Source organism: Gammaproteobacteria bacterium (assembly GCA_030949385.1).
Classification (GTDB): Bacteria; Pseudomonadota; Gammaproteobacteria; order JAUZRS01; family JAUZRS01; genus JAUZRS01.
Genome location: JAUZSP010000001.1, coordinates 57,672 through 288,357, shown reverse-complemented (window position 1 = coordinate 288,357; position 230,686 = coordinate 57,672). Strand labels below are relative to the sequence as shown.

Annotated in this window: 192 protein-coding genes, 12 tRNA genes, 1 other RNA gene and 12 pseudogenes (2 of these 217 only partly in view); 82 read left to right on the top strand and 135 right to left on the bottom strand. The window is 49.7% G+C overall.

The window, feature by feature from the left end; translation table 11 throughout:
- On the bottom strand, positions 1 to 341 hold the 5' end (the start) of the coding sequence (locus tag Q9O24_01310) for an efflux RND transporter permease subunit (protein MDQ7073809.1). Its footprint begins 2,104 nt before the window's first position; only the first 341 of its 2,445 coding nucleotides appear in the window; it begins with the start codon at positions 339 to 341; its stop codon lies off the left edge, out of view.
- The gene (locus Q9O24_01305) at positions 338 to 973 is read right to left on the bottom strand and encodes a TetR/AcrR family transcriptional regulator (protein MDQ7073808.1); all 636 of its coding nucleotides are present in this window, start codon (positions 971 to 973) and stop codon (positions 338 to 340) included. The genes Q9O24_01310 and Q9O24_01305 overlap by 4 nt, the downstream gene beginning before the upstream one ends.
- A 103-nt stretch (positions 974 to 1,076) precedes the next feature.
- Here Q9O24_01305 and Q9O24_01300 point away from each other — a divergent pair, with 103 nt between their 5' ends.
- From Q9O24_01300 to htpG, 3 genes and pseudogenes are all read left to right on the top strand, one after another.
- The gene (locus Q9O24_01300) at positions 1,077 to 1,541 is read left to right on the top strand and encodes a hypothetical protein (GenBank protein MDQ7073807.1); all 465 of its coding nucleotides are present in this window, start codon (positions 1,077 to 1,079) and stop codon (positions 1,539 to 1,541) included.
- Positions 1,542 to 1,628: 87 nt separating this feature from the next.
- Positions 1,629 to 2,676 (top strand): annotated as a pseudogene (gene mtnA / locus Q9O24_01295) (S-methyl-5-thioribose-1-phosphate isomerase).
- A 92-nt stretch (positions 2,677 to 2,768) separates the two neighbouring features.
- On the top strand, positions 2,769 to 4,676 hold the full coding sequence (htpG, locus tag Q9O24_01290; protein ID MDQ7073806.1) for a molecular chaperone HtpG: 1,908 nt from the start codon (positions 2,769 to 2,771) through the stop codon (positions 4,674 to 4,676).
- Positions 4,677 to 4,734: 58 nt separating this feature from the next.
- Here htpG and Q9O24_01285 read toward each other — a convergent pair whose 3' ends face one another.
- From Q9O24_01285 to Q9O24_01270, 4 genes are all read right to left on the bottom strand, one after another.
- Positions 4,735 to 7,470, bottom strand: a complete 2,736-nt coding sequence (locus Q9O24_01285; protein MDQ7073805.1) for an EAL domain-containing protein — start codon at positions 7,468 to 7,470, stop codon at positions 4,735 to 4,737.
- Between the two features lie 13 nt (positions 7,471 to 7,483).
- Entirely contained in the window at positions 7,484 to 8,464 is a 981-nt protein-coding gene (locus Q9O24_01280; GenBank protein ID MDQ7073804.1) for a substrate-binding domain-containing protein, read from the bottom strand.
- Between the two features lie 104 nt (positions 8,465 to 8,568).
- Positions 8,569 to 11,319: an EAL domain-containing protein gene (locus Q9O24_01275; GenBank protein ID MDQ7073803.1), complete on the bottom strand. Its 2,751-nt coding sequence runs from the start codon at positions 11,317 to 11,319 to the stop codon at positions 8,569 to 8,571.
- A 64-nt stretch (positions 11,320 to 11,383) separates the two neighbouring features.
- Positions 11,384 to 11,554, bottom strand: a complete 171-nt coding sequence (locus Q9O24_01270) for a hypothetical protein (GenBank protein MDQ7073802.1) — start codon at positions 11,552 to 11,554, stop codon at positions 11,384 to 11,386.
- Positions 11,555 to 11,564: 10 nt separating this feature from the next.
- Between Q9O24_01270 and Q9O24_01265 the strand changes: the two genes are divergently transcribed.
- Positions 11,565 to 12,248: an MBL fold metallo-hydrolase gene (locus Q9O24_01265; protein ID MDQ7073801.1), complete on the top strand. Its 684-nt coding sequence runs from the start codon at positions 11,565 to 11,567 to the stop codon at positions 12,246 to 12,248.
- Positions 12,196 to 12,714: a hypothetical protein gene (locus tag Q9O24_01260; protein ID MDQ7073800.1), complete on the top strand. Its 519-nt coding sequence runs from the start codon at positions 12,196 to 12,198 to the stop codon at positions 12,712 to 12,714. The genes Q9O24_01265 and Q9O24_01260 overlap by 53 nt, the downstream gene beginning before the upstream one ends.
- Here Q9O24_01260 and Q9O24_01255 read toward each other — a convergent pair.
- The gene (locus Q9O24_01255; GenBank protein ID MDQ7073799.1) at positions 12,708 to 12,995 is read right to left on the bottom strand and encodes a YcgL domain-containing protein; all 288 of its coding nucleotides are present in this window, start codon (positions 12,993 to 12,995) and stop codon (positions 12,708 to 12,710) included. The two genes, Q9O24_01260 and Q9O24_01255, sit on opposite strands and share 7 nt — an antisense overlap.
- Before the next feature lie 124 nt (positions 12,996 to 13,119).
- On the opposite strand from Q9O24_01255, the gene arsS reads away from it, so the two are divergent.
- The 6 genes from arsS (at position 13,120) to modC (ending at position 20,269) form a co-directional block, all read left to right on the top strand.
- Positions 13,120 to 14,085: an arsenosugar biosynthesis radical SAM protein ArsS gene (gene arsS, locus Q9O24_01250; protein ID MDQ7073798.1), complete on the top strand. Its 966-nt coding sequence runs from the start codon at positions 13,120 to 13,122 to the stop codon at positions 14,083 to 14,085.
- A gap of 9 nt (positions 14,086 to 14,094) precedes the next feature.
- Positions 14,095 to 14,772: a TIGR04283 family arsenosugar biosynthesis glycosyltransferase gene (locus Q9O24_01245; GenBank protein MDQ7073797.1), complete on the top strand. Its 678-nt coding sequence runs from the start codon at positions 14,095 to 14,097 to the stop codon at positions 14,770 to 14,772.
- A gap of 30 nt (positions 14,773 to 14,802) precedes the next feature.
- Positions 14,803 to 15,429 carry a TIGR04282 family arsenosugar biosynthesis glycosyltransferase gene (locus tag Q9O24_01240; GenBank protein MDQ7073796.1) on the top strand — a complete coding sequence of 209 codons (627 nt, stop codon included), beginning with the start codon at positions 14,803 to 14,805 and terminating at the stop codon, positions 15,427 to 15,429.
- Between the two features lie 89 nt (positions 15,430 to 15,518).
- Complete coding sequence (gene gltX, locus Q9O24_01235) at positions 15,519 to 16,934, top strand: glutamate--tRNA ligase (GenBank protein ID MDQ7073795.1); 1,416 nt, start codon at positions 15,519 to 15,521, stop codon at positions 16,932 to 16,934.
- Between the two features lie 168 nt (positions 16,935 to 17,102).
- A complete protein-coding gene (locus tag Q9O24_01230) occupies positions 17,103 to 18,884 on the top strand; it encodes a response regulator (GenBank protein MDQ7073794.1) in 1,782 nt (593 codons plus the stop codon).
- Positions 18,885 to 19,177: 293 nt separating this feature from the next.
- Positions 19,178 to 20,269, top strand: coding sequence for a molybdenum ABC transporter ATP-binding protein (gene modC / locus Q9O24_01225; protein MDQ7073793.1), 1,092 nt, complete (start codon positions 19,178 to 19,180; stop codon positions 20,267 to 20,269).
- Positions 20,270 to 20,336: 67 nt separating this feature from the next.
- On the opposite strand, the gene Q9O24_01220 is transcribed toward modC, so the two are convergent.
- Positions 20,337 to 20,413: transfer RNA gene (locus Q9O24_01220), tRNA-Asp, on the bottom strand.
- Positions 20,414 to 20,593: 180 nt separating this feature from the next.
- Here Q9O24_01220 and Q9O24_01215 point away from each other — a divergent pair.
- The 8 genes and pseudogenes from Q9O24_01215 (at position 20,594) to clpA (ending at position 28,223) form a co-directional block, all read left to right on the top strand.
- Positions 20,594 to 21,334, top strand: coding sequence for a YebC/PmpR family DNA-binding transcriptional regulator (locus Q9O24_01215; GenBank protein MDQ7073792.1), 741 nt, complete (start codon positions 20,594 to 20,596; stop codon positions 21,332 to 21,334).
- Complete coding sequence (ruvC, locus tag Q9O24_01210; protein ID MDQ7073791.1) at positions 21,335 to 21,871, top strand: crossover junction endodeoxyribonuclease RuvC; 537 nt, start codon at positions 21,335 to 21,337, stop codon at positions 21,869 to 21,871.
- Positions 21,868 to 22,473, top strand: a complete 606-nt coding sequence (ruvA, locus tag Q9O24_01205; GenBank protein MDQ7073790.1) for a Holliday junction branch migration protein RuvA — start codon at positions 21,868 to 21,870, stop codon at positions 22,471 to 22,473. The genes ruvC and ruvA overlap by 4 nt, the downstream gene beginning before the upstream one ends.
- A 9-nt stretch (positions 22,474 to 22,482) precedes the next feature.
- Positions 22,483 to 23,494, top strand: a pseudogene (ruvB, locus tag Q9O24_01200) (Holliday junction branch migration DNA helicase RuvB).
- Positions 23,495 to 23,514: 20 nt separating this feature from the next.
- Positions 23,515 to 24,063 (top strand): excalibur calcium-binding domain-containing protein, encoded by a 549-nt coding sequence (locus Q9O24_01195; GenBank protein MDQ7073789.1) that lies wholly within the window; start codon positions 23,515 to 23,517, stop codon positions 24,061 to 24,063.
- Positions 24,064 to 24,152: 89 nt separating this feature from the next.
- Entirely contained in the window at positions 24,153 to 25,409 is a 1,257-nt protein-coding gene (gene icd / locus Q9O24_01190) for an NADP-dependent isocitrate dehydrogenase (GenBank protein ID MDQ7073788.1), read from the top strand.
- 195 nt (positions 25,410 to 25,604) lie between these two features.
- Positions 25,605 to 25,922: an ATP-dependent Clp protease adapter ClpS gene (gene clpS, locus Q9O24_01185; protein MDQ7073787.1), complete on the top strand. Its 318-nt coding sequence runs from the start codon at positions 25,605 to 25,607 to the stop codon at positions 25,920 to 25,922.
- Positions 25,923 to 25,946: 24 nt separating this feature from the next.
- The gene (clpA, locus tag Q9O24_01180; protein ID MDQ7073786.1) at positions 25,947 to 28,223 is read left to right on the top strand and encodes an ATP-dependent Clp protease ATP-binding subunit ClpA; all 2,277 of its coding nucleotides are present in this window, start codon (positions 25,947 to 25,949) and stop codon (positions 28,221 to 28,223) included.
- 39 nt (positions 28,224 to 28,262) lie between these two features.
- On the opposite strand, the gene infA is transcribed toward clpA, so the two are convergent.
- Positions 28,263 to 28,481 (bottom strand): translation initiation factor IF-1, encoded by a 219-nt coding sequence (infA, locus tag Q9O24_01175; protein MDQ7073785.1) that lies wholly within the window; start codon positions 28,479 to 28,481, stop codon positions 28,263 to 28,265.
- 147 nt (positions 28,482 to 28,628) lie between these two features.
- Here infA and Q9O24_01170 point away from each other — a divergent pair, with 147 nt between their 5' ends.
- The gene (locus tag Q9O24_01170) at positions 28,629 to 29,078 is read left to right on the top strand and encodes a DUF1249 domain-containing protein (GenBank protein ID MDQ7073784.1); all 450 of its coding nucleotides are present in this window, start codon (positions 28,629 to 28,631) and stop codon (positions 29,076 to 29,078) included.
- A gap of 2 nt (positions 29,079 to 29,080) precedes the next feature.
- Here the strand turns inward: Q9O24_01170 and Q9O24_01165 are convergent, their stop codons facing one another.
- From Q9O24_01165 to Q9O24_01155, 3 genes are read right to left on the bottom strand one after another with little or no spacing between them, the layout of a single operon-like run.
- Positions 29,081 to 31,030: a DUF3488 and transglutaminase-like domain-containing protein gene (locus tag Q9O24_01165; GenBank protein ID MDQ7073783.1), complete on the bottom strand. Its 1,950-nt coding sequence runs from the start codon at positions 31,028 to 31,030 to the stop codon at positions 29,081 to 29,083.
- Positions 31,023 to 32,030: a DUF58 domain-containing protein gene (locus Q9O24_01160; protein MDQ7073782.1), complete on the bottom strand. Its 1,008-nt coding sequence runs from the start codon at positions 32,028 to 32,030 to the stop codon at positions 31,023 to 31,025. The genes Q9O24_01165 and Q9O24_01160 overlap by 8 nt, the downstream gene beginning before the upstream one ends.
- Positions 31,990 to 32,907: an AAA family ATPase gene (locus Q9O24_01155; protein ID MDQ7073781.1), complete on the bottom strand. Its 918-nt coding sequence runs from the start codon at positions 32,905 to 32,907 to the stop codon at positions 31,990 to 31,992. The genes Q9O24_01160 and Q9O24_01155 overlap by 41 nt, the downstream gene beginning before the upstream one ends.
- A gap of 136 nt (positions 32,908 to 33,043) precedes the next feature.
- Between Q9O24_01155 and Q9O24_01150 the strand changes: the two genes are divergently transcribed.
- Positions 33,044 to 38,011, top strand: a complete 4,968-nt coding sequence (locus Q9O24_01150) for a tetratricopeptide repeat protein (protein ID MDQ7073780.1) — start codon at positions 33,044 to 33,046, stop codon at positions 38,009 to 38,011.
- A gap of 101 nt (positions 38,012 to 38,112) precedes the next feature.
- On the top strand, positions 38,113 to 38,661 hold the full coding sequence (locus Q9O24_01145) for a hypothetical protein (GenBank protein ID MDQ7073779.1): 549 nt from the start codon (positions 38,113 to 38,115) through the stop codon (positions 38,659 to 38,661).
- Positions 38,662 to 38,705: 44 nt separating this feature from the next.
- On the opposite strand, the gene traF is transcribed toward Q9O24_01145, so the two are convergent.
- Together traF and Q9O24_01135 are read right to left on the bottom strand one after the other, a co-directional pair.
- On the bottom strand, positions 38,706 to 39,995 hold the full coding sequence (traF, locus tag Q9O24_01140; protein MDQ7073778.1) for a conjugal transfer protein TraF: 1,290 nt from the start codon (positions 39,993 to 39,995) through the stop codon (positions 38,706 to 38,708).
- Between the two features lie 326 nt (positions 39,996 to 40,321).
- Complete coding sequence (locus Q9O24_01135; GenBank protein ID MDQ7073777.1) at positions 40,322 to 41,890, bottom strand: peptidoglycan-binding domain-containing protein; 1,569 nt, start codon at positions 41,888 to 41,890, stop codon at positions 40,322 to 40,324.
- A 341-nt stretch (positions 41,891 to 42,231) separates the two neighbouring features.
- On the opposite strand from Q9O24_01135, the gene Q9O24_01130 reads away from it, so the two are divergent.
- From Q9O24_01130 to Q9O24_01070, 13 genes and pseudogenes are all read left to right on the top strand, one after another.
- Positions 42,232 to 42,867 carry a phosphoribosylanthranilate isomerase gene (locus Q9O24_01130; protein MDQ7073776.1) on the top strand — a complete coding sequence of 212 codons (636 nt, stop codon included), beginning with the start codon at positions 42,232 to 42,234 and terminating at the stop codon, positions 42,865 to 42,867.
- Between the two features lie 16 nt (positions 42,868 to 42,883).
- The gene (gene trpB / locus Q9O24_01125; protein MDQ7073775.1) at positions 42,884 to 44,077 is read left to right on the top strand and encodes a tryptophan synthase subunit beta; all 1,194 of its coding nucleotides are present in this window, start codon (positions 42,884 to 42,886) and stop codon (positions 44,075 to 44,077) included.
- Positions 44,074 to 44,880, top strand: coding sequence for a tryptophan synthase subunit alpha (gene trpA / locus Q9O24_01120; protein MDQ7073774.1), 807 nt, complete (start codon positions 44,074 to 44,076; stop codon positions 44,878 to 44,880). Before trpB ends, trpA begins: the two co-directional genes overlap by 4 nt.
- 63 nt (positions 44,881 to 44,943) lie before the next feature.
- The gene (accD, locus tag Q9O24_01115) at positions 44,944 to 45,804 is read left to right on the top strand and encodes an acetyl-CoA carboxylase, carboxyltransferase subunit beta (protein ID MDQ7073773.1); all 861 of its coding nucleotides are present in this window, start codon (positions 44,944 to 44,946) and stop codon (positions 45,802 to 45,804) included.
- 85 nt (positions 45,805 to 45,889) lie between these two features.
- Positions 45,890 to 47,155, top strand: coding sequence for a bifunctional tetrahydrofolate synthase/dihydrofolate synthase (gene folC / locus Q9O24_01110; protein ID MDQ7073772.1), 1,266 nt, complete (start codon positions 45,890 to 45,892; stop codon positions 47,153 to 47,155).
- 25 nt (positions 47,156 to 47,180) lie between these two features.
- The gene (locus Q9O24_01105) at positions 47,181 to 47,732 is read left to right on the top strand and encodes an SPOR domain-containing protein (GenBank protein ID MDQ7073771.1); all 552 of its coding nucleotides are present in this window, start codon (positions 47,181 to 47,183) and stop codon (positions 47,730 to 47,732) included.
- 74 nt (positions 47,733 to 47,806) lie between these two features.
- Positions 47,807 to 48,298 (top strand): CvpA family protein, encoded by a 492-nt coding sequence (locus Q9O24_01100; protein MDQ7073770.1) that lies wholly within the window; start codon positions 47,807 to 47,809, stop codon positions 48,296 to 48,298.
- 75 nt (positions 48,299 to 48,373) lie between these two features.
- Positions 48,374 to 49,889 (top strand): annotated as a pseudogene (purF, locus tag Q9O24_01095) (amidophosphoribosyltransferase).
- A gap of 2 nt (positions 49,890 to 49,891) precedes the next feature.
- The gene (locus Q9O24_01090) at positions 49,892 to 50,422 is read left to right on the top strand and encodes a L,D-transpeptidase (protein ID MDQ7073769.1); all 531 of its coding nucleotides are present in this window, start codon (positions 49,892 to 49,894) and stop codon (positions 50,420 to 50,422) included.
- 12 nt (positions 50,423 to 50,434) lie between these two features.
- Positions 50,435 to 50,659 (top strand): DUF3622 domain-containing protein, encoded by a 225-nt coding sequence (locus Q9O24_01085; GenBank protein ID MDQ7073768.1) that lies wholly within the window; start codon positions 50,435 to 50,437, stop codon positions 50,657 to 50,659.
- On the top strand, positions 50,652 to 51,485 hold the full coding sequence (locus tag Q9O24_01080; protein MDQ7073767.1) for a phosphate/phosphite/phosphonate ABC transporter substrate-binding protein: 834 nt from the start codon (positions 50,652 to 50,654) through the stop codon (positions 51,483 to 51,485). Before Q9O24_01085 ends, Q9O24_01080 begins: the two co-directional genes overlap by 8 nt.
- Complete coding sequence (locus Q9O24_01075) at positions 51,469 to 53,307, top strand: ATP-binding protein (GenBank protein ID MDQ7073766.1); 1,839 nt, start codon at positions 51,469 to 51,471, stop codon at positions 53,305 to 53,307. The genes Q9O24_01080 and Q9O24_01075 overlap by 17 nt, the downstream gene beginning before the upstream one ends.
- A 150-nt stretch (positions 53,308 to 53,457) precedes the next feature.
- The gene (locus Q9O24_01070) at positions 53,458 to 54,648 is read left to right on the top strand and encodes an O-succinylhomoserine sulfhydrylase (protein MDQ7073765.1); all 1,191 of its coding nucleotides are present in this window, start codon (positions 53,458 to 53,460) and stop codon (positions 54,646 to 54,648) included.
- Between the two features lies 1 nt (position 54,649).
- On the opposite strand, the gene Q9O24_01065 is transcribed toward Q9O24_01070, so the two are convergent.
- The 8 genes from Q9O24_01065 to Q9O24_01030 form a co-directional block, all read right to left on the bottom strand.
- On the bottom strand, positions 54,650 to 55,624 hold the full coding sequence (locus tag Q9O24_01065; protein ID MDQ7073764.1) for a hypothetical protein: 975 nt from the start codon (positions 55,622 to 55,624) through the stop codon (positions 54,650 to 54,652).
- Positions 55,605 to 57,461 carry a polysaccharide deacetylase family protein gene (locus Q9O24_01060; protein ID MDQ7073763.1) on the bottom strand — a complete coding sequence of 619 codons (1,857 nt, stop codon included), beginning with the start codon at positions 57,459 to 57,461 and terminating at the stop codon, positions 55,605 to 55,607. The genes Q9O24_01065 and Q9O24_01060 overlap by 20 nt, the downstream gene beginning before the upstream one ends.
- A 225-nt stretch (positions 57,462 to 57,686) precedes the next feature.
- Positions 57,687 to 58,991, bottom strand: a complete 1,305-nt coding sequence (locus Q9O24_01055; protein MDQ7073762.1) for a glycosyltransferase — start codon at positions 58,989 to 58,991, stop codon at positions 57,687 to 57,689.
- Positions 58,991 to 62,401, bottom strand: a complete 3,411-nt coding sequence (locus tag Q9O24_01050) for a hypothetical protein (protein MDQ7073761.1) — start codon at positions 62,399 to 62,401, stop codon at positions 58,991 to 58,993. Before Q9O24_01050 ends, Q9O24_01055 begins: the two co-directional genes overlap by 1 nt.
- On the bottom strand, positions 62,401 to 63,873 hold the full coding sequence (locus Q9O24_01045) for a hypothetical protein (protein ID MDQ7073760.1): 1,473 nt from the start codon (positions 63,871 to 63,873) through the stop codon (positions 62,401 to 62,403). The genes Q9O24_01050 and Q9O24_01045 overlap by 1 nt, the downstream gene beginning before the upstream one ends.
- A gap of 652 nt (positions 63,874 to 64,525) precedes the next feature.
- Positions 64,526 to 65,332 (bottom strand): peptidylprolyl isomerase, encoded by an 807-nt coding sequence (locus tag Q9O24_01040; GenBank protein ID MDQ7073759.1) that lies wholly within the window; start codon positions 65,330 to 65,332, stop codon positions 64,526 to 64,528.
- A gap of 38 nt (positions 65,333 to 65,370) precedes the next feature.
- Positions 65,371 to 65,673, bottom strand: a complete 303-nt coding sequence (locus Q9O24_01035; GenBank protein ID MDQ7073758.1) for a YciI family protein — start codon at positions 65,671 to 65,673, stop codon at positions 65,371 to 65,373.
- Entirely contained in the window at positions 65,674 to 66,381 is a 708-nt protein-coding gene (locus Q9O24_01030) for a septation protein A (GenBank protein ID MDQ7073757.1), read from the bottom strand. It lies immediately after the preceding gene.
- 164 nt (positions 66,382 to 66,545) lie between these two features.
- On the opposite strand from Q9O24_01030, the gene Q9O24_01025 reads away from it, so the two are divergent.
- Positions 66,546 to 67,169 (top strand): L-threonylcarbamoyladenylate synthase, encoded by a 624-nt coding sequence (locus Q9O24_01025; protein ID MDQ7073756.1) that lies wholly within the window; start codon positions 66,546 to 66,548, stop codon positions 67,167 to 67,169.
- Positions 67,170 to 67,171: 2 nt separating this feature from the next.
- Here the strand turns inward: Q9O24_01025 and lpxB are convergent, their stop codons facing one another.
- Positions 67,172 to 68,314 (bottom strand): lipid-A-disaccharide synthase, encoded by a 1,143-nt coding sequence (lpxB, locus tag Q9O24_01020; protein MDQ7073755.1) that lies wholly within the window; start codon positions 68,312 to 68,314, stop codon positions 67,172 to 67,174.
- Positions 68,311 to 69,396, bottom strand: a complete 1,086-nt coding sequence (locus Q9O24_01015; GenBank protein ID MDQ7073754.1) for a DegT/DnrJ/EryC1/StrS family aminotransferase — start codon at positions 69,394 to 69,396, stop codon at positions 68,311 to 68,313. Before Q9O24_01015 ends, lpxB begins: the two co-directional genes overlap by 4 nt.
- Positions 69,397 to 69,550: 154 nt before the next feature.
- On the opposite strand from Q9O24_01015, the gene Q9O24_01010 reads away from it, so the two are divergent.
- Positions 69,551 to 70,567 (top strand): hypothetical protein, encoded by a 1,017-nt coding sequence (locus Q9O24_01010; protein ID MDQ7073753.1) that lies wholly within the window; start codon positions 69,551 to 69,553, stop codon positions 70,565 to 70,567.
- A gap of 76 nt (positions 70,568 to 70,643) precedes the next feature.
- Here Q9O24_01010 and Q9O24_01005 read toward each other — a convergent pair whose 3' ends face one another.
- From Q9O24_01005 to Q9O24_00970, 8 genes are all read right to left on the bottom strand, one after another.
- Positions 70,644 to 71,621, bottom strand: coding sequence for a hypothetical protein (locus Q9O24_01005; GenBank protein ID MDQ7073752.1), 978 nt, complete (start codon positions 71,619 to 71,621; stop codon positions 70,644 to 70,646).
- 199 nt (positions 71,622 to 71,820) lie between these two features.
- Positions 71,821 to 72,606 (bottom strand): outer membrane lipoprotein-sorting protein, encoded by a 786-nt coding sequence (locus Q9O24_01000; GenBank protein MDQ7073751.1) that lies wholly within the window; start codon positions 72,604 to 72,606, stop codon positions 71,821 to 71,823.
- Positions 72,603 to 74,960, bottom strand: coding sequence for an efflux RND transporter permease subunit (locus Q9O24_00995; GenBank protein ID MDQ7073750.1), 2,358 nt, complete (start codon positions 74,958 to 74,960; stop codon positions 72,603 to 72,605). Before Q9O24_00995 ends, Q9O24_01000 begins: the two co-directional genes overlap by 4 nt.
- 171 nt (positions 74,961 to 75,131) lie before the next feature.
- Entirely contained in the window at positions 75,132 to 75,410 is a 279-nt protein-coding gene (locus Q9O24_00990) for a DUF1640 domain-containing protein (protein MDQ7073749.1), read from the bottom strand.
- A gap of 7 nt (positions 75,411 to 75,417) precedes the next feature.
- Positions 75,418 to 75,579, bottom strand: a complete 162-nt coding sequence (locus tag Q9O24_00985) for a hypothetical protein (protein ID MDQ7073748.1) — start codon at positions 75,577 to 75,579, stop codon at positions 75,418 to 75,420.
- A complete protein-coding gene (locus Q9O24_00980) occupies positions 75,576 to 76,316 on the bottom strand; it encodes a choice-of-anchor H family protein (GenBank protein MDQ7073747.1) in 741 nt (246 codons plus the stop codon). Before Q9O24_00980 ends, Q9O24_00985 begins: the two co-directional genes overlap by 4 nt.
- A 12-nt stretch (positions 76,317 to 76,328) precedes the next feature.
- A complete protein-coding gene (locus Q9O24_00975) occupies positions 76,329 to 76,604 on the bottom strand; it encodes a hypothetical protein (GenBank protein ID MDQ7073746.1) in 276 nt (91 codons plus the stop codon).
- A 104-nt stretch (positions 76,605 to 76,708) separates the two neighbouring features.
- Complete coding sequence (locus Q9O24_00970) at positions 76,709 to 78,811, bottom strand: thioredoxin domain-containing protein (protein MDQ7073745.1); 2,103 nt, start codon at positions 78,809 to 78,811, stop codon at positions 76,709 to 76,711.
- A gap of 183 nt (positions 78,812 to 78,994) precedes the next feature.
- Between Q9O24_00970 and Q9O24_00965 the strand changes: the two genes are divergently transcribed.
- Positions 78,995 to 81,169: a LysM peptidoglycan-binding domain-containing protein gene (locus tag Q9O24_00965; GenBank protein MDQ7073744.1), complete on the top strand. Its 2,175-nt coding sequence runs from the start codon at positions 78,995 to 78,997 to the stop codon at positions 81,167 to 81,169.
- Positions 81,170 to 81,190: 21 nt separating this feature from the next.
- Here Q9O24_00965 and Q9O24_00960 read toward each other — a convergent pair whose 3' ends face one another.
- Genes Q9O24_00960 through Q9O24_00950 form a run of 3 tightly spaced genes read right to left on the bottom strand, consistent with a single transcriptional unit; the run spans position 81,191 to position 82,752 of the window.
- Complete coding sequence (locus tag Q9O24_00960; protein MDQ7073743.1) at positions 81,191 to 82,195, bottom strand: cysteine synthase A; 1,005 nt, start codon at positions 82,193 to 82,195, stop codon at positions 81,191 to 81,193.
- 48 nt (positions 82,196 to 82,243) lie between these two features.
- Positions 82,244 to 82,504 carry a Txe/YoeB family addiction module toxin gene (locus Q9O24_00955; GenBank protein ID MDQ7073742.1) on the bottom strand — a complete coding sequence of 87 codons (261 nt, stop codon included), beginning with the start codon at positions 82,502 to 82,504 and terminating at the stop codon, positions 82,244 to 82,246.
- Positions 82,501 to 82,752 carry a type II toxin-antitoxin system prevent-host-death family antitoxin gene (locus Q9O24_00950; GenBank protein MDQ7073741.1) on the bottom strand — a complete coding sequence of 84 codons (252 nt, stop codon included), beginning with the start codon at positions 82,750 to 82,752 and terminating at the stop codon, positions 82,501 to 82,503. Before Q9O24_00950 ends, Q9O24_00955 begins: the two co-directional genes overlap by 4 nt.
- A gap of 154 nt (positions 82,753 to 82,906) precedes the next feature.
- On the opposite strand from Q9O24_00950, the gene Q9O24_00945 reads away from it, so the two are divergent.
- Together Q9O24_00945 and Q9O24_00940 are read left to right on the top strand one after the other, a co-directional pair.
- Positions 82,907 to 83,161 carry an AbrB/MazE/SpoVT family DNA-binding domain-containing protein gene (locus Q9O24_00945; protein MDQ7073740.1) on the top strand — a complete coding sequence of 85 codons (255 nt, stop codon included), beginning with the start codon at positions 82,907 to 82,909 and terminating at the stop codon, positions 83,159 to 83,161.
- Entirely contained in the window at positions 83,158 to 83,478 is a 321-nt protein-coding gene (locus Q9O24_00940; protein MDQ7073739.1) for a type II toxin-antitoxin system PemK/MazF family toxin, read from the top strand. Before Q9O24_00945 ends, Q9O24_00940 begins: the two co-directional genes overlap by 4 nt.
- Here the strand turns inward: Q9O24_00940 and Q9O24_00935 are convergent.
- The 3 genes from Q9O24_00935 to Q9O24_00925 are packed head-to-tail and all read right to left on the bottom strand — an operon-like array spanning position 83,475 to position 84,423.
- On the bottom strand, positions 83,475 to 83,972 hold the full coding sequence (locus Q9O24_00935) for a class I SAM-dependent methyltransferase (protein ID MDQ7073738.1): 498 nt from the start codon (positions 83,970 to 83,972) through the stop codon (positions 83,475 to 83,477). The genes Q9O24_00940 and Q9O24_00935 overlap by 4 nt on opposite strands.
- Entirely contained in the window at positions 83,948 to 84,094 is a 147-nt protein-coding gene (locus Q9O24_00930; GenBank protein ID MDQ7073737.1) for a hypothetical protein, read from the bottom strand. Before Q9O24_00930 ends, Q9O24_00935 begins: the two co-directional genes overlap by 25 nt.
- Positions 84,091 to 84,423 carry a hypothetical protein gene (locus Q9O24_00925; protein ID MDQ7073736.1) on the bottom strand — a complete coding sequence of 111 codons (333 nt, stop codon included), beginning with the start codon at positions 84,421 to 84,423 and terminating at the stop codon, positions 84,091 to 84,093. Before Q9O24_00925 ends, Q9O24_00930 begins: the two co-directional genes overlap by 4 nt.
- Before the next feature lie 140 nt (positions 84,424 to 84,563).
- Between Q9O24_00925 and Q9O24_00920 the strand changes: the two genes are divergently transcribed.
- Positions 84,564 to 84,887: a helix-turn-helix domain-containing protein gene (locus tag Q9O24_00920; GenBank protein MDQ7073735.1), complete on the top strand. Its 324-nt coding sequence runs from the start codon at positions 84,564 to 84,566 to the stop codon at positions 84,885 to 84,887.
- Between the two features lie 10 nt (positions 84,888 to 84,897).
- On the opposite strand, the gene Q9O24_00915 is transcribed toward Q9O24_00920, so the two are convergent.
- Entirely contained in the window at positions 84,898 to 85,839 is a 942-nt protein-coding gene (locus tag Q9O24_00915) for a DMT family transporter (protein MDQ7073734.1), read from the bottom strand.
- Positions 85,840 to 85,896: 57 nt separating this feature from the next.
- Here Q9O24_00915 and Q9O24_00910 point away from each other — a divergent pair, with 57 nt between their 5' ends.
- A complete protein-coding gene (locus Q9O24_00910; protein ID MDQ7073733.1) occupies positions 85,897 to 89,337 on the top strand; it encodes a PilC/PilY family type IV pilus protein in 3,441 nt (1,146 codons plus the stop codon).
- Between the two features lie 7 nt (positions 89,338 to 89,344).
- Here Q9O24_00910 and Q9O24_00905 read toward each other — a convergent pair whose 3' ends face one another.
- The 4 genes from Q9O24_00905 to Q9O24_00890 are packed head-to-tail and all read right to left on the bottom strand — an operon-like array spanning position 89,345 to position 92,147.
- Positions 89,345 to 90,688, bottom strand: coding sequence for an ATP-binding protein (locus tag Q9O24_00905; GenBank protein MDQ7073732.1), 1,344 nt, complete (start codon positions 90,686 to 90,688; stop codon positions 89,345 to 89,347).
- Positions 90,678 to 91,361 (bottom strand): response regulator transcription factor, encoded by a 684-nt coding sequence (locus Q9O24_00900; protein ID MDQ7073731.1) that lies wholly within the window; start codon positions 91,359 to 91,361, stop codon positions 90,678 to 90,680. Before Q9O24_00900 ends, Q9O24_00905 begins: the two co-directional genes overlap by 11 nt.
- Before the next feature lie 3 nt (positions 91,362 to 91,364).
- Positions 91,365 to 91,607 carry a hypothetical protein gene (locus tag Q9O24_00895; protein MDQ7073730.1) on the bottom strand — a complete coding sequence of 81 codons (243 nt, stop codon included), beginning with the start codon at positions 91,605 to 91,607 and terminating at the stop codon, positions 91,365 to 91,367.
- 3 nt (positions 91,608 to 91,610) lie between these two features.
- On the bottom strand, positions 91,611 to 92,147 hold the full coding sequence (locus Q9O24_00890) for a hypothetical protein (protein ID MDQ7073729.1): 537 nt from the start codon (positions 92,145 to 92,147) through the stop codon (positions 91,611 to 91,613).
- 299 nt (positions 92,148 to 92,446) lie between these two features.
- Between Q9O24_00890 and Q9O24_00885 the strand changes: the two genes are divergently transcribed.
- The gene (locus Q9O24_00885; GenBank protein MDQ7073728.1) at positions 92,447 to 92,665 is read left to right on the top strand and encodes an AbrB/MazE/SpoVT family DNA-binding domain-containing protein; all 219 of its coding nucleotides are present in this window, start codon (positions 92,447 to 92,449) and stop codon (positions 92,663 to 92,665) included.
- Positions 92,662 to 93,060 carry a type II toxin-antitoxin system VapC family toxin gene (locus Q9O24_00880; GenBank protein ID MDQ7073727.1) on the top strand — a complete coding sequence of 133 codons (399 nt, stop codon included), beginning with the start codon at positions 92,662 to 92,664 and terminating at the stop codon, positions 93,058 to 93,060. Before Q9O24_00885 ends, Q9O24_00880 begins: the two co-directional genes overlap by 4 nt.
- On the opposite strand, the gene Q9O24_00875 is transcribed toward Q9O24_00880, so the two are convergent.
- From Q9O24_00875 to Q9O24_00800, 16 genes are all read right to left on the bottom strand, one after another.
- A complete protein-coding gene (locus Q9O24_00875) occupies positions 93,041 to 96,394 on the bottom strand; it encodes a RecQ family ATP-dependent DNA helicase (protein ID MDQ7073726.1) in 3,354 nt (1,117 codons plus the stop codon). The genes Q9O24_00880 and Q9O24_00875 overlap by 20 nt on opposite strands.
- 73 nt (positions 96,395 to 96,467) lie before the next feature.
- The gene (locus tag Q9O24_00870) at positions 96,468 to 96,899 is read right to left on the bottom strand and encodes a toprim domain-containing protein (protein ID MDQ7073725.1); all 432 of its coding nucleotides are present in this window, start codon (positions 96,897 to 96,899) and stop codon (positions 96,468 to 96,470) included.
- On the bottom strand, positions 96,900 to 97,460 hold the full coding sequence (locus Q9O24_00865; GenBank protein MDQ7073724.1) for a DUF4276 family protein: 561 nt from the start codon (positions 97,458 to 97,460) through the stop codon (positions 96,900 to 96,902).
- Positions 97,460 to 98,647: an AAA family ATPase gene (locus Q9O24_00860; GenBank protein MDQ7073723.1), complete on the bottom strand. Its 1,188-nt coding sequence runs from the start codon at positions 98,645 to 98,647 to the stop codon at positions 97,460 to 97,462. Before Q9O24_00860 ends, Q9O24_00865 begins: the two co-directional genes overlap by 1 nt.
- Before the next feature lie 75 nt (positions 98,648 to 98,722).
- Positions 98,723 to 100,846 (bottom strand): beta-propeller domain-containing protein, encoded by a 2,124-nt coding sequence (locus Q9O24_00855; GenBank protein ID MDQ7073722.1) that lies wholly within the window; start codon positions 100,844 to 100,846, stop codon positions 98,723 to 98,725.
- A 172-nt stretch (positions 100,847 to 101,018) separates the two neighbouring features.
- Positions 101,019 to 101,094 (bottom strand) — tRNA-Gly (locus tag Q9O24_00850).
- A gap of 19 nt (positions 101,095 to 101,113) precedes the next feature.
- A tRNA-Leu gene (locus Q9O24_00845) sits at positions 101,114 to 101,200 on the bottom strand.
- 27 nt (positions 101,201 to 101,227) lie between these two features.
- Positions 101,228 to 101,301, bottom strand: a tRNA-Cys gene (locus tag Q9O24_00840).
- Between the two features lie 49 nt (positions 101,302 to 101,350).
- Positions 101,351 to 101,426 (bottom strand) — tRNA-Gly (locus Q9O24_00835).
- A gap of 46 nt (positions 101,427 to 101,472) precedes the next feature.
- Positions 101,473 to 102,036: a CDP-diacylglycerol--glycerol-3-phosphate 3-phosphatidyltransferase gene (gene pgsA, locus Q9O24_00830; GenBank protein ID MDQ7073721.1), complete on the bottom strand. Its 564-nt coding sequence runs from the start codon at positions 102,034 to 102,036 to the stop codon at positions 101,473 to 101,475.
- Between the two features lie 23 nt (positions 102,037 to 102,059).
- On the bottom strand, positions 102,060 to 103,877 hold the full coding sequence (gene uvrC, locus Q9O24_00825; protein MDQ7073720.1) for an excinuclease ABC subunit UvrC: 1,818 nt from the start codon (positions 103,875 to 103,877) through the stop codon (positions 102,060 to 102,062).
- A 29-nt stretch (positions 103,878 to 103,906) separates the two neighbouring features.
- On the bottom strand, positions 103,907 to 104,554 hold the full coding sequence (locus tag Q9O24_00820; protein MDQ7073719.1) for a response regulator: 648 nt from the start codon (positions 104,552 to 104,554) through the stop codon (positions 103,907 to 103,909).
- Between the two features lie 112 nt (positions 104,555 to 104,666).
- Positions 104,667 to 105,632, bottom strand: a complete 966-nt coding sequence (locus Q9O24_00815; GenBank protein MDQ7073718.1) for a beta-ketoacyl-ACP synthase III — start codon at positions 105,630 to 105,632, stop codon at positions 104,667 to 104,669.
- Positions 105,629 to 106,657 (bottom strand): phosphate acyltransferase PlsX, encoded by a 1,029-nt coding sequence (gene plsX, locus Q9O24_00810; protein MDQ7073717.1) that lies wholly within the window; start codon positions 106,655 to 106,657, stop codon positions 105,629 to 105,631. The genes Q9O24_00815 and plsX overlap by 4 nt, the downstream gene beginning before the upstream one ends.
- Positions 106,658 to 106,756: 99 nt before the next feature.
- A complete protein-coding gene (rpmF, locus tag Q9O24_00805; GenBank protein ID MDQ7073716.1) occupies positions 106,757 to 106,948 on the bottom strand; it encodes a 50S ribosomal protein L32 in 192 nt (63 codons plus the stop codon).
- Positions 106,949 to 107,000: 52 nt separating this feature from the next.
- Positions 107,001 to 107,468 (bottom strand): YceD family protein, encoded by a 468-nt coding sequence (locus tag Q9O24_00800; GenBank protein MDQ7073715.1) that lies wholly within the window; start codon positions 107,466 to 107,468, stop codon positions 107,001 to 107,003.
- 257 nt (positions 107,469 to 107,725) lie between these two features.
- Here Q9O24_00800 and Q9O24_00795 point away from each other — a divergent pair, with 257 nt between their 5' ends.
- From Q9O24_00795 to Q9O24_00765, 7 genes and pseudogenes are all read left to right on the top strand, one after another.
- A complete protein-coding gene (locus Q9O24_00795; GenBank protein ID MDQ7073714.1) occupies positions 107,726 to 109,168 on the top strand; it encodes an acetyl-CoA carboxylase biotin carboxylase subunit in 1,443 nt (480 codons plus the stop codon).
- Positions 109,169 to 109,172: 4 nt separating this feature from the next.
- Complete coding sequence (oadA, locus tag Q9O24_00790; protein ID MDQ7073713.1) at positions 109,173 to 110,993, top strand: sodium-extruding oxaloacetate decarboxylase subunit alpha; 1,821 nt, start codon at positions 109,173 to 109,175, stop codon at positions 110,991 to 110,993.
- A gap of 64 nt (positions 110,994 to 111,057) precedes the next feature.
- Positions 111,058 to 111,306 carry a CopG family transcriptional regulator gene (locus Q9O24_00785; GenBank protein MDQ7073712.1) on the top strand — a complete coding sequence of 83 codons (249 nt, stop codon included), beginning with the start codon at positions 111,058 to 111,060 and terminating at the stop codon, positions 111,304 to 111,306.
- A pseudogene (locus tag Q9O24_00780) lies at positions 111,303 to 111,660 on the top strand (pilus assembly protein). The gene Q9O24_00785 and the pseudogene Q9O24_00780 overlap by 4 nt, the downstream one beginning before the upstream one ends.
- 26 nt (positions 111,661 to 111,686) lie before the next feature.
- The gene (locus Q9O24_00775; GenBank protein MDQ7073711.1) at positions 111,687 to 112,262 is read left to right on the top strand and encodes a Maf family nucleotide pyrophosphatase; all 576 of its coding nucleotides are present in this window, start codon (positions 111,687 to 111,689) and stop codon (positions 112,260 to 112,262) included.
- Between the two features lie 49 nt (positions 112,263 to 112,311).
- The gene (locus tag Q9O24_00770; protein ID MDQ7073710.1) at positions 112,312 to 112,599 is read left to right on the top strand and encodes a nucleotidyltransferase domain-containing protein; all 288 of its coding nucleotides are present in this window, start codon (positions 112,312 to 112,314) and stop codon (positions 112,597 to 112,599) included.
- Positions 112,596 to 113,033, top strand: a complete 438-nt coding sequence (locus Q9O24_00765; GenBank protein MDQ7073709.1) for a hypothetical protein — start codon at positions 112,596 to 112,598, stop codon at positions 113,031 to 113,033. The genes Q9O24_00770 and Q9O24_00765 overlap by 4 nt, the downstream gene beginning before the upstream one ends.
- A 7-nt stretch (positions 113,034 to 113,040) precedes the next feature.
- On the opposite strand, the gene Q9O24_00760 is transcribed toward Q9O24_00765, so the two are convergent.
- Both Q9O24_00760 and Q9O24_00755 read right to left on the bottom strand, forming a co-directional pair.
- On the bottom strand, positions 113,041 to 113,673 hold the full coding sequence (locus Q9O24_00760; protein MDQ7073708.1) for a retropepsin-like aspartic protease: 633 nt from the start codon (positions 113,671 to 113,673) through the stop codon (positions 113,041 to 113,043).
- Positions 113,674 to 113,677: 4 nt separating this feature from the next.
- Positions 113,678 to 114,643 (bottom strand): DNA-binding protein, encoded by a 966-nt coding sequence (locus Q9O24_00755; protein ID MDQ7073707.1) that lies wholly within the window; start codon positions 114,641 to 114,643, stop codon positions 113,678 to 113,680.
- A gap of 147 nt (positions 114,644 to 114,790) precedes the next feature.
- Here Q9O24_00755 and Q9O24_00750 point away from each other — a divergent pair, with 147 nt between their 5' ends.
- Positions 114,791 to 115,978: a tyrosine-type recombinase/integrase gene (locus tag Q9O24_00750; GenBank protein MDQ7073706.1), complete on the top strand. Its 1,188-nt coding sequence runs from the start codon at positions 114,791 to 114,793 to the stop codon at positions 115,976 to 115,978.
- Positions 115,979 to 116,282: 304 nt separating this feature from the next.
- Here the strand turns inward: Q9O24_00750 and Q9O24_00745 are convergent, their stop codons facing one another.
- From Q9O24_00745 to Q9O24_00715, 7 genes and pseudogenes are all read right to left on the bottom strand, one after another.
- Entirely contained in the window at positions 116,283 to 116,513 is a 231-nt protein-coding gene (locus Q9O24_00745) for a hypothetical protein (GenBank protein ID MDQ7073705.1), read from the bottom strand.
- A 109-nt stretch (positions 116,514 to 116,622) separates the two neighbouring features.
- Complete coding sequence (locus Q9O24_00740) at positions 116,623 to 117,111, bottom strand: phosphatidylglycerophosphatase A (GenBank protein ID MDQ7073704.1); 489 nt, start codon at positions 117,109 to 117,111, stop codon at positions 116,623 to 116,625.
- Positions 117,104 to 118,064: pseudogene (gene thiL, locus Q9O24_00735) on the bottom strand (thiamine-phosphate kinase). Before thiL ends, Q9O24_00740 begins: the two are co-directional and overlap by 8 nt.
- Before the next feature lie 14 nt (positions 118,065 to 118,078).
- Positions 118,079 to 118,519, bottom strand: coding sequence for a transcription antitermination factor NusB (gene nusB, locus Q9O24_00730; GenBank protein ID MDQ7073703.1), 441 nt, complete (start codon positions 118,517 to 118,519; stop codon positions 118,079 to 118,081).
- A 6-nt stretch (positions 118,520 to 118,525) separates the two neighbouring features.
- A complete protein-coding gene (gene ribE / locus Q9O24_00725; GenBank protein MDQ7073702.1) occupies positions 118,526 to 118,996 on the bottom strand; it encodes a 6,7-dimethyl-8-ribityllumazine synthase in 471 nt (156 codons plus the stop codon).
- 21 nt (positions 118,997 to 119,017) lie between these two features.
- Entirely contained in the window at positions 119,018 to 120,124 is a 1,107-nt protein-coding gene (ribBA, locus tag Q9O24_00720) for a bifunctional 3,4-dihydroxy-2-butanone-4-phosphate synthase/GTP cyclohydrolase II (GenBank protein MDQ7073701.1), read from the bottom strand.
- Between the two features lie 83 nt (positions 120,125 to 120,207).
- Positions 120,208 to 120,864, bottom strand: a complete 657-nt coding sequence (locus Q9O24_00715) for a riboflavin synthase (protein MDQ7073700.1) — start codon at positions 120,862 to 120,864, stop codon at positions 120,208 to 120,210.
- A gap of 299 nt (positions 120,865 to 121,163) precedes the next feature.
- Here Q9O24_00715 and Q9O24_00710 point away from each other — a divergent pair, with 299 nt between their 5' ends.
- Positions 121,164 to 123,677 carry a tetratricopeptide repeat protein gene (locus tag Q9O24_00710; GenBank protein ID MDQ7073699.1) on the top strand — a complete coding sequence of 838 codons (2,514 nt, stop codon included), beginning with the start codon at positions 121,164 to 121,166 and terminating at the stop codon, positions 123,675 to 123,677.
- On the opposite strand, the gene Q9O24_00705 is transcribed toward Q9O24_00710, so the two are convergent.
- From Q9O24_00705 to glyA, 5 genes are all read right to left on the bottom strand, one after another.
- On the bottom strand, positions 123,666 to 125,378 hold the full coding sequence (locus Q9O24_00705) for a bifunctional protein-serine/threonine kinase/phosphatase (GenBank protein ID MDQ7073698.1): 1,713 nt from the start codon (positions 125,376 to 125,378) through the stop codon (positions 123,666 to 123,668). The two genes, Q9O24_00710 and Q9O24_00705, sit on opposite strands and share 12 nt — an antisense overlap.
- Before the next feature lie 11 nt (positions 125,379 to 125,389).
- A complete protein-coding gene (locus tag Q9O24_00700; GenBank protein ID MDQ7073697.1) occupies positions 125,390 to 126,901 on the bottom strand; it encodes a NarK family nitrate/nitrite MFS transporter in 1,512 nt (503 codons plus the stop codon).
- Between the two features lie 286 nt (positions 126,902 to 127,187).
- Positions 127,188 to 128,300 carry a bifunctional diaminohydroxyphosphoribosylaminopyrimidine deaminase/5-amino-6-(5-phosphoribosylamino)uracil reductase RibD gene (gene ribD / locus Q9O24_00695; GenBank protein ID MDQ7073696.1) on the bottom strand — a complete coding sequence of 371 codons (1,113 nt, stop codon included), beginning with the start codon at positions 128,298 to 128,300 and terminating at the stop codon, positions 127,188 to 127,190.
- Positions 128,297 to 128,758 carry a transcriptional regulator NrdR gene (gene nrdR, locus Q9O24_00690; protein ID MDQ7073695.1) on the bottom strand — a complete coding sequence of 154 codons (462 nt, stop codon included), beginning with the start codon at positions 128,756 to 128,758 and terminating at the stop codon, positions 128,297 to 128,299. The genes ribD and nrdR overlap by 4 nt, the downstream gene beginning before the upstream one ends.
- Before the next feature lie 45 nt (positions 128,759 to 128,803).
- Positions 128,804 to 130,060 (bottom strand): serine hydroxymethyltransferase, encoded by a 1,257-nt coding sequence (gene glyA, locus Q9O24_00685; protein ID MDQ7073694.1) that lies wholly within the window; start codon positions 130,058 to 130,060, stop codon positions 128,804 to 128,806.
- 291 nt (positions 130,061 to 130,351) lie between these two features.
- On the opposite strand from glyA, the gene Q9O24_00680 reads away from it, so the two are divergent.
- Positions 130,352 to 131,290 carry a YiiX/YebB-like N1pC/P60 family cysteine hydrolase gene (locus Q9O24_00680; GenBank protein ID MDQ7073693.1) on the top strand — a complete coding sequence of 313 codons (939 nt, stop codon included), beginning with the start codon at positions 130,352 to 130,354 and terminating at the stop codon, positions 131,288 to 131,290.
- Here Q9O24_00680 and Q9O24_00675 read toward each other — a convergent pair.
- The 13 genes from Q9O24_00675 to grpE all read right to left on the bottom strand — a co-directional run bounded on the left by Q9O24_00675 (position 131,285) and on the right by grpE (position 143,445).
- Entirely contained in the window at positions 131,285 to 131,632 is a 348-nt protein-coding gene (locus tag Q9O24_00675) for a PilZ domain-containing protein (GenBank protein MDQ7073692.1), read from the bottom strand. The two genes, Q9O24_00680 and Q9O24_00675, sit on opposite strands and share 6 nt — an antisense overlap.
- 19 nt (positions 131,633 to 131,651) lie before the next feature.
- Positions 131,652 to 132,644, bottom strand: a complete 993-nt coding sequence (gene holB, locus Q9O24_00670) for a DNA polymerase III subunit delta' (protein MDQ7073691.1) — start codon at positions 132,642 to 132,644, stop codon at positions 131,652 to 131,654.
- The gene (tmk, locus tag Q9O24_00665; protein ID MDQ7073690.1) at positions 132,641 to 133,273 is read right to left on the bottom strand and encodes a dTMP kinase; all 633 of its coding nucleotides are present in this window, start codon (positions 133,271 to 133,273) and stop codon (positions 132,641 to 132,643) included. Before tmk ends, holB begins: the two co-directional genes overlap by 4 nt.
- 5 nt (positions 133,274 to 133,278) lie before the next feature.
- Entirely contained in the window at positions 133,279 to 134,316 is a 1,038-nt protein-coding gene (mltG, locus tag Q9O24_00660; GenBank protein ID MDQ7073689.1) for an endolytic transglycosylase MltG, read from the bottom strand.
- 9 nt (positions 134,317 to 134,325) lie between these two features.
- The gene (gene pabC / locus Q9O24_00655) at positions 134,326 to 135,132 is read right to left on the bottom strand and encodes an aminodeoxychorismate lyase (GenBank protein ID MDQ7073688.1); all 807 of its coding nucleotides are present in this window, start codon (positions 135,130 to 135,132) and stop codon (positions 134,326 to 134,328) included.
- A gap of 10 nt (positions 135,133 to 135,142) precedes the next feature.
- Complete coding sequence (gene fabF, locus Q9O24_00650; GenBank protein ID MDQ7073687.1) at positions 135,143 to 136,381, bottom strand: beta-ketoacyl-ACP synthase II; 1,239 nt, start codon at positions 136,379 to 136,381, stop codon at positions 135,143 to 135,145.
- A 117-nt stretch (positions 136,382 to 136,498) separates the two neighbouring features.
- Positions 136,499 to 136,735: an acyl carrier protein gene (gene acpP / locus Q9O24_00645; protein ID MDQ7073686.1), complete on the bottom strand. Its 237-nt coding sequence runs from the start codon at positions 136,733 to 136,735 to the stop codon at positions 136,499 to 136,501.
- A 133-nt stretch (positions 136,736 to 136,868) separates the two neighbouring features.
- Entirely contained in the window at positions 136,869 to 137,609 is a 741-nt protein-coding gene (gene fabG / locus Q9O24_00640) for a 3-oxoacyl-ACP reductase FabG (protein MDQ7073685.1), read from the bottom strand.
- A gap of 2 nt (positions 137,610 to 137,611) precedes the next feature.
- On the bottom strand, positions 137,612 to 138,553 hold the full coding sequence (gene fabD / locus Q9O24_00635) for an ACP S-malonyltransferase (protein ID MDQ7073684.1): 942 nt from the start codon (positions 138,551 to 138,553) through the stop codon (positions 137,612 to 137,614).
- A 24-nt stretch (positions 138,554 to 138,577) separates the two neighbouring features.
- Complete coding sequence (dapB, locus tag Q9O24_00630) at positions 138,578 to 139,378, bottom strand: 4-hydroxy-tetrahydrodipicolinate reductase (GenBank protein MDQ7073683.1); 801 nt, start codon at positions 139,376 to 139,378, stop codon at positions 138,578 to 138,580.
- A 148-nt stretch (positions 139,379 to 139,526) separates the two neighbouring features.
- Positions 139,527 to 140,672 (bottom strand): molecular chaperone DnaJ, encoded by a 1,146-nt coding sequence (dnaJ, locus tag Q9O24_00625; protein ID MDQ7073682.1) that lies wholly within the window; start codon positions 140,670 to 140,672, stop codon positions 139,527 to 139,529.
- Positions 140,673 to 140,781: 109 nt separating this feature from the next.
- Complete coding sequence (gene dnaK / locus Q9O24_00620) at positions 140,782 to 142,707, bottom strand: molecular chaperone DnaK (GenBank protein ID MDQ7073681.1); 1,926 nt, start codon at positions 142,705 to 142,707, stop codon at positions 140,782 to 140,784.
- 102 nt (positions 142,708 to 142,809) lie between these two features.
- Positions 142,810 to 143,445: a nucleotide exchange factor GrpE gene (gene grpE / locus Q9O24_00615; GenBank protein MDQ7073680.1), complete on the bottom strand. Its 636-nt coding sequence runs from the start codon at positions 143,443 to 143,445 to the stop codon at positions 142,810 to 142,812.
- 150 nt (positions 143,446 to 143,595) lie between these two features.
- Here grpE and ispG point away from each other — a divergent pair, with 150 nt between their 5' ends.
- A complete protein-coding gene (gene ispG / locus Q9O24_00610) occupies positions 143,596 to 144,828 on the top strand; it encodes a flavodoxin-dependent (E)-4-hydroxy-3-methylbut-2-enyl-diphosphate synthase (GenBank protein MDQ7073679.1) in 1,233 nt (410 codons plus the stop codon).
- Between the two features lie 9 nt (positions 144,829 to 144,837).
- Here the strand turns inward: ispG and Q9O24_00605 are convergent, their stop codons facing one another.
- Complete coding sequence (locus Q9O24_00605; protein MDQ7073678.1) at positions 144,838 to 146,463, bottom strand: ATP-binding protein; 1,626 nt, start codon at positions 146,461 to 146,463, stop codon at positions 144,838 to 144,840.
- 75 nt (positions 146,464 to 146,538) lie between these two features.
- Positions 146,539 to 147,510: a tRNA 5-methoxyuridine(34)/uridine 5-oxyacetic acid(34) synthase CmoB gene (gene cmoB, locus Q9O24_00600; GenBank protein ID MDQ7073677.1), complete on the bottom strand. Its 972-nt coding sequence runs from the start codon at positions 147,508 to 147,510 to the stop codon at positions 146,539 to 146,541.
- 228 nt (positions 147,511 to 147,738) lie between these two features.
- Between cmoB and Q9O24_00595 the strand changes: the two genes are divergently transcribed.
- From Q9O24_00595 to Q9O24_00565, 7 genes and pseudogenes are all read left to right on the top strand, one after another.
- Positions 147,739 to 148,203, top strand: a complete 465-nt coding sequence (locus Q9O24_00595) for a rhodanese-like domain-containing protein (protein MDQ7073676.1) — start codon at positions 147,739 to 147,741, stop codon at positions 148,201 to 148,203.
- Positions 148,204 to 148,481: 278 nt separating this feature from the next.
- Positions 148,482 to 153,120, top strand: a pseudogene (gene gltB, locus Q9O24_00590) (glutamate synthase large subunit).
- Between the two features lies 1 nt (position 153,121).
- Positions 153,122 to 154,573: a glutamate synthase subunit beta gene (locus tag Q9O24_00585; protein ID MDQ7073675.1), complete on the top strand. Its 1,452-nt coding sequence runs from the start codon at positions 153,122 to 153,124 to the stop codon at positions 154,571 to 154,573.
- Positions 154,574 to 154,646: 73 nt separating this feature from the next.
- The gene (locus Q9O24_00580; GenBank protein MDQ7073674.1) at positions 154,647 to 154,790 is read left to right on the top strand and encodes a hypothetical protein; all 144 of its coding nucleotides are present in this window, start codon (positions 154,647 to 154,649) and stop codon (positions 154,788 to 154,790) included.
- The gene (locus Q9O24_00575) at positions 154,759 to 154,935 is read left to right on the top strand and encodes a PIN domain-containing protein (GenBank protein ID MDQ7073673.1); all 177 of its coding nucleotides are present in this window, start codon (positions 154,759 to 154,761) and stop codon (positions 154,933 to 154,935) included. The genes Q9O24_00580 and Q9O24_00575 overlap by 32 nt, the downstream gene beginning before the upstream one ends.
- Positions 154,936 to 155,261: 326 nt before the next feature.
- On the top strand, positions 155,262 to 155,657 hold the full coding sequence (locus Q9O24_00570) for a nucleotidyltransferase domain-containing protein (GenBank protein ID MDQ7073672.1): 396 nt from the start codon (positions 155,262 to 155,264) through the stop codon (positions 155,655 to 155,657).
- On the top strand, positions 155,647 to 156,060 hold the full coding sequence (locus tag Q9O24_00565) for a DUF86 domain-containing protein (GenBank protein ID MDQ7073671.1): 414 nt from the start codon (positions 155,647 to 155,649) through the stop codon (positions 156,058 to 156,060). Before Q9O24_00570 ends, Q9O24_00565 begins: the two co-directional genes overlap by 11 nt.
- Here the strand turns inward: Q9O24_00565 and Q9O24_00560 are convergent.
- From Q9O24_00560 to smc, 4 genes are all read right to left on the bottom strand, one after another.
- Positions 156,057 to 157,004: a hypothetical protein gene (locus Q9O24_00560; protein ID MDQ7073670.1), complete on the bottom strand. Its 948-nt coding sequence runs from the start codon at positions 157,002 to 157,004 to the stop codon at positions 156,057 to 156,059. The two genes, Q9O24_00565 and Q9O24_00560, sit on opposite strands and share 4 nt — an antisense overlap.
- A gap of 161 nt (positions 157,005 to 157,165) precedes the next feature.
- Entirely contained in the window at positions 157,166 to 159,217 is a 2,052-nt protein-coding gene (gene ligA, locus Q9O24_00555) for an NAD-dependent DNA ligase LigA (GenBank protein ID MDQ7073669.1), read from the bottom strand.
- 6 nt (positions 159,218 to 159,223) lie between these two features.
- On the bottom strand, positions 159,224 to 159,997 hold the full coding sequence (locus Q9O24_00550) for a cell division protein ZipA C-terminal FtsZ-binding domain-containing protein (protein ID MDQ7073668.1): 774 nt from the start codon (positions 159,995 to 159,997) through the stop codon (positions 159,224 to 159,226).
- Positions 159,998 to 160,008: 11 nt separating this feature from the next.
- Positions 160,009 to 163,512: a chromosome segregation protein SMC gene (gene smc, locus Q9O24_00545; protein ID MDQ7073667.1), complete on the bottom strand. Its 3,504-nt coding sequence runs from the start codon at positions 163,510 to 163,512 to the stop codon at positions 160,009 to 160,011.
- 200 nt (positions 163,513 to 163,712) lie between these two features.
- Here smc and queF point away from each other — a divergent pair.
- From queF to Q9O24_00525, 4 genes and pseudogenes are all read left to right on the top strand, one after another.
- Positions 163,713 to 164,103 (top strand): annotated as a pseudogene (queF, locus tag Q9O24_00540) (preQ(1) synthase).
- 96 nt (positions 164,104 to 164,199) lie between these two features.
- Positions 164,200 to 164,664, top strand: a pseudogene (gene smpB / locus Q9O24_00535) (SsrA-binding protein SmpB).
- A complete protein-coding gene (gene hisC / locus Q9O24_00530; protein ID MDQ7073666.1) occupies positions 164,661 to 165,716 on the top strand; it encodes a histidinol-phosphate transaminase in 1,056 nt (351 codons plus the stop codon). The pseudogene smpB and the gene hisC overlap by 4 nt, the downstream one beginning before the upstream one ends.
- Positions 165,698 to 169,317 (top strand): annotated as a pseudogene (locus Q9O24_00525) (hydantoinase B/oxoprolinase family protein). The gene hisC and the pseudogene Q9O24_00525 overlap by 19 nt, the downstream one beginning before the upstream one ends.
- A gap of 75 nt (positions 169,318 to 169,392) precedes the next feature.
- On the opposite strand, the gene Q9O24_00520 reads toward Q9O24_00525, so the two are convergent.
- From Q9O24_00520 to purL, 3 genes are read right to left on the bottom strand one after another with little or no spacing between them, the layout of a single operon-like run.
- Positions 169,393 to 169,887: a DUF302 domain-containing protein gene (locus Q9O24_00520; GenBank protein MDQ7073665.1), complete on the bottom strand. Its 495-nt coding sequence runs from the start codon at positions 169,885 to 169,887 to the stop codon at positions 169,393 to 169,395.
- 29 nt (positions 169,888 to 169,916) lie between these two features.
- The gene (gene nfo, locus Q9O24_00515; GenBank protein ID MDQ7073664.1) at positions 169,917 to 170,768 is read right to left on the bottom strand and encodes a deoxyribonuclease IV; all 852 of its coding nucleotides are present in this window, start codon (positions 170,766 to 170,768) and stop codon (positions 169,917 to 169,919) included.
- A complete protein-coding gene (purL, locus tag Q9O24_00510) occupies positions 170,769 to 174,662 on the bottom strand; it encodes a phosphoribosylformylglycinamidine synthase (protein ID MDQ7073663.1) in 3,894 nt (1,297 codons plus the stop codon).
- Between the two features lie 455 nt (positions 174,663 to 175,117).
- On the opposite strand from purL, the gene Q9O24_00505 reads away from it, so the two are divergent.
- From Q9O24_00505 to Q9O24_00485, 5 genes are all read left to right on the top strand, one after another.
- Positions 175,118 to 175,193: transfer RNA gene (locus Q9O24_00505), tRNA-Asn, on the top strand.
- A gap of 136 nt (positions 175,194 to 175,329) precedes the next feature.
- Complete coding sequence (gene aat, locus Q9O24_00500; GenBank protein ID MDQ7073662.1) at positions 175,330 to 175,989, top strand: leucyl/phenylalanyl-tRNA--protein transferase; 660 nt, start codon at positions 175,330 to 175,332, stop codon at positions 175,987 to 175,989.
- Between the two features lie 155 nt (positions 175,990 to 176,144).
- On the top strand, positions 176,145 to 177,101 hold the full coding sequence (locus Q9O24_00495) for a GGDEF domain-containing protein (GenBank protein ID MDQ7073661.1): 957 nt from the start codon (positions 176,145 to 176,147) through the stop codon (positions 177,099 to 177,101).
- A gap of 35 nt (positions 177,102 to 177,136) precedes the next feature.
- Positions 177,137 to 177,469: a transfer-messenger RNA gene (gene ssrA / locus Q9O24_00490) on the top strand.
- Positions 177,470 to 177,859: 390 nt separating this feature from the next.
- Positions 177,860 to 178,207, top strand: coding sequence for a hypothetical protein (locus Q9O24_00485; protein MDQ7073660.1), 348 nt, complete (start codon positions 177,860 to 177,862; stop codon positions 178,205 to 178,207).
- A 21-nt stretch (positions 178,208 to 178,228) separates the two neighbouring features.
- Here Q9O24_00485 and Q9O24_00480 read toward each other — a convergent pair whose 3' ends face one another.
- Positions 178,229 to 178,891 (bottom strand): transposase, encoded by a 663-nt coding sequence (locus Q9O24_00480; protein MDQ7073659.1) that lies wholly within the window; start codon positions 178,889 to 178,891, stop codon positions 178,229 to 178,231.
- A complete protein-coding gene (locus Q9O24_00475; GenBank protein MDQ7073658.1) occupies positions 178,888 to 179,430 on the bottom strand; it encodes a hypothetical protein in 543 nt (180 codons plus the stop codon). Before Q9O24_00475 ends, Q9O24_00480 begins: the two co-directional genes overlap by 4 nt.
- Before the next feature lie 26 nt (positions 179,431 to 179,456).
- Between Q9O24_00475 and Q9O24_00470 the strand changes: the two are divergent.
- Positions 179,457 to 180,579, top strand: a pseudogene (locus Q9O24_00470) (IS630 family transposase).
- Between the two features lie 424 nt (positions 180,580 to 181,003).
- On the opposite strand, the gene cyaY reads toward Q9O24_00470, so the two are convergent.
- From cyaY to Q9O24_00445, 5 genes are all read right to left on the bottom strand, one after another.
- Positions 181,004 to 181,318, bottom strand: coding sequence for an iron donor protein CyaY (cyaY, locus tag Q9O24_00465; GenBank protein ID MDQ7073657.1), 315 nt, complete (start codon positions 181,316 to 181,318; stop codon positions 181,004 to 181,006).
- A 355-nt stretch (positions 181,319 to 181,673) separates the two neighbouring features.
- Positions 181,674 to 183,209 (bottom strand): Eco57I restriction-modification methylase domain-containing protein, encoded by a 1,536-nt coding sequence (locus Q9O24_00460; protein ID MDQ7073656.1) that lies wholly within the window; start codon positions 183,207 to 183,209, stop codon positions 181,674 to 181,676.
- A 2-nt stretch (positions 183,210 to 183,211) separates the two neighbouring features.
- On the bottom strand, positions 183,212 to 184,174 hold the full coding sequence (locus tag Q9O24_00455) for a XamI family restriction endonuclease (protein ID MDQ7073655.1): 963 nt from the start codon (positions 184,172 to 184,174) through the stop codon (positions 183,212 to 183,214).
- A gap of 332 nt (positions 184,175 to 184,506) precedes the next feature.
- Positions 184,507 to 184,839, bottom strand: a complete 333-nt coding sequence (locus Q9O24_00450) for a hypothetical protein (GenBank protein MDQ7073654.1) — start codon at positions 184,837 to 184,839, stop codon at positions 184,507 to 184,509.
- A gap of 71 nt (positions 184,840 to 184,910) precedes the next feature.
- Entirely contained in the window at positions 184,911 to 185,159 is a 249-nt protein-coding gene (locus Q9O24_00445; protein MDQ7073653.1) for a hypothetical protein, read from the bottom strand.
- Between the two features lie 619 nt (positions 185,160 to 185,778).
- On the opposite strand from Q9O24_00445, the gene hflD reads away from it, so the two are divergent.
- From hflD to Q9O24_00430, 3 genes are all read left to right on the top strand, one after another.
- Entirely contained in the window at positions 185,779 to 186,408 is a 630-nt protein-coding gene (gene hflD, locus Q9O24_00440; protein ID MDQ7073652.1) for a high frequency lysogenization protein HflD, read from the top strand.
- 7 nt (positions 186,409 to 186,415) lie between these two features.
- Entirely contained in the window at positions 186,416 to 187,276 is an 861-nt protein-coding gene (locus Q9O24_00435; GenBank protein ID MDQ7073651.1) for a sterol desaturase family protein, read from the top strand.
- A 235-nt stretch (positions 187,277 to 187,511) separates the two neighbouring features.
- Positions 187,512 to 189,335: a hypothetical protein gene (locus Q9O24_00430; protein ID MDQ7073650.1), complete on the top strand. Its 1,824-nt coding sequence runs from the start codon at positions 187,512 to 187,514 to the stop codon at positions 189,333 to 189,335.
- A 37-nt stretch (positions 189,336 to 189,372) separates the two neighbouring features.
- Here Q9O24_00430 and Q9O24_00425 read toward each other — a convergent pair whose 3' ends face one another.
- Genes Q9O24_00425 through Q9O24_00410 form a run of 4 tightly spaced genes read right to left on the bottom strand, consistent with a single transcriptional unit; the run spans position 189,373 to position 194,228 of the window.
- On the bottom strand, positions 189,373 to 190,290 hold the full coding sequence (locus Q9O24_00425) for a glutathione S-transferase family protein (protein MDQ7073649.1): 918 nt from the start codon (positions 190,288 to 190,290) through the stop codon (positions 189,373 to 189,375).
- A gap of 35 nt (positions 190,291 to 190,325) precedes the next feature.
- Entirely contained in the window at positions 190,326 to 191,366 is a 1,041-nt protein-coding gene (locus Q9O24_00420) for an ABC transporter permease (protein ID MDQ7073648.1), read from the bottom strand.
- Complete coding sequence (gene yejB, locus Q9O24_00415; protein ID MDQ7073647.1) at positions 191,363 to 192,412, bottom strand: microcin C ABC transporter permease YejB; 1,050 nt, start codon at positions 192,410 to 192,412, stop codon at positions 191,363 to 191,365. Before yejB ends, Q9O24_00420 begins: the two co-directional genes overlap by 4 nt.
- A 1-nt stretch (position 192,413) precedes the next feature.
- Positions 192,414 to 194,228 (bottom strand): extracellular solute-binding protein, encoded by a 1,815-nt coding sequence (locus Q9O24_00410; GenBank protein ID MDQ7073646.1) that lies wholly within the window; start codon positions 194,226 to 194,228, stop codon positions 192,414 to 192,416.
- Between the two features lie 97 nt (positions 194,229 to 194,325).
- Here Q9O24_00410 and Q9O24_00405 point away from each other — a divergent pair, with 97 nt between their 5' ends.
- Complete coding sequence (locus Q9O24_00405) at positions 194,326 to 195,114, top strand: enoyl-ACP reductase (GenBank protein MDQ7073645.1); 789 nt, start codon at positions 194,326 to 194,328, stop codon at positions 195,112 to 195,114.
- A gap of 101 nt (positions 195,115 to 195,215) precedes the next feature.
- On the opposite strand, the gene Q9O24_00400 is transcribed toward Q9O24_00405, so the two are convergent.
- The 12 genes from Q9O24_00400 to Q9O24_00345 all read right to left on the bottom strand — a co-directional run bounded on the left by Q9O24_00400 (position 195,216) and on the right by Q9O24_00345 (position 204,404).
- A complete protein-coding gene (locus Q9O24_00400) occupies positions 195,216 to 197,138 on the bottom strand; it encodes a SurA N-terminal domain-containing protein (protein ID MDQ7073644.1) in 1,923 nt (640 codons plus the stop codon).
- A gap of 96 nt (positions 197,139 to 197,234) precedes the next feature.
- Positions 197,235 to 197,311, bottom strand: a tRNA-Asp gene (locus Q9O24_00395).
- Positions 197,312 to 197,316: 5 nt separating this feature from the next.
- A tRNA-Val gene (locus Q9O24_00390) sits at positions 197,317 to 197,392 on the bottom strand.
- Between the two features lie 15 nt (positions 197,393 to 197,407).
- Entirely contained in the window at positions 197,408 to 197,680 is a 273-nt protein-coding gene (locus tag Q9O24_00385) for an HU family DNA-binding protein (GenBank protein ID MDQ7073643.1), read from the bottom strand.
- A gap of 153 nt (positions 197,681 to 197,833) precedes the next feature.
- Positions 197,834 to 200,272, bottom strand: coding sequence for an endopeptidase La (lon, locus tag Q9O24_00380; GenBank protein MDQ7073642.1), 2,439 nt, complete (start codon positions 200,270 to 200,272; stop codon positions 197,834 to 197,836).
- Positions 200,273 to 200,447: 175 nt separating this feature from the next.
- Positions 200,448 to 201,743, bottom strand: a complete 1,296-nt coding sequence (gene clpX / locus Q9O24_00375; GenBank protein ID MDQ7073641.1) for an ATP-dependent Clp protease ATP-binding subunit ClpX — start codon at positions 201,741 to 201,743, stop codon at positions 200,448 to 200,450.
- Positions 201,744 to 201,930: 187 nt separating this feature from the next.
- The gene (clpP, locus tag Q9O24_00370) at positions 201,931 to 202,557 is read right to left on the bottom strand and encodes an ATP-dependent Clp endopeptidase proteolytic subunit ClpP (protein ID MDQ7073640.1); all 627 of its coding nucleotides are present in this window, start codon (positions 202,555 to 202,557) and stop codon (positions 201,931 to 201,933) included.
- A gap of 2 nt (positions 202,558 to 202,559) precedes the next feature.
- Entirely contained in the window at positions 202,560 to 203,891 is a 1,332-nt protein-coding gene (gene tig, locus Q9O24_00365) for a trigger factor (GenBank protein ID MDQ7073639.1), read from the bottom strand.
- A 48-nt stretch (positions 203,892 to 203,939) separates the two neighbouring features.
- Positions 203,940 to 204,024 (bottom strand) — tRNA-Leu (locus tag Q9O24_00360).
- A gap of 97 nt (positions 204,025 to 204,121) precedes the next feature.
- Positions 204,122 to 204,197: transfer RNA gene (locus tag Q9O24_00355), tRNA-His, on the bottom strand.
- A gap of 17 nt (positions 204,198 to 204,214) precedes the next feature.
- Positions 204,215 to 204,291 (bottom strand) — tRNA-Arg (locus Q9O24_00350).
- Positions 204,292 to 204,327: 36 nt separating this feature from the next.
- A tRNA-Pro gene (locus tag Q9O24_00345) sits at positions 204,328 to 204,404 on the bottom strand.
- A gap of 210 nt (positions 204,405 to 204,614) precedes the next feature.
- On the opposite strand from Q9O24_00345, the gene Q9O24_00340 reads away from it, so the two are divergent.
- The 5 genes from Q9O24_00340 to Q9O24_00320 are packed head-to-tail and all read left to right on the top strand — an operon-like array spanning position 204,615 to position 210,105.
- A complete protein-coding gene (locus tag Q9O24_00340; protein ID MDQ7073638.1) occupies positions 204,615 to 205,703 on the top strand; it encodes a potassium channel family protein in 1,089 nt (362 codons plus the stop codon).
- Positions 205,700 to 206,695 (top strand): hypothetical protein, encoded by a 996-nt coding sequence (locus Q9O24_00335; GenBank protein MDQ7073637.1) that lies wholly within the window; start codon positions 205,700 to 205,702, stop codon positions 206,693 to 206,695. The genes Q9O24_00340 and Q9O24_00335 overlap by 4 nt, the downstream gene beginning before the upstream one ends.
- A gap of 22 nt (positions 206,696 to 206,717) precedes the next feature.
- Entirely contained in the window at positions 206,718 to 207,608 is an 891-nt protein-coding gene (locus Q9O24_00330; GenBank protein ID MDQ7073636.1) for a DUF350 domain-containing protein, read from the top strand.
- 18 nt (positions 207,609 to 207,626) lie between these two features.
- Complete coding sequence (locus Q9O24_00325) at positions 207,627 to 209,060, top strand: glutamate--cysteine ligase (protein MDQ7073635.1); 1,434 nt, start codon at positions 207,627 to 207,629, stop codon at positions 209,058 to 209,060.
- 25 nt (positions 209,061 to 209,085) lie between these two features.
- Positions 209,086 to 210,105 (top strand): M14 family metallopeptidase, encoded by a 1,020-nt coding sequence (locus Q9O24_00320; protein MDQ7073634.1) that lies wholly within the window; start codon positions 209,086 to 209,088, stop codon positions 210,103 to 210,105.
- Between the two features lie 166 nt (positions 210,106 to 210,271).
- Here Q9O24_00320 and Q9O24_00315 read toward each other — a convergent pair whose 3' ends face one another.
- A complete protein-coding gene (locus Q9O24_00315) occupies positions 210,272 to 210,679 on the bottom strand; it encodes a hypothetical protein (protein ID MDQ7073633.1) in 408 nt (135 codons plus the stop codon).
- A gap of 35 nt (positions 210,680 to 210,714) precedes the next feature.
- Positions 210,715 to 211,101: a hypothetical protein gene (locus Q9O24_00310; GenBank protein MDQ7073632.1), complete on the bottom strand. Its 387-nt coding sequence runs from the start codon at positions 211,099 to 211,101 to the stop codon at positions 210,715 to 210,717.
- Between the two features lie 100 nt (positions 211,102 to 211,201).
- On the opposite strand from Q9O24_00310, the gene Q9O24_00305 reads away from it, so the two are divergent.
- A complete protein-coding gene (locus Q9O24_00305; protein ID MDQ7073631.1) occupies positions 211,202 to 211,765 on the top strand; it encodes an NUDIX hydrolase in 564 nt (187 codons plus the stop codon).
- A gap of 17 nt (positions 211,766 to 211,782) precedes the next feature.
- Here Q9O24_00305 and Q9O24_00300 read toward each other — a convergent pair whose 3' ends face one another.
- The 15 genes and pseudogenes from Q9O24_00300 to brxC form a co-directional block, all read right to left on the bottom strand.
- Entirely contained in the window at positions 211,783 to 212,850 is a 1,068-nt protein-coding gene (locus Q9O24_00300; protein MDQ7073630.1) for a hypothetical protein, read from the bottom strand.
- On the bottom strand, positions 212,838 to 213,344 hold the full coding sequence (locus Q9O24_00295) for a WbuC family cupin fold metalloprotein (protein ID MDQ7073629.1): 507 nt from the start codon (positions 213,342 to 213,344) through the stop codon (positions 212,838 to 212,840). The genes Q9O24_00300 and Q9O24_00295 overlap by 13 nt, the downstream gene beginning before the upstream one ends.
- Positions 213,345 to 213,362: 18 nt before the next feature.
- Positions 213,363 to 214,025: an energy-coupling factor ABC transporter permease gene (locus tag Q9O24_00290; GenBank protein ID MDQ7073628.1), complete on the bottom strand. Its 663-nt coding sequence runs from the start codon at positions 214,023 to 214,025 to the stop codon at positions 213,363 to 213,365.
- Positions 214,025 to 215,360, bottom strand: a pseudogene (locus Q9O24_00285) (replication-associated recombination protein A). Before Q9O24_00285 ends, Q9O24_00290 begins: the two are co-directional and overlap by 1 nt.
- 51 nt (positions 215,361 to 215,411) lie before the next feature.
- Positions 215,412 to 216,002 (bottom strand): annotated as a pseudogene (gene lolA / locus Q9O24_00280) (outer membrane lipoprotein chaperone LolA).
- 42 nt (positions 216,003 to 216,044) lie between these two features.
- Positions 216,045 to 218,072, bottom strand: coding sequence for a BREX system Lon protease-like protein BrxL (brxL, locus tag Q9O24_00275; protein ID MDQ7073627.1), 2,028 nt, complete (start codon positions 218,070 to 218,072; stop codon positions 216,045 to 216,047).
- A 12-nt stretch (positions 218,073 to 218,084) separates the two neighbouring features.
- The gene (gene pglZ / locus Q9O24_00270) at positions 218,085 to 220,583 is read right to left on the bottom strand and encodes a BREX-1 system phosphatase PglZ type A (GenBank protein MDQ7073626.1); all 2,499 of its coding nucleotides are present in this window, start codon (positions 220,581 to 220,583) and stop codon (positions 218,085 to 218,087) included.
- A complete protein-coding gene (locus Q9O24_00265) occupies positions 220,580 to 221,209 on the bottom strand; it encodes a retron system putative HNH endonuclease (GenBank protein ID MDQ7073625.1) in 630 nt (209 codons plus the stop codon). The genes pglZ and Q9O24_00265 overlap by 4 nt, the downstream gene beginning before the upstream one ends.
- Positions 221,206 to 222,477, bottom strand: coding sequence for an AAA family ATPase (locus Q9O24_00260; protein MDQ7073624.1), 1,272 nt, complete (start codon positions 222,475 to 222,477; stop codon positions 221,206 to 221,208). Before Q9O24_00260 ends, Q9O24_00265 begins: the two co-directional genes overlap by 4 nt.
- Positions 222,478 to 222,483: 6 nt before the next feature.
- The gene (locus tag Q9O24_00255; GenBank protein ID MDQ7073623.1) at positions 222,484 to 223,260 is read right to left on the bottom strand and encodes a class I SAM-dependent DNA methyltransferase; all 777 of its coding nucleotides are present in this window, start codon (positions 223,258 to 223,260) and stop codon (positions 222,484 to 222,486) included.
- Positions 223,238 to 223,726 (bottom strand): hypothetical protein, encoded by a 489-nt coding sequence (locus Q9O24_00250; protein ID MDQ7073622.1) that lies wholly within the window; start codon positions 223,724 to 223,726, stop codon positions 223,238 to 223,240. The genes Q9O24_00255 and Q9O24_00250 overlap by 23 nt, the downstream gene beginning before the upstream one ends.
- 46 nt (positions 223,727 to 223,772) lie before the next feature.
- Complete coding sequence (locus Q9O24_00245; protein MDQ7073621.1) at positions 223,773 to 224,216, bottom strand: hypothetical protein; 444 nt, start codon at positions 224,214 to 224,216, stop codon at positions 223,773 to 223,775.
- 391 nt (positions 224,217 to 224,607) lie between these two features.
- A complete protein-coding gene (gene pglX / locus Q9O24_00240; protein MDQ7073620.1) occupies positions 224,608 to 226,302 on the bottom strand; it encodes a BREX-1 system adenine-specific DNA-methyltransferase PglX in 1,695 nt (564 codons plus the stop codon).
- Positions 226,303 to 226,384: 82 nt separating this feature from the next.
- Positions 226,385 to 227,773: an ATP-binding protein gene (locus Q9O24_00235; protein MDQ7073619.1), complete on the bottom strand. Its 1,389-nt coding sequence runs from the start codon at positions 227,771 to 227,773 to the stop codon at positions 226,385 to 226,387.
- Positions 227,774 to 227,817: 44 nt separating this feature from the next.
- Positions 227,818 to 230,686 carry the 3' portion of a BREX system P-loop protein BrxC gene (brxC, locus tag Q9O24_00230; GenBank protein ID MDQ7073618.1) on the bottom strand. 638 nt of this gene lie beyond the right edge of the window, so only the last 2,869 of its 3,507 coding nucleotides appear in the window; its start codon lies beyond the right edge, outside the window; the stop codon is at positions 227,818 to 227,820.

Here is a 230,686-nt window from a genome sequence, read left to right as displayed (position 1 = left end):
ATGTCGTCAAGATGAGGCACGCCCTCTTTTAGTTCGTCGTGCAGCCGTTTGAGCTTTTTCAAAAAAGGCTGCTGGAACAGATCTCCCTTGCTTTGGATGGCGATAAAGATCATTTCATCGCGGCCAAATTGATCCCGAAAGGTGTTGTAGTCGAGCAATACGGGGTCTTCGGCGTGTAAAAAACCTTCAGTGGAGGTGTCCATCGTCAGGCGGGGCAGCTGTGAAAGCAGGCTGGCGGTCAAGGCCAATAGGATAAAAAGGGTTTTCCAGCGGTGCAGGGCGATGAGATGGCCAAGGCTTTCAAAGCCGTGTTCGATTTGTTGTCGAAACGTGTTGTTCATGAAGTTTCTCCGCGTGCTGAGGGCTGACTCAGTGAGGTTAAAATATGTCCGTAGATCTCTTCAGCGGCCTGCTGTTGAGTGATGAAGTATTCGGGGTGATGCTCATCTGGATGCTGCTCGGCGCTGCGTTGGCGCAGGGGTTGGTTGCTGGCGTAGATGCTTAAACCTCCGATGACCATCATGTGGATAATAAAGGGGTTGGTGGGTCGAAAATCACCGCTTTCAACGCCTTGTTGCAGCAGCAGACGCAGGCTATCAACGATTCGTCCCATATGGCTGAGTGCCAAATCAGGAATGGTTTTACCGCCAGCGGCCAATTCGCGTAACATAATGGGGGCAAATTGTTGACAGGTGTCGGCCAATGTCATGACGTACTGTTTGAGTTTTTCTTCTGGCGAGTTGTTGTTTGCAGCGCCATTTTCGATGGCGTCTGCGGCATCACGCAGGATAAAATCAAGCACCGCTGCGTAGAGTGCGGCTTTATCGCCGATGCGATAATAGAGGGTGGCTTTATTGACTCCAGCGGCTTCGGCAATTTGATCTACCCGTGCGCCCTCAAAGCCTTTTTCTTTAAAGGCTTCGGTGGCCGCAAGAAGAATGGCGTGTTGGCGTTGATCTTTTTTTTGTGGCATTTAACTAACCAGTTGGTTAAGATGAGCGCCAAGTATCCAAAATCGTCTGGGCTTTGTCAAGTTACGGATGATTCATTTAAAATAGAAAAGAGAGGGTTTAGCCATGTGTAAACTGTGTTGGAGTTTGGTTTTGTTGTTGGCGCTGCTGAGCGGTGGTCTGATTTATAAATTTATCTTATCGGGCAGTGTGTTGGAGGCCAGCGATGGCCGTGCTGCGATTCAGCTGACTCAAGCTGAAAAAGATCTGGTGCTGTCTGAGATGCGGACGTTTTTGAGCAGTGTGCAGAAGATCATCACGGCGGTCAGTCAAGATGATATGGCGGCAGCGGCCAAAGCGGCGCGTACAGTGGGTATGGGGGCACAACAAGGGGCTCCTGGTGGCTTGATGGGTAAGTTGCCCTTGAGCTTTAAAAAGTTGGGTTTTGATACCCACAGAAAGTTTGATCAACTGGCTCTGGATGCAGAGCAGTTGGGTGACGGTTCGCACACCTTGAAACAGTTGGCTGAATTGACTCAAAACTGTGTTGCGTGTCATGAGATGTACCGTTTGGATTTGGAGCAGCAATAGCACGTTTTATAAAACATTGTGTGATTGATGCAAAGGGTGTGTTCTTTGGAGCACGCTCTTTTTTTTTGCTTTGAATTGGAGTTTCGCATGAAGCGCACTGTGGATAACACATCGCCTGCCATTGTTTGGCAGCAAGAAGAACTGAAACTGCTCGATCAACGTCAGTTGCCTCAACTGGTGGTTTATCTTCAGCTGGATGATGTGGCTGCCGTCGCTGATGCGATTCGGCAGATGGTGGTGCGCGGTGCGCCTGCCATTGGAATCACCGCCGCTTACGGAGTGGTGATTGCGGCTCGTCAGCGTTATGCAGAAAACCCGCACAATTGGCAAACTGAGATTCAGCGAGATTTACAGCTTTTGGCTAACTCTCGCCCGACAGCGGTTAATCTTTTTTGGGCGTTGCAGCGGATGAAATCGGTGTTGTTGAACTTGGAGGGCGACCCCTTTGCCGCGTTGCAGGCAGAAGCCATCCTGATTCATCAAGAAGACATTGCCGCTAATCAAAAAATGGCGAGTTTGGGTGCGGATCTGTTGGGTGCTGATTCGTCGGTGTTGACTCACTGCAATGCCGGTGCGTTGGCAACCGGTGGGGTGGGAACGGCATTGGGAGTGATTCGAGCCGGATTTGCCAGTGGCAAAATAGATCAGGTGTTTGCCGATGAAACGCGCCCGTGGTTGCAAGGTTCCCGTTTGACCGCTTGGGAATTGCTGCAAGAACAGATTCCGGTGACGCTGCTCTGTGAGGGTGCGGCGGCGCGTTTGATGCAGCAGGGCAAAATTGGCTGGGTGATTGTGGGTTCGGATCGCATCGCGGCCAACGGCGATGTGGCGAATAAGATCGGTACGCTTGAGTTTGGCGGTGTTGGCGCGGCATTTTGGGGTGAAGATGATGGTGGTGGCACCGAGCAGCACGGTGGATATGCAGCTTGCCTCAGGTGACTTGATCCCCATTGAGCAGCGCGGTGCTGATGAGTTGTTGGAGCTGGAGGGAAAGCGCATTGCGGCTGAGGGCGCACAGGCTTGGACACCGGCCTTTGATGTAACCCCAGCGGAATTGGTGGATTACATCGTTACGGAACGGGGGGTAGTGGCGCGACCCAGCTTGGTAAAGATGCGAGGTTTGATGACGCGGTAAGAGCAAATTTTAAGTTGCCTCTTGAAACGGTCGCAAAAAGCCCCATTAAAGGTAGGACGATATTTTGACCACTTTAGGAGCTTTGCCAAAAAATGAGTACCGCAACCCCTGCCAAAGAGACCCATAAGTTTCAGACCGAGGTGAACCAACTGTTGAAGTTGATGATTCACTCGCTTTACTCCAATCAAGAGATTTTTCTGCGTGAGCTGATCTCTAACGCCTCCGATGCCTGTGACAAGCTGCGTTTTGAAGCGCTGACGGACGGGGCGTTGATGGAAAGCGATTCGGAACTGAAGATTCGCATTGCTTTTGACAAAGAGGCCAATACGGTCACTTTAAGCGACAACGGCATCGGCATGAGCCGCGACGAAGTGATCGCCAACATCGGCACCATTGCCAACTCAGGTACGCAGAAATTTTTGGAATCCCTCAGTGGTGATCAAGCCAAAGACGCCAATATGATCGGCCAATTTGGGGTTGGTTTCTACTCCGCTTTTGTGGTGGCGGATCGGGTCACCTTGACCACTCGCCGTGCAGGCACAACAGAGGCGGTCTGCTGGGACTCCACCGGCAATGGTGAATACACCTTAGAGGCTGTGGAGCGCGACAGTCGTGGCACCGAAGTGGTGCTGCATCTACGCGAAGAGAGCAGTGAATTTGCTGACGGTTGGCGTTTGCGTTCGATCATTAAAAAGTACTCCGATCACATTACGTTCCCAGTGGTGATGCTTTCTGAGCCTGCGCTCGCTGCGGAAGGTGAAGAAGCAGAAGAGCCAAAAGACGAAACCATCAATGACGCTTCTGCTCTTTGGACGCGGAGTAAAAATGAGATCAGTGATGACGAGTACAAGGCGTTTTACAAACACGTCAGTCACGATTTTGAAGAGCCGTTGTTGTGGAGTCACAGCCGCGTTGAAGGCAAGTTGGAGTACACCTCTCTGCTTTACATTCCTTCCAAAGCGCCGTTTGATCTGTGGGAGCGGGACACCACCAACGGCATCAAGTTGTTTGTGCAGCGCGTTTTCATTATGGACGATGCGGATAAATTGATGCCGCGTTATTTGCGTTTTGTGCGCGGGCTGGTGGATTCCAGTGATCTGCCGCTGAACGTCTCGCGTGAGATTTTACAGAGCAACAAAGTGATCGACAGCATCCGCACCGGTTCGGTGAAAAAGGTGTTGGGAATGTTGAAAAAAACCGCCAAAAAAGAGCCTGAGTTGTACCAGAGTTTCTGGGATCAATTTGGTCAGGTGATCAAAGAAGGCCCGGGGGAAGATTTTGCCAACCGTGAAGAGATTGCTTCTCTGTTGCGTTTCTCCTCAACCAAAGACGATGCAGAAAAACAGAGCGTCAGTCTGGATGCCTACATTGAGCGGATGAAAGAGGGTCAAGAGAAGGTCTACTACATCACTGCCGACAGTTTTGCCGCTGCGAAAAACAGCCCTCATCTGGAGCTGCTGCGCAAAAAAGAGATCGAAGTGCTGTTGATGTCCGACCGTGTGGATGAGTGGATGATGTCCTTCATTCAAGAGTACGCGGGTAAAAAATTGGTCTCGGTGGCCAAGGGCGCTCTGGATCTGGATGAGATTGAAACCCCAGCGGATAAGGAGGTTCAAGAAGCGACGGAAGAGCGCGCCAAGGATTTGTTGGAACGCATTACAACGGCGCTGGGCGATCAAGTGGAAGAGGTTAAGGTCTCCCACCGTTTGACCACCTCGCCCTCTTGTTTGGTGCTGAAAGAGCAGGACATGGCGCTGCACATGCAGCAGTTGATGAAGCAGGCGGGACACGATCTGCCCGACAGCAAACCGACGCTGGAGATCAACCCAACTCATCCGGTGTTGGAACGGATGAACTCTGAAAGTGATGAGGCGCAGTTTGGTGAGTGGGCTTCTCTGTTGCTGGATCAGGCGGTGTTGGCGGAAGGCGGCAGCTTGAAAGACCCTGCTGGTTTTGTGCAGCGTTTGAACGGCATGTTGATGACCTTGAGCAAATCCTAGACGGATCTGTAGGGGCGAAACATCTTTCGCCCTGATTTAGGATTGATTTAGGATTGATTCAAAGGGGCGAAAACTCTTTCGCCCCTACTTTTTGTGTCTGTTGTTTTATCCATTTTTCTACTTGGTTGGCGGACATCGGTCTGGCAATGTAATAGCCTTGCACTCGATCACAACCGGCTTTTTTGAGTTTGTCTAATACCCAGGGGTCTTCTACCCCTTCTGCCACCACTTTCAAGCCAAATTTGTGCGCCAGATAGATGCTTGAATGCACGGTCAAAGCGTCGTTGTCACTGCTTTGCATCCCTAAAATAAAGGATTTGTCGATTTTTAGTTCGTTCACTGGGAGCTGTTGTAGATAAGAGAGGGAGGAGTAGCCGGTGCCAAAGTCGTCGATGGAGAGTTGCACCCCCAGTTCATCGAGGTCATCTAAAATTTGCCGAGCGCGGGGGGAGCTGTCCATGAGGATGTTTTCTGTCAACTCCAAAATCAACTGTTTTCCTGCCAGCTCTTGAATGGCCAATTGGGTGCGAATGAAGGCGGCTAGATTTTCATTTTGCAGGCTGTGAGAAGTTAGATTGACCGCTACTTTTAGCTCTAGGCCACTTTTTTTCCATTGGCCACACTGCTCAATGGCGCTGCCCAGCACCCATGAGGTGAGGGGGATGATCAGCGCGTTTTGCTCTGCTAGGGGGAGAAAATCGCTCGGTTCCATCAAACCCAAGCGGGGATGTGGCCAGCGAATAAGGGCTTCCATCACCGTGTGTTGGCCGCTGCTGAGGTTTTGTTGTGGTTGGAACAACAGCTCTAAACTTTGCGACTCAATCGCCTCGCGCAGCTCGTTAATGAGCTGGTGGCGTTCGTTGTCATCGGGATTTTGTTTGGGGTCGTAGAGTTTGTAACCGAGTTGATTGTGTTTGGCTTCGTACATCGCCACATCGGCGCATTGCAGCAGTTTATCCAGTTGATCGCCGTTGTGGGGGGCGCTGGTGATGCCCATGCTGATGCCGATGGTGAGGCTGTGATCTTCCAATTGCATTGGTTTTTGCAGTTTTTGTTGCAGGTGTTTGGCGACCTCTTCGGCTTGTCTGCCATGGGTGTCGGGCAGCAGCAGGGCAAATTCATCACCACCCAGACGCGCCAAGGTGTCGATGGAACGAAGGTGCTGGTGCAGACGTTGAGAGACCTGTTGCAGCAGCAGGTCGCCGATGTGGTGGCCTAGGGTGTCGTTGACCTCTTTGAATTTATTCAGATCCATTTGGATTAGGCTGAAGGGGGTTTTGTTGCGTTGGTAGGCGCGCAGCGCTTGTTGGCAACGATCCATAAACAGGCTGCGGTTGGGCAGGCCGGTTAGGGCATCGTGTTGCGCTTGATGAGAGTTTTTGACTAACTCGCTGATCTCTTGTACCAGCAGCACCAAAGCGCCGTCAGGCAGCGGCAGGTAGCGGATTTTAAAGATGCGCTGTTGCGAATGGCGATCCATGCATTCCAATTGATGGTGGGTGTGAGGGTGGTCAAGAAATTGATCGAGGCCACCACATTCTTGAACAAATTCGTGCATTCGTTGGGTGAGAATTTGGCCTTCCTCCGGTTGTTCACACAAAATAAGCCCGATATCCAACGCTTCGGTAGCCGCTTGCAAGACATGAAACTGTTTGGCTTTTTTTTCTACTTCATAACGGTTTTGATCGTGAATGCGGCTCTGAATGACTTGTTGCATTAGGTGTTCAAAGTTCTCCTCTAATCGAACCATCTCATCCTTTTTGTTGCTAGCAGGCGCGTCCATGTAGAGGTGGTGCTGACAAAACAGCAGGGTGTTTTTATTCAACAGACGTAGGCGAAATGAGTAGTAGAGCACCATCAAGAGAAAAACGGTGATAAAGGTGGAGGCGGCAATAAGGCGTTGCTGCCGCTCCAGTTTGGTGACATTGTGATTTAGCTCTACCAAGCGGGTTTTTGCCAATAAGGTGGAAAAACGCAGTTTGAGTTCCGAGTTGCCGTAGTCAAAGAAACTTTTACCGCTGATCAGATGGGTTTTCTCCAGCGAGTGCAGGGAGGTGTGAGCAGGAATGGTTTCAGGCGCGCTGCTGGTGAAGATTCGTTGTTCGCCAGCCTGTTCGCTGAACAGAGCAGTGATGACCTCACGGCTTCTTAAATCCCGTTGTGAATGTTGTAAAAACTGGCTGTCTAGCGGCGTGAGCAGCATGATTCTGCCCAATAGATGACCTTTTGAATCATGGGTGTTTTTCAGGTTTAGCAGATAGGGTTGCTCTTCCAGAACCGTAAAATAACCGCCTTCGGCTTGTTGTAAAAGGTTGGGTTCGGGGTTGATTAAGGGGGGCGGTAACGGCTTTTTTCTGAGCTTGTAGAGTTCGCGCAGTTGATTTTTGTCAAACAGTAAGATGTGGCTGGGGTGAACTAGGCCGCGCCAACTGGATATTTTGGGTAGCCAAGCCGGAGGGCGGCGGTGGGTTTGAATTTTTTCGTCGCTGGGCGATGAGGCGAGAGATTTAAGGTGCTGTTTGAGATTTAGATTGAGCGCAAAAAGGTCGGTGAGTTGTTGATGACGTTTGAGGTAGTGGTCAAATTGGTTGCGAGCGGTTTGCAGTTCTTTATCCAGCTGTTGTTCCAGACTGTGTTCTAAAATGATTTGTAGACGGGGTGCTTGTTGCCACTCCAGTAGTTGCCAAGTAAACAAACCCAGCGCGGCGGTCAGCAGGGTTGCTTTGATCCAGATAGGAAGAGAGACTCGCCATCTGGGGTGTTGCTTGGAAGATATGTTTTGTTTGTTGTCCATCCCTGGCCTTCTGTTAATGTCTGCTGTGGGGTGGCGGTGGAGCGGAAATCAGCTCATCGCCGTTAAATTGCCAGCCCGCTTGGCGTAATTTACTCGGGGTTAACAGATTTTTTTCAATCGTTTGTGATTCCAGCTGCTGGATCAGGTAGGCAACCAATTTATCGGCCAAGGGGTTGTGGGCTGTACCTTGCCAAGTGGTAATGCTGTAGGTTCGATAGAGTGGGTAACGACCTGATGCCAAGGCTTGCAGATCATGGGGACTGCTGTTGTTGACGTTGAGTATTTTGACTTTCTCTGAACCTTGGTAACGCTGAACCATGTCGAGGGTTTCGTAGCCTATGGCACCGGGCGTTTGATGGGTGTGGGTAATGACATCGGGAATGGCACCCATATCCATCGCCATCGGGCTAAAGAAGTTTTCATCTTCCAATAGCAGTTTCCAATGCCCTGGGCGTTTTTTGCAGTGCAGGCGGGTGATGGCTTGGACGTTGCGGGCATCGGTGATCTTAGGCAGTTCATTCCAGCTTTCTATTTCACCGCTGAAGAGTTTTTGTGCCTGTTCAAAGCTGACGTTGTCAGTGGGGTTGTCGGGGTGGGTGATCATGGCCAAAGCGGCAATGCCAAGGGTATGAAAACGCAATCCAGGTAGGCGGTCTCCAGCGCCAGGTGGACAACAGAAGCCGCCAATGTCGGCCTGTTTTCGGGAGAGCAAACCCGCAGAAATGCCACAGGTGCCGTCGCTGACGGAAATGTTGAGCTGATGTTGTTGGGCAAATTGTTGGATGAGTTTTTTTAGAGCGGGGTACTGCTGTTGGTCGAGGCTGACCAGCAGATCCACATCGCTGGGTACGTCCTTTTTATACTGAATGCCTTGCTTGATCCACTGGGCTGATTTGTTGTTATTGATCGGGCTGTGGTCAAAATGGTGTTGCGCGGGTGCGCTGTTGGCAAGGCCGGTGAGCAGCAGCAGGGTGAAGCAGGCGTGTTTTAGCATGATGGTTTCCGATAAAGGGATCTGTTTTAGCGACCTGTGTTGCAAACACTTGATTAACAGTTGTACATCAAATTTTTTATTAAGGCCAGTAAATCACCGGATTATTAGGCACAAGAGCGAGAGTGGAAGGGGCTGTTTTGTTGTTTGATCCAGGCGGGAATTTGGGTGGCGGGCATTGGTTTGGCGATAAAATAACCTTGTAGGCGGTTGCAGCCCGCTTCGTGCAACATCTGCCAAACCTGTTGGTTTTCAATGCCTTCAGCGACCACTTCTAGGCCCAAGTTGTGTGCCAGATCAATGGTGGAGCGGACGATCACTTCATCGCCGCTGTTTTGGTGCATATTGGTGACAAAGGATTGGTCGATTTTCAGTTCATTGACGGGCAACTGTTGCAGATAGGCCAAAGAGGAGTAGCCGGTGCCATAATCATCAATGGCCAATTGCACTCCTAAATTGTCCAGTTTGGTGAGAAGGCTGCGGGCTTTGTTGGGGTTGTCCATTAGGCTGCTTTCGGTCAGCTCCAAAGTTAATTGCCGACCTTCAACGTGGTGGTTGTTGAGCAATTGGGTAATGTAGGGCAGCAGTTCGTCGTCTTGAAAACTGTGGGCGGAGAGATTGACGGAGACGGTCATAGGCAGGTTTTGTTGGTTCCACTGCTCACACTGTTGAATGGCTTTTTTCAGTACCATTTTTCCTAAGGGGATCATCAGCGAATTTTGTTCGGCCAGAGTTAAAAAACGCGCCGGTGACAGCAGGCCGTGGCGAGGGTGTTGCCAGCGCAGCAGGGCTTCAACGACGGAGGTTTTTCCGCTTTGGCAATCGTGTTGCGGTTGAAAATAGAGTTCCAACTGTTCGGCTTCAATGGCTTCGCTTAATTCATTGATCAATTGCAGCCGTTCTTCGCTGTTGGGGTCTTTGCTGGGGTCGTAAATGCAATACCCCATTTGCGAGCGTTTGGCGGCGTACATGGCCACATCGGCACGTTGCATTAGGATATGGGTTTTTTTACCGTGATCGGGGCAGGTGACGATGCCGATGCTGGTGCTGATGGAGAGGCTGTGCTGATTGAGGATAAAGGACTTTTTGAGCTGTTGTTGCAGCAGTTCGGCCACTTGCTTGGCCTGTTGTGCGTCGGTGTTGGGCAGCAACAAGGCGAATTCATCGCCGCCGAGGCGCGCCAGAGTGTCGTTGCTGCGCAGACGGCTGCTGAGTCGTTGGCTGACCTGTTGCAGCAGTTGGTCGCCGATGTGATGCCCCAGTGTGTCATTGACCGCTTTGAAACGATCCAGATCCATCATCATCAATGAAAACGGGTGTTGAGGCTGTTTGTGGCAGTCGTTCATTGTTTGCTGACAGCGCTGCATAAACAGGCTGCGATTGGGCAGGCCGGTGAGGCTGTCGTGTTGGGCTTGGTGTTCGAGCATCGCCATGCTTTCCACCAGTTCGGTCTCTTCTTGTACCAATAAAACGCGCTCTTGCTCGTTGGCCAGCGACAACCAGCGCAGCTTAAAAATACGCTGTTGCAGGTGTTGATCAAGGCATTCTATTTGTTGGTGTTGCTCGGCCTGTTGCAGAAAAAAGGCGATGCCACCGCAGTCTTCGGCAAAGCGTTTCATCTGTTGGGTGATGGCGTAGCCTTCACCCTCTACATCGCCGGTGAGAATGACACCGACACCGAGGGATTCGGTGGCCGTTTGCAGGATTTCAAATTGTTTTATTTTTTTCTCAATGGAATGACGTTTTTGCAGTTTTTGTTGGTTTTTGAGCACCTGTTGGATTAACTGTTCCAACCCTTTTTCCAGTTGCATCATCTCATCTCGATGTGGCTTGTCCGTTGGTTTCAGGCCGAGATGTTGTTGAGAAAAGTTGAGCGCTCGCTGATTTAAGCGTTTGAGACGAGTGGCGTAGTAGAGCATTAGGCCGATAAACGCGCCGATAAAACAGAGAGAAGCGATCAACAACTGTTTTTGTGTCAGTTGGATAAGGTTGGTGTTGAGGGCGTTGATCTGGTCTTTGCTCAAAAGGGTGGAAAAACGCAGTTTTAGATCAGAGGAGCCGTAATCGAAAAAGGTTTTTCCCGTGATCATAAATTGCGTTTGTGCTTCATTGAGCTGAGTATTTAAGGGCAGTTGAACGGGGTCACTGCTGGCAAAAACCGTCTGCTGTTGAAAGCCGCTGAGCAGCGCGATAATCGCTTTTCGGCCGTGAAAATCGTGTTGCGAGTGACGTAAAAACGAGCTGTCTAGGGGGGCTAGAAGCAGTAAATAGGCAACGGTGTGTTGCTTGTTTTTAATTGCCGACAAGGTTAGCAGATAGGGTTTGTCACTCAAGGTGGTGAGGTAATTTTGGTCTTTTGCTAATTGCAATAATTCTGCGTTGGGTTGTTGCAGTTCGCTGGGCAGGGCTTGTTTGCGCAGCTGATAAATTTCGCGCAACCGGTGTTGTGCGTCGAGCAGCACAATGTGGCTGGGGTGGATCAGGCCGTGCCAGCTGGAGCTGTGTTGCAACCAAGGGGGTGGGCGAGGGCTGCTGGAGACTGAGCCACTGGGCAACAACTTGCTGCTGTACTGGATCAGCGTTTGTTGTCTGGCCAGCAGTTGCACGATTTTGGGGTACTGTTTTAGGTAGCGGTCAAATTGACTGCGAGAGGTGCTGTTTTCGATTTGCAGTTGCTGTTTGAGTTCGTTATGCAGAATCTGTTGCAGTGCGGGTTCTTGCAGCAGCGCCAGCAGTTGCCAGACCAAGGCACCGAGCATCAGACCAAACAACGCCATTTTTGCCGACAAGGGGAGGGACGTCGGATGGCGTTTAGGGTGCTGAAGAGGCTCTGTTTTTGAGTGACGTGAATTTGACATTGTAGGTGTGTCGATAGTTTGATCGGCTTAAAAAAAGAATTTCAAGCAGGATTTGTACCGATTTTTAGTTGCGTTGTTGCTGGTTTTGATCTTTTGTGCCAATAAACAGGAACTTTTTCGGAGAATCGTCTGCAAGGCGACAGTATGCCGCAAAAGTCCGTTGCAGCGTAGCAGCAATCGTCGTACAAATACCTTGTTCACCTTTTATCTGTAAATTACTACCTTCGTTGGGCAAGGGGCATCCATTGATATTGCGTTCTGTGCTTGTGCTGAGTTTTGTGCTGAGTGCGTGTGAGCAAACGGTACAAGAAGCTCCGCTTGCTGTTGGCTTGGAGAATGGTTCGGTTGCTACTGCTGTGAGTGTTCCCGCTGGAGTTGAGGTTGCTGCCTTGCCCAATGCGCTGCCGAAATTAAACGCACTGCATTACGTTTTACCCGAATCGGCGGTGGACAGTGCTGATTTGCCCAATGTGGTGTTGCAGCCTGCGTCGGGGGTTGATCCACTGCCCTATTATGAAATCGGCCGTGATACCTATTTGCTGTTTGGTAATGTGGGCAGCCTCAACAGTAAAAATCGCGGGTTTAACAGCAACGCCGGTTTTGTCGTGACTTCCGAAGGGGTGGTGCTGATCGACGCCTTGGGTACGCCGATGCTGGGGCGGCGTTTGATTGCCACGGTGGCAGCGGTGACGGATCTGCCCATTACTCATCTTATTTTGACCTCATTGGAGCCGAGCCACAGTTTGGGCAGTTCGGCCATTGCGCAGTTGCCTGGGGTCACGGTGATTGCGGCAGCTTCAGCGTTGCCAGCGCTGAGTTACAGCGATGTTCTGTTGGCTGAGCGGCGTCAATTGTTGCCAGAGGACATGCAGGGGGGTGCAGTCGGTTGCGCTTTCCCGAGGCATTGTCACACCTCGGTACGGTTATGAGACTGTGCAGGTGGGTGAACACAGTTTTGAAATCTATGCGTTGGATGAGGTTTATGCGGGCGGTGGTTTGCTGCTGCATCAAGTGGATGACGACATTCTTTGGTTGTCCGATGTGGCTTCGAACGAAGTGGTGCCGGATCTGTTGCGGGGCAACCTTGATCTGCGTCGTCAAACATTGGATTGGCTGCAAGAGCAGTTTGCCGAGGTGGAGTTGATGGTGCCTGGCCACGGCAGCGCGCAAAGTTCACCCTTTGTAATGTTAGAGCAAAATTTACGTTACCTCGACAGTCTTCAAAACGCGGTGATGCGTGCTTATTCTGTGGGCTTGAATTTGGCTGAAACTCTGGCTCAGGTGAGCTTGCCTGCGTGGCGTGAGTGGCACCTTTACGATCAATATCATCAGGCCAATGTGACGGCGTTTTATCAAAACTTGGAGCAGAGTCGGGATCAGACAACGACTCAGTAGTGTGAGCGGTGCGTATTAAGTCGGTCATTGGGGGTTTTTTGCAGCGAAGCAATGGTTGCAGGCATCTGTAGATGAAAGCCTCTGTTTTTTAAGTTAGCGAGCAGTTCTTTGGGGTCGGTACGGCCAAGTTTGCGTTCAGAAGTGAGTTCAAATTCCAGTACGTATTCCAGAGTTCCCATAGAGTTGAGAAGGGCCTCGGGTAGGCTTGAAAAGCCCTCTTTCTCGTTTAGATAGAGGTACATATCTGTTTTTTTGAGCGATTTATAGACAAAACATTGCATTGTAATTACCTTCATTTTTTAGCGTGACACATTATAGAGCGAAATTTTCACCCTTGGCGGAGCTTTTCTATTATTCTTCGGTCTCAACGAACGGTATCCCCATTAATAATAAAAGGCAGGCGATATGCACGCGACCTTACCGCATCTGATTGAAAGCCAATTTCCCCCTTTAAAACGCGCCCAATTGCAGACCTTGCAGGTTAATTTGGGTTATCTCTGCAATCAATCTTGTCTGCACTGCCACGTCAATGCTGGCCCCAATCGTACCGAGTTGATGGATCGAACCACGATGGATATGGTTTTGGCTTATCTGCGTGATGAGCAGATTCAGACTTTGGATCTGACCGGCGGTGCGCCGGAGCTGAATCCTGATTTTTGTTATTTGGTGACGGAGGCGCGTAAATTGGGGGTGACGGTGATTGATCGCTGCAATTTGACCGTGTTAGAGCAGCCTAGGCAAGAGGGTTTGGCGCAGTTTTTGGCGGATCAGCAGGTGCAGGTGGTGGCCTCTCTGCCCTGTTATTTAGAAGAAAACGTCGATGCCCAGCGTGGTAAAGGCGTTTTTGCCGAAAGTGTGCGTGGCTTAAAGCAGCTCAATGAGTTGGGCTATGGGATCGACGGTTCTGGGTTGTCACTGGACTTGGTTTATAATCCTCAGGGAGCGACGTTGCCGCCACCACAGGCGGCTTTGGAAGCGGATTATAAAATGTTTTTGTGGCAGAAATACGGCATCCGTTTTAATCAATTGCTAACCTTGACCAATTTACCGATTCAGCGTTTTGGTAGCCTGTTGATCTCCAAGGGAAAATTCAAACAGTATATGGATCTGCTAAAAGCGTCTTATCAGGTGAATAATTTGGCCTCGGTGATGTGTCGATCGTTATTGAGTGTGGATTGGCAGGGTTTTGTTTATGACTGTGATTTTAACCAGATGTTGGATCTGTCCATTGGAGACGCGCAGAAAAAAAAATGGCATCTGAGTGACTTGCAGGGCGAAAACCTTTATGGTCGAGAGATTCAAGTAGCAGATCACTGTTACGGTTGCACCGCTGGGCAAGGATCGAGTTGCGGCGGTGCCTTGAGTGAGTGAGGAGGCGAGATGTTCAAAATTTCGGTGGTGATTCCAGCTCTAAACGAAGCTGAGGTGATTGTGGAGACCTTGCAGCGTTTGCAACCGCTGCGTGCCTTGGGGCATGAGGTGATTGTGGTGGACGCTCAGAGTCAGGATGAGACGGTGGCGCTGGCGCAGCCGTTGGCGGATCGGGTTTTGTCGGGTTATCAGGGCCGTGCGCGGCAGATGAACGCTGGTGCAGCGGTGGCTGAGGGGGCGATTTTGTGGTTTTTACACGCCGATACTTTGGTGCCAAAACAGTGTGATCGGCTGTTACAGCACGCGTTGCAAGATCGGCTCTGGGGGCGATTTAATGTGCGCTTGTCGGGCAAAGCGTGGCCGTTGCGTTTGGTGGAGCGGATGATGAATCTGCGTTCTTGTCTGTCGGGCATCTGCACCGGTGATCAAGGTGTGTTCGTCTTGCATTCGGCTTTCGATAAGGTGGGCGGTTTTGCTGATCTGCCGCTGATGGAAGACATCGCTTTGAGTCGTTCGTTAAAGCGTCTTTCTTGGCCTAAGTGTGTGTCGGCGACCTTGACCACCTCCAGTCGTCGTTGGGAGAAAAACGGCATCTGGCGCACCGTATTTTTGATGTGGTCACTGCGCCTACGCTACTTTTTTGGGGCTGCACCGAGTCGTTTGGCACACCGTTACAGCGTCTTGTAGGTGGTTTCTTTTCCCAACGCAAAAATTTTGTTGTTCGCGAAATCACCCCAGCCTGGGGTGGTGAAAACCCGTCTGATTCTCTCCCTTGGGGTGCGCGGTGCAGCGCAGCTGCATGTGCGTCTGCTGTGGCGAAGCTTGCAGACTGTGCAGCAGGCAAATTTGGCATCGCTTCAGGTGTGGCAAGCGGGTGAACGCGCCGATGCGTTTTGGCAAACCTGCCAACGTGAGTTTAAATTTAATCGCTGTTTTCAGCGTGGGCGTGATCTGGGTGAGCGTATGGGCGATGCCTTGCGTCGTACGCTGTTGCGTTCGCCTTATGTGTTGTTGCTGGGCAGTGATTGTCCTTCGATCACTGCTGATGATTTGCATCGTGTCATGTCTGAGCTGGCTGCGGGACGGGATGCGGTGATCATTCCGGCTGAGGACGGCGGTTACGCTTTGATCGGCCTGTCTCGTTATCATCACTCTTTGTTTGTGAACATTGACTGGGGCAGTGAGCACGTTTACGCCCAGACTGTGCAGCGTCTGCGCCGTTTGCGTTGGGATTGGCTGGCCTTGCCGAGCCGTTGGGATGTGGATGAGGCGGAAGATGTTGCTCGTCTGTTGGATGAGGGGTATGTGTTGCCCGAACCAAAAGCGGCCTTAGAGCTGATTTGAATTTCCCCCAAGGGGCGTGGCCTTTGTTAGAATGCCCTCCTTTTTTCGGTGGGGCTTCTCCCGCCGGTTGATCTTAAGATAGGCCTTATATGAACGTCAGAACCCGTTTTGCTCCCAGCCCCACCGGATATTTGCACATTGGCGGCGCTCGCACCGCGCTTTTTTCTTGGTTGTACGCCAAAAAAATGGGGGGCGAATTTGTTTTGCGCATCGAAGATACGGATCGGGAACGCTCCACCGAAGCGTCGGTGCAGGCGATTTTAGATGGCATGGGTTGGCTGGATCTGGCGCACGACGAAGGGCCTTTTTATCAGACCCAGCGGTTTGATCGTTACAAAGAGGTGATTGATACCTTGGTTGCCGATGGCCACGCTTACCCCTGTTACTGCTCCAAAGAGCGCCTTAATGAGGTGCGAGCAGCCCAAATGGCGAATAAAGAAAAGCCCCGTTACGACGGCTGCTGTCGTGCCGGTGTGGCTCAGCCGCCTGCGGATGTCTCGCCCGTGATCCGTTTTAAAAACCCGCAAGAGGGCAGTGTGGTGATCGACGATCTGATCAAAGGTCGGGTGGTGGTGAACAACTGCGAGTTGGATGATCTGATCATTGCCCGCTCTGATGGTACACCAACCTACAATTTAACCGTGGTGGTGGATGATTTTGATATGCAGATCAGCCATGTGATTCGCGGTGACGATCATCTGAACAACACCCCGCGTCAGATCAATATTCTCAAAGCAATGGGCGCGTCGTTGCCGCACTACGCTCATGTGCCGATGATTTTGGGTGAAGATGGCAAGCGCCTCTCCAAACGCCACGGTGCGGTGAGTGTGATGCAGTATTTTGAGGAGGGGTTTCTGCCCGAAGCGCTGCTGAATTATTTGATGCGCTTGGGTTGGTCGCACGGCGATCAGGAGATTTTCTCTCGTGCTGAAATGACCGAGCTGTTTGATCTGAAAGACGTCAACGTCGCGGCTTCGACCTTTAATCCTGACAAACTGTTGTGGCTCAATCAGCACTACATCAAAACCTCCGATCCAGAGTATCTGGGCGGGGTGCTAAAAACCTATCTGGCTAAGCTGGATTGTGATTGCTCGCAAGGACCGGAGTTGGCCAAGGTGGTGGAAGCGCAGCGTGAACGCGCTAAAACAATGGTGGAAATGGCGGATAACAGTCTGTTTTTCTACGTTGATTTCAGCGAATTTGAAGAAAAAGCGGCGAAAAAGAACTTTAAGGCCGCCGCTCAAGCGCCTTTGCAGCGTTTGAAACAGGTTTTAAGCGAGTTGTCTGAGTGGCAGGCGGAGCCGCTGCATGAGGCGGTGATGGCGGTGGCGGAGCAGTTGGAATTAAAACTGGGTAAGGTGGCGCAACCACTGCGGGTGGCGGTGGCCGGTAAGGGCATTTCACCGCCGATTGATATTACTCTGGAGTTGCTGGGGCGTGAGCGTACGTTGGCGCGCATTGAGATGGCGTTGGCCTACATTGAACGGCGCATTCAAGCGGCTTAGAGGGTTCAACTGTGGTGGAGGCTGGTTGGGAAAATAGTCGGTTTGTATTGCTAGACTGTCGGCACTGTTTGGCTGCTTGGCTTGTTTGAGCGATTTTTATTTGCAGTTTGTGGAAGTAATCCTTACTCTTTACTTCTATTGGCTGCGATTTAGGTTGGGGGCGTATTGATGAAATCACGGATTATGATTGTGGAGCCGTCGCTCACCATGCTCTATTTGTTAGAGAATGATTTCCGTGTTTCCGATTATAAAGCCGACTGTTTGAGCAGCTTTGAAGAGGCGCAGAGCCAGTTTGAGGCGCTGCCGATTGATTCCGAAAAAATCCCTCAGGCCATTATTATTGACTGGCCGCTCTATCCTACCGACGCTTCCGATGAATTGTTGACCGCTTTTGAGTCGCCCGAACACCGCGATCTACCGGTGATTGTTTTGAGCCAAGAGGTGCGTTCCGATGCCCGTGCTTGGGTGGCGCAACGTCCCAATACCACCTTTGTTTTGTGGGAAAATCACGCCCAGTTGATTCGTCTGCTGGATGGGCTGCTGGATGGCCAGAGCGATGTGAAACGGGATCGTTTCAGTACGAAATTTGCTAACGACGACATTCGTATTTTGGTGGTGGATGATTCTCCCAGTGTGCGGGTGTCACTGCGTAAGCTGTTGACCTTGCAAGGGTATCGAGTTGAGGTCTGTGCTACGGGCGATGATGCTTTGAGTCGAGCACAGAGCGGTACCTTTGATATTGCGGTGATCGATTTTTACTTGGTGGATGAGACCGGTGATGATGTCTGTCGAAAAATTATGACCGACGACCGCAGCCAGCGCACCATCTGCACCATTTTGACTGGCACTTATTCCGATAGCATCATCAAAAAATGCCTGCGTGCGGGTGCGGTGGAGTGCATGTTCAAAGATGAATCCAGCGAGCTGTTGTTGGCGCGTCTCGATGCCCTCAGTCGGGTGGTGAGGGCGCAGAAAAATTTGCGTGAAGACCGGCAGCGTTTGGATGAAATCTTGAGTGCGGTTCACGATGGGGTTTATGGCGTAAATCAGCGCGGTGAGTTGACCTTCGTCAATCGCACCGCTAAGAAAATGCTCGGTTACGCTGAGGATGAAAGTTTATTGGGGCGGTTGGCTCATGAGCTGTTTCATCATTCGGACAGCTTACAACGTTTTGTTCATATTGAACGCTGCCATATTCAGTACGCTTATGAACATGGCGTGGATGTGGAAGACATGGACGGAATCTTTTTTGATGTCAACGGTGCCATTTTGGAAGTGAATTACAGCATTCGCCCCTTGCGTTTGAGTGGCAGCGAAATGGGTTCCATTGTGGTTTTTTCCAAACGAGAAGAGCGTCGGGGTCTGGAAGATCAGGTCTGGCAGCGCTTGGCTTACGATGAGTTGACGGGCTTGATGAACCGGCGTTATTTTGAGTCTTGTTTGCAAAATGAAATTCATCGTACTCGCCGTGCCGGTTTCTCGGACAACTTATTGGTTTTGAGTTTGGAGTTTGATGCTCTGCATGGCGAAACGATTGATGCGGTGAGTGGACGGGAACTTATGAATACCGCCGCTCAAACCCTATCGAACCGTTTTCGCAGCAGTGATTATTTGAGTTATTTTGGCAAGGGGCTGTTTGCGTTGGTGCTCTCGAATAACTCCGAGGAGAGTGCCAGCTTGGTGGTGGGGCAGTTGATTGATGACATTTGTGTTCGCATTGCCAAAGGTGGTCATTATGAAGCCCATTGCAGTGGCGGTTTGGTGGCGATCAATGATGGTTTTAATAACAGCGCTGAGATGATCAATATGGCCTTGTTGGCCACTCAGATGGCAAAGCGTAAGGGGCATAATTACCTTTATATTTGCGCTACTCAGCAGTTTGTTCATTGTGATTCGGTTACCGATAAGGTGGCTCTGCCATTGCATAAAAATTGGCGGCATGCTCATTAGGAGGTCTAAAGGCTCTTAAAGCGCGCTGTTTTCCTAGATAGGCACTCTTTTCTCTGATTTGCACTGGAATGGTGCTGTTTCTGCTGTGGATCGGGTATGATGAGTGTCATCTGTTTATGGATAAAAGGTCAGGTTAGATCAGGGGTTTTTATCCGCTTGGGCATCACTGAGTGATGCGAATTAAGCCATTGTTGTCGGATTGACTTTAGTGTCTGATGTTGTGCTCTTAATCGACCGTTCATTGTTTAGAAACGCCTTCTGCGTTGCTTTTTACTGCGCTTGTGATCAGTTCCATGTCCGACGATATTCTCGCGCGTTTTGATTTAGAACGAGGCAGTTTTCGCCTCTCCGTTGATGCTCAGCTGCCTGGCTGTGGCATTACCGCTCTGTTTGGCCGTTCTGGTGCTGGAAAAACCACTTTATTGCGTTGCATGGCCGGTTTGGAATTGGCCAATAACGGCCTCTTTAGCCTTAAGGGCACCTGTTGGCAAAACGACGAACAGGGGGTGTTTATCCCGCCGCATCGTCGTCAACTGGGTTACATCTACCGTCAAGGACGTTTGCATCCACACATGCCGGTGCGGGAGAACTTGGAGTACGGTTACCGTTCGGTGGCATTGGGCAATAACGAAGAGCAAAAACGTCAAACCCTTAAGAGTGTGGTGGAGGTATTGGGCATCGGTGCCATTTTGCGCCGCTACCCGCATCAGCTCACCGTAGAAGAGAAACGTCGAGTGGTGATCGGTCGGGCGTTGATGATTCAACCGCACATTTTGTTGATGGACGAACCGATGACCGGTTTGGATCTGGAGAGCAAGGCGCTGTTGATGCCTTATTTGGAGGCGCTGCACACCAATCTAAAAATTCCGGTGCTTTATGTGGGGCACGATGTGGAGGAATTGGTGCATGTAGCGGATCGTCTCTTGACCATGGATGAGGGGCGAGTGACCGAAATTGGTGATGTGTCGGATATGTTGGCGCGTCTGGATCTGGCGGTCTCGGAGCGAGAGGGCGCGGGGGTGCTGTTGGAGGTAGGGGTGGTCTCACACGACGAAACCTTTCTTCTTAGCAAAGTGGTTTTTTCTGGTGGGGAGCTGTTTATTCCTCAGGTTAACAGCGCCATAGGCCAGTCTCTGCGGCTGCGTATCCAAGCCCGTGACGTCAGCATCAGCCTCATCTATCCAGGTAAAACGTCGGTTCTCAATGTGCTCAAGGCACACATCATCGCGCTTTTGGATCAACCCAATGGCATGGTTTTACTGCGGATGGATTTGGCCGGAACGGCGCTGTTTGCTCAGGTCAGTCGGAAAGCCAAAGTGCATTTGCGGCTGAAAGTTGGAATGCGGGTGTTTGCCCAGATAAAAAACATTGCTTTGTATGGTTAAGCAGAGAAAAAACCAAAACAGGATTATGATATTTCTGATGCTTTATCGCAGAACGCGACAATAAAAATGGCGGAGCGGACGGGACTCGAACCCGCGACCCCCGGCGTGACAGGCCGGTATTCTAACCAACTGAACTACCGCTCCAGCAGTAAGATGATCAAACAAACAAGAATGTAAGTTGATCGTTGGAGCGCGGCATTTTAGCGACTTCCAGCCACAGGTCAAGCACTTATTTTCATTTCCTCCAAACATACCCGCCAGTGAGCGGTAATGCTAAAATCGCCCCCACTTTTTACAGCACTTCGAAAACAGACGAGGTTAATCATGGCCGGACACAGTAAGTGGGCAAATATCCAGCACCGTAAAGGCGCGCAAGACGCTAAGCGTGGCAAAATTTTCACTAAATTCATTCGTGAAATCACCGTTGCTTCGCGCATGGGCGGTTCCGATATGAGTTCCAATCCGCGTTTGCGTTTGGCGGTGGACAAAGCCCTCGGCTCGAACATGTCCAAAGACACCATTGATCGTGCGGTCAAGCGCGGTGCCGGTGAGTTGGAAGATGTGGTTTACGATGAGATTCGTTATGAAGGTTATGGCCCGAACGGGGTGGCGATTATGGTGGACTGCATGACGGACAACCGCAATCGCAGCGTGGCTGAGGTGCGTCACGCCTTCAATAAATACGGTGGCAATATGGGTACGGAAGGTTCGGTGGCGTACATTTTCACCAAACTGGGTATTCTCAGCTACGCGCCCGGTCAAGATGAGGACGCCATCATGGAAGCGGCTCTGGAAGCCGGTGCCGACGATGTGGAGAGCCACGATGACGGCTCCATTGATGTGCTTACCAGCGCCGATGAGTTTGTCAACGTCAAAGAGGCGATGATCGCTGCCGGTTTTGAGCCGGACAACAGCGATGTGACCATGAAAGCGGCTACGGAAGTGGATCTTGATCTGGAGCAAGGGATTAAGATGCTGCGCATGTTGGATGTGTTGGAAGATCTGGACGATGTGCAGAACGTCTACAGCAACGCCAATATTCCCGATGAGGCGATGCAGGCTTAAATGCCCTTTGAACCTCGCAAGCCCGTTCGCATTCTCGGCATTGATCCAGGTTCGGTGAAAACCGGCTACGGTTTTTTAGAGAGCGATGGGGTTAAGAGCCAGCATCTGGCTCACGGTCACCTTGCCTTGGGCAGCGGTGAATTGCCGCCGCGTTTGGGCAAGATTTTCCAATTGCTCACTGAATTAATTCAACAGTGGCAGCCGGACGAAATGGCGGTGGAACAGGTGTTTGTCAGCAACAACGCCATGTCGGCACTCAAATTGGGGCAAGCCCGTGGTGCGGCCATTTGTGCCGGGGTGTCTGCTGGCTTGCCGGTGTTTGAGTACACCCCCAAAATGGTCAAGCTGGCGGTGGTGGGCAGCGGGGCTGCCGACAAGGCGCAGATGCAGCACATGGTGGGTCTGTTGCTGAACCTTGAGCCACCTCTACAAGAGGATGCGGCGGATGCGTTGGGGGTGGCGATTTGTCACGCTCACAGTCGCAACCGTCCGCTGCACGTTCCAACCCGCAAACGCCGCAGTAGGAGATGGAGATGATCGCTCGTTTAAGAGGCACCTTGCTGGAGAAAAATCCACCACAACTGCTGTTGGAGGTGGGCGGTGTGGGGTACGCCGTGGAAGCGCCCATGTCCACGTTCTACGAGTTGCCGGTTGTGGGCAGCGAGGTGATTTTGCACATTCACATGCTGGTGCGGGAAGACGCGCAGTTGTTGTACGGTTTTGCTACCGAAGGCGAGCGCCGTCTGTTTCGTGCTTTGATCAAGACCAGCGGTGTGGGGGCGAAATTGGGTTTAGCGATTTTGTCCGGCAGCAGCAGTGAGGAGTTTGCGCGCTGCATTCGCCAAGGGGATGTGAAAAGTTTGGTGCGCCTGCCGGGCATCGGCAAAAAGACCGCTGAGCGGTTGATTGTGGAGATGCGCGACCGGCTGGATAAAGAGCTAAAAGACGTGACCTTGCTGCAAGAGGGAGGCGCGGTGCTCAATCGCCCCGCAGAGAGCGCGGCTGAGCAGGCGGTCAGTGCGTTGTTGGGTTTGGGCTACAAAGCCACGGAGGCGGAGAAGATGGTGAAAAAATTGGCTTCGAAGGGTTTGACCACCGAAGAGATCATTCGCCAAGCCTTGAAAGCGTCGTTGGGTTAAGGAATTGAGATGAACGAAGAACGCATCATCAGCGGTCAGGCGCAGGAGTCTGAGGAGCAAGATCGCGCCATTCGCCCGAAACGTTTGGTGGATTACATTGGCCAACCGGCGGTGCATGAGCAGTTGGGGATTTTTATCGAAGCGGCGCGTGGGCGCAGTGAGGCCTTGGATCATGTGTTGATCTTTGGCCCGCCGGGTCTGGGTAAAACGACTTTGGCGAACATCATTGCCAATGAGATGGAGGTCAATATTCGTCACACCTCGGGGCCGGTGTTGGAGCGGCCGGGGGATGTGGCGGCACTGTTGACCAATTTGGAAGAGCACGACGTGCTCTTTATTGATGAGATTCATCGCCTCTCTCCCACCGTGGAGGAGGTGCTTTATCCGGCGCTGGAGGATTATCAGCTCGATATTATGATTGGTGAAGGGCCTGCGGCGCGTTCGATTAAGCTCGATCTGCCGCCGTTTACGCTGGTGGGGGCGACCACGCGAGCGGGTTTGCTCACCTCGCCGTTGCGGGATCGCTTTGGCATCGTGCAGCGGTTGGAGTTTTACAGTGTGGCGGAGTTGAGTTCCATTGTGCGGCGTTCGGCGGAGATTCTCGGTGTGCCAATGGATGAAGAGGGGGCGCTGGAAGTGGCACGTCGTGCCAGAGGTACTCCGCGCATTGCTAATCGTCTGCTGCGCCGAGTGCGGGATTACGCGCAGGTGAGGGGCCGATGGGGCGGTGAATAAAGCGGTCGCTGATCAGGCGTTGAATATGTTGAGCGTCGATTCACACGGTCTCGATGGCATGGATCACAAGCTGCTCTACGCCATGATGGAGAAGTTTGATGGTGGACCGGTGGGGCTGGATAACATTGCCGCCGCCATCGGCGAGGAGAGCGGCACCATCGAAGATGTGATTGAACCTTATTTGATTCAGCAGGGGTTTTTGATGCGAACCCCAAGAGGGCGGATGGTTACGGCCAATACGTATCAGCATTTTGGCATTACACCGCCTAAAGCCGATCAATCTTAATTTTTACCGAGAAAGTTGTTATGAATAGAGTCATGCCGTTGTGCTTTTTTATCCCCGTCGCCTTTGTTTTGAGTGCGTGCAGTGAACCCAATGAGGCGGTCTGTCTTAACTGCGGTGATCCCATTTGGAGCGCCAGCAGCCAGAAGGTGGTGATGCGTCAAAACAGGGGTAATGCGTTGGCTCCCAGTGCGGTGTTTGATTACGACCGTGCCATGCTCAGCACCGAAGCGGCGGCGCACTTGGCAAAAATGCAGGAGACCACGTTTAACTTGAGCTGCATCACCGATGGAACCACTTACACCGCCACGATCACCGACAGCGCGGGGTTACAGAGTGTTTACCAGAGCGATAACAGCGCCTGTGGCAGCGTGAGTGGTAAGCATTTTGTGAGCACGGCGATGATGAAAAATTTGTATGAATTTTTCATCTACGGTTGTCAGGGGAAAACCACCTGCTCAGAGATGACCTCTTGTGCCGAGGCCACCTTCTATCTGAATAACTGCCCGAATACCACCATCGACGGCAATAACGACGGCGTGCCTTGTGAGCGCCAGTGGTGCGGGGTGTAGGTTTGTTTTGGGATGAAAAGAATGGCCGATGGCGCAGCGCCGCCAAGCTCCGTATAATCGCGCCCTAACGATCACTACGAGGCAGTTTCATGGCATACGATAAGATTCAAGTTCCTTCCGTTGGGGAGACCATTACAGTAAACGCAGACAACAGCTTGACGGTTCCTAACTGTCCGGTGATTCCCTTCATTGAAGGCGACGGCATCGGCGTTGACATCACTCCGGTGATGAAAAAGGTGCTCGATACGGCAGTGGAGAAAGCCTACGGCGGCGAACGTTCCTTGGCTTGGATGGAGATTTTTGCCGGTGAAAAGGCCAATAACCTCTACGGCGGCGATGTCTGGTTGCCTGAAGAGACCTTGGCAGCGGTCAAAGAATTTGTTGTCTCTATTAAAGGCCCGCTGACCACCCCCATCGGTGGCGGAATGCGTTCTCTGAACGTGGCTCTGCGCCAGATGCTGGATCTCTACGTTTGCCTGCGTCCGGTGCGTTATTACACCGGAACCCCCAGCCCGTTGAAAAACCCCGAGTTGACCAATATGGTGATTTTCCGTGAAAACTCGGAAGACATCTACGCGGGCATCGAGTGGGAGGCGGGTTCTGATGATGTCAAAAAAGTCATCGACTTCTTGGTCAATGAGATGGGTGTGAGCAAAATTCGCTTCCCTGAAACCTCAGGCATCGGCGTTAAACCGGTCTCTAAACAAGGTACTCAACGTCTGGTGCGCAAAGCCATCCAGTACGCCATTGACAATGATCGTGACTCTGTGACCTTGGTTCACAAGGGCAACATCATGAAGTTCACTGAAGGCGGTTTCAAAGCGTGGGGTTACGAGTTGGCTCAATCTGAGTTCGGCGCTGTTGAAATTGATGGTGGCCCGTGGTGTAGCTTTAAAAACCCCAACAGCGGCAAAGAGATTGTGGTTAAGGATGTGATCGCCGATGCCTTCTTGCAGCAGATTTTGCTGCGTCCGGCGGAATACGATGTGATCGCCACCTTGAATCTGAACGGCGATTACGTCTCCGATGCCTTGGCCGCGCAAGTGGGCGGTATTGGCATTGCGCCAGGGGCGAATCTGTCCGACACCATCGCCATGTTTGAAGCGACCCACGGCACCGCGCCTAAGTACGCTGCCCAAAACAAGGTTAATCCTGGCTCCTTGATTCTCTCTGGTGAGATGATGTTGCGTCATCTGGGTTGGGACGAAGCCGCTGATTTGGTGATCAAAGGCATGGAAGGTGCGATTGCGTCTAAGCAGGTTACCTATGATTTTGAGCGTTTGATGGACGGGGCGAGCTTGATGTCCTGCTCTGCGTTTGGCGATGTGATGATCGACAACATGTAGTTTGTTTATGTTGGGGCAAGTAACTTGCATCGCAGGTTCTTGCCTTTTTAACAATCCCTCCTTTTATTTCACACCATTGTCCGTTCGGCTGTTTTATACTTTTGTCTAAGAAATTATTGTTAATAATCTTGGTCTTAGAGTAGGGTGGTTTGATCCATTCACTGAATTGGACTCGTTGGGGCTAGAACAGTAACCATGAGTAATCAAGAAGAAAACGATGATTTTGGCGCTGTCGTTGAACAGGAAAAGCCAAAGTTAAAAAAACCACCGCTTTTTCAGGTGGTTTTAGTAAACGATGACTACACTCCAATGGAGTTTGTTGTCGAAGTACTGGAGTCATTTTTCTCCATGGGGCGAGAGCAAGCAACACAAGTGATGTTGCATGTGCATACTCGTGGTAAAGGTGTTTGTGGGGTCTTTAGTAAGGATGTTGCAGAGACCAAGGTCGCGCAGGTCAACCGTTGTGCACAGGACAGACAACACCCGTTGTTGTGCGAAATGGAAGAGGCGTAAGCTCATAAATTCGAAGGGGATGTCATGTTAAGCAAAGATTTAGAACAGACGTTAAACAAAGCCTTTAAAGAAGCCCGTGAAAAACGTTATGAATTTATGACGGTGGAGCACTTACTGTTGTCGCTGTTGGATAACGCCTCGGCCTCCGGTGTGTTGCTGGCCTGTGGTGCGGTGATAGAAAATTTACGCCGCGAGTTGGTGGTGTTTATTGATGAAAACACCCCGCTGCTGGATGCCAATGACAGTCGAGAGACCCAACCGACCTTGGGCTTTCAGCGTGTTTTGCAACGGGCGGTGTTTCATGTGCAATCCTCTGGCAACAAAGAGGTGTTGGGCGCGAACGCTCTGGTGGCGATTTTTGGTGAGCAAGAGTCTCATGCCGTTTACGTTTTGGGTGAACAGAACGTCAGTCGCTTGGATGTGGTGAACTACATCTCCCACGGCATCTCGAAAATTTCTGAAGATGAAAGTGGGGAAGAGGATGAAGCGATGCCCAACAGTTCAGAGGGCAGTGAAAAACCACGAGAAACCTCTCCCTTGGAAAAATTTGCCACGCTGCTGAATAAAAAAGCGGAACAGGGCAAAATTGATCCCCTCATCGGTCGTGAAGAGGAGTTGGAGCGCGCCACTCAGGTACTCTGTCGGCGACGTAAAAACAACCCGCTGCTGGTGGGTGAAGCAGGGGTGGGTAAAACCGCCATTGCGGAAGGTTTGGCGAAAAAAATCGTTGATGGTGAAGTGCCTGATGTGCTTTCCGATGCGAAAATTTATTCGCTGGATCTGGGCTCTTTGGTCGCCGGTACCAAGTATCGTGGTGATTTTGAAAAACGTCTCAAAGGCATTTTGACTCAACTTAAACGTGAACCGGATGCGATTCTTTTTATTGATGAAATTCACACCATCATCGGTGCCGGTTCGGCTTCCGGTGGGGTGATGGATGCGTCTAATCTGATCAAACCGATGTTGGCCAGCGGTGAATTGAAGTGCATCGGTTCGACGACCTATCAAGAATATCGCGGGATTTTTGAGAAAGACCACGCATTGGCGCGTCGCTTTCAGAAAATTGATGTGCCTGAACCCACAGAAGAAGAGACCATCAAAATTTTACACGGTCTTAAAAGCCGTTTTGAAGAGTTTCACGATATTGAATACAGTAATCCTGCATTGGTGTCGGCGGTGGAGCTGTCGAGTAAATACATTAATGATCGTCGTTTGCCCGACAAAGCCATTGACGTGATTGATGAAGCAGGCGCGTATCAGCGTTTGCAGACCTTGGAGTCGCGCAAAAAACGCATTGATGTGGAGGAGATCGAAGCTATTATTGCCAAGATTGCTCGTATTCCAGCCAAAACCGTCTCTTCATCGGATTTGAAAGTTTTGGAAAATCTGGAGCGGGATCTGAAAATGCTGGTGTTTGGCCAAGACGAAGCGATTTCGGCGTTGGCTTCTTCGATTAAGATGTCCCGTTCCGGTTTGGGTAACGAAGACAAACCGGTGGCCAACTTCCTCTTTGCAGGTCCCACGGGCGTGGGCAAAACCGAAGTCACCCGTCAGCTTTCAAAAGTGCTGGGCATTGAGTTGATTCGTTTTGATATGTCCGAATACATGGAAGCTCATACGGTTTCACGTTTGATTGGCGCGCCTCCTGGTTACGTTGGTTACGATCAAGGGGGGTTGTTGACCGAAGCGGTGATTAAACATCCTCACGCGGTGTTGTTATTGGATGAAGTGGAAAAAGCCCACCCCGATGTCTTCAACCTGCTGTTGCAGGTGATGGATCACGGTACCTTGACCGACAACAACGGTCGTGAGTCGGATTTCCGCAACATCATTTTGGTTATGACCACCAACGCCGGTGCTCAGGCGATCAGCCGTTCGACAATGGGGTTTATGCAGCAGGATCACTCCAGTGATGGTTTGGAGATCATCAAACGCAGTTTTTCACCGGAGTTCCGCAATCGTTTGGATTCGATCATTCAGTTCAGAAGTTTGGATCGTCGCACCATCAGCCATGTGGTGGACAAGTTTATTATTGAGCTGGAGGCACAATTGGAGCAGAAACAGGTTCTGTTGTCGATTGATGAAGAGGCGCGTGATTGGTTGGCCGAGAACGGTTTTGATGCCAAAATGGGTGCCAGACCGATGGCGCGGGTAATTCAAGAGCACATTAAAAAACCACTGGCCAACGAATTGCTGTTTGGTGGTTTGACTGAGGGTGGTCGAGTTAAGATCAGCTTAGCGGGAGATAAGTTGGCGATTGAAGTGCTTAAAGAAGCCGTAATCGACAACGCTGATTCATAGAAGGGGGAGTTCTAAGGCCCTAATGTTTAGGGCCGCAGATTAACGGCTACGGTAAGTGATGCGACCTTTGCTGAGATCATAGGGGGTCAGTTGAACCGTTACTTTGTCGCCGGTAAGAATACGAATGTAATGTTTGCGCATTTTGCCAGAGATGTGTGCGATAACCACATGCCCATTCTCCAGTTCCACTCGAAACAGGGTGTTGGGTAAGGTATCAATCACGGTACCTTCCATCTCGATATGATCTTCTTTTGCCATTAGGCACTCCAAAAAAGCAGTTAAAATATAAGGGTTTTGCCGCAGGCGACCATTATCAATAAAATGGCGGCGATAACAAGAGCTTAATCGGATCTTTGCTGGTCTGAGGGGCATGTAGGGAATATAAATTCCAATATGGGAGGTGTGGTGATCGCAGAGAGTCATTTGGAGTTTGAACGCCAACAGGGTGTGGCGCGTCATTCTTTTAACAGTTTGATGGATCTGTATGAAAAAAATTACATGCAGATGCGGCGTTTGGTGCCGGACTTGAAGCACTTGGACGGCGGATTGGTTTCCAAAGTGGAGGGCTGTCTTGATCTGCATCTGGAGGTGTTGGAGCAGCATAAATACACCACCATTTTGCGTCTCAGCTACTATTTTTTGGATGCGTCGGGTGATTTTTCACGTCGTGAACCGGACATGCAGATTCGCATCTACCACGATGCGCGCATTGCGGAAGTGACCAGCGCCTGCTTGCATCGTGGCTTGCAGGCGCGGGGGCCGTCTCGATCTCGACAGGGCAACTGGACGCTGAACCGTTTTTTGTACAAATGGCTGGGGTTTTGTCTGCATCGTGGCCACTGTTTTTCTGGCTGATTTTAGCGTTTTAAACGTAATTTTTTTACCTGTTGATAGAACCGTTTTGCATCTTTGCCGCTGCGCTCTTTTTGGTAGCGTAACCGAATAAAAATCCTTAACAGTTGCTCCAGTTCATCTTGTTGTTTGGGAAACGCCTGACAGAGACGCTGTTGAAAGTGTTGAGGGCCTTCGTTGAGGGGTGAGATGACACCTGCTTTGGCGGCTTTTTTACGCAACAGGGCGTAGGCTTTGAGGCTTAGTGGCTGTTTTTGTCTGCGCTGTTGGCGTAAAAACCAGAGGCTCAGCAGCGCCAACAGAGTGCTGATGCCGAGGCTCAAAGCAAGTACCGCATCGGAGCTGTTTTTAAGGCCTAACTTAGCCAGAAAGTGCTGCTGCTGATTTAGATCGTAACCGACTACCCAACGATTCCAATGATGATTCATCGAATCCCAAAAAAAGTTTAGCTGCTTAAACAGGCCACTCTGTCGCCCGCCCAGTGAGAGTCTCTCCTCTGCTGAAAGCGCCGCATCAATGCCCTCTTCGACTCGTTCCGGTGCCACAGCGGCGGTAGGATCGACGCGCTGCCAGCCTTTTCCCTCCAGCCAGACCTCCGCCCAAGCGTGGGCATCCCACTGGCGCACGATCAGATAATTGCCCAGTTGGTTCATGCTGCCGCCCATGTAGCCGGTGACCACCCGCGCAGGAATGCCAATGGAACGCATCAGCACCACAAAACTGCTGGCGTAGTGTTCACAAAACCCACGGCGGCTGTTGAAGAGAAAATCATCAATCTCATGCTCACCGCGTAGGGGCGGTGGGCGCAGAGTGTAATAAAAATTTTGCTGGTTAAAATAGTTCAATGCGCTTTTTACCAAGATGTTGGGATCCAAGCTGATCTTTTGCCACGAGCGTGCCAGTGCGGCGGTTTTTGGGTTGAGCTGTTGCGGCAGTTGCAGTGCCAAGGTTTTTTGCCAAGCGGGCAGTTGCAGATCCAGTCGATAACTGAGGTAGCTGCGCAGGGTGTATTGATGCGCTTGCTGGATGCTTTTTTGGCTTAGCAGTTGGGCGTTGCCATTGAGCCGTGTGCCTGCCGGTGCGTGTGGGGTGATGTCGAGAGCCAGTAGCCATTTTTTATAATGAGGTTCCAACGCCAGTTGATAGTCGATGGGATCGGCGAGCTGCTCCAGTTGAGTTTTTGTCCAAGGCCTGTTGTTTCCCGCGCGCCACGTGTGGCCATCAAAGTGCCATAAAATCGGCCCGCGCCAGTAGCGTTGCTGGGGTTTGGGGATCGTGGTGGCAAAGTTGACCCGAAAAACGGTTTTTGCCGAGCGGGTCAGTTGGCTGATGTTGCCAGGTGACATGCTTTCACTTAGACCACTGCTGGCGCGGTTTTCACTGTTGGAGAGTCCCCATAAAGGCCCTGAAATGCGCGGAAAGAGCAGAAACAGCAGAAACATAATGGGCAGCGCTTGCAGGCTTAAGCTGAACAGCAGTTTAAGCCGAGGTCGCCAGTTCTGTTGGGGGTTGTAGAGGCTCATTAGGGCGGCGCTGTTGCAGAGCAGCACGGGCAACAAATAGAGGCTGATGTTCAGATCTTGTCGATAGAGAAAGTGGCTGCTGGCGAGAAAATAGGTCAGCAGTACGATCAAAACCCCATCGCGGCGCTGTTGACTCTCTAAAAATTTCAGCGCGATCATGGCGATCAACAAGGTAATGCCTGCCTCTCGTCCAAAGACACCCTGAGTGCTGCTGATCACCAAGGCTGTTACAGCCACGACCAACAAAAGGCGCAGGCTTCTTGCTTGCGCCCATGGCTGTTTTTTATATTGCAGGTAACGTAGCAGACCGCTGACCAGCAGCAGTGGCCAGAGCCAAAACGTGAGCTGGCTTAGATGAGGTAGAGCGGTGAGCAGGAAGCTAAACCAGAGCAGCAGCAATGGTTGACGGTTGAGTTTGTTGTGCTTATTCATCGTCTTTTAAGCCAAACAGCGCCAAGTTTTTCAGGCAACGCTGTTTGTGTTGTTCACCTATTCCGATCAAGGGAGGAGAGTGCGGTAGATGCAAGCTGTAGATTTGTTGTTGCCGTTCGGCCTGCAAAACCCAAGCACAGAGCTGAGACAGACGGCGTTCTGTATCGCCTTGGGTCTGCTGCCAATGCAGTTGCAGGCGTTCGTTTTGCGGTGTTTGGTAGTTTTTTACCAGTGTGCCGTGGCCTTTGGCCAGCGCTTTCCAATCGATGCGGCGGGCAGAATCGCCGCGTTGGTAGTCGCGCACGCCTTGATATTCTTCGTCGATTTTCTGGTTGTTGTTTTGCTGAGTGTTGTCTTGAACATGAGGCAGAGGCGCTGAATGGCTTAAAGGTTTGGGGTAGACCAATCCCCGTTTATGAGATCCTAAGGTTGACCAGCAGCGAAACAGACCGAGAGGGTAGAGTGTGTTGATGTGTACTTTTCCCAAAGCGAGATAACCCCGCCGAGTGGTGATTATGGAGAGAGTGCAGCGGTGTCGTTGCTCTGACAGCAGATTGAGAGTGTGCTGTTGAGTTTCGTGAACGAGAGTGATCATCGGATGTGGGTTGCTGTTTGGGTTGTAAATTTCGATGTTAAAACGGCTCTCTTCGCCGACAAAAACCGCGTTGGCGGAGTGAATTTGAATCTCCAAGTTGAGCAGATTGCGAAAACCGTGCAGCATACTGACTAAGGAGAGACCGGCCAGAAAAAAGGTCAGCAGAAAGCCCAAGCTGGTGCCGTAGTTGCTGGCCGCCAGCAGTAGAATCATCAGCAGTAGGGCGTAAAAAAGACCGGCTACGGTGGGTAAAATGTAGATGCGCTGGCGTGTCAGACGGCTGGGGGTTTCATCCCAAGGAATGCGTTTGTCGAGCCAGCGTTGAAAAAAAGACAGGGCAGTGACTCCGGTGATACAGCGGGGCTTAGGGAATGGCAACGCCGTTGAGCAGTTTTTCCACCACAACGTCTCGTTCAGAGGGGCTGTTTTGATTCAGTTGCAGCCGGTGTCCCACCACGGCGGGCAGCACCGCTTGCAGATCTTCGGGCAGCAGATAATCACGCTGTTCCAGCAGCGCCCACGCACGGGCAGCGCGCAGCAGTCCCATGCCCGCGCGGGGCGAGAGGCCATCAATAAAGTGCTCGGTTTGGCGGCTGAACGCGAGCAGGTGTTGCAGGTAGTCGAGCAGAGCATCGGAGGCGTGTACAGAGTTCACCTGTTGTTGCAGTTGGAGCAGTAATTCGGGGGTCAGGGTATTGACCAGATGAGCCATTTTATGTCGTGGGTCTTCGCCTTGCAGCAGTCGTCTTTCTGCCTCTGGGTTGGGGTAACCGAGGGAAATGCACATCAGAAAGCGATCCAGTTGGGATTCCGGCAGCGGGAAGGTGCCCGATTGCTGGTTGGGGTTCTGGGTGGCAATGACAAAAAAGGGCACATCCAGTGGGCGGGTCTGGCCTTCAACGGTGACCTGTTGTTCTTCCATCGCTTCGAGTAGCGCGCTTTGGGTTTTTGGGCTGGTGCGGTTGATCTCATCGGCCAAAATAAGCTGGTGGAAAATGGGGCCGGGATGAAAGTGAAATTGGCTGTTTTCTGTTTGGTAGATGGCGCATCCGAGCAAGTCGGCGGGCAGCAGATCGCTGGTGAATTGAATCCGCTGGTGGCTCAGGCCGAGTACCCGTGCCAAGGTGTTGGCCAAGGTGGTTTTGCCTACCCCAGGGCGATCTTCGATCAGCAGGTGACCGTTGGCCAACAGGCAGCAAAAGGCCAAGCGGATCTGTTGGCGTTTACCCAAAATAATCTCTTCACAGGCGGTAATGGCTGCTTGCAGTGATGTTTCTTTCATGGGGAATTATCTTAGCGCTTTTTCGTGTTTCAGTGGTTAATTTATTCGGCAGACAAGAAATGAATTTCTGCTACTATGGTTGGTCTTATATGGACTGTATTCCCCTTTTTTGGATGACAAACAGATTTTATCACCTATGTTAAACAGCCTCTTTTTTGCTCTGACTTTTTTTTCTGTATCGCTTTTCCCCTCTTCATTGATAGCAGCCAATATTACCCTTGAAAAGAGCATTAGTTCTGCTGCTGGTACGCCGATTTTCTCTTACCTTGCTGGATTGAGTGCCACAGCGGACGGTGAGCTGTACGGCGTTGATTCGTTATTGGGTCAGGTAATGAGCTTGTCGAGTGAGGGCTGGCAAGGATTTGATAGCAGCCACAAGGGGCTTAAATTTCAGAGTCCATTTTTGGCTGGTATAGCTCATCTGGATGAGGGGCGTCTGGTGGTCAGCGACAGCCTCAGCGGGACTCTGGCTCTGTTGGATGCGGAGGGTAAAATAACGGCTTTTTTGGCGGGGAAAGGTTCGCAGCAGGGGCGTTTAAACAAACCAAAAGGGTTGTTTTTTTCGCATAACCGTCGTCTCTATGTGGCGGAAATGGGAGCGGGTCGTGTGTCGGTCTTTGGTGCTGACGGGGTGTTTTTGCATAGTTTTGGTGATAAAAAATCAGGGCGTTCCACGACGTATTTGAAGGCACCTGAACAGGTGTTTGTGGATGCTCAAGAACGTGTTTTTGTATTGGAGACAGCGGACTCAGGTCGCATTATGATTTACGCCCACGACGGTGCTTTTTTACAGCAGCTGAGTGCCGCCGATGTTTCGACCATCGTCACAGATCAAGTGTCACTTTCGGCCATTGCACTGGATCAGCAGGGTGTGTTGTACGTGGCAGATAATCGCAACGGTCGAGTGTATCAACTGGATTGGCAGCAGAAAAAACTGCTGAATCGTTTTGGCAGCAAAGGTAATTTACGCGGGCAATTTAGTAAAATAACCGCGCTGCTGGCGCTGCCCGATCAGCGTTTGGCGGTGGCGGACAGCGGCAATCATAAAATTGAAATTTTTCATCTCAATGGTTCTCTTCCCCAGCAGCCAAAAGAGCGTCGTTTGGCTACGTTGCAGCAGGCTGGAGTTGATTTTATCCGTTGTCAATTTGCGTATCGACTAAAAAACAATGAACAGCTTTGTGTGGCGGACAAAAACGGTCACAGTTACCGTTTGAGCCGCGAGGGTAAAAAAACAGAGTTTGAGGGACAGTTGCAACAGGTTGCTGGGGTGGCGATCAGTGCTGTGGATATTGTTATCACGGCTGCCAACAGCGTTAAGGTGTATCGGCACGATGGCCATTTGCGTTTTAGTTTGGGCCGTACCGGCAGTCAGGATGGTTCATTTAATCAGCCCCGTGGTGTGGCGCTGAAAAATGACCGGCTTTATGTGGCGGACAGCGGCAATGCTCGGCTGCAAATTTTTTCTCAGGATGGGGTGTTTATCGACAAGATCAGTGCGGTTGATTTTGACGATGATGTAATGGGTAAACCGGTGGCGGTGGCGTTGGATTCACAGAATCGAATTTATGTGGCCGATGAGGGCAGTGGTCAAATTTTAGTCTTTAGCCCAGAGCATAAATTACTCCATCGTTTGAATGAAAATCAAACATTAGCACGTCCTTTTGAGCATTTTTATGATTTGGCCATTGATTCGCAAGATCGACTCTATGTTTTGGCGGCCAGCAGTGACAATGATTACAGTGTGCGTATCTTTCAAGGCCTGCAACCGCTGTTCAGTTTTGGCTCGGCAGCGGAGTTTACCCCAGGTTTTAAACAGGCGCGCAATTTGAGCTTCTATCCCAGTGAAAAAACCGAAATTGGCCTTTATGACAGCGGTTGGGGGCGTTTGTTTCGTTTTGCTTATCGACAAGTGCCAGACAAAGTTATGGGGTTGAAAATTCGGGGCCAGAAAAAAGGCAGTTATTTGAGCTGGTCATCGGTGTCAAGTCCGTTTGTGGATCATTATCGTGTTTATGTTGCTGAGAAAGAGGGCGGCCCTTTTCGCCTGTTACATGAGATAAAAGAAAACCATACTTACATCGAACATACGCAGAGTGGCGCACTCTATTATCAAGTCAGTGCAGTGAGTGATTACGGTCGAGAGGGGGCGCTTTCAACGGCGCAAGAGGATCTTTTTCGTGCGGCTTTCCGTGCGTATCAACTGCGCAATTACAGACAAGCGATCCATTTTTTTTCCCGTCTCCAGCTTTTTTATGAAGATGACCCGCAGACTCTGCTGCTGCTGGGCAAAAGTCTGTTGGCCTTGGGGCGCAGCAAAGAGGCGCAGCTCTATTTTTCTTTGTTGGCCGAGGTGGATGAACATCGTGCGGAAGGCTTACGTTTGAAGCTGGAGGCGCTTTACCAAGGTGGGCAGGATCTGCGTGCTCAGCGGGTTGTAAAGCAGTTGATTGCCGCTAAATTGGCCGATGAACCGACCTATTTGCGTTGCGCGCGGATCAGTTTACGTCTGAGTGACGCAATTGGGGCGGTGAACTGTCTGGAGAGCCTATTGGCCGAACAGAAAAAACACGCCGAAGCGCATTTTTTATTGGGGCAAGCGTATCTGAAATTGGGTCTCCAGAAAAAAGCTCTGACGGCGTTTGATACCGCAGTCAAACTGGATCGAGGCGACAGCGCCATTCGTTATCGTTCTGCTTTGGTTTTACAGGGGTTGGGCAAACATCGACGTGCCATCCGTTATTTGCAAGAGGCCAAAGCCTTGGCCGATCAGGAGGGCGATATTTTAATGGCCTTGGCAGAGAGTTATTTGGCGCTGAAAAAATACGCCAAGGTGCGTCACATTGCTCTCTCGTTGTTGGCTGAAGATCGTTATCTCAGCCATGGTCATTATTTGTTGGGCTTGATTGCGGTGGCGCAAAACAACCCCGATGAGGCGTTGCTGGCCTTTAATAAAGCCACCCACGCCGATGATCAAAACGCGCCAGCGTGGTTGGCGTTGGCAGAACTGTATAAAAAACGTCTGGAGCCAAAAAAGGTGTTGCATGGGCTGCAAAAAGCGTTATCTGCGAATCCTAATTCGTTTGCTGCTGCATGGGGGTTAGGCGAACAGGCGTTGGCGGCAAAAAATTACCCTTTGGCACTGGAGAGTCTCGGTCGGGCAGCGGTTTTGCAGGCGGATCACCGTCAAGTCCATTTTCGTTTGGCCAGCGCATTTTACCATTTAGATCGTTTGCAAGAGGCTCTGCCACAGGCCTTGGAGGCAAAACGTCTCTTGCCTGACTCGGTGGAGGTGTTGCACTTGCTGGCTGAGATCACTCATGAACAGGGAAAAAGCGGTGAGGCGATACGCTACCTAAAACAGGCGATTAAACGGCAACCGGCCAATGAAATTGTGCAGGTGGCGCTGGCTGAGTTGTATATTGAAAATAACCTGTATGAAAAAGCCGAACCGTTGCTGCAAAAAGCGCTGCTTTTGGCTGCGAAGAAAGCGCCGATTTATCTTTTGATGGCAAACATGTTCAGTCAACGTCGCCTGTTTGAGCGTGCCATTGCCGCTCTGGATAAGGCGGTGGCCATTGCGCCTACGGCTGAAAACAGATTACTGCTGGAGTCGGCCTACGCCAATAAAAAACAGTCGATGCAGTTTAAATCCAATGCACCGCAGGTGGTGTTTGAAGACCTGCGTTTGAATACACTCTTTTCCGTGGCTTACAAGCAATACGCCACCGAGCCGGTGGGGACGATCCGGCTGCGCAACACCGGTGGCAGCAGTTACGCCAATCTCAAGCTCAGTTTTGAGATCAAGGGTTATATGGATTTCCCTTCACTGCAAGAGATTGGCAGCTTGAAAGCCAACAGCAGTTTGAATCTCTCTTTGTACGCTGCCTTGAATAACCGAGTGTTGCAGATTGACGAAGATACCGGGGTGCAGGTGGAGGTCAAGTTGCTGTTTGTGCGCGACGGTCGAGAGCAGAGCATCAGCCTGACTCAGCCGGTGACCCTGTACGGAAAAAATGCCATTTTGTGGCAACGTGCCAATATGGTGGGCTCTTTTGTGACTCCCAAAGATGAGGTGTTGCATAACTTTGTCCGCCAGGTGATCAATGAGCATCGCCCTAAACCAGGGCCACTGAACGCCAATATGGTCACTGCGATGACCCTGTTTGATGCCTTTGCCGCGCAAGGACTTCGGTACGTGCAAGACCCCAACAGCCCTTATTCAAAAGTGCAGCGGGATCAGGTGGATTACGTTCAATTTGCCCGTGAAACCTTGCATCTAAAAAGTGGCGATTGCGATGATCTGTCGGTGCTGCTCAGTGCATCACTGGAAAACCTCGGTATTGAAACGGCTTTTTTGGATGTGCCTGGGCATCTGTTAATGATGTTCAATACAGGCTTGGCGCAACAAGATCGAAATCGGATCAGCGCCCAAAATGAGCTGTTGGTGATCTACCAAGATCAAGTTTGGATTCCTCTGGAAGCGACCATGATTGCCACTTCGTTTAGTGAAGCGTGGACGGAAGGCGCGGCAAAATATCAGCATTTTCAGGCGCAGAATAAACTCAAGGTGATTGCCCTTAAAAAGGCATGGCAACGCTATCAGCCGGTGACCTTGCAACCGGCGTCTTTTGAGCTGAAGGTGGCCGATTCACAGGCGCTGCGGTTGCGAGTGCAGCGTGAACAGCGTTTGCTGTTGGAAAAAAGCCTTGAACGTGAGTTGAAACCTTATCAAGCGCTGTTGGCCAGCCGACCAAATGACGCAAAACGCTTAATGCAGACGGTGATTTTATACGCCCGTTATGGTCTTTATGATCGTGCGCATCGGGTTTTGGATGAGTTGGAAAAGAGAGGGACGAATGGCGCACTGTACAACAATCGCGCTAACCTCTTTTTTGCTCAAGGGGATTTTGAGCAAGCCTTAGAACATTACCGTTATGCCGAAGGTCTGTTGAACGATGATGCGGGCATTAAGGTCAATATGGCCATGAGCCATTACCGTTTGGGTGATCTGCGTCAGGCGCGCTTGAAGTTTGAACAAGCGGTCTTGTTGCAACCGGCCACACCGCAGTCGTTCGCCGCCTTTGATAAGCTGTTGCAATAGTGCGATGGGGATCATGGATAACTTCGCTCGGTTTTTGTACTCTTTTAAGGAAATGATAAGGGTCTACGGAGGGACTCTCGGTGAACCATGAGAGGTCGATTATGACGTTATTACAATGCAGTGTTGCGGCACTGTTGATTACAGCCAGCGGTGTTTCTCTGGCGGCTAAGGAGGCTTCATCGCCTTTTGTTATCGCTCAGTCGCAACAAGAATCAGAATTAAAAACGCTGTTTTATCAGGTGTGGCAACATCTGAGCAGTTACAACCCCAGAAAGCGTGATCGCAGCTCAACAACGGTAACGGCTGTGACCGGTACCCGTGGTGCGCAAAGTACCGTGTCGATCATGCAGCCGGTTTGGAAGCAGGATTTGAGCAGCGACAACCAATTTGTGGCGCAGCAGCAGAGTTTGAACCGAGTGCAGCGCTTGGTTGAGGCGCAGCGTTTGCAACAGGCCAAACAGGTGTTGCAGAGCTTTATGCACGATTACCCCAACGGTGAGTTGTTGCCCAACGCGACCTTTGCTCTGGGTTTGGTTTATGCGGGGTTGGGTCAGTCAAAAGAGAGTCGGCAGCAGTTGCAGCGTTTTATCAGCACAACTCCCAAACACCCGCTGGTTGCGGATGCTCGACAGGTGATTTCGGCCTTGTAGGGGCAGAATCCATTTCTGTCCCTAATAATTCCGCACCTGTTTCATCAATAACGAAACGCCAACTGTAACGCGCTGCCGATTTCAGTGCGGTTGCTGTTGGCGGTGATGGCCAGATCCAAATGGACTCCAAAAGGCGACAGACCCAGACCCGCTGAGAAGGTGTTGCGGTCGCTGTTGACCAGATCGAAGCGGTAACCCATGCGCCACTGCGCCCATCTCCAAGAGTCTATTTCAGCACCGACCCCAATAAACTGGCTGGCATCTTCAAAAGCAATCGCATCGTTGCGAGTCAAATCCATATCAACGGCGACCATCACCCAATCAGCCGCACGGTAGGCGGCTCCCACACGCAGTTGAGGGTTGAGTGTGACTTCATTGCCAAGGCCGGAGCGATAGGTTTGTGGCAAAATATTTTTTAGAATGGCACCGACTTCAACGCTGTTGTTCTTGATTTTGACTGTTTTACTGATGCCGATGTCAGCATTAAAATTTTCGGTGGTGGTGATGTAATCACTGACCAGAAAGGGGGTGTTTGCCAGATCAATATCGGCGGTAAAATCAAACAGCTCTGCGGTGACGTATTTGGGCGTGATGCCCACATTGAGATCGTATTGTGGAAAATAATGTGCGAAAGAGAGGCTGACTTCCAGTAAGTTTAAGCCTCGTGCGTTGGCGCTGGAGGTGATGCCATTGGTGCTGTCCAGAGGATCAAAGGTAACTTGGCCGTTGTTGTCGATAAAATTAAGGCTGGGTTGGTTGCAAAGTGTTTGCGTATTGAGCGCTTGTTGCAGGCAGCTGGCAAGGGTATTGATGTCTTCACCGACGTTGCGTAACAAATTTTTATCACGATAAAAACCGATGGCCGAACCAGAAGCCACCGAGCTGATGGAGAACGCGCTGCCGTTTTCCATTCCTGGTAGGGCAAAACCAATATTAATGCCGGTTTCGGCTTGCAAGGGTTTGTCGCTGAGGCTGTTGAGTTTGTTGGATAAGGTTCTCACTGCCCGTTCTATCTTTTTTAAGCTGTTAATGGTTTGAGCGGGAGTGATCGAGGTCAAGCTGTTGTTGTAACTCGCAATGTCGTTGCTGAGACGGTTGACCAGATCTTGATCCCAAAAATCCTGTGCTGCATCGGCAAGGTTGTCTCTGTCGGTCACACGGCCACCAAGGGTGGGCAGATTGAGGGAAAAATCATCAACGTTATTGGCCAGCAGAGCAGGGTTGAAGTTGGTTGCGTGATTGCTGTGCGAGCTGGCCACACCGACGCCCCCCATCGCCATGGAGCGTGGGTCGTAGTTACTGAAGGGGGTGGCGTAAGCCTGTCCAATGCTCATAAGAGCGCCGAGCAGGATCACTTTTTTTACCGCGTGTGTGTACATAATCTGACCTGTTTTTTGAGATGACGGAAGAAGTGACTCATATTGATGTGGCAAAGTGCCAGCAACTTAGATTCCAAGTTGAGTTGAGACAAGAAATTAATTGTGATCTGGAAGTCTAACTTAGCTGTTTAAAAACGACAATTTTTCAGGCGGTTTTGTAGGTGACCGAGTTCACAAGATGGGGTGTTGATGCGGTTTGATCTGTAAATAGATCAGCCTCCAGTGAGACCAGAGGCTTTGAGTCAAGACATCAACGGATGTTGATGTCTTTTGTTTGCGGTTTATTTCGCTGTAATACCCAGCGCCTTTAGGGTTTCAATGTTGAGGTATTTATCGACGGGTAATTTATTATCCCGTTGAAAATTGTTTACCGCCGCCATTGTTAATGTACCGATGTCGCCATCAATAGGGCCTGGGTTGTAACCGGCGTCTTGTAATGCCGTTTGTACAGAGCTGATGCGATCCACGGTCATATTGGTTTCACAGAGAATGGTACGCCATTCCATAAAACCTTCTTTGTCCAGTTCGTTAACCGCTACATTTTCATATTCCGCTGGAATTTTGATGCGCTTCTCTTCCGGTTTGCGGATGACTTTGCGCACTTTCATGCTGGCGTATTCTGCGGGGATCTCAATGACGCGGGTGGTGGCGGGGATTTTAACCACTTTGCGTTTTATGGTCTTGGTGATTTCTGGAATTTGCGTTAAGCAGATTTTGGTGCCGGTGCGTGTGTGGGTGGGCTCCTCTAAGTTGTGTACTTCATGCCAAACAAACTCGGGGCCAGAGAGTTTTTTGGTCACATCCACCGAGCTGAATTTAGCTGGAACTTCTGTTTTGATCTCTTTGGCAGCGACGGCCAATTCGCGTACTTTAACGGTTTTATATTGAGCGGGGATCTCAATCACTTCCGTATGCGCAGGAGATTTTAGGATACGTTTGCGAATGGTTTTATAGGTGGCGGGGATTTCAACCAGACACATGATTTCACCGGTGGTTTCGTCAATGCGTTGAATTGGACCGGTGCCTTTTTTCCAAGTGGTGTGAGCGGGTTTATCCACCATTTTTTCTTCCAACCACTCGTATTCAGCCGGAATATCTTTGAGCTTGAAGGTGGCTTCTTTAACCAACACCTGTTTTTCCACATGGCGATATTCAGCGGGAGCGGCGGCCAAAGTGATGGTGGCTTCGCTGATTTTGACCTGTTTGGCTTCGGTGCTGTATTTGGCGGGATGATAATGTTCATGGAAACATTCGTCAGGCTGAGCGCTGTCCAGATCAATGCCATAGGTTTTGGCGGTGGCGAGCAGTTCGCTGCTGGCGGGGCTGGAGGCTTTTTTCAGACCGGTTTTCCAGATGCGAGCGGCTTCTTGTACCACCACAATTTCTTCTTCGATGCCGAAAACCGCAGGGATGGTTTCCAACTTGCCGGAGGCCTCTTTGACCAGAATTTGTTCTTCTGCCCACTGGTATTCACCAGGGGTGATTTCGACTCGTTCGCTCTCTTCTTTTACCACCAAGACATTGGTGACGGTGCGGTATTTTGCCGGTACCCAGACGCGGGCATAACATTCGCCAGCAACGGCTTGGGTGGGCAGCAAGGGTGAAGCGGAGGCGCTTGAATGTGCTGCTGCGGGTGAGGCGTTAGCGATGGCCAGACGACTTTTATAGGAGGAGATCTGCTGATCTTTTTCCTGTAAGGCGGCTTCTTTTGCAGCCAGCTCGGATTTCAGCTTGCGATTTTCCGTATCGTTGATGGCTAGGGCGTTACCACTCTCATTGGTGGTACTGCACCCTGATGCTGTCAAGATCATCAGCCCAAGGGCAAGATGGCTTAAAGCGAATTTTTTCATTATGGGATCTCTCTTTAAAATAGACTAGGACGTTGCCCAGCAGCGCCGTGCAAACAAGGGTTTGGACACAAAAAGGGCGGTCGCTGAAACAGCATAAGACGGTGGATAACCTCTATCACAGGCGTGAGTTTTATTGTTTTTGAGCTTATGTTGCTCAAATACTCAGTTAAGTCTGTGTTAAGCGGTGACCTATGGTAAGTGAGGTGGCGTTTAATTTCCAGATAATACTTTCTATATGCAGATGTCGTGAATAGGGAACAAGGTTGAGATGTTGGGCTGCCTCTGCCTCTTGAGCCTCTTTTCTGCTACCCTTATGCCTTTTTTAGGCTCTCTCCGACAGCATGGCTCGAACGCGCGTTAAAATTTGTGGGTTAACTCAAGTGGAGCAGGCGGTTTTGATTGCCAACGCAGGGGTGGATGCCATCGGTTTGGTTTTTTATCCGCCCAGTCCGCGTCACATTGAGGTGGCTCAAGCACGTACCTTGGTGGCAGCACTGCCGCCGTTTGTGACCACGGTGGCGCTGTTTATGGATGCCGCTGCGACAGAGGTGCAACGAATATTAAACGGCGTTGCCATAGATCTGTTGCAGTTTCACGGTGAGGAGTCGGCGACGTTTTGCGCCTCTTTTGGCCGACCTTATATCAAGTCAGTGCCGATGGGAGAGAGCCAAGATGTGGCTGCTTATGCGGCGCGTTATGCCGATGCCGCTGGGTTATTGCTGGACAGCAACGCGCTGGGCGTGGCCGGTGGCAGTGGTGAGAGCTTTGACTGGCAGCGAATGCCACAAGATGTGCCTATGCCCTTGATTTTGGCTGGTGGCTTGAGGCCAGATAACGTGGCTGAAGCGATTGCCATCGCCGCTCCCTACGGAGTGGATGTGAGCAGCGGTGTGGAACGAGATAAGGGGGTCAAAGACCCCGCATTAATGTTGCGATTTATAGATGAGGTGAACGGTGTCGAAAACAAAACCCGCTGAATGTACGTTGGAGGCCTTGGCGAACGCGCCAGATGAGTCCGGTCATTTTGGCCCTTACGGCGGCATTTTTGTTGCCGAAACGTTGATGGAACCGTTGCAGGCGCTGCGTGATGCTTACGAAGAGGCGCAGCAAGATCCCGAATTTCAACGCAAGCTGGCGTGGGAGCTGAAACATTTTGTCGGTCGCCCCAGCCCGCTTTATTACGCTCAGCGTTGGAGTGAGCGTTTGGGCGGCGCTAAGATTTATTTAAAACGGGAAGATCTAAACCACACCGGCGCGCACAAGGTCAACAACACCGTGGGTCAGGCGCTGTTGGCCAAACGCATGGGCAAAAAGCGCGTCATTGCTGAAACCGGTGCCGGTCAGCACGGTGTCGCCACGGCCACCGTGGCGGCGCGTTTGGGCATGGAGTGCGTGGTTTACATGGGCGCTACGGATGTGGCACGTCAAGCGATCAATGTTTATCGGATGCGTTTGTTGGGGGCAACGGTGATTCCGGTGGAGTCTGGCTCTAAAACCCTCAAAGATGCGCTTAACGAAGCGATGCGCGATTGGGTTACGAATGTGGACAGCACCTTTTACATCATCGGCACGGTGGCAGGTCCGCACCCTTATCCGGCGATGGTGCGTGATTTTCAGAAGGTCTTGGGTGAAGAGGCGCGGGCGCAGATGTTGGAGATCGAAGGCCGTTTGCCCGATCAGCTGGTGGCCTGTGTCGGTGGTGGTTCTAACGCGATGGGGCTGTTTTACCCTTTTATCAAAGATGAGTCGGTGGGCATGGTGGGTGTTGAAGCGGCCGGTCACGGTTTGGATTCCGGTCGTCATGCTGCGCCACTCTGTGCCGGAAAGCCGGGGGTGTTGCACGGCAATCGCACCTATTTAATGGAAGATGCCAACGGCCAGATCATTGAAACCCACTCCATCTCTGCGGGGCTGGATTACCCTGGAGTGGGACCGGAACACGCTTGGTTAAAAGACTGCGGTCGTGTTGAGTATGTGGCGATTGACGACACCGAGGCTTTGGATGCCTTTCATGATCTGACTCGAACCGAGGGCATTATGCCTGCGTTGGAATCCAGTCACGCGCTGGCACAGGCGAAAAAAATGGCACCGAGCATGAGCCGTGATGAGATTATTTTGGTCAATCTTTCTGGTCGTGGTGATAAAGACATTCACACCGTGGCGGAGCTGGAGGGGATCACCGTATGAGTCGGATTGAGACGAGGTTCTCTGCTTTGAAAGCAGAAGGGCGCAAAGCGTTGATTCCCTTTGTTACCGCAGGTGATCCAACGCCTACAACCACGGTGCCGTTGATGCACGAGTTGGTTAAAGCCGGTGCCAGTGTGCTGGAGTTGGGGGTGCCGTTTTCCGATCCGATGGCCGATGGGACGGTGATTCAACTGGCCTGTGAGCGTGCTTTGGAACACGGTACCAGCTTGAATGATGTATTGGCGATGGTGGCGGAGTTTCGTCAGCAAGACCAGCAAACCCCCGTGGTTTTGATGGGCTATCTGAATCCGGTGGAAGTGATGGGGTACGAGACGTTTGCCAACGCCGCTGCCAAAGCCGGTGTGGATGGGGTTTTGACCGTCGATCTGCCACCGGAGGAAGGTGCAGAGTTGAGCGCGGCGTTTAAAGCGGTGGGGATTGATCTAATTTACCTCATTGCCCCCACCACCTCCTTGGCGCGCGCGCAACGGATCTGCGCACAGGCCAGCGGCTTTGTGTATTATGTCTCCCTGAAGGGCGTTACCGGTTCGGCCAGCTTGGATGTGGCAGCGGTGGAGCAGCGTTTGAATGCCATTCGCACCGTCAGTGATTTGCCACTGGGAGTGGGTTTTGGCATCAGCGATGCGCCCATGGCGGCCAAGATGGCGACCATTGCCGATGGGGTGGTGGTGGGCAGTGCGCTGGTTAAGCGCATTGCCGATAATCGTGATGATCCGCAGGCGCTGTTGTCGCAAGCGGCGGATTTGATCGCAGGTATGCGTAAGGCAATGGATGATGTCTAAAGGGCTTGTATTACATGAACAACAAAACGGTGAGCCAAGCTCACCCTACAGTCTGAGGTATCCATGAGCTGGTTTGAAAAGTTAATCCCGTCTCGGATTCGTACCGAGGCAACCCAAAAAGGCGCGGTTCCCGAAGGGGTCTGGACCAAGTGTCCCTCTTGCAGCAGCGTGCTTTATCGTGCGGAGCTGGAACGCAATATGGATGTGTGCCCAAAGTGCAATCATCACATGCGCATCGGTGCGCGGATGCGCTTGAATCACTTTCTTGATGCGGAAGAGCGTCTGGAAATTGGTCAAAATTTGCATCCCGTGGATGCGCTTAAATTTCGGGACAGTAAAAAATACAAAGATCGCATCAGCATTGCACAGAAAAAAACCGGTGAAAGTGATGCTTTGATTGTGATCAAAGGCAGCGTTGAAGGGGTACCGGTGGTGGCTGCTGCTTTTGAGTTTGCTTTTATGGGCGGTTCAATGGGCTCGGTGGTGGGTGCGCGCTTTTTGAAGGCGGTGGAAATGTGCATTGTGGAGAACATTCCACTGGTCTGTTTCTCTGCCAGTGGCGGAGCGCGGATGCAAGAGGCGCTGTTTTCGTTAATGCAGATGGCCAAAACCAGTGCGGCGCTGAACAAATTAGCCAAACGGGGATTGCCTTATATTTCGGTACTGACCGATCCAACGATGGGTGGGGTTTCTGCCAGCTTTGCCATGTTGGGTGACATTCATGTGGCGGAACCGAAAGCCTTGATCGGTTTTGCAGGGCCGCGAGTGATTGAGCAAACGGTGCGTGAAACCTTGCCCGAGGGCTTTCAGCGCAGCGAATTTTTGCAAGAGCACGGTGCCATTGATCTGATCGTGGATCGGCGTGACATGCGCAATCGCATCGCTTCTCTGTTGGCAATCATGACTCACAGAGCGGCACTGTAAACTCGTCTTTTAATGATTGATAAAAAACACCCTGTCTTGTGCATTCAAGACAGGGTGTTTTTGTTTGTTGTGTAGGAAGTATGACATGCGCTTTAATTCTTTACCCGCGTGGCTGAACTGGCAAGAGCAGCTCCACCCCAGTGACATTGAGCTGGGTTTGGCGCGGGTCAAAGAGGTTGCGGCTCGACTGCGTCTGCTGTCGCCAAAAAGTCAGGTGATTACCGTGGCAGGTACCAATGGCAAGGGTTCTTCTGTGGCGATGCTGGAGCGCATTTTGTCGACAGCAGGGTATTCTGTTGGGGTGTACAGTTCACCGCATTTTTTACGCTACAACGAACGCATTCGTATCAATGAACGTGAGGCCAGTGATGCGCAGATCTGCGCGGCTTTTGCGGCCATTGATACGGCTCGTGCCGAGGTCTCTCTGACCTATTTTGAGTTTGCTACTTTGGCGGCTCTGTGGCTGTTTTCCGAGGCGAAGCTGGATGTTTGGGTGTTGGAAGTGGGTTTGGGTGGGCGTTTGGATGCAGTCAATATCCTTGATGCCGACTGTGCTTTGTTGACTTCCGTGGCGCTGGATCACCAAGATTGGTTGGGCTGTGATCGTGAGAGCATTGGGCTGGAAAAAGCCGGTGTTTTTCGGGCAGAAAAACCGGCGGTGTGTGCGGATGTCGAACCACCGAAGTCCGTTTTGGCTTACGCAACAGAGCTGGAGTGCGAGCTGTTGTGTGTAGATCAAGATTACAGCTTTGAGTTTCAAGAGAATGATTGGAACTGGCAAGGCTCGAACGTTGCCTTAATGGGGTTGCCTAAACCGGCTTTGCAAGGTGTATTTCAATTGGCCAATGCGGCGGCGGTTGTACAGGTTTTGCAAACGTTCTCTGCTACACTGCCGATCCCGCGCAGCGCCTTGGATGAGGGTTTGCAGAGCGTTCGGTTGCAGGGGCGGTTGCAGCGCTTGAATGGCGAGATTGAGACCTATTTGGATGTGGCACACAACCCAGCGGCTGCGACGGTGTTGGCAGCCGAATTGGCGGCTTTGCCTCATGAGGGCAAAACCACGGCAGTGCTGGGTATGCTGGATGATAAAGATGTGGCGGGGGTGATAACAGCATTGCAGGCGGAGGTTGATCACTGGGTAGTCACTTCTTTGCCGTCGCCACGAGGTTTGAGTGCTGAGCGGTTGGCGGAGAGAATTAAGTCCGTTGACGGACAAGCAAAGGTTACCTTAGTGAAGAATGTCGTGGCTGGTTATGACATTGCCGTCGCTTCTGCTCAAAGCAGGGATCGAATTGTGGTACTGGGGTCTTTTTTGACCGTGGCGGCTCTATTGAGAGCAGAATTGAAATGAAACGTAAGTTGATGGAGCAATTTTAGTGGATCTTTCTTTAAAACAGCGCTTGCTCGGGGCATCTGTCTTGGTGGCCTTGGCGGTGATTTTTTTGCCGCTGTTGTTTGATGGTGCGGGGCAAAGGGCGAAGAGAGAGCTGGATATTCAGATTCCGCCGCCGCCGCCGGTGCCGGTGTCACGGTTGAAAATTCCTCAGCCGCCGCTGGAGGTGGTTGAGAGTTTGCCTGTGGTGGTCACTCCAGTGGTTAAAGTGGAGCCGACATTGAGCCAGAAAAAACCACAGACGACAACGGCAGTGAGACAACCAGTGGGCAAAGTGGAGTCTAAAAAAGCTGATTTGCTCAGCTGGGTGTTGCAAGTCGGCAGTTATAAAGAGCGTAAAAATGCTCAGAATGCACGCGATAAATTGAAAAAAATGGTTAATTATCATGCTTTTATTGAAGAGGCTAATGGTAATTCGGGTCGAGTTTATCGTGTTCGTGTCGGTCCGCTGAGAAGCCGTGTTAAGGCCGATGCGCTACGGCAGACGTTACAGAAAAAAGAGGGTGTGAAGGCGATTGTATTGCGACATCATTAGGGTTTTTGTCCGTTCGGCTGCTAGAATGCGGCACTTTATCAAGTGCTGCCAAGATTTTAGGGATATAAACTATGTTGACCGGTGTGGATATCGCCATTATCGCCATTATCGTGGTATCAAGTCTGATCAGTTTGGTTCGAGGGTTTGTTAAAGAGGCGATTTCTTTAGTGACCTGGAGTTTGGCTTTTTGGGTGGCGGTGACCTTTTCTGCCAGTATGGAAATGTTATTGCCTGAATCGATTCGCATGCCGAGTTTGCGTTTGGCGCTCAGTTTTGCAGCGCTCTTTTTTATGACTCTGCTGGTGGGGGGGTTGGTGAACTATTTTATCAGCAGTTTGGTTGATCAAACCGGACTGAATGGCACAGATCGTACTTTAGGTATGGTGTTTGGCATTATGCGAGGTTCGCTTATTGTGGCTATTTTGGTCTTGCTGGCAGGTTTAACGCCGTTGCCGCAAGACCCTTGGTGGCAAGAGGCGCAGTTGATTAAACATTTTGAAGTGATTGCTGTTTGGATTAAAGAGTATATACCTCAACACGTTGCAGATAATTTTGTCCATACGTAAATATTAAGGCCGTGTTTTTTTGCACTGTCTTAACTGTTTTTTAAACATCCAAATAAATAGTCAGAGGGAAACGCGATGTGCGGAATCTTCGGTATCGTCGGGCAAGGCCCCGTAAACAAGACCTTGTATGACGGTTTGCTGTTGTTGCAACACCGAGGGCAGGATGCGGCGGGTATCGCCACCTGTTTTGAAGGCCGAGTCTATATGCGTAAAGCGTTGGGGTTGGTGAGTGATGTATTTCGCAGCAAACACATGCTGCGTTTAAAGGGCAATATGGGCATTGCCCATGTGCGTTACCCCACCGCTGGCAACTCCTCTCCCGCTGAGGCGCAACCGTTTTACGTTAATTCACCTTATGGCATTGCCATGGGACACAACGGCAATCTGACCAACGCCGAAGAGCTGAAAAAGCAGTTGTTTGAAGACGACCTACGCCATATCAATACCAACTCTGATTCTGAGGTGCTGTTGAATGTGTTTGCCCATGAATTACACAGTCGGGTGAAATCGCCACAACTCTCTGCCGAGGCTATTTTTGGCGCGGTGGAGGCGGTGCATTTGCGTTGCAAAGGCGGTTATGCGGTGATTTCCATGATCGTGGGGCATGGCATTTTGGGGTTTCGTGATCCCTTCGGCATTCGGCTCATGGTGATCGGTAAACGCGAAGACATGGCCGGTACCGAGTATATGATTGCTTCGGAAAGTGTGGCGATTCGAGCGTTGGGTTTTGAGGTGGTGCGTGATGTGGAACCAGGTGAAGCGGTTTACATTGAAGAGAACGGCACCATGCATACTCGTCAGTGTGCTAAAAATCCTCAATACGCCCCTTGTATTTTTGAGTACGTCTATTTTTCCCGTCCCGATTCGGTAATGGACGGTACTTCGGTTTATCAGTCGCGCTTGAATATGGGCAAAACCTTGGCAGCGAAAATTCTGCGTGAGTTTAAGGATCATGACATTGATGTGGTGATCCCAATCCCCGATACCAGTCGCACTTCGGCAATGGAATTGGCTTACCATTTGGGGGTGAAATACCGTGAGGGGTTTATTAAAAACCGTTACATCGGTCGCACCTTTATTATGCCTGGGCAAAAATTACGCAAAAAAATCCGTGCGCCAAAAACTGAATCCGATTGATTCGGAATTTGAAGGCAAAAATGTGCTGTTGGTGGACGATTCCATTGTGCGTGGTACCACCTCGGGTCAGATTGTGCAGATGGCGCGTCAAGCAGGGGCGAATAAAGTCTATATGGCGTCAGCAGCGCCACCGGTACGTTACCCAAATGTGTACGGCATTGATATGCCTGCGGTAGATGAGTTGATTGCCCATGATCGAACCGTGAGTGAGATTTGTGAGGTGATTGGCGCTGATTGGCTGATTTATCAGGATTTAGAAGATTTGATTGAATCGGTCAGTTCTGCGAGTGATCACCTCAAGCAGTTTGAAACCTGCTGTTTTACCGGTGAATACGTCACCGGTGATGTCAGCCCTGAGTATCTTCAACAGCTGGAGCTGTTGCGTGCGGACAAAGTTAAATCGGGTGCAAGCAGTAATATTTCTCAAGACGTTGCTATTGCTCAGAGCGAATAAGGGTGTCTGCACTGCCTGATTGGGTCGTTGAAGCGGGTGTGCTGTGCGGTCGATTTCGTCAGATACTGGTTTCTGCTGAACATCAGACGTTGTTGCTCTGTGAGGCCAAAAGCGTTATGGCAACGTATTCGATTTCCACCTCTCGTTATGGTCTCGGTGGCACGGAAGGCAGTTATAAAACGCCTTTGGGCAAGCATCGCATTGCCGCTAAAATTGGTGATGGTGTGCCTCTTGGTGAGGTATTTGTTGGTCGGCTAGCACAAGGTTATTCGGCTGATATTCTTCAGGACGAATCTCGCAGTGAGGATGACTCCATTACCAGTCGGATTCTCTGGTTAGAAGGTTTGGAGCTGGGTCTGAATCAGGGGGCAGGTTGTGATTCTAAGCAGCGTTACATTTACATTCATGGCACTGCGGAAGAGGGGTTGATTGGTCAACCGGTTTCCATTGGTTGTGTGCGAATGAAGAATCGTGATGTGATTGAGCTGTTTGATCGAGTTTGCGAAGGTGATTTGGTCACCATTTTAAAATGAAACGAGTACATTATGGCAACAAGTAAAAAATTCAGTTGGGCAGTGATTGAGACAGAGGATGGTTGGGGCGCTGAAATAAAACGGCGAGTGACGGCGAGAAAAAGTAGGGTCTCAAAGCGACAGACCGGTTTTGCTTCTAGGGTTGAAGCGCGTGCGTGGGCTGAAAAAGAGTTGACCGAATTTTTTAAAACTTTGGGTGAGAGTAATAAAAAGAAACGCCGTGTAAAAAATGGCTGATTCGAGGCGCGCGTTTTGTCTGTTGTTGTGCGGTGTGCTGTTGTTTTCGAGCGGCCTGCTTCATGCGGAGCGTGCGTATCGTTTTGGGGTTGTGCCACAGTTTGAACCCCGTCATCTGGCTCGTATTTGGAACCCTATTCTTGTTGAGCTGGAGCGACGTACAGGGCTTAAATTACATCTGAGTGGTTCGATAAACATCTCTACGTTTGAGCGTGATTTTCGCCAAGGTCGTTTCGATTTTGTTTATATGAATCCGTATCATGCTTTGATTGCCTCTGAACAACAGGCGTATCAGCCTTTGGTACGTGACGGTGGTCGTTCTTTGTTTGGTATTTTGCTGGTGGCTAAAACAAGCCCGATCACCTCGATTCAAGAATTGAATGAACAGAAGGTGCTTTTCCCTTCTCCCAATGCGTTGGGTGCGTCGCTGCTGATGCGGGCGGAATTGGGTGCGCAAGGCATTTCTGTTAAGCCCCATTACGTTAAAACCCACTCCTCTGTTTATACCAACCTGCTGCTGGGGCGAGCCGTGGCTGGTGGTGGTGTGGTGGGCACTTTAAAACGTCAAAAGCAGGTTGTTCAGGATAATCTGCGTATTCTTTATTGGACTCATGCCATTGCGCCGCATCCGGTGATGGTGCATCCTCGCGTTTCGCAGAGGGATCGTGAAGCGGTTAAGCAGGCTTTTTTGGCGATGGGTGAGAGCAAAACAGGGCGTGCTCTGTTGGCGAAAGTGCCGATTAAGAAAATTATTTTAGCCACGATGCAAGATTATGCGCCCTTAAAGGGCATGGGGTTGGAAAATTACGTTGTTCAGCCTCAATAAACTCCTCTACTCCTTACGCGTGAGAGTGGCGATGTTGCTGCTGTTGGTGGTGAGTTGTTCTGCACTTTATTTCACCTACTTTTGGCTGCCTCATTCCCGTTTAGATAACATTAAAAGACACAAACAACAGGTGGAAGCCCATTTGGCGACGTTGGCCGATGCGCTTTTGCCTTATCTACTTCAGGATCAATTGGCAGCGATCAACGAAACTTTGGATGTGTTGCGTCAGCGTCAGCCGGATTGGCGTTTAATGACGCTAGACGATCACGATCAGAAACGGATTTATCCGCTTTTTCCTGAGCCGCTGCCGCTGGGGGAGAATATCTATCTGTTGGAAAAGGAGATTGTTTTTCAAGGACGGGCATACGCTTATTTGCGCCTTTATCTGGATGCAACCGATTTTTTGACGGAGGTGAAGCGGCGTGACTGGGAGTTTATTTTACTTTTTCTTGGACTTTTTTCAGCGGCTTTTTTATTGGTGGCGCTGTTTTTGGATCAGATCGTGGGAAGGCCTATACGTCAGGTGGGTGAAGCGGCAGAGCAGTTAACAAAGGGAGATTATGCTGCGCAGTTGCCGCAGGCTGTTCGAGGTGAGGTGGGGGATCTGATCGCACGTTTTGAGCAGATGCGTCACACGATCCAGAATAAAGAGAATTTATTGAGCGAAGCACGGCGAGTCGCTGAAGAAGCGAGTCAGGCTAAAAGTTGTTTTTTGGCCAATATGAGTCATGAGATACGTACTCCCATGAACGGGGTCATCGGTATGCTTGAGTTGATGGCCGATACCGCCTTGAAGCCGGAGCAGCGTGATTATCTTAACATCGCCTTGGCCTCTGCTGAGCTGCAACTTAGAGTGATCAATGATGTGCTTGATTTTTCCAAGATTGAGTCAGGTCAATTGGAGTTGGAGCAGATTGCCTTTGATCCAAAACATGTGCTTAATAAAATGGAGCACCATTTTGCTAGACAAGCTCAACAAAAAGGCGTGCAGCTTAAATGTGAGTGTCAGGAAAATATGCCAAAAGGGCTGTTGGGAGACCCGTCACGTTTGCAGCAGATGTTGACCAATTTAGTCAGTAATGCGATTAAATTCACGTCTCAGGGCGAGGTGGTTTTACATTTGAGAGGATGGGGTGAGCCGGAAGCGTTTGCCATTGAGTTTGGAGTGCAAGACAGCGGCATTGGTTTGAGCGCAGCAGAGCAGAGCAAATTATTTCAGCCGTTTACCCAAGCGGACAGCTCCACCACGCGCCGGTTTGGCGGCACGGGTTTGGGGCTCTCCATTGTGAAACACCTATGCCATTTAATGGGCGGTGAGGTGGGGGTGAAGAGCGAACCGAGTGAGGGAGCTTATTTTTGGTTTCGGATCCCTTTGAGGGTGGTGGAAACAGAGGCTCTTGCTGTTGTAAATACTGTGTTGGTGGAAGAAGAACGGTTGCTTTTTAGCACGCGCGGTAAGGTTTTGGTGGTTGAGGACAACCCCATTAATCGTAAGGTGGTGGAGGCGATTTTGAAAAGAAGCGGTTTCCAATTTCAGACAGTGGAAAATGGTCAAGAGGCGGTTACTTTGGCAACAGCAGAGAAACGCCCCATTTTGGTTTTGATGGATTGTCAAATGCCGGTGATGAACGGTCTGGAAGCAACGATGCTGATTCGGCTCTGGGAGAGAGAACAGGGAGCCGAACGCCTGCCTATTATTGCGCTGACGGCGGGAGCGTTTAATGAAGATCGTCTGGAAGCGTTTGAAGCGGGTATGGATGCGTTTGTGGCCAAGCCGGTGCGTAAAGCAACTCTGTTGCAAGAGATGGCACATTATCTTTGACATTGCTGTGGGTTTTACTTAGGCTTGTCCTTCAGTTGCGCCGATTTTGTACTCAAATTGCGGGCGCGTAATAAATACGGCTAAAGTGAGCAAAAGCCCGCTTTCGCCCTCGCGGGCTTTTTTTATGCCCATCATTTTTTGGAGCAGGTTATGAATGATCTCGATTGGGCTGAATTTTCACCACAAACTCGCGCGGTGCGCGCCGGTCATCGACGCACAGCGGAAGGTGAACAGGGTGAGCCGATTTTCCCCACTTCCAGCTATGTGTTTTCCTCAGCTGCGGAGGCGGCAGCGCGTTTTTCCGGTGAGCAGCCGGGAAATATTTATTCGCGTTTTACCAATCCAACGGTGCGTAATTTTGAAGAGCGTTTGGCGGCGATGGAGGGGGGCGAGTCTTGTGTGGCTACCTCTTCGGGCATGGCGGCGATTTTGGCCACCTGTTTGGGTTTATTAAAAAGCGGCGATCACATTGTGTCCTCTCAGAGTATTTTTGGCACTACCAATGTGCTGTTTAATAAGTATTTGGCTAATTTAGGCATAGCTACCACGTTTGTCGCCATTGATGATCTCGCTGCGTGGCAAGCAGCGATTCAACCCAATACCAAACTGTTCTTTTTGGAGACCCCTTCCAACCCTTTGACTCAGTTGGCGGACATCCGTGCTTTGGCGGATTTGGCGCATCAGCATGAGATTGTTTTTGCGGTGGACAACTGTTTTTGCACTCCAGCCTTGCAACGGCCTCTGGAATTGGGGGCGGACATTGTGATCCATTCGGCAACCAAATATTTGGACGGTCAAGGTCGTTGCATCGGTGGTGCGGTGGTGGGAGATAAAGAGCGGGTTGGCAAAGAGGTTTATGGCTTTTTACGCAGTGCAGGCCCGACCATGAGTCCGTTCAATGCTTGGGTTTTTCTCAAGGGTTTAGAGACTTTACACCTGCGCATGAAAGGGCATTGTGAGAGTGCGTTGGCTTTGGCGACGTGGTTGGAACAGCATCCTGCGGTGGAGCATGTGTATTATCCTGGACTGAAATCGCATCCTCAATACGAATTGGCGCAGCGACAGCAATCTGGTGCGAGTGGCATTGTCTCTTTTGAAGTTAAGGGCGGGCAAGAAGCGGCGTGGCAGGTGGTGGATACGACCCGTTTGCTTTCAATTACGGCTAATTTGGGCGACAGTAAAACCACCATCACTCATCCGGCGACCACTACTCATGGGCGTTTGACCCCAGAGGAGCGTGCAGCAGCAGGGATTGGGGGTAATTTATTGCGCGTGGCCGTGGGGTTGGAGGCGCTGGAGGATATTCAGGCTGATTTGGCTCGGGGCTTGGATGATTTGTAGGTTATTTGATGCGATTAAACCCTTCTAGCGAGGGTTTGGCTCGCCCTTTTTTGTTGTGCAAGCCAAAGAAGGGTTCTGCTTCTAAAAAGTAACCACGTTGGTTGGGTTGGTCAAAATAGTGGAAGTAGTTGAAGCCAATTAGCTGTGCTTGTTGTTTGAATTTTGGCATTAAGTCGGCGTATTCATGGAGCAGTTGAGCTTGTTGCTCTTCAGCTTGATCACCACGAGAAGAGAGGGCTAAGTAGGCTAAAAAGGTGGGTTTTTTATAGGTTTTATGTAAGTAAGTGGCAAAATTGAGTGAGCGTTGTGCCGTATTAAGGACATCACTGCTGCTGTTGCGTGTTAAAGCGCGCATCTCTTGAAAGGCGATGAAGTCGCTCTGTTCAATGGCTGTTTGAATGGATGGATGGAATAATTTCCAGTTCTCAATGTCATTTTTAATCTGATAGTTACCGAAATCACCAAGACAAAATCCCGCCTTAACGCCATCGACCGATTTTACCATTTGTAAACTAGCGCTTAAAATTTGATTGAAACCTTGCCAGTGTGGAATGTCTTCTTGATTGAATTCAGGGTTGAGAATAACGACTTTTTCCCCTGGTATTTTTGTTAAATAATGACTAAAGCGTCGTAAGGCTTGAAAATAAGCATCTTTATTGTTGATAACAAAGTCTTGAGATATGTCATCGGCAAACCAGTAAAAAATGTAGATGGGTATATAGCCTTGATCGATTACTTCACGTTTGATTATGTCTGGACTATACCATTCTTCTTTCCAGTCTCGTGTGATCCAAATGGAGATTGAATTGAGATTGGGGGAGCTTGTTTTGGCAATGTGGTGTAAGGATGTTTGGTTTTGCCAGCGACATTCGGGTGTCCATGTTTCGTAACCCGAAACGGTTTTACAGTAGTCAAGACCGCCTGCTGCGATTAAAAAAGGCAGACTAATCAGGCTATTAAGTAGGCTTGTGAGCATCGTGGAGAGTGTAAGGTGCGATAAAAAGTTGAGTTGATTGTGGTTTGAGATTATGCACAGTGATGTCTGTATAACGTTTTTCAATGTTATGCTGGTAATCAAACTGCGTTCCAATGATCTCTGAAGTAACGGTACGAATGTTTTTTACTCCTGGCCAATAGAGTCGAAACTTGAATTTTTCAATGACGTTACGATTTCCATTTTTAATGGAGATTAAAAAATTATCACTGGTGTACTCTACATTTAATACTAAGTTTTGATATTGATTCATTAATTCATATATTTCATTTCCACTCAGTTTTAGGATATGTTCTTTTTCAGAAAGAGTTTTAAAAATAGACTCTAATATTTTTATGTTCTTTTTATAAGAGAGTAGGTGAGTGTGTGTGCTGAGGGTGTATAGCCCACCTAAATAACTCACTAGCTCTTGTTCCTTAAAGACATTGTCATGAATGTTTACGTCACTCCATTTATCATCGATAAAATAACTGTAATCATCGGTGCCTGTTCTGGGAATGGTAAGAAATGCTTCATACTCAAAATAAGGAAAAATAGTTTCTTTATTTTTTTCAAATATATAACGATATTCTGCTTTACGTAGTGTTTTTGCAATGGTTATATCAATTTCTTCACGAGGAGGTCGAAAACCGTAGATGGGAGATTGGATAATATCTTCTAAGAGCTGTTTTGATTCTATGATCTCTTTATCTAGTATTTTTTGCTCCTCACCCATGATTTTTTGATGAGAATAGCTATGAGAGGCAATTTCGATATAATCATTTTTTGCTACATCTTGTGTGAGGCTGCGTTTTTCATCAGAGAGTGAAGCAACACAAAATGCAGTACTTTTTATTTTATATTTTTTTGCTAGTTGAGAAAATTCACGCAAATTTTCGTATTTATACTCGGTGTCTTCCGAAACCATGACAGCCTTATCAGAATGAATGTAGGGATATTTGCGTACGCTGGCTGGTTTGTAGGCAAAATCAATAATACCTTGCATTAGGTTGGTGAAATATTTAGCGTTACTGGCAACTTCATAGAATCCATAGGACGGAAAATTAAAGTAGACCCAGCGTCCTTTGCCATGATAACCGTGCCAGAGTACACCAGCTTGTTTTAGTGTCAGGTTATTGCCATCGGGCATGGTGGGGGTCGCAGTTTTTGCCCAATTGGTTAATATCGCATCGGCTTCTAAATCACCTGATTCGAACAGTGGAATATCATCATATATAACCAAGTTTAAGCGTCGGCCATTAGGTATATAAGGAGTTAGTGGTGAAAGAATTTTTGTAGTAAAAAAAAGACCCTCTTGTTTTTCAATTTTTGGATTATTTTTATTCTGTTTTAATCCAGTAATGTTTTGAATAAAACGAGCACCTCGGTGTTCACCATTCTCGTCGGAGAACCCTGAGTTGAAGTTGAACGTTAAGGAGCCACCTTCTTCAACAAAAGAACCTATCTGTTCTACAGTTTGTTGACTTAATGAAATCGCATCAATGACAAACAATCGTGATTTAGGAGAGAGGTTTTCAATTTCTTCTTCGTAAAGAGTCAGTGGAACTCCACCCATGCTTTGAATGATGATCTTTATTTTGTTCAGGCGTGTTTCGTAGCTGTTGCTGCCAATACCATAAGACTCAAGTTGTTTACGCGTGGCACTGGAGTCTAATACATAAATGGGGTCTGCTTCAAACCCAGGCACGAGAGTGCCACTGACAACAAAACTTTTCATGACTAAGTAGGACATATAGGAGGTTCCTAAAATCAGTCCTACCATATTAAGAAATACTTTGGCGCTGTATATGTTGATTTTAAAGCGGGAGCGTTTTGCCATATTTATTCCCTATGGAATTTCGGTGAGTGGTTTTTTCTGGTTGTCACTGACTTGGGTGAAAAATATATATTTTATGTTCTCTTCTTCTAAAACTTCTTCATAACTGAATGATGCACTGGAATTTTTTTTTCTCACGTGCTTTATACATGAAATAGGTGATCACGCCAAAGACCAGAGTCAAAATGGTGATGATCAGAATGATAAACGATAAGAATGCAATAAAATTCATAGTCTTCCTTTTCGGTCGAGTTTACCCCAACTCATTTCGATGTTGAACCACTCTTCGATGGTTGCAAATATTTTGGCAATATTGATTATGCCAATAAAGTAAAGCCTATATAACAAGGCGTAAAATACCAGTTTCAGATCATCTCTTGTAATCAACAGACAATAAAAAGCCCCTGCCATATCCAGTACAGTGAATAGGGACCACCAGTAAATAAGTATCATACTTAAGCCTGTGGTGAGGCTTAAGTAGATGAAAAAAACGCTGCCCCAAAAATCCATAAAAGGCCAAAAAATGGCTTCAAATAACATGTACCAGAGGATGGCAGAAGTGGAGGGACTTTTTCTAAAGCTAAATAGGTGCTCTTTGTGTTTTCGAATGGCCTGTAAAATACCACGTGTCCAACGGTAGCGCTGTTTTATTAAGTCTAGAAGATCTTCGGGGGCTTCGGTATAGGCGAGAGCATCGGGCTCAAAGTCGATTTTGTAGCCAGCAGCAATTAACTTAAGGGTTAGATCGCAATCTTCTGCAAAAGTATCGTGGTCATAACCTCCGACTTTTTCCAGCGCACTGCGACGAAAGACACCAATAGGATCAGGAATAATATTGACCATCTTGAGTAAGGCTTGGCCATTACGCACCATATTCAGCCCCTCTATGTATTCCAATGCTTGTAATTTTGCCAATGTATTGGTGCGGTTTATAACATAGACCGAACCAGCCACCGCAGCGGTATCAGGATCATGAAATGCTCGAACGAGAAGTTCAACAGCATCTTCTTTGAGCTTAGAGTCAGCATCAACCACCATAATTAGATCGCCAGATGATTTTTCAATCCCGTAATTGAGGGCGCGCGATTTTCCTCCATTGGGCTTGGTGAAAACTCTCACAGATTTATCGCCTAAGTCTTGTTCATAGGATTTAGCAATGCTGTAGGTTTTATCCGTAGAACCATCATCTAAGACAACAATTTCCACAAAACGGTAGGTTTGTTTTAATAGAGATTGGATCGAAGCGCCGATTACTACATCTTCGTTATACGCAGGGACAATAATACTGACACGATGATGAGTCGGTGTTTGTTTTTCTCCGTCGCCTAATTTATGAATGGTTTTGACCATTGAGAAGAAAAGTAATAATAAATAGCGAGTGATAATAATGAAAGTGAATAAACCAATGGCTACAACACCAAATTGAACTACAAAAGCACTGGTGCTGTAATATAGGTCAGTTGCCCAAAAAATAGCGTAGATTATAAACAGTACAAGTAAGGCTATTATGAATAAAATGAGTGTTTTTATCATTACCAGCGTACTCCTAAGTTGAGTTGGCAATCGCTGTATTGGTAAGCTTGCCCTGTATTGCCGATGCGCTGGGAGTTACTTTGATTACAGCCTAATTTGAAGTGAAGGCTTTTATTGGACTTACGTTCAAACCACAGACTGTAGTGATCAGAGATACTGTTTGATGAAAGGCCATAACCGACGCCGATTTTAGCCTTGAGACTAATTTTGGCTGGTAATGATAGTGTTGAGGTGAGGTCAACGTAAGTGGCGTCATCAAAGTTTGGAGCGTAGTAGCAGTTACTGCCACGAGAGTTGCTTTGGTACCAACCGCTGGTTGAAATCTCGGTATTGAATTTTTCATGACTGAATTGTTTGAAGGAAAAATTAAATTGATGAGTTAATGATTTATTATTGTCACTGAAATCAGAAATTTCTAAAGACCCCCAGTAATTTTTTCCTTTATCAAGGCCAATGTAAGTGGTGCCTTCGAGGCGTGTCATATTGATATTGTCACGAAGAGCGCATTCGGTAAAACGACGATGCACTGCATTGCGTTTTTCAAGGTTAAAAGTATATGATTTTTTATTTGATTGGGTTTTGTATTTTAAATAAGGATTGGTGGTGTTGAAGTTGTTGTAATGGTCACGTTGAAAACCAATTTCGAAACCACTATTTTGCAAAGAGGCTGAGAACTGTTGTCCTTGCTGTTTTACGGAATCATTGTTGTCACTAATGAAGAAGCTGCCACTGGATACTTTGAGATCAAAGTCACCAAAGCGTTGTTTTGTCAGTAACAGAGCATGGTTTTCATAGTGAATACCGTTGATATCATTATGGAATACGCTTTTTGTTTCAAGATGATATTCTTTATTATCTGTTTTTTGATCTTTATGTGAAGTGTTCGGCATTATTTTTTTTTCCTGACTTTGTTGAGAATTGTTACCGGATGTCAGAGGCTGCCCTTGCATGATAGCAAAGAGGCGATTTTTGCTGTTTTTTAGTATATTATTGCCTATGGTTTTTTCTTGATACTTAGATTTCTTCCACTGCTCATTTTCTATGAGGCAAGATTTTTTTTTACAATTGATAGATAATATTTTATAGCCGTTATCTGAACCCTGTGAAGATTGGTAACGTTGGTAAAATTTTAACTGGTAGCCATTTCCATGCTCATTTTCGATGTAGGGATCAATGATGTCTATTGCTATTTTTTTTGATTTTTTAAATGCTGTGCGTTTTTTCTCTGTCCATTTTTTGTTCACCTGTAGTGAAGAGGAATAAAATTTCTTATAATTTTTAAAATCACCTTGTTGCCAAGCAGTTTTCCAACTGGTTAGCCATTCTACTTGTTCTGGTTTTAGTTTTTTTCTTTCTGCATTAATAATTTTTTGGTATTGCTGTGTGGCCTCATTAACTTTTCCAGCCATTTCTAAGTTGTATGCATAATGAAACCTTAAGTTGGGTGTGGGGAATCTCCACACCACAAGATAGTATTCTCCGGCAGCTTTCAGGTACTTTTTACTTTTTTGCAGGGCAAAAGCGTAGCGTGATCGTGCTGGGTAATCATTTATTTTATGTAAAAGATATTTTTGGTAATAGGGTAGTGATGCGTTGAAAAATCCGGCAGTTGATAAACGGTCGGCAAAGGCTATTTGTTCATTATTTGTGGTGTTTGTTAAGGTATCTTGGGTGACTGGTTTATTGTTGAAGTTGAGTTTATTTTTTTGAGGCAGAGCTGTTGTCCTTACAGATGAAAAACGTGGGTTTTGTTTTTGGATGTTGGCTTTTAACTCAATGGCATCGGTGTTGTTATTGTCGATAACAAGAATTTCATCAATGACATCAAGAGCTGCATTAGGAAAACCTGCCCAATAATAATTTTTTGCCAATACTAAGAAGGCGTCGGTGCTGCCTTGTTTATAGGCATAGTATTCAAGGTAGCCAAAACCTTTGTAGTAGTTTTTCAGTTTGATATGCAATATGGCCACATCGCGAGTAACCAAAAGGTCTTGTGTTTTTAGATTAAGATATTTTTCAAGGTTCTTTATCGCTGATTGGGTGTTGCCAGCGGCCAAATGTAGATTGCCTAGTCGATAAAGGTGTTGTTCAGAATCTTCGAATTGAACGACAAGGTCAGTGTATTTTTTAATCAATGGTTTGATATTACCTTGTAGAATCATGAGCTCTTCTTGAGCATCAATGTCTCTGGGTTTTTTGCTAAGGTATTGTTTGAATAATTCGATTGACTTCTCTTTTTCACCATTCCAACTGTAGATAAAGGCCAAAACTTTATTATGTTTAAGTTGTATGTTTTCGTTGGTTGTATTTTTTAATGTTTTTTCTATATGAGCTTTGGCTTCATCGTAATGACCGCTCCAAGAGAGAATTTTTGCAATGAGGAGAGTGACTTTGAAATTTTTTCCATCATCCAACTTGTAAAGAATGGAAAGAGCTTCTTCATTTTTTCCAAGCCAGGATAGTCGGGTGGCAAAAAATAGTTTTGCCTCTTGATCCTTAGGGTTCTTTTTCAGATACTCTTTGGTGATGATTAGGGCTTGTGCATGTTGTTGGTTATTTGCAAGAGCGCTGACTAAGTTTTTCATATTAGCCAAGCTTGGGTTTTTTTTATAGGCTGTTTGAAAGGCAGTGATTTGTTCTTTTTTAAGATTAGTTATATTACTCTCGTATTTTTTTAAAGTAGACTCTTTTATTTTTAGGCGCTTTAGACGTAACATTTGTTTTTCAGCTCGATTGATCTGTTTGGTTTTTATATATAAGTCAATTAAAGTTATGCCAAATTTATTTTCTTTATGATTAATGAAGAGTGTCTGAAAAATTCTGATAGCACAGTTATTATTTTTTTCAGCAATACAGATTTTTCCTTGCAAGGATTGGTGAGATTTTGATTCTTTATTCTTCACTTTTGCTAGGGATTTTTTGCTTTTTTTGTACTCTTTTTCTTTGAGGTAAGATTCGGATATTAAAAATCGGCTTTGATCAGATATGGCTGTTTGGTTTCGCTCCAGTGTTTCATAAAGACGTTGGTTTGCTTCTGTATTTTTTTCGATATGAAGTTTTTTAAAAATGGAATCTATTCTATTTGATGGCGTTTTTTTTGTTATTTTGTATTTAGAAAGTATTTCCCTGTCTTGATGGATATTGTTAATATTTATTTGTAGTTTTTTTGCTAATTTATTGTTAGGAGATAGAGATACAGCTTGCTTTATCAACTTTTCGGCTTTGTTTATTTGTCCAATGTTCAAATAATGCTTGGAAAGAAGCAGTCGACTGTTGATGTCTTGAGTGTCAATGCTTATCTTTTCTTCTAAGAAAAGAACATCGATTTCAATTTTTTTAGCATGTGCGATTGATGGTAAATTATATAGAAGGATTAAAAAAAGTGCTTTGTAAGCGATGCTAACGTGCATTAGAAAATTTTCTTGTGGTTGAAGAATAGGTCAACAGCGTCTGCGCTTTTTTGCAAACGTATGGAGGGATCCAGTTCCTTTATTTTCCTTAATACTGTAATACTGTTTTCTTTTTGAGCGTTGTAGCAGTGTAGGTGGATCAATTCATTTTCATGGTCTACAAATGCGTAGTCATTATCACGAAATCGACTTTTTATTTTTTCTGGTAATAGTTTAAATTTATCATATGTGAATGTGAAAAGAGTAAAAAAATGTCGGTTTTTTAGTGATTTTTTGACTTGTTTTTTGAACTCTTGTTTGTTATTTGCTAGATAGAAGGGCTCTGATTGGCTTATGAGGTTGCTGCTGTAAAAATTGTAGTGAAGTGATTTTTCCAATGCCAGCACGTAGTTGATAATGCGAGTTTTCAGGGTGAAAAATTCTTGAAAACCGCTTATATGTGATCTGATCTTTTCCTGTTCTCGGGCATGTTCACGGCTGCATAGGTAGAAGAGCTTACTGTTTAAGTTATGCTGCTTTACTGTTTCTGATATTCCTAAGTCCATATTATGATCGACATTGCTGGCATTGAAAATGATGATGTCGGGGTCAGTACGGTTTTCAACGATCATCTTAGAGGGATTTTCAATCACAGTAAGTTGAATTTTTTTACATCGTCCTAGAATATAATTATGAAATTGAAATACTTGTTTACTGTTTGTAATCAGCAAAATGTTGTAGTGGTCTTTGGTTTTGTGTGATTCTAATTGTAGGTGTGGTTGCGGTGCGATGGATTGTATTGCGGTGGCAGAGGGTAAGGGATGAAAGTATGCGGTCTCAGACGAATTATTTACGATACGTTCTGATATATGTAGTGTTTTATTTTTTAATGTTATTTCAAAATTTATTTTCTCCAGAGGATAATTGCTCACGGGAATGTCTATGCAACGAATGTTAGCAACCGTTTCTGAATGTTTGATGGTGATAACAATGTCGAGGTAGTTGAGTAAAATATTTCGTGTTACTTGGTAGCTGTCGCTGTTTTTTGAAAGTGTGACAAAAATATTTTTTTTATGTATTTGTCCAAGTTTGTGTAAGTCTTTGACAAACTTGGGTATTTCAGTTTGTTCATGCAGGTCAAACATTTCACCAAGATTGTCAATAAAGAGATTTTCCCCTGGCATGTTTTCAACAATGCGACCGATGTCTTTGAGCAAAAAATCGTGATCAAAACGTTTTAATAGATCTTTCCAGCCGTCTTTTAGAAAGAAAAATTCAAGTTGATTGTCAAGATCATTAAACTCTAAAAAGCTTTCTTTGAAAATATTTATTTTTTTCAGAAAAACACTTTGGTTAGCAGAGGTAATAATCGTCGCTTGCTTATTATCTATAATGTTATTTAGAATATGAAGAAAAAAAGTAAACTTACCCGATTTCCGATCGCCCTCAATAACTGAAAAATCAGCATGATTTAAAGCTTTTTCAAGGTTCATTTTTATATTTTTATTCCTGTTTGATTGGTTGTGTGATCCATTTTCAACCTATGTTATCGGCTAGAGTTACTTAATGTGTATAAATGGATGAATAATCAAACGATTGGTAGTCAACTGTGGCACCTTTCTTTAGGGTGAAGATGCCGAGTAAGTTTAACGACAGAGGTAGTATTTGTAAATACAGATGGTTATTTTTGGGGTATAAGAATCTCAGATTGGTTCCGATTTTTTGCCCTAAGTTAAGATTTCCTCAGAAATAAATAATTAAAATCTTGGTTTTTATTTGTTTATAGTGCGGTTTTAAGAGTGCTATGCATACTGATAGTATGGAATAAGATGTTGATGTAACATATTGTTTTGTATGTAAATTTTTATTTTTTACATTTAGTTTCTCATGGTTTTCTTATGGTTTTCTTATGGTTTTCTTATGGTTTTTTTGTTGAATGGGGTGGTTATGCTATTTTACTGAAAATAGTTGATAGGCATCATAATTAGATGTGGATTAACTTACTTTAATGAATTTAATTGTCATCCAAAGCTTAAACTGTGGGAAAAGGGCTGTGTTGTGACTTTGTAGCATAACGATGATGTTGGTTGAATGGAGTAATAAAAATTAAAGTCAGAAAGGTCACTGACTTTAATTTTAGAGAGCTTATTTCTTATCGTCGCTGTTAATCACCACTGTGCTGCCCTTACGCAAGCCCGTCACATACTCGGCCAATTTGCTGTTCAAGACGATCTTACGGATTTGATCCTTAACATCCTCAAACTTAGGTTTGGGGATGTCACGCACGTCTTCCAATAAGATGATGTGCCAGCCAAAACGAGTCTCTACCGGTGTCTCGCTGTACTCCCCTTTTTTCATGGTTTTCAGTGCAGCGGCGAAGGCAGGAACCATGGTTTTGGGGCGGAACCAACCGAGATCGCCGCCTTTGGTGCTGCTCGGGCCGATGGATTTCTCTTTGGCCATTTCAGCGAAATCTTTACCGCCTTTCAGATCTTTGATGATGCCATCTGCATCTTCTTTTTTCTTCACCAAAATATGGCGGGCTTTGAATTCGGTGCCTTCAATCTTGGCGACCTGTTTGTCGTACTCTTTTTGCAACTCGCTGTCGTCGGCTTTGACCGTTTTGAAGTGGGTTTGCACGGCGTGGTTGGCCATTAACACTGTGGTTTGATGGGCGATTTCAAGCTGGAGTTTGGCGTCTTTATCCAAGCCGGTTTTTTTGGCTTCTTGCTTTAAGATCTCCAGATTGATCAACTGCTCAAGAGCTTGTTTACGGTTGCTGCGCTGACCTTGAGCGGCTTGCTGGCTCAACTGGTAACTGACCATGGATTGGCTGATGTCGTGGCCGTTGACGGTGGCGGCGATGTCGTCGCTCTGCGCCAAGGCTGATCCAGCAGAAAGGGTTGCGCTGAGCAACAATGAGGTGATAAGGGAAGGGCGAAAAATGGCCATAAGTCTCTGTTTCCTTGATGTGCTGTTATGAGTAAAGGTTAATTTGGGAACACTTGTTTAAACGGTTTGACGCTCACCTGAGCGTAAACCCCAGCAGCTTGGTAGGGGTCACTGTCGGCCCAGCTTTGAGCTGTTTTGAGGGAGTCAAACTCCGCTACCACCAGACTGCCACTGAAACCGGCTTCGCCTGGATCGTTGCTGTCAATGTTGGGATGAGGGCCGGCTAACACCAAGCGCCCGGCCTCTTGCAAGCGTTGCAGCCGTGCCAGATGAGCGGGGCGGGCAGAGAGACGTTTTGCCAAACTGTTTGCTGTGTCGGTGCTGAGGATGGCGTAAAGCATTTATGAAATCTCCTTGTCGGTTGCCGATTTTTTTTGGGTTACTTTGCCGGTCTCCGCGTCTTCTTCGATGTAGCGGGTTAGATAAACGGCTTGGCCGATGATAAAAATAAAGGTCAATCCGAGCAGACCAAACAGTTTGAAGTTCACCCAAAGCGCCTCTTTGTCCCGTGCCACTTCGCATAAGTTCCGTGTGGTGTCGGAATAGCCGCTTTCACACTCCAATTTGTCGATCTGCGCTTGTTGAATCTCTGGCATTGCCGCTAATAGGGCGCGTTCGGCAGCGGCGTAATCTTGAGCAAAGTAGAGATTGGCCGCCCCTGAGAGCAAGAAAAAACCGATCCAGAGGCCGTTGAGGCGCTTCCAAACGGGCACTGGCAGTTCCAGCTGAGAGCCGAGCATACGCTGGATTAAGGATTTTTTGCCAATGAACTGGCTGCCAAAAAAAGCGACGGCAAACAGCCAATTGATCAGCGTTGGCTTCCACATAATAAAGGCTTTGTCGTGCAGCAGCAGAGTCAGCGTCCCCATGGTCAGGATGATGCCAAAGGAGATCAGGTGCATGTTTTCAAAACGACGGTGGCGCAGCCAGTAAAAGCCAACCTGAATGCAGGAGGCCACAATAGCTACGATGGTGGCGGTGTAGATGCCTTCCAGCTTGTAGGCAATGAAAAAAAGTAAAATAGGGAAAAAATCGTAGAGAAATTTCATGATCACATCTGCATAAAAATGGCCGCCCATCATAGCTTAAATTGATGAGAATGTGGTTTGCATATTGCGTTACCCGCTCTAACTTAGGAGGGAATGCTATGTTCATCGTGCAACAGAACTGCTTTACGGGCAAAATACGCCCCTTTCAGCGTGGAAAAGCCTTTATGAGCCAGTTCTTTGAAATTCACCCCACCCATCCGCAGCAAAGACTGCTGAAGCAGGCGGTGAAGATTATTCAGCAAGGTGGGGTGATCGCCTATCCCACCGACTCTTGTTACGCCTTGGGGTGTCACATTGGCGATAAATCGGCGGTGGAACGTATTCGTCGTATTCGTCAAGTGGACAGTAAACACAACTTCACTTTGGTTTGTCGAGATTTAGCAGAGATTTCAACCTACGCCAAGGTGGATAACTCTCTGTTTCGGCTATTAAAAGCCCATACGCCAGGGCCTTACACGTATATCTTGAAAGCCAGTAAAGAGGTGCCTAAGCGGCTGCTGCATCCGAAGCGTAAAACCATTGGTATTCGAGTCCCCGATCATGAGGTGACTCAAGCACTGTTGACGGAATTGGGTGAGCCGTTGATGAGCAGCACCTTACTGTTGCCTAACGAAGCGTTGCCCATGACCGATCCAGTGGAGATTCGTCAGCGGTTGGAGCATGAAGTGGATCTGGTGATTGATGGTGGTCACTGTGACCCAGAGCCGACCACGGTGGTGGGTTTGGAGAGCGGTGCTCCCGAGCTGTTGCGAGCGGGTAAGGGTGAGTTGGCGTGGTTGCTCGATTGAGTTTAGGGTGTGGCGAGTAGCTGGGTTTTGATTAACATGGCCATGTTTAAGGAACCACCACCGCGCCCCATTTTTGCTTTGATCTTGCTCAGGTGTTGGCAGACCTGAGCGTGGTAAGCCGCATCGCTGAGGAGTTTTTCGATCTCATCGGCAATCAGGTCGGCTTTGGCATCTTGTTGTAAAAATTCCTGCACCACGCGCTGACCAGCCACAATATTGGCCAAGCCAATGTAGGGGATTTTCATCAGACGACGGGCGATGGCAAAGCTGAGGGCGTTCACCTTATAGACAATGACCATCGGCACGCCGAGCAGTGCAATTTCCAGTGTGGCGGTACCGGAAGCGGTGATGACCGCATCGCAAGCGGTGATGGCATCGTGAGTTTGATTTTGCACAACTTGTATTTTTAAACCGCTTTGCTCGATCTGACTTTTCAATTGAGAGAGTTTGATGCTGCTGGCCAGCGGTAAAATAAAGTTCAGTTTGCCAAAGCGTTGTTGCAGCGATTGGGCGCTTTCTAACAACACCGGCAGCAGCCGTTCGATCTCGCTGTTACGACTGCCTGGCATGAGGCCGATGGTTTTATCGCTGTTGTCGAGCTGAAATTTTTGTTTGGCCTGTTGAGTTGTCAGCTCGGTTTTGACCTGATCGACCAAGGGGTGGCCAACAAACGTAACCGGCACGCTCGCTTGCTGGTAGATGGCCTCTTCAAAAGGAAACAGCACCGCGATGTGATCCACCGCAGCGGCGATCTGTTTCACTCTTCCGGCTCGCCACGCCCAGACCTGAGGGCTGATGTAGTGAATCACTTTGATGCCTCTGTCGCGAGCGAATTTGGCCAGCTTGAGATTAAAGCCCGGATAATCAACGGTGATGAGCAGATCAGGACGGCGCTCCTCAAGCACTTTTTCTAAGCTGTGGAGGTGGCGTATGATTTTGCGGTACTGCAACAGCACTTCCACAAGGCCCACCACCGACAGCTCGCGGCAATCGAGCAACAGCTCCATGCCCTCGGCGGCCAGCAGAGAGCCGCCCATGCCGTAACATTCCAGCTCAAGATCCAAGCCTTTTAGCTCAGCCAATAGATTTGCAGCGTGCAGGTCGCCAGAGGCTTCTCCGGCGGAGATCATCACCTTGTAGCTCAAGCGAGTCTGGCTCGAATTACGCCGCAGATCCGCTCGATCTTCTCTTGTTCCAATTCAGGATAAACCGGCAGTGAGAGGCAACGTGCCGCCACCGATTCACTCACTGGCAGGCTGGGCTGATCGTTAAAGACGCTCTGCTGGTGCAGCGGAATGGGGTAGTACACCGCACAGGAGATCTGCTGCGCTTGCAGGGCGGCCATGATCTCATCACGGCGGTCAGAAAGCAGAGTGTATTGATGATAGACGTGAGTGCCGATGCCGTCTTCAAAAGGAATCTCCAGCGGCAGACCGGCCAGACCGGCGGCGTAGGCTTTGGCCACTCGGCGGCGACCTTGGTTGTAGTCGTCCATGCGTTTCAGTTTGGGGCGTAAAATGGCCGCTTGCAATTCATCGAGGCGACTGTTGTAGCCAATCATGCTGTGGTGATAACGCTCTTCGCTGCCGTGGTTGCGCAGAACTTTGAGGCGTTCGGCGGTGGCATTGTCGTTGGTGGTGATGAGGCCGCCATCACCAAAACAGCCGAGGTTTTTGCTCGGGAAGAAGCTAAAACAGCCCGCTGCTGAGAGTGCGCCGGTATACTCACCGTTGATCTCTGCGCCAAAGGATTGGGCGCAATCTTCCACCACCAACAGATCGTGTTTGCTGGCTAAGGTGTTGATGGCCTGCATATCGACGGGTTGACCAAACAGATGCACCGGCAGCAGGGCGCGGGTTTTATCGCTGATGGCCGCTTCCACTTGGTTTAAGTCGAGGTTGAAGGTCTGTGGGTCGATGTCGACAAACACCGGCACGGCTCCCAAATAGCAGATCGCCTCGGCGGTGGCGATAAAGGTAAAGGTGCTGGTGATCACTTCGTCACCGGCTTGAATGCCCAGCGCCGCCAGTGCCAGATGCAGAGCGTCGGTGCCGGAAGCGCAGCCGATGGCGTGTTTGACCTTGAGATAATCGGCGGCCTCTTTTTCAAAGGCGTGCACGTTGGGGCCGAGGATAAAGTGACTGCTCTCCAGCACGCCTTGAATGTTGCTGTCGATCTCGTCTTTGATCGCAAGGTACTGGCCCTTGAGGTCTACCATGGGAATCATCTGCGCTCCTAGGGGATGGCTGGCAAAAATTGGGCTTATTCTCGCTGATCTGGGGGTGGGTTTCAAATGTTAAGGGATGTTATACATCGACGTGAGGGGCGAATCGTGTGTTCGCCCTGATTATGGGTCGTGGATTTAAACAGAGGAGTAACAGATGTACAACGACGATGATCTAAATTCAGCGGTGCAAGCGGGCATTTTCAGCCGCGATGCGGTGGCGGCGTTTCGCCAGCAGATGGATCAGCAGCGCAGCAGCAGCGCGGTGGATGAGGAGCAGTTTCGACTCATTGGGGGTTTCAATGACTTTTTTGTCGTTATTGCGTGTCTGTTGATGCTGGTGTCGGTGGGCTGGATCGGCAGTGAGGTGGAGTCGTGGTTGGGAGCGATGTTGGCGGCGGCCACCGCTTGGGGTTTGGCGGAGTATTTTATCCGTGTTCGGCGCATGGCGCTGCCCTCCATTGTCTTGCTGCTGACTTTTGTGGGCGGTGTTTCCATGACGGCGTTGCTGTTTTTGGCCAGCTTGGCGTGGTCTGAGGGCAATGATTCGCCGCTGGTGGCGCTGCTCAGTTGTTTGGCGGGCGCGTTGGCAGCGTGGTTACATTGGCGACGTTTTCAGGTGCCAATCACCGTGGCAGCGGGGGCGGTGACCTTGGTGGGTGCGGCGCTGTTTTTTCTGCTGGTGCTCTTTCCTGAGCTGAAAAACATCCTGTTGTTGCTGGTATTTGTTGCCGGTCTGCTGCTGTTTATCTTGGCCATGCAGTGGGATAGGTCTGATACGCTGCGTCAGACGCGCCGTTCCGATGTGGCGTTTTGGCTGCATCTGGCCGCTGCGCCGTTGTTGGTTCACCCTGTTTTTGCCTTGCTTGGGGTGTTGGAGCAGGAGGGCGGTGTGCTACAGGCGTTGTCGGTGGGGCTGTTGTATCTGTTGATTGCGCTGGTGTCGATCTCCATTGATCGCCGGGCGTTGATGGTCTCGGCCTTGGTCTATGTGCTGTACGCCATCACCTTGTTGTTGAGAGAATACGGTGTGGTGAGTTTGAGTTTTGCTTTTGCGGCCTTGACCATTGGCGGCGGTCTGCTGGTGTTGTCGGCCTTTTGGCACCGTTGTCGTGAGTGGGTTTTGCCGTTTTATCCTGAATCAGTCCGAGCCTGTTTTCCGGCGCTGAAGTAGGTTGGGTTAAGGCCAAAGGCCGCAACCCAACGGGATGAGGAGTTCATTAAAGGTGGTGATTTTTTTGAGTGGCGCGTTAAAAATGCCAAGCCAAAGCCGCACTGACAACATCATCACGACGCAAACTGTACAGTGGGCTGCCTTTATCCAGATTAATAAACCCACTGCCCTCAAGGGAAAGGGTGAAGGCTTCGCCTAAGCGCCGTGAACCTTGCAAGGTCAGGAGGGCTTCGCCGTTGTCCAGATCGTGCGTGAGCAAAAAGAGCAGTTGGCTACTGGCTTCGTCGTTGAGGGTCAGACGCACTCCGGCCATCAGGTCATTGGCAAACAGACTTTGCTTACGGCTGTCTTGCAACCACTCACTGATCAGAGTCAGATCCGTTGCACTCTCGAATAGACCGTAATAACTGTACTCGAATCCCAGCGCGCTGGCGTGGCTGTCGCCTTGATCTTGTTGGCGCTGCACCGCTTCGAGCTTCCACAACCACGCCTCTCGCACCCACTGCACCTCTAAACCCACCTGCTGGAGTTGAGCGTAATAGGGTGTCAGGCTTAGACCCGTGGGGCTGAACTGGGGCAAAAATTGCGGTGCTCGGTCGGTGCCGTTGAAATAAGAGAGCGCCAGCTCCCAGTCGTCGAGGCTGTGCGAATAACGCAGGGCGTAGTCGAGGTGTTGATCGCCATCACTGCTCTGATAACGCGCTTGCTCGCTTATGGGTGGTTCGGCGCGCAGCCGTCCCTTTTCACCGGCAAAGGTGCGCTCTCGAAAACCCGGCAGAAGGTACGCATCCAGCAGCCCCCAATCGCGTTCCAGAGAAAGGGCTAACATGGGTTGACCTAACTTGGCATCGCCGCGCAGCGATTCCAGCGTGTCGGTCTGATTGATGATGTCCACCAGATGCACCGCTTCTGTGACCCCCCAAAAGACTTTGCCCACCCCCGCTTTTAGCTCGACGGATTCACCGCTCCAACTGTAGAGCAGTTCGCGCAGGTCGGCGTGGCTGCGATTTTCGTCGCTGCTGTCAAGGCGGACAAAGGCACTGAAGTCCAGCAAGCCGTTGTCACCAACAGGGCTGCTGAAGTGCGGTTGCAGATAAAGTGAATTGTTGTGCTGATCCTGGGCGGCGAACTGGGGCGTATCAAAAAAGAGCCGTTGCTCAAGGCCAACTTGACCAAACCACTCCCCCCTGTGCGCTGTTCAATATTAAGCAGCCGAGCAGCAGCACGCCGGTTTTTTGCCATCTGTTCATATGTTATCTGGCTCGTTTGAGGCTGTTGCGGCTGAAATCTTTGGCTTTTAGGCCGGTTTTAAAACGGTAGTTGCTAAAGTGCAGGAGAGTGCTTTTGCCGCTTTGGTGGTTTTTCATCTGCAACTCATCGGCGCGCCAGAAGGTGTCCAGATAGAGTTGATAACCGCTGGCGGTGAGGGTTTTTATCAGGCTGTTTTTGCGGTCGTAAAAGTCCGTTTTCTGCATTCGGTAATGTTCTTTATCGAGCCAAACCACATGACGGCGATAACCGGATTTTTTGTCCACTGGGGTGCGTTCCAGCACGTAGGTTTCAACGCCGTTAAGGTTTTCGTCTCGCAGCCATTTGTGTTGGTACTTTTCCACCTCTTGGCTGGCGAGGTCTTCGTAGGCAAATTCGCTGCCCATAAACGGGCCGGATTTATTACTGGAGCTGATGCGTTTGATCCGCTTCAATGCAGGAAGATAGAGCCACTGTTCGTCGCTTTTCGTTTTGTGGGTGTAGGTGAGCATGGCGGTGCCTTTGACATCGCGGGGTTCGCTGAAAATGCTCATGGCTTTATCGCCATCGCCCTTTACCTCTAGGGTTTTGGTTTTGATCCGGCGGATGCTTTTTTGGCCGTGGCGGTTGCTCAGCTCCATTTCCAGATCGACGATCACGTCTTGAAAGCCGTTGTCGCGTTGATCAGCCTCTTGAGCGATCTCCAGACCGCGCTCTTCGGCGCTTTGGCTAAAGGCAGTCAGTGGGCTACAGAGCAGCAGGGTGCTGAAGATCAAAGGTGAGAGTTTCATAGGGTCGCTCCTGAGGTTTGTGGTGTTTGGGTTGAGCTGTTTTTGGTGCTGTTTTGGTGTTTTTTATCACTGCGATCGAGCAGCATCAGCAGTGGCGGCAAGCAGAAGACATCCAAGATCAGCGCAATGCTGATGGCCATTGCCGTGAGGATGCCCATGTCGGCGTTGAGTTTAAAGCCCGACAAAATCAGGGTGGAGAAGCCCAGCACCAAGACTACTGTGGTGATAACCAAAGCACGTCCGACGGTGTGAAAAGCATAACGTACCGCCTCTTCGGCGTTTTTGCCCAATTCGGTGCGGGCGCGTTGGTATTTGCTCAGAAAATGCACCGTGTCATCCACTACGATGCCGAGGGTCAGGGTGCCAACAATGGCCACCGTTAGACCCACTTCACCGACAAAAAAGCCCCAGATGCCAAAGGTCATCAGAGCGGGGAATAGATTTGGTACCAAACTGAGCAGCCCGAGGCGCAGGCTTTTCAGGGCGGCGATCAGCAGCAAAGAGATCATCATTAGCGCGATCAAGGTGCCACTCAACATCTGATCAATATTGGTTTTGCTGATGTTGCTGAACATCATCGAGATACTGGCACCGTGGGTCTGCATGGTTTTGGGGGCGTATTGCGCCAACCACGCACGGGCATGTGCATCGGTTTCGCGGATCTGTTTCGAGCTGGCACCGTTGACCAGTACGATCATACGGGTGGAGGATTTATCCACATTGATTTGGTCGTTGAGATCCAAGCCGTAAGGCAGGCTCATTTCGTACATCAGCAGATATTGCGCGGCCAATTCACGGTTTTCAGGGATTTTGTAAAACGCAGGGTCGTCGTTATGCAGGTTTTTATTCAATCGTTTGATGATGTCCGTCAGCACAGTGACGTGGGTGACGTAAGGCTGTTGACGATACCAGTTGGCGAATTCTTCGATTTTGGCCAGATAGGCGGGGCTGTTGATGCCGCTGGATTCACCGGAATCGAGGGCGTATTCGATGGTGTCCATCCCCGCCAGATTATCGCGGATAAAGTCGGCGGATTGGCGGATCTCATAACGCTGATCGAAATATTCGATAAAGTTGTCATCCAGCTCGATGCGGCTCATGCCCACCATGCTGATCAAAACCACGATTAGGCTGACGGGCAGCAGTACTTTGCGCCGCTTGATGACAAAATTGGCGACGCTATCAATGCTATTACTGCCTCGGTCGTTGCTTTTTTTCACTTTCATCGGCAACACCGCCATCAAGGAGGGCAGGGTTAAGAGGGCAAAAATCATCGCAGCCATTACCCCCATCGCCACAATATTACCCAGATCACGGAAGGGCGGTGCATCGGAGAAATTCATGCTCAAAAAACCGATGGCGGTGGTGAGGGAGGTCAAAATCAGCGGCTGAAAATTGATCCGCACCGACTCGACAATGGCCGCTTGTTTTGTCAGCCCTTTGCGCATCGCCACGGCGAAGGAGGTCAAGATGTGAATGCAGTCGGCCACCGCCAGAGTCAAAATTACCGTTGGTGCGTTAACGGAGCTGGCAGAAAGGGAGATGCCCAGCCAACCCGTTAACCCCAAGGCGGTGGAGGAGGAGATGGCGATGATAATCAGGGTGGCAAAAGTGCCCCAAACGCTGCGCAACAGCAATGCCATGGTGATGAGCAAAATGCCGTACATCAAGGGCAGCAGGGTTGCGCCATCCTCTTGGCTCACCTCTTGGAAGGCGTTGCCAAACATGATGCCTCCGGCGAGGTGCAGAGTGATGTCGGGGTATTTGGCTTCGATTTCTGTTTTCAGTTGGCGGGTGAAGCTGGCAATTTCTGCTATGGCGGTTTTGGATTTTTTCGGTTTCAGCACATTGATGTTGATGGCGGTGACGGAGCCGTCAACAGAGATCAGGTTTTTTACCAGCAGCGGTTCTGAGAGGGCGATCTGTTTGATGCGCTCGATCTCTGCGTCGCTCAGATCCTGCGGGTTTTGGTACAGATCTTCGACGATCAGGTCGTCGCTTTCACTGTAGCTGTGTTGAAAATTGCTCAGTGAGCCAACACGGCTGGAGTAAGGAGTGAACCAGGCGCGTTCGGTGATCTCTTGTACCGCTTGCAAGGTGCTGCGGGTAAAGACGTTGCCGTCTTTGGGAGCCACTGCAATCAGCACGTTTTCGTTTTCGCTGAAGGTGTTTTCTAATGCTTCCAAGGCGAGCAGTTGCGGATTTTGTTTGCTGAAATAAACGCGGTTGTCGTTGTTAAAGGAGAGCTGGCCAATGCCGGTACCGGTGGCGATGACGATCAGCAGAGTGGCGAGCAAAATCCACCAACGTTGGGCGATGACCCAGTTGGCGAAGTGACGTTCAAAAGCGTCCATAATCTGTTCCTGTTTGCGCGATGACGAAGCAGGAATTTTAGGCTAAAAAAGAGTGATGGGCTATCACCCGAAGGGGTGATTTTTGGATGGAGAGGAGAGAGCTAAGGTTACTCAGTTTTAATCTCGTGTAGGTAATGCAAAGGCGACTTGATGTGTGGCGAGGGATGGGGCTTATAACAGGCTTGTCAGCAGTGGGGCGATTTCCACCACGATCACCAAACCGACCATCCACTTGATCAGCATCAGTTCTTTTTCTACTCGATGAATATCGGCTTTGGTGGAGAGTTGGGATTCGACGGTCTCGGAAAATAGCTCAGCGAGAGCGGCTGCTTCCGCTTCGGCGTGCTGTTCGGATATGCCCGCATCTTTAAGACGATGGGCAAATTTTAGGGTATCAAAAGTGACGGTGCTCATGCTGCTAAGGGTAACGGGGAGATAAATTTCCGTCAAGGCAGTCTCAATGCCGAGTCGTACGATGACCGTAACTTTGCGATTGTGGATGAGATTGGGTGTGATGTCCGTGGCCATGACCGTAACCGTGATGAGGTTTAAGAAGGCGGTGACAGCCGCTGCTGAGTAACATAATGCTGAGCAAGGTGATGAGGGTGAATAATTTCATGCTGTTTTCTCCTGATGTTGGCGCAGAGCAACTAAAGCCGCCAATAACAAAATCAAGCCGATAGGCAAGTTGCCACTGCCGTAACTGTAGCTGCTGTAGCCCGTGTCGTAAAAGGTTGGGCTGTCGTAACTGCGATCTTCCAGTGGAATGGCGAGTAGGTTGGCATCATCCAGAGCACTGTAGCTGGTCACTAATTCATCCCAAGTGGCATCGTAGAGGTCGATGAGCAGATCGTAATGGCCGGGAAGATAACCGTCTGTGAGCTCGGTCACCACTTCGTAATTGTCAAAGACGCTGCTGTTGTTGATCTGAAATACCTCGGTGGTGAAGTAGTGATTCCACGGGCCGCCTTCGTAGCTGAGGTACAGCTCCGCGTAGACGGGAGCCGAGCCGAAACTGACATCGGCATCAAAGGTGAGGCTGAAGTTGTGATAAAAACCGTCGAAGTCGTCATCTACTTCCAGATAAACCTGTGCATCAAAGACATGGAAAATCTGTGGATTGAGCAGATGATTACGCTGCTGTTTTTTCGGTTGCAGACGTTTGCCGTGCTGTTTCAGGCTGGGCTGTGTTTCCGCCGTCATCAACTCCAAAGCAAAACGTGCGTCCGGCAGTGCTTCTGATTGCAGGCTGCCGATGGATTTGCTTTGCCGTTCTGAGGTTGTTTCGCTGCTCCAGCCATTGAAGCTGATGCTCAGCAGCAGAAGGGAGATCAGTTTTAGCGTGATGGCTTTCATAGCGGCCTGTTCCTAATGGTGACGAGGACGAGGGTTGTGTTGACGGTGCTGGCGACGATGGCCGTTGTGCTGTTTTTTATGCTGCCGGTAGTTGTGTCGGTTGTAATGATGGCCGTAATGAATCTGGGGTAGATAAAAAAACGGCTCAATAATGATCTGGAATGGCGAGTGATCGGCATGGCGATGCTGATATTGATGATGGTCTGAGTGCAGTTGGTGGGCTTGGCCGTTAATGGGTAAGGCCATTAGGCTCAGGCTGGCGGTGAGTAACAAGATTTTAATTTTCATTAGGTGAACTCCGTCTCTGTTTTTCGTTGTTGCTTACATTGAGAATAGTATGCAGAGACGTAGCTGAACGGGGGCTGAATGGATTGGGTCGCTGTGTTTGGACTTTACAGTTGTTTTAAGCGCTCCGTGATGTTGTCATCTCCTTGCAGCGGTGTTTCACAAGCAAAACCCTGACAGAGGTAAAGTGTGGTCTCTTTTGCCAAAATCTGTTGTTGAGTGAAGGGGGCAAAATCGTGCATCTGTTGTTGGTTGTTTTGCTCAACGGCCAAGCAGAGTGTGTGAGGCAGAAATGTTTTTTTCAGCGGTTTTAGCAGTTCGGGGTCGATCTGCTGGCCACTGAGCACTACGGTTTGCGTTGGCCCTTGGTAAAGATCGTGGGCGGTGAGCAGAAAGGCGTGACCGGCGGGGTAGCGGTTCAGCTCTTGAGCGGCGGATTGTTGCAGTTGTTCTAAATAACCCTGCCATTTTTCCTCGCCGCTGAGGTGGTACAAGGTGGCCAGATTATGCGCCATGACCGAATTGCCGCTGGGAATCGCGCCATCGTGCAACGCTTTGGGGCGCATCACCAAGGTGCTTTTTGCGCTGGTGACAAAAAAACCACCGTGTTCGTTATCCCAAAATTGCTCTAAGGCAATCTCTTGCCAGCGCAGCGCGTGCGTTAGGTGGTCGCTGTTGAGGCTGGCTTGATGCAGCTCCAGCGCGGCCCAGATCATAAAAGCGTAGTCGTCCAGATGAGCGGGCAGCCCAGCTTGATCGTTGCGGAAGCGTTTTTTCAGCTGGCCGTCGGCGTGGCTGAGGTGGTTTAAAACAAAGGCAAAGGCCTTTTCCGCCTGTTGTAAAAACCGTGGCTCGCCAAGCAGCACCGAGGAACGTGCCAAGGCGGCGATCATCAAACCGTTCCAGTCGGTGAGGATTTTGTCGTCTTTCAGCGGCGGGATGCGTTTTTGTCGTTGTTGGTAGAGTTTTTCTCGCAGCGGCTGCCAGCGCTGCTGATCCGCTTCGCTCAAGGGTTGACGTAGGTGGGGAATGTTGTTGCCGTTTTTCTGTCGGCTGCTTTCGTCGAGAAAGTTGCCTTCGGTGTTGATTTGAAAGGTGGTTTTAAACCAGTTTCGTTCGTCGTCGTTGAGGCACTCTTGTAATTCGGCTGTATTCCAGATGTAAAACTTGCCTTCTTCGCCTTCGCTGTCAGCGTCTTCGGCGCTGTAAAAACCGCCTTCGGGGTGCTGCATTCGCTGCATCAGGTAACTTAAGATTTCTTCACTCACGTTCTGATAGAAGGGGGTGTGGGTGGCGGCGTAGGTTTCGCTGTAGGCAAGCATCAGCATCGCTTGGTCGTAGAGCATTTTTTCAAAATGGGGCAGTAACCATTGGTCGTCGGTGCTGTAACGATGAAACCCCAAACCAATTTGATCAAACAGGCCACCCAGACGCATGGCGGTGAGGCTTTTTTCTACCATCGCCAGTGCGGCAGGTTCGTCATTGCGCTGCGAGTACCGCAGCAGAAAGAGGTATTGGTGTGGTGAGGGAAATTTGGGCGCGTGACCAAAACCGCCCAGCTCGGGGTCGTAGTTATTTTTCAGTTGTTGAAAGGCGTTTTGCAGCAGTTGGGGTGAGAGGCTGCCACCTTGGTCTGCTGTTTTTTGTTGCAATTGTTGGGTGAAATTAAGGGCTTTTTTGAGCGTTTCTTGACGATCTTGCTGCCAAGCGTGGGCTATTTTGGGCAGCAGTTCCATCATGCCGATGCGCCGATAGCGGTTGTGCTTGGGAAAATAGGTACCGGCAAACAGCGGGTGACCGTCAGCGGTTAAAAAACAGTTCAGTGGCCAGCCGCCTTGGCCCGTCATCGCTTGGCAGGCGCTCATGTAGATCTGGTCGATGTCGGGGCGCTCTTCTCGATCCACTTTGATGGCGATGCAGTGTTGATTGATCAGCGCGGCTACTTCGTCATCTTCAAAGGATTCGTGTTCCATCACATGGCACCAGTGGCAGGTGGCGTAACCGACGGAGAGGAAAACCAATTTGTCTTCAGTGCGCGCTTTGTCAAAGGCGGCATCGCCCCACGGGTGCCAATCAACGGGGTTGGCGGCGTGTTGCAGCAGATAAGGGCTGGCTTCAAATACCAGACGATTCCAGTTTTCACCACCGTCTTCGGGTAGGGTTTTTAGGGTCTGGGCATCGGGCAGAGTGGGGCGGTTTGAGCTTGGCATGAGACTCCTTTGGCGGCTAAAAAGTGAGCGTTTTGTAACCAATTTGTGTAAGCTGCGTAAGGATAACAAGTTCGACATGGTGCGTCAGTTTACTCTGTTTATTCAGGAATTAGTAAGCATGTTCACTTTATAGTGGTGCGATGATGGGCGCTGTGTCGAGATTTAAATCATCAGGGAGTGTGGATGTCTTATCGTGCTGTTGTATTAATGTTACTGCTGTTTTCTGGGGGAGTGAATTCACAGGAGGTGAATTTTCCTAAGGCCACCTCCTTGCAACCGGCGGTGCAGTTTTGGACGCGGGTTTATACGGAGCTGGAAACCACGGCGGGGTTTATTCACGACAGCCGACATATGGATGTGGTGTATGACAAGGTGCATTTTAAAAAGGGGCTGAGCCGTCGTCAGCAGTCCAAAGTGGTGAAAAGCCGTAAGCGTCACTATCAACGTCTGCTACGAAACATCGCCAGCAAGCGGGGGCGTTACCTCAGTACCGAAGAGGCGAAGGTCTTTGCCCTTTGGCCAAAGGGAACGACATTTTCTACTCTGCGAAAAGCGGTGAAAAACATCCGTTTTCAGCGCGGACAAGCGGATAATTTTCGTCAAGCCATCATCCGTTCTGGGCGCTGGGAATCGTTTATGAAGGCGACCCTGAAAAAGCAGGGTGTGCCAGAAGGGTTGTGGATTTTGCCCTTTGTGGAGTCTTCTTTTAATCCCAAAGCGTACTCCAGCGTTGGGGCGGCGGGTGTGTGGCAATTTACGCGCTCTACCGGAAGGCGGTACATGCGCATTGATCATGTGGTGGATGAACGTCGTGATCCGGTGCGCGCCACAGAGTCTGCTGCGCTGCTGTTGAAACATAATTTTGAGCTGACCGGTCGTTGGCCGTTGGCGATCACCGCCTACAATCACGGCGCTTCGGGCATTCGACGTGCCGCGAAAAAAGTCGGCAGCAATGACATTGCGGTGATCATTAAAAAGCACAAAAAAGGCAGAGGTTCGTTTGGTTTTGCTTCGCGTAATTTTTACACCGAATTTCTTGCTGCTCGCCATGTGTTCAAACACCGTGTGCGTTATTTTGGTGAGCTGCAACGCAGTCGCCCTCAGGTTGAGGGATCGAGAGTAACAGTACCTTCTTACATAGACGCTCAGACGTTGGCGAGCCAGTTGGGGGTCGATTTTAAGGCGTTGAAAGGGATGAACTTAGCTCTGAGGCCGGTGGTCTGGCGCGGCGATAAACGCATCCCGAAGGGCTATCGTTTGCAACTGCCTGAGCCGGAAAAAGCCAAGTCGTATCGCGCCATGATGGCGAGCGTGGACACGAATTTATTTTCTGCTGAACAAATTCGTGACAGTTATTACAAGGTGCGTCGTGGCGATGCGCTCTCCACCATTGCTCGTCGCTATCGCATTAAGGTTCGGGATTTGATGGAGGCTAATGGCCTCAGCAGCCGTAATTTTATCCGTATTGGCCAACGTCTGACCTTGCCGCTCTCTCGGCCGCAACGCGCCACCACGATGCGGGTGGCGATGCACTCAACGCCTCGATCGGTAGCAGAGACGCACGAAGGGCGTTATCGGGTGCGGCGTGGCGATACGGTGAGCAAAATTGCGCGACGTTTTGCGCTGCAAGATGCGCAGTTGTTGGCGATGAATTCGTTGCGCAATCGCAATCGCATTGTCGTCGGTCAGTGGTTGCAGGTGAAAGCCGTAGAGAAAGACGTTGCAGAACCGGCTTTGCCGGTTTTAGTGCAGGTAGCAGCAAATGTTCCGGCGGTGGCCAATGTCGAAGAGCAGGAGCGGGTGGCGGAGTCGTTGCAGTTGCAGCGTGAGGTGATGAATGAGGCGGTAGAAGAGGAAGCCGTTCGCAGCGTGGCCAGTGAAGACCCCAGTGATTACACTGTTTTGGCAGACAATCGAGTGGAGGTGCAGGCAACGGAGACCTTGGGGCATTATGCTAAATGGTTGGGGGTGAGCCAGAAACGGCTGCGGCGTTTGAATCGCATGTCGGCTAAAAAATCGTTGGTGGTGGGTAAAAAAGTGAAGCTGTTGTTTAAACGTATTTCAAAAACACGTTTTGAGAAACGCCGCTTGGCCTATCACCGCGCTTTGCAAGACGATTATTTCCAAAAATTCCGCATCAGCAGCACCGAGCAGCACGCCATTCGGCGTGGAGATTCGCTCTGGCGATTGGCCAAACGCACCTATAAATTGCCGTTGTGGTTGCTGCGCCAATACAACCCTGATGTAAATTTTAACGCGGTACACCCAGGCATGACGATCACGATTCCAAAGATTGAACGGCGTTTGCAGGGGGCGTTGGATGATAAGGTGGAACCGTTGCAGGAGGCTAAGCGGTAAGGCGTTGGGATGTATCCGTTTTTAATTCAAAGCCAGTCGGCAACGGGAATGTTCTGTTGTTCTAAAAAAATCTCGATTGTAGAGCCGTTGTTGGTAACGTGAACCGTGGTCTCCGAGCAGGGTGATGATGGTTTTTCCCCGCCCGAGTTTTTTAGCCAGCCGCACCGCTCCGGCAATGTTGATGGCGCTGGAACCGCCGAGGCAGAGGCCTTGCTCGTGTACCAGTTGATGCAGATAGGGGATCGCTTCGGCATCGGGGATCATAAAGGCTTCGTCGATGAGGGCATTGTGTAAATTGGCGGTGATTCTAATCTGGCCAATGCCTTCGGTGATGGAGTCGCCTTCGGCTCGCAATTCACCGTGTTTATAATAATGATAGAGGCAGGCTCCCATCGGGTCGGCCAGCGCAATTACCACGTTGGGGTTGTGTCGTTTTAGGCAATCACCCACCCCAGCCAAGGTACCGCCAGTGCCAACGGAGCAGATAAAAGCGTCTACTTTGCCTTCGGTCTGCTGCCAAATTTCTTCGCCAGTGGTGCGGGCATGGATGGCTCGATTGGCGAGATTATCAAATTGATTCATCCAGAGTGCGCCTTCGGCTCGGCTCTGATTTAGCTCTTTGGCCAGCCGTTGTGCAATGTGGATAAAATTGTCGGGGTGCGAGTAGGGTTGTGCTGCGACCAGATGCAACTCAACGCCGTTGGCTTTGAGGGTGTCGATTTTCTCTTGGCTCTGGGTTTCGGGCATCACCACCACAACCTTGTAACCCAAGGCGTGTCCGACCAACGCCAATCCGATGCCGGTGTTGCCTGCCGTGCCTTCGACCAAAGTGCCTCCGGCGTTGAGCTGGCCGCGCTCTTTTGCATCGCGTACCAGACCCAAAGCGGTGCGGTCTTTGATTGAGCCTGCGGGGTTCATGAACTCCGCTTTGGCGTAGATCTCACAGCCCGTTTGTGCGGAAACGCCGTGGAGCCGCAGCAGAGGGGTGTTGCCGATGTGGTCTAGGATGTTGTTTGAGTTGTGCATGGTTTGAGTATAGGAGATGGTGCTTTTTTAGTGTGCAACACCCGTTTTTCAGTACGAATAGTGATAACGCAACTGGGCAAGAAACAGTTGATGGTCACTCACTTTGTAAACCAGTCGATGTTCATCGTTGATCCGTCGAGACCAATATCCAGACAAACCATGTTTGAGTGCTTCGGGTTTGCCTACCCCTTCAAAGGGAGATCGTTTGATCTCTTTAATCAGAGCATTGATTCGTTTCAGAATTGCCTTGTCTGTTTTTTGCCAATGTAAATATTCATCCCAAGCCTGTTTGGAAAAAATAAGGTTCATTTAAGCAGCTCTCTTTCAGTTCCCTCTCCAGCTTCGAGCTGGGCAATGGACTCAAGTAAATGGCGTGCGTTGGCTGGTGAGCGGAGCAGGTAGGCGGTCTCTTCCATCGCCTTGTAATCGTCCAGCGAAATCATCACCACCGGCGACTCTCTTTTGCGGGTGATAATGACCGGCTCATGATCAGCACAAACTTTTTCCATTGTTTTTGCTAAGTTGGCGCGTGCAGCGGTGTAACTGATGGCGTTCATAATCAGCTCCATAATTTAAGAATTGTACTTAAAAACGTACAGGTATTTTAGTTGAGCGTGATGAGTTGTGTCAACTGACTTGTATGGGTGTCTGGAATAAATAATGTAATTACATTATAGTTACTTGTGTTTTTAGGACGTAGAGGCTAATGAGGTGGCACATCTAATTAAAATCGGTAACTCGCACGGAGTCAGAATTCCTAAGCCCTTGATTGAACAAGCGAAATTGAAAGGAAAAGAGCTTAAATTAGAGTTGGTTGGCGATGGGCTTTTGATCAGGCCAGAAAAAAAAGCTCGGGATGGCTGGCAAGCCGCAATAGAAGGTGTGATTGCCGTTCAAGGGCAGGAGGAACTTGATAGCGAGTGGTTAGACCTGCCGCTTTCCACGGATGATGAACTGGAGTGGTGACGGTAAAACGCTTTGATGTCTGGCTTGTTGGTCTCAATCCGACCAAAGGCAGAGAGATCAATAAAGCACGACCCTGCGTGGTACTTACCCCAAACGAAATGTCAGCCCTCTCAACGGTGCTGGTGGTGCCAATGACCAGCAAGGGTTTTGAATTTCCTAGTCGGATTCGCTGCACGTTTCAGGGCAAAAGTGGCTTAATCTTGCTGGATCAAATGAGAACCGTTGATAAATCCAGACTGATAAAACAGCTTGGGGTGATTAATACCGCAACCCAGAGAGCACTTTGTCGGTGTTTGCAGGAGATGTTCGAGTACTAAAACCGCTTCATCCCAGCAACAGACACAACCATATCGTGTAAATAATATTCCGTCGTTATGTTCGTCAACCCTGCCTGCTCAAACAACGACACAATGTCATCCTCTGCCATTTTGGGTGGTAATTTATGCCACGCCTTCATAGCCGCTGCTGAAAATCCACTGGAGCCTAATGAGGCTTGCAGTGATCGTAAGTCGTTGTCATTGAACTGAGCCGAAGGCACAAGAACGCTGATGGAACCCTCTTTTTTACAGCTGCGAACCAGTTCCGCCATTACTTTTTCTTGATCGGAGACAATGTTCAGTAGAGATGCTGCAATAACAGCATCAAACGTCCCTGTTTCAAAAGGCAACTCAACCGCATCTGCAACGTGAAAATCGAGATCAGGGTGTTTGGCGTTGGCCAATTGAATCATTTTTTCAGAGGCATCAATCCCCGTTGCAACGCTGCCAGATGTGGCAAGGTAAGCCGTTAGGGTTCCTGATGCACAGCCCACTGCTGCAAGGTGTTTTTATACCAATCCAGTTGATTTATTTTATCAAACAGCAGGGTCGGTTTAAACATAACCAGCAGTTTTATGTGGAGCTGAAAGTAAAGCGTATTAAGCCAAGTTATCATGCAGCGGTGTTCTTTTTTGGCATCCATAAAAGTAAGAGTGCGCTGATCCAGATGGCATTAAACATGGGGAAAGCCGAATCGGCGATATTGATCACACCGGTCAATGTGTAGAAGATGCCTGCGCCTAAATCAATCAGCTGAATTAAGACCATAAATTGAATCCAAGCAATGTATTTCAACGGCTCTTTGGCAATGTAAATAAACGCGATGCCGTAAGCGATAAAACGTGAGGCTAACATGGCCAGTGGGTAATAAATGTCTGCTTGTGGAATGCTGTGGCCGGTGTTTTGTAAAAACCACTCGGGTAAAAAGAGGTGGAAAATACCCAAGATAATTTAAATGGCTCCAACCAGATAGAGCAGATAGGTCGTCTTTTTCATTTTTATCGCCTTGTGTTAATGTGAGGTTGGATTTTAAGCATGTAACTATCATTTTGGAAGTAGTTACTAAAATGATAGTAAGGAGTTTTATGGATAGCTTAGTGAAAGAACAGCCGTGTGACGATGAATGTCCGGTAAAAAAAACCGCTGCAATTATCGAAGGCAAATGGACAACGTTGGTGATTCGAGAGCTGCTGCCAGGTAAAAAGCGCTACTCGCAGATTCAACGTGCTTTAACGGGCATCAGCCCGAAAGTGCTGACCTCGCGTTTGCGGATGTTGGAACAGAAAGGGCTGCTGACTCGAACGGTCTATGCCACTGTGCCGCCGACCACGGAGTATGAGTTGACCGAGCTGGGTGAGAACCTTAGAGAGGTGTTGAATGCGATGGCGGAGTTTGGCAAAAATCTTTAGTGGGAAGGTTCTACAGATCATTGCGCTTGGTGGTGCTTTTTTTAAAGCGCAACGTCAGTAAAGAAACCCCCAACACGACCAAACAAAAGCCAGCCAAGTGAAAGTAGGTGAACTGCTCGCCTAAAAAAGTGACGGCCAGAACCAGCGTTACCAAGGGTCCTAATGTGCCGACAATGCCCGTTTGAGCTGGGCCGATGAGGCCGATGGCAGAGGAGATCATAAAACTCGGCACCACGGTGCTAAAAATCGCCAACAACACCGTCCAAAGTAGAATTTCATTGTTGATCAGCACCTCATGCTCCATCAACAATCCGTAATGGAGCAGCATAAACAGGGTGGAAAACAGCATCGCCACGCTGGTGAAAGGAACGCTGCCCAGTTTCTGAATCAACTGTTTACTAAAGAGCACATAAAAGGAAAACGACAGCGCTGAAAGCAGTACCAACAGCGTACCCAAAGCGATTTCAGCGCCGCTAAAGCGGGCTTCTTGCTGGTAAATCAGGCTGATCCCCAAATAAGAGAAAAGCAGCGCCAAGCCCATTTTTATGGAAAGCGGTTGTTTGAAAAAAAGAAACCCCAAAATCGCCACCATGATCGGATAGGTGAACAGCAGCATCCGCTCCAGCTGCGCCGAGATCAACGCCAAACCTTTCAGATCAAGCAGAGAGGCGAGGTAATAACCGATAAACCCCACCAACATGACCTTCATCAGCAGCCCTGCGTGAGCCGTTTGGCGAAAGTGAACATTGCTGCGCCACTGCCAGAGCGCGATGACAAAAAAGAACGGCGCAGCGATCAGCATCCTCAGCAGCAGCACCGATTCTGGGTCAGAACCCGCCGCATAGGCCAGCTTGATAAAAATCGACTTTACTGAAAACAGCGCCGTGCCAAGGCTGGCGAGTATAAATCCTTTCCAAAAACGGTCACGTTCTGTGCTTACCTTTTTCTGCATGGTTTGAAATTTCATTAATGGATAAGGCCACGATGGCGGTGGCTGAGGTGGGAAAAGATGGGAAGTCTAACAAATCGGGCACTGAACTTTTGCGGCTTTTTCCTGCTTGGGGTCTCGATCTCATTGGTCAGTGTGGCAGACGATACGGAAATCTATGTGGGGGTGAATCAGGGCAGTGGCTCGGTGAACCCCAATGTGCTGTTTATTGTGGACACCTCCGGCAGCATGAATGCAGCGGTGGAGACACAAGTGCCATACGATCCAGAGACCCGCTACAGCGGCTGTTTTGCCAGTGATAAAGTTTATTGGAGCGCCGATGGCGCCGCGCCCGACGAGTGTGACAGTGAGCGTTGGTTTGAGCAGACGGCGAACCGTTGCCAAGCTTCTGCTGCGCCTCTTCAGAGCAGTGGTTTTTATCAGGATCGTTTGGCTTATTGGCAGGAGAATCAGCAACGCTGGCAACGTCTTTCTGATGATGAAAATAGGGCTCCTGTTGAGTGTCAACAGGATGGGGATCAAGCACTGGATTGGCGTTCTGTGGGGGCCAGTTACAGCCTTTATGCGGCCAATTTTTTAAACTGGCGACAACAACGCGCCACCACCACTCGCAGCCGTTTGCAGATTGTTAAAGAGGTGGTGGCCAATGTGGTGGACAGCAGCACCAACATTAATGTTGCTCTGATGCGTTTTGATCGTAATGGAGAAGGGGGGATGACCTCCTTTGCGATGCAGGATGTGGCCACGGGGCGAGAGGCGTTTATCGCGCGTCTGAACGCCTATCAAGCGGGAGGCGAAACGCCGTTGTCGGAAGCTCTGTACGAAGCGGCGCTCTATTTTAGAGGCAATGCGGTGGATTACGGTCTGAGTTCGTATGGCAATGACTGGTTGCCGGAGCCGAGTGTGCTCTCTTCCCGCCGTGGGAGTAACTCATCGTTGTATTCGTCGCCCATTAGGATGCAGTGCCAAAAGAATTTTGTCATTTTATTGACGGACGGTGAGCCGACTTCGGATACCGATGCCAACGAAAAAATACCTGAGTTGCCGGATTTTTTTGCAGCAACGGGTAAAACCAGTTGTTCGGGTCGCAGAGAAGACGACGAAGACGATGATCATGATGAGGACGACGACCGAGACGAAGACGATGATCATGATGAGGACGACGACCGAGACGAAGATGATGATCATGATCATGATGATGAAGATGACCGAGACGAAGATGATGATCGTGATGAGGATGACGACCGAGATGACGACGACAACGATGAGCGAAAGTTACAGTCTCGTTCCGGTAGCGATGAAGGAAAAGACGGCGAATGTCTGGACGAGTTAGCGCAATATTTGGCCAACCACGATCAATCTTCATCTTTGGAAGGGGATCAAAACGTAACAACCTACACCATCGGTTTTCAGAGTGATCAAGCGCTGTTGCAAGAGACCGCCGACAAAGGCAATGGCAGCTACTTTACCGCCGATGATGCTTTGGGATTGATCACGGCGTTTAGTCAGATTATCAATGAAATTTTGGCGGTTAACAGCAGTTTTGTTGCGCCTTCTCTCTCTGTGAATGCTTTTTCGCGTACCCGCCATCGCAGTGACCTCTATTTTGCTAACTTCAAACCAGCCACTGCGCCGCATTGGGATGGCAATGTGAAAAAATACCGGCTCGACTTCTCCACCGGCAGCGCCCGCATCGTGGATAAAAATGGCGACTTGGCTGTTGATGAGCGGCGTGGTGGTTTTCGGGAGGGCGCAACCAGCTTTTGGACGCCTTCCAGTGACGCTCCCGATGGCGGTGAAGTAACCTTGGGCGGTGTGTTGGCCAATCTGCCCAGTGAACGTAAGGTGTACACCTACAGCGGCTTTTCAGCGGCAGACAATGAATATCTGCCTTCGCGTTTGAACCGAGTGCATGAGGATAATCTCGCCAATTTATCGCCGTGGCTGGAGATGTCAGCCACGGTGCGCAACCCCAGTGCTGAAGAGGTTTTGCAGTGGGCTAGAGGGACGGAAGCCAAAGTGCTGGGCGATCCGTTGCACTCTTCACCAGCGCTGGTGCAGTACGGTGGAACCGAGAGTGAACCTGAGCGGGTGCTGTTTTTTTCCAGCAATGACGGTTACTTGCACGCCGTCGATGAACGTACCGGTCAAGAGCGATTTGCTTTTATCCCACAAGATCTGTTGAAAAATCTACCGCTGCTGTACAAAAACACGGCCTCCATGCAGCGCCCTTACGGCTTAGATGGTTCGGTAATTCCGAGGGTGTTGGATCTGAATCACAACGGCATTATCGAGCCGAGTTTGGGTGACAAGGTGACGATCTATTTGGGAATGCGCCGAGGGGGGCGAAATTATTACGCTCTGGATGTGACGGATGTAAATTCGCCAACGCTGAAGTGGGTTTTGAAAGGCGGCGAAGGGGATTTTGTCGAGTTGGGGCAGAGCTGGTCTGATCCGGTGCTGGGTAACATTCGTTGGCAAAACAGCGAGCGTTCAGTGCTGATTTTTGCCGGTGGTTACGATCCGCAACAAGATCAAAATCGCACCCAAAGCCCGGACGCACAAGGTCGAGCCATTTACATTGTTGATGCCGTGACGGGTGAACGACTCTGGTGGGCAGGGCCGCTAGGCTCCCGTGCAGATCTGGTGTTGAGTCAGATGAGCAACAGCATTCCGTCAAACATAAACGCCATTGATGTCAGTGGTGATGGTCTGTTGGATCGTCTGTTTGTCGGCGACACGGCGGGGCAGGTGTGGCGTTTTGATCTGGATGCACAAAGTGGCGAGATTAGCGGTGGGCGCATTGCGGATTTGGCCAATCAAACGGTTTCGGGCAACCGTCGTTTTTATCATCCAGCGGATATTTCATTGATGATGGAGCCGGGTAAAAGCCCCTATTTGGCTGTGCTGATCGGCTCGGGGTATCGCGCTCATCCGTTGAATACGGAGGTGGAGGATCGCGTTTATATGTTGCGTGATTATCATATCTACCAACCACCAGAAGAGTACCGGACTCTGACAGAAGCGGAGCTGTTTGATACCACAGACAACCTGATTGCAGAAGGCACAACGGTGCAGCGGGTGGAGGCACAAACGGCCTTGGCGGCAAAATCCGGTTGGTACATTCGCCTGCTTAGCGGTGAGGGCAGTCGAGAGGGGGAAAAAGTGTTGGCGCAGCCGTTGGTTGTTTCGGGAGTGGCGTTAATGACCAGTTACACGCCACCCAATCCAGATGAGGTGGTCTCTTGTCAGCCTCGGGCTGGCAATGGTTCGCTCTATTATTTGAATGTCGGTAACGGTGCGCCGGTTGCTGCTTTGGCCTCCTCTGGAGCGCTGCTCAGTCGTGAAGATCGGAAAAAAAATCTGCGGGGCTGGGGTATTCCTCCGGCGGTGCAGATGGTGTTGACATCGGAAGGACGCACACCGCTGGTGGGCAGTGAGGTGATTGATGATCCGGGTGAGGAGGGGTTTATTAATACCTATTGGCATGAGCGGTATTGAGAACTTTTTACGGATGCAGCTGAATCGTCACCCGTGCGCCCCCCAGTGGGGCGCTTTCCAATTCAATCGAACCCTCATAAGCCAATACAATCTCTTCCGCCACCGCCAAGCCGATGCCTTGGCCTTCCTGACGACGGTCGGCTCTCACGCCCCGTTGCAATAAGATTTTCTCTTTGCCCTCTGGAAACCCTGCGCCGTCGTCATCAATGTGCAGGCTGATTTTTTTCGCTTCGATATTGAAACTAACGGAGACCTGTTGTTGGCAATGTTTGCAGGCGTTATCGAGCAGATTGCCCAACAGCTCCATCAAATCGCCCTTTTCCATTGAAAGGGTTAGGTCGTTTTCAGTGGGCAGGCTGAAGAGGATCTGTTTGTCGGCATAGACTTTGGTCAGCACCCGGCTGAGTTGCTGTAAAACCGGCAGCAGAGCTTCCTTTTGATGCAGCCCTTGTCTGCCTGCGGTGGCGGCTTTTTGCAGTTGGTAGCCGACGATCTGATTCATACGTTTGACTTGTTCATCTAAACGCCGCTGATTTTCTGGTTGTAAAACGCGCTCAATGCCGATGCCGCGCAGCACCGCCAGCGGGGTTTTTAGGCTGTGAGCGAGGTTGGCTAGGGCGTGTCGATAGCGATTGTGCTGCTGCTGTTGCTGTTTTATAAGGGTATTGATGCCGTCGGTGAGGGGCTGTACTTCTTGTGGGTACTGTTTTTCGATCTGTGGTTGTTCGCCCTTTTTAATCGCGGTGAGTTCCAAACTGAGTTGGCTTAGGGGTTTTAGCCCCCAGTTCAGCAGTCGCCACTGCAACAGCATCAGCAGCAGAGAAAAAAATCCCAGCCATAAGAATAAGGTCTGTCTGAATTGTTGGCGGAGGTGTTCAAAGTCTTTGCTCTCTTGCTGCATCAGCAGAGTGAAACGGTGTTCAGCGTCGTTGTGTAGCCAACTGACCCCAAATTGCAGGGTGAACAGCCCGGCTGTTTTTTCAAACTGCCACTTACCCACGGCGCTGCTCTGTTTTATCTGTGCGGGTTGCAACAGGGAAGGGGATTGCCAGACGAGTTGTTTTTGTTGGTTAAAAATGGCGGCATAAAACCCCGAGGAGGGTGTGAGCAGGTTTCGATCCGGCAGTTCGTTATTAAAAATTATGAGCTGTCCTTGTTCGTTCAGCTCCGTGGCACCCAGCAGACCGTAAATCAGACCGCGCAGTTTTTCCTCTTGCGCTTGTTGGGCGTACTGCACCACCGCTTGTTCCAGCGCCAGCCCCGTGAGTAGGACAAAACTGAGAAGTAAGATGAGATTGCTGCTCAGAAGACGACGTTTCAGGGAGTGAGAGGGTGAGTGTTTAAGGGGCATCGTTGTGGCGCGCTAGGCTGAAACGGTAGCCTTGTCCGCGTTGGGTTTCAATGGGGTTCAGGTTGCCATCAGGGTCGAGTTTTTTCCGCAAACGTCGAATAAAGACTTCGATGACGTTGCTGTCGCGTTCGTCGTCGTAGAGGTGTTCTGTGAGGCGGCTTTTGGAGAGGGTTTCTCCGGCGTGCAGCATCAAATATTCCAGCAGTTTGAATTCGTAGCTGGTCAGCTCCAGTGGTTGCTGGTGGAGGAAAACCTGCTGGCTGCCGGTGTCCAGGGTCACAGGCCCGCAGTGGAGTTGAGCTTGTGTCCAGCGCCCGGCACGGCGCAGCAGGGCGTTGAGCCGTGCCAGCAGCTCCTCTGGGTGAAAGGGTTTGGCGAGGTAGTCGTCGCCGCCCGCTTCCAGGCCTTCCACTTTGTCTTGCCAGCGGTCGCGGGCGGTGAGGATCAAGATGGGGTAGTTTTTGCCTTTGGCGCGGGCGGTCTTGATCAGTTCGATGCCGGAGAGTTTCGGTAGGCCGAGGTCAACGATGGCGATGTCCAGCGGCGATTCGAGGGCATAAAACAGCCCCTCTTCGCCATCGTGAGCCAGATCGGTGACAAATCCACGTTGTGATAGTTGGCTTTGCAGTTGGCTGGCGAGGGTGGTGTCGTCTTCGACGATGAGAACGCGCATGATTTAGTCCCGTTGTCGTTTTTTGATCCGCACGATGCGCACCCGACCCTGCTTGAGCAGTTTGATGGCGTAGAAGGGGGCTTTGTTGGCCGGTTTTTTCAGCCGTACTGAGAGCACTTTGCCACCGTATTGATGCTGGGCTTGATGGGCGGCTTGTTCTCGGTTGAGCTGTTTGGCGTTCACCCCACTGCTGAGCAGCAGACTAAGCAGCAAAAGTAGAGGGGGTGTTATGTGTGTTCTGTTCATGATTCAGTATCTTATTGGGGTGACGCTGATACGAACTTTCATTCTATCACCTGGATGATAAGGGAGGCGGGTTTCAAAGTTTTCGCCTTTGTAGCGGTAGTGAACGAGGTAGCCGTCGATCTGTTTTTCTCGGTGGTGACGGTTCACCACGCGGCACTCTTGGTGGTGTCTGCCGCGATGTTCTTTTGTGTTGCGGCTGTGGCTCTGTTGGTTGGTTTTGGGTTGGCGTAGGTCGCTCTTTTTCTCTTTCTGAGGGTTTATTATTCTGTTGCCAAGGGTACCGTTAAAGATCGGGGCACGGTGGCCAGTGGAGTGTGGTTGGCGATTTTCATGAGAGTCGTATTCATCTTCTTCATCCCAGCACTCTTTGTGGGGGCGAGTTACTTCGATGTAACGGACAATGGGTTCAACGTGAGTGACTCGGGCGAAGCTGGTGTAACTTTGTTGGTGGTGGCGGTGTTTTTGACTGGCCTCGGCGATGAAGGGGGTGAAAATGAGTGCGCTGAGAAGCAGACTTTTTAGTAGAAGGGTGAGGTTCATGTTGCTGTCCTAAAGTTGGGTTGGATTAATGAGGTTCATTTTAGAGCGGCTTGTCTGAATGAGAGCTGAACGGATGAAGGGAAATGAGGAGAGACAGCGCCTTTTATTTGAGGCTTGCGATGGAGTGAGGACTTGGGCTTCCCACTTTGAAAAAAGGGGGAATGAGGGGGATTTGCTCTTGCTTGTGTTTGTTGGTGCATTGCCCTTTGGTTAATGCACCCTACGGAGCTAAACGGATGAAATTGACTTTTTATCGTACTGTTTTACACTATTTCTATAGATCAATAAAAGGTAAAAATATGAACTCTGCAAAGCTGTCTAGCAAGTTTCAACTCTCAATTCCTAAGGCGGTGCGCGATAATCTGCAATTGCAGGCCGGTCAGCAGTTTGTTTTGCTGGAGCGTGGGCATATTATCGAATTGGTTCCGGTGCAAACGATTCAGCAAATGCGCGGTATGCTTTCTGGTGTTAAGGCGACGATGGATTATCGTGACCGACAGGAAAGAAAGCCGATATGAAGGTGATTGATACGTGTGGCTGGATTGAATGGTTAACGGATGGTGTGCTCAGTGAGGCTTATGAACCTTATTTTGATCGGGTGGAAACCTTGATGACACCGACCTCGGTACAGTTCGAGTTGTACAAATGGGTGCGTCGTAACAGTGGCGGTGAAAAGGCGTTACAGGCTGTGGCACTGACGGAACAGACACAGATTATACCGTTGACAACCTCTATTGCTTTGTTGGCCGCTGACTTATCCACAGAACATTCACTTTCTTTTGCTGATGCGATCATTTACGCCAGTGCACGTTTTCATCAAGCCCGCTTGATTACGTCGGATAGTCATTTTGAAGGTTTATTGGGTGTTGAGTATTTTTCTAAACTAGATCCTCTCAAACCTCGGTCTCTTTAAAGACCCGAAACACCGCTGCACTGTAGTTTTCTACTTTTTTTGCTCCAATGCCTGCAATTTGCAACAACGCCTCGGGGTTGTCCGGTGCCACGCTGGCCAGTTCCAGTAGGGTTTTGTCGGAAAAAATCCGAAAGGCGGGGACTTTTTCGCGCCGCGCTGTCTCCAGTCGCCACTGGGTGAGGCGTTGCAAGCGTTGTTGAGCGAGAGGCGATAGCGGCTCGATAGGAATGGCTTTTTTTCTAGGTTTGGATTTTTTCTTGCTGGTTTTGCCAAACTGCGGCAGTTGAATGGCCGCGTAGTCGATTCTGCCGTTGCGGCTCTGTTCGCTGAGATGGACGCGGACAAAGTGAATCTGTTTGCCTTCTGTTTCAAACGTGTCCTCCTGAAGCGAGATTAATTCGGCTCGGCGCAGGGAGGTGAGCAGACGTTCAAAATCCCGCCGCGTCAGACCTTCGCCAAACTGTTTGTGCAGTTGGCCGCTGCTCTGGGCGTTGCGTTGGCGTAGACCCAAAATCAGACACTCAATGACGTGTTGCTGTTGCACCGTGGCAGGCGAGAGGGTTTCGGTCAGTAGGCTGTTTTGCGGTTGGCACACATCACAGAGGCCGCAGGGTTGCTGGCTGTCGCTCTCGTCTCCAAAATGTTGGATCAGCGCCAACATGCGGCATTCTTGACCCTGTGCGTAGTGGAAGATTTTTTCTAACTGCTGCTGCCGATGGGCTTTTTGGCGTTGGTAGGCCGGTTGCCACTGTTGGCTTTCACCGCGAACGATCTGTTCGTCTGGGGTGATCTGGGCTGCGCCGTGAATCCAGAGTTTTTCCAACATGCGCTCAAACTCATCGCCTTTGATCTGCAATTGTGCCGCTAGGGTCTGTTTTTCTTGCAGATGTTCATTGAGGGCGGCGTGGATCGACTCCAGTTGTTCAATGGGTGGGTAGTCGCGCTTGAGGAAAAACTCATGGGTACGGCGGTCGGCGTAGGCGTAGAGCAAAACGGCGTGGCTTTCTTGGCCGTCACGCCCAGCTCGGCCAATCTCTTGGTAGTAGTTCTCCACGCTGGCGGGCAGGGCGGTGTGAATGACGCAGCGGATGTCGGCTTTGTCTACGCCCATGCCGAAGGCGACGGTGGCGACGATCACCTCCAGTTCCCCTTGCAGAAATTGGCGCTGCACCGCATCGCGGTTTTCGCCCAACATGCCTGCATGGTAGGCGGCGCAAGGGTGGTGTTGCGCTACGGTTTCCGCCAATTCGTTGGCCTCTTTGCGTGAGGCGGCGTAGACGATGGCGGGGCGTAATTTGGGGTTGTCGAGCAGTTGCACCACCGCCTCGCTGCGTTCATTGGCGGCCAGTTCATTGACCTGAATGGCGATGTTGTGCCGCCGAAAACCGTGAATAAAGCGCTGTGCATCGGGCTTGCCCAACTGTTGGCAGATGTCCGCTTGCACTTCGGGAGTGGCGGTGGCGGTGAGGGCAATGATGGGGGCCGGTGCCAATTTAGGCAAGTGCTGGTGCAGCAGTCGGTAGTCGGGACGGAAATCGTGCCCCCACTGAGAGATGCAGTGGGCTTCATCGACGGCGATCAGTTGCGGTTTGCGTTTCGCTAGCATGTCACCAAAGCCCGGCACCTTGAGCCGTTCGGGGGCGATAAAGAGGTAATCCAGCAGGCCGTGCAGGTAGTTGCGGCAGATCTGGCGGGCGTGTTCGCGGCTGAGACCGGAGTGAATGCGTTCGGCGTTCAGCCCCAGTTCTTGTAGTTTGCCCACTTGATCTTCCATCAGAGCGATCAAAGGCGAGATGACCAAGGTGGTGCCTGCGCGTGCCAAGCCAGGCAACTGATAACAGAGGGATTTTCCTGCCCCGGTGGGCATCACCAACAGCAGGTCGTGACCGGCGCAGATCTGTTGGCAGACCTCTTCTTGATGGGGGCGGAAGGCATCCAGTTTAAAGGCGGATTTGAGCAGTTGCGGCAGCTCTGCAATGGGGGTGAGGGTGCGTTTTGTGGCGGTGGGTAGGGCAAAGAGTTCATCTACGGCTTCTTTGACGTAGGTTTCGATGCCTTGCATAAAGGTGGTTAGGTCTGTTTTTCCCTGTTGAATCTGTTGCAGTTGGGCTTCCCACTGGCCGGTGAGCAGTGGGGTTTTCAGGGCTTTGGGCACCTGTTTGATTAGGTTTAGCCCTCGTTCGGTGGGGTGCAGCAGTTTGCCTTGGCGCTCAAGGTAGCCGCGTCGCAGTAGGTTTTCGATCATCTCGGCACGGGTGGCGGGGGTGCCAAGGCCGTTTTCTCGCATCGCTTCGGCCAGCTCTTTTTCGTCTAGGCTGCGTCCGGCGCTCTCCATTGCGGTCAGGAGGCTGGCATCGTTGAGCCGAGGCGGGGGGCGCGTTTGTGATTTTTCGGTTTTGATCTCGGCCAGTTGCACCGTTTGACCTTCTTTGAGTGCTGGCAGTGAGGGTGTTGTCTGTTGGTTGCTTTTGTGCTGGACTTCGAGGCTTTTCCAACCCAGTTGCAGAATCTGTTGGCCGCTGCTGTGGAACGTGTCGTGCTGCTGTTGGCCGTTCTCTTCACTTTGCACGGTGGTGATGAGGGTGGTTTGGCTGTAGCGGTGTTTGGGTTGCCAAGCGGCGAGCAAGCGGCGACAGAGCAGGTCGTACAGTTTGCCTGCGTCGCTGCTGTTGGCCAATTTTGAGCGGTTGCCGTTGGGGATGATGGCGTGATGGTCGTTGATTTTTGCGTCGTTGATAAAACGTTTGCCCAGTGGGCTTTGACCGGTCTCTGCTGCGATTAGGTCGTTGTAGGCGCTGCGGATTTTTTCGACGATGGGGGGCAGAGTGTGTGCTACCTCTTTGGAGAGATAACGGCTGTCGGTGCGCGGGTAGCTGATGAGTTTCTCTTTTTCGTACAGCTCTTGCGCCAGCTTGAGGGTTTTGTCGGCACTGAAGCCGTAGAGGCGGTTGGCGTGGCGTTGCAGTTCGGTGAGGTCGTAGAGTTGTGGTGGTTCTTGTGAGCGCGGTTCAATTTTCAGTTGGCTGATGTTGATTTGGGCGCTGTGGTGCTGCACGCGCTGTTGAATTGCGGCGGCTCTTTGGCCGTCGATGGGCAGGCGTTGGTTTTTGCTGCTGGATGTTTTGCCTTTGAACCAGATGCCACGATAGAGGTCGTTTTGCTCGCTGTTAAACCGCGCTTTGAGCAGCAGAAATTCCTCCACTTTGAAGTTGAGAATCTCCTCTTCGCGCTGCACCAAAATGGCCAGCGTGGGGGTCTGTACTCGACCGACGGAGAGCACCTCGCCTTGACGGGCAAAGGCGAGGGTGCAGGCGCGGGAGAGGTTTAAGCCCACCAACCAATCGGCTTGCGAGCGCCCTCGTGCGGCATCGGCTAAATGATCGTAGTCGCTGCCTGCGCGCAGTTGTTCAAAGCCGGTGCGAATGGCGGCGGGGGTGAGAGAGGAGATCCAGAGGCGTTGAAAGGGCTTGGTGCAGCCGCTTTGCTGGTGGATGTAACGGAAAATCAGCTCGCCTTCGCGCCCGGCATCGGTGGCGCAGATCAGTGTGTCGTGCTTCGTTTTGGGTCATCAGGGCGGCGACGATTTGAAATTGATCTTCGGTTTTTGGGTTGAGGCTCAGCGTCCATTGTTGGGGCAACATGGGCAGCAGCTCACTTGACCATGATTTCCATGCGGGGTTGATTTCGTGGGGTTGGGCGAGGGTGACCAGATGGCCAATCGCCCAAGTGACGATGTAATCGTTGCTGTGCAGGTGGCCGTTGGCGCGTTGATTGGCTCCCAAGACCTTGGCGATGTCTCTGGCCATGGAGGGTTTTTCGGCGATGACGATGGTGGCCATTTAATGCTCTTCTGTAATGATTCGTTGAATACCACTGATAAGTGCATTAAAGCTGTTTGATCGGTTTTCAGTGATATTGAGTAGGGGGGCGATGGCGCGTGATCCTGATATTTTTTGATAGTTGGGAACCATTTTTTTCAATTCTTCAGCGGGGTTTCCTAAGCGGTCGGGATCTCTGAATTTTGATTTGTTTTGCTGTTTGGCTAGATTTTTTAGGTTAAAGGCGTGTGCAACGGCTTTAAGGTCTCCTAGATAGAAACTTTCTAACTCTCGGCAAGCAATTCTGATTAAGGTGTTTGGCTGACCGGCCTCACTGCATTTTTGTTTTAGAGCTTGTTTTATGTTGATGCAGTTGCCGCTGTCTTGGTCTCTTATGACCACAAACAAAGTATTGGATTGTTGCCATGCTCTCAAGCGAATAGGTAGCCTTTTTTCTAGGTCTTGCTTGCCTTGGAACACCACAAATCGGGGCGTTATTTCCTTGGGTAATGTGTTTTTCAGTACCCCCTTTAGCATTTCTCGTGCGGAGGGTTCTTCGAGAAAAAAGACAATTTCTCTCATTATGGTATTCCCGCTCCTTGGAAAAAGCCTTCGGACCAAAGGTAGCCCATCTGGTCGCCTTCGGCGATAAATGCGGCTATTTGTCGGTCGTCACGAGCGCGTTTGATGGCGGTACAGCCTTGTTCTTTGACCAGCCAGTAGACCTCGTTAATGTTCACGGCGTTTAAAAAATCCGGTGAATGGCTGGAGACGAATACCTGCCCACCTCGTTCAGCGTAGGTGCGAAATTCTTCGGCTAATTCCCACAGCAGGGTTGGGTAGAGTTGGTTTTCTGGTTCTTCGACGCAGAGCAGCGGGTGAGGCGCTGGGTCGTAAAGGAGAACCAGATAGGCAAACATCTTAATGGTGCCGTCGGAGACGTAGCGGGCTAAAAAAGGATCTTCAAAAGCGCCATCTTGGAAGCGCAACAGCACTCGTCCCTCTTCGGTGGTTTTGGCGGCCACAGAGGTGATGCCCGGAATTCGTTCAGTTAACTTTTTTAGTATCTGTTGAAAACGTTTTGGGTGGCGTGAGTGAAGGTATTCTGTGACTAAGGAGAGATTTTCCCCTTCACGGGAGAGGTGTTCTGCATAGCCTGCTTCTTGTTCTGGTCTGGCGCGGCTGATATGAAAATCGGAAATATGCCAATTTTCGATTAAGCTTCCCAGAGCTACAACCGCAGGAAAACGTGCGAATTGTGCCAGCCCTTTGACGGCTAAAATTTCTGCGGATTTAAGGGTTTGAGGTTCACGTTTTAACTGTTTAACATCCGTCACTTGCTCCACTTCGTTGGTAACGGCTTCACCTTGGCCATTGGAAAAATCCAAAAAGTGCCACGGTTGCCCACCGGAGCCTCGACGGTATTTTAAGATTTCACGAGCGACAAAGGGGCGATGGTTTTTTTCGCCAATGGAGAGAAAGTAGGTGATTAAGGGAGCTGAGTCTGATTCACGAAATTTCAGTTCAATTTCAATGTTGCCCTTTGAACCTCGACTGATGACTTCACGAAAGCCTCGGTTGCCGCCTATTTTGACCAGAGCTGTGTGAACGTTGTTGGTTAGTGCCTCTTTTAGAAACTCGAAAACCCCAAAGAGAGTTGATTTTCCACTGCCGTTGGCACCGACAACAACACAAAACTTAGGGATGTCTAACATCTGTGCGTCTTTAAAACTCTTGAAGTTTTTTAGGCGTATCGACTCGATGTGCATGATGGTTCCTACAGATTCAGTTCAGGCTGAAAGTATCTCATTAGGCACAACGTTATCAAGATTTTATTTGCTTGTTTACTGCGGCCCATTACTCACCGTTGGGCTGTTCCAGTCCGCTGACCAAACCTCATTGCCGTGCAGGTAAAAAACCCCGTCGTTGAGCAACAGAGCGCGGTCGTTGTTGATGCTCTCTCCCCAAGGGTTGTTGCTGCTGGTGGCCGTTCTGGCGGTTAAAACCCCTTGCTGTAGTAGGTCGATGGGGCTGTTCTGCTGACCGTCGTAAATATCAAACAGATAGAGTCCGCTGTGCAGCCAAGGGTAAAATTCCCACGGGTTGCTGGGTGGTGTGGTGGCGTTGTGTAGATTGATCGGCAGTGCCAGTCGTGCCGGTGTGGTGGCGCTGGCGGGCAGGTAGGCGAGGCCGTGGTGGCTGTTGAGAACGGTGGCATCACTGCCGCGTTTGCCAATGGCGATGCTTTTTTTCTCGATGGGGTTGCTGATGTCGCTGATGTCGAACAGGCCCAGTTTGATGCCTTGATACCATGAAAAATTACCACTGGTATCCAGCAGCGCTTCTTTGCCGATGCCGAGCACCAATTGATCGTTGATGGGGTGCAGATAGTCTGAGTAGCCGGGGATTTCCAGTGTGCCTGCAATGTTGGGGTTTTGAGGGTCGCTGAGGTCGATGACGTACAGTGGGTCGGTTTTTTGGAAGGTGACTAAGTAGAGTTTATCGCCTGCAAAGCGTACCGCGTAAATGTCTTCACCCGGTTTGCCCAGTTTTTGTGGCTGAGTGTCGTTGGGCAGTTGGGCTACGGGGATGAGTTCGCCTGCTTGCTCTTTTAGTACTGTGAGACGGTGGTCATATTGTGTGCGGTTGCCGTTCCAGTTTGAGCTGCTGCTCACCGCGCGCAAGAGGTCATTACGCTCGCTTAGATGTGAGCTGGCTTTGTCACCCCAGCCCAGTGTGCCGCTGATTTGGCCACTGGCGCTGTAATTGAGCTGGCCGTTGTTGAGGCTGAATTTGTGCAGCGTGGTGTGGCTGCTGCTGTCGGCGTAGTTGTACGCGGGGTTGGCCAAGTAGAGGGCGTTGCTGGAGAGATAGAGGGTCTGGCTGTTGCCGGTGATGCAGCTGACGTGGGGCGCGGAATTGGCTTGATCCAGATTGATCGACAGCAGGGTGATGAGAGCCGGTGCGCTGTTTTCAGCGTTGCTGGGGATCAGGTAGCAGTTGTCGGCGTTGGCCAGTGTGCCTTGCTCTTTGCCGTTCAATCGCCACTTGGGCAGCAGGTCGTTGAGAGTGGCATTTTGGATCAACTGTTGGTTGTTCAGTTCATCGTCTTGAGTGTAGGGGTAGGGCATAAAATCGGGCAGCGAGGGGGTGTAGCGCAGTGCCAAATAGAGCTGACTGCCGATGCGCCGGCTGGTAATTTGATAACCGTCAAAAGAGTAGTGGGAGCGCAATGTGGGGCTGGCTGGGGTGTTGACGTTGTAAATGTGCAGCTGAGTTTCGCCCTGTTGCCAGCCCCAAGGGGTCTGCCAATCGTTGCCGCTCGCACCACCGAGGGCAGCCAGTAAGGTGTTGTTTGCCCCCTCTTGTTGAGTGCGTAGATAGAGGCTGCTGTTATTGGTACTCCAGGGGAAGGTCAGGCGCTTGATTTCGGTGGCGTTGTAGTGGGGTGCGCCGTCAAGGCTGAGGATGCGCAGTTCGGTTTCATTGCTGATGGGGTTGCTGGGTGGTGCGATGGAGAGGCTGTTGCTTACGGCTGGGGTGGCGACGGGCAGCGCGTCGTAAAAGTAGAGGTCACTGGTTTGCATGACGTAGAGATTTTGGCCATCGAACTTCATTCGATCCGCTTCATCAATGCCTTTTTCCCAGACATTGGTGTTGGAGTAGTTGCCATTTTCAGTAGTGCCGCTGGAATTAGCAGTGTCGGAAGCGGGTGTTGAGGCAGTAGAGGATTGAGCCGGTGTGGGAGCTTCAGTAAGCATAATGACATCGGTATAGATGGCGGACTGTTTGAGAGCGGTTTTCAAGTAGGTTTCCAACTCTGCGTTTGAGTTGCTTCGGTTGAGTCGAAATGAGTTGTTTGTACTGATGTCAGTCGTTTTTTGTGGGGTGTTATTTAGAAATGAATCACAGCTCATGATGAGCAGTGTCAGTAGAGAAATCGAGAGTATGGTTTTGATTTTGGACATGGGGGTGGCTCCTATCCTTGGGTGCTTGCTTGAACCAGTATAGGGAATGCTTTGCATTGAAACAAACAGATCATTATATATATCATATAATGTATATTATGTTAAATATATGTCTAAAAAACACAATTGGAAAATCAAACTTCCAAAAAAATTTAAATACTGGGTAAAAGAATGGAGCGGGAAACGAGACTCGAACTCGCGACCCCAACCTTGGCAAGGTTGTGCTCTACCAACTGAGCTATTCCCGCATTTTGATGGTATATAAATTGGTGCCCGGGGCCGGACTCGAACCGGCACGGAGTTGCCTCCGAGGGATTTTAAGTCCCTTGCGTCTACCAATTTCGCCACCCGGGCAAGGGTAAGCTTTGGTATTTAAATATATGGAGGCTGAGGCCGGAATCGAACCGGCGTCCACGGCTTTGCAGGCCGCTGCATAACCACTCTGCCACCCAGCCATATAAGTGTGGCAAAAAGTTCTTAACAATCTAAGAACCCTTTTAAAAATGGAGCGGGAAACGAGACTCGAACTCGCGACCCCAACCTTGGCAAGGTTGTGCTCTACCAACTGAGCTATTCCCGCATTAAGTCGGCGCTATTGTAATGACAACCGTTTGATAGTCAAGCGCTTATTTCTCTTTCAAGAGCTGAGAGTTGAATACCGTTTTTAGGTACAAAAACATCGACTGCACAGTCAAGAGGGCGGCAATATACAGTAAAATCTGGCCAATGTAAAACATTGAAACGCCACCAATATCGTCATGATACAAGAGGAACAGCAACGCTAGCATTTGGGCGCTGGTTTTTATTTTCCCCAGCATAGAAACCGCGATCAAATTACGTTGACCTAACTCTGCCATCCATTCACGCAGTGCTGAAACAACGATTTCACGGCCAATAATGACCATCGCGGGGAGGGCAATCCAAGGGGTTGGATTCTCTTGTAACACCAAGATCAATATCACTGCAACCAATAATTTATCTGCCACGGGATCCAAAAAGGCACCAAATGCCGACTGTTGATTGAGACGGCGTGCCAAATAACCATCCAACCAATCGGTAAAACCAGCCAACATAAAGATCAAAGCACTGACGGGGTGTGCCCATTCGTAAGGTAGGTAAAAGATGAAAATCAAAACCGGCATCAAAAATATGCGCAGTAAGGTTAAAAAATTGGGAAGATTTAAAATCATAGTGCTGAATGGTGTTCTATTTTTCAAAGATGGAGGGAATCATAAATTAACTGGGCTAATTTGCCACTGATTCCTGGCACTTTAGACAAATCTTCAATGCCAGCCCGCTGAACACCTTGTAAACCACCAAAGTGTTTAAGTAAAGATTGGCGTCGCTTCGACCCTAGACCGGTTATTTTCTCAAGTACGGATTGAACGCGTTTTTTACCGCGCTGAGCGCGATGACCAGCAATGGCAAAACGATGCGACTCATCACGAATTTGTTGGATCAAATGCAGTGCGGCAGTCTCATTTCTAACATCAAGTGGTTTGGCTTTGCTGTGTAAAAATAACTCTTCATCCCCCACACGGCGAGCAGCGCCTTTGGCCACCCCAACCAAAGTCACATCCAATTGCAGCTCCTCGATAATCGCTTCTGCTTGAGAGAGCTGCCCTTTACCACCATCAACAAAGATAATCTCGGGCAGGGTAGCCTCTTCTTTGATCAGACGACTGTAGCGTCTCTGTAGCGCTTGTGACATGGCAGCGTAATCATCTCCTGGGGTGATGTTTTTGATATTGAAACGTCGATACTCACTTTTTAATGGCCCTTCGGCATTAAACACCACACAAGAGGCCACCGTGGCTTCACCTTGAGTGTGGCTGATATCAAAACACTCCATGCGTTGTGGCAGGTTTTCGAGCTGTAACAGATTCTTAAGGGATTGTAGGCGACGGTTCATGCCCGCACGGGAGGCGAGGCGACTGGTGAGGGCAATTTTGGCGTTGTTGACGGCCATCTGCATCCAACGTTGCCGTTCACCGCGCAGTTTATGACTTAACTTTATTTTTCTGCCAACCTTGTTGCTAAAGGCCTCGCTTAGCACCGTTTGATCTTCCAATGCGTGGCTGAGTAAAATTTCATTGGGAATTTCTTGCTGAAAATAAAATTGGCTCAGAAAAGCATAAATTACCTCGGTTGGGCTGCTTTTGAGAGCTATTTTAGGAAAAAATGACTTATTTCCCAGGTTGCGGCCATGGCGAATAAAAAACAGCTGAATACAACTTTGTCCACCTTCTTGATGGCAGGCAACCACGTCTAAATTACCACGCTCACCGCTGACGTACTGCCGTTCTTGCACACTCTTAAGTGCCCTAATTTGATCCCGAAATTGGGCTGCTTGCTCAAACTTGAGTGCTTTTGAGGCGGCTTCCATTTGTGTAATGAAAGTCTCAACCACCCGATTGCTTTTGCCTTCCAGAAAAAGACGGGTATTAAGCACATCAAGGGCATACTCTTCTTCACTGATGCGACCCACACAAGGCGCTTTGCAGCGTTTGATCTGATATTGCAAACAGGGGCGGGAGCGATTGTTAAAAAAAGAGTCATCACATTGACGCAGTTGAAACAGCTTTTGTAATAAGTAAAGGGTCTGTTTGACTGCATGGCCATTGGGGTAAGGGCCAAAGTAACGGTGTTGCTCGTTACGTCGTCCACGGTGGTAGGCGATGCGGGGATAAGGGGCTGAGGTCAGCTCAATGGAGGGGTAGCCTTTGCCGTCACGCAGAAGAATATTGTAACGGGGTTGATGCTCTCTGATCAGGTGAAACTCAAGAATCAGCGCTTCCGCCTCGGTGTGGGTGACGGTGGTTTCAATGCTCTGAATTTGGCTGACCAACAGACGGGTTTTTTCAGAGTCCACTTCTTTGCGAAAGTAGCTGCTGAGGCGGTTTTTGAGGTTTTTGGCTTTACCGACATAGAGAATTTTTTGTTCAGTATCGAACATGCGATAAACGCCGGGCTTTGTACTGAGATGTTTTAAAAAATGTTTTGAGTCAAAGGCTTGCGCGGGAGAGGGCATAGTCTAAATAGGCAGAGGCGCAGCGCCGATTATGAAACGCTGGGTTGTTCATTGAGGCCGTGTTGTTCGGCCAGCTTCATCAGTTCGACTACGCTGGGTACGGATAATTTATCCATCAACCTGGATCGGTAGGTGCTGATGGTTTTTGGGCTAAGACAAAGACGTTTGGCAATGTCTTGAGTACGCAGCCCTTGTGAAATGAGCATGATAATTTGCAATTCACGTTGACTGAGGCGATCAAAGGGGGTTTCGCTGGAGGGGTTGAGTGCGGCAATGGCCAGTTTTTGCGCGATGTCCGGTGAAATATAAGATTTGCCTTGGTGAATGGCCTCGATGGCCGTTTGCATCTCACTAAGGCCGCTGTTTTTACTGATGTAACCCACCGCTCCCGCACGCAGCAGTACTTTTGGAAACGGATCGGCGGTGTGGGCGGTGACAATAATGATTTTCTGCTTGGGATTCATCTGTAAGAGGCGATGGGTGGCTTCTAAGCCACCTATGCCAGGCATGGAAATATCCATTAAGATTATTTCAGGTTTCAGTTCCGCTGCCAGTCGAATGGCTTCTTCGCCGCTGGCCGCTTGTGCCAGCACGGAGATGTGCGCTTGGTCTTCGAGTAGGCGGCGGATGCCTTCTCGAATCAGCTCATGGTCATCGATGATCAGTAGGGTTATCACGTTGATAACGATCCGCCTTGGTTAGAGTGTCTCAGAAGTTTACCGCATAATTCCATGAAAAAAACTGAAAAAAGCAGCCTTAAGAGACAAATAAAGGATATTAAGGTGGTTTTTAATATTTAACCAAGGCGGATCCCCAAGTAAATCCACCGCCAAAGGCTTCCAGTAAGAGCGTTTCTCCTCGTTTAATGCGACCGTCACGTACCGCTGTGTCTAAGGCCAACGGCACGGAAGCCGCGGAAGTATTGCCATGCTCGCCAACAGTCACCACCACTTTGTCCATCGACATTTTTAATTTACGCGCCGTCGCTTTGATAATGCGGATGTTGGCTTGGTGTGGCACCAGCCAATCAATGTCGCTTTTTTCCAAATTATTGGCTGCCAGTGTCTCTTCAGCGATGTGGCCTAAGGTGTTGACGGCGATTTTAAACACCTCATTGCCTTTCATCTCCACGTAGGCAGTAGCGTCTAGAAGCTCTTGATAACGAGAGACCCCTTGAGGCAGTTGCAACAGGCTGGCGTAATCGCCATCGGCATGCAGGTGAGTGGAGAGCACACCTGGTTCTTCGCTGGCTTCCAGCACCACCGCCCCAGCACCGTCACCGAACAAAATACAGGTGTTGCGATCACTCCAATCGACGATCCGAGAAAAGGTCTCTGCGCCGATAACCAGCGCACAGGTGGCACTGCCGGATTGAATGAATTGATCGGCCACACTGAGCGCGTAGATGAAGCCGGTACAAACCGCTTGCACATCAAACGCCGCACAGCCGTGAATGTCCAGACGGCTTTGCAGCAGGCAGGCGGTGCTGGGAAAGACTTGATCGGGAGTGGTGGTGGCGACGATAATTAGATCAATGTCGCCTTTGCTTTTACCGGCGGCTTCCATAGCACGGCGACAGGCGTGTTCGGCCAAATCACAGGTGGTCTCTTCTTTGGCCGCGATGTGGCGTTCTTTAATTCCTGTGCGTTCTTGAATCCATTCGTCACTGGTATCGACCATTTTGGCGATGTCGGCGTTGCTTAAAATGGTTTCGGGCAGGTAGCTACCAGTACCACTAATGCGTGAATATGTCACACCGTTTCTCCTTCTAGGAGCTCTGTTTTAAGATGAGAATGAATGCGACTGGGGATGGCGTTGGCCACCTCTTCAATGGCAATTTCAACCGCATTGGCAAAGGCCAAGGCATCGGCTCCACCGTGACTTTTGATCACAATTCCCTGCAAACCAAGCAGACTGGCACCGTTGTAACGTCGAGGGTCAATGCGCTTTTTTAGTGATTTAAGCACCGGCAGTGAAAACAGCCCCAAAAGTCGTGTAAACCATGAACGATTGAACTCCTCTTTCATGGCGTTGGCAATCATTTTGGCTACTCCTTCGCAGGTTTTCAGCGAGACGTTGCCAACAAAACCATCACAGACCACCACATCTACACGGCCATTAAAGATGTCGTTGCCTTCCACAAAACCGATGTAGTTTAGATTGCTGTTGGCGAGTAATTTAGCCGCTTGTTTGACCTGTTCATTGCCTTTGATCTCCTCTTCGCCAATGTTTAACAAACCGACTTTCGGTTTGGCAATGTTGTCCAAAGAGTGACTTAGAACCGATCCCATAACGGCAAATTGATACAGGTGTTCGGCGCTGCTGTCGATGTTGGCACCCAGATCGAGCATGTGGGTATGGCCGCCAACGGCAGGCAGAGTGGAGATGATGGCGGGGCGATCAATGCCTGGCAAGGTTTTGAGCACGTAACGCGCTGTGGCCATCAGCGCACCGGTATTGCCTGCACTGACACAGGCATCTGCTTCACCGCTTTTGACCAAATTAATCGCCACGCGCATGGAGGAGTCGCGTTTTTTACGCAGTGCTTTAGAGGGGGATTCATCCATCGCCACCACTTGTGAGGCGTGCTGAATGATGAGGCGTGAATCAGAGCTGTAATCGTGTTTTTCAAGTTGACGTTGAATGTCGTGTTCATCTCCAACCAAAACCAGATGCAGTTTGGGGTGCCGATGTAAGATGTCCAGTGCAGCAGGTACGATCACTTTTAGACCGTGATCGCCTCCCATGGCATCCAGTGAGATGGTAAGCGACCTCGTCATAAAGCAAGCGCCTCAATTTAGCGGGGGGATAAAAAGTTAAGCGACTCGAAAGAGTCGCTTAAGCTAAACAAACAAGGGCTGTTGCCAGCCAGATTTTGTTTATTCGCTTTCTTGTACAGCTTTGGTATCAATGACTTTACGGCCTTTGTAAAAACCATCAGCGGTGATGTGATGACGCAGGTGAGTTTCGCCTGAAGTCTGATCAACCGAAAGGGTGGCGCTGCTCAGAGCATCGTGTGAACGACGCATGCCACGACGAGAAGGGGTTTTGCGACTTTTTTGTACTGCCATGATTCAATCTCCGAAACACTATCAATAAATAGAAGCAACATGAAACAATAAGTTAATGTTTCTGTTTCGCTTTGTTAAAATTTTCCAGCACTGCAAACGGATTTTTTCGTTTCGCAACACCGTCATTCTCTGAGATTTCGCTCTCAGAGTCTGTCTCTTCTGCTTCAGAACAAAATTCTGACCCAGTGTGTTTAGCCACCAAAGGCAAACAGAGAATCAACTCATCCTCAAACAGATCCGTAGCGTGAATGACCACCAGCGGATCAAGGATAATGGGATCAAAGTGCTCTGGTAGTTGATCCGCTTCATTCTCGTTTTCAATGAGTGCTAAACAAAATTCGTTTTCAACGCGCAATCGCATCGGCTTTAGGCAGCGTTGGCAGGTTAATGAAAACTCTGCTTTTAGTTCGCCTTTGGCGTAACGTACACCAGACACCTCGTTGCCAAAGGTCACTTCAACAGTTACTTCCCCTGAATTATCAAGGAGATAACCGGTAAGACGTTTAAAATGAGACAGCAAAATACCCCCTGAAAAGGAGACGTTTTTTTTTGCTAAATCAAAGGGTCTGATCTGTATGGGAAGCGGTGCGAACATAAGCGCGCAATCATAAAGGAGAAGCGGCCTAAGTGTCAAAGCCTTGTTTCGGGCTAATTTATTGCTTATTTGCGAGCGTAGGGGAATTTTCACTGGGATTCCCGCTCTGACCATGATATAGAAAACTCTAGAGATTCCTTTTTACTGCTTTACCGCTCAGTTTTGCGAAAGGAGCTTGAACCTTGATCAAAAAAATATTGATCGCCAATCGTGGCGAGATTGCGGTACGTATTGCCCGTGCCTGTGCTGAGATGGAGATTGTCTCGGTGGCGGTTTACACCGATGCTGATCGGCATGGTCTGCACGTTAAAAAGGCCGATGAGGCGTATAACATCGGTCCTGAATCCGTAGCCGGTTATCTGAATGTGCATCGTTTGGTTGATTTAGCCTTGGCCACAGGCTGTGATGCTCTGCACCCTGGATATGGTTTTCTATCGGAAAACCCCGAGTTGGCGCGTCGTTGTGAAAAACGTGGGGTTACGTTTATTGGCCCCCGTTCGGAAGTGATCGCGCGTATGGGGGACAAAATCGCCGCTCGTAGTGCGATGATGGCCGCTGGGGTACCGGTGATTCCCGGCAGTGAGAGCAATTTGGCCAACATCGAAGTGGCTTTGAGTTTGGCCGCTGAAATGGGTTATCCGGTAATGCTCAAAGCCACCAACGGCGGCGGGGGGCGAGGGATTCGCCGTTGCGATAATGACGACGAGCTGCGTTTTAATCTGCCTCGGGTCAAATCGGAAGCCACTAAAGCCTTTGGTCAAGGCGACATCTTTATGGAAAAAGCCATCGTTAATTCACGTCACATCGAAGTGCAGGTGATGGGTGACTCGTTTGGCAACGCCATTCATCTGTTTGAACGGGATTGCTCCATTCAACGTCGGCATCAAAAGCTGATCGAAATCGCCCCTTCACCGCAGATTAATGCAGAACAGCGAGAGTGGTTGGGTGAAATGGCGGTGCGGGCGTGCAAGGCGGTGGGCTATGAAAACGCCGGTACGGTGGAATTTCTGCTCGATGAAAACAATCAGTTCTACTTCATGGAGATGAACACGCGCCTCCAAGTGGAGCACCCCGTCACCGAAAGCATCACCGGCATTGATCTGGTTCAGGAACAGATCAACGTCGCCTCTGGCAAACCCTTGAGTGTGCAGCAAGAGGATCTGGCGGTGAACGGCATGGCGATGGAGTTTCGCATCAACGCTGAAGACCCAAAAAACGATTTTCTGCCCAGTTTTGGCCGCATCACCCGCTATTTTGCCGCTGGAGGGCCTGGGGTAAGAACCGATGCGGCAATCTATTCTGGCTATTACATTCCGCCTCATTACGATTCGATGTGCGCCAAATTGATCGTTTGGGCACCGGATTGGCCACGTCTGTTGCGCCGCGCCAAACGGGCGTTGAACGACATCGGTGTTTATGGGGTGAAAACCACCCTTCCTTATCAGTTGGAAATTTTAGAGTGTAAAGAATTTCAAGCGGCAACGTTTGATACCCGTTTTGTGGAGATGCACCCCGAGTTAATCGACTACTCGGTAAAACAAGATCCGCGCAGCGAGGCGGTGGTAATTGCCGCCGCTATTTTTGCGCACCGTTGCTGTACCGCACATGCCAAACAAGAGGATTGAAATAATGCCTGCTGTAAAAATCACTGAAACGGTTTTGCGTGATGCTCATCAGAGCCTGTTGGCCACACGGATGCGTTTGGCTGACATGCTGCCCATCTGCCAAAAGTTGGATCAGGTGGGGTATTGGTCATTGGAGTGTTGGGGCGGGGCGACCTACGATGCCTGTTTGCGTTTTTTGAAAGAAGACCCGTGGCAACGACTTCGGCAACTGCGCGAAGCGTTGCCCAACAGCCGTACCCAGATGTTGCTGCGCGGGCAAAATCTGCTCGGTTATCGCCACTATTCTGATGATGTGGTGCAAAAATTTGTCCAGTTGGCGGCCAACAACGGCATGGATGTGTTCCGAATTTTTGATGCCATGAACGATGTGCGTAACCTTCACACTGCCATTGATGCGGTTAAAAAAGCCGGGAAACACGCGCAAGGTACGATCTGCTACACCCTCAGTCCCGTTCACACCACGGAGCAGTTTGTAACGATGGCCAAGGCGCTGGAAAATCGCGGCTGCGACAGTGTAGTGGTCAAAGACATGGCGGGGTTGTTAACCCCCAGCGCAGCGGCGAATTTGATGCAGCAGTTAACCCTTGCGGTCAGCGTGCCGATTCATCTGCACAGCCACGCTACTTCAGGGCTGGCGGACATGGCGCAGTTGAAGGCGATTGAAAACGGTTGTTATCACATCGACACCGCCATCTCCTCGATGGCCAACGGTGCCAGTCATCCGCCCACGGAAAGCATGGTGGTGGCGTTGGCGGACAGCGAGTACACCACGGGTTTGGATCTGCCGCTGCTGCAAGAGATCGGTTTTTACTTTAAAGAGATCCGCAAAAAGTACCACCAGTTTGAAAGTGAGTTTACCGGCATTGATACCCGTGTGCATGTCAATCAGGTGCCAGGTGGAATGATCTCCAATCTGGCCAATCAACTCAAAGAGCAGAACGCCAGCGAACGTATGAACGAGGTTTTGGCCGAGATCCCCAAGGTGCGCGCCGACTTAGGTTATCCGCCGTTGGTGACACCCACCTCACAAATTGTGGGCAGCCAAGCGGTTTTTAATGTCCTTACGGGCGAGCGTTATAACAACATCACCAATGAGGTCAAACTTTATTTTCAAGGGCGTTACGGAAAAGCGCCTGGCACGGTTAGCGGTAAAATTCGCCAGTTGGCCATTGGCAACGAGGAGATTATCGAGGTGCGTCCCGCCGATCTGTTGCCACCAGAGTGGGATAAGTTAGAACGCAGTGCCGGTGAAAACGCTCAGTGTGAAGAAGATGCCATGATTGTGGCAATGTTTCCTGATCTAGGGGCGAGCTTTTTGGCCGAGCGAACCTCTGGCACCTTGACCCCCGAACCACTGGAGCCGATTCCCAACGGAGAACCGGCAGGCACTGCGCCGGTGGAATTCACCTTGACTCTGCACGGCGAAAATTACGACGTTAAAGTGACCGGAAGCGGCCATGAATCCGATGGCCATCGTCCGGTTTATTTGACTCTGGATGGGGTGCCAGAGGAAGTCTTGGTCGAAACTCACGCGGAGATGATGATGGGCGGCGGGGCGATCAGCAGCAGCCCTACCAGCAGCAGTGGGAGGCAACGTGCTACGGAACCGGGTCACGTGACCACCTCCATGCCAGGTACGGTGATTGAGGTGTTGGTGAAAGAGGGTGATCAGGTCAGCGAAGGTCAGCCGGTGTTGATTACCGAGGCGATGAAAATGGAGAGTGAGATTGCGGCTCCCATCGCTGGGGTGGTGAAAGGAATTTATGTGCAGAAAGGGGAGGGCGTAAATCCTGATGAGGTGTTGTTGGAGATTGAAACTGACTGAGATGGGATGTTTTGTCGTATAAAATGTCTTACACTGCGTAAGACATTTTATGTGAGATAAGCAGATGATTACTTTGAGGTTGGATGCCAAACTTGAAAGCAGTGTTGTTGAGGCTGCTCAGAAATTGGGGTTGAGTAAGTCGGAGTTGATCCGAAAAAGCATCGCTGAATTTATTGAGAAGTTGGATAAACCTTCTGCTTGGGAGCTAGGTGCTCCCATTTTTGGTCAATATGGCAGCCAATATGAAAGTCTATCGAGAGATAGAAAAGCATTGCTTCAAGAAAAACTTCAAGAAAAACAAAAACAACGATGAGAAAAATTTTGATTGATTCAGGGCCTCTGATTGCTCTGTTTGATCGCAGTGATAAGTACCATCGTTCTTCTGTAGACTTTATTCGGGATAACCACTGCGAACTTATCACGACACTTGCCTCGGTTACCGAAACATTGCACCTGCTTGATTTCAATAGAGGCGATAACACCAAATGATTTTGGTAGAATTAGAGCATTAACCATTAAATATTCCGATCTCCCGATGGATTTTTCTGATGCCTGCTTGGTATTTTTGGCAGAAAAACTGAATATTGATCACATTGCGACCATTGATCGAGATTTTGATGTTTATCGACGTAATAACAAGCATCCCTTTACAACCCTGATTAAATAAACCGCCGACGTTTACAAAGGTTTTCCATGAAACTCGTTTTAGCATCCACTTCACCCTTTCGTCACGAACTGCTCTCTCGTTTAGGCCAAGCTTTCGAAACGGCTGCTCCCGATTCTGATGAGAGTCGTTTTGACAATGAACCGGCAGATAAAATGGTGCTGCGTCTGGCGGAGAAAAAAGCCCGCAGCATTGCAGATAAGTTTCCCAAGGCGTTGATTATCGGCTCAGATCAGGTGGCGACGGTGGATGATCTGATTCTTGGCAAGCCAGGCACGCACGAAAAAGCGGTGCAGCAGTTACAGCACGTTTCTGGAAAATCGGTGCTGTTTCATACTGGGTTGTGCCTGTTAAACAGTGAAACGGATCAAGCGCAGAGGGTGTGGGTTCCTTTTGAGGTGAGGTTTCGCAGCTTGAGTGATCAGCAGATCGAATCTTATCTGCTAAAAGAGAAACCGTATAACTGTGCAGGCAGTTTTAAGTCAGAAGCGTTGGGAATTACCTTGTTTGAAAAATTGAGTGGCGATGATCCTACGGCGTTGATGGGGCTACCGCTGATTGAGTTAACCAGCATGTTGATGGCTGAGGGGTGTTTGTTGCCATGATGTGCCACTGTTCAACGGTTCTTGCTTCACATAACGGCGAGGGTAGAGAGTGAGACTAACTCAAAAACAAATTGAAGCGATTAAATCCAACTTCAATAACGTCTTTGGTCGTGGCAAGATTTTTCTCTTTGGCAGTCGTACCGATGACAGTAAGAGAGGAGGGGATATTGACCTCTACATTGTGGCCGATGAGCATGAAAATTTGGTGGAAAAGAAGGTGAAATTTTTAGTCATGTTGAAACGAGAGATTGGCCAACAAAAGATTGATGTTGTGTTGAATTATGACCAAAATCGCCTTATTGAGGTCAATGCCCGCAGAGAGGGTGTTCTGTTGTGAATGAACTGGAAAGCATTTTTGAGCGTTGTGATGCTCTTTTTGTTGGTGCAGAACTGGATTATAACGATCTCAAACAGATGAAAATGACCCCAGAATTTTTTAATGATTATCGTAATACTCGGATCGTTAATAGCTTCCTCTTCAACTTTGCCAAGTTGCAAGACGCCCTTGGCGCAAAGCTGTTTAGAAAATTACTGTATGAATTAAAAGAGATTGATACTCTCAATATGCCCATGATTGATGTGCTCAATATTCTGGAAAAGCGGGGTATCGTTGAGGATGTTTCAACGTGGGATGAACTGCGAGAAATTCGAAATGTTTTAGCTCATGAGTACCCTTTTGATCTGGCCGAACGTATTGCAAACATTCAGTTGGCCTTTAAGGGTTATGAAATATTGAAAACAATTTATGCTCAACTAAAATCCTTCCGCTAATAAAGTCTTAAAACATCGATTCCAGCAACAAACGCCGCTGCTGCTGATTAACTTTCAGATGCTGTAAAAACGACATGCCAAGCAGAGGGCGGTTTGGGTGAGCGCCTGGCAGTACCACGGCTTTGATGTTGTTGAGCTGAATTTGGCCAATGGAGATCTGTTTTAGATTAACCAGATGACCGCGAGTTTCACCGCTAGCGGTTTGCGCCCTGACCTCGGGGCCGGTTTTTGGCAGACCAAAACGTTCGGCATCGTACTCATTCATTGCCACCACAGAAGCCCCTGTATCAACTAAAAACTCTGTGACCTGGCCATTGACTTTACCCGATGCCTGATACATTCCTTGTGCATTTTGCTCGATTCTCACCGTCATGCGTCGTGGTTTTTGGTAGCTCGCCACAATGCTGTTGCTGCCCAGTTGAAACTGTCGTCGCTCTCCATTCACCTCGATTTCCGCTGAATCTTGAGTGGTGCTGAGCAGCCGCAAGCCTTGCTCTGTATGGTTGGTGCTGATGATTTTCTGTTTACCGTTGAGGATTACAGCGGCTTTGTTGCCAAACAGGCCGACCAAACGCAGGTTGTCGGCCACGGTGTATGGACTAAAAAGCAGCAGGACGAGTAGGGAGAGGGCGTTTTTCATCGACTTAGCTTACGCCACTTTTAGGTGAGGAAACATGATCCAGCAGATTTTGGAGAAATCGGTTCTCGGCTGTTTTGGCGTTTAACTGTGTCGATTGTTGCTCAAACTGCAAAGACAGTGCGTCATAGGTCGATTGTGATTTTTGCTGTTGAGTATGCAAATCTTGCCTCTGTTGTCGTTCAGAATCCAACCGTGCTTCACTGAGACTGAGAGACTCTTGTAGTTTTTGGCTGTGTTGCAGTAGGTTGTTTTGTTGGCTCAGTTGCAGCTCAAAACGCTGCTGCATTTCACTGATCTGCTGTTGGTTTTGCTGTGTTTTTTCTTCAAGCAGCGCCGATTTAAGTACCAATTGATGGTTTTTTTCCAGTAGGGCGTTCTGCTCTGTCTCCCTTTGTTCAATCTCCTTTTGATATTTTTGTTGCAGCTCTTTCTGTTTCTCTGCTGATTCTTCCCTTGCGTGTTGCAGGTTGTTTTTCAGTTCTGTGTTTTTTTCTCTGCTTTGTGCCCAGTTTTTCATCGCCAGTTGATGTTGAGCTTCTTCTGACTCCAGTTGTTTTTTCAGAGCTTGATTGGCTTGTTGCAACGCGGCATTGGTCTCTAATAATTGCTGCTGATCTTTTTGCAGTTGTTCTTGATCCTCTTGAGCCTGCTGCTTTTTTTCAGTGGCGTGGTCAATCTGTTGCTGCGCTTGTTGGCGAAACTCTTCTAACTGTTCTTCGGCTAACTGGGTGGCGGATTGCCAAATCTTCTGGGTGGCAATCTGGATCGCCTCTGGAATATCTGATGACGGTTGGCGGATTTTTTCGGACAACTCTTGCCACCAACTTTTTAAGGCTTCGTTGATGGTACCGGCGCTGCCACGTTGAGTGCGTTCACGAACATTGGCTACGGTGGGTTTGATGCCTTCGGCCAGCAGTTGGTCGGCGGTCTGTTTGACCAGCGTGCGGGTGTCGATTGAGTTTGAATCCATTTTTGGCTCTCAGTGATTTTGAATGCACGGTTATCGTAACAAATATTACATACATAATATGTAATAAATATAATCACATCTGGCAATAATTCATGATTACGCCTATAATCATGAATACTGAAAAAAGCCAAAAAGAGGGCGATTTTGATGCAAAATGAGCAGAAAGCAGATTCAGCGCGTAATTTATTACAACTGCAACCGCTGGAAAGTTTACAGCTGCCAAAAGCCTTGGATGGTTCAGAAGGCAGTAATCGCAGCCCAGGAGCGGCCTTGATCGAGGCCAGCACCGATCTGCAAGCGATTCAGACTTGGTTGATGGAGTATCAAGGCTCACCGCACACCTTGAGAAACTACCGTAGAGAAGTTGAACGTTTGTTGCTGTGGGGCTTGCGTGAACGTGGCAAGCCGCTCTCCAGTTTGATTCGGGAAGATTTTTTGGCTTATCAAAATTTCTTGGCCGATCCTCAGCCAATTAAGCTTTGGGTTGGTGCGCGTAAACCGCGTTTCAGTCCCGATTGGCGACCGTTCCAAGGTGCTTTACATGCTGTCAGCATTCGCCAAGCCTTGGTGATCATCAATTCACTCTTAACCTATCTGGTTCACGCCGGTTACTTGACCGCCAATCCGCTCGCCTTGATGCGACGGCGCACCCAGTTCAACCCAACCACGCCGAAAAACAGCGTCGAACGGTTTCTTGATCAAGAGAGTTGGCAGAAGGTGTTGGAGCAGATTGACTTCCTGCCCCGTGATTCAAAACGTCAAGAGGCGCATTATCAACGAGTGAAATTTCTCTTCACCCTGCTCTACCTGCTCGGCCCTCGGGTCAGTGAGGTCTCTAACCACAACATGGGCAGCTTTATTGAGTCGCGGGGCAACTGGTGGTGGCGTGTCACCGGAAAAGGCAATAAAACCGCGCAAATTCCGGTTAACGATGAGATGTTAAGCGCCTTGGCCAACTATCGAACTTATTTGCAAAAATCACCCCTACCCGCCCCCAGCGACGCCACGCCCATCGCCCTCAGTTTGGGAGGTAAAAAAGGCATCGGTGCGAATATGGTCTATCGAATTGTGAAAAAAGTGATGTTGGATACCGCAGAACAGATTCAAGCGGAATTTCCACACAAAGCGGAAAAATTGCGGTTGGCCTCAACCCACTGGCTGCGCCACACCTCCATCACCCATCAAGCCGATGCGGGCATTGAACTGCGGTATCTGAATAAAAACGCTCGTCATGCAAAACTGGAGACCACCGCTATTTACTTGCACAGCGAAGATGCGGCTTGGCATGAGGCAATGCAGAGTCATGCGATGGAAAAAATAAAATCGAAGAAGTGATTTGGTTGTATTATTTCCAAGTATTTTTACTATATTTTTTCCTTAATGGGAAATCATCCCCCCACAGTTCGCCACTTAACTGCCTTCCACAAGCCACTGAGGAAAAAGCCACTCGGGTCGGTGTATTTCAGCGGGGGGCAAGTTCAGCAGTACTTGATGGTTTGCGTGTGGCGCAATGCGCTGCGCTTATTGACGCCCTACCAAGGTGTCTATCGAGGTGTAGGGGCTGAAAATTTTCAGCCCTTATTTACGCTGTGAGATGGTTTTTAGAGAAGTGGAAATGAACGACTGGATCAATTAAAAACTAAAAACTGGCCAACCAGTTGTTCAATTTTTGCTGTGGAGCATAATAAGACTCTTCAGTCTCAACGTGTTTTTGAGTGGGCTGTTCCACTCGCGCCAACAATTCTTGGCCTTCCACATAACGTTGCAGAGCATCCAGTAACAGGCTGCTGCGAGAGGAGTGATTGGATTCCATTAGCTTTTGCAAACGAACATCCAGTTCATTCGGTATCACAACATTAACTACTGACATCAAAAACTCACTCTGGGTGGCTGAATTCGCTCTCCATTATCCATATATTGAGTGGAGTGTCACCTCCACTAAGCGGGAATTTCAACAGCCTATGAACATAAGTCTCGTCTTAGGCCACTATTTTTACCGTTATCCAGAGACAGAACCACGCAAACAGACCGGCAATCACATCGTCAATCATAATGCCAAAGCCACCGCCCACCTGTCGATCCAACCAACTGATCGGCCACGGTTTCAAAATATCGAAAATTCGAAAGTAAATAAACCCCAATACAATCCACTGCCAACCGCTGGGAGCCATAAACATGGTGATCAGAAAACCGGCGATCTCATCCCAAACAATGCCCGAATGGTCGTGTACACCTAAAATATCCGCAGAAACCCCGCAGATCCAGATGCCAATCAGGCAGACAAAGACCGTCACCAACAGATACTGAAGGTTAGAAAGCGAAGTCATCATCAAATAGAGTGGCACGGCAGCCAAGGTGCCAAAGGTACCTGGCGCTTTGGGCGCAAGGCCACTGCCAAAGCCCAAAGCCAAAAAATTGATGGGGTGTTTGAGGTCTTTCAATGTCAGACGTTTTGCTGTTTTACTCATCTTTTTGTTCTCGGTCAAAATGGTCAAAACCTGTAAATAACAGTGATTCAATGCCCTGTGGACGTTGCAGACGCAGACCCAATTCAGCTTCAATTTGGCCAATGACACTGATTTTGGGCAAATCGGCTTTCGCTTGTAACTCATGCAACGCCTTGGCCGACAGAGTAAAACACAACTCATAATCATCACCGCCAAACAGCGCCATTTTTTCTTGAATTTCAGGAGGCTGTTGACGCAATTCGGTAGAAAGGGGCAGTTTATCAAGCTGCAACAGAGCGCCTACGTTGCTGGCGGTGAGAACATGGCCTAAATCGGCAGCCAAACCGTCAGAGATGTCAATGCAACTGTGAGCTTTGCCGCGCAAAGCCAGACCCAAGGCCACTTGAGCTTCGGGGCGGTTGAGTTTTTGCAGCGGATTTTTTACAGCGACTAACTCACCCAAGGCCATTTTTAACCCCAGAGCACCGTCCCCTACTCTCCCAGAAACACAGATCAGATCCCCTATGTTGCGCACCATCGCGTCTTAAGGCCGCCCCAACAGGAATAAAACCATGCACTTGTACCGTGATGCTCAGAGGGGCTTTGACGGTGTCACCACCCACCAAGGTCAGCTTGTGGCGCTCCGCCAGTTGAAAAAACCCCTCACTGAAGGCCTCTAGCCAATGAGGATCAAGCTCAGGAAGAGAGAGTGAAAGGGTTGCCCAAGCGGGCTCTGCCCCCATCGCAGCAAGGTCGCTGAGACCAACGGCTAAGGATTTATGACCAACATCAAACGCTGAGGTGTGGTGAGGAAAATGCACCCCCGCAGCGAGGGTATCTATAGAGACCGCCAGTTGATGGCCAGCGGGAACGTTAAGTAAGGCGCAATCGTCACCGATGCCCAGCGGCACATGTTCAGTACGCCCCGCCCGTCGTTTGAAATAGTGCTCAATCAGAGAAAATTCACTTGACATGGGATCTGTCCAGATTAAGCGTTTCGCTCTGATTTTCGCGCCTGTTTTGAGACCTTATCCAGCACCCCATTGATAAACTTATGGCTCTGATCCGCACCAAACAGTTTGCTCAGCTCGACCCATTCGTTGATTACCACCCGATGGGGAATTTCTAAACGGTAGCGCAACTCGTACGCCCCAAGGCGCAAAACAGCCCGTTCAACAGGATCGACTTGCTCTATTGTGCGGTCAATGTGAGGTGTAATCAGAGCATCCAAAAGGCTCAGTGCTTTTGGCACCTCTTCTACCAGCTCGATAAAATAATCGGGGTCGGCTTTGTGCATGTCCGCTTGAGAGTGAGAAAATTGCTCGCGGATGTCCGCCAGATTGTCACCGCTCATCTGCCATTGATAGAGGGCTTGCAACGCTTTGCGCCGCGCCATGCGTCGAGCATGAGGTAAATTTTTTCGTGCCATTATGGTTTACAGCTTGCGTAACAAGCTGATCATCTCCACTGCGGTTTGAGCGGCTTCAGAGCCTTTGTTGCCCGCCTTGGTACCGGCACGCTCAATGGCTTGCTCGATGCTGTCGGTGGTGAGAATGCCGTTGATCACCGGCAAACCGTGTTTCAGCGCCACACTGGAGAGCCCTTTGGCGGATTCGCTGGCGACAAAATCAAAATGCGGCGTGGAACCACGGATGACTGCACCCAAGGCGATGATTGCATCGTAATTGCCACTGGCGGCCATTTTGTCGGCAATCAGAGGCATCTCAAAGGCACCCGGCATACGTGCAATGGTGATGTGCGACTCAGCAATACCGGAACGATCCAGCAGATCCAGTGCGCCTGCGAGCAGGCTTTCAACGATAAAGCCGTTAAATCGACCGACAATAATGCCAAATTTGCCGGATTCGATGGTTAAGTCACCGTGTACGGTGTTGATGTTGCTCATGGGAGGTGTCCTAAATCTAAATTAATCGGTAATGTAATCGACCACTTCCAAGCCAAAACCGGCCAGACCGTGGAAGATTTTCGGGGCGCTCATCAGTGACATTTTGCGTACCCCCAGATCAGAGAGAATTTGCGCGCCGATGCCGAAGGTACGCAAATCTTCCGGTTCGTCGTGTTTCGTCTCTTCCGGTTTACCGCTGTGCATCTGGTAATATTGCAACTGGCGGACAAGATCACTGGCTTCTTCGGGTTTGCGCAGAATCACCAACACCCCCGACTCCATTTCCGCAATGCGCTGCATCGCGTCTTGCAACGGCCAACCGCAAGCGTTACTGGCACCCAGAGAGTCACAAAGCACATTTTCCACATGCACCCGTACCGGTGTGGCGGTTTCAGGATCAATTTTGCCCTTAACCAGCGCCATGTGCAGACCGTTTTCGATCCGATCTTGATAGGCCACCAGATGAAAATCACCGTGTTTGGTGAGCATTGGCGTTTCGGCCACGCGCTCGATGCTCTTTTCGTTTTCAATTCGATAGCGGATCAGATCTTCGATACTGCCGATTTTTAGATCGTGCTCTTGAGCAAAGATCTCCAGATCGGGGCGACGTGCCATGGTGCCGTCTTCGTTGAGGATTTCGACGATCATGGAAGAGGGTTCAAAACCGGCCAAGCGCGCCAAATCACAGCCCGCCTCGGTGTGTCCAGCGCGGTTGAGTACCCCACCGTCTTGCGCCATCAAGGGGAAAATATGCCCAGGTTGCACAATGTCTTCCGGTTTGGCATCTGCGGCCACCGCCGCTTGCACGGTCACGGCACGATCCGCAGCGGAGATGCCGGTGGTAACACCCTGCGCTGCTTCAATGGAAACGGTGAAGTTGGTGCCGTGAGCGTCTTGGGTGTGGGTCACCATCAAAGGCAGACGCAGTTGGTAGCAGCGTTCATGGGTCAGCGTCAGGCAGATCAAACCTCGACCGTAACGCGCCATAAAGTTCACATCGTCGGGTTGAACCGCAGAGGAGGCCATAATCAGATCGCCTTCGTTTTCACGCCCTTCATCGTCCATGATGATGACCATTTTTCCTTGACGCAGGTCAGCGATGATCTCTTCAGTTGTATTTAATTCCATAACAGTTCTTTATCTTTAAAATTTCAAAATAAGGGGGTGCTGTGCAGCGAAGGCGCGATTCTAACAGAGCCTAGGGCAATAGATCACTTCATAAAGCCATTTTCTGTCAATAATCGCTCAGTGATGCCGTTTGATTTCTTTTCTTGCTCCGCACCCCAGAGCAATCGTTCCAGATAACGGGCAATCAGATCCACCTCTAAATTCACCTCTGTACCAACTTGGTATTGGCCGATTACCGTCTCTTGCACCGTGTGTGGCACGATGTTGAGCTCAAAGCGGTTATTGTCGATGGCGTTCACCGTCAGGCTGATGCCGTCCACAGTGATTGAGCCTTTATGCACAATGTATTTGGCCAACTCTTGCGGCGCTTCGATAATGAATTTCACTGAGCGCGCCGAGTCCACCCGCTCCACCACGTTGCCCAAACCATCCACATGACCGCTGACCATGTGGCCACCAAGACGAGTGCTGAGGGTGAGGGCTTTTTCCAGATTAACGGGGCTGCCGTTTTGCAGCTTGCCTAAGGTAGTCAAAGAGAGGGTTTCCAATGAAACATCAGCGGCATAACCGTCACCTGGCAGAGCAACCACCGTTAGGCACACCCCATTGGTGGCGATGCTGTCTCCCAAAGCCACATCGCTGAGATCCAGTTTTCCACTCTGAATGTGCAGCCGCACATCGCCCCCTCGGGACTCCAATGCTTTAATGCTGCCGACCGCTTCAATAATACCTGTAAACATAGTGTCCCCAATTGAACGATTGAACTGAGTTAATAAAAAAATCGTGAGGCGCATCATAAACGTGCAGAGCCTGAGAACCCAGTGTTTATCGTTGCTCTATTTGGTCTTTTATAGTTACGAATATAAAGACTTAATATACTAAACTGTGAGGCAGATCTCACAGTTAATCAGAGTAAGCACACGTTTCAGCCTGTTTGTGCTTGCAGCCCCCTCCTTCTCAGGAATAAAATGTTAGATTGCCATCGCTGAATTGGAATTATCGGGTGTTTAGAAGAATAATTGAAAATATGCATGACTCAGTGGAAAGGTTAATCGCTGAAGGTGAGTTAAAACAAGCTCTCTCACGTCTCGCAAAAGCACAGAGCACGGATGAAGAGAGCGCCCGAAATACGCTGCAACAGATTGACAAATTGACCTTTGAATTTGAAGCTTCGATCCACCTTGCTGCCAGTTCAGCGGCCTTGCAAAGCGAGCTAAAAGAGAGACAAGGTGCTCATTTTGAACGTGCCCAGCACGCTCAACAAGCACTCAATTTAATTGACAGCCTACTGAACCGAGTGCCCTCTGAAAAAAATAAAATCCTCTTGTTGGTGTATTTAGATCAGACCGCCAGAGCTCTAAAAGTGTTGAAACAGCACTCAAAAGCTCGTCCCTTGTTGGAGAAGGCGCTTGCTTTACAAGAGCAGTTATTTGAGCACAACAGCCCAGAAGTGGAAGCAGGATTAAATGATTTGGCGCTGTTGCATCAGTTAATGGAGCAGCCGGTTAAGGCATTGCCTCTGTTTGAGCGGGTTTTGAAGCTTAGAAAACAGAGTGTGAAAACAGAGCCATTGGCGCTGGCCGAAACCGAGCTCTGTTTGGCAAAACTCTATGGCGAAGCGGACAATATTGATGAGGCCATTAGGTTATACAGCGATGCGTTGCATCGTTATCAAGCGGTCGATCAAACCCAGCCTCCACCGGTCATTGGAGAACTGCTGTGTGATTTAGCTCGGCTATATGAACGTAATGGTGAACTGGACAAGATGCTCTCCTTTTACGAACAGTCCTTCACCTTTGCTGCAAACCAATTCAATAGAGAGCAACACACCGTTGAAAACCTATTGACCGATTTGGCCAGGTTGCACCAGAAGGCAATGGCCTTAGCTGAGTTGTATGCTCAGCATGAACCCAGTAAACAATTAAATTTACATCGCCGTTGCGTTGATTTTAGAGATAAGGTCTTTGAAAAATACCGTGAGGGTCAAGTTTTTGATGATCATACGGTGCTGTATGAACCCCGTTGTGAACAGTATCTACGGGTTTATCAACAGACGGCGGGGAAACATTATTCAGCCTCAATGAGTTCAACCACCCTGCAACATCAAGCTGAACTCCTATACCGTTTAGCCGAAGCGTATGAGGTTTTGGGCAATTTAGATGAAGCGTTGCCCCTGTATGAACGCTCATTGGATTTGATGGAAAAAGCCTTAGACAATGACAGCAGCCAACTGCACCCTATTTTAAGAAAGCTGGTGGCACTGTATGAGTTTATGGCCGAATCGGACAGAGCGGTGGCACTGTATGAACAATACGGTGCCGTTTATGAAGCGGCTCTGAGCCATGATGGATTGGCAAAAGATCGGCTGTTAAATGATCTGGCCGAACTCTACCTAGAGTCTAATAAACCCGATGAAGCACTGGTTTTATACGAACGTGCCTTGAAGTTCAGCGAACGTTATTACGGTAAAAATGACAACACCGTGCGCAACATTTTGGAGAAGATGGCACGTCAGTTGGAGTCAATGTTCGAATACGATGAAGCGTTGCCACTGTACGAACGTATCCTTAATATTGATGAAAAGCGTCTGCCAGAAGATTCATTGACGGTATTGGCGTTGCGAGAAAAATTGGAATTTTTGTATGAAAATGGCTCGGGAGAAACCTTCCCGCACGATTTGGAAAAGAATTTGGAAACCTATCGGTTGATGCTCGCTAATCTGGAAGAGACGCTGGGTGAAAAGGATCGTTCTGTGCCAGCTGCGTTGGTCAAACTGGCCATGTTGTATAAATTGGGCGGCAAATACGAACACGCCTTGCCCCTCTATCAACGTGCTTTGAGCATTCGCGAACGTGTCTTTGGGGCTAATTCTCCCTCTGTGGCATCGGTTCTGAGTAAATTAACCGAGCTTTACATGTTGTTGGGCGACTACAAAAAAGCCCTGCCACTGGGTAAACGATCACTGGCCATTCGGCAAGCGTTGTTTTGTAAAAGCAGTCGCACTTTAGCCAGAAGCATGCACAATCTCTCTGTTTTGTATCGGCTCATGGGCGACTATAAAAAAGCCCTGCCCTTATGCGAAGATGCGTTAGTAATCCGAGAAGAAGTATTTGGAAAAAGTGGCAATATGAGCGTTGCTTCCACTCTGATCAATTACGCTCTGTTATGCCAATCAACCAAAGAGTACGACAAGTCCGCGAGCTTATTCAAACGTACGTTGGCGCTACAAAAATCAATTTCCGGCTCTGAAAGCCCGATGGTGGCCGCAACCTTAAATCATTTAGCCCTGTTGCACGATGAAATGGAACTGTACAGCAGCGCTGCTTCGTATCAGAAGCAAGCGCTGACCATTTGGTTTGCATCTTTAGGTAAAGAGAGCCTGCAAACTCGTCAGAGCATGCTCAGCTATTTTAGAAGTTTGGTGAATAGGCACAAAGAGAACCGGCAGATGGCGTTGGATGATTTTCTCTTTTTTATGAACCATCACCTTTCTAAGGAGGAGGCGACAAATTTTGTGCAGACGTGGTTACCGCCACAACTGCTACCTGAATAACAGCGCCAACAGAAAAAAATTGGTCAATAATAAAATCGCTGATACGCTGCGCCAAAAGGCCAGTGGATGACGTTCTATCAAGGGCAGGCTGGTTTTCATAAAAGCGGGGTTGGGTGTGGAAAGGTCGTGCTGAAATTCAGAAAAACTGTCGTAACGATGGGCGCGATCGGGGTGTACCGCTTTTTGAATCGCACCGTCCATCCAGATGGGTACATTAGCGTTGTACTGACGCACTGAACGGTAGTCGTAATTTTTATGCGCCTGTGCTTTTTCCAATTTCCCGTAGGGAAACTTGCCACCGCTGAGCATCTCGTAGAGGGTCACCCCCAGTGAATACATATCACTGCGGAAACTGCCTTCAAAACCCTCAAACAGTTCTGGGGCAATGTAATTGGCCGTGCCTTGCAGGTGACTGCCCTGCTTTTGCAGTGGTGTGTAGATCTCTTGCAATCCGGCCACTTGAGTAGAACCAAAATCAATGATTTTGATGCGGTCGTGTTTGTCAATCATGATGTTTTCAGGTTTGATGTCTTGATGCACCATTTCACGCCGTTGGAACGCGCGCAGACCTTTAACGATTTGTGCGTTTATGTCACGGATCTGATTTAAATCTGGCTCAGGGTTGTCTAAAATCCACTGCGCCAACGATTGCCCTTCAATAAATTCGGTAACGTAATAAAGACAGCTGCGTTTACGCTCCAGTTGATGCACTTTCAAAACGTTTGGGTCACTGATGCGTCGCCCCACCCAGACCTCATGGAAAAAACGGTCAATATACGCGGGATCATCCTCAAAATTGACCGACGGGGTTTTGATTACCACCCTCTCCCCATTGTCATTGTCTTCGGCCAAATAGACTTGGATGGTGCTGCTGGTGTGCAGCTCTTTGATGATTTTATAACCGTCTAATACGGTGCCAATGCCTAATGCGGGTGGAAAGGGCAGTGAAGTCAATTGGCGATAATACTCATCCTCATCTTGATTGGGCAGTTGAGTGACCCGTAAAATTTGACAGGTTAAATTGTCGTTACTGCCCGCATCGAGAGCCGCTTCAACTATTTTTTCTGCCGCCACCTCTGGTTCATAAGCAAGAGCAAAGGCCAACAGCTGCTCATCTGGCAAAAATTCATGAACCCCATCGCTGCTGAGCAAAAATCGGTCATTGATTTCAATGGGCAGGCTGGCATGGTCAAACTGCACCTCATGCTCACCCCCCATCGCACGAGAAAGAAACGCCTTATTGCGATCAATAACCAAATGGTGATCTTTGGTCATCTGTTTAATGGTGCCTTGCCGAATGAGATAGATACGCGAATCACCGACATGAAACAGGTGTGCTGTAGTCGATTTTAAAATCAGCCCAGCAAACGTTGAAGCCAGACTCAGCTCCGAGGCATAACGGCTTTGGCCTTGGCTGTAGAGCCAAGAATTGAGTGAACGAATGATGCGCTCACCGGCAGTTTTCACTCCCCAAGACATCGGGGTACTTAGATAATCGCTGATAAATCCACGTACACAGTGTTCACTGGCTTCCTTGCCCGCTTCACTGGAACCCACTCCATCAGCAGTGACAGCCACAATGCCTTTATGAATCAGCTCCATATTGTCATCAGGAACACGAATACCACAGCAATCTTCGTTCTGCTCTTTAAGGCCTGCTTGTGTACATTGCCCTACTTCGACAATCAGTTGGTTACTCATAAATAAGCGCCTTAATGGAGTTCAATTTTCTCAATGCTGCCATCGTCATTTTGCTCATACATAAACCCTTTTGGCTCTTTCAATATAAACAAGACCAACAAAAAAACCACAAAGGACACGGCTGAAATGGTAAGGAAAAAGAGCTGTGAAGAAACAAAAGACAATACAGTAAGAAAAGCCACGCCACCCACATTACCAAAGGCACCGGTCATACCCGCAATTTGTCCCGTCAAACGCCTCTTTACCAAAGGCACTACGGCAAACACCGCTCCATTACCTGCATTAACAAATAACGAGGTAATGATCATTGCACCGACGGCCATTGAGACAGTCCAACTTTGATCAATTTGACCCATTAAAAAATAACCGAATGAAAGCCCGCCTAAAGTAATGCTTAACACTATTTTACGCCCGTATTTGTCACTAAGATAACCGCCTGCTGGACGCATAACCAAATTTAAAGCCGCAAAAATAGACGCAATTAAAGCCGCTTGAGCAATACTTAAATCTGCACTTTCCTTAAAAACATCAAAGAAAAAGAGCGGTAACATAGAGATCACAGCCAATTCAGAACCAAAAGTAACCATATAAGAGAGGTTTAACGCCGCCACTTGACGAAATTTATAGCGATGAATTTCTGCTGGAGGGCGTGCATTGACAGCAAAAAGGGCTTTGTTAATGCGATAAATCTGCAAAACTTGATAAATATAAAGCAGCAGCAGCATTGTGTAGATGGTGTAGGTCAAAGAGTGACTGAAAATATTCAAGTTGGCAGGAGAGATTTTCCAACTCAGGGTTGCCAGTGCCAAATAAAGGGGAGCTGTCATAAAACAATAAAAATAAAAGTCACCTTTGCTGCTCACCTCCATTGCACCTAAGTTTTTAGGTCGAAAGTAAGTCGTTCCTTTTGGGTTGTTGCTTACCGAAAAATAAAAAACAAAAGAAAAGAGTAAAGCCAAGACCCCAGTGGTGGCCACCGCCCAGCGCCAGCCCTCATCACCCCCAAACATCAGCGCCAAAGTGGGTAATAAAATCGCCGCGCCAGCGGAACCAAAATTACCCCAACCACCGTAGATGCCTTCAGCAGTGCCGACCTGTTTGGCTGGAAACCACTCAGAAACCAAACGAATACCAATGACAAAACCAGCCCCAACAAAACCAAGTAGAAAACGGTACGTTGCCAGTTCAGTATAACTTTGCGCCGATGCGAAGAGAAAACAGACCACACTGGAAAGAGCCAACAAGACAGAAAAGGTAATTTTTGGGCCATGTTTATCCACTAACATGCCAACAATAATGCGTGCTGGAATGGTCAGCGCCACATTTAAAATAAGCAGCAGTTTCACCTCTTGATCTGAAAGGCCAAAGGTCTCTCGAATGGAAGCCATCAACGGAGCAAAGTTAAACCAAACCATGAAACTAAGAAAGAATGCAAACCAAGAGAGGTGTAAAATTTTCATTTTACCGTTGAATGAAAATAAGTTGATACGACTTTGATCAACTCCTGTGCCCGTTGCCGCCATGCTGCACTCCTAAATAAAGGGGGATAAAATATAGACTTTTAAAAATAAGCAAAAAATGATCCAATAAAAAAACAGACCAATAAAAATTTAATTTTTTGTTTATTTACAACATGTTATGTATTTTTCATGTTTCCAGTGAAGATATTTTTTATGTTTAATGGATGGTCACAAACAAGAATTGAACCAAAATAGTGCAACAACCATTGAGGCGTTAGACCTTGATCTGATTGTATTGGTGAACTCTTACAGAGAATCGTTGATTTTTGTAACGCTGCCGTTACGGGATTCAGGTGAGACTGAAAGTCAGACGAACATCTTCACCCACCTGTCGAATTTCACTGATTTTTAAATCAATGCGATCGGCCATTTTATCCAGACCCGGAAGGTTAAACAGTCCGCGAGCCTCACTGCCCATAACGTGCGGTGCCATATACAGCACGATCTCATCAACGATGCCCGCTTGAAGTGCTGCACCGGCTAGGGTTGGTCCTGCTTCGATCAACAGTTCATTGATTTCCCGTTGAGCCAATAACGACATGACTTCGTTGAGATTCACCCTGCCCTGCTGCTGACCTATTATTTCAACATCGACACCCTCTTGTATGAGTGTTGCTCTTTTTTCAGCCGTGCTGGTGTGGCCAATCAGCAGCGTTTTACCCGCTAGGCCGAACATTTTAGCCTGTGGCGAAATAGACAAGTAAGAGTCTAAAACGACTCTCAAAGGCTGCGGTACGTTGATCCCTTCTAAACCCTCTAAATCTGACGGGCTGAGCCGCACGTTCAAGGAAGGGTCATCGGCCAACACCGTACCGATGCCGGTGAGAATGGCATCGCTGCGTGCGCGCAAACGATGCACGTCAGCACGAGAATCAGAACCGGTGATCCACTGACTTTCACCACTGGCCATCGCGGTGCGACCATCGAGACTCATGGCTAATTTGAGACGCACAAAGGGTCTGTTTTGTTGCATCCGTTTGATAAAGCCGGGGTTCAACGCCTCGGCTTCCGACTGCAACAGCCCTACTTCGACCTCGATGCCTGCTGCGGACAGACGTTGCAATCCCTTGCCCGCCACCAAGGGATTGGGATCTTGCATGGCAACAACCAGCCGTGAAATACCCGCTGTGATCAGTGCGTCAGCACACGGCGGAGTTTTACCAAAATGAGAGCACGGCTCTAATGTGACGTAAGCGGTAGCGCCTTTTGCTTTTTCAGTGGCTTGGCGCAGAGCGTACACTTCGGCGTGTGGTTTTCCGGCTCGCTGGTGCCAGCCTTCACCGACGATCTGCTCGCCGTAGGCAATCACACAACCAACCCGAGGATTGGGGTGCGTTGTGTAACGCCCTCGATTGGCCAGTTGAACGGCACGATTCATCATCTGATGATCAAATAAAATCATGGTGAGGGTTCTCGGTCGAGGCGATCCAATGCTTCACGGAATGCTTGCAGATCTTCGTAACTTTTATAAACGGAAGCAAAACGAATGTAGGCCACATGATCAAGCTGACGCAGCTCTTCCATCACCCACTCTCCTAACAGTCGTGAATTTACTTCACGTTGACCACACGTTAAAAGACGATGACGAATGTTTAAAATGGCGTTATCCAGTTGCTCAGTAGAAACGGGGCGTTTCTGCAAGGCCAGACTTAGACCCGCTTGCAATTTTTTTTCGGAGAAATTTTGGCGTTCGTTGTTGTTTTTAATGATGCGTGGCAGTGCAATGTCGGCCTGTTCGTAGGTAGTGAAACGTTCCCCACAGCCCAAACACTGTCGTCGCCGTCGAACTTGTGAGCCTTCATGAGCGTCACGAGAATCGATGACTTTGGTGCGGGTGGCAGAACAGAAGGGACAGTGCATACCGTGTGGATGTCATTCCCGACTAGGCGGGAATTTATTTATTTGCTACGCTGCATAAACAGGAAAAGCGGCACAAAGCTTGGCGGCTTTTTCACGCACCGAGCTGATAATTGCCTCATCGCCTTTGCTGTCGATGATGTCACACATCCACGCGGCCAATTCAGCGCATTCAGTTTCAGCAAAGCCGCGAGTGGTGGCCGCAGGAGTACCGACTCGAATACCACTGGTGACAAACGGGGATTGAGGGTCGTTTGGTACCGCATTCATATTAACGGTGATGTGGGCGGCTCCGAGCCATTTGTCCACATCACGCCCCGTCAGACCGGCTTTGATAAAACTGACTAAAAAAAGATGATCGTCTGTGCCACCAGAAACCACATCGTAACCTCGATCAATAAAGACGTTGGCCATAACTTGTGCGTTTTTAATCACGTTTTCTTGATAGGTTTTAAATTCAGGTTCAAGTGCTTCTTTAAACGCCACCGCTTTAGCGGCAATCACATGCATCAGAGGACCACCCTGCCCACCAGGAAACACCGCTGAGTTGAATTTTTTCTCTAGTTCGGGATTGGCTTTGGCCAAAATCAGACCGCCACGAGGACCGCGTAACGTTTTGTGCGTGGTGGTGGTGGTGACATCAGCAATCTGAACAGGATTCGGATAGAGACCCGCCGCAACCAAACCGGCAACGTGTGCCATATCCACAAACAGATAAGCACCAACGGCATCGGCAATGTCACGAAAACGCTGCCAATCAACAATGCGGGAGTAAGCAGAAAAACCAGCCACGATCATTTTGGGCTTATGTTCTTTGGCCAAACGTTCCACTTCGGCGTAATCAATTTCACCGGTTTCAGGGTTTAAACCGTATTGCACGGCGTTGTAAATTTTGCCTGAAAAGCTCGGTTTCGCGCCGTGGGTCAAGTGGCCGCCGTGCGCCAGACTCATGCCCAAAATGGTGTCTCCAGGTTGGCATAAAGCCATGTACACCGCCGAGTTGGCTTGTGAACCTGAGTGTGGTTGCACATTGACGTAGTCGGCGTTAAACAGCTCTTTGGCGCGATCAATAGCCAACTGCTCTACTTTATCAACGAACTCACAGCCGCCGTAATAGCGTTTACCAGGATAACCTTCAGCGTATTTGTTGGTCAGTACTGTGCCTTGTGCCTCGATGACTCTAGGACTGGTGTAGTTCTCTGAGGCGATCAGTTCGATGTGCTCTTCTTGGCGTTGAGCTTCATCTTGAATGGCAGAAAACAGTGCGTCGTCGTAACCGGAAATACTCATATTTTTTGAAAACATGGCAATCGTCTCAAGGTAGGTAATGTGTGTAAGAATGGCGCTGGATTATACTTAAAGTCATTAGTCGCTGCACGGCTTTCTTGAATCGATAAGGCTAAATTGAATGCTTCAAATAAGTATCTTTGATTTTTTCTATTGCGTGTTGACGTTCTTTTTGGATTTCTTGAGGTGGTATTATATTTGGTTATTATTTAACATAATATACATTATGTGATAATAATAATTTTTTAGGAACTTCGACAACATTACAGCCTTCTATTTAAAAAGAGATACAAAAAGGGAGTCTGTCTAATGAGCTTTAATATCAAAACATGGATCTGGAATCGTGCCATATCATGGCTCAATGATGAAAAACCCAACACACAGCCGCCTCTGTCCGATTATCAACGCCTCAGTTACGAGATTCGTCCAGGGGATGTGCTGCTGGTTGAAGGGCGCAGCCGTGTCAGCGAAGTCATCAAATGCATTACCTTAAGCTCTTGGACGCACTCAGCACTCTACATTGGCCGTTTACACGACATTGATGCACCCGAAATGAGAGGCTTAATTGAAAAACACTACCCCGCCAAACCGGATGAGCAGTTGATTATTGAAGCGTTGCTGGGGGAAGGCACGGTCATTCGACCGCTAAACAGCTATGAAAACGAACACCTGCGTATTTGTCGGCCTAAAGGGCTCTCTCGCCAAGATTCACAATATGTGGTCAACCATCTGATCGCCAATCTCGGGCTGGATTACGACGTTCGCCAGCTGCTGGATCTGGCGCGTTTTCTATTTCCTTACAATATTTTGCCACGTCGCTATCGCTCCAGCCTGTTTTCACATCACATCGGTACCCCCACTCGCACCGTCTGTTCAGCGCTGATTGCACAAGCTTTTGCCAGCGTCCGTTTCCCTGTGCTACCCGTGCTGCGCAATGAACAGGGACATATCAAATTCTATCGACGCAATTTTCGCCTCTTCACTCCCAGAGACTTCGATTATTCACCTTACTTTGACATCATCAAATACCCGGTCTTTGAGTTTGATGATTTGGCACTCTATCGGAAACTGCCTTGGAACGAGGAAGGGGTTATTTATAATGATTCAGAAAGTTCACTGGAAGAAGTACTGCTCAAACCAACCAGATCAAGAACACTAAGCCATCACTACCGGCAGAAATCCGAGCAAGAAGGCAGCCATCGCTTCGCCATCTTAGCCAAGCTAAAAGCACTAAAAATCGGTTTATAGGGTATGAGTTGGGCGATCTGCGCCCAAAGCACCGGCCAAATAGGTCTCGATTTTATCTCGGGTTGAACCATTGTCCTGATCGCTGAATTTTACCCCGATGCCCGCCGTTTTATTACCCTGCGCACCCACTGGGGTGACCCAAACAATTTTACCCGCCACAGGTAGACGTTCTTTGTTATCCATTAGGGTCAAAAGCATAAAGACCTCATCGCCTAAATTGTAAAACTTATCCGTCGGCACAAACAGACCGCCGTTTTTCACAAAGGGCATGTAAGCCGAGTAGAGCGCACTTTTCTCTTTAATTGTCAGCGACAAAATGCCTTGGCGACCTTGACTGCTCATTCTTTAACCCCTATTCAGTTTAACGTCTACGAACCAGTTCAGTGGCAACAATCAACAGCTCTTCAAGTACCGTTTGCGGATTCATACTGCTCTCCCCCTCTCTGAAGACCGACTGCAAACGATCAGAGTAGCGGTAGAGAGACTTCAAGTCTAACGACTCTGCCAGCACAAGCAACTCTCTTTTACAATCCAGATTCTCGATTTTCGCAACAGCAGACAAACGCAAACGGATCAAATCCGAAACCCAAGAGCGCAGTTCAAACACCACCTGCTTCGCTTGAGAAACCTCCTTCCAAAGCGCAGCCAATTGAACCGGATTTTCACGCCCAGCAAACAGCGCTTGATAGCGAGACAAGCGCGCACGACGTTCATCCAGATGCTCATCTTGCAGTGCCTTTTTTGCCAACAACGGCGCACCAAAGGACAAAGAGAGAGCCAAAAGTAACTCCTCCTGTGTTCTCTCCCCAACTTCTCCGATAAGCCAATTCAGCGCCTGCTGAGAGTCAGGCAATGGCAAAGAGAACGTTTCGCAGCGACTGATTATTGTTTTTGGTAAACGCGCCGGTTGCGAACAGAGCAGCAGTAACAGAGTATTGTTGCTCGGCTCCTCTAAGGTTTTTAATAAGCTGTTAAAAGCCGCCTCTGTCATGCTCTCCGCCGCTGTTATTACAGCAACCTTATACCCTGAAAACTGCGCGGTTAATTCCAAATCCCGACACAACTTGCGAATTTGATCGATTTTAATCGACTTACCTACCTGTTCAGGCTCCACAAGATGATGATCGGGGTGATTCCCCGCCTCAAACAACTGACAAGAACGACAGCCACCGCAAGCCGCACCCGACGTTTTTCCGTTCGAACAAAGCAGAGCCTGCGCAAGGTACTCCGAAAAGGCCATTTTACCGCAGCCAAACGGTGCCAATAGCAGTATGCCATGAGGCAGACCAGAAGTGCTGTGACGCTGCCAAAGCCGATCCCAAGGGGTTTGTAGCCAAGGATACAGTTCGCTCATACAGCACGGCTTAAAAAGGGCATCAAAACCGCTTTAATTTCCGCTTGCACCGCAAGCAAAGGCTGATCCGCATTGATCACTCGAAAACGCTCAGGCTCTCGTTCTGCACGCTCTAAATAGGCCTCACGCACCCGCTGAAAAAAACTCACCTGCTCTTGCTCAAAACGATCCGAAGCGCCGCGCTGGCGTACCCGCGCCAAACCCACCTCAGGTGGCGCATCCAATAACAAGGTCAAATCAGGCTGAAACCCCTCTTGCAACCACGACTCTAACGCTAAAATACGCTGTTTTGAAACCCCACGACCACCGCCTTGATAGGCGTAACTGGCATCGGTAAAACGATCCGAAACCACCCAGTTACCTTTTTTGAGTTCCGGTTGAATCAAAGCGTGTAGATGCTCGGCACGGGCGGCAAACATCAACAACAACTCCGTATTGCTGCCCATGCTCGACCCAGTTGGAGCCAACAACAGCGCTCGCAACTGCTCTCCTAAAGGGGTTCCTCCAGGTTCGCGGGTCTGGCAAAAAGGAATACTTTTCTCTTTGAGCAGCTGCAAGAGAAAAATCAAATTACTCGATTTCCCCACCCCTTCAATGCCTTCCAGCGTGATAAATTTAGCCTGTTGCATAAAGATCACTTCTTGTTTTTACGCCGATTTTGACGCAGCCGTTTCAGATAACGTGCCACCGCTTTATTGTGCTCAATTAAGGTTTTGGAAAAATCATGTTCACCACTGCCATCGCCTTTAGCAACAAAGTAGAGCGAACCGTCCTCATCTGGATGCAGAACCGCTCTGATCGCATCACCACTGGGCATGGCAATGGGCGTGGGGGTTAAACCGCTGCGGGTGTAGGTGTTGTAAGGCGTATCGGCTGTCAGATCACGACGGCGAATGTTGCCATCGTATCGATCTCCCATGCCATAAATTACCGTTGGATCGGTCTGAAGGCGCATTTTTTTACGCAGACGGCGAATGAATACCCCGGCAATTTTGGGTCGTTCTTGAACAGCAGCGGTCTCTCGCTCCACAATTGAGGCCAAAATCAACGCCTCGTAAGCGCTTTTGAGCGGCAACTTTTTCTGCCGTTTTTGCCACTCACGCTCCAATACCGAGGACATTTTGTTATAACTGCGCTTTAAAAAGCTCAGATCCGATGTGCCACGCGTAAACGCATAAGTATCAGGATAAAAGCGCCCTTCTGGATGCACACCGGCATAACCCAAACGCTGCATAATCTCTTTCTTGCTTAAGCCTTTCAGTTCGTGTTCCAGAATGGAATTATTATCTACAGCACTCATCATCTGTTTAAAATTCCAGCCTTCCACCAAGGTCAAGCTGTATTGAATCACTTTGCCCGAGACCAACAGATCCAACAATTGTGGTGGAGTTAAGTGAACTTCAACTTGGTACTCACCCTTTTTAATCTTTTCTGCCAACCCAAAATAACGCGCATAAGAGGAAAAATAGTGGGAACGCGACAACACCCCCATGCGCACAAATTCATCTTCAATACCCCGCACCGTGGCACCGGATCTCACTTGATAAACAAAGGTTTTTTCCGCCTCAATAGGCCGATTTAAAAACTGATCCAGATCCCAAGCCAGATACGCCAATGCAGCCGCTGCCAGCAAAAAGAGACCCAATAACAAGAGTAATATTTTTTTCAACATGTTTGCCCCTCACCAATATGGCCTCAATTGCTGCCAAAGTTGCTGGCTGATCTCTCCCACCTGAGGCCAAACCAACCCTTCACATTGTTTCACCACTCGAATGCCCGTCAGACTGTTGCACAGCAACACTTCATCGGCTTGGTGCAAGTCATTAAGAGTGATTTGGCTGATTTGGCACTTCACGTCCATTTTTTTTGCTTCCTGAATAACCTGTGCTCGCATTACACCGGCAACCCCACATTGACTCAAATCAGGCGTTAACAACACCCCATCTTGCACTACAAATAGATTACTGCTCACACCTTCAATCACCTCACCGGCAACAGAACAGATGATACCTTCTGCAATCCGATCATCGTCCCATTCGGCACGCGCCAAAACTTGCTCCAGACGATTAAGATGTTTGATTCCTGCCAACTGCGGATTAATTGACAGACGACTTTGACAGAGTCTGACCCGTATTCTTGCCGGTGCATTTATTTCTCTTCTAGGCTGCTTGGCAAAAGAAACAATACGGGTTGGCTCGCAATCAAAAGGCGCATAACCTCGACGACCCACTCCACGGGTCACGACTATTTTTAAAACCCCATCATCCTGTTGGCAAAGCTGTTCTGCTTCTAAGCAAAGCTGTTTGACATTGGGAGGAGTAATTTTTAGACGCGAACAACCGAGAAGCAGCCGTTCAATGTGCGCTGACCAGAGCAACGGCTGACCTGCTCGAACCGCAACCGTTTCGAACAGACCATCACCGTACGCCAGCCCCCGATCCAGAGCACTGATGGACTCTGTTAGATCACCGTTAACCAGCGTTGACATACGAAAACCGCTAGATCTTACTCATAATCAGGGTACCGTTGGTACCCCCAAAACCGAAGGAGTTGGAGAGCGCGTGATCGATCTTCATCTCTCTGGCGGTATTGGGCACGTAATCCAAGTCACACTCTGGATCTTGGTTAAAGATATTGATCGTCGGCGGAGCCACTTGATCCCGAATGGCCAAAGTAGTAAAGACCGCCTCAATGCCACCGGCAGCCCCCAAAAGATGACCGGTCATGGATTTGGTTGAACTGACCGCCACTTTGTAGGCGTGATCGCCCAATGCACCCTTCATCGCTTGGGTTTCAGCAATGTCACCGGCAGGCGTTGAGGTGCCATGAGCATTGATGTAATCCACCTGATCGGGATTCAGCCCCGCGTTTTTCATCGCGTTACGCATACAACGACGCGCACCGTCACCGTTCTTGGCGGGCATGGTCATATGATAAGCATCCCCACTCATGCCGTAACCGGTCACTTCTGCGTAAATTTTTGCGCCACGGGCTTTGGCGTGTTCGTACTCTTCCAGCACCAACACACCAGCACCGTCACCCAAAACAAAACCATCGCGGTCTTTATCCCAAGGACGGCTGGCGGTGGTCGGATCGTCGTTACGGGTCGAGAGTGCCCGCGCCGCAGCAAAACCACCCAAACCCAGCGGCGAACAGGCCATCTCAGCTCCACCGGCCACCATCACATCGGCATCGCCGTATTCAATCAAACGCGCCGCATCACCGATGCTGTGAGTGCCAGTAGAACAGGCGGTCACAATGGCAATGTTCGGCCCTTTCAAACCGTAACGAATGGAAAGATTCCCCGAAATCATATTAATGATGGTTGCCGGTACAAAGAAAGGTGAAACCTTACGCGGCCCCTTTTTTTCATACACCGCCCGCTGCGCTTCGATGTACGGCAAACCACCGATACCTGAACCCACCGCCACCCCAATGCGTTCAGAGTTCTCTTCGGTCACTTCAATACCCGAATCTTCAAAGGCCTGAATGGACGCTGCCATCCCGTAATGAATAAAGAGATCCATCTTTTTAATCTCTTTTTTCTGCAAGTATTGGGTCACATCAAACTCTTTCACCGGCGCTGAAAAACGCACCGAAAAATCAGACGCATCAAAATGGCTGATTGGAGCCGCCCCTGAACGCCCTGCCAAAATATTTTCCCAAGCACTATCAACTGTACTTCCCACTGGGGAAACAATACCCAGCCCAGTAATTACAACACGTCTGTTCGCCACGACCTTGTCTCCCCACTAAAAAATAGAATTATAATCTCTAAAATACCAAAACCGCCATTGTGACTAACACAAAGGCGGTTTTGAAATCTAAATACCGTATGGATCAAACAATCGAACTTAATCTAAGTTCTTAGAAACGTAATCAATTGCTTGTTGAACGGTGGTAATTTTTTCCGCATCATCATCGGGAATTTCGCACTCAAACTCTTCTTCCAGTGCCATCACCAACTCGACAGTGTCCAGTGAATCTGCACCCAGATCGTCAACAAATGACGCAACATTGGTCACTTCATCTTCTTTCACACCGAGCTGTTCTACAACAATGTTCTTGACCCGCTCTTCAATACTGCTCATTTCAATCAATCTCCAGAATTCTAAAGCTGCATGTTACAGCTTGGCTATTTTAGAGAGTTCGAACCCTGCAATCCAGTGGATTTATGCAGTACCAAACTCCAGAAACAAAATCGTTACGTGTTCACCAAAAAAATCAATTCATATGCATGCCGCCGTTGACGTGCAACGTATGGCCAGTGATATAACCCGCTTGTGGTGAAGCTAAAAAGGTCACTGCATGGGCAATTTCATCGGCTTCTCCCAACCGTTTGAGCGGGATTTTAACCAATAATGCCTCTTTTTGCGACTCTGACAACGCCCGAGTCATATCCGTATCAATAAACCCAGGTGCGATGGTATTCACGGTAATATTACGCGCACCAACTTCCTGCGCCATCGACTTAGCAAAACCGATCATGCCCGCTTTCGCAGCAGCATAATTCGCCTGCCCAGGATTGCCCGTCACACCGACAATCGAAGCGATGTTAATGATACGTCCTTTGCGCGCCTTTATCATCCCTTTCATGCAGGCTTTGCTGACGCGGAAAATCGAACTGAGATTAGTCTGTAAAATATCATCCCATTCGGCCTCTTTCATCCGCAAAAGAAGATTATCGCGGGTGATACCCGCATTATTGACCAAGATCGTCACCGCACCGTACTGCTTAGTGATCTCAGTAACCAGGTTGGTGATGCTCTCTGGCTCGGTCACATTGAGCTTTTTACCCACACCATCAACACCAGCCTCAGTCAAATATGCACTGATCGCCTCAGCTCCAGCATCAGAGGTTGCTGTGCCGATCACAAACGCGCCCTGTTTTGCCAAGGACAACGCGATGGCTTTGCCGATGCCACGACTGGCACCGGTAACCAACGTAATTTGTTTTTCCAACATCATTATTCTCCTTTGCAATGGGTTAAGGCTTTTTCTAAAGTCGCGGTATCGGCTACCGCAAACGAAGCAAAACGACGATCAATGCGTTTTGCCAAGCCGGTCAATACCTTACCTGGCCCCAATTCCAGCAGCACATCCGCTTCGGCGGCTTGCAAATTTTGCACACACTTGACCCACTGCACCGGACTGAAAAGTTGCTGTTTTAGCGCACCCTTCAAAGTCTCCAAATCGCTGGCTGCTTCAGCAGTGACGTTCTGCAATACCGGAATTTTGGGTTCCGAAAATTCGATCTGTGCAAAACACGTCGCCAACTGATCCGCCGCGCCAGTCATCAAACTGCTGTGTGACGGCACACTGACCGGCAACGGCAGGGCACGTTTAGCACCCGCCTCTTTTGCACCACTCATGGCCCGTTCAACAGCGGCGGTTTGACCAGCAATCACCACCTGACCACTGGAATTGAAATTGACCGCTTCCACCACTTCACCTTGCGTTGCGGCGCGACAAACCTCAATCACCTGTTCATCACTTAAGCCCAAAATGGCCGCCATCGCCCCCTTGCCTGCGGGAACCGCCGACTGCATCAAACGACCACGCTCAGAAACCAACCAAGCCGCATCCGCCAGTGACAACACACCCGCCACCACCAGAGCACTGTATTCTCCCAAACTGTGACCGGCCAACAATTCAGGCTCTGCACCCCCAGTCGCCCTCCACACTCGATACGTTGCCACCCCAGCAGCCAACATGGCCGGTTGAGTGAATTCGGTCTGATTCAGTTTCTCTACTGGCCCCTCTTGCACCAACTGCCAGAGATCGTAATCCAGCCGCTGTGATGCCTCAGCAAAGGTTGCTTGAACCTCTGCATGACTTGCTGCCAGATCAGCCAACATGGCCACTGATTGGGAACCTTGTCCCGGAAATACCGCCGCGATTTTCATAATGTTATCCCAAGCATTTATTTTTATTTATAAACCCAACACATCTTGCATGTCGTACAAACCCGCAGGCCGATCTTTTAACCACGCCGCCGCCCGCACCGCACCGCTAGCAAAGGTCATACGACTGGAGGCTTTGTGAGTAATCTCTACCCGTTCACCCAAGGTGGCAAACATCACCGTATGATCCCCAACGATGTCACCGGCACGAATGGTCTCAAAACCAATGGTTTTACTGTCACGCTCTTCACCGCGACCTTCACGACCGTAAACCGCACACTCTTTCAAATCACGCCCCAAAGCCTCCGCCACCACTTCGCCCATTTTCAGCGCGGTACCCGAAGGCGCGTCTACTTTGTAACGATGATGCGCTTCAATCACCTCCACATCGTATTCATCGCCCAAAATTTTGGCCGCCATCGCCAACAATTTCAGAGTCACATTAACCCCAACGCTCATATTGGGCGCAAACACCACCGGAATCTGCGTGGCCGCTTGCTGAATCTGCGCTTTTTCTGCATCAGAAAAACCGGTGGTACCAATGACCATCGCTTTGCCGTTTTGACGACAAAACTCCAGCGTCGCCAAGGTACTTTCAGGACGAGTGAAATCAATCGCCACCTCAAAGTCGGCCGCCAAAGCCAAATCAGAGCAGAGTGGTACCTGCAACGCTGCACGCCCCAACAGCAGACCAGCATCAATACCCAAGGCATCGTGCCCCTGATGTTCTGTGGCAACGGCCAATTGAATGTCATTGTGCTCTAAAGCGGCTTCAATGAGATTGCGCCCCATTCGCCCAGCAGCACCGATTACGGCAACTCGATTCGTCATCTATTTTTAATTCCTAACGACAGAAAACCAGCGCGATTATATCGCAAATCAGCCCAGAGGCCAGACTTAGGGGCAATAAAAAGGCAAAGGGGTGAAATTCACCACTTTGCCCAAAGTCCACTTGGCTGAAAAAGCCGTACTGACGTGATTAACCTTTTAGGTCATCCACAAACTTTTTCACCTTAGCAATAAAGCCGTGCTCTTGAGGACTGTGACGATCACCGCCACTGCTTAGATGCAAGGTCTCGCCAAATTTACGCAACAGTTCTTCTTGCCCAGCAGTCAAGTGAACCGGGGTCTCCACCTTCACTCGACAGAGCAGATCACCCACGTCACCACCACGAACCGGCTTAACACCCTTACCGCGCACACGGAACACTTTGCCCGTCTGCGTACCCGAAGGCACCTTGAGTTTCACCTTATTATTCAAAGTTGGCACATTGAGATCACCCCCCAAAGCAGCGGTAACGATGTTGATCGGCACTTCGCAGAGCAAATTGCTGCCATCACGTTCAAAAATCGCGTGTTTTTTCACCGACAATTGAACATAGAGATCTCCAGCTCGACCGCCGTTTTCACCCACTTCACCTTCGCCCGAAAGACGAATGCGATCACCGGTGTCCACACCAGCAGGTATTTTAACCGACAAGGTCTTGGTCTCTTGCCGCCGCCCAGAACCGTGACAACTGTCGCAAGGGTTTTGGATCACCTGACCGTTACCAGCACAAGAGGGACAGGTCTGCTGAACGGAGAAAAAGGCCTGCTGCATGCGTACCTGACCCATGCCGTTACAGGTTGGGCACGTTTGTGGTTTGCTGCCCTTTTTCGCCCCGCTGCCATCACAGGGTTCACAACCCACCATGGTCGGCACACTGACTTTAACCGTGGTACCAGCAACGGCCGCATCCAGATTGATCTCCAGATTGTATTGCAGATCAGAACCACGATAGGAACGTTGGCCACCGCCACCCGCTCCACCACGACCGCCGCCAAAGATGTCGCCAAAAACATCGCCGAAAACATCACTGAAATTGCCAGCACCGGCTCCAGGGCCACCCCCCATAGAGGAGTCCACACCTGCATGACCAAATTGATCATAGGCCGCTCGCTTTTGCGAATCTTTTAGAATCTCAAAAGCCTCTTTGGCTTCTTTAAACTTATCTTCGGCGCTCTTATCATCGGTATTTCTATCCGGATGATATTTCATCGCCAAGCGCCGATAGGCTTTTTTTAACTCAGGGTCAGTGGCATTTTTTTGTACCCCAAGCACCTCGTAATAATCACGTTTTGACATCACGTCACGCCTTTTATCAAAACTGTGTGGCTTTTCACCACAAAAAAACGCCCGTTACGTTTTCAGCTGCAACGGGCGCTTACCTTTCACTCGAAGCTTCTTCAGACGATTATTTTTTCTCGTCTTTCACTTCTTCAAATTCCGCATCAACAATGTCATCTGCGTTGTTTGCGTCGTTACCAGCAGCGTCATCACCACCCGCCGCTTCCGCTTCGGCCTGCTGGGCGTAAATGCGCTCAGCCAGTTTTGAAGAGGCCGTTGCCAACACTTCGGTTTTCTCTTGAATCACCAATTTATCGTCGCTGTCCATCACCGCTTTCAGCGCTTCACTGGCCTCTTCAATCTCTTTCTTCTCATCAGCAGTGACTTTATCACCCAGATCAACCACCGATTTAGCTGAAGAATGAATCAGCGAGTCCGCTTGGTTACGGGCTTCCACCAGCTCTTTCATCTTGCGATCTTCTTCCGCATGGGTTTCAGCATCGCGCACCATCGCATCAATTTCATCATCCGACAGACCGCTGGAGGCTTTAATAACAATGGACTGCTCTTTGCCCGTCGCCTTGTCTTTAGCAGAGACGTTTAAGATGCCGTTGGCATCAATGTCAAAATTCACTTCGATCTGTGGCACACCCCGTGGCGCACTGGGCAGATCACCGAGATCAAAACGCCCCAATGATTTATTGTGCATCGCCATTTCACGCTCACCCTGCATCACATGCACGGTCACCGCACTCTGATTGTCTTCTGCGGTAGAAAACACCTGATTGGCTTTGGTAGGAATGGTGGTGTTTTTCTCGATCAATTTGGTCATCACACCACCGAGGGTTTCAATGCCCAGCGAGAGAGGGGTCACATCCAACAACAGAACGTCTTTAACATCACCGCCCAACACACCACCTTGAATGGAAGCACCAATGGCCACCGCTTCATCTGGGTTCACATCACGACGGGGTTCTTTGCCGAAAAACTCTTCAACAACCGATTGCACCATCGGCATCCGAATTTGACCACCGACCAAAATAACGTCGTCAATTTCACCGACACTCAAACCCGCATCGTGCAGCGCAGTACGACAAGGCCCGATGGTACGTTGCACCAACTCTTCAACCAGTGACTCCAGCTTAGCGCGGGTCATTTTCAAGTTAAGGTGTTTCGGACCCGAGGCATCCGCAGTAATGTAAGGCAAGTTCACTTCCGTCTGCTGACTGGAAGAGAGCTCGATTTTGGTCTTCTCTGCCGCTTCTTTCAGACGTTGCAACGCCAAAGGGTCGTTGTGCAGATCAATGCCCGTGTCGCGTTTAAATTCATCGGAGAGGTAATCAATGATGCGCATGTCAAAATCTTCACCACCAAGGAAGGTATCTCCGTTGGTAGAAAGCACTTCAAACTGATGTTCGCCGTCAACCTCAGAAATCTCAATGATAGAAACATCAAAGGTACCGCCACCCAGATCATAAACCGCGATGGTTTTGTCGCCGCGTTTTTTATCCATGCCGTAAGCCAACGCCGCAGCGGTAGGCTCGTTGATGATGCGCTTTACATCCAGACCGGCGATGCGACCGGCATCTTTGGTGGCTTGACGCTGGGAGTCGTTGAAATAAGCCGGTACGGTAATGACCGCTTCGGTCACTTCTTCGCCGAGATAATCTTCAGCGGTCTTTTTCATCTTCTGCAAAACGCGAGCTGAAATTTCAGGCGCAGCCATCGCTTTACCTTGCGCTTCCACCCAAGCGTCACCGTTATCGGCTTTAACAATCTTATACGGCACCAGCTTAATGTCTTTTTGCACCGCATCTTCTTCAAAGCGACGACCAATCAAACGCTTAACCGCAAACAACGTGTTCTGAGGGTTTGTCACCGCTTGACGTTTGGCCGATTGACCCACAATCACCTCGTCATCGTCCGTAAACGCAACAATAGAGGGTGTGGTGCGATCCCCTTCACTGTTTTCAATAACTTTAGGGGTGTCGCCTTCCATAATGGCCACACAGGAATTTGTAGTGCCCAAATCAATACCGATAATTTTGCCCATTATTCTTTCTCCAACACTCTGAAACCTAAAAAATTAAAACCCGAAAAATCTCTACTGCATTAGTTATAGGCAGTTGATGCAAATTCAAGGGGATTGATACTCTTATTTTGCCACCATCACCAAAGCAGGGCGTAACAGACGCTCATGCAACTGATAGCCTTTCTGCATCACAGTGATCACCGTATTACTTTCGATGCCTTCCGCAGCGGGCAACATGCCCATCGCCTGATGCAACGCAGGGTCAAATTTTTCACCCAGAGGATTGACCTCTTCGATGTCAAACTTATCCAAGGTCTGTAAAAACATTTTCAAGGTCAACTCTGTGCCCTCAACAATGTGCTTCACATCGGACCCCTCTTTTTTAGCCGCTTGCAAACCCAAATCCAAGCTGTCCACCACACCCAACAACTCAGCAGAAAATTTTTCCAATGAATATTTATGCGCGTTATCCAAAGCCCGTTGATTGCGCTTGCGCATGTTTTCCATCTCTGCCTGCATCCGCAACAGACGATTCCAATAATCCGTTGCCTCTAATCGAGTCTTCTCTAGCTCTTCCGTTACCGTGGTAAAAATCTCACGACTGACCGACCCATTGCCCTCTGTCTCATTGCTTAGCTCAGGAACCTCCTCTTCAAGCACATCACCACTGATAGGCGCGCTGTTCTCGTCCGCAGCGGCACTCTGCTGCTCTGCATTGCCCTGCTGTTCTGAATCTTCTGGTACACCTTCGATAGACATCGCTTCAGATAACCTCGCTCACTTTTATTTATTAAGACCATAAAACAAAAAGGGATAATAGGGGTCAAAATAGAAAATTCAATACCCGAGTGATCATTGCAGCAAAAAAAGCTACTATATCCTTTTCTCCCAGCCAGCCTTAAAATCATTATGTCCCAAACTCAACCTACAAACTCACACCCAACACGCCACAGTGTCATGGTCGGCAACGTTCAAATCGGCGGTGATGCCCCCGTAGTAGTACAATCCATGACCAACACCGACACCGTCGATGTGATTCGCACCGCCGCCCAAATCGTCGAACTGGCCAACGCCGGATCCGAACTGGTGCGCATCACGGTCAACACCGAAGCCGCCGCCAAAGCCGTACCCGAGATCAAACAACAGCTGGCTAAAATGGGCTGTGACGTACCCATCGTCGGCGACTTTCATTTCAATGGTCATAAACTGCTCACCAAACACCCCGAGTGCGCGCAAGCACTGGACAAATACCGCATCAATCCTGGCAACGTCGGGCGCGGCAAGCGCCGTGATGAACAGTTTGCCACCATGATTGAATTCGCCATTCAATACGACAAACCGGTGCGCATCGGGGTCAATTGGGGCAGCCTTGATCAAGAACTTCTCGCCCGCCTACTGGATAAAAACGCCCAAGCTGAACAGCCCAAAAGCCTGCACCAAATCAACTGCGAAGCGGTGGTCACCTCGGCACTGGAGAGCGCCCAAAAGGCCGAAGAGCTCGGCCTGGGTAAAGACAAGATCATCCTTTCGTGCAAAATGAGCGGCGTACAAGATCTGATCGCCGTCTACCGTGATCTGGCACAGCGCTGCGACTACGCCCTGCATCTGGGTCTGACCGAGGCGGGCATCGGTTCCAAAGGCATTGTCGCCTCCACCGCTGCTCTGGCGGTGCTGCTCAACGAAGGCATCGGCAACACCATTCGCATCTCCCTAACCCCCGAACCGAACGGCAAACGCACTCAAGAGGTGATCGTAGGCCAGGAAATTTTGCAATCCCTCGGCCTACGCGCCTTCACCCCGATGGTGATCGCCTGCCCTGGCTGTGGGCGCACCAGCAGCACCTTTTTTCAAAGCCTAGCTGAGCAAACCCAAGACTACCTGCGCCAACAGATGCCCATTTGGAAAACAAACCATCCGGGCGTTGAAAGCATGAATGTGGCGGTAATGGGCTGTGTGGTCAACGGCCCTGGTGAAAGCAAACTGGCCAACATCGGCATCAGTATGCCCGGCACCGGTGAACGACCCGTCGCCCCAGTCTACGAAGATGGCGCGAAAACCGTCACTCTAAAAGGCGACAACATCGCCGCCGAATTTCAACAACTGATTGATCAATACGTACAAAAACGCTACGGCAAATCATAAACCAGACCATTAACGTACCGCTGCAAGACTAAAGAAAAAGGTGGAGCCGACCCCCAACTCCGACTCCACCCAAATCTGGCCACCCAAGCGTTCCGCGATTTTTTTGCACATCGCCAGTCCAATGCCCACCCCAGAATACTCATTCTGGCCGTGCAAACGCTGAAAAATTTGGAAAATACGCTCATGGTGTTTCTGCTCCATACCGATGCCGTTATCCTGCACCGAAAAATGCCAACGCTCTTCAAACAACTCCGCCTTAATATGAATTTTAGATTGATCAGAACGGTACTTAAGCGCATTGGCCAGTAGGTTTTGCAACAATTGATAGAGCAAATGTTTATCCGCGTGCACCATCGGCAGTCGTCCCACCTCAATCTGAGCCGCCCCATCTCTAATCGACACTTCGAGATCCTGCAACACCGTTTGCACAACCGCCGCGCTGTCCACCCGCTGTAAATCCGTTTGAGACGAACCCAATCGAGAAAAATCCAGCAGACCTTCCACCAAACATTTCATTCGAGCACTGCCCTCCATAGCAAAACTGAGGTACTTTTCCCCATCTTGACTTACCTTGGTGTCCGTATCGCTCTGCAACAACTGCAAAAAGCTGGTGACGGTACGCAGCGGCTCCTGCAAATCGTGTGAAGCAATATAGGCAAACTGCTCCAGTTCAGCATTGGACGTTGCCAATTCAGCGTTAGAGTGAGCCAACTTTTTATTCATCTCATCCAAAGCCGCTGCGCTGCGCTGCTGCTCTTGATAGGTACGAATGTAATCCAGAGTCAACCCCAGCATCGGCACCACATAAGCGACAATCTTCAAAAAATGAGCAATGTTAAAATGATGGTCAAACAGCGCCGCCGAACCAAACACCATATGCAATTGAACCACCACTTCAGGAATCGCGCTGATAATCAACGCATGCGCAAACAGACTCGGTTGTTGTCGGTAAAACTTGGGGTAAAGGTAAAGACCGGCAAAAGCAAACAGCAGCAGCGGTATCAGATCATAAGGGCGGGTAATAAAGTTATCAGGGTACTGCGTCTGCGGCAGGATGTCCGAATGCGCACAGTAACTGATAATGCCGTACGCCAATAAAATAAACAGCAACGACACCAGCAGCAAAAAAGGCGTACCAAAGCGGCGATACTGCACCCCCTTGCCCAGAAACAGCCCCACCCCAACAATCATAATCAAAGCATTAAAAATACGACAAATAGCCCAAGTAAAGGGGATTAAATCCTGATTAGCCGCATTGGCTTCGATCAAACGCGCCGCCGCCAAGGTATGAAACGCATCCATACTGCCCGCACAAAAAAGCGCCATGCCGATAATCGGGGTAGTAACATCACCGCTCATTCGAAACTGACTAAACGCCAACAACACGGTAAACAGCGCGGCACAAAAGGCCGTCCATTCCAACAGAGCGTGGGTAAAGGCACCCGGCAGACGATAAAACAGCGCGTTCGTCTGCTCTGTTGCCGTCAGTTGTGGTAGTTCAGACCAAACCAACTTTTGAGCATGATTGCCAAAATCAAAACCCAGCAAAGTCAATACAAACGGTGAAAGACAGACGATCACCACACCCAGAACAAAACCAGTAGGCATACGCTTCAAGGTGACTTCTTCTTGCACCTGCACCACCATGATATTCAGCCACTCATAACCCAGAGTGAAAATCCTTAATGCAAGCTGAATGCCACTAAAAAATCAAGCGTTAGCGATCAATACCGCCCGTTTTGGCGCAGGATAACCTTCCACGGTCAAGTTATGATCATTAGGGTCTAAAAAATCCACCAACGAGTGAAAGCGCATCCAATCCGTACTGCGCTGCTCCAACACCGTCGTAGGCGAAAGATCCACGGTACGCACGTTTTTATAACCGCAGCGGCGCAACATTCGCTCCAGCATCAACACACTGGGAATAAACCAAACGTTACGCATCTTGGCGTAACGCCCCTCAGGAATGAGCAATTGCTGTTCATCCCCCTCAATCACCAAAGTCTCCAACACCAGCTCACCGTCTGGACGCAAACATGATTTAAGTCTCTGCAAAAAATCAATTGGCGCACGACGATGGTAAAGCACCCCCATAGAAAACACCGTATCAAAAGCCATCGACTCCGGCAGGTCATCCACCCCCAAGGGCAAAACCGTTACCGCCGGATTGTTAATGTAACGTTGCAGCGCCCAAAACTGCATCACAAAACGCAAACTCGGATCAATGCCGACACTCAAACTCGCCCCCTCACCCGCCATGCGCCAACAGTGATAACCGTTACCACAACCAATATCCAATACGGTGCGATTTTTCAGCGGTGCAATAAACGACTGCAAACGATCCCATTTCCAATCAGACCGCCATTCGGTCTCAATTGGCAGCCCAAACAGCTCAAACGGTCCTTTTCGCCACGGGTGCAACTGCCTCAAAGCCCTTTCCAACCTCAAAAACTGTTCCGAGGTTAGCTCCTGCCTCAACCCCACGCTCACGCTTGAGCGGTTCAATCCCCGTCTCTCTGTCATCACATCAGGCAGATCATGAATCGCCTGCAACCACTGCGATAGATCACCGTGACGCTGCGGATCAAACGCCGACTCCACCTGTTTGGGCAGAGTGGGCAGCCACTCCGCCAAGATGGAATTTTTAACTAAGGCGTAAAACGGTCGGTAATCGGGAATCATAACGGCTCTTTTTTTTATCCATTGTGTGGATCACGATTTTATCATTTTGTAGGGCGCAGTAACCAAAGGGCAGTGCGCCAAAAAACAAGCAAGAGCAAATCCGCCTCGATCCGGCATTTAAAACTCACTCCCTTGGTATCTACAAATCCCTTGATTACGTTAAAATATGAAACACCAAACCGATCTTCCTCACTACCCTCTAATTTTGCCGTCTTTAAGGATCACCCCATGAAACGCTTTACCGATCTGGTCAACGAAGCCCTCCACAACGTCAAAGAACTCTTTCCTTGGGATCTGGAAGAACAACTGCAACAAACGGAAAAACCGCTGCTGCTCGACGTGCGTGAAGCCGACGAATACCACGCCATGCACATCAAAGACTCCCTCTGGGTTCCCCGAGGCATTTTAGAAAGCGCCTGCGAATACGACTACGACGACACCCTGCCCGAACTGGTCGAAGCGCGAGACCGCGACGTGATGGTGCTTTGCCGCTCCGGCAATCGCAGTGTGTTGGCCGCCCTCACCCTCCACCAGCTCGGTTATCAAAAGGTCTTCTCCCTCAAAACCGGCCTGCGCGGCTGGAACGACTACGAACTGCCGCTGATAGACCAACAGGGTAACGAGGTGGACATTGACGCTGCCGATGAATTTTTCCGCTCCATGCTGCGTCCTGAACAGAGGTCACCGAAGTAACAATTTAACAGCTGATTTTTCGCTCGTCATTCCCGCGAAGGCGGGAATCAATAGGGGTTAGTGCCGCCCTACGACGCTGCGACCTGAACAACAAAATATTTTATTCACCTTTTTCACAAAGACAGAGGGCTTAAGGGAAATTTTCTTGGTGGGATAACAAAGCGTTCTAAGGTATCCTGCACGGTTCTGTTCGAGCCCCTAGAAAACGGGTTCCAATACTTGATAACAACGAGCGAAAATCCGCCAAACAACGGATGATTAGATGAATGAGGTCTAAGATGAGCGTAGGTAAATTGCCACCCAAACAGGGGTTATACGACCCTCGTAACGAACATGATAACTGTGGTGTCGGTTTTGTAGCCGACATCAAAGGTCGGAAAAGTTTCACCATCGTCCAGCAAGGTCTGGAAATTTTGCACAACTTAACCCATCGCGGTGCGGTTGGCGCAGACCCTCGTGCCGGTGACGGTGCAGGCATCTTGATTCAGATCCCCGATGACTTCCTACGCTCCGTGGTCAATTTTGAGCTGCCCAGCGAAGGAGACTACGCCGTCGGCATGATCTTCGCCCCGCAAGAAGAGAAAGCCCGTGCTTTTTGCGAAGCCACCATCGCCGAATACGTTGCCGCCGAAGGCCAACACCTACTCGGCTGGCGCGATGTGCCGGTAGATAATCACGGCCTCGGTGAATCGGTGCTGCCCACAGAACCCTTTATTCGCCAAATCTTCATTGGCCGTGGAGAAAACTGCGCCGATCAAGCCGCCTTTGAACGCACACTGTTCGTGATTCGAAAACAAGTAGAACACAGCATTCGCCAAGCGAGCCTTTCTGGTCTGGACAATTTTCACCTAATCTCCCTCTCCAGCCGCGTGATCCTCTACAAAGGCATGTTGCTCTCCAATCAAGTGGGCGAATATTACCTCGACCTGCAAAACGACAAAATGGCCTCAGCGCTGGCCTTGGTTCATCAGCGTTTTTCCACCAACACCTTCCCCACTTGGGATCTGGCACAGCCCTTCCGCATGATCGCTCACAACGGCGAAATCAACACCGTGCAGGGCAACGTCAACTGGATGGCCGCTCGTCGTCACTCCATGCAGTCCGATCTACTGGGCGACGATCTGAACAAACTCTGGCCACTGATCTCCGAAGGTCAGTCCGATTCGGCCTGTTTCGACAACGCCCTAGAACTGTTGGTAATGGGCGGTTATTCCCTTTCCCATGCCATGATGATGCTGATCCCAGAAGCGTGGGCGGGCAACGACTTAATGGAAAAAACGCGACGCTCGTTTTATGAGTACCACGCCGCCTTGATGGAACCGTGGGACGGCCCTTCCGCCATCGCCTTCACCGACGGTCGTCAAATTGGCGCAACCTTGGATCGCAATGGTCTGCGTCCGGCGCGTTATTTGATCACCGACGACGGCACCGTCATGATGGCCTCAGAGATGGGCGTGTTGACCTTTCCTGAAGAGAAGATTGTCAAAAAATGGCGACTGCAACCAGGGAAAATGTTCCTCATTGACTTGGAAGAAGGTCGCATCATCGACGACGAAGAGATTAAATCCACTCTCTCAAAGAAAAAACCCTATCAAAAGTGGCTACAGCAGGATCAAATCTCACTGGACACGCTGCCAGAAGAGGTCGGCCCAATGGCACCGGATGCCGCCACTCTGCTGGCCAAACAGCAAGCCTTTGGTACCACGCAGGAAGATCTAAAATTCTTGCTGCTGCCCATGGCCAGCAGTGGCCAAGAAGCCATTGGTTCAATGGGTTCCGACAACCCACCCGCAGTGCTCTCCAGCCAAGCCAAACCTCTGGCCAACTACTTCAAGCAGAACTTTGCCCAAGTGACCAATCCACCCATCGACCCGATTCGGGAAGAAATTGTGATGTCCTTGGTCTCCTTGATTGGCCCACGCCCCAATTTGCTCGGTCTGGCCGATGGCAGTCAAAACCAAGGCATGAGATTAGAGGTAAGCCAACCGGTGTTAACCAACACCGATCTGGAACGCATTCGCCGCATTGAAGATCACACCAGTGGGGCGTTCAAAACCAAAACCCTCAACATCTGCTACAGCGTCGATCTGGGTGCTAACGGAATGCAGGGCGCACTGGAACTGCTCTGTGAAAAAGCCGAAACGGCGGTTACAGGTGGCTTTAACATCTTGATCCTCTCCGACCGCAACGTGAATCAGGAGAACATTGCCATTCCGGCTCTGCTGGCCACCTCAACAGTACATCAACATCTGATCCGCAAAGGGCTGCGTACCGAAACCGGCTTAGTCATCGAAACCGGTGCCGCACGTGAAGTGCATCACTTCGCCACTTTGGCCGGTTACGGAGCCGAAGCGGTCAACCCCTACGTCGCGTTTGAAACCCTGACTCAGATGAGCGATCTACCCAACGACATCGGCGCCGATGAAGCGCAAAAACGCTACATCAAAGCGGTGGGCAAAGGTTTGATGAAAGTCATGTCCAAAATGGGCATCTCCACCTATCAATCCTACTGCGGCGCACAGATTTTCGACATCGTTGGCCTCAACAGCGCCTTTGTCCACGACTACTTTCGCGGTACCAGCACCCACATCGAAGGCATTGGCCTGTTGGAAGTGGCAGCAGAAGCAATCAAGTGGCACAGCAACGCTTATGGCAACAACCCTATCTACAACAAGCACCTTGATGTAGGCGGCGATTACGCCGTGCGTTTGCGCGGTGAAAATCACATCTGGACTGCCGACACCATCTCCAAACTGCAATACGCCACCCGCGCCAACGATGCGAAAAGCTACCAAGAGTTTCGCTCGCCTGATCAACGAACAGAGCGAAAACCTGCTCACCTTCCGTGGCCTGTTTGAGTTCCAATTTGCCGACAACTCCCTCCCTCTGGATGAAGTCGAACCGGCCAAAGAGATCGTCAAACGCTTTGTCACCGGCGCAATGTCCTTTGGCTCCATCTCTATGGAAGCGCACTCAACACTGGCCATTGCGATGAACAAAATCGGCGGTAAATCCAATACCGGCGAAGGCGGCGAAGAACCCGAACGGTTTAACCCTCTGCCCGATGGCAGCATGAACCCCATGCGTTCGGCGATCAAACAAGTCGCCTCGGGGCGTTTTGGAGTCACCACCGAATACTTGGTCAACGCCGACGACATTCAGATCAAAATGGCACAGGGAGCCAAGCCCGGAGAAGGCGGTCAGCTGCCGGGCCACAAGGTCAACGCCCAAATTGCGCGGGTACGTCACTCCACTCAGGGCGTGGGGCTAATCTCACCGCCACCGCACCATGACATCTACTCCATTGAAGATCTGGCACAACTGATCCACGATCTGAAAAACGTCAACCCCAAAGCGCGCGTCAGCGTCAAACTGGTCTCCGAAGTGGGTGTCGGCACGGTGGCCGCAGGGGTTGCCAAAGCCCATGCCGATCACATCACCGTCTCCGGCTACGACGGCGGCACCGGTGCTTCACCACTGACCTCAATCAAACACGCGGGCAGCTCTTGGGAGCTGGGTCTGGCGGAAACCCACCAGACCTTGGTGATGAACAAACTGCGCGGTCGGGTTGCGGTCCAAGTAGACGGCGGCATTCGCACCGGTCGAGATGTGGTCATCGGCGCGCTGCTGGGAGCCGATGAATTCGGTTTTGCCACCGCGCCACTGATCGTCGAAGGCTGTCTGATGATGCGTAAATGCCATCTCAACACCTGCCCTGTCGGCATTGCTACTCAAGACCCTGAACTGCGCAAACGCTTTACCGGCAAACCAGAACACGTCATCAATTACTTCTTCATGGTCGCCGAAGAGATTCGCGAACTGATGGCGCAGCTCGGTTTCCGTAACATGAACGAGATGATCGGTCGCTCCGATCTACTCAACACCCGCAAAGCGATCAGCCACTGGAAAGCACAGGGTCTGAATTTCGACAGCGTCTTCTACAAACCGGAAGCCGCCGCTGGGGTCTCGCTGTTCAACAACGAAAGCCAAGACCACGGCCTGCACAAAGCCATCGACCACAAATTGATCGAAGAAGCCAAAGCGGCGCTGGAAAACGGCACCCCAGTACAGATCGAAACACCGATCTGCAACACCAACCGCACCTTCGGCACCATGCTGTCCGGTGAGGTCGCTCGACGTTACGGTCACGCCGGTCTGCCCGATGACACCATTCACATCAAAGCCAAAGGCACCGCCGGACAGAGTTTTGGTGCCTTTGTCGCCAAAGGGGTCAGCATTGAGCTCGCTGGAGAAGGCAACGATTACGTCGGCAAAGGCCTCTCCGGTGGCCGTCTGGTGATCTACCCACCAGCAGAATCCAACCTCATCGCTGAAGAAAACATCATCGCCGGTAACACCGTGCTCTATGGCGCCGTGCAAGGCGAGTGCTTCCTGCGCGGTGTGGCCGGTGAACGCTTTGCGGTACGCAACTCCGGCGCAACCACCGTAGTGGAAGGCGTTGGCGATCACGGCTGCGAATACATGACCGGCGGCATCGTCGTCGTGCTGGGTGAAACCGGACGAAACTTCGCTGCTGGCATGTCTGGCGGCATCGCTTACGTGCTTGATGAAGCCGGTACCTTTGCCTCACGCTGCAATATGTCCATGGTGGAGCTGGAACCCATTGCGGAAGAAGATGACGCTCTGGAAGCACTCGATCACCAAGGCGGCGATCTGGAAAGCCACGGCAAAGTGGATCTCAGCCACGACATGACCCGTTTTGATGCCCAGCGCCTGAAGCAGTTGATCGAGCAGCACAAACACTACACCAACAGTGCTGTGGCAGAGAAGATCCTCAACGACTGGGAAGCCTATCTGCCCAAATTTGTCAAAGTGATGCCGGTGGATTATCGCCGCGCTTTGCTCGACATGCAGTACCAACAGACCAGTAATCACGTCTCTAAGGGAGGACGCTAAGATGGGTAAAACCACCGGTTTTATGGAGATCCAACGTCAGGAACGGCGTTACGCCCCCGTTGGGGATCGCACCCTGCACTACAATGAATTCACCGTCGCTCTCAGTGAACAAGAGCTGAGCCACCAAGGCGCACGTTGTATGGATTGTGGCATCCCTTTTTGTCACCAAGGCTGTCCGGTCAACAACAACATTCCCGACTGGAACGATTTGGTCTACAAGGGCGAATGGCAAGAGGCGTTGGAGGTGCTGCACAGCACGAATAACTTCCCTGAATTCACTGGTCGCATCTGCCCTGCTCCCTGTGAGTCTTCCTGCACCTTGAACCTCACCGATGAGTCGGTGACGATCAAAACCATCGAGTGCAGCATCGTCGATAAAGGTTGGGATCAGGGTTGGATCACGCCGCAAATCGCGCCTAAAAAGAGCGGAAAACGGGTCGCAGTGATCGGCTCAGGCCCTGCGGGCATGGCCTGTGCGCAGCAACTGGCACGCGCCGGTCACAACGTGGCGCTGTATGAAAAAGAGGATCGCATCGGCGGTCTGCTGCGCTACGGTATCCCCGATTTCAAGCTGAACAAAAAACTCATCGACCGCCGCGTTTCGCAACTGCTGGCCGAAGGGGTTTCACTGCACACCCAAACCCATGTGGGCGTTGATGTGTCAGCGCAGAGCCTGCGTGATAAATACGATGCGGTCATTTTGACCGGCGGCGCTGAGCTGCCCCGTGATCTGTCCATTTCTGGCCGTGAGTTGAAAGGCGTTGAGTATGCGATGGATTTTTTACGCGCCAACAGTAAAAAAATCCAAGGCAGTCAGTTGAAAAAAGGTCAGTTTATCTCCGCCCGTGGCAAGCATGTGGTGGTGATTGGCGGCGGTGATACCGGCTCTGATTGCATCGGTACCTCGGCTCGTCACGGTGCCGTCTCCATCACCCAGATTGAGATCATGCCGCAACCGCCGGAAAAAGAGAACAAGGCGCTCACATGGCCGAATTGGCCCAACAAGATGCGTACCTCTTCGTCACAAGAGGAGGGCTGCACACGCATGTGGTCGATTGCCAGTAAAGAATTTATTGGTAAAAACGGCACACTAACCGGTGTGCGCTGCATCAAAGTCGAATGGCAACAGGACGACAACGGCCAGTGGCAGATGTCTGAAGTGGACGGTTCTGAGTTTGTCCTCAAGGCGGATTTGGTTACGCTGGCGATGGGTTTTGTGCATCCGGTGCATGAGGGCATGTTGAATGAGCTGGGTGTTGAACAGGACGCACGAGGCAATGTGCTCGGTGAGACCGAAGGCGAAAACGCCTACACCACCTCTCTGGAGGGTGTGTTTGCCGCCGGGGACATGCGCCGTGGTCAATCCTTGGTGGTCTGGGCAATCCGTGAAGGCCGTCAGTGTGCGCGCAGCGTAGATGCCTATTTGATGGGCAGCTCTGAATTACCTCGTTAGGTTTTTTCTGACTTTACAGGTGCAATGCCCTTTGGTTATTGCACCCTACTTTCACCCGATATGGGAGTAGCTTATGAAATGGGCTTTTATTGATTACGAAAACATCAATTGTCTCAGCAAAATCAGCCTTGATGAATACTCTAAAATTTTTATTTTTTTAGGTGCCAAACAGCCCAGAGTTGATTTTGGCGATAAAAAAATATTCCACACCGCTTGATATGATCATTATTCAAATTCATACCACGCAAGAAAACAACCTTGATTTTCACCTTGCCTATTATCTTGGCAAATACGATCAAGAAGCCAACAAAAACATTACCTTTGAAGTCATCAGCAACGATAAAGGTTACTCCCCCCTTTAATCGCCCATATACGAGCCAACGGTAGAACCTGCAAACAAATTAAAGTCAATTTAGCCAAAATAAGCACCAGCAATGCAGAAGAAAAAGAGACACACATTACCGACATTGATCTACTGAAAAACAGTCTAAAATCTCGACCTATCGAAAAACGCCCACAAAAAGTCAGCTCACTCAAAAACCATATTGCAGCTCAGTTACACATTCAGGGCAATGACATTGCAATTCAAAACTACTTCAATCATCTCATAAACAAGCAATTAATTACCGTCGATAACGAAAAGGTCAGTTATCCCAACTAGCCAATCACATCAAACCGAGCATGAGGCATGAAAAAAGCCCCCATCGTCACTTTTTTGAAAAACCAATTTCCAAACCTATTGGCCATCTACGCCTTCGGCAGCCGCATTCGTGGCGATGCCCATGCGGAAAGCGACCTTGATCTGGCTGTTCTGGTTGGCGGTTACGCCGATCCACTGAAATTGTGGGAGTTCGCCGGATCACTGGAAGATTGGGTTCACTGCCCCGTGGATCTGCTCGATCTGCGCGCCGCCTCCACCGTCATGCAATATCAAATCATCACCCTCGGTGAACGTTGGTGGGCGTATGATCTTCAAGCGCCACTCTACGAAATCATGATCCTGAGAGAAAAAACCGAACTTGATGAAGCTCGCGGTCAACAACTAAAAGAGATCGAACAACAAGGCACTGTTTATGGTCGATGACGTATTAATCAACAAACTGGCCACCATCGAACGATGCGTGATACGAATACGGGAAGAGTATGAAGCCGATCCTGACAGCTTTGCACAAAATTACTCCCGCCAAGATGCCGCCATTTTAAACATTCAACGCGCTTGCGAAGCCTCGCTGGACATGGGCTACCACCTGATTCGACGTGAAAAATTGGGTGTACCGCAAAGCTCGCGTGATGTGTTCACCCTACTGGCACAAAGCAACTGGATCGACAACGAACTGGCGGACACCTTAAAACGCATGGTTGGCTTTCGGAACATTGCCGTACATGATTATCAAGCGTTGCAATTGCCCATTACCATCAACATTATCAAACACCACCTTGATGATTTTTTACGTTACGGCACCGTGCTGATGCGCGGAAATTACTAACCCTTAGCCGACTTCACCGAATCCCGAATTTTCACCATCTTCTGAATCAAGTCAAACCAAAACGGTGCGCCTTGACCAATCATCAAACCCGCTGCAATCAAGCCTATTAACCACGTCACCAGAGCCAGCAACAACTGCATTACGCTCAAAGACCCTTGCTTAAAGTTATAAATATCAGTAACAACCGCGCTGTTTTTCCAACCGATGGGCAATTGCCATGAGTCCACTGTTTGCATAATTGGCTTAATATCGTGCTCACTGGCAGCACCACTTAAGACCTTCTCCGCCTGTGGCTTAAGCTCCGTTGAGTAACTCTGAATCACATTTTCACGCGCAGCCGCACTGCCCATAAAGGCCTGATAAAGATCCAGCGCATTAACATTAAACAGCACCACCACCAAAAAAGAGAAGCTGTAACTGATGCGTTTAGCCTTAACCTTAAACAGCCGCTGTTGATTCTCCATGCGCAAAAAATAGTGCGCTTTCACATAGCGATAAAAATCATTCTCATCAGCACCGTTATCACCTTGCAGCTTGGCACCGACCTCAATTGCAGTGAGTTTTTTATCCGCAAACAGATCCGCACTCAAGGCGTTGGCCAACGTCGTTTCAGCAATCTCCACCACAGGCGAGGATTTTTGATAGAGCTTGGCATCTTCCTGCAAGGTTTGGCAACGCAGATCCGTATTACCCCCGCTCTGACGCAAGCCAACAAAATTCAATAACGTACGCACAAAGGTATCGGCTTCCGCAGCCACTTTTGTCGTATCATCACTGGCTCGATTAAACTGAATGTAATCGCTGTACAACACCTTTAAGGTACTCACCACCGTCTGATGCCGAAAACCCAACTTAGCCACGGTAAAATCCACCAGCAACGTCACCACCAAACTGAACGCCAGCAAGGTAATTGCAAACGCCAAAACCGAATCTAAAAAAACCATTTTATGCTCCCTTACCCAGCAGATCGTTGTTAAACAGCAGCGGGTCACAAAACGCCAGCGCCAACAACAGCAATAAAAAACCGCTGGATAAAGCAGCGGTTTTGTATGAGTCAAATGTAACGCCTGTAAAGTCAAGCGTTCGATAGCCTCTTTGATTTTCTTCATTTCATCTCACTCCCAAACGAGCTAGGGTTAGCTAAAAGCGCCAAAAATTGTGCCTCATCCAAAATTCTGATCTCCAGTTTTTTTGCCTTAGCCAACTTTGAACCGGCTTTTTCACCGGCAATCAAGACATTGGTTTTTTTCGAAACCGTAGCCACAACGTTAGCTCCCAGTGCGAGCAATTTCAAGCGCGCCTCCGCACGAGCAACGCTGTGCAACGTGCCGGTAATCACAAAACGGATCCCTTTCAGAGGCAAATCAGCGGCGACTTTTTCCACTTCAGGCCAATGAACGCCTGCGGCCAACAATTTTTCAATGATCTGTCGATTATTCTCTTGAGCAAAAAAGGCGATGACAAATGTAGCCACCACCGGCCCCACATCGTCCACCTGCTGCAACTGCTCCTCGCTGGCCTGCATCAACGCGGGCAACGCGCGGAAATGATTCGCCAAACTGCGCGCCGTTGCTTCACCCACCTCGCGGATGCCCAAGGCGTAGATAAAACGCGCCAAGGTGGTCTGCTGGCTTTTTTGCAACGCCGCCAGCACATTGTCTGCCGATTTTTCCGCCATGCGCTCCAAACCAGCCAAGGTGTTTCGATCCAGACAATAAAGGTCATCCACGCCGTGAATCAGATCCCGATCCACCAGCTGCTCAATTAATTTGCTGCCCAACCCCTCCACATCCAAGGCTTTGCGCGAGACAAAATGTTTAATCGCCTCTTTGCGCTGAGCCGGACAAAACAGCCCACCGCTGCAGCGCGCTGCCGCTTCACCTTCAACCCGCACCACCTTTGAGTTACAGATCGGGCAACACTCGGGCAAAACAATTTCCACCGTCTGCTCAGGACGCTGCTTCAGCAGCACCCGCGCTACCTCGGGGATCACATCCCCTGCGCGGCGCACCACCACCCGATCTCCAATACGCACCCCTTTGCGCTGCACCTCATCCATGTTGTGCAGCGTGGCGTTGCTCACCGTCACTCCACCCACAAACACCGGCTGCAAACGCGCCACAGGGGTCAAAGCTCCCGTGCGCCCCACCTGAAACTCCACATCCAATAGATCGGTGCTCACCTCTTCGGCAGGAAATTTCTGCGCAATCGCCCAGCGCGGCGCACGCGCCACAAACCCCAACGCCTGTTGCAGATCCAAACGATCCACCTTAAACACCACCCCATCAATCTCATAAGGCAATTCAGGGCGTTTTTCTGCTAACCGCTGGTAATACTCAAAACAGCCTGCAACTCCCTGCACCACCTGACGCTCATCACAGATGGGAAAACCCCAACTCTGCAACAAAGTCAAAGTTTCACTGTGCGTTTCTGGCAACGCCACACCCTCAAGCAAACCCAAGGCGTAACAATAAATAGAGAGTGGGCGCGTGGCCGTAATGGCCGAATCGAGTTGACGCAAACTGCCCGCAGCGGCGTTGCGTGGATTAACAAACACCTTTTCACCCTCAGCCAAGGCTTTTTTATTCAGCGCCGCAAAACCGGCTTTGGGCATAAACACCTCACCGCGCACTTCCAACCGGCTGGGCAGATCCTCGCCCTGTAATTTCAGCGGAATCGCAGCAAGGGTGCGTAAATTCAGGGTAATGTCCTCACCCACACGGCCATCACCACGGGTTGCCCCACACACAAAGCGACCCTCTTCATAAAGCAAACTGACCGCCAGACCATCCAGTTTCGGTTCTGCGCAGTAAGAGATGAGCGCCTCACTGTCGAGTCTGCTCTGCAAACGCTGCTCAAATTCCAACAACTCGTCTTGGCTAAACGCGTTGTTCAACGACAACATCGGCACCTGATGTTCCACTTGAGAAAAGCTCGGTAACGGGGCTGCGCCAACGCGCTGGGTGGGAGATTCGGGGATGATTAGATTGGGGTGGGCTTTTTCAATGTCTTGCAGGCGACGCAGCAGTTGATCGTACTCCGCATCACTGATCTGTGGCGCATCAAACACATAATAATGCCGATTATGTTCCTCAAGGCTGTGACGTAATTGATCTATCTCGACAATGACCTGCTCTAGCTGGCTCTCTTTTGTCACTGTACTTTATCCAACCCCTTTGAGTTTTAACTGCCGCTCGTATTCACGCAGCTCGTCTTGAATTTGTGTTACCCGCTGATTGGTCAACGTGCTGTGTTGATCGTCCCGCAGCTGACCACCCAACTCTTGTGAGAGTGAAATGGCTTCATTGAGCATGGCATCAAACACCACTGTGGCCGACAACGGCGCAGGCAAGGAGATAAACAAGGTAATACCAGGGGTCTGTAATTCATCCATATCATCAAGAATAAAAATGCCCGGCTCAACCATATTGGCGATGCTGTAGATAATCTCATTGCCATGCACCTCATGAAAAATAGCCATCTTGCCGTATTTGTAATTGCGTGCAGTAAAAATGGCGGTCAGATCCAGACCTGAAAAGGTCGCCTCACCCAGCGCCGCCACATGCAGTGAAATAATTTTGCTTTTCACTTCGCCGGTGAAGGCCTGCCAAGAGTCGGTTTTCTGCTCATCAAAGTGTTCGATGCTCTCTTTAATGTTTATTTTTTCAGCTTTGGTTTTGCTGTCTTTTTTAGTCTTGGATGGCCTTTTTGGCTCATCTGGCAAAACAAAATCACCATCAACCCCGGTTTTTTCCGCCACCACCCGGTCCAAACTCTCCAACGTCTCATCCAGAGAACCGGCATCCAGAGCCGGTTCTTTGTGTACTTTCGACTTTGTTTTCGGGCGCAAACGATTTTCGCTGTTGCGACCACTCAAATAAATGGCCGCCAAAATAGCGATTCCAATCAATAACAACACCCAACGCAACAGGTCCATGGTTGTCTCTCCTAACCATTGGCCATCTTGGCCGCCTCATGAACATTTACAGTAACAAGACGTGAAACACCTGCTTCATGCATGGTCACCCCCATCAACTGCTCCGACAACTCCATCGTACTCTTATTATGGGTAATAAAAATAAACTGTACCCGCTCCGACATCTCTTTTACCAACTCACAAAAACGCCCCACATTGGCGTCATCCAACGGTGCATCTACCTCATCCAACATACAAAACGGCGAGGGGTTTAATTCGAAAAAGGCAAACACCAACGCCACTGCGGTCAAAGCTTTTTCACCGCCCGACAACAGATGAATGTTATTAACCCGCTTGCCTGGAGGTTGAGCGCGAATCGTGACCCCCGCCGTCAACAGATCATCGTCAGTCAATTCCAGATTTGCCTTACCTCCACCAAACAGGCGTGGGAAGAAGTGCTGCATTTTACGGTTAACTTGATCAAAGGTCTCTTTAAACCGGCTGCGCGTTTCACGATCCATTTTAGCAATGGCGGTCTCCAAGGTCAGCAGCGCCTCATTAATATCATCATATTGGCTCTGCATATGCTCTTTACGCTGCAATTGCTCTTCGTATTCATCAATGGCCGCTAAGTTAATCGCCCCCAAACGCTGAATTTTTTGCGCCATCTGCTCGACATTAGGCTGCCAGATCTTAACCGATGCCGACACATCTAATTCTTGCAGTAACCATTCAAGGCTAAAATTGGTCTCAGCCAACTGCTCCAACAGTGTACCGCAGCGCACTTTACTCTCCTGTACGGCCAAACTCTCCTGTTGCACGCGCTCGCGTACCTCGTTAACAACCTGCTCCACTTCCAGACGCTGCTTCTCTTGCTGTTGCTGGCGGGTTTCAATCTCAGCACGCAAATTCTGTGCATCACTCAGACGTTTTTCAATGCCAACACGGTCGGCCAAATAACGCTCCAACTCGCGCTGCAACTGATCCACCGGTTGCTCTTCAACACTCAACTGTTGCTGCAACGTTTCACGTCGCTCACTCAACTGCAACAGCTGAGCCTGAGCTCGTTGCCCACTCTGTTCTGCCGCCGCCAACGCGCTGCGATTGGATTCCAGACGCAGTGCCAAAACATGTTCGGCCTCGGTCAATTCCCGTGCCTGTTGACGCAGTTCATTCAGTTGCGAATTCAACTCATCTTGTTGCAAACGCAGTGCCTCACCCTCATCGGCCATCACTTCGCTCTGCTGCAACGCCTCATGATAACGCTGCTCTGCAATCTGCAACGCCTCCTGATCGCTCTCCAATTGCACCTGTATCTCTTCTGCCTCTTCACCCAACCGCTGCCAACGCTGGCTCAGTTGCTCACGACGCAAGCGTGCGCTGTCGAGATGGCGATGCGCCTCACCGATCTCACGCTGATTCTGATTGACGCTTTGGCGCAGCTCTTCCAACTGCTGCTCTTGCTCCTGCACAGCGGACAAAGTGGCTTCCAGTTGATCTTCAAGCTGCTCAATCTGTTCCACCAACAGCGCTTGATCGGCACTCAAGGTTTTAATCTCTTGCCCACGCACCAACACACCGCTGTTTTTATCCTCGTCTTGTTTGATCCGCAGCCAGTTGGATCCCAGCCAAATGCCCTCTGGGGTAATTACAGATTCATGCTGCTGTAACTGCAACCTCATTTGCAACGCAGATGGCAAGTCATCGGCCACATAAACTGAAGCCAACAAGCTCTCAAGATTCTCTTCACTGCGCACCTTGCTCAGCAGCGTTTTTGTACTGCTCAACACCGGAGCAGAGCTGCCGCGCTCCAGCAACAGCAACGAACCGTGCTCCAGACTCTCTAACAGAGGAGCCACTGGACCCAGCTGATCGACACAGACCGCTTCTAAATGATCCGCCAGCACCGTTTCTACCGCCTGCTGCCAGCCCTCATCCACCTCCAACTGCTGCGCCAGACGAGGACGATCGGCTAAATTTTGCCCTTCCAACCAGCTCACCACATTTTGTTCTTGCTGGCCAAGTGCAGCCTGTTGCAACGCTTCCAAAGAGGCCAAACGACCGCTCTGCTTCTGTTGACGCTGACGCAACTGATTCAATTCATTCTCTTGTTCGCGACGCAGCAACTGGTTGTCGTTCAAAGACTTTTGCACGCCTTCCAACTGCTGCTCCGCCTCTTGCAACTGCGCTTCGCCGCTCAATTGCTGCTCTTGCCACTGCTCAATCTCGCTATCCAGTTCGCTGCCATCGAGGTGAGCCTGCTCCCCTTCCAGACGTTCGCGGCGCTGCTGATGGCGCTGGACTTGGGCTTCCAGCTGATCCATACGCGAGCGTTCGCCGTGAGCGATCCGAAGCGGTTCGGCACTGCGTTGGCTGTAGTCGTGCCACTGCTGCTGCCACGCCTCCATCGCTTCTTCCGCCGTCTGCAACTGATCTGCCTGCATCTCTTGCTGCATCAACAGCTCTTCTTGCGCCGGTTCATCTTGCAAGCGCTGCTCGTTCAGTTGTTCCAACTGCATCTGCTCGCTGGCGATGTGCTCTTCAAGCTCTTGCCACAGACCCAAAACCTGCTGAAGTTCACGTTCCGCCTTAGAACGACTCTCACGCAGATGTTGAATGCTCTGTTCAACTCGGCTGATCTCACCACCGAGCTGATAAAATTTAGCCTGAATGGCATTAAACGCATCGTTGGCTTCGCTGTAACGCTGCCGATCCGCTTCAATATGACGTTCAATGGAACGCTGCTGGGCAATGCTCGCTTCCAGTTCGGTCTCTAAAGCCGACTGACGACCCTGCTTCTGTTCCAACTCCTGATTTAGATCGCGATAACGCAGCGCCAACAACTCCGCTTTGAGACGACGCTCTTCCTCTTTTAAGGTTTTAAAGCGACGGGCCGTGGCCGCTTGGCGTTTCAGACGTTCGAGCTGTTTCTCCAATTCTTCGCGTAGATCGTCAAGACGCTCTAGATTTTCACGGGTGTGGCGAATGCGGTTTTCTGTTTCACGGCGGCGTTCTTTGTATTTGGAAATGCCTGCGGCCTCTTCCAGATAAACTCGCAGCTCTTCCGGTTTGGCTTCAATCAGACGATTCACCATCCCCTGCTCGATAATGGCGTAGCTGCGCGGTCCCAGACCGGTACCGAGAAAAATATCGGTGATGTCACGGCGACGACAACGGCTGTTATTGAGAAAATATTGCGATTGGCCTTCGCGAGTGATGCGCCGTTTCAAAGCAATTTCACTGTAACTGGCGTACTCGCCCCCTAAGGTGCCGTCGCTGTTATCAAACACCAGCTCCACCGAAGCTTGCCCCACCGGCTTACGCGCCGAGGAGCCGGTGAAGATCACATCGTCCATCGACGCGCCACGCAAATGTTTGGCTGAAGACTCTCCCATCACCCAACGCACCGCATCAATGACATTGGATTTACCACAGCCATTGGGGCCGACAATGCCAATCAAGTTACTGGGGATGTGAATGGTGGTCGGATCAACAAAAGATTTGAAGCCCGCTAATTTGATTTTACTCAGACGCATATTATGGTTCGATGGCTACTCAGAAGAATGCTTAGATCGTGTCGCGCAGCCTAACCAAGCTGTTGAGAAATTTCCAGTGGAATCAAACCCTTTTTCCCAAATCAGCCTCCCTAACACGAGACTCAACTGACAACCCTGCCTAAATAGCCCCATCGAAGGGTGCTATACTCGCCGGTTTTTTACAGCAGGAGCCGACCATCATGTCCACTCAGCCCACTCATTCATTGGAAACCTTTCCCAACCCAAGAGGCGAACGCGACTACACCATTCGCATGAACATTCCTGAGTTCACCTGCGTCTGTCCCAAAACCGGCCAACCGGATTTTGCGACCTTTTTTGCTGGAATACGTTCCTGCTAAAGAGTGCGTTGAGCTGAAATCCCTCAAACTCTATCTCTGGACGTTCCGCGAAGAGGGGCATTTCCACGAAGACGTTACCAATCGCATTCTGGATGATCTGGTCAAAGCCTGTCAGCCGTCTTTTATGCGTTTAACCGGTAAGTTTAATATCCGTGGCGGCATCAATACCGATGTGGTGGTTGAACATCGTGCTGAGGATTGGGTTGCTCCGCTCAAGGTTGAGTTGCCTTAAAATAATAAGCACAAGAACAAGTGCAAACCCATATCAATTTAGGACAAAACAGACCAAACGGCTTATAATACTCCCCTATGGCCAGACAAAAAAAAGAAACCCAGATCCAGCGGTAGCACCATCGCCCTCAACAAGAAGGCGACGCATGACTACTTTATCGAAGACCGTTACGAGGCGGGACTCTCCCTGCAAGGCTGGGAGGTCAAAAGCCTGCGTGATGGGCGCGTGCAACTGAGTGAAAGTTACGTCTTTGTGCGCGACGGTGAGGTCTCGCTCATCGGCTGCCACATCTCACCCCTGCTCTCCGCCTCCACCCACATCCACCCCGCACCGATGCGCGCGCGTAAACTGCTGCTGAATCGCTCTGAGATCAATAAACTCAGCAGCGCCGTGGATCGCAAGGGCTTTACCGTCGTGCCTTTGGCGCTCTACTGGAAACACGGTCGCGCCAAGCTGGAGATCGGCTTGGCCAAAGGTCGCAAAGACCACGACAAACGGGCGCTGATCAAAGATCGAGACTGGCAACGGGACAAACAACGCCTGATGCGAGATCGAGGATGAGCCGTTTTTGGAGCCAAATCGTCTCCAAGCTCACCCCCTACGTACCGGGTGAGCAGCCCAAAACCGAACAGCTGATCAAACTCAACACCAATGAAAACCCCTATCCGCCCTCGCCCAAGGTGCTGGCGGCACTGACACAAGAGGCCAGCGAACAACTGCGCCTCTACCCCGACCCCAACGCCGATGCCCTAAAACAGACCTTGGCTGACTACCACCAGCTTTCCCCAGATCAGGTGTTTGTTGGCAACGGTTCCGATGAGGTGCTGGCGCACACCTTTCAAGCTCTATTAAAACAAGACAAACCGCTGCTCTATCCCGAGATCAGTTACAGTTTTTATCCCGTTTACTGCGGTCTTTATGAAGTCAATGCGGAAAAAATACCGCTGAATGACAAGTTGGAGATTGACCTAGAAGACTACCGCATCGACAACGGCGGTATTATTTTCCCCAATCCCAACGCCCCCACCGGTCAACTGTTGCCGCTGGATCAGATTCGCCAACTGCTGGAGTTCAACCGCAATTCCGTGGTGGTGGTTGATGAAGCCTACATCGACTTCGGTGGCCAATCCGCCGCCAGCTTGGTCAATGACTACCCTAATTTATTGGTGATTCAGACCTTCTCCAAATCTCGCTCACTGGCCGGTCTACGGGTCGGTTTTGCCTTGGGTCATCGGGATCTGGTCAACGGACTGGAGCGGGTTAAAAACAGCTTCAACTCCTACCCACTGGATCGTTTCGCTCAAGCGGGTGCAGTAGCCGCTCTGCACGATCAACGTTACTTTGAACAGAGCTGCCAGAAAATAATCGACTCTCGCCAATGGCTGCAACAACAATTGGAAGATCTAGGGTTTAACGTGCTGCCATCGAGTGCTAACTTTCTCTTTGTCAGCCACCCCGAGAAAGACGCTGAGCAGATCAGCCAAAGCCTACGCGAACAAAGCATCATTGTGCGCCACTTCAAACAACCCGCTGAGATCAGCCAATATCTGCGCATCACCGTTGGTACACAACAAGAGTGTGAACAGTTAATTGCATGCATGAAAACCCTTTAAAAAAATATTGGCAATTCTGGATTGATCGTGGCGGCACCTTTACGGACATCATCGCCCAAACCCCACAGGGCGAGCTAATCAGCCACAAACTGCTGTCGGAAAACCCCAAAGCCTACGAGGATGCTGCCCTGCACGGCATTCGCCAACTGATGCAGTTGGGTGACAACACCCCCCTGCCCACCGAGCAGATCGAAGCGGTCAAAATGGGCACCACCGTGGCCACCAACGCCCTGTTGGAGCGCAAAGGAGAGCCAACGCTGCTGGCCATCACCGTCGGCTTTCGAGACGCGCTGAAAATCTCCTATCAATCGCGCCCCGATCTGTTTGCGCTCAACATCCAGCGCCCTGAAATGCTCTACTCCGAGGTGATTGAAATCAGTGAACGCCGTGCCACCGACGGAGCTCTGGTCACACCGCTTGACCTCCAGCAAAGCCGTCAGCAGTTGCAAGCGGCCTTTGCTCACGGCCTGCGTTCCGTGGCCATCGTCTTGATGTTTGCTTACCGCTACCCCGAACAGGAACAGATCTTGGGCGAAATGGCCAAAGAGATCGGTTTCACTCAGATTTCCCTCAGCCACCAAGCCAGCCCGCTGATCAAATTGGTCAGCCGTGGTGATACCACCGTGGTGGATGCCTATCTGTCTCCCATTTTGCGCCGTTATGTCCGTCGCATTGAAAACGCATTGAAACAGACCCAACTGCTCTTTATGCAGTCCAACGGCGGTCTGACAGAAGCGCACCGTTTTCAGGGTAAAGACGCGCTGCTCTCCGGCCCTGCGGGTGGCGTAATCGGCATGATCCAGACCGCCCACAAAGCCGGTTTTAAAAAATTGATCGGCTTTGATATGGGCGGCACCTCCACCGATGTCTGTCACTACCACGGCGAGCTGGAACGCGCGTTTGAGACCGAAGTGGCGGGCGTTCGATTGCGCGCGCCAATGATGCAGATCCACACCGTGGCCGCAGGAGGGGGGTCGATAGTGCACTTTGATGGCGCACGGCTGCGCGTCGGCCCCGACTCCGCCGGAGCCAACCCAGGGCCTGCGGCCTATCGCAACGGCGGGCCGTTGACCATCACCGACTGCAATTTGCTGCTGGGCAAACTGCAAGCCGAGTTTTTCCCGCAGATCTTTGGAGCCGAGCAGAACCAAGCCCTTGATTTGGAAATCGTACACAATAAATTCCAACAACTGAGCCAGCAAATCGAAACCCAAAGTGGCAGCCACTTTACCCCCATCGAACTGGCCAAGGGCTTTCTTGCCATCGCGGTGGAGAACATGGCCAACGCGATCAAAAAAATCTCCGTACAACGCGGTTACGATCTAAGCGACTACACCCTCTGCTGTTTTGGTGGCGCTGGAGGGCAGCACGCCTGTTTGGTTGCCGATGCGCTGGGGATCAAACGCATCTATCTGCACCCCTTTGCTGGAATGCTCTCCGCCTACGGCATGGGATTGGCAGAACAGCGCCAGATGCGCCAAAAAGCGATTGAACAACCGCTCTCAGAAAATTTACTTGGCAACCTCAACGAAAATTTTTCCCAACTGCGCCAAGCAGCGTTTGATGAGTTAAAACCCAAACCCAACGCCCCGCTGCAAGAGCGTCGTCAACTTCATCTGCACTACCAAGGCTCCGACACTCGCCTACTGCTGCCGCTGGATAATTTGGCGACGTTACAGCACACATTTGAGCAGCAGCACCAGCAGCAGTTCGGCTTTATCAACCCTAACAAACCCTTGGTGGTGGAAGCCATCCAGTTGGAACTGATCCTAATCAATGAGACCCGCACGCAACCATCTAAGGTCAGCGAACCCGAGCCAATAAAAAACCAACGCAATGCCAAAGTGCACTTTGTCGAGCACCGTCACAACACACCGATTTTACAACGTGAGCAACTCTCTCTAAAAAGCCCATTCAATGGCCCCCGCACTGATTCTGGAGCAAGGAGCCACCACCGTACTGGAACCCGACTGGCACGCCAGCCGTACCGACCAGAACGATCTGATTTTAAAGCGTGTCAAAGCACGGCCCAAACGCCACGCCATTGGCACTCAGGTCAATCCGGTCATGTTAGAAATTTTTAATAACCTTTTTATGGCCATCGCCGAACAGATGGGTTCGGTGCTGGAAAAAACCGCCCACTCGGTCAACATCAAAGAACGGCTTGATTTTTCCTGCGCGCTGTTTGACCAGCAAGGCGAACTAATCGCCAACGCCCCCCCATGTGCCGGTACATCTTGGCTCTATGAGCGAAAGCATCCGTTGTGTGATGCGTGACAACGCCGGAACGATGCGCGCAGGTGACAGCTACCTGCTCAATAACCCCTACAACGGCGGTACTCATCTGCCCGACATCACCTTGGTAAAACCGGTCTTTCTGCCCGCTGCCACAGAGCCGCTGTTTTACGTCGCCGCTCGTGGCCATCACGCCGACATCGGCGGCATCAGCCCTGGTTCCATGCCGCCCAACAGCCAACATTTAGATCAAGAGGGCATTTTGCTCGATAACATCAAAGCGGTCTCTGAGGGTACCTTTCAGGAAAAGACACTGCGCGAGCTGCTCAGCGCAGATAAACACCCTGCGCGCAACATTGAACAAAACTTAGCCGATTTTCAGGCGCAAATTGCCGCCTGTGAAAAAGGCCAGCACGAGCTGTTAAAGATGAGTGAGCAGTTTGGCCTAGAAACCGTGCAAGCCTACATGCAGCATGTGCAAGACAACGCCGAAGAGTCGGTACGGCGGGTACTGGACATACTGCACGAAGGCCACTTTTGCCAAAAACTGGATGACGGCACAAAAATCCAAGTGACCCTTCGGCTCAACAAAACAGAGCGCAGCGCGCAGATCGACTTCAGCGGCAGCAGCCCCCAGCACCCGGGCAATATGAACGCCCCCACGGCCATCACCACCGCTGCGGTGCTCTACGTCTTTCGCTGTCTGGTCAAAGAGCCGATCCCGCTCAACGCCGGGTGCCTTAAACCGCTGGAAATTTTAATCCCCGACGACTGCCTACTCAATCCCCGCTACCCAGCGGCAGTAGTGGCGGGCAATGTGGAGACCTCGCAGGCGATTGTGGATGCCCTGTTTGGCGCGCTGGGGGTCGTGGCGGCCTCGCAAGGCACGATGAACAACCTCACCTTCGGCAACCAAAAATACCAATATTACGAAACCCTCTGCGGTGGCAGCGGTGCAGGCCCCAATTTTGACGGCTGCGATGCGGTGCAGACCCACATGACCAACTCCCGCCTCACCGATCCCGAAGTGCTGGAATCGCGCTACCCCGTGCGCTTAGAACGCTTTGAAATTCGCCCCAACTCGGGCGGCCAAGGCGAGCACCGAGGCGGCAACGGTGTGGTGCGACAACTGCGCTTTTTAGAGCCGATGAGCGTCGCCATTTTAGCCAATCGGCGCATCGAAGCGCCTTACGGTTTGGCCGGTGGGGGCAATGGCGAGGTGGGGGAAACGTGGGTAGAACGTGCGGATGGAACACGAGTTGATTTGAGCAGCCAAGATCAGGTTGATCTGAAGGCCGGGGATTGTTTGATTTTGGCAACCCCCGGTGGGGGTGGCTTTGGGAAGAGGAAAAAACAAGCTTCGTAACAATCCAATAAAACCGATTCCGATTGATGCCCCTCTTCCCGATGTTGGGTTACGCCCTATGGGCTAAAACCCAACCTACTTTAAATGCGTAATCCTCTCCAGCAACGGAGCAAACTCTTTCAAGCTCTCGCCAGCTTTGCCACCAAAGGCAAAACTCAAAAACTCCACATTCAAAGTCGCCACATACGTGCGTCCGTCTTTTTTGCGATAGACCGCAATCGAGCAAGGCAACAACACCGACAGCACTTTATAACGATCCTCTTTTAGCAACGCTGCGCCCAACTTAGGGTCACAGGCCGTCAATAGACCGTTAGCCCCAATATCAATGCCCGTCAGCATTTTATACTGCTGACGGCGATCCGCTTGCCACTCTTTCGGCACATCCAAACCCGCTTCAATGGCGTTCGCCTCAATCATCGACAAGGTACGTTCAAAGGGCAACGGGCTTTTAAATTCATTCACCAACAACATAGGTAAAAATGCTTTGGCCAGAAAAACCGAGCTGATCAAACCCAAAACAAACGCAACCAATAAGGTCGTTAAACTCTGTTTCTGCACAATATTTTTCATTTATTGACTCCAGTTGAGGTTAAATACCATTAATCCGTAATCTGCTGCATTCCGTAAAGCAATTCAATCTCTTGCGCCCAAATCGTATCATCAACGGTCTCCAAAACCATCGGAATATCAGCAAAACGAGCGTCATTCATAATGTAACGAAACACCTCTAAACCCAATTTACCGCTCTCCAATGAATCATGGCGATCCACTCTTGAACCCAAATCGGGTTTGGAGCCGTTCAAATGCATACCGCGCAGATACTCAAAACCCACCAAACGCTCAAACTCGGCAAAAGTGGCTTCACAATTTTCCTCTGTGCGCAGATCGTAACCGGCGGTAAAGGTGTGACAGGTATCCAAACACACCCCTACGCGACTCTTATCTTCCACTTTGTCGATGATGTGTGCCAAATGTTCAAAACGATAACCTAAGTTGCTGCCCTGCCCAGCGGTATTTTCAATCACCGCCGTCACCCCTTGGCTCCACTGCAACGTGATGTTGATCGACTCGGCCACCTTATCCAAACTCTCTTCCGCGCTGATCTTACGCAAATGAGAACCCGGGTGAAAATTAAGCAATGACAGACCCAACTGTTCACAACGCTGCATCTCATCCAGAAAGGCGGCACGGGATTTTTCCAATGGCTCTTGTTCTGGATGCCCCAAATTAATCAAATAACTGTCGTGAGGCAACACCTGATTGGGCTGGATGTCAGCCAAGGTTAAATTCTGTTTAAACTCGGCAATGGCCTCATCCGTCAGTGGCTTAGCGCGCCATTGACGCTGATTTTTGGTGAACAGAGCAAAGGCCTTGGCACCGATTTTTTTGGCGTTCAGAGGTGCATTTTGCACCCCGCCTGCCGCACTGACGTGCGCTCCGATGTAATGCATCTAATTCACCCAACGCCGAGCGTTGCGGAACATGCGCAACCACGGCCCCTCTTCACCCCACTCTTTTGGGTGCCACGAATGCTGCACCGTACGGAATACCCGCTCAGGGTGCGGCATCATAATGGTCACACGACCGTCGTCGCTGGTCAGGCCGGTAATGCCCTCAGGAGAGCCGTTGGGGTTAGCCGGATAACTCGAGGCCGGATTGCCTTGGTTGTCCAGATAACGCAGCGCCAACTGCGCGGCGTTTTTATCCGTCTCGCTGTCAAACAGCGCCCGACCCTCACCGTGCGCCACCGCAATGGAGAGCTGCGAACCGGCCATGCCCTGCAAAAACAGCGACGGCGATTCCAAAATCTCCACCCGACTGAACCGCGCTTCAAACTGCTCAGAACGGTTGCGGACAAAACGCGGCCAATGCTGCGCCCCTGGGATCAAACTTTTCAGCTGCGACAACATCTGACAGCCGTTACAGACCCCCAAAGAAAAACTATCATGGCGTTGGAAAAAGCGCTCAAACTGCTCACGCGCCCGCTCATTAAAGAGCACCGATTTCGCCCAACCGCCCCCTGCGCCCAGTACATCGCCATAAGAGAAACCACCGCACGCCACCAAGCCATTAACGTCCACCAGCGAGACACGACCTTCAATCAAATCGCTCATATGCACATCAATGGCATCAAAACCAGCACGATCAAAGGCCGCCGCCATCTCAACCTGACCATTAACCCCCTGCTCGCGCAAAATCGCCACCCGAGGACGAGCACCGCTCAAATAGGCTGCCGTCACATCTTGACGTGGATCAAAGCTCAAACGCACCGACTGGCCAACATCTTCAGTAGACTGCTCGGAAAAAGCCTCTTTAGCGCAATCAGGGTTGTCACGCAGCAACTGCATCTGATAACTGGTCTCTGACCAGATGGACTGCAACTCGGCACGTTTAGCATGGAACAGGGTCTCTTGAGCATTGAGCAAACGGATCTCATCACACTCATTCAGAGTGCCAATGGAGTGCACACACGCCTGCAAACCGGCCTCGCCAATCAGCTCCATGACCCGTGCAACGTTGTGCTCCGCTACTTGAAGAACCGCCCCCAGTTCTTCATTAAACAGGCTGGCCAAAACGTCTTTGCCCAACATGGAAACATCCACATCCAATCCCGTATGACCAGCAAACGCCATTTCACATAAGGTCACAAACAGACCCCCATCCGAACGATCATGATAAGCCAACAACAGGCCATTGCGGTTCAACCGTTGGATCAGGGCAAAAAAGGCTTTGAATTGTTTGGCGCTTTCCAAATCGGGCGTTTCATCGCCCACCTGTTTATACACCTGCGCCAAGGCTGAACCGCCCAAACGGCTTTTACCCAGCCCAAGATCCAATAAAATAAGTTCGCTCTCCACCGCCTCACGCTGCAATTGCGGCGTCAAGGTGACACGCACGTCTTCTACTGGAGCAAAAGCCGTGATCACCAAAGAGAGCGGACCTATCACAGCCCGATCTTCCCCCTCGTGCTGCCAAACGGTTTTCATCGAGAGTGAATCTTTGCCCACCGGAATGGCGATGCCCAGCTCGGGACACAGCTCCTCACCCACCGCTTTAACCGTATCAAACAGAGCCGCATCTTCACCAGCATGACCCGCTGCGGCCATCCAGTTGGCCGACAATTTAACGTCACCCAAGGACTCAATGGAACTGGCGGCCAAATTGCTCAACGCCTCAGCGATGGCCATGCGACCGGAGGCGGCTGGGTTGATCAACGCCAGAGGGGAACGCTCTCCCATCGCCATCGCCTCACCGTAATAGCCTTCATAATCATTGCAAGTCACGGCGACATCCGCCACCGGCACCTGCCACGGGCCAACCATTTGATCGCGGCAAACCATGCCAGTAATGGAACGATCCCCAATGGTGATCAAAAAAGACTTACTCGCCACAGCGGGCAGACGCAACACCCGCTGCACCGCATCACTCAGATCGATCTTACTGGTATCAAAGGCGGTGTGTTTCACCACTCGATGTACCACGTTACGGGTCATCTTCGGTGCTTTTCCCAGCAGCACCTCCATGGGAATATCAACCGCGTTATTGCCAAAGTGACGGTCTTTCACCACCAACTGCTGTTCTTGAGTAGCGCGCCCCAACACCGCATACGGGCAGCGTTCTCGCTCACACAGTTCAACAAAAGAAGCTAGACGCTGATCGCTGACCGCCATCACATAACGCTCTTGGGATTCATTGCACCAGATGGCCATTGGCGACATGCCCGGTTCATCGTTTGGCACTTTACGCAACTCGAACGTCCCCCCACGCCCCGCGTCATTAACCAATTCAGGCACGGCGTTGGAAAGCCCGCCAGCACCGATGTCATGAATGGAAATAATGGGGTTATTTTCCCCTTGGGCAGTGCAACGATCAATCACCTCTTGGCAACGACGTTCCATTTCAGGGTTGCCGCGCTGCACCGAGGCAAAGTCCAGATCCTCGGCACTGGCACCGCTGTCCATACTGGACGCCGCGCCCCCCCCCAGACCGATCAGCATTGCCGGACCACCCAACACAATGATGTTGGCTCTGGGTGGAATATCGCCTTTTTCCACATGATTAGGACGAATGCCACCCAAACCACCGGCAATCATGATCGGCTTATGGTAACCACGCAGCTCCTCTTCGCCGTTTTCACCGGCAGGCACTTTCTCTTCAAAAGTACGAAAATAACCGGTCAAGTTCGGGCGACCAAACTCGTTGTTAAACGCCGCTGCGCCCAAAGGCCCCTCCAGCATCACCTCCAATGAGGAGACAATGCGTTCTGGTTTGCCGTGGTCTTTCTCCCAAGGCTGTTCAAAATCAGGAATACGCAAATTAGAAACAGAAAAACCACACAGACCTGCTTTGGGTTTTGAGCCGATGCCCGTTGCCCCTTCATCGCGGATCTCGCCACCTGAACCGGTAGCCGCTCCAGCAAAAGGTGAGATTGCCGTGGGGTGATTGTGGGTTTCAACCTTGATCTGAATCGGCATCGCCTCTTCAACCGCCGCGTACAGCCCACCGTCATCGTCTTGTGGGAAAAACCGCTTACCCCAGTTACCACGAATCACTGCTGCGTTGTCTTTGTAAGCCGACAAGACACCTTCAGGCGCGTGTTTGTGGGTGTTGCGAATCATGGAAAACAGGGTTTTTTCTTGCACTTCACCATCCACCACCCAATCGGCATTGAAGATCTTATGCCGACAATGTTCCGAGTTGGCTTGGGCAAACATCATCAACTCCACATCCGTGGGGTTGCGCTGCATGGCCTGAAAGTTCACCAACAAGTAATCTATTTCATCGTCTGACAACGCCAAACCCAGCAAGCGATTGGCTTGCTCTAACGCACCACGCCCAGAGGACAAAATATTAATGCGGTTCAATGGCGCTGGAGTGGCGTGTTCAAACAGCTGCTCTGCTGCATCCAAACTCGGCCACACCTGCTCCGTCATGCGGTCGTGTAACAGGCTGTGTAGCTCACCGAGCTCCTCAGCAGTGAGTGGCTCATCACCACTAGAAAAGCGATAAACCACGCCGCGCTCAATGCGCTGAATCGTCTTTAAACCACAGTTATGCACAATGTCCGTCGCTTTTGATGACCAAGGCGAGATGGTGCCTTGGCGAGGTGTGACCAGCAACAAGCTACCGCCTTCTTCCTCTGAAGGCTGCTCAGAAACTTCACCGTAATCGAGCAGTTGATTCAGACGTTGGCGATCCTCAGCGGAAAATGCACCGACCACTTCAGCCAAATGAACAAAATGTACATCAAGTGCCATAACAGCAGGCAAACGGGTTTGAACTTCGGCCAACAACTGTTGCAGACGGAATTGAGACAAGGCGGCAGAGCCGTGTAAACAGAGCATGGTGATCCTCTAGCGGATAGAATGACGCAAAATAGTAGGAATAATAAAGCAAAGCGAGCCCAGATTACAGGCACAAAAAAACCACGTCCGAGCCAAGCTCACAACGTGGTTTACAGCTCAGAGAGCAAACATCTACTGCGGTTTAGACAACTTAGCGAAACGAGTCACCAACCAAGCTAAAAAAACCACGGAAAACGCCACGGTGAAAATCACCATAATGCCAGTAACACTACCAAAAAAAAGATCTGTCATTTCTATTTCCTCAAATTAAAACTTTAACGATTAATAAAAAGTCCACACAGGGAATAGTAGATTTGTCCAGCAAATCTGTCAAATACTCTGACAAAATATCTCCAGCAGAAACGGATCAAACTCAAATGAAAATGATTTTCAAATAAGCTATTGACACACCCCCATGACGCTATTAAGATTCGCGCCTCCAACGCAAGACGCATTCCCTGGTAGCTCAGTTGGTAGAGCGGATGACTGTTAATCATTAGGTCGGCGGTTCGAGCCCGTCCCAGGGAGCCAAATAAATCAAAGGCTTAGCTGATTCTTTCAGCTAGGCCTTTTTTGTATGTAGAATAGGCTCTTAATGAATTTTTATATAACGACAATTTCTCTTGAGCCTCTCCCCCTGTGAGGGCGTAGCCAATACCCTAGCGCCATGAACATCTTCCCCATCCACCCCGACGATGAAAACACCCCCTTTCCGGCCAGCGATTGGGCCTTGGACGACCCCAATGGTCTGTTGGCATTTGGTGCTCAACTGACCCCAAAGCGGCTGTTAATGGCCTATCGCAACGGCATTTTTCCTTGGTACAACCCAGGAGAGCCAATTCTCTGGTGGTCGCCCGATCCACGCTGCGTACTCTGGCCTGAGCACATCCACATCTCACGCAGTCTGCTAAAACTGCTGAAAAAACAGCCCTTTGAACTGCGTAAAAACAGCGCCTTTGCCGAGGTGATGCAGGCCTGCTCCGAACCTCGCCTTGATGAACCAGGCACTTGGATCAGCGCCGATATGAAAGCCGCTTACCTTAAAATGCACCAGTTGGGTTACGCCCAATCCATCGAATGCTGGCAAGAGGGCAAATTGGTCGGCGGTCTCTACGGCATTCAACTCGGCGCTGTTTTTTTTGGTGAATCCATGTTCAGCCGCGTTGCCAACGCCTCCAAAGTCGCCTTGGTTGATTTGGCGCAAAACCACGGCGTGGATCTGATCGACGGTCAAGTCTCCTCTCCGCATCTGCACACCCTTGGCGCGATTAATATTTCTCGCAATGCTTTTTTAGCTCACCTTGAGCGGCTCATTCCCAACCCCTAAAACAACAAATCACGGTGGCCGTTTTTTGACTCAGAATGCGCTTCAGTAAAAAACCCACGCCATCCTCTTGATTTACAAGCAACAAGAAAAAACAGAGTATTGGCATACCTCTCGCTTAACTTAAAACTAAACCTAATATTACTGAGCCTGAGGTTATGAACTCACACAACAAACGACAAGAACCTTCTGTTTTCAAAAAAAACAGCCCTTTGCTGATCAATACACCGTTACCGCCCGCCCGCCTTGTTTCGACACAAAAGGGGCTCACCTCTAATCTAAATCAGCAACTGTTTAAAACGTTGGACATTGAAGCTCAACTGACTATTTTTTCTAAAACAATCCAACAGAAGGTGCCTCACAGCGCCCTTCGCTATCAAAACAGCACACTAAAGCTGGATCTGATTTTTGGAAAAAGTGCAGCGCATCACCAAGAATTTAAGCTCCATATTGATGGCAACGATCTGGGCTGTATCGGCATCAGCCGCAAAAAAACCTTTTTCGCCACAGAGATTGAACAGATCGAAGCCTCTCTTGATCAGCTGCTCTTCCCTCTGCGCAACGCCGTTCTCTACCGACAAGCGTTGCAATACGCTTTTTATGATGCCCTCACCGGAACCCACAACCGTTTGGGCATGGATCAGATGCTGCCCAGAGAGATTCAACTGGCGCAACGCCACCAAACGCCCATCTCTCTGCTCATTGTTGATCTGGATCGGTTTAAACGGGTCAACGACACACTCGGCCATCAAGCAGGCGATGCGCTGCTCTGTGAATTAACCACGGTATTTAGACGTTATTTAAGAAAAACCGATCTTATTTTCCGTTACGGTGGCGATGAATTTGTCATCGCCCTCAACAACACCGACCAAAAGGGCGCGAACATTGTCGCCACGCGCATTCAACAAGGCATCGCCACAACGCCCTTCAACTTCAAAGGCATGGAGATCAACATCAGTGTCAGCATTGGCTTGACCGAAATCCAGCCCGATGACAGCCTCGACAGCGCCTTTTGCCGTGCAGACGAAGCGCTCTACCAAGCCAAGCGCCAAGGCCGAAACACCGTCGTTCCGCTGCAAAAAGAGTTGGCTTCAAAGCTGGTATCTACACCCTAAGTGGACTAGAATGGTTCTTCCTGTTTTGGGGACGACCTGGCTTCGACGTGGGTTACAAAACCGGAGGTGCATGTCGAGGAGCGAATCACCTCGTAAATCCAATCGCACATTATATAGTTGCCAACGACGACAACTACGCACTAGCAGCTTAATTTAAGCATGCTTATCTGGGACTGCCATGCTTGTGCGGCGTGTCCCAGAGCACAGCTCACAAGCTCGTGGAGAAGCACGTCTCGGGCCGATCCATTAAAACCTTAAGAGAATCGTCAATTTTTGGCCTGTCCGTCGGCCATTAAACGACTAAACCTAAAGACGTGACTAAGCATGTAGGACCAAAGGCAGAGGATTTGCGGACGCGGGTTCGATCAATAAAGGGTCGCCTTTAGTCGTAAGATTAAAGTGAAAACGGGGCTCACATCGGAGAAACCTGTCGGCATCAACAGATGTCATGGCAACGCCGAGGGGTAGGAAGAGGGCTAACCTCAGGCCTGCCCTGTAGAGACTTATAGACTCGCTGATCTCATTTTTATGAGTGAGCGAGCACTAGGATTAACTGGAAAACTAGCCAGTTAATAATACGCTCCGCCCCATCACTCAAGCGTAAGCAAGAGGATGGGTGAAGGCATAGTCCAGACCGCTACGAAAGTAGTGGATTCACTGTCCCGCCGTCTCCACCAGATAGGATCCCGACTCGGTTTTTAACCCAGTCGGGATTTTTTTTTGCCCAAAAATTGAGCAGAAAAACCTATACTTGAGATATGACCCATTACAAAAAAACCAATCAACTCTCTTCAGAAGATGCCGCTTATATTGCCGGTCTGATTGATGGCGAAGGCACCATTACCCTCTCCCACCGACACAGCAATGAAAACCGTCATCTGATGGTCAGCGTCAGCAATACTGAAAAACCAGCTTTAACCTTCTGTCTAGAAAAAATTGGCACAGGTAAAATCACCAATAAACGTACCGCTAAACAGCATCACACTCCCAGTCTTACCTACTCTTGTAGTGTCCTGAATATACCGATCATTTATGATAAGCTCTATTCTACTAGGTTTCAGGGGGTTAACAATGAATTCAGCCATCACCATTCAGCTTACTGCTGAAGAACAATACTTCGGACAGTTTTAAACCTGAATAGCCCCATACTCACTCAGCTCATGGTAAACCGCCTCGACTTTTTGACAAGATCTCTCCAAACCTAACTTGTCAAAAAGTATTTTCATCAAATATTGATTGAATTTCTTGCGTCGCCACGAGGCAATCGAAATCACCGAAGGCTCAGGGTTGTTTTTGTCCTTACGGTCTTCCAGCTTCAATAAATTCAGTGCGGTGAACGAGGCATTAATATGAGTTTGAATGGCCTCTGGGCAACGCGCTTGGCAATCCATTAAACCCGTATGTTGCTTGGCTTCACGAAACAAAAATTCAATCTGAAAACGAGCGGTGTAATATTCGACAATCTTTTCTGGAGCCAACTCCGAATCCGTAGAAAACAGCAGAGCCGAACGGACTTTTGTCTTCTGCTCCCATCGCAGCAGCACCACACGGATTTTCCGTTTGAAACAACACGAGTGAACCACGGCGCTGTAAATCGATACCCCCTTATCCATTACGCCACACGCATCAAAACGGGACAGCTCCGTTTGGAAATTGACTTTACCATCGTACGTTTTAGGACGTCCTTTGCCACCGTATTCGCCCTCAAAATACCAGCTTAGGTTGGCATCTGAACGCAGCTTTCCAATCAGGTGTAAGTCATCTGAACAGACCGCATCGACAAACTTCACCTTGCTGTAGTAGGCGTCTGCGGTAAGGTAGCGAATGCCTTGCGCTTGAAGATCACAGGCAAGGTCACAAACCTGTTTCGCGTAGCAGTCCACTCGGCTCTCACCCTCTTTCTGTTCCGAGTCCAACGTTTGGCGAGCCTCCAGCGCGTAAGCGGTTCGACTTTGAAGATCAATTCGGCAAACCAACGACAACTCCAATCCCACCATGGCTTGCCCCAAAGCGCCGTTGTAAAACCAACCCAACCCTGCTGTTTTCTGACCACTTTTTTCATAAAGCTGGCATCAATGGCGGCAATTTGATCGTGCTTTTGTGGCAGCTCTTTTTGAAGTAGGCGTCTGTTGAATTGTGCAAAATCAAATGAACGTCGAAACCAACGCGACAGACGTTTTTCATGCAACGAACTGTAACGACTCAAATTACGAAAAGTGGCTTTCCCTTGAAAAACCATCAATGCGGAAAACAGAGCTGAGAGAAAAAGACGTTGTGGTTTTTTAACACTGGACATGGAGAGTAAAACCGATTCTACTATGGATTCCACGGGCGGCCTTCTTTGATTGTCGTTTTTTGAGAACTCTATTTTCTCAGAATCCGCCTGTGGTTCCTATCTTTTTCTCTCTAAAACTGTCCGAAGTATTGGAAGAAAAAGTCGCTCTTGAAAAGAATATTCGAGGACGAAAAACAGCCGTTCGGCTAGCAGAGCGATCAAAAATCATCCTCCTGTCAGCAGAGGGTTTTTCTAATATTGAAATTTCTAAACATCTTGATGTCGGTGCTCATACGGTTGGCCGTTGGAGAAATCGTTATGCCAAATTTGGATATATTGGAATAGCAAAAGAACGCCCTCGTGGAGGTAATCATGGAGGAAAAAAACAGAGGAGCAAGCAAAATTACGTTCAGAGATTATTCGTATGACCACACAATTAAAACCAGAGGGAGCGACACACTGGTCAACACGCACCTTGGCTAAAGTATTGAAAACCACGCACAGTTTTGTGAATCGTGTATGGCAAGAGAGTGGACTGAAACCCCATCTTACAAAGGGTTTTAAAGTCAGTAATGATCCAAAATTTGAAGAGAAATTGGTTGATGTTGTGGGTCTCTATTTATCGCCCCCTGAGAATGCGGTGGTTTTTTGTGTTGATGAAAAGTCCTCTATACAAGCATTAGATCGTACTCAACCTGGTTTACCCCTGAAAAAGGGACGGGCTGGAACCATGACTCATGATTATAAACGTCATGGTACCAGTACTTTATTTGCCGCATTAGATGTTGCCAGTGGAAAAGTGATTGGAGAGTGCAAGTCACGACACCGCCATCAAGAGTTTTTGTCATTTTTAAAAACCGTTGAGAAACAAGTGGAGCAAGAGTTGGATTTGCATATCATTGTTGATAATTATGGGACTCATAAGCACGAAAAGGTAAGGAAATGGTTAGCGCGTAATAAGAGAGTTGCTTTGCATTTTATTCCAACCAGTTCCTCATGGCTTAATTTAGTGGAACGTTTTTTGGGTTGCTCACGCAAAAACAATTAAAGCGTGGTATTTTTACTTCAGTCAATGACCTAGAGGAAAAGATTCGACAATTTATTGATCATCATAATAAGGAACCAAAACCTTTTGTCTGGACTAAAAGTGCTGAGCATATTCTGGAAAAAGTGGGTCGTGCTAGAGCAGCACTAGGCAAATGATCGGTATATTCAGGACACTACACTCTGTTAGCAATAGGCAGGCTCTCGATTTGCTTGAACAGATCACCCCTTACCTTCTGACTTACAAGAAAAAGCGGGCGGAATTAGTCTTAAAGGATTACATCCGACTCACACCCAGAAACGGGCGGTATACAGATGAAATGTTCGAAGCACGGCAACGGTTTGTGAAGAAATTTTTGACGACCAAAGCCATTTTTTAGTTGAAAGTAGAAACACAGACTCATCGTAAATTGGGGTGAAAATCCCAACAGAAAACAGCACCATCCCAATTTTTTCACCCCAAATCCACTTTTAAATAACCACCATCAGCCCACAGCTTCCACCACCTTGCCCCCGCCGTAATTAATCAGGCTTTTTAATGGTCCTATTTTTCAATCTGGGATGAATTTAAGCTGTTGGATTGCTATTTCAGCACTATTTTCTGAGAGAGTTTTTCAGACATCAATAGTTCAAGGGTCTTAAGAATGTCCAGACCACGTTTATCACAGATAAACTGACCATCTTTAAAATCATAATGCCAACCACCACCTGGCTCTGCCAACCAAAGTTGTTGGTTCACACTTTGGCTATTGAGAATATATTGTTGATTATCATCAAAGACAATGACTAACTTGCCGTCACTTATTTCAAGCTCAATATCCAAATCGAGCTCTTCTAGAGTCTCATCAATTTTATTCAATATATCATCTATACATTGTAGATATTCTGAGTTATCCATTAATCCTCCCTTGTAAATTTAAAATGAAGACTTATTGTACAGCACCACCAGATCAGCACTGTATTTTTCTCTTTTTCGTTTGTTTTATAGGTTTACTGAATTTATTTTTTAAGAATATGACGGTGCTGCGGATAACCGGCGCTCCGTTGAAAATTTATTTTCATAAGGTTCGTCCGGTTCAGGCGCTGATGGACTGCGCGCAGCGACGGCCAGCAAGGGGATGGACATCCGCAGAACCGATGCAGTAGGCGCGGAGCGCCTGCTGCATCGCTTTTGTCAGCTGTAGACAAAAGTGGCGCGTCTTTTTGCGAAAGCAAAAAGCGTGAAACTTTTGGCTATCAGCTGGACAAACTTGTTAGGGCACGGCAGCATGTAACAATTCACCGATTTCTACAGCAGAAACATTTGCCAGTTCTTTTGGTTCCATTTTATACATTCCACCACCATACACGCGACCTTCATCAAGCATGGCTTTACCGGTAATTTTGTTCAACGCTTCAAGTAGCTGTTCATTCAAGTCTGGATTCAGTTCAATTTCTTTTTCCAGATGGGGCTTGGGGTAAAGTATCAAATATGAATTAGCCACAATCGCTTTTGACCTATTCAGAACAAAACGGAAAGGTTTTTTCCCTTCCTTATCTGAACGACCTATATACGTGCAATAAAAGCGGCTTTCAGCGCGATTTTCTTGTGAATACCAAATCTTACGATTTTTACACAAATACCGTTCAGATACGCCTGACTGAACACCGCTTTCAAGGTAGTCGTAAAGTTTAGGATAATTGCGTTTTACTTCATCAAGTGGAAGTTTGCAGTCCAGAACGAACAATTGATTTTCAATTTCTGGATAACCGTTTTCATCAGATTTAACTTCAGTCACATTAAGGTAGCGCGGACTTGGTAAGATAGGGCGAAATTGTTCAAGTGCGAGACCCCGATTTTTAATTTGTTCGCGAGTAAGCACAAAAAACTTATTGTCACCAGTTGCAATACCACGCTTCACCGAAAAGAAATCATTCAATCTTGGATCATTGTTTTCTTTGCGTTCGCTAGAAAGCGGAAAGCGCGTCCATTTTTTTTCTTTTGCTAACACGGGAAGGCTAACGTCTTTTTCATGTGTTGGTTTATCGATTGTGCCGCCATACGTGAATTTTACCTTATGAGTTTTGCTAGGCTTTTTGTTTTTAAACCAAACAACAGCAGATGAAACAAGAGCATCATCAAATTGAACATCGCTAGGGTCAAACCGATGAATCTGAAAAAGAGTTACTTCATTCAACAAGTAGTTTTTAACAGCTTGACCATAATTAACATCCATGAATTCACTTGGTATTAGCCACCCAGCGATACCATTTTTCTTCATCCACGGGTGTGCAAGTGCCAAAAAGTGGCAGTACAGACCAGCCAAGCCAGACAACTTCATGTTAGCAGCTTCAAGTGCTTTAGCTTGAAGTCGTTCTTTTTGTCCGTTTATATGATGGTGGCGCACATAAGGCGGATTACAAATGATTAAATTATATTTTTCATCTTCACTTGGTGGTGGTTGCTTTGTGAAGTCTGCAAGTTGATAATTAAGGTCAGTTTCTTCCCATAGCTTTAAAGCTGGTTGTCCATAATGTTCGTCAATTTCAAATCCAGTCGCAGCTTCAATACGGGATTCAGGGAACACGCTATTCAACGCACTGTAAAATGAACCTGTACCAAACGCTGGATCAAGAAAACGAACTTTGCTACGCTTAGGGAGAATATTTTTTGCATGGATTAAAACATCATTTGCCAACATATTAGGCGTTGAAAATTGCCCCATGATATTACGTTCTTTTTGGGTCTTTTGCCTGTCAAGTTTCGCCTGTAACGTCTGACGCTGGTTTTCAAGCTGATCAACTTTCATTTTTAAAATCCAAACCGTGCTAAATCGTCAATACGGTGTTCCCAAACCCAGTCAATACCTTCAGCCGCTTCATAGCCAAGGTAACCAGAATCAAAATAACCACATAAAAACAGGTCAAAAGTGACTTTTTCGCCGTATGTGTGGCGAAGTTGTTGAATTTTGATGGCTTCTTCTTTACGGCGTTTGTTTGTGTTGGTAAAATCGCCAGCAGACTTTGCTTCAAACAATGCTGGGAAATCACCTTTCTTTGCGTCCTTACGCATGATTACAGCATCAACTGGGATATTAACCTGCTTACCTTCGTCGCCTTGATTCACTTGCACATTGAACCGAAATGAAAAAGTGCCGTTAGGCATAGAAAGCCAATCTTCAGCTTCACCTGATTTAAGCTCACGATACCCACGGGCTTCAAACCATACCTTCATGGCCGCAAGTTGCCGTTGTTCTTGAGCATTACGAATAATTGGGTCAGCGACAGCACCGCATAGCCGATCAGCAACGATAGTTGATGCACGACGAACTTCTTCTTTAGAACCCTTATCCCCACGATCTTTCCAGACAAATATATCAGGGTCTGCCATTTTCTCAATAATCACACCGATCATTTTAAGTTCTGTAATTAGTTTAGGCTGCTTCATCTTTGGAGGAACACGAGCGTCTTTCTCCATGCTTTTCACTAAATTAGGGGTTACACCAGCAAGCCCTATTAGGCGATCTCGAGCAATGGGTGGGCAAGTCGTCATTCTGAGCATTGACAAAACTGAAGGATGACTTATAAGCGTTTCAGGAAGTATATTCGTCAAGTTTTCAGTCCAAGTAAGGGCTTCTTCCACTTGTTTGGTGGTCTCAATGCGAGTATCCCTAAATGCTTTTGGAGCGAATGTCATAAACCATTTATTATAAAAATCAACTGACTTAGCAACGTCAGCCTTCCATAAATCTACTTTGTTTCTATTTACTGCCACTTTAATACCTTAACTGCTTCTCAGAAATTATATGAATTATCTCATTATTCAACTTGCAGATCTCGATGAATTTATTTGAGAGCCCTAACGGTTCTGCGGATAACCAGCGCTCCGTTGAAAATTTATTTTCATAAGGTTCGTCCGGTTCAGGCGCTTGATGGACTGCGCGCAGCGACGGCCAGCAAGGGGATGGACATCCGCAGAACCGATGCAGTAGGCGCGGAGCGCCTGCTGCATCGCCAAAATCAGCGGCAGATTAAAGTGGCGCGGCTTTTTGCGAATAGCAAAAACCGTGACGCTTTAAGCTGTCCGCTGGATTTTTTTGTTAGGTGCTATTTGCAGTATTTTATTAATATCGAATTATCTACAAGGTGCTTTGAAATTTCATAATCTGGATTTAATGTAGCCAAGTTGTGAGCAGCTATACCTACAACTGATGCCAACCCAAGCACTCCTGTTATTCCACCGAATAAGGTGCCTCCAGAGGCAGCAACTCTTCCATAAGTGTATATACGACAACTAAAACCCTGAATCTCTATTGCAGTTTCAACAACTAAAACTGCATCACTTATTCTTCCGCTTAGTCCTATAAGCTCGAATGTTTTTTCTCCTTTTATTAATTCCGCAAGTTGTTTATCTTCTAAGTCGTCATAATTAATCTTCATAATATCCTAATTTTTAAAACCTGAATTCAAAAATTAAACCAACGATAGTTGGCTTTATTACTAAATAGAATTTAGTCTTTTAACCACTTATACAATCCATAACCAATAGCACCTACTGCCAAAGGTGCGGCTGCGGTAATAGCAAGTCCAGTAGCCATACCTCCACCAGCTACAGCTCCAATAGCTGAAAGCCCAGAGGTTATACCCGTAGCTCCCAAACCAGTTACCACACCCGCACTGGAAACTGCGGCAACAGATCCAGCTGCTCCTGTTGCTGCACCAGCTCCTGCTGCTTTAATTCCATCATTTTCATCACTCATGACATTTCTCCGAGTTTTTCACCCTAAAAAGTAAAACAAGTTAGACGCTGGGCATATTGAGCACCTAACGGTTCTGCGGATAACCGGCGCGCCGTTGAAAATTTATTTTCATAAGGCTCGTCCGGTTCAGGCGCTTGATGGACTGCGCGCAGCGTCGGCCAGCAAGGGGATGGACATCCGCAGAACCGATGCAGTAGGCGCGGAGCGCCTGCTGCATCTCTGTAATAAACGGCCAGTGGCCGTTTATTTAGTGAACACGGCCAATTCTTAAAGTCTTTCTATCTCGTTAAAAACCAACAACTTACATAAAAACCAACACAATATTGGCAAAAAAAGTACGGCCACAGGCCGTGTTATCAGTCAAACCCCAATCATTTAGGCCATTTATCAAACCCGTTAGGAATTAAAACACACAATAAAACCAGTATTTTCAAACAGTTAAATAAAAACCCCCAACGCCATCACAGAAAAAAACGGCGTAAAAAGAATTTATAACCCAAAGCACCTCTTAAAGCAAGCCCCCAAACCCAACACCCCAGCGCAACATGATTGCAATACGCTCAAAGCACCTTATAATCCAAATTCTTAATCACAACCGCAAGCAAGATAAAAACACCCCATGTCCCACACCCTCGAAGATCAAATGATCGCCCTAGCCGCGCTCTTCCAAGCCACCCATCAAGTCAAAGCCTTCGCCTACCACGGCAAAGGTGACAACGACGCTTTTGAGCCACTGTTACAAAGCTTGTTTAAACTGGAAGCCAGCGACGTAGAGGACATTTACGGCGGACAGGTTCCCCTACGCGGCGGCCTGATCGTGCTGCGCGACCAACTGCAAGGCGGAGAAGACAAACGGGATGTGGATCTGACCCGCTACGTCATGACCTTGATGCACCTAGAACGCAAACTGATCAAAGACACCGCAATGCTGAACCGCATTCAACGAGGCATTCAGGCGGCACAGGAGCAGCTGGAGCATTTCGGCCCCCTGCACGAAAACATGATCGCACGGCTGGCGGGGCTGTACGGCGACACCATCAGCACCCTGCGCCCTCGCATCATGGTCAACGGCAACAACAACCACCTGCAAAACAACGACACCGCCGCCCGCATCCGAGTCCTGCTGCTGGCGGGCATTCGGGCTGCCGTGTTGTGGCGACAGTGCGGAGGCAGTCGCTGGCAGTTGCTGTTCAAACGCAGCAAAATGGTCGCTTGTGTTGATCATTTATTGCGCGTGACCACCCACTGAGACCCCCATGACCCTCACCACTCTGCTGGAAAACGAAACCACCGTGCGCCTGAGCTTTTTCATTGGCGTATTCCTGCTGATGGCACTGTGGGAGAGCCTCAAACCCTGCCGCACTCTTCTGGTGAGCAAACCCAAACGCTGGCTCAACAACCTCGCACTGGTGGTGCTCAACAGCATCGTCCTACGACTGATCTTCCCCACCGCTGCCATCGGCATGGCCACCTTTGCCGAACAACAACAGTGGGGGCTGCTCAACTATTTCTCCCTGCCCGAGGGGCTGGCGGTGCTGTTAGCGGTGATCCTGCTCGACTTGGTGATCTATTTTCAGCACGTTCTGGTACACGCTCTGCCCATGTTGTGGCGGCTGCACCGCGTCCACCACAGCGACCTCGATTTTGATGTCACCACCGGCCTACGCTTCCATCCGCTGGAAATTCTCTTCTCCATGACGGTTAAATTTGCCGCCATCATTCTGCTCGGGCCCGCAGCGGTAGCGGTGTTGATCTTCGAAGTGATTCTCAACGGCGCGGCGATGTTCAACCACAGCAACATCAGCCTGCCGCCCAAACTGGATCGGGTGCTGCGCTGGGTTCTGGTCACCCCCGACATGCACCGAATTCACCACTCCGTAGAAGAGGACGAAACCAACAGCAATTTTGGTTTTAATCTGCCGTGGTGGGATCGCCTCTTTGGCACCTACCGCGCTCAACCTCGCCAAGGTCAGCAGAAGATGAACATTGGCCTTCACGGGTTTGAAAGTGTGAACCAGTGCTCACGTTTACACCGTCTGTTGCTGATCCCTTTTTCTCAAAAAGTCGGCGGTTACGTTCTCAATCGACGCAGTTGGCCACACAATCCCTCTAAATAACAATCCTAAAACCACCCCACCGTAGGGCGCATTAACCAAAGGGCAATGCGCCAATAAAAACAAAAAAGAGCCAACACCCTCCTTGCATAAGCCGCCGCCTATCTTCTTTTTCTTCCCCATTTTTCAGCCAATCAGGCAAAAAAAACCGCCGATCTTCTAAACCATTACAGGCAAAAAAACAGCTCTTATACTCCGCCGCTTCAAAGGAACTCCCCATTTGACGAGGATAACGCGCGTGAAAAAAGCACATTTTATATTCACGCTTGTGATGACGCTCAGCGCCTGTGTTGCAAATAAAAACAACAGCAACCCACAAGTAGAGACACAACCCAACAACGACAACGGCATCGCCCCCCTTGCCGAAATCCACTTCCCCACCGCCATCGCCCTAACCAACAGCCCGCAATTACAGGTCAGTGGCAGCGCCCGCGACAGCGACCCCATACAAGGCATTTGGGTCAACGGCGTGCAAGCGCAAAGCAGTGATCAATTCGCCCACTGGAGCGCCATCATCCCTCTGCGAGAAGGCGACAACCGCATCGTGGTGGAGACCCTCGACAGCCACGGCAACCGCAACCGCACGGCGGCCAAAAGCCTGATCAAACGCCAAGCGGTCTTTCTCGGCTCACCGGCCAGCCTCACCTTAGACGCGCGCCAACAACACGCCCTGCTGATCGACAGCGGCCAAGACCTGCTCATCAGCATCAACCTTGCCTCCGGCCTGCGTAAAATTCTCTCCACCAGCAGCAAAACCCTGCCACTGAATAAAACCCACAGCATGGTGCTGGATGCCGTCCACCAACGGCTCTTGGTCGTCGATCCCAAAGGCGTCATGAGCATTGACCTCAACAGCGGCCAGCGACAACGATTCTCTGGCAATCAAAGAGGCAACGGACCACCGTTCTCTTGGCCTGACAGCGTAGTACTTGACCCGATCAACAACCGCGCCTTGGTGCTCGACTCCTACCTAAAAGCCCTGTTTGCCGTTGATTTGGAGAGCGGCAATCGACACATTCTGTCAGACAACCAGAGCGAAGGCAGCACCGTACTCACTTGGCCGGTGGGGCTGGCGCTGGATGCCAATCAACAACGCGCCTTTGTGGTGGACACCTACCAAGATGCGCTGATCGCCATCGACCTCAACAGCGGTCTGCGTCAGCGGGTTTCCTCTACCTCAAACAACACCGATGCGATTATGGGTTTTCCTGAAAGCGTGGTATTTGATCCCGCCAATGACCGTATTTTGGTGCTGGACTCACTCCTAAAAGGGTTGTTGGCCATCGACCTGAGCAGCGGCCAACGCCAGATCCTCAGCAGCAGCGAGATTGGCAGCGGCCCACAACTGCTGACCCCCATTGATCTGAGCCTCAATCACAACAGCGGTTTGGCCTTGGTGATCGACAGCAACCTCTCCGCCCTCGTGAGCATCAATCTGCTCAGCGGCGAACGACGCATTCTCTCCGGCGGCAAGGTCATCGGAGCAGGTCCGGCGATGATCAACCCCAATAACACCGTATTGGATAAAAACAATCGGCGTATTTTAATCGTGGATGAGTATCAAGACGCGCTTCTGGCGGTGGATTTAGAAACCGGTGACCGCACGATGCTGTTTGAAGGTGGCATGGGCAGTGGCCCCAATGTCAGCTCACCGGCCAACATCGTCATGGATAACGCAGGCAACCGTGCCTTGATGGTGGATTCTTATCTGGATGCTCTGATCTCCATTGATCTGGAGAGCGGTGAACGCACCGTGATTTCCGATCAGCAAACCGGCAACGGCCCCAATCTCAAACTGCCGCAAGGCATCACCCTAGATGCCGCCAAAAATCGAGTTTTGGTGGTGGATGCGTATCTCAAAGCCTTAATCGCCATTGATCTGAAGAGCGGTGATCGCAGCGTACTCTCCGACAACCACACCAGCTCGGGCCCCGACTTTAGCGATCCCGTCGGCATTGCGCTGGACAGTTATCGTGATCGGGCGTTGGTCACCGATGCCAACCTCAACGCCTTGGTGGCGATCAATTTAAGCAGCGGTGAACGCATCATCGTTTCAAAATAGTTACTCTCCTCTTCGGCTCTCATTCGAGAGCTGTTTTTTAATCTCTCCCATGCGGAAAAAGAAAATCCAACTCTGGCCCTTTCGGCACAATACCGGTCGGATTTACGCTGTGGTGACTGGCGTAATAATGGTATTTAATCTGCTGCATGTTCGCCGTCTGCGCCACCTCAGGGTATTGATACAACTCTCGCGTATACGCCCAAAGATTAGGGTACTGCCGTAGCTGTTTTTTATTGCACTTAAAATGGCCGTAATAGACCGAATCAAAGCGCAACAGTGTGGTAAACAAGCGCCAATCCGCTTCTGTGATCTGCTCACCAACCAAATAACGCCCCGTTGATAAGCGCAACTCCAGCTCATCCAGAGTCTGGAATAACAGATCAAAGGCTGTTTCATAGGCGGTTTGTGAGGTGGCAAAACCAGCACGATAAACGCCGTTATTCACCCGCTCATAAATCACTGCATTAATAGCATCTATCTCCCCGCGCAACGCTTCAGGATAAAAATCCAAATCAGCCTCACCATACGCATCAAAGGCCGAATTAAACATGCGAATGATCTCAGAGGATTCGTTGTTTACAATCGTCTCGCGCTGTTTGTCCCACAACACCGGCACCGTCACCAGTTGATCCGCATCGGCACCGGCTTTGGCGTAGAGCTGATGCAGATACTCAAACCCGTAGAGATGATCCCCCGTCGAACCCGGATAAGCACCAAAACGCCAACTCTCAACAGGCATCAACGGATGCACCACCGAGAGAGAAATCACCTCTTCCAAGCCTTTCAAGGCACGAAAAATCAACGCCCGATGTGCCCACGGGCAAGCATGGGAGATGTACAGATGATAACGCCCCGCTTCCGCTTTAAAACCGCCCTCACCACTGGCTCCCGCCTCACCATCGACGGTCACCCAATTTCTAAATTGGGAAGTCACTCGTTTGAATTCGCCTTGCATGTTCTAACTCCTCTGTGATTGATCTTAAACACACCTCACCCCCGCCGAATATCCATCGCCTCACGCAGCGCATCACCAATAAAAATCAGCAACACCAACGTCCCCACCAGCACCCCAAAGGTGCTCATGGAGAGCCACCACGCATCAATGTTCTCTTTGCCCTGTGACAGCAATTCACCCAAACTTGGTGTTGAGGGCGGCACGCCCAAACCGAGAAAATCGAGGCTGGTCAGCGCCAAAATAGAGCCGCTGATGCGAAAGGGCAGAAAGGTAATCACCGGGGTCATGCTGTTGGGCAACAGATGCCGCCACATAATCTGCCGATTTCCGACCCCCAGCGCGTGCGCGGCGCGCACATAATCCATATTACGCCCGCGCAGAAATTCAGCACGAACGTAATCCGCCAACCCCATCCAGCCAAACAGCGACAGCAAAATAATCAGCAGCCAAATGCTCGGCTGGAAAATAGACGAGAAAATAATCAGCAAATAAAGCTCCGGCATCGAACCCCAGACCTCGATAAAACGCTGCATAAAGAGATCAAACCGCCCCCCTAAATAACCTTGCAACGCTCCGGCTAAAATACCGATCAACGTCCCCACCACGGTCAACGCCAAGGCAAACAGCACCGAAATACGAAAACCGTAAATCAACCGCGCCAGCACATCCCGACCCCGATCATCGGTGCCCAACAGATTATCCGCCGAAGGCGGTGCAGGGTTGGGGTGCTCGGTTTCAAAATTGATGCTGTTGTAACTGTACTGATTCAGAGGAAAAATAGCCCAGTTTTCACCGCCCTCAAGCTGCTCGCGAATAAACGGGTCGTTGTAATCCGCTTCGGTCTCAAAATCACCGCCGAAAGTGGTCTCGGGGTAACTCAACAACAGCGGCACATACAGCTCACCTTGATAACTGAGCAGCAGCGGTTTGTCGTTGCTCAACACCTCAGCAAACAGGCTCAAAACAAACAGCAACGAAAAAATCCACAGGCTGTAATAACCGCGTCGATTGGCTTTGTAACGCCGCCACGCCCGCGCCGCTGGCGAAAGTGCCTGCACCGCCTTCACGCCGCTCATGAAGCCGACTCAAATTGAATCCGAGGATCAATCAAAACGTAACTCAGATCCGACAACAGTTTTGCAATCAAGGCCAAAATACTGAACATATACAACGTCCCCAAAACCACCGGATAATCGCGCTGCAACACCGACTCATAGGCCAGCAGACCCAAACCATCCAGAGAAAAAATCTGCTCAATCAACAGACTGCCGGTAAAAAAAGCACCCACAAAGGCTGCCGGAAAGCCCGTCACCAGCGGAATCATCGCGTTACGAAACACATGCCGATACATCACCGCATTTTCCGATAAACCCTTGGCGCGCGCGGTGATCACATACTGTTTGCGAATCTCTTCGACAAAACTGTTTTTGGTTAATAAGGTCATCACCGCCAAACTGCCAACGGACATGGCTGTGATCGGCAACACCATATGCCATAGATAATCCGTCACTTGGCTCCACCACGGCAATTGATCCCAGTTGTCCGAGACCAAGCCTCGCAGCGGGAACAGATCCCAAAAACTGCCCCCTCCCAGCAGAACCAGCAACGTGATGCCCAAAACAAACCCCGGAATGGCGTAGCCGATTAAAATCAAGGTGCTCGTCCAAGCATCAAAACGCGAGCCGTCTCGAATCGCTTTTTTAATCCCCAATGGAATCGAAACCAAATAAGTGATTAAAAAGGTCCAAATCCCCAAGCTAATGGAGACCGGCAATTTATCCACCACCAACTCCATCACCGATTTATGGTGAAAATAACTGTCACCAAAATCAAAACGCAGGTAGTTGCCCATCATGATCACAAAACGTTCATAGGCCGGTTTATCAAAGCCGTATTGGCTGCGAATTTTGGCAATAATTTCAGGGTCCAGCCCCTGTTGACCGCGATAAAGACTCTCTGATCCAGAGCTGGCTTCCGCCACCCCGCCTTTACCGGACAGCTGATTGACCATCTGTTCCACCGGCCCTCCTGGGACAAACTGAGTCACCAAAAAGGTGATCAACATAATACCAAACAGGGTCGGAATCATCAGCAGCAGACGTTTTAAAATATAGGTCAACACATTAAGGCTTCTCGGTAGACCACCAGGTTTTCAGCATCCAATCGGTGGCTGAAAAATAGAGTGGTAAGGTTTTTGGGTAGGCAAATTTATTCCAATAGGCGATGCGGTGTGTGTCGATGTACCAATTGGGCAGCAGGTATTCCCCCTGCATCAAAACCCGATCCAACGCTTGCGCCGCCACTTTCAGCTCGGCGCGATTTTTGGCGTAAATTATGTTATCCAGCAACGCATCCACCACCGGATCTTTCAAACCCATGTAGTTACGCGAACCGTTTTGATCCGCAGAATCAGAATGAAACATGGCTTTCAGCTCATTACCAGGCGATTGAGATTGACCGTAGCTGACCACCATCATGTCAAAGTCAAAGGTGTCGGCGCGGCGTTGATAGAGCGAGGTATCAACGGTGCGGTAGTTCATCTGTATTCCCAACTTTTTTAAGTTGCTCGCAAAGGGAGCCAAAATGCGCTCAAAGCCTTTTTGCGCCAATAAAAACTCAAATTCAAACACCTTGCCGTTTGCATTCACCAACTGACCCTGCTTGATCTGCCAACCGGCAGCGGTCAGTAATTTTTTCGCTTGGCGTAAATTGTGACGCAACTGGCGACGATTGCTGCTCACAGGTGGACGGCTTTTTTCTGCAAACACCGCCACAGGCAGTTGATCACGGAATTCATTTAACAGCGCCAATTCCGCACCAACGGGTTTACCCGCATCGGCGGCCAACTCGGTGTTGCTAAAATAGCTGTCACAGCGCACGTATTGACCGTAAAACAGGCTTTTATTCGACCAATCAAAATCAAAGGCCAGAGTCAAGGCACGCCGCACCCGTCGATCTTGAAACACCTCACGCCGACTGTTAAACACAAATCCCTGCATTCCGGCGTTGTTGCTGTGCGAGACCGTCTCTTTTTTGATCAAACCCTGCTTAAATTTACTGCCATCATAATCACGCGCCCAACGCTTGGAGTGATTCTCCAGCTGAAAATCAAACTCACCGGCTTTGAAGGCCTCCAGCGCCACGGTCATGTCTTTGTAATATTTAAACGTCACCGAATCAAAATTATAAAAACCGCGCCGACTGTTCAACTCTTTTGCCCAATAATCGGGGTTCTTTTCATAACGGATGTACTTGCCGGTCTCAAATTTAGCCACTCGATACGGGCCACTGCCAATGGGGGTTTTACTCACCACCTTGTCAAACGCCTTATCCCCCACCCAAGCGCGAGAAAAGACCGGCAACTCACCCAAGATCAGATGCAGCTCTGGGTTTTTACGCGCGAAGTCAAAACGAATGTTACGTTTATCCAAGACCACCGCGTGCTTGATGTCAGCCCAGTAAATACGAAATTGCGGATGCGCTTGATCGCTGCGCAAGGTATCAAAGGAAAATTTCACATCTGCACTGGTCACCGGATCGCCATTGGAAAAACGCGCTTCGGCATTGAGACGAAACTGCACCGACAGACCATCAGCCGCCAGCTCAATGTCTTCGGCCAACAGGCCGTACATACTAAAGGGCTCATCCAAGCTTTTTTCCAGCAAGGTCTCAAACACCAGACCATTCAAACCCTCAGCAGAAAGGCCTTTTAATAGATAAGGGTTTAAGGTCTCAAAGGTACCAAAACCGGCCAAGACCAACTCACCGCCTTGAGGCGCGTTGGGATTACTGTAATCAAAATGATCAAATCCAGCGGCGTATTTTGGGCTATAACCCAAGCCCATCGACGCTTGAGCCAGCAGCAGAGAAGGCAACAGAGAGAGCAGAAGAGCAACAGAGCCAAAAAACAACCGACTCAGAGGAGTAATTTTGAGCATCAACGATTCCTTTGCTAGAAAAAAAGACAATTCTAGGGTATCTTACCGCGCGATACAGACTATTATTCAGCACACAAAAAAACAACCGGAGTTATTCATGGGCTTCCTTCAAGGAAAACGCGCTCTCATCGTTGGGGTCGCCAGTAAAAAATCCATTGCTTGGGGTATTGCTCAAGCCCTGCATCGTGAAGGTGCTGAGATTGCGCTCACCTACCAAAACGAGCGTCTAAAAGAACGCGTGACACAATTCGCCGCCGACTGCGATTCTGAGATCGTCATGCCGTGCGATGTCGCCAGTGACGATCAGATCGAAGCGGTCTTCACCGAACTGGGTAAACATTGGGATGGTCTGGACATCATTGTCCATTCCGTCGCCTTTGCCCCCAAGGAACAACTGGAAGGTGATTACACCGCTCAGGTCGATCGTGAAGGCTTCAAGCTGGCACACGACATCAGCTCCTACAGCTTCGGCGCACTGGCCAAAGCGGGGCGTGAAATGATGGAAGGCCGTAACGGTTCGCTGCTGGCTTTGAGCTTCATCGGCGCTGAAATGGCGATGCCCAACTACAACGTCATGGGCGTTGCCAAGGCGAGCTTGGAAGCCAATATGCGCTATCTGGCCTACTCTCTTGGCCCAAAAGGCATCCGTGTTAACGCCATTTCGGCGGGGCCTGTGCGCACCTTGGCCGCTGCGGGCATCGGTGATTTTCGTAAATTGCTCGATTACGCCGCCGATTGCTCTCCGCTGCGCCGCAACGTCACCATTGATGAGATCGGCAATTCCGCCGCCTTTCTTTGTTCAGATCTGGCCAGTGGCGTCACCGGTGAAGTGATGTACGTGGACGGTGGCTTTAATATCTCGGCGATGCCCAACCCTTACATCTGATTTATCATTTTGTCAGCGGCATAAAAAAAGCCCGACCTAGGTCGGGCTTTTTTGTCTCTGTTTATTTCCCACGCGGAAGCAGAGGAACTTAAAAGCTCATGTTACAGATCAGCGCGACGAACGATCTCCGCTTTTGACTTCAACACCTCAAGCCACGCGCTGTATTCTGCCAAACCACGGGATTGAGCCAGACGATCATTGTTCGCCGGAGCCGTTTTACTTTTATCCGCATCCGACGTCTTATCCTCCGCTTTAACCCCACTCAGAATCAGCACCGTCTGATCCCCCGAAGGCAGGCGCACCAGATCAAAATTGCGTTTGCCTGCTGCCGGTTTGGCCATTTTGAACAACTGCTTCAACAACGCGGGTTCTTGCGCTGTTTCATTGCGCCCGACCCACGTTGCTTCGTTGTAGTTCAATTTAGCCTCATCCACCAAGGCTTGCACAGAGTCACCAGCTTTCAGCGCCGTTAACAGCTTATCCGCCGCTGCTTGCTGCGCAAGACGGGCTTTGCGATCCAGCAACACAGTTTTGATCTCATCGCTGACCTCAGCCAAGGGTTTGACCCGAGCAGGCTGATGCTCTTTCAAACGAATCACCAACTGATGATTGTCTGCCAACTCCAACACGGCACTGTTGCGCCCCTCTTGCAATACCTCTTCGCTAAAGGCGGCTTGGCGCACTTGTGGGTACTGGGCGATGCCTTTCACACTGCCACGTTCAATCCAGTCAGAAACCTGCACCTTCAGTCCAGTGGCCTCTGCTGCTGGCGAGAGGGAGTCAACGTTTTCGTAACTTTCATTACCGAGCAGTTCAGAGCGGTCGTAAAAGATCGACTCTTCCACCTTTTTCTGTCTCAGTTCCACTTCCAACTCAGCGGAAACCTCGGCAAACGGCTTAATGCTTTCCGCTTTAATCTCTTTAAGCTGAATCAGATGCAGGCCAAATTGGCTCTGCACCGGCTCACTGATCTCACCCGCTTGCAGGGCAAACAGCGCCTCTTCAAAGGCTTTAACCATCATGCCTTTTGCAACGCTGCCCAGATCGCCGCCCTGTTTGGCAGAACCGAGGTCTTCCGAAACGGCTTTAGCAACATCCGCAAAGGATTCACCTGCTGCCAAACGAGCCTTGATCGCCAACAACTCCTGCTGACGTTTTTCAATCTGCTCATCGGAAGCATCGGCAGAAAGTTTCAACAAAATATGGGCTGCAACCCGCTCTTCAGTGTTGGTCAAACTCGCTTTACGCTCAGCATAAAGGGCTTGCAGCTCGTCCGCTTCAATCTCCACCTCAGGCAACAACACCTCGGCATCCAGCTCCAGATACTCCAGTTTGACTTTTTCAAGGTACTGATAACGAGCTTGGTTTTCCTTGAAATACGCTTCGACTTCCGCCGCAGAGACCGTGGTCTCTTGACGATAATTGGCCAACGGCAACGCAATGGAGGCCACTTCACGCTGCTGCTGCTTCAAAAGTTCGATCTGCTGCTGCTCACTGGGCAGCACAAAGGCGCTGTCCACCAAACCTTGACGGATTTGATCCAAAGCGGCTGCACGGCGCACCGAGGCTTCAAACTGCGCTGAGGAGTAACCGATGGAGCGTAATTGTGCTTCATAGGTGGTGCTATCAAAGCGCCCTTCTTTTTGAAACACCTTCTCGGAGCGAATCTGCTTAGCCAACAGGTCATCGCCAATGCGATAACCCTCTTCATCAGCAGCTTGGCGCAACAGTTCACGGTTGATCAACGCTTCCAAGGCTTGCGCTTTCAAAAACCCGCCATCGCCCATACCGGCAGGCAATTTACCACCGAAGGCTTTTTGCAGCCGATTTTTCTGCTCAGCGTACTCTCGATCCAACGCCTGCGAAGAGATTTCAGCCCCGTTGACCAAGGCCACATAGCTGCTGCCATCACCGCTCAAATAGGAGCTGATACCAAAAAAAGCAAACGGAATAATAATCAAACCGATGATTCCGTAAGCCAACCATTTTGAGTTTTTTATACCATCGCTAAAAGACTGTAACATTGCTGTAGACCAATCCGTTTAAGAGTAGGAAGAAAATTTATACTGAATCAACAGTTAAAAAAAAAGGCACCTAATAGGTGCCCTTCTTCATGATGCTGGCGGAGCGGACGGGACTCGAACCCGCGACCCCCGGCGTGACAGGCCGGTATTCTAACCAACTGAACTACCGCTCCAAAAATGGTGGGTGTTGAGGGACTTGAACCCCCGACATTCGCCTTGTAAGGGCGACGCTCTCCCAACTGAGCTAAACACCCTAGATCAGAAGCGCGCTAGTTTACTGCATCTTTTAACGCTTTGCCAGCTTTGAAACTCGGTACATTGGACGCTTTGATTTCAATCTCAGCACCGGTACGTGGGTTACGGCCTTTACGCGCTTCACGATGACGCACTAAAAAGGTACCAAAACCAATTAAGGTAATCTGTTCACCGTCTTTCAAACTGCTGGAAACAACATCAACCATAGAGTCAAAGACTTTGGCTGCGGTTGTTTTAGGCACATCTGCATTCTCAGCGACGGCTTCAATAAATTCTGTTTTATTCATCTCGCATTCCCTCAGGTGGGTTCTTGGTTCTTAAAATTTTTTACTTGCTCGAATCACTTCGCTTCCGCTCAGCCTCTCCTCTAACGCGGCGAGGATTTATACCAAGCCGAGCAAAGGGCTGTCAAGCAGAAGCCAGCGTAATTTTAGCCTATTTTAATGATGGCGCAGCGGTTCGGCTTTTTTAGCCTCTTTTCCCTTTGCATCATCACCACTCTTATCCGATTTTTCTTCGGGCAGAGGCGTAGGCATGTGTTGCAATGCCATATCCAACACCTCATCAATCCAACGCACAGGACGAATGTCGAGCTTGGCGACAATATTAGCTGGGATTTCGGCCAGATCTTTGCGGTTTTCCTCTGGAATCAGGATCACCTCAATGCCACCACGGTGTGCCGCCAGCAGCTTCTCTTTCAGACCACCAATGGGCAGCACCTCGCCACGCAGAGTGATTTCACCGGTCATGGCCACATTGGCCAGCACCGGAATGCCCGTCAATGAGGATACCAGCGCCGTACACATGCCAATACCGGCACTGGGACCGTCTTTGGGAGTTGCCCCCTCTGGGACGTGAATATGAATGTCCTGCTTCTCATGGAAGTCCGCTGCCAGCCCCAAAAGCTTGGCGCGACTGCGAACCACGGTCATGGCCGCCTGAATGGACTCTTTCATCACATCGCCCAACTGGCCGGTGTTGCTTAAACGACCCTTACCTGGCATTACTGCCGACTCGATGGTCAGCAGTTCACCGCCGACTTCCGTCCACGCCAAGCCGGTCACCTGACCGACTTGATCACTCTCTTCAGCACGACCGTAACGGAAACGATAAACCCCCAGATATTTATCCAGATTATCGGCCTTCACCACCATCTCGCCGTCAATTGTCTCCAGCAAAATTTCTTTCACTACTTTACGACAGATTTTGGAGATTTCACGCTCCAAATTACGCACTCCCGCCTCACGGGTGTAGGTGCGCACAATCTGCTGAATCGCCTCTTCTGTGATGTTCAGCTCGCCTTTTTTCAAGCCGTTGCTGCTTATCTGTTTCGGCACCAGATAACGCATGGCGATGTTGATCTTTTCGTCTTCCGTGTAACCAGGAATTCGAATCACTTCCATCCGATCCAACAACGGCCCTGGAATGGCCAAACTGTTGGAGGTGGCAACAAACATTACATCGGAAAGATCAAAGTCCACTTCGAGATAATGATCATTAAAGGTGTGGTTCTGCTCGGGATCAAGCACTTCCAATAGAGCTGAAGAGGGATCACCACGAAAATCCATCGACATCTTGTCGATCTCATCCAGCAAAAACAGCGGATTTTTCTTCTCTACCTTGATCATGTTCTGGATGATCTTACCGGGCATGGAGCCGATGTAGGTGCGACGATGACCACGAATTTCCGCCTCATCACGCACGCCACCCAAGGCCATACGAACAAACTTACGCCCTGTAGCACGAGCGATGGAACGCCCCAGAGAGGTCTTACCCACTCCAGGAGGCCCCACCAGACAAAGAATTGGCCCTTTGAGTTTTTTCACCCGTTGCTGTACTGCGAGGTACTCCAGAATGCGTTCTTTGACCTTATCCAGACCGTAGTGATCTTCAGCTAAAACGTCTTCGGCAGCAGAGATGCTGCTGTTGACTTTGCTGCGTCTGCGCCACGGCACACTCAACAAGGTGTCAATGTAATTGCGCACTACCGCTGCCTCAGCGGATTGAGCCGACATCATTTTTAACTTCTGAATTTCGGACTCGGCTTTTTCCCGCGCCTCTTTGGGCATTCCGGCTTTTTTAACCTTCGCCACCAGATCTTCGATCTCATTAGGCGCATCTTCCAATTCGCCCATCTCTTTCTGAATGGCCTTCATCTGCTCATTCAGATAGTATTCACGCTGGCTTTTTTCCATCTGCTGTTTGACCCGACCACGGATGCGCTTTTCGATCTGCAACAGATCCAATTCGCCTTCGATCAAGCGCATCAAGTGCTCCAGACGATCCTTCGCCTTCACCACCTCCAATACTTTCTGTTTTTCTTCTAACTTCAATGACATGTGCGCTGCGATGGTGTCCGCCAGACGCGAAGGTTCATCAATCCCCGCCAAGGAGGTCAATACCTCTGGCGGGACTTTTTTATTCAATTTCACATATTGATCAAACAGACCCATGATCGAGCGAATCAAGACTTCCACTTCACGGTCGTCGTCAAGCACTTCTTCTTCAATCAGACTAATATTGGCACTGAAATAATCGCCCTCTTCGGCCACCAACTCGGTAATTTCAGCCCGTTGGGTGCCTTCAACCAAGACCTTAATGGTGCCATCAGGCAGTTTCAGTAGCTGTAAAATGGTCGATAAGGTACCAATGGGGTGAATCTCAGATTCATTCGGGTCGTCTACCTCAGCGCTTTTTTGCGCCACCAACAACACCTGTTTATTGCCTGACATCGCCGCATCCAAGGCATTAATCGATTTTTCACGCCCCACAAACAGCGGAATCACCATGTGCGGATAAACCACCACATCTCGCAACGGAAGTACGGGAAGCATCGTTACCTGACCGCCTGTCACCATCGAACTGTTATCGTTGTCCATTAGAGCATCCTCGTTAAAATTAGGCTTGCAAAGACAATAGGGGCAAAAGCCGCCATTTCAAGCATAAAATTATTTATTGGCCAATAAAAAACGCGCCGTGTGATTAAGGTCTAATAAAACTCTCAATCTCACTGCGCGCCTCTGTTAACAAAAAAACGGGGCAACTTAGAAAAAACTACTCATCAGAAGCCGCTTTTTTATAGTTTGCTGCAATCAACTCATCATTGTCTTCCAACAACAGATAAGGCTCAGACTCACCGTTCACCACTGCCGCATCAACCACCACCTTTTTAACGTTCTCCATCGAAGGCAGATCGTACATGGTGTCCAACAGAACGTGCTCCAGAATGGTTCGCAAACCACGTGCGCCGGTTTTGCGTTCCATCGCTTTATGCGCTACCGCAGCAAGGGCATCATCACGCAGCTCAATTTCACAGCCCTCCATCTCAAACAGTTTTGCGTACTGCTTGCTGATGGCGTTTTTCGGCTCGGTTAAAATGCGTACCAGCGCTTTTTCATCCAGTTCTTCCAGAGTTGCCATCACCGGCAGACGACCGATAAACTCAGGAATCAAACCGTAACGAATCAGATCTTCTGGTTCCACATCCACCAACAACTCGCCAATGCTGCGCTGATCGTCTTTGCTGTTGACCTCGGCAGAGAAGCCAATACCGCCCTTCTCAGAACGCTCTTTGACCATCTTGTCCAGACCAGAAAAAGCACCACCAACAATGAAGAGGATGTTGCTGGTATCCACCTGCAAAAACTCCTGCTGCGGATGTTTACGCCCGCCTTGCGGCGGCACCGAAGCAACGGTGCCTTCGATCAGTTTCAACAGCGCCTGCTGCACCCCTTCACCCGAAACGTCGCGGGTAATGGAAGGATTGTCTGATTTACGCGAAATTTTATCAATTTCATCAATGTAGACAATGCCCGTCTGAGCCTTTTCAACGTCATAATCGCACTTTTGCAACAACTTCTGAATGATGTTTTCAACATCCTCACCCACATAACCGGCTTCGGTTAAGGTGGTGGCATCGGCAATTGCAAACGGCACATCCAGCAGACGCGCCAAGGTTTCGGCCAATAACGTTTTACCGGAACCCGTCGGCCCGATCAGCAAAATATTGCTCTTGGCCAACTCAACTGAATCATTGCCTTTAGAATACTCAAGACGTTTGTAGTGATTGTAAACCGCCACTGCCAAGACTTTTTTCGCCCGTCGTTGATCAATCACATATTCATCAAGAGAGTGATTAATCTCATGCGGTTTAGGCAAGCGAGACGTAGATGTGATGGATTTTTCTTCCATCTCTTCACGAATGATGTCGTTACACAGCTCAACACACTCATCACAGATGAACACCGACGGCCCTGCAATCAATTTGCGGACTTCGTGCTGGCTTTTACCGCAAAACGAACAATACAGCAGCTTGCCGCTATCAGAACCTTTCTCTTGATCTTTACTCATTGCACGATCCTAAGTACCAATCTAATTTGCCTTACCATAGGTGTTACCCCACTTTTTTTCAAGCAGATAACAACATTGAATTCAGTGGACGACGGCCTCACATCCCGTAGGGTCAGATATTCTACGCTTTACGCCTTGCACATCTCGTGCAGATTGCAACCACAGACTCACATTAAGTGCAGTCTAACTAGCGTTTATTCACCACTTGATCGACCAAACCGTACGCAACGGCTTCATCGGCGCTCATAAAATTATCGCGTTCCGTATCCGCCGCAATGCTCTCAAGAGATTGGCCTGAATGATCCGCCAAAATTTTATTCAAACGCTCACGAACACTCAAAATTTCTTTGGCATGGATTTCAAAATCCGACGCCTGCCCCTGAAAACCACCCAAAGGCTGATGAATCATCACCCGTGAGTTGGGCAAAATATGCCGTTTACCTGCTTCGCCCGCAGTCAATAAAACCGCACCCATACTGGCCGCTTGACCAATACAGAGGGTGCTAACATTGGGTTTAACAAATTGCATCGTGTCGTAGATCGACATACCGGCAGTCACCGAACCACCTGGAGAATTAATGTAAAGCGAGATGTCTTTATCGGGATTTTCCGACTCCAAAAAGAGCAACTGCGCCACCACCAAGTTGGCCATCTGATCTTCCACCGGACCGACCAGAAAGATCACCCGCTCTTTTAGCAGGCGCGAATAGATGTCGTAAGAACGTTCTCCACGGGGAGTCTGTTCAACCACCATCGGCACCAAACCCAGCGCCTGTGGTGTCATTGCAGCAGAATCAAACAGTCCATTTTTCATATCTACTCTCCAGCAGCAGCACTCGGTTTAGCGGGGTTCATAATCTCATCAAAGCTCATCGCTTTTTCAGAAACTTGCGCCTGATCCATGACCCAATCCACCACCGCTTCTTCCAGTACCACCGCTTCAACGTTGTTTAACATTTCTTTATTACTGTAGTAATAATTCACCACTTGCTGCGGATCTTCGTAAGGTGCGGCGATGGATTCAATCATCTCACGCATCTTCTCTTCGCTGGGCTTCAATTTCGCCTGACTGACCACATCGGCAATAATCAGGCCTAGTTTGACACGACGAGTGCCTTCATCACGAAAAATATCATCGGAAAAACTGCTGCCATCGGCACCCGGCGCGTATTCACTCATCTGCTGAACCATCTGCTTGCGCAGCGCTTCAATCTCTTCTTCCACCAACGCTTTAGGCACATCAATGGGGTTTTGCGCCAACAGGCCGTCCATCACCTGTTGTTTGATTTTTTTCTTCACCGCTTGTTGCATCTCACGCTGCATGTTGTCTTTTGCACCGTTGCGCAACTCATCAACATCACCGCTTTCAATGCCCATCTCTTTAACAAACGCTTCGCTCATCTCAGGCAACTGCGACACTTCAATCTTATGAACTTTGATCTCAAAAGTAGCCACTTTACCCGCCAGATTTTCTGCCTGATAGTTTTCAGGGAAAGTCACCTCAATGCTTTTTTCATCACCGGCGGATGCACCGACCAACTGTGACTCAAAACCCTCAATCATCGAGTTGGAACCAAGAATCAAAGGTGTATTCTCCGCACTGCCACCCTCAAATTTCTCACCATCAACAAAACCAACAAAATCAATGGTCAAACGATCACCGTCTTCCGCTGCACGATCCGCTGCATCCCACTGCAAACGCTGCTTACGCAGGTTGTCGATCATTTTTTCCAAATCAGCATCGCCCACTTCAACTTGAGGCTTCTCAACAGAAATAGATTCTGTTCCACTGATTTTAAACTCAGGGTAGACTTCAAAGGTGGCCGTATACGCCAGACCGGCACCTTCGCTTAGCTCCATTTTGCTGGGATTAATCTGTGGCATGCCCGCCGGACGAATTTTCTCTTGATCCAACGCCTCTTGAAAGGTGGTCTGAATCATATCGCCCATCACTTCTTGACGAACTTGCTCACCAAAGCGTTTTTGCACCACCTTCAAAGGCACCTTGCCAGGACGGAAGCCATCCAGACGCGCTGTTTTCATCAACGATTTAAGACGGCTTGCCACCGTCTCATCAATGCGCTCAGCGGGGACTTGAACCGTCAGTTGGCGTTCTAATCCTTCCTTAGCTTCCACGGAAATCTGCATTTGGCACCTCTAAAAAAATATGGGGAGAAAAAGTGGGTGAATAAAATATGGTGCGAAAGGAGAGACTCGAACTCTCACGGGTTACCCCACTGGTACCTAAAACCAGCGCGTCTACCAATTCCGCCACTCTCGCAAAGTGAAATGTACCGCTCAAACAAATCTTCAACATAAAAAAGCCCGGCACTGCCGGGCTTTTGCTCTGCCAGCTGAGCTAACAGCCCGCAAAATTTTGGGGTGAACGATGGGGCTCGAACCCACGACCACCGGAATCACAATCCGGGGCTCTACCAACTGAGCTACGCTCACCATAAAACGGTCAAACATGGTACGCCCGGCAGGGTTCGAACCTGCTACCCTCGGCTTAGAAGGCCGATGCTCTATCCAGATGAGCTACGGGCGCAGAAACGAAACAAAATTCGTGCATACTATAAAAAAATGGTCGGGGCAGAGGGAATCGAACCCCCGACCCTCTGCTCCCAAAGCAGATGCGCTACCAGGCTGCGCTATGCCCCGACGACCTGTCCCGAAGTGCTTTCTACTGCACCCCGTTCAGGGGCTGCGATTCTATGCAAAGCGACCCGTTGCGTCAATGGCTTTTTTAGATAAATTTGTTATAGGCCGAACATCATCAATAACTCACCCAATCTCAACCGCCAAAAACAGGACATCCTCAGCCTAGAAAGGTACTATGCCAACACTACACCGCTGGAATATTTAACAGACATGTTCACTTGGCTGTTTCACCTGTTGCACCGTAAACCGGAGCCTGACCAACATCAGATGGCCAGCGCCCTGTTTCGTACCGCTGGCTACCTAAGCCTCATTATTTTGCTGCACAGCGCAGCGATGATTCAATTTGAACAACTCTCCCTCGGCGATGCCCTCTGGCTCAGCCTCACCAGCATCACCACCGTCGGTTACGGCGACCTCTATGCCCAGACCTTTTGGGGTCGCAGTGCCACCGCGCTGTTAATCTACATGGGCGGGATTTTTGTGCTGGCCAAAACCGCCGGTGACTATTTTGACTACCGAGCCGAAAAACGCCGCCGTCAACTGCGGGGCGAATGGATCTGGAATATGCACAACCACATTTTGATTATCAACACTCCCGCTGCACACGGCGCACAGTACTTCAAACGCCTGATCGAGCAGTTTCAAAGCAGCGTTTTTGCCCAGCTGCCGATCCAACTTCTCAGCCGCGAATTTGGACAGGGGCTGCCGAACAGCATCAAGCAGATCGAACAGCTGACCCACTACCACGGCAGCGCCACCCATCCCGCCAGTTTACAGGCGGTCAATGCTCAGCACGCCAAACTGATTGTGGTACTGGCCAAAGCCGAAAACGACAGCCTCTCCGACAGCCGCACCTTTGACATATTACATCGGCTGCGCGAAACCGGCACCCAAGCCACGGTACTGGCCGAATGTGTCGATGATCAAAACCGGACGCGGCTGCAAAAGGCGGGAGCCGATATTGTTATTCGTCCCATGCGCGCCTATCCTGGCATGATCGTGCGCAGTTTTGCTGCTCCCGGTTCAGAGCAGATCATCGAAAACATGTTCAACTCCAGCAGCGATCAGTACCACCGCTTTGACATTCAACTCAACCACCTCAGCTGGTCTGAGATCGTCTGCCGCTTGATGCAACACGACATCGGTACGGCGGTTGCGTACGTTGATCTCAATGGCACAATGCACTGCAATCCCTCAGCTCACAGCCCCATCGAATGTTCGGCTTTGTTATTGATGATGCGTGAAAATCACAGCACCGACCTGACACAGCTCACCCACCTTTTAAAGGTCACTCCATGATTAAAAAACAGACCATGCCCAAACACGGCGGCTCTGCCATGCATCTTTTTTTGCTGATTTTTCTCTTGCTGCTGCTCAGCGGTTGCTCCAATAAGTACGCCGAAGACATTCAAAAACGCCACAGTTTTGTCAAATCTCAACTCAACGCCTTAGAAAACAAGCTTGATCGAGGCAGCCTCAGCAACGCCCTACTAATCAAACACTACGCTAAAAAACTGCGCCAACAAAAACCCGAGCTGGATGAAATCGTCTCTCAACTGGAAAAAGACGCAACCAGCCGTGGCGCTAATTTCCAAAGCTTGAAACAGCGCCTTTCCGCACTCAACCAGAGTCCCGACAACAAAAACCAATATCTGCCCGTCGCTCAAGAACTGGACGCTCTCACCGCTGCCACCGATCCACTGGTCTACAACGATTCCCTGCAAGATGTGGTCAATACGCTGGCCGATCTCTCTGGTGGCACTCTGCCTCGGGTCAATGTCCCCAAACAGGCCACCAGCAGCAACGTCGCAGGCAGCCAACTGGTGGGCAACCCCAACTACGGCAGCTGGGTCAACAACAGCAGCGGCGGTGGCTTTTGGCAGTGGTACGGCCAATACCGCCTGCTCAGCGATGTGGTGGGCATGTTCGGCTCACGACAAAGAATCGGTTATGATAACTGGAACCGCAGCCGTCATAACAGCTACTATAATGACTGGGGACGAGGCGCTTACGGTACCGCAGGGGATCGTCAACGCTGGGATCGTGGTCAACAACAGCTGGCCAATAAGGGAATTAAAACGCCGAAACCAAAACGTTACGGCAATGTCAGCAGTCAACAACGGATCAGCACCTACAGCAGCATGCAAAAACGCAACAGCAGCATTCGTAAAACCAATCGCGGACCGGTCTCACTCAGCGGTAAGACCAGCAGCACAAAACGCACGTCCTCTTTTTTCGGTGCCAGCACACGCGGAAGCTCCAGCTCTCGCAGTCGTTTTGGTGGCAAGTGAGATCTCTCAGGGAGTTAAGATCATGAATTACGTTGTTCTACACGATGCCTCATTCCTCTACTACTTTATCGACCTCGTCATCGTTCTGATGGTATTGGGCGGCATCCGCTTTTTCTCTGGCACATTGGCCAGCACCTCACTGACCGACACCGTCTCCAAAGAAGACAATTTCGCCATGGGCATCTCCATGGCGGGCGCACTGATCGGCGTTTCGATTATGCTCATGGGCGCAGTAGCCGGTGAAGCCGGTACCGATCCGGTACATGAAATCATCTTAATGTTCAGCTACGGATTTGCCGGTCTGGCGCTGATGTGGCTCACCCACCAAGTGTTTGATTACATCTCCCTGCCCGAGATCTCGGTCAAAGAACAGCTGCACAAAGACAACGTCGCCGTCGGTCTGGTGGATGCAGGCAATATGATCGCTACTGCGATTATTCTGCGCGCCCTGATGTCTTGGGTAGAAGGCAACAGCTTGATCGGCTTGCTTGCCCTGCTCGGCGGCTACATCGTCTCACAAATCATTCTCTATCTGGCCACCCGCTACCGCGCCACCGTCTTCTCACACCACTACCCAGACCGCACCTTGGCACAAGAGATTGCCGACGGTAACCTCGCTCTGGCGGTGCGTTTCACCGGTCATCGCATCGGGGTCGCCTTGGCGGTCACCGCCAGCTCTGGCATCGTGGTCTACAACGCCGGTGACTTGACCACCTCACTGCTGGCATGGAGCGGCATCGCTCTGCTGATGTTTTTGATTCAAACCATCGTCTCTCTGGTGGCGCGTTTTATTATTCTACCGGGGATCAACATCTCCGAAGAGGTGGTCGATCAGCGCAACGTCGCCATCGGCGCATTGGAAGCGGCCATCTACATTGCCGTTGGGCTGATCTTTGTGGGGTTATTTGGTTAACACGGGGAGCACACCGTTATGGGGCAAGAGATCGACGTTAGCCACTTCAGTGACGCAGATTTTGCCCGTTTTGAGCAGAAACTCAAAACGGAAACAGAACAGCTTCAAGGCTGGTTCAAAGAGGGCGCACTGGCCAACCAGCCGCTCAAAATCGGCTTCGAGCTGGAAGCGTGGCTACTGGACAACGAACTCGCCCCCGCCGCCATCAACGACACCTTTATCCAGCAGCTCAACAACCCCAACATCACCCCCGAGCTGGCGCGGTTTAACATCGAGATCAACAGCCAACCGCTGCCGTTGACACACGACAGCCTCTCCCAACTGGAACAGCAATTAGAGCACCGCTGGCAGCAGTGCCACCAGCAAGCACGGCGCATGAACGCCCACCTGCTGATGAGCGGCACCCTGCCCAACCTGCAACGGTCTGATCTCAACCCGCGCAACATGTCGAGCCTAAAACGCTACCACGCCCTCAATGAACAGGTCTTTCACGCTCGGGCAGAACAACCGTTGCAGATCGACATTCAAGGTCACGAACGGCTGAAAACCCAACAGAGCAACGTCATGCTCGAAGCGGCCACCACCTCTTTCCAGACCCATCTGCAAGTGCCACTGACTCACGCCCATCGCTATTACAACGCCTCTATTATCGCCTCAGCACCCTTGGTGGCCGCCTGCGCCAATTCGCCGTATCTGTTTGGCAAACAGCTCTGGCATGAGACCCGTATTCCGCTGTTTGAACAGGCGATCAATGTCGGTGGTTACGCCGATGCCGCTCATGGCCCTCTGCATCGGGTTGGCTTTGGTTCCGGTTTTGCCTACCACTCCTTGATGGAGTGTTTTACTGAAAATCAGCAGCACTTCCCCGTGCTGCTGCCCTTGAATCTTGAAGACGACCCGCAGCCCCTGCCCCACCTAAGGCTGCACAACGGCACCCTCTGGCGCTGGAATCGCCCTCTGCTCGGTTTTGATCAACAGGGCATTCCTCATTTGCGCATCGAACAGCGCATTCTGCCCAGCGGCCCGAGCCTCTGCGACAACATCGCCAACGCGGCTTTTTATTACGGCCTGACTCACTACCTCAGCCAGCACGAGACGCTGCCCGAAAGCCAGCTTGAATTTGCCCGCTGCCGTGATAATTTTTACCACGCGGCGCGCAACGGTCTACAGACCAAGGTGGTTTGGCTCGATGGCAAACGCCATAATCTGCGCCGTCTAATTTTGGATGAACTGCTGCCGCTGGCGCGCCAAGGGCTGTTTGATCTCAACCTCCATCAGCGCGACATCAGCCACTACTTGGGCATCATCGAAGCGCGGGTGGAAAACCAACAAACCGGTGCGGTCTGGCAACAAAAATACGTTCAACGTCATGGCCGCGACATGCAGCGTCTGACCCGCGCCTGTCTGTCACGGCAAAACCAAGCCAAACCCGTTCACCTCTGGAGTCTTTAAACCACACCATGCAGCGATCATCATCATGTTAAAAGAGTGGCATCATCTCCCCAAAGGCTTCGAGCAGAGTTCCGCCAAAACACTGTTGGGCTTGCTCGGCGGCTCGGCTCTGATTCATCTTGAGGGCGAAAAACCGGAGCGCCTATTTGTCTCGATTTTACTCCACGGCAACGAGGACAGCGGCCTTCTGGCGATGCAGCAACTGCTGCAAAAATACCGCTCTAAAAAACTGCCCCGCGCTCTGACCCTGTTTGTTGGCAATGTGCTGGCCGCTCACAAAGGTCTGCGGCGCCTGCCCAATCAGCCCGATTACAACCGCTGCTGGCCGGGCAGCGAAGAGCCAGAATGCGAAGAGACCCACATGATGACACAGGTCTACGAGCGCATGAGCGAGGAGCATCTGTTTGCCAGCGTCGATCTACACAACAACACCGGCCTCAATCCGCACTACGCTTGCATCAACGTACTGGAGCAGCCTTTTTTTCAACTGGCGACGCTGTTTTCACGCACGGTGGTCTATTTCACTCGCCCTCGCGGGGTGCAGTCGCAGGCTTTTTCCCAGCTCTGCCCCTCGGTGACGCTGGAGTGCGGGCGTGTCGGCCAGCAACGCGGCATCCAACACGCCTTTGAGTTTCTCGATGCCTGTCTGCACATGGATCACATCGCTCAACACGACGTGGCAGCGCACGACATGGATCTGTTTCACACCGTGGCGCAGGTCAAAATAGCTCCGCAGGTGGCGTTCAGTTTTATCAGCCACGAAACAGCCGAGCTGCACCTCTCGCCGCAACTGGATCACCTCAATTTTCAGGAGCTGCCCGCTGGGAGCGTGTTTGGTCACGTCTCAACGGAGCTGAAACAACCGCTGCTGGCCTACGATGAGAAGGGCAATGAAATCAGTGCGCGTTATTTTAAAATTGAGCATGGGCAGCTGAAACTGAAACGCGCCATGATGCCATCCATGTTGACCCTGAATGAAAAGGTGATTCGGCAAGATTGTTTCTGTTATTTGATGGAGCGACTGGATTACAGTACCAAGGGCTAGATTCAAGTGATAAGTTCATGCCCATGCTGTTTGAGTTCTCTTCGAAATTAAGTCTTTGGCTTCCTGATTTGAAAAAAGAGGATTGAGAGGAATTTGCTCTTGCTCTGTTTTATCGGTGCAATGCCCTTACGGTTATTGCACCCTACCAATCCATCAAGATCATCAATTACAAGCCACCCACCGCAATGTCCCGCCTCGCAGTGGAAATCGTCACCGTAAACCCCGCAATCACATCAAACAGCGCCATGCAGGTCAAAATCAAAAAAGTCTGGCTGCCGACTGCTTTGACCGCCAACAACTCCACCAAAAAAACCACAAACACCAGCATAGAAAGCGCATGATCAATCACCGATGCGGTACTGGAGCGGGTTGATTTCACCACTTCAATGTAAAGCAATAACACACTGATCAAAATCAACAGCCCGTTCACGGACATGGACAGGTGCGCCCCCGACAGCATGTTCACACTAAACACATTACTGCTCAAAATAGCCTCAGGGGTTTCAGGAATAAACGCCAAAGCGTTGTACAGCACCAGCATGTAAGCAAATAAAGGAACTTGAAAAAAAGACATAACTTAATCCTTAGTAAACGAGAGAGTGGAATTAATTAAACAATTTGATGAATCGTTTTCTCCGCCAAAAACGCCTCAATCACCGTCACCACTTCACTGCAAAACGGCTCCGCACCGGCACTCAATGTTTTATCGCCCGTATCGCACACCACAATGCCCCGCTCCGCCGCCAGCTCTTTTGGAAACGTCGCCTTATCTCGATCCCCTACCACCAACAGACGCACACGCGGCATCTCGGTCAACATCGCCACATCAATCTCCGTGGCGACAGAGACCACCACCTCCATGCGAAACGCCTGATCAATCATGCCTTGCCGATCCAGATCGACGTACTGTTCCCAGCCGTATTTAGGCAGATCCAATGGCGGAAAATCCGCATCTCGGGGCAGATGATGGCTGTCGATCACAATTACTTTTAACAAAACAGAACTCCCGTCAACCTTACTTGGCGACCAAAAAGCGCTATTATACGGCTAAAAACAGAATGCTATACTCAAACTTTCAACCGGCCTCTAAACCACCATGAACTATTGCAGCCACTGCGGCAAAACCCTCAGCCAACGCATTCCCGAGGGCGACCACCTGCCCCGTTTTATCTGCGACCACTGCGACACCGTTCACTACCAAAACCCCAACAACGTCACCGGCTGCCTGCTGGAGTGGCAAGGTAAAATCTTACTCTGCCGCCGCGCCATCGAACCCCGTCACGGCCTCTGGACGCTGCCCGCTGGTTTTATGGAAAACCGTGAAACCGCAGCGGAAGGTGCAGCCCGAGAAGCCTACGAAGAGGCCTATGCAGAGGCCGAAAACCTCAAGCTCTACACGCTGTTCAGCCTGCCGCACATCAGTCAGGTCTACATTTTGTTTCAGGGGCAGCTCAAAAACGGCGAGGCCAAAGCAGGCAGTGAAAGTCTGGAAGTGAAGCTGTTTAACGAAGAAGAGATTCCGTGGGATGAACTCGCCTTTCCGGTCATCAATGAAACACTAAAACTCTATTTTAAAGATCGAAAGCGCGGCCACTTTCCGGCTCACAGCGGCCATATTCTGCGTGATGAAGCTCAAAGCCTGCACATCGTGCATGACTGAAACGTCCGATGAACGCCTCAGCCAATGAGGCTTTTTTTCAACGCATAAGAAAAAATTAGGCTCATGGAAAAATAGAGCGACGAAAACAGCATGGCAAAGAGCGCAAGCCCCATTTTTAGCGCCCACTTGCTGGTTTTCAACGCGCCTTTACCGACAATTTTCAACACCGCCACAGAGCGATCACCAAACGCCTGCGTGAGTTTACTCAAGCGCGGCAGATCCTCGACTGAATCGGCGTACCGCATCACCTTCAAACTGTTGTTCATGCTGCCCGAGCTTTTCTGAATCGTTCTCATCGGCTGCAATAACGTCTCAATTTTTTCCAACTTAACGCTGCGTTTTACCACCGCCCCCAGTTCAGACCACGCTTTAGGACTCAGGTGATCCGCCCCTTTCATCGCCGCGTTGTGTTTAAAAATCGGCTCCAGCTTAACCACTTTAGCACCCCATTTTCTCAATGAAAGCAAAAATGAAGCGGAAATACGCCTGCTTTTTTTCGCAAACTTGAGTAACGACAATGCCATCTTACTCGGCAACGTCACCTCTGCGGCACTGCCCAAAGACAACACCGTGCCCGCACTCAAGGCCAAACTGATCGCTGACAGAGAGGCCACCAAATGATCTACCTCTTCATCGTGCAAATAATGTCCGACCTCTATGGAAAGATCCCGCAAATCCCCCACCACAGTAAAATCAGAACTGATACTGCCCGCCAAAGCGGCATTGGAGTCACCTTCACCGAAAATAAAACCCTTGCCAAACTCTTTGCTGTTGCGATAGCCGCTGCTAAAAAACCCCTCTTGTTCTGCAATCGCAGCCTGTAGTTTAGGCGCAACAGGCAGCTTTAAATCCTGCGTCAAATTCAGATACGCCTGCGCCAGATCCAGATCCTCGGCCAGCAGCGCCTGCTCAACCCGTTGTTGCAGCCTCGCTGGCGTCAACTCCTCTTTTAGCTGAGCCGTCACCTGCTGTTGATGAAAGCCCTCTATTTCAACTTGAGGATTAATCCACCACACCAACAGCACCGCAACCAACAGCGCAAGCCATAAACGCCCCCCAACACCACGAAAAATCAACCTCGCCACCCAGAATCATAACGCCCCCCAAGCTTTACTTGTTGCGCCCAGAGCAAAAAATCAGCCACCGCAGGTTCACCCTCTTGCGGTGCCCAAGGAGCAAAATCAGCCCCCTCACGAGGATCAAATGGGCCTTGTTTGACCTCCAAAATCACCGAATTTTGCTCAACCGGCAGCACCGTGTGCCACGTCTTGGGCGGCAGCTCCAACGCCAAAGGGCTGTTGGCAGGCGAGAGCACAACGCGTTCAGTCACCTTGCGATCATCATCAAACAGCAACAACAAGGTCTCCGCTTGCACGGCCAAAATCAGCTCCCATTTATGCGCCTGCGGGTGGCGATGAGGCTGCACATACGTCCCCCTCTGCAACGCGATCAACACGCGCTGCACCGGTTCATCCAAACGGGTGTGCATGTTTTTATGGCTACGCAGACGCGGGCTCTTCGCAGCAGAAGCCAATAATTCCGCACACACCTTATGATCCACTGTTTTCAACTCAGACATACACTTACTCTCAAATCTCTACTTACCGTGCAGATAGACTTCATCGCTAAAACTGCTCACCCAGGCGGGTTTTACCATCACCATAAACGTCATCAGCAGACCGTTAAAGACCGCTTCAGAAAAGAGCATCATCGGTGTAAAGGGCACATACTCATAAGCCAAACGGCTGTACTGCTCCAAGTCCGCCACCAGCAGCAACGACACCGCCGTCAACACCACCAGCAAACTGGTGAGCGCAGCGGTAAAAAAGGCGTTAAACAGGGTGTAGACAAAAAAATTGTGCGGCAAGCTCTGACGCGCAAAAACAAAGAGGCGATGACAAACCCAAACCGGCAGCAAGCCCAAGAGAAAAAAGTTCACCCCATAAGTCTGCCAACCCGTGCCCCAATAGAGCGTTACAAACGCCAGCACCAACGCCACCGAAAGCAGCGCAAAACGCCAGCCCAACATCAGGGTCAGTGCCGTCACGCCGAGCAAGTGAAAGCTCAATCCCGGCACAAAATTAGCCCGCAAACCCCACAACAGAGCCAGAGCCAAAGAGAGCGCCAAAAAACGATGACTGCCACAGACGTGCAACATCAATCGCCAATCGCCGCCACGCAACACAGCAAACAGCACCCAAAAAGCCAACAACCAACCGCCCCAGATTAAAAATTGAGGCAATAACTCCGCTGACAACACTATTTAGACTCCTTTTCTTGCTGCCGGTACAGACGATTTTTAGCCCGCAACTGGCGCAATTTTTCTGAAATTTTAATCTCCAAGCCCCGTTCAACGGGCTGATAATACTCCTGTTCATCCCAGCCATCAGGAAAATAACACGCACCCGCAGCAAAACCGTCCACCTCATCGTGCGCATAACGATAACCTTCAGCAAACCCCATCTCTTTCATCAAGTCCGTCGGCGCGTTACGCAGCGCCATCGGTACCTCCAAGCTGCCGTGCGTTTTGACATCAGCCAACGCTTCATTAAAGGCCTTATACACCGCGTTGCTCTTCGCCGCACAAGCCAAATAGACCACCGCCTGCGCCAAGGCCAACTCCCCTTCAGGGCTTCCCAGACGTTCGTACACCTGCCACGCATCCAGCGCCAAGGGCAGCGCACGCGGATCGGCGTTACCAATCTCCTCCGAGGCCATCCGTACCACTCGCCGCGCAATGTAGAGCGGATCACAGCCGCCATCCAACATGCGACAGAACCAATACAACGCCCCATCGGGGCTGGAGCCGCGAACCGCCTTGTGCAGCGCCGAAATCTGCTCGTAAAAAAGATCGCCTTTGTTATCAAAACGACGCAGGCTTTCCCGCGTCACCTGCATCACCACTTCCGCATCAATCAGCACCCCAGACTCTGACGGCTGAGCCATATCTGAAGCCAACTCCAACAGATTCAACAGCCGTCGCGCATCGCCGTCCGAGGCCTGCACCAGTCGCAAACGCAGCTCAGCGGAGATCAACACACACCGCTCCGCCAAACCGGCCTTCTCGCTCAAGGCGCGCTCGATCACCGCCAACAACGCCTCTTGCTCCAGTGGTTTCAACAAATAGGTACGCAGCCGAGACAGCAGGGCGTTATTCAATTCAAAGGAGGGGTTTTCCGTCGTCGCGCCGACAAAAAAAGAGCGTGCCGTCTTCCAGATGAGGCAAAAAAGCATCTTGCTGAGATTTATTAAAACGATGCACCTCATCCACAAACAGCAGCGTCTGACGACCGCTGTTTTGACGTTCCGCTTTCGCCTCGCGCACCGCCTCACGAATCTCCCGCACCCCCGACATCACCGCCGAAAGACTCAAAAATTGCGCATCACAATGGGCCGCCAGCAGACGCGCCAAGGTGGTTTTACCGCTGCCTGGCGGCCCCCAAAAAACCATCGAATGCAGATGACCTTTTTCAATCGCTTGGCGCAGCGGCGCAGAATTCGACAACAGATGGCTTTGCCCTACAAATTGCGAGAGATTTTGCGGGCGCAGACGATCTGCCAAGGGTCGATAGGCGTTCTGCTCATCGTCCAACAACGAACCTTGTCGCCCCAAGCTCACTACAGATCCCCGATCACATCCACCCCCCTCCGGTGGGCTGAAATGAAACTGCTTTTTATCCAACTCAATGTTGCTCTCCAGATCCATAAAACGGATCTGAGTCGCTTGACCAAAGCCGTCTTTCAGCTCCATCACCTTCAGCCCCTTTTGATCCAGCGCCAGAAAAATCTCGCTAAAATCACTCTCCTCTTGATGCGGTGTTAATTTATACCAAGAGAGGTCGTCTTTTTTCCCCAGCGCCATAATCTGAAACGCAGCGGCCAAGGGCTGTTTTTGACTGAGCAATAAAATCGGTGCAGAACCGAGATCCATATCCAATGTCTTCACCGTCACCTGTGCCAAGTCTTGGTCGTAAACCCAGACTTTTTTGCCGTCAGAGACGATCAACTGCGCGTAGGGTTTTTCATAATCCCAGCGAAACTGTCCGGGGCGCTGCAATAAAAAACGCCCACGACTCTCTTGGATCAGCTGATCCTTGTCGTCATAAAGCCGCTGCACAAACTCGGCGCGCAGGGTTTTAAGGTTATCAACATACGCTTGTAGGCGCTCGCCTTCACTCGCTTGCAAGCCAAAAGGCAGCAGAGAGAACAGCAACAACGCCTGAAAAAAAAACCGCATACACCTTGCTCCAGTTAAAATATAGGTAGTGTGAAAGCCAGCTTATGCTTTCAAATACGTCACTTCAAATGCCTTACATAACCGACACTGTTGCAGGCGATTACCAAATGAAAATGCCTCGTTCATTTCGTAATGCTGGAAAATGTCCAAACCACGATCAAGCAGTATCTTCCAACCGTGATCCGTTACGATATGACGTGCGTGGATGCCTTCTCCTTGGCCAAATCTCCAACAGAACCGAATGCCTGTGTCGGCACACTCTGACTTGATCATCTCAAAATATTCCTGTTGCTGGGCACCCTTAAACTCATCTTCCACTGTGACTAAATTCACCAACACTTCTTTATCATTCGACCTGAATTTTACAATGGTTTCCAATAACTCCATTAGGTTTCGGGTTTGGTAATACAGCCGCACATATGGATCTGTGATCGTAATTGTACTCGCATCTTTAAGGTATGCGCCAAAAAGCAGATCGTATGAAATTCCACGCTGATTCTCTCCATAAGAGAGGTGCTGCTCTTTGAGAGCTGCTGACACTCCCCTCTCTAGCTTCTCAATCGGTGGCGCTGCCTCAGCTTGGTCAGAAACATCACTCACGCCCTTATGGTAATAATTTGGATACGCCTCTTCTTCCAAAGTACGCACAAAATGCACCCCACCGGATCGGTCGGTGTAAGAAAAATGCACATCAGCATAAGTGCTGTCCATGCGCATCAATTGATCCTTTACCCGTTTTCGACCCTCAATCGCTATCTTCAATAACTCTTCAATCTCTTCTGTTGTAACACCACCATGAGGATAGAGTATCTTCATCAAACCCGAAAAGGTCTTATGAATACCTTCACGATCACGGGTCGAAATTTCAGCAGAGAGAGTAAAAAAATCCTGATAACGATCTGAGTAATCGTGATTACGCAGCGAGCGCAGAATCTCAGCCAGATAATCAACAACAAAACCATAGCCATTAGAAAACATCTCACCACGAATAATATCCACTTCCCAACCAGGAATATAAAAATGGAGCCGATCAAGAAACGCAGAATCATGATAGGACTCAGGCAACTCATCAAACAGATCGCTGTGTTTCAACATATAAGGCACGGTGTGCTGAGTATTACCAACAAACACCATCGATGCCTCAGCGCCTAAAGTCTCTACCCCTCTGGAGAATGACTTGTTGGCCATGTAGTTTTTCATAATATCCACAAGTGCTTTATTCGCTCGCTTCTTTTTACCGGCAAACTCATCAAACGCAACGCAATCCCAATAGCCAACCAGCCCCAATTTCCCCGTTGAATTATTAACAAACAATTTAGGCACCGTCACCTCACCCCCAGAGATCAAAATACCATGAGGGGAAAACTCAGAATAAATATGGGATTTACCCGTTCCCTTAGGCCCCAGCTCCATCAAATTGTAATTTCGCTCACAAAACGGAATCAAGCGAATAATTTGGGTGAGCTTACTACGTCGCCCCATCAATTCAGGGTTAAAGCCAATACTTTGTACCAGCAAGTCAATCCACTCATCAATACTGAATTTTCTACGAGCATCAAGATAACCCTCATAATCAAAATGAGAGAGTTGAATCGGCTTTAGCGTCACCAACATCCAAGGTGTAACGCCTTTATCTTCGGTGAATTCATAATCAATATCGGCAATACACCAAACACCGCTAACTAATAATTTGGGATGAGATTTTACGGTTGCCGAATCAACCAACACTTTTTTAATGCCAAGATTTGAGAAGGCAGCTTCATACACATCCAGTGTTTCGTTTAAGGCTACACTGATTTTATCAATAATTTTATAGTGACCTTTCTCCTTAATTATCGAACGAATCAGACCGGCTTCGTTGCGATGCACGTAGTGCTTTCTCAGGATCTCTTTAACGGTTTCAATGCCTGACTGAATCGAATTTTCATCGTTGGTCGCACAATACTGTCCAAGAAGGTACTCAAGCACATAGGAAGGAACAATCGCATTGCCCTTAACGATTTTCACCAGATCCTTACGCACCACCAAACCAGGAAAACATCTGTTTATTTTATCATCGAGGAGACTCATTCACAGACCACCCTAAAAATCGAAATCACTGGTAAAAGAGCGCCGCACCAAATAAGAGAGCGATTTGTACTCTTTGTAATGCGAAGTAGCTGCCACCTTTTCTTCCAATCGCAGCGTAATCCTCTGCCCGTTCACCTCATCGGCTTTTCGGCTCAAGACAAAACGCACGTTTAACTCACGCTCTCTTGAGTTGGCGGAAGCCAGATCAAAAACAAGCTCATGTGAATCTGAAATCAGCACCCCATCAGCCGTATACAGACCCACTCGCAAGGTTCTAGGCCGTATTTTATCCGTTAACGCTTCACGCTGATAAAACACCACCGACACCTGATTCGTGGTGATCACCGACATGTCCCCCCGTAAAATATCCACCTCCACCAACGACACATCGCTTTTACGTTTTTTATTGATTTTCAACACCGGAATAACGACTTCCTGCAACGAAGCGCCGCCATGCACAAAGCGGCTGCCAGCACCTTTAACCCGCAAGCGGTTAATCGATTTGGGTAGATGAACTTCCATACTGCCCGTCAAACCCAATTCAGCTGAGCTAAACATTTTCAGCTCCTTCACGCGCTGCAAGCCTCTACCCAAAACAAAACGTCTATTACGATAGAGAACCTGCTCTCCTTCCACTTCTGCCACGGAAAAATCACTCTCTTCCAGCGCTTTATTCTGATAAAGAAAGCCATGATCCGCAGTCAGTACAATATTACTGGCATTGGCATTCGCCAGTTTTTTAATCATCTTAACCAGCTCGTTCAGCGTCTCTTCAACCGCATCAAACACCCGCTCTTCCGAATCTCTGCAATCGCCCGTTTTATCAATCAGATTGTGATAGAGATAAACCACATCATGATCACTCACCAGAGCACGGCAATCACCCTGATTCAGCGCCACAAACTCATCGGCTCGAAGCGCCGTACCCCGCTGCTCAAGCGCCTGACTGAGAATCTTAAGCCGATTAGCCGTTCCCATCGAACTCTGCCCATCAACGCTCACCTCCCCCGTACCTTTATCCATCAGTTCCAAGGTTTTATTCGGTAACAGAGCCGCCATACCCAGTTGGGTGTAACTGGGTAACATTGAGAGCGCGGGTTCAAGATCAGCCTCAAAACGATCCTCTTGACGTACCAAGCTGAGCAGTTCATCCGCAATTTCATAACGCAGCGCATCGGAGATAATCACATAGACTTTTTTACCCTTGGTTAGAAAAGGCTGTACAAACCGACTGAAAAAATCTTTTTGCAACGTAATCGGTGGCGCGCTCCAGTGCTGAGCAGCATCCAGCTGCACTTGCCAACGATCATTGAGAGTCAACAAATAATTATTTGAATAGAAATTTTCAATCTGCTGGCTAAGTTCCTCCATTAACGAGCGCTTATCAGAACAGCGTACATGCCAGATAAACTTTCGATACAGTTGATCAAGGCGAAACCACGTTTGAGCGTACCGCTGAATGCCATCGGCCAGAGATTCCATCTGTAACGTAACCTCATTCAACACGTGAATGAACTGCGCCGCGTAATCCACCGCTGCATAAAGATGACGATACTCTCGATACCAATGCCCCTGTCGTCGCTGACGCACCCACAACGTGACCTCACCTTGAAGCAGCGTTCTGCTCGCCACCCCCTGCACCAACTCAGTGATTATCTTTTGATCAATCAGCCGAAAATAATCCAGCCCCATCAGGCTACGAAAATCCCTGCTGTCGAGATCCTGTTGAATGGCCAACAGATCCGCACATTCATCGGAGAGCGATTCAAAACAGCCTTCATATTGACGGCTGTCTTTCCAGCGTTTCAGCAACACCAGAGCATCTGAAGTCAGCAACACCTTCCCTTCGGTGCTCATGGCATAGCAAGATTTGAACAGTTGAATAACAAAATCGCGGATGCCAGCACTGTCGGAGTGATAGCCATAAATCCGCTGCATCTGCTGCCAAAGAAAAACATCCAAACCACAACGCACCATCAAGGTAAACTTTTCCTCTCTCCCCTCTGCCAGCTCAGCAAACAGCACCTCCAGTACCGTCTCCAAATGTGGCTCCGCACCCGCGCAGACCGCCAACATCTTTAACCGAATCACAGCCGAAGTATCAGCGGAGGTCAGCAAGCGTTTTAAACTCTCTTTACGTTTAATTGCTTTAAAAAATTCAACATGAGCCTCCAGTAATTCAGAAAACTCCAACCCCAGTTCCAACTCACTCAACCATAAACCGACCTGATCAGTACGAAACTCACCTTGAGAGAGCTGCACATCCAGTAGCCAATTATCAAGATCTGCTGGCGGAGATCCTTCACGATAAAGCAGAAATTTCTGTTTTGGCTCTTGGCGTAACAGACGGTATTTCACCGAAAATTCATTGTTAAGCAACTCTAATTTTGTGATGTCAGCCAGCTCAAGTGCTTCAAAGTCAACGCGCAGTTCTTGCTTAACGTCGTACCAAAAAACAATACGGTGACGCTGAAAGAGTTTATTCAGTGCCTGTTCAATTCGATTACTCATGCTGCTGTACGCCGAAAAAGGTATTTAATCACCGTCCAAAACTCTCCATATTGCCCTTGTGCATCATATTGCAAATAACCTGTAACAAAATTTTGGAACTCACTCTCCGTCAAATCATCAAGAAAAGGAGCGATTACCGCAGCTCGCAAGGCTCTTAATTTGGGTATATCTAACGCCAAATGAGAAATGGTTTCACTCGCCGCATCATCACTGGAAGTCATCGGCTTAATACCACCATCACCTCGATACGAAAACCGACCTTCACACTCCGGCTCCAACGGTGAAACCAAAACACCTTCCTCAAACCAAGCCCCTTTGGAATTTCCACAGTGACGTGGTTCCCCTCGTCGCAATTGACTCTGGCAAGAGCAGAGCATATTAGCAAAATCCAGTGGGTCAACATCCGGCTCGCTTTGCGGCCTAAAATGTTCAATGTGAGAATCAGCCTCACTTAAGCGACGTTCACAATAACAGCAAAGTCCTCCCTGCTCTTGAATCAACGCCTGTTTTACTGCCTGCTTTTCCACACCACCAAGGTTGGCGTAACTCGGTTGCCACGCCTCACTGACTAACGCTTTCCAATCGGTAAAAATTTTAGGCTCTGATCGCTTTCGTACCCACTTCATTTGCCAATAATCTCTTTACGCCGCATCAGCATCTCAGCTTTCACCAACTCAGGATCCGTTCCAATTTCACTAATCAGTTCTGAAATAAGTACTCGTGCTTCAGAAAAACACTCTGTATCAACCATTTCAAACAATCGCTGTAACTGCTCCTCAACCTCATCCGGTCGAGTGGTCACTAACCCCATCAGATCCTCCAAAACCCTCTCAACTGTTTTTCCATAAGACTCCCCTGCTTTTTCTGCCACCAGCCCCTGCTCTGACTGAGAGAGAAGAAACAGACTTTCTGGATACACTGCTGTCACCACATGAGGCGAGTGAGTCGAAACGATAAATTGGCAGTTGGGGAACACCTTAAGCAGACGCGGCATGATCATCCTCTGCCATTTTGGATGAAGGTGCAGATCAATTTCATCAATTAACACAACACCTTCACCTTCCAGTGGCTTCTCCCGGGCTGGGTTGGCAATGGCCATCCGACGTGCCAAGTCACCCACCATAGCCATTAAACATTTCTCACCATCAGAAAGCTGGCTGAGGCTTAGGCGTTTGCCTTTTTTCTCAACCTCCATCCGCAGTGGACTGCGCCGAACAGTAAGGTTACAAAACTCAGGCATTAATCCCGTTATCGCTCTGCGCACCGTCTCTAATTGACGATCAGGAAAAACGGCTTCTGGATCAGAACAGATGCTCTCTTGATCCCTTCGGAGTTCATTTTCCAGATCTTCTCGTTCACGAAACCACTCAAAAAATTGACGGAAACTGGCACCCCCAGCCAAAGCGTCGTCGTAGGCAGCCAATAAACCAAAACGATGTTTTGCTCTAATACGCAGAGGAATGTCCAAGACCGCACGATTCACGGGGTAGTACGCCATCAGAGGAAGATTGACCTGCTCACGGTTGGTACTGATCTCCTCCTGAATCTGTTTAACGACTTCGGTCATCTCCTTCAGGTTTGAGATGCGCTTTTGCCTGCTGTGCCCTTCTCGTACCTGCACTCGGCTCCAACTAAAATCATGCCCTCTAATCTGAGCAATAAGCTGCAAATCAACGTAGGATGCGCCATTTTGAATATCATCGTTTTCAATTCGGTTCCCCGCTTTGCCCTTAATTCGGTTTGTCATCCAAGAGAGCAGTAATGCGGTGGCATCCAATACGCTTGACTTACCCGAACCATTAACACCAACTAAAACATTCAAGCGTTCATGAAAAACGAGATTCAATGATGTTGCCCCTCGAAAACCCTGAATCTTTAGTTTTTTTATTTTCATAGTGAACTAACCTTTTCCACTCAATCCAGCGATTTTTTTCAACGCTTTACCAAATCTGTTGTAATTCACCTTCACCCCATCATCGAGATCAATTTCCAACTGTTTCGTGGCCAGTGGATAGAGTTCGTCGCGTTCGTACTCTTGCAGTTCATGGATTGTCTTGTTGAGTTTTTCAATCTCTTTCAGTGCTTTGGTTTTTTCACTGCGGGTGGCGCTGGCGCTGATGCTGACGGTTTCAAGGTGGTTTTTACGCTGGCTCAGTTTGGTGCTGAATTCACGCAGGTAGTCGTTGAGTACCACGCTGACGGTGTCGGGTCGATAACGGTGCATGTAGATGAGCGCGTTGAAGCTGCCTTTGGGTGATGAGAACAACCAGTAGATGGGGCGTTTTTTGTAGCGTTTCACATGGTCGGGGTAGAACGATTTAAGAAAATATTTACGGATGTCTTTGCCGATGGCCTGCTCGATGAACTTGAGGTTATCCTCAAAGTGCTCATCGCCAAAGGTGACGCGCAGGAATTTGAAAAAACGTTCGGTGATGTCGTCGCTGAACCAGTCGCCATCGAGAATCGGGATGACATTATTCTCATCTACCGCAAAGGACGGTTCGGGAATCTGCTTTAGGTAGTCGTCGAGGGTTTCGCCTTGGTTGGCGAGGATTAAGCCTTCTTTATCAAGCGAATAACGGCCAAACATGCAGCCGACGGCGTAGGAGATAAACTCCTTCATCGTATCTGCCAATAGCAGGGCTTCCAGCTCTTCATCGGTTTTTTTTGCCGCCATAACGATAATGTGGGTTACAGGTCAGGGTGATCTCTTTTAGCGGGACTTCGGGAGTGAGTTCATCCTGTAGGCCGTAGGCTTCGATGAAGATGCAGTTATTTTCTTCTTCGAGGCGTTGCATTTCTTGGGTGGTGGCTTGCCAGTCGCTGCGGAGATTATGGTAGGTGTCCTTCAGGATTGGCTGTCGGTTTTCGGGGTTCAGGAGCGGCATATTAGTGAAGTCCCAGGAGGTTTCGTAGGCATTCCAATCAGACTGCGAAAATGTAATAGCAGTTTCAATAATCCTCCTAGAAAAATTCTGGGTTGAATTGATAATTGGCAACGATGCTATGTTACCTATTTGGTAGTGCAATGTTGGATTTAAGACTGATAAAAAATGATTAGAAAGTTTTGAACACAGAAAACCTAGAGTCATCTTTACATTTTCATCATCTCCAAATGCACATGGGCCAGAATTATCATGCAATGCACCCTCTCCAGAATATCGAGCACTAAACCGTGCAGAAGTAACATCAGACCATGTTAATGAGTTTTTTCCTTAAAAATTTTTCGTTCCGAATAGTGCTTCTGGAAAAAGATTTTATTAATTCTCCATTGTTTTCCCAATTAACAACATAATAATTGTTACCAAACCATTTCCTAAAACCACCTCCTTTATTGTATCTAAACCATCGTCTCGATACATCCATATCTACAAGTGAATATTTAAATGTGATGTTTGACTTTATTGGCTCAAACCAAAACCTTAAAAAAGCATCATTACTTCCAGTATCAATTCCTTTTTTAGGCGGGGTAATATTACTCATGAGTGCACCCTTCGAAAAACAATGAGCAAGTGCATGGCTCACCCAATACGCCACCGGACTCCCCGGTATCTTCTTAAAATCCTCAGCCGAGGCTCGAAAGAAATACTGTTCCATCTCTTTTTCGTGGCTTTCATTTTTTTCGTGATTCATTTTTTATTCCTTTCAGCGCCAGTCGGTACCGCTGCAACCGACTGTTAGGTTTATCGGGAAGAGTCATCAATTCCGTGCGGCTCATCCCCATTTTCAGGGCAGAGAGCAGTGTTTTGACTTGGGGGGGGGCTTTGATTGAGCGCCTGATAATAGTCCTTCTTGCCCAGTACGACAGCGATTTCGGCCTTGGAGAGTGGGCTTAGGTGAGGATAAGTCGCGCTTAAACTCCAGAGTTTTTCTTTCGGACTTATTAAGTATCTCGTGAAAAGGCATACTCTATTTTCCGGCCTTTCTTGCGGCTTGAATTATTTCAAGACATTTTGGCCCTTGAAGTGCTGCACCTTTAAAATCAGACAACCGAACATACCCAGCTCGATAAGATGGGTTGTGATTATTTTGCACAGTTAAAGGTACAAATTGGCACCGTTGCTCCATCAAAACCAGAGTATTCCAACTGCACCAGTGAAGTGATGGTCTTCTGGTCAATCAAAAAACAGCGCAATTTTTCATAAGATGAAATAAACATCCAAACAAAAGGTGACATAAAACCGAGCTGACCTTTCGGTAAAGTCATTTCAGTATTTCGCACAATAAAAGCTGAAAATAGATCGGACTTCACATCAGGGTAGTTTTCTTTTAACCACTCACCCAACCGCCCATTCATCCCCTTGCTCCCCATGTATGGCGGATTGGCAATCACCACATGGTATTTAGGGCTTAAATAATCAGCCTGCTGTAAAACGTGCAGCACTTTTTCATGAGTTGGTTTGAGAAACAACTGATCAGAAACATCCTTGGTTTCCAGCAGCTGCACAACCCCCTTAACATCCGTAAGCACAGGCCGAATCAGCGAACCGAAATTATCCACCTCCCCAAACTGACTCAACGTCGCTTGCAATGACTCGGTAAACAAATCTCGGCCAATAAAATCCATATACTCCGACAACTCATCCTCAGCAAACCGAACTGGACTCAACACACAAATGTTCGGCCTCACCTGCTTACGGAAAAAACGGCGCTGCTTCGCCCGCGCCTTCATACTCAAAGCAAAAGCCGCTAACGCCCCTGCTCGCCCATCAATCTCAACCCCAAACAGATTTTTTGTCAAAATCTTCTCAGGAATCTCAGCCGCGTCATAACCCTCTTCCTCATACATCGCATAAAGCAGATCAAACGCATAAGTGAGCATATGCCCCGAACCACAAGCCGGATCACACACCTTAATCTCCTCCACAGACTCAATCTGTAAAACGTCCTCTTCCACGGTTTCAGGCTGAATGTAATACGCCATCTGCTCAGCCAAACGCGACTCAGGACGATTCAACATCCAAAGACGACCAAGGGAGTTTTCCACCAAATAACGCACAATCCAATGCGGGGTAAAGAGCTGCGTCGCTGCCGGAATGTTCTCTGGAGTTATTTTTTTATTCTTCTTCAGCGCATCAAACACCGCATCCTTCTTCTCAGAGATGTAAAACTGATAGAGCCAACCGATCACCTCAACATCGTCACAGACCTCCGCCGTCATCGCCTTACGGGTCTGCGCCAAAATAGACCCCTCCGAAAGCAGATCCTCTGGCATCAACAGCTCACTGTAATCATCAATCCGCTCAAACAAAAAAGGCATCGCCTTATGGTGGCCGTTACAAGCCGCCACCAACAACAAACGATACGCCTCAGCCTGAGGGTTCTGGCTCGGCGCTGTACCGCCCAATAAAGCAAAAATGTTTGCCCGTATCGACTCATCAGACACCACACTCTCATCTATGTGTCCCATCTTCGCCTCAGCCAAAATTTCCGGCTGCGTACCGCCCTCCGCTGGCGACACCAGACCAATGCGGTTGTAACGATTCAAATCCATAAAACGCAAGGCACAAAAACGGTTAAACCAAACGTAAGCCACCTGCTCCACCACCACCGCCTCATCGCTCAGCGCAATTTGATCCTCCAGCTTTTTAACCGCAGCCGCTTGCTCTCGTCGAGCCGCACTTTCCTTTGCCAACACCCGCCGCAACGTATGTGAAACCTGCTCCATCAAATTACGACGGGAAAATTGAGCGAATTTTTTGAGCTGTGAAGTGTTCAAAATGAGAGCCTTGCAATGTGATTAAACTGAATATGGTGGGGAGAAGAAAGCTTTAAAAATCGCTCAGGGGCATCATCGTTCATCACTCATCCTCACCCCACATGATCTCCTCTTGAACTCGATTCATCTCATTGATCGTTTTATCAAAGCTGCGAGCGTCAATGCCCAACTCAGGGCTGATCTCTGCCGCTACCAAAGTCAAGCATCGCTTGCGTCTTTTTGCCCCATCCAACATCATCAGCTGCTCTTCAGCAATGTACACTCGCACTTTGTCAGGCGACATAAGTTCATCTTGCTTGTACCCCTCAGCTGCTGCAATCGTCTTTAAGTACGTCTTCTCTTGCTTGAGCATAATCAGAGTATTTAACTCTTTAACGATGTAATCACTGTGTGTTGTGATGAACACCTTTATACCCATGTTCACCAAACGAGAGAGCAGCCGTGTCACACGCCGCTGATTTTCAGGGTGAAGATTCAGCTCCGGCTCGTCGATCATTAACAAGTCACCTGGCTGAGCCACATGCCTTAAATAAAAACCGATGTCCAACAATGAGCGTACCGCGCTGGAACTCTCCTCCATCGTCAGCTTTACCCGCTGACCCTTGGGTATGTAGTAAAGCTCATCATTTTTTGTCACCACATATTTTCCACCGATAATATGGGCAAAATCAGTCAAAATATCGGGGTGGTTTTTTGCAATAAAACTCTCTTTTTTTACCAAACCCTCAAGCTGTCGAGTAAAATCCACATTGCTCTTTACCGGCAAGGCATAATCAGAATAGACCTTGGCGAGCAGCTCAAAGGGATTGATTTCCTTCTCAATTGAATTCATCTCTTCAAGCAATCTGTTGCGCGCAAAATCAAGCTCTTTTCTAAAAATCGCAGCTCCGGTTCGCTCTGCACTGGCGATGAAAGGGGTAGGAAAAACATCGCTGTACACAATCTCTTTTAGCACATCAGCAATAATTTGACCGATCAACTCCACCGGAACTTTTACACTCTCTTTTTCAACAATCAGAGAGATCGAAACCGTCGCAGAGTTCTCCTTTTTCAAAATAGAGAGCAGCTGAGTTTTAGCCGCGCCAAGGGTACGTTTGAACTGAGAGACCGGCTGAATCCCAGCCTCTCCCAGTGCCACGCTAAACTCACTCTCTTTAAAATGTTCAACTGAAGCGGCAAACACACGAGACAATTTTTCGGTAAACAACACGCAACCCCGCTCTAAGGTCTGTTGAGCGTCATCCAGATAGGGCTGTATGTTCAGCTCAACAACCCCATCATTCAGCAGTTGATTCACCTCAGCCTCTTTAACTTTGATCGAAACCACCTCGCGCCAGAACGATAAAAAACCGAATACCGCATAAGTTACATAGGTCTTACCCGTGTTATTACTGCCACAAATGATCGTTAAATCACCAAGGGTAAATTCAGCCTGTTTTATTGCTCCCAAATTCTTGATGGCAATCTTCATGATTTCCCCCGCCGCCCATTTCTGTAAACATCACTCATAATTCTTTAAACCTGAACCCTGCTGCCCTTCTTGATCTCAGACAACAAGGCGCTACGCAAATCTTTTAAATAATCATCCACATCCAGCTCACTTGCCAGCCATGCCTTCTCAAAAGAGAGCGCAATGTTTCGCACTGAAATGTACTCAATCCGAGGCTTAGGCTCATCTGGAGGAACAGAACCAGACACTGCGGCTCTTTCAGATCGCGGTTTTACTGTTGCCATTTCGATCATCTTAGCAAGCAAATTTTGATAACCCTGATCCTCAAAATAGCGCCTTTTATCGTTGATCACAGCAATCAAAGTTTGCTCGCTCAAGTAGCTTATTAGCTCTTGAAAAGTCTGATCTAACTCAACGGTCCTCACCTCTGGCAGTATTTTATACTCATCCATGCTCTGCATCCGTGACTGCATCACCTTAAGACGAGTGCTGGCTTGGTCACGCACCTGCTCTACTTTTTGCCTGACCTTTTCCTCCAGCTGATCCAACTTAATTTTTAACTGCTGAATTTGCTGGCCTTTGAAACAAGTGGCGTTATTGAGCACGGAACGAATCTGCTCCAGTTCACCGCCCTCAATGTGGCTAAAATTCGAATCTTGTTTACGAATAAAGCGGCTTGCCCGAGCGTAAATATCGGCTTGTGAGCCAGCCATAAAATTACGCAGCGGATCAATTAACTCTTCTTTAAGTCCCAACAACTCATCTTCACGCTTGATCAAATCCGTTAAATACCAGTTATACGCATTGCCACTGATCTCTGTTAAACACTTTACCACCGGCTGCAAGGCCTGCAAAAAAGGGTAACGCTCCACTTTTGTTAGAAGCTGCTGTAACTCATGGATCAATTTTTTTAACTCTGCACTCATTTCATGGGCCAGCTCCTTAGCCTCTTCACTTTTGGCTGGCGCGTCAAAAAAATCTTCATAAAATTCTTTCAGATTACGCACCTGAGAAGGGCTGAAATCCACTTGTGATTCAAGCACCACATTGGCCTGCTCGCGGCTATTGAGCAACGCTTTCTCTAACGGCTCATCCTCTAAAACAGCGCCCTCTCTGCGCACCTCCACTTTTCCTTTAGCACAGAGCTTCGCTAACGTGCAGAGAATCGCTGCGGGAGACCAACCATAGGGTTTACACTCAAACTTTTCCAACAAAGCTTTAAGCGTTGTTCGACTGCCAGCGCGCTTATTGCTTTGTATGTAAGCAAACAACTCCTGCTCTGATTCTGCCAAGGCAGCAAGGGCTAAGTTTTTCTGCTCGGTTTGCAAGTGTTGTGTAATATCCCTTTCCCTAAAGGCAGCTCCTTTCAACATACTCAAATTCGGGTAGATCTGTCGAAGCAAGGCTTCAAAACCAAGCACAATGCGTGACTGAGCCTCCTCTCCTCTGACCTCAACATTTCCCCCATTAACAATCATTTTAGAGTTGCCTAACAACGCTTTGATCCTCTGCTGAAGATCAGCGTAACGCTCTTGATTCTGAGCCGCTTTGCTCTCAAGGATTCGCTTAACAATCTCCTGCTGAGTAATCGAACTGTTCTGACGAATGTATTTTTCCGTCTGTTTATAGAACCTAAGCTCGCGCATAAGACGATCATCGGGCGGCATAATCACCATCAAATCAGCACGTCCCAATGTCCACCCACGCAACGCATCTGTACTTTCAGCGTGCTCATGAAACGGAGTGATGACATTGATCGCCAACTCATACTCGCGGCCATACAAACGGTCATCCAACTTACGTGCGTAAACGTAATCGTGATTATTTTCGCTGTAACGAATCTTCCGATGCTTGATAATGCGATCAAACACCATTTTCTCAAGCTCATCGGAGAGATCGCTCATTTCAACTTCGGTATGTTTAATCTCCTCCTCAACGTCTTTCTCTTCATCGGTCAAGTATTCATACTGCTCACCATTACGCTGAATGTAAGTCTGCTGCTCCAGTAAACTAAGCGCTTCTTCTAAGCTTTCACGCAACTTGGGCAGATCTTGGTTAAAATCATCCAACATTAAAACCGACACGTTACGTGCTGTTGCCTTAAACTCTTTGACGTATTTAACCAAAAACAGAGCCTTTAAAACCCGTATGGCAAAAGGATCAGCCAGATGATTTTCGGCTTGTAGAATGGCGCGCTGAATTTGCGCCTTCACTGCCGTTCGAATGCCTTCAAACATCAAATCAAAGGTAGCAAGCTGCCCCACACGATGTTCTGCAATGTGTACCGCCACCTGCTGAAAGACACCCAGCATGGAACGCTCACCAACGGAGCGGTGCTTACCCTCAAAGGCGTTATGCAGTGAGAGATTCTGAATGGCTGCCTGAAACAGAGAAAATTGATAAGGGATAAAAGGATAACTGTGGATAAAATGCTCTCTGTCAATAAAATTTCGATAACTCTGCGAGCCATCAGAAAAATCAAACAGCGTCTTAAAATTATTGGCTTGCTCATGGTAGAGATCAGAGAGCAAAGTGATGCCTTGCTCATTTTTGAGCAGCAGACGTTTTTGAATCACCTCAGCCACATCTTGGCTGGTCAGTTTCATACGGTTATTAAAACGCGCCTGAATCTTAGAAAAATCATTGCTCTCTTGTTTACCCATCTCACCAACAACAGAGCCCATCTCTTCCTGAGCAGTCACAACAAGCCAGGCTCGACCTCTGCATTTTGTCGCTAAGCTTTCAGCAATCGTTTGCAAATTCGTCATCAATTTAATGTTACCCGCGATGTACTGACCCACTTCATCAACAAAAAAGTTGAGCCGAAAGCCCTCCTCCTGTCGATCAATGTACGAAAAAACCTGCTCAGCAAAATCTTCAATCGAGAGGCGATAATCGCTACGATAGTGATCCAATATGTGGCTCGATGATTGA

What these genes read in the sequence shown, in the direction of transcription:
- Q9O24_01305 (MDQ7073808.1), bottom strand. Translation starts at nt 973, where the DNA reads ATGCCACAAAAAAAAGATCAACGCCAACACGCCATTCTTCTTGCGGCC.
- Q9O24_01300 (MDQ7073807.1), top strand. Translation starts at nt 1,077, where the DNA reads ATGTGTAAACTGTGTTGGAGTTTGGTTTTGTTGTTGGCGCTGCTGAGC.
- htpG (MDQ7073806.1), top strand. Translation starts at nt 2,769, where the DNA reads ATGAGTACCGCAACCCCTGCCAAAGAGACCCATAAGTTTCAGACCGAG.
- Q9O24_01285 (MDQ7073805.1), bottom strand. Translation starts at nt 7,470, where the DNA reads ATGGACAACAAACAAAACATATCTTCCAAGCAACACCCCAGATGGCGA.
- Q9O24_01280 (MDQ7073804.1), bottom strand. Translation starts at nt 8,464, where the DNA reads ATGCTAAAACACGCCTGCTTCACCCTGCTGCTGCTCACCGGCCTTGCC.
- Q9O24_01275 (MDQ7073803.1), bottom strand. Translation starts at nt 11,319, where the DNA reads ATGTCAAATTCACGTCACTCAAAAACAGAGCCTCTTCAGCACCCTAAA.
- Q9O24_01255 (MDQ7073799.1), bottom strand. Translation starts at nt 12,995, where the DNA reads ATGCAATGTTTTGTCTATAAATCGCTCAAAAAAACAGATATGTACCTC.
- arsS (MDQ7073798.1), top strand. Translation starts at nt 13,120, where the DNA reads ATGCACGCGACCTTACCGCATCTGATTGAAAGCCAATTTCCCCCTTTA.
- Q9O24_01245 (MDQ7073797.1), top strand. Translation starts at nt 14,095, where the DNA reads ATGTTCAAAATTTCGGTGGTGATTCCAGCTCTAAACGAAGCTGAGGTG.
- gltX (MDQ7073795.1), top strand. Translation starts at nt 15,519, where the DNA reads ATGAACGTCAGAACCCGTTTTGCTCCCAGCCCCACCGGATATTTGCAC.
- Q9O24_01230 (MDQ7073794.1), top strand. Translation starts at nt 17,103, where the DNA reads ATGAAATCACGGATTATGATTGTGGAGCCGTCGCTCACCATGCTCTAT.
- modC (MDQ7073793.1), top strand. Translation starts at nt 19,178, where the DNA reads ATGTCCGACGATATTCTCGCGCGTTTTGATTTAGAACGAGGCAGTTTT.
- Q9O24_01215 (MDQ7073792.1), top strand. Translation starts at nt 20,594, where the DNA reads ATGGCCGGACACAGTAAGTGGGCAAATATCCAGCACCGTAAAGGCGCG.
- ruvC (MDQ7073791.1), top strand. Translation starts at nt 21,335, where the DNA reads ATGCCCTTTGAACCTCGCAAGCCCGTTCGCATTCTCGGCATTGATCCA.
- ruvA (MDQ7073790.1), top strand. Translation starts at nt 21,868, where the DNA reads ATGATCGCTCGTTTAAGAGGCACCTTGCTGGAGAAAAATCCACCACAA.
- Q9O24_01195 (MDQ7073789.1), top strand. Translation starts at nt 23,515, where the DNA reads ATGAATAGAGTCATGCCGTTGTGCTTTTTTATCCCCGTCGCCTTTGTT.
- icd (MDQ7073788.1), top strand. Translation starts at nt 24,153, where the DNA reads ATGGCATACGATAAGATTCAAGTTCCTTCCGTTGGGGAGACCATTACA.
- clpS (MDQ7073787.1), top strand. Translation starts at nt 25,605, where the DNA reads ATGAGTAATCAAGAAGAAAACGATGATTTTGGCGCTGTCGTTGAACAG.
- clpA (MDQ7073786.1), top strand. Translation starts at nt 25,947, where the DNA reads ATGTTAAGCAAAGATTTAGAACAGACGTTAAACAAAGCCTTTAAAGAA.
- infA (MDQ7073785.1), bottom strand. Translation starts at nt 28,481, where the DNA reads ATGGCAAAAGAAGATCATATCGAGATGGAAGGTACCGTGATTGATACC.
- Q9O24_01165 (MDQ7073783.1), bottom strand. Translation starts at nt 31,030, where the DNA reads ATGAATAAGCACAACAAACTCAACCGTCAACCATTGCTGCTGCTCTGG.
- Q9O24_01155 (MDQ7073781.1), bottom strand. Translation starts at nt 32,907, where the DNA reads ATGAAAGAAACATCACTGCAAGCAGCCATTACCGCCTGTGAAGAGATT.
- Q9O24_01150 (MDQ7073780.1), top strand. Translation starts at nt 33,044, where the DNA reads ATGTTAAACAGCCTCTTTTTTGCTCTGACTTTTTTTTCTGTATCGCTT.
- Q9O24_01145 (MDQ7073779.1), top strand. Translation starts at nt 38,113, where the DNA reads ATGACGTTATTACAATGCAGTGTTGCGGCACTGTTGATTACAGCCAGC.
- traF (MDQ7073778.1), bottom strand. Translation starts at nt 39,995, where the DNA reads ATGAGCATTGGACAGGCTTACGCCACCCCCTTCAGTAACTACGACCCA.
- Q9O24_01135 (MDQ7073777.1), bottom strand. Translation starts at nt 41,890, where the DNA reads ATGAAAAAATTCGCTTTAAGCCATCTTGCCCTTGGGCTGATGATCTTG.
- Q9O24_01130 (MDQ7073776.1), top strand. Translation starts at nt 42,232, where the DNA reads ATGGCTCGAACGCGCGTTAAAATTTGTGGGTTAACTCAAGTGGAGCAG.
- trpA (MDQ7073774.1), top strand. Translation starts at nt 44,074, where the DNA reads ATGAGTCGGATTGAGACGAGGTTCTCTGCTTTGAAAGCAGAAGGGCGC.
- accD (MDQ7073773.1), top strand. Translation starts at nt 44,944, where the DNA reads ATGAGCTGGTTTGAAAAGTTAATCCCGTCTCGGATTCGTACCGAGGCA.
- folC (MDQ7073772.1), top strand. Translation starts at nt 45,890, where the DNA reads ATGCGCTTTAATTCTTTACCCGCGTGGCTGAACTGGCAAGAGCAGCTC.
- Q9O24_01085 (MDQ7073768.1), top strand. Translation starts at nt 50,435, where the DNA reads ATGGCAACAAGTAAAAAATTCAGTTGGGCAGTGATTGAGACAGAGGAT.
- Q9O24_01080 (MDQ7073767.1), top strand. Translation starts at nt 50,652, where the DNA reads ATGGCTGATTCGAGGCGCGCGTTTTGTCTGTTGTTGTGCGGTGTGCTG.
- Q9O24_01070 (MDQ7073765.1), top strand. Translation starts at nt 53,458, where the DNA reads ATGAATGATCTCGATTGGGCTGAATTTTCACCACAAACTCGCGCGGTG.
- Q9O24_01065 (MDQ7073764.1), bottom strand. Translation starts at nt 55,624, where the DNA reads ATGCTCACAAGCCTACTTAATAGCCTGATTAGTCTGCCTTTTTTAATC.
- Q9O24_01060 (MDQ7073763.1), bottom strand. Translation starts at nt 57,461, where the DNA reads ATGGCAAAACGCTCCCGCTTTAAAATCAACATATACAGCGCCAAAGTA.
- Q9O24_01055 (MDQ7073762.1), bottom strand. Translation starts at nt 58,991, where the DNA reads ATGATAAAAACACTCATTTTATTCATAATAGCCTTACTTGTACTGTTT.
- Q9O24_01050 (MDQ7073761.1), bottom strand. Translation starts at nt 62,401, where the DNA reads ATGCACGTTAGCATCGCTTACAAAGCACTTTTTTTAATCCTTCTATAT.
- Q9O24_01045 (MDQ7073760.1), bottom strand. Translation starts at nt 63,873, where the DNA reads ATGAACCTTGAAAAAGCTTTAAATCATGCTGATTTTTCAGTTATTGAG.
- Q9O24_01040 (MDQ7073759.1), bottom strand. Translation starts at nt 65,332, where the DNA reads ATGGCCATTTTTCGCCCTTCCCTTATCACCTCATTGTTGCTCAGCGCA.
- Q9O24_01035 (MDQ7073758.1), bottom strand. Translation starts at nt 65,673, where the DNA reads ATGCTTTACGCCATCCTCAGCACCGACACAGCAAACAGTTTGGCAAAA.
- Q9O24_01030 (MDQ7073757.1), bottom strand. Translation starts at nt 66,381, where the DNA reads ATGAAATTTCTCTACGATTTTTTCCCTATTTTACTTTTTTTCATTGCC.
- Q9O24_01025 (MDQ7073756.1), top strand. Translation starts at nt 66,546, where the DNA reads ATGAGCCAGTTCTTTGAAATTCACCCCACCCATCCGCAGCAAAGACTG.
- Q9O24_01015 (MDQ7073754.1), bottom strand. Translation starts at nt 69,396, where the DNA reads ATGATTCCCATGGTAGACCTCAAGGGCCAGTACCTTGCGATCAAAGAC.
- Q9O24_01010 (MDQ7073753.1), top strand. Translation starts at nt 69,551, where the DNA reads ATGTACAACGACGATGATCTAAATTCAGCGGTGCAAGCGGGCATTTTC.
- Q9O24_01000 (MDQ7073751.1), bottom strand. Translation starts at nt 72,606, where the DNA reads ATGAAACTCTCACCTTTGATCTTCAGCACCCTGCTGCTCTGTAGCCCA.
- Q9O24_00995 (MDQ7073750.1), bottom strand. Translation starts at nt 74,960, where the DNA reads ATGGACGCTTTTGAACGTCACTTCGCCAACTGGGTCATCGCCCAACGT.
- Q9O24_00985 (MDQ7073748.1), bottom strand. Translation starts at nt 75,579, where the DNA reads ATGAAATTATTCACCCTCATCACCTTGCTCAGCATTATGTTACTCAGC.
- Q9O24_00980 (MDQ7073747.1), bottom strand. Translation starts at nt 76,316, where the DNA reads ATGAAAGCCATCACGCTAAAACTGATCTCCCTTCTGCTGCTGAGCATC.
- Q9O24_00975 (MDQ7073746.1), bottom strand. Translation starts at nt 76,604, where the DNA reads ATGAAAATTAAAATCTTGTTACTCACCGCCAGCCTGAGCCTAATGGCC.
- Q9O24_00970 (MDQ7073745.1), bottom strand. Translation starts at nt 78,811, where the DNA reads ATGCCAAGCTCAAACCGCCCCACTCTGCCCGATGCCCAGACCCTAAAA.
- Q9O24_00965 (MDQ7073744.1), top strand. Translation starts at nt 78,995, where the DNA reads ATGTCTTATCGTGCTGTTGTATTAATGTTACTGCTGTTTTCTGGGGGA.
- Q9O24_00960 (MDQ7073743.1), bottom strand. Translation starts at nt 82,195, where the DNA reads ATGCACAACTCAAACAACATCCTAGACCACATCGGCAACACCCCTCTG.
- Q9O24_00955 (MDQ7073742.1), bottom strand. Translation starts at nt 82,504, where the DNA reads ATGAACCTTATTTTTTCCAAACAGGCTTGGGATGAATATTTACATTGG.
- Q9O24_00950 (MDQ7073741.1), bottom strand. Translation starts at nt 82,752, where the DNA reads ATGAACGCCATCAGTTACACCGCTGCACGCGCCAACTTAGCAAAAACA.
- Q9O24_00930 (MDQ7073737.1), bottom strand. Translation starts at nt 84,094, where the DNA reads ATGATAACTTGGCTTAATACGCTTTACTTTCAGCTCCACATAAAACTG.
- Q9O24_00920 (MDQ7073735.1), top strand. Translation starts at nt 84,564, where the DNA reads ATGGATAGCTTAGTGAAAGAACAGCCGTGTGACGATGAATGTCCGGTA.
- Q9O24_00915 (MDQ7073734.1), bottom strand. Translation starts at nt 85,839, where the DNA reads ATGCAGAAAAAGGTAAGCACAGAACGTGACCGTTTTTGGAAAGGATTT.
- Q9O24_00910 (MDQ7073733.1), top strand. Translation starts at nt 85,897, where the DNA reads ATGGGAAGTCTAACAAATCGGGCACTGAACTTTTGCGGCTTTTTCCTG.
- Q9O24_00905 (MDQ7073732.1), bottom strand. Translation starts at nt 90,688, where the DNA reads ATGCCCCTTAAACACTCACCCTCTCACTCCCTGAAACGTCGTCTTCTG.
- Q9O24_00900 (MDQ7073731.1), bottom strand. Translation starts at nt 91,361, where the DNA reads ATGCGCGTTCTCATCGTCGAAGACGACACCACCCTCGCCAGCCAACTG.
- Q9O24_00895 (MDQ7073730.1), bottom strand. Translation starts at nt 91,607, where the DNA reads ATGAACAGAACACACATAACACCCCCTCTACTTTTGCTGCTTAGTCTG.
- Q9O24_00890 (MDQ7073729.1), bottom strand. Translation starts at nt 92,147, where the DNA reads ATGAACCTCACCCTTCTACTAAAAAGTCTGCTTCTCAGCGCACTCATT.
- Q9O24_00885 (MDQ7073728.1), top strand. Translation starts at nt 92,447, where the DNA reads ATGAACTCTGCAAAGCTGTCTAGCAAGTTTCAACTCTCAATTCCTAAG.
- Q9O24_00880 (MDQ7073727.1), top strand. Translation starts at nt 92,662, where the DNA reads ATGAAGGTGATTGATACGTGTGGCTGGATTGAATGGTTAACGGATGGT.
- Q9O24_00870 (MDQ7073725.1), bottom strand. Translation starts at nt 96,899, where the DNA reads ATGGCCACCATCGTCATCGCCGAAAAACCCTCCATGGCCAGAGACATC.
- Q9O24_00865 (MDQ7073724.1), bottom strand. Translation starts at nt 97,460, where the DNA reads ATGAGAGAAATTGTCTTTTTTCTCGAAGAACCCTCCGCACGAGAAATG.
- Q9O24_00860 (MDQ7073723.1), bottom strand. Translation starts at nt 98,647, where the DNA reads ATGCACATCGAGTCGATACGCCTAAAAAACTTCAAGAGTTTTAAAGAC.
- Q9O24_00855 (MDQ7073722.1), bottom strand. Translation starts at nt 100,846, where the DNA reads ATGTCCAAAATCAAAACCATACTCTCGATTTCTCTACTGACACTGCTC.
- pgsA (MDQ7073721.1), bottom strand. Translation starts at nt 102,036, where the DNA reads ATGATTTTAAATCTTCCCAATTTTTTAACCTTACTGCGCATATTTTTG.
- uvrC (MDQ7073720.1), bottom strand. Translation starts at nt 103,877, where the DNA reads ATGCCCTCTCCCGCGCAAGCCTTTGACTCAAAACATTTTTTAAAACAT.
- plsX (MDQ7073717.1), bottom strand. Translation starts at nt 106,657, where the DNA reads ATGACGAGGTCGCTTACCATCTCACTGGATGCCATGGGAGGCGATCAC.
- rpmF (MDQ7073716.1), bottom strand. Translation starts at nt 106,948, where the DNA reads ATGGCAGTACAAAAAAGTCGCAAAACCCCTTCTCGTCGTGGCATGCGT.
- oadA (MDQ7073713.1), top strand. Translation starts at nt 109,173, where the DNA reads ATGCCTGCTGTAAAAATCACTGAAACGGTTTTGCGTGATGCTCATCAG.
- Q9O24_00785 (MDQ7073712.1), top strand. Translation starts at nt 111,058, where the DNA reads ATGATTACTTTGAGGTTGGATGCCAAACTTGAAAGCAGTGTTGTTGAG.
- Q9O24_00775 (MDQ7073711.1), top strand. Translation starts at nt 111,687, where the DNA reads ATGAAACTCGTTTTAGCATCCACTTCACCCTTTCGTCACGAACTGCTC.
- Q9O24_00760 (MDQ7073708.1), bottom strand. Translation starts at nt 113,673, where the DNA reads ATGAAAAACGCCCTCTCCCTACTCGTCCTGCTGCTTTTTAGTCCATAC.
- Q9O24_00755 (MDQ7073707.1), bottom strand. Translation starts at nt 114,643, where the DNA reads ATGGATTCAAACTCAATCGACACCCGCACGCTGGTCAAACAGACCGCC.
- Q9O24_00750 (MDQ7073706.1), top strand. Translation starts at nt 114,791, where the DNA reads ATGCAAAATGAGCAGAAAGCAGATTCAGCGCGTAATTTATTACAACTG.
- Q9O24_00745 (MDQ7073705.1), bottom strand. Translation starts at nt 116,513, where the DNA reads ATGTCAGTAGTTAATGTTGTGATACCGAATGAACTGGATGTTCGTTTG.
- Q9O24_00740 (MDQ7073704.1), bottom strand. Translation starts at nt 117,111, where the DNA reads ATGAGTAAAACAGCAAAACGTCTGACATTGAAAGACCTCAAACACCCC.
- nusB (MDQ7073703.1), bottom strand. Translation starts at nt 118,519, where the DNA reads ATGGCACGAAAAAATTTACCTCATGCTCGACGCATGGCGCGGCGCAAA.
- ribE (MDQ7073702.1), bottom strand. Translation starts at nt 118,996, where the DNA reads ATGAGCAACATCAACACCGTACACGGTGACTTAACCATCGAATCCGGC.
- ribBA (MDQ7073701.1), bottom strand. Translation starts at nt 120,124, where the DNA reads ATGGAATTAAATACAACTGAAGAGATCATCGCTGACCTGCGTCAAGGA.
- Q9O24_00715 (MDQ7073700.1), bottom strand. Translation starts at nt 120,864, where the DNA reads ATGTTTACAGGTATTATTGAAGCGGTCGGCAGCATTAAAGCATTGGAG.
- Q9O24_00705 (MDQ7073698.1), bottom strand. Translation starts at nt 125,378, where the DNA reads ATGAGTAACCAACTGATTGTCGAAGTAGGGCAATGTACACAAGCAGGC.
- Q9O24_00700 (MDQ7073697.1), bottom strand. Translation starts at nt 126,901, where the DNA reads ATGGCGGCAACGGGCACAGGAGTTGATCAAAGTCGTATCAACTTATTT.
- ribD (MDQ7073696.1), bottom strand. Translation starts at nt 128,300, where the DNA reads ATGATTTTATTTGATCATCAGATGATGAATCGTGCCGTTCAACTGGCC.
- nrdR (MDQ7073695.1), bottom strand. Translation starts at nt 128,758, where the DNA reads ATGCACTGTCCCTTCTGTTCTGCCACCCGCACCAAAGTCATCGATTCT.
- glyA (MDQ7073694.1), bottom strand. Translation starts at nt 130,060, where the DNA reads ATGTTTTCAAAAAATATGAGTATTTCCGGTTACGACGACGCACTGTTT.
- Q9O24_00680 (MDQ7073693.1), top strand. Translation starts at nt 130,352, where the DNA reads ATGAGCTTTAATATCAAAACATGGATCTGGAATCGTGCCATATCATGG.
- Q9O24_00675 (MDQ7073692.1), bottom strand. Translation starts at nt 131,632, where the DNA reads ATGAGCAGTCAAGGTCGCCAAGGCATTTTGTCGCTGACAATTAAAGAG.
- holB (MDQ7073691.1), bottom strand. Translation starts at nt 132,644, where the DNA reads ATGAGCGAACTGTATCCTTGGCTACAAACCCCTTGGGATCGGCTTTGG.
- tmk (MDQ7073690.1), bottom strand. Translation starts at nt 133,273, where the DNA reads ATGCAACAGGCTAAATTTATCACGCTGGAAGGCATTGAAGGGGTGGGG.
- mltG (MDQ7073689.1), bottom strand. Translation starts at nt 134,316, where the DNA reads ATGTTGAAAAAAATATTACTCTTGTTATTGGGTCTCTTTTTGCTGGCA.
- pabC (MDQ7073688.1), bottom strand. Translation starts at nt 135,132, where the DNA reads ATGTCAACGCTGGTTAACGGTGATCTAACAGAGTCCATCAGTGCTCTG.
- acpP (MDQ7073686.1), bottom strand. Translation starts at nt 136,735, where the DNA reads ATGAGCAGTATTGAAGAGCGGGTCAAGAACATTGTTGTAGAACAGCTC.
- fabG (MDQ7073685.1), bottom strand. Translation starts at nt 137,609, where the DNA reads ATGTTGGAAAAACAAATTACGTTGGTTACCGGTGCCAGTCGTGGCATC.
- dapB (MDQ7073683.1), bottom strand. Translation starts at nt 139,378, where the DNA reads ATGACGAATCGAGTTGCCGTAATCGGTGCTGCTGGGCGAATGGGGCGC.
- dnaJ (MDQ7073682.1), bottom strand. Translation starts at nt 140,672, where the DNA reads ATGTCAAAACGTGATTATTACGAGGTGCTTGGGGTACAAAAAAATGCC.
- dnaK (MDQ7073681.1), bottom strand. Translation starts at nt 142,707, where the DNA reads ATGGGCAAAATTATCGGTATTGATTTGGGCACTACAAATTCCTGTGTG.
- grpE (MDQ7073680.1), bottom strand. Translation starts at nt 143,445, where the DNA reads ATGTCTATCGAAGGTGTACCAGAAGATTCAGAACAGCAGGGCAATGCA.
- ispG (MDQ7073679.1), top strand. Translation starts at nt 143,596, where the DNA reads ATGTCCCAAACTCAACCTACAAACTCACACCCAACACGCCACAGTGTC.
- cmoB (MDQ7073677.1), bottom strand. Translation starts at nt 147,510, where the DNA reads ATGATTCCCGATTACCGACCGTTTTACGCCTTAGTTAAAAATTCCATC.
- Q9O24_00595 (MDQ7073676.1), top strand. Translation starts at nt 147,739, where the DNA reads ATGAAACGCTTTACCGATCTGGTCAACGAAGCCCTCCACAACGTCAAA.
- Q9O24_00585 (MDQ7073675.1), top strand. Translation starts at nt 153,122, where the DNA reads ATGGGTAAAACCACCGGTTTTATGGAGATCCAACGTCAGGAACGGCGT.
- Q9O24_00580 (MDQ7073674.1), top strand. Translation starts at nt 154,647, where the DNA reads ATGAAATGGGCTTTTATTGATTACGAAAACATCAATTGTCTCAGCAAA.
- Q9O24_00570 (MDQ7073672.1), top strand. Translation starts at nt 155,262, where the DNA reads ATGAAAAAAGCCCCCATCGTCACTTTTTTGAAAAACCAATTTCCAAAC.
- Q9O24_00565 (MDQ7073671.1), top strand. Translation starts at nt 155,647, where the DNA reads ATGGTCGATGACGTATTAATCAACAAACTGGCCACCATCGAACGATGC.
- Q9O24_00560 (MDQ7073670.1), bottom strand. Translation starts at nt 157,004, where the DNA reads ATGGTTTTTTTAGATTCGGTTTTGGCGTTTGCAATTACCTTGCTGGCG.
- Q9O24_00550 (MDQ7073668.1), bottom strand. Translation starts at nt 159,997, where the DNA reads ATGGACCTGTTGCGTTGGGTGTTGTTATTGATTGGAATCGCTATTTTG.
- smc (MDQ7073667.1), bottom strand. Translation starts at nt 163,512, where the DNA reads ATGCGTCTGAGTAAAATCAAATTAGCGGGCTTCAAATCTTTTGTTGAT.
- hisC (MDQ7073666.1), top strand. Translation starts at nt 164,661, where the DNA reads ATGAGCCGTTTTTGGAGCCAAATCGTCTCCAAGCTCACCCCCTACGTA.
- Q9O24_00520 (MDQ7073665.1), bottom strand. Translation starts at nt 169,887, where the DNA reads ATGAAAAATATTGTGCAGAAACAGAGTTTAACGACCTTATTGGTTGCG.
- nfo (MDQ7073664.1), bottom strand. Translation starts at nt 170,768, where the DNA reads ATGCATTACATCGGAGCGCACGTCAGTGCGGCAGGCGGGGTGCAAAAT.
- purL (MDQ7073663.1), bottom strand. Translation starts at nt 174,662, where the DNA reads ATGCTCTGTTTACACGGCTCTGCCGCCTTGTCTCAATTCCGTCTGCAA.
- aat (MDQ7073662.1), top strand. Translation starts at nt 175,330, where the DNA reads ATGAACATCTTCCCCATCCACCCCGACGATGAAAACACCCCCTTTCCG.
- Q9O24_00495 (MDQ7073661.1), top strand. Translation starts at nt 176,145, where the DNA reads ATGAACTCACACAACAAACGACAAGAACCTTCTGTTTTCAAAAAAAAC.
- Q9O24_00485 (MDQ7073660.1), top strand. Translation starts at nt 177,860, where the DNA reads ATGACCCATTACAAAAAAACCAATCAACTCTCTTCAGAAGATGCCGCT.
- cyaY (MDQ7073657.1), bottom strand. Translation starts at nt 181,318, where the DNA reads ATGGATAACTCAGAATATCTACAATGTATAGATGATATATTGAATAAA.
- Q9O24_00460 (MDQ7073656.1), bottom strand. Translation starts at nt 183,209, where the DNA reads ATGAAAGTTGATCAGCTTGAAAACCAGCGTCAGACGTTACAGGCGAAA.
- Q9O24_00450 (MDQ7073654.1), bottom strand. Translation starts at nt 184,839, where the DNA reads ATGAAGATTAATTATGACGACTTAGAAGATAAACAACTTGCGGAATTA.
- Q9O24_00445 (MDQ7073653.1), bottom strand. Translation starts at nt 185,159, where the DNA reads ATGAGTGATGAAAATGATGGAATTAAAGCAGCAGGAGCTGGTGCAGCA.
- hflD (MDQ7073652.1), top strand. Translation starts at nt 185,779, where the DNA reads ATGTCCCACACCCTCGAAGATCAAATGATCGCCCTAGCCGCGCTCTTC.
- Q9O24_00435 (MDQ7073651.1), top strand. Translation starts at nt 186,416, where the DNA reads ATGACCCTCACCACTCTGCTGGAAAACGAAACCACCGTGCGCCTGAGC.
- Q9O24_00425 (MDQ7073649.1), bottom strand. Translation starts at nt 190,290, where the DNA reads ATGCAAGGCGAATTCAAACGAGTGACTTCCCAATTTAGAAATTGGGTG.
- Q9O24_00420 (MDQ7073648.1), bottom strand. Translation starts at nt 191,366, where the DNA reads ATGAGCGGCGTGAAGGCGGTGCAGGCACTTTCGCCAGCGGCGCGGGCG.
- Q9O24_00410 (MDQ7073646.1), bottom strand. Translation starts at nt 194,228, where the DNA reads ATGCTCAAAATTACTCCTCTGAGTCGGTTGTTTTTTGGCTCTGTTGCT.
- Q9O24_00405 (MDQ7073645.1), top strand. Translation starts at nt 194,326, where the DNA reads ATGGGCTTCCTTCAAGGAAAACGCGCTCTCATCGTTGGGGTCGCCAGT.
- Q9O24_00400 (MDQ7073644.1), bottom strand. Translation starts at nt 197,138, where the DNA reads ATGTTACAGTCTTTTAGCGATGGTATAAAAAACTCAAAATGGTTGGCT.
- Q9O24_00385 (MDQ7073643.1), bottom strand. Translation starts at nt 197,680, where the DNA reads ATGAATAAAACAGAATTTATTGAAGCCGTCGCTGAGAATGCAGATGTG.
- lon (MDQ7073642.1), bottom strand. Translation starts at nt 200,272, where the DNA reads ATGGACAACGATAACAGTTCGATGGTGACAGGCGGTCAGGTAACGATG.
- clpX (MDQ7073641.1), bottom strand. Translation starts at nt 201,743, where the DNA reads ATGAGTAAAGATCAAGAGAAAGGTTCTGATAGCGGCAAGCTGCTGTAT.
- clpP (MDQ7073640.1), bottom strand. Translation starts at nt 202,557, where the DNA reads ATGAAAAATGGACTGTTTGATTCTGCTGCAATGACACCACAGGCGCTG.
- tig (MDQ7073639.1), bottom strand. Translation starts at nt 203,891, where the DNA reads ATGCAGATTTCCGTGGAAGCTAAGGAAGGATTAGAACGCCAACTGACG.
- Q9O24_00340 (MDQ7073638.1), top strand. Translation starts at nt 204,615, where the DNA reads ATGTTCACTTGGCTGTTTCACCTGTTGCACCGTAAACCGGAGCCTGAC.
- Q9O24_00335 (MDQ7073637.1), top strand. Translation starts at nt 205,700, where the DNA reads ATGATTAAAAAACAGACCATGCCCAAACACGGCGGCTCTGCCATGCAT.
- Q9O24_00330 (MDQ7073636.1), top strand. Translation starts at nt 206,718, where the DNA reads ATGAATTACGTTGTTCTACACGATGCCTCATTCCTCTACTACTTTATC.
- Q9O24_00325 (MDQ7073635.1), top strand. Translation starts at nt 207,627, where the DNA reads ATGGGGCAAGAGATCGACGTTAGCCACTTCAGTGACGCAGATTTTGCC.
- Q9O24_00320 (MDQ7073634.1), top strand. Translation starts at nt 209,086, where the DNA reads ATGTTAAAAGAGTGGCATCATCTCCCCAAAGGCTTCGAGCAGAGTTCC.
- Q9O24_00315 (MDQ7073633.1), bottom strand. Translation starts at nt 210,679, where the DNA reads ATGTCTTTTTTTCAAGTTCCTTTATTTGCTTACATGCTGGTGCTGTAC.
- Q9O24_00305 (MDQ7073631.1), top strand. Translation starts at nt 211,202, where the DNA reads ATGAACTATTGCAGCCACTGCGGCAAAACCCTCAGCCAACGCATTCCC.
- Q9O24_00295 (MDQ7073629.1), bottom strand. Translation starts at nt 213,344, where the DNA reads ATGTCTGAGTTGAAAACAGTGGATCATAAGGTGTGTGCGGAATTATTG.
- brxL (MDQ7073627.1), bottom strand. Translation starts at nt 218,072, where the DNA reads ATGAGTCTCCTCGATGATAAAATAAACAGATGTTTTCCTGGTTTGGTG.
- pglZ (MDQ7073626.1), bottom strand. Translation starts at nt 220,583, where the DNA reads ATGAGTAATCGAATTGAACAGGCACTGAATAAACTCTTTCAGCGTCAC.
- Q9O24_00265 (MDQ7073625.1), bottom strand. Translation starts at nt 221,209, where the DNA reads ATGAAGTGGGTACGAAAGCGATCAGAGCCTAAAATTTTTACCGATTGG.
- Q9O24_00260 (MDQ7073624.1), bottom strand. Translation starts at nt 222,477, where the DNA reads ATGAAAATAAAAAAACTAAAGATTCAGGGTTTTCGAGGGGCAACATCA.
- Q9O24_00255 (MDQ7073623.1), bottom strand. Translation starts at nt 223,260, where the DNA reads ATGGCGGCAAAAAAAACCGATGAAGAGCTGGAAGCCCTGCTATTGGCA.
- Q9O24_00245 (MDQ7073621.1), bottom strand. Translation starts at nt 224,216, where the DNA reads ATGAATCACGAAAAAAATGAAAGCCACGAAAAAGAGATGGAACAGTAT.
- Q9O24_00235 (MDQ7073619.1), bottom strand. Translation starts at nt 227,773, where the DNA reads ATGAAGATTGCCATCAAGAATTTGGGAGCAATAAAACAGGCTGAATTT.